The sequence below is a fragment of the Terriglobia bacterium genome (assembly GCA_020072565.1).
GTDB lineage: Bacteria > Acidobacteriota > UBA6911 > UBA6911 > UBA6911 > JAFNAG01.
In genome coordinates this window covers 1-230,686 of the sequence record JAIQGI010000001.1, presented here as the reverse complement: position 1 = coordinate 230,686, position 230,686 = coordinate 1, and the positions used below count along the sequence as shown (strand labels likewise).

Sequence of the window (230,686 nt, the reverse complement as noted above, 5' to 3'; positions counted from 1 at the left end):
TCTGTGCGGACTTTGTCGGGCATGGCAGTCACCTCGGCAGGATGGCTTCGATCAGTTCATCATCCCATGGGTGCCCCTGGGAGAGCATCTGTCGCAGCTTGATAAAGTCGACCTCGCGATTGTCCTTCGGTCCCTCGTTGAAGGCCCGGAAACCGGCATTGGCCTCGGTTGTCATGTTCAGCGCCAGCCAATCGCGGTTGGACTGCTGGTTGCGGTCCCAATGTTCGAGCTTTTTCTTGCGCAGGCTGTTCAGCGTCTTGCTGAGGCAGTCGGGCATGGTGTAGAGCAGTTTCGTCGTCAGGGAATTCACCGCCTCATCCAATGGGTTCAGATCGATCGTCCCCCTGGCAAGCGTCGCCTTGCCCGCCTTGAGTTCGTCTCCTGACTTCCTCCGCCCGTAGACGACCTCTCCGGATTTGTCGAGCCAGCGATCGGTGATCACCAGCGGATTGCGGACAAATGTGCCGTCGATCTTCAGCACGGGGACCGCTTCCGAGATCAGGCCGGTCTGCTTGGCTTCATAAGCGCTCCACAGCTCGCACAATGTGCAGCTTTGAGTGGCACGCTCGATGCCGACGTACAGGTGCAGGAAATCGGTGCTGCCGCCGTCGGGAGCGCTTCCATGCTTTGGTCCCGCCTGGCCGAAAACCGCCATGTCGCTGGCGATGGTCAGGTCGCATGCCATGCCGAGTTCCTGACCGCCGGCGATGCGCATGCCGTTGACCCTGCAAATGACGGGCTTATCGCACATCAGGATCGAGGTGATCATGTCGTTGAAAAGCCTCATGTATTGCTTGTATTCGAGCGGGCGTCCGGCATAGTACTCCGCGTACTCCTTGGTGTTGCCTCCGGTGCAGAACGCCTTGTCGCCGACTGCGGTGAACACCACGGCTACGACCGATCGCTCATTCGACGCCTTGCGCAGAGCGAGGATGATCTCCTTGACCGCCCCCGTGGTGTAAGAGTTGTACTGTGCCGGGTTGTTCAGGAGTATCCATGCGTTGTGCAGGCCTTCGAGCGGGGCCCCCTTTTTGTCCAGGCAGGGCCTGAGTTCGTAGAGGATCTCCTTGAAGTCGCTTTCGACGATGTTGTGACTGAAAAGTGGACGAGTCATAATCATATCCTTCCTGTTTCTGCCGATGTCCTCCTCCGCAACGGGGAGGCTGATTCCTGGGACCATGAGATCCAAAATTACAGCCCATCCTCATCCCGGCCTTACGGCCGGGCCTATTCACTGTCGGCCCTCCGGGCCTTCTCAGGCCTTGAACCAGGCCGGCGCCAGCTCCGCGCCGAACTCCCGAGTCTGAAACTGAGGCGCGAAGCGCCGGCAGTGAATAATCCCGCGCTTACGCGCGGGGTTAAGAAGAAGTTACCAACGAGGCCCGAAGGGCCGGCACATTTATTTGCCTTTATGTCCATACCTACAGAAATGTGTGTAAGGTACAGGTCATGCCGCCGCACTCCAAGGCGGCTTCGGCGCTTGAAAGCGGCATCAAAAATCGGGCGTCAGCACCGCGCGTTTCGTCAGCTGGTGCTGCAGCGCCATCTGAAAAACCTCGTTGATCTGCGACATGCGCCGCGTCTCGCTGAACGGCTTAAGTGCCAGTTTCTTCTGGGCAACCAGATCGATGACCGCGGGATACAGCTCGGGCTTGCAGCCCCAGGTTCCAATTATAGTGGCATCGAAGGCCATGAGATTGCTCAAGCGGAGTTCGAGTTTTTCCAGGGTGAATCCCACCACGGACAGCGTTCCGGCGATGCCGAGCAGGGCGAACGCCAGATCCTGGCCCGCTTTGGTGCCGGAAGTTTCATAGATCTTCCAGCCATGCGCAGGCGCCTGCAACTCCCGGCAGTATTCCTTGACGCGATTCTTGACAGCCTTGACATCCATCTCTCTGGTGTTGATCGTTGCCGTCACGCCGATCGTTTTCAAAGGATCGAGCTTCTCCTGGGCGATATCGACCGCGATCACTTTTCCCCCCATGATGCGCGCCAGCTGTGCGGCGTAGATCCCTATGCCGCCCACGCCGATGACGATCGCGAGATCACCCGGCGTCAGGCCGCTTTTGACCAGGACCTGGTACGGTGTCGAGACCGCGTCGGCGATTACGGCGAGTTCCGCCAGCGAATGATCGGCAAGCGCCGGTTCCGGAACCGGCACCAAAAAACGCGCCGGTACGACGGCATGGCTGGCGAATCCTCCGTGGAAGTCATTGCCGGGCATCTTCTGGCTCTGGCAAATGTTGCCGCGTCCGCGGCGGCACAGTTCGCACTCTCCGCACGGCAATACCGCCGGCACGATCACAGGTCTGCCCAGCAGATGCGCGGGTCCGCGGAGGACGGTCCCGGAGATCTCGTGTCCCAGCACAAGGGGAAGCGGATGACGGGTCGGCACGCCTTGGTGCCAGAAACTCAAGTCGGTATGGCAGACACCGCAGCCCGCCACTTCGACGACCGCCTCGTCATCGGCAGGATCGGGACTGGGCATCTCCACGCGCTCAAACGGAGCGTCCTTCGCAGTCATTTGATAGGCAATGATCCTTTTCATGCTTACCCTCCTCGTTCACCCTCATCACGGCGTTTGCCGTCGGTGCAATTATGAGCCGCCCTGCGTTGCCTCCTTGTGCGCCAGTACGGCTGCCCCCAATGCCACGGCAAGCTGCGGCCTGTCCACCACATGAACCTGCGACGGCACTCTTTCCGCCAGAAGCTCCGCCAGATGAGGATGGTACGCGATGACGCCGCCGCACAACAGCAGAGGGAGGCCTGGCTTGACCGGCAGTTTCCGCACACGATCGACCACCGACAGGTATATCCCTCTCGCGATATCCTCCGGCGGCACGCCGTCGAACTTCCAGCTCAGGATCTCGCTCTTGGCAAAGACCGTGCAGAAGCTGTTGATGGTGCGGTCCGATTTCGACTCTCTCGCCAGCCGGCTCATTTCGCACAGCAGCAGCTCGGCCCGCTCGGCGATTTCGGTGATAAAGGCGCCGGTTCCAGCCGCGCACTTGTCGTTCATATGAAAATCCATCACGCTGCCGTCGGGTCCGCTTTCGATGATCTTCATGTCCTCGCCGCCGATGTCCAGAATGCACTTGCGCATCGGGTGCAGCATCGAGACTCCGGCGGCGGCGCAGATGAGCTCCGTCTTCTGCAGATCCGACGGAACATTGCGGCGGCCGTAGCCGGTGGCGCAGGTCCGGCGGATGTCGAACCGCTCGTGAATCAGCGCCGTACAGCGTTCGCAGGCTTCATGGCGTCTGCTCAGGGTCGGGATCACCTCGGCGTGGACGATGGCCCGGGTGTGGTCGAGGACCACAAATTTGGTGTAGGCGGAGCCAAGGTCGATGCCGAGATAATGCGCGGTCATTTGCTCGCTGCCTTTACGCTTTCCATTGCACTCTGCTCGAGCAAGTGAACCAGCGCCGTCACCGACTGGTTGATAGGCGTCGGCAAGCAGTGTTTCCTGCCGTACTGAACGATCTTGCCGTTGAGCTGGTCGATTTCCGTCTTGTCGCCATTCTCGAGGTCCACCAGCATGGAAGGCCTGTGGTGGCCCGCGTTTTTCAGGTAGCGGATGCTGAACCGGCGGAATTTGTTGCCCAGTTCAATCCTCTCCATTTCGGCGACATGGACGGACTCATCGATGATTCCCTCGACCAGCTCGAATGTGGACGGAAAATCCATGACTTCTTTCATCGTGCGGCGGGTGATCGCGCACACCGCGCTGAGCGCCGCATTCAGAATCGCCTTGGCCCAGACGTGATCCTGGATGTCCAGAGGGATTTCGGTGTCCAGACCGACCGAATTGAGGATATCCGCGAACTTGCGCGCCATCTCATTCCCGCCGTCGGCAAGTGATGCCACATAATTCGGCGGATTGAAAAAGCTCACATGCACGGTACTGTCGTCCGCCATGTTGCCGGCGAAATTGACGACCATGCGGAGCGTGCGATGATCGCCGAATTCGCGGCCGATCTCCACCTCGTTGTCGATCCCATTCTGCGCGCACAGCACATAAAGCTTGCCGTTGTCGATGTCCTTGATCTGGCCGATCACCTTTTTGAGATCGGGCGTTTTCACCGCGATGATGATCATGTCCGGATCATACATGCCAAGCTCCTGAACAGAATAGCAGGCATCCTGAAGTTTGACGCTCTTTTCGATCGTGTGGGTGAGACGGATGCCCCGTTTCCGGATCGCGTCGATTTTGTGCGGAAACACATCGCATGGCACCACGTGCGCGCCCGCTTCCTTCAGATGCACGGTCAGGGTCGCTCCCACCGGCCCGGTGCCGATGATTCCCACCCGCATCTTGTGATTACTGTTGTTCTCATTCATCGTCTTGACTCTCTTTCAAGGTTGAACGCACTGCTGCCGAGTTTTCAGCTGCTCGATGAAGGTCTCAATCCTCGTCCGAGCCTGCCCATCCGAATAAAAGCGGAGATCGTTCAGGTCCCCGTCGATGATCAGGGAAGGCACGGAGGTGAATCCTGTCAGCCTTCCGGGAAGACCGAATCGGCTGTTGGTGTTGTTAAAACACGTCTTCGAATCATGGAAAATGATGCCGTCGATCCGATACTCTTCGAGCAGGCGCGCCAGAATGGCCAGCTTGGCCTCCTCGCCGCGGTTTATGAAAATGCGGGTATAGGCGTCCGCCATGGATCGCAGCGGGTCGCCCGGGTTGAAGGTGGGAAACACCCAGCTGTTGCAATAAGTGGATGCGACGACGGCGGCCTGGTTTTCCGCAAACAACTCCGAAAGAGCGCGCAGACGCCCCCAGATGGGCATGCCCTCCCAATAGATCCTCACGCGCTCGCCGGGCACGGCGGCCGCGCCGCGATCCGCCAGCGACTGCAATTCAAGGAGGGCTTCCTGATAGAAGTCGACGCACACCTGCGTGCCGCGAAGCAGAACAATGGGGGCCATGAGGATTGCGCCGTCCCAGAAAGTCGTTAAGGACGGCACAATCCGGCCGGTTTCCAGCACTTTTTTCCAGAGATGCGATCCAAGTCTGCTGAGTTCGACAGTTTCGGCGAGGCGTTCCGGAGCCAGGGGTGCGCCCGCGACCTGCTCACCGACGCGAATGAGCCTCTCGAACTGCCGCGCGACGTTGTCGATGTCGGCTTCCGTGACATCCTCCAGGTGACGCGGCGGGAAAATGCCGACGATGGGGCATCCGAACTCCCGTCCATAAAAGCCGAACCATTCGGCCACCTCGCGGCACTGGTTGGTGTTGAATGCGATCAGGTCGGGCCTTGGAATCGAGGCCAGTCCGTAGGCCTCGGCAAGTGGAGTTTCGTGCATGAGCCAGGCGCCGATGTCGGCCGTCAGGTAGGAGCAGATCTCGTCATCGTAGCCTGCCTGATGGGCGCACGGGATGAATCTGGCCGCGGCCCGGCTCGCGCCCAGCAGGGCGCCGTGATTTTCCGGAAAATAGACGTGAAATCCCAACGCCCGCAGGATTTCTGCGGGGCCGGCGCTCGTACACCAGGCCAGGGGCGACGACAGGCCGGCATAATAATCCTTGAGGACCGATTTGAGCTTGGACTGCGCGCGCAAACGAATCATGGCCGCTCCAGATTCAGGATATACACTTCCGTGGGATCCGCAGCTTTGTTCCCGTTGCCATACAACTGTTCGATGCGGGCTTTGAATATGCGGGCCACGACATTGGGGGCCAGTTTCATCGACGGCGTCAACTCCTCGTCCTCTATGGAAAGTTCGTGATCGATCAGCATGGCCGCCGACGGGCGCAGGTATGGGGCATCGATCCGTTCATTGAGCTTCCTCAGGCAATTCGCCAGGCAATGCGCCAGATCCTTCATGTCCCTGGGACAGTTGCAGCCGGTCGTGATTCTCGATTCGTCCACATTCCCGGAAAGCATGGCGTGATTGGGAAACAGAAGGGCCACGGGATAATCCCTGCCGCTGCCGGTCACGTAAGCGTGAGACAGGAAGCAGCAGTTCTGCACGATCAGGTTTTCGATTTCGGCGGGAACGACTTTTTCCGCGTTACTGAGCTTGAAAATGCGATCCTTGCGCGAGATCAACCGCAAGCCGGCCGTCGTGAACTCGCCCACATCGCCGGTCGCAAACCAACCGTCCTCCCTGAAAACCGCGTCGGTGGCTTCGGGATTGTGAAAATACCCCTTCATCACATTGGGCCCGCGGACCAGAATCTCGCCGTCCTCGGCCAGTCCGAGAGTGACGCCGGGGATCGGTTTGCCGACGACGCCCGGTTCTCGCGAAACGGCGGGATCCGTGACCGTGCAGCAAGGCGAGGTTTCGGTGAGGCCCCACCCCTCATAGATGGGGATTGCTCGATCCTCGAACAGATCCGAAATGCTCTTGGGCAATGGCGCCGCAGCGGTGAAAACGAATCGCAGCTCGTCGTGAAATATGAGGCGCTCCAGGGCAGGGTCCTTGAGTACCTGGGTAGCGATTTGATGATAGATGCGCGGCACGCTGAAAAAGACCGTCGGTTGTACACGTCTCCAGTTATCCAGCAGCGTGTCGATGTTCTTGCCGCAGCCGTGTTCGAGGGACAGGACCGCCCCATTGTACAAAGCGGCATACTTCTCGTAAATCCCACCGAAACTGTGATGCCAGGGCAGGTAGGAAAGAAATCGGTCCTCCGGGCCCAGCTGCCACAGAACACGCATCGCCGCCTGCTGAGAGAGAATATTGCCGTGGGTCAATTGAACGCACTTGGGCTTGCCCATCGTGCCGGAGGTGTACATCATGAGACATACGGAGTCCGGATCGACGTCTTCGCCCCGGATTTCTCCAGCCGGGGCGGAAGCCCCGATCAGCTCCGCCAGCGTCATGGCGCTCGCGCCGGTCTCGCAGGCAAGGTCGCTGAAGTGCACCACCAGCCGGTACTGCTGCGGGGAGTGGATCTTGCGGAGCTGCTCGGCGTCTGCGACGGCAACCATCCTCGGTTCGCAAAACTCCACCAGCACCTGGGCCTGAGCCGCCGGATAGCCTGCAAAAATGGGGACGGCCACGGCGCCCATCGACATTACGGCGAGTTCCAGCTCCAGCATTTCCTGCCGGTTCGCGGAGAGGATCGCGACACGGTCGCCCGTTCGTAATCCGTGCTCGCTTAGCGAATTCTGGAGGCGTGCGACATCCTGCTGAAAGGCGCGCCAGCCCAGCGGCATGTATTTACCGTTCCGGACTTCCTGATAGAGCGGCCGGTTGCCGAGGCGTTCCGCGTTGCGATTCAGCATGGCAGCGAGATTGCGCGGAAAGTCCGGCAGAGACAGCTCTGCGCGCCAGGCCCTTGGCTCGCTCATGGCTTCGACTCCTGAAGCTTGAAGTGGCGGTACCCTCCCCAGAGAGCGGCGCCGATGGCGCCTGCCGCCACGCAGTTCCGGGCCGGGTATATTTCCAGCCCCAGGTTGCGCTCACCACTCAGTTCCCGGAGCGCAGCCACCAGGCCGCTGTCCTGTGCCATACCCCCGGTCAGGACGACGGGGGACTCAGCCTTGAAACGGCCGAGGAGTTGAACGATCCTGCCTGCAATCGACAGATGAATTCCCTTGACGATGTCGGCGGTGGGGATCCCCTGTGAGACCATGTTGATCACATCGGTCTCGGCCAGCACCGCGCAGATGCCGCTGGTTTTGGCCGGATGCTCGGAACGCAGCGATAGCGGGCCGACTTCATCCATGGTCACGCCCAGATAGCGGGTGATGTTCTCGAGAAACTGGCCGGATCCCGAGGCGCACTGGCCGGTCATGGCGTAATTGCGCACGCGCGCCGAACCGTCCAATGAAATCACGCGGCAGAACAGCGCGCCCAGGTCGACTACGGTGCGCGCTTCGGGATGGTAGTGGTAGGCGCCCCGGGCGTGCGTGGTCATGCTGTAGAAGTGGCCGCGTTTCCTGGGCACAAGCTCGCCTTCTCCGGTCGACGCCACGTAGAGCAGGTCTTCATAGGCAAGGCCGTGGGGCTCCAGCATCCGCTGCAGTGCGGTCTCGATCACGTGGGCCGGATTGCGCCTGCGGATTCGTTCGTTGGCGACATCCAACACTTCCGGACGGCCGCCGTAGCGCACCAGCGCCATCTTGACGGCACTGCTGCCGACATCGATTCCCATGGTAAGATCACCTGGTTTCATATTCTCCTGGCCGCGAACAGGGCGGCTCCGAGAGCGCCCATGAAGATCGAATCAGGGTGGCAGTTGATGGTGATCCTGCCGTAATTTTCAAACACCATGCGGCTGACATATTTGATAATTGCGGGATTGCGCGCCACGCCTCCGGTGAACGTGAACTCGTTCCGGACGCCACCCGAGCGCGCGATCAGCGCAAAGGCCCGTTGCACGATCGCGCGATGCAGTCCCGCCAGGACGTTCTCCTTGCGCTCACCCAGATTCAGATACTCGCGCAGTTCCGCTCCGGCGAAGACAGTGCACGTGCTGCAGATGTTCACCTCGTGATCCGCCTTGATCGCCAGCGACCCCAATTCACCGACGCTCAGGCTCATCTCATCCGCGATGTACCCCAGATAACGGCCGCAGCCTGCGGCACAGCGGTCGTTCATCTGGAAGCTGGTCACCAGGCCGCTGGCGTCGACCTGTATCGCTTTTGTGTCCTGCCCGCCGATATCGAGGACCGTGCGTGTTCCCGGGAAAATCGCATGAGCTCCCAGCGCGTGGCAGAGAATTTCCGATTTGATGTGCTTTTCTTCGAAAGGAAGCAATTGCCGCCCGTAACCGGTGCCGACATAGTCGGCCGGATCGAGATCGAAGGATGAGGTTTCATCGAGAAAACGCTCCACCGCCCCCGCATGGCCCGCATACTCTCCCGGCAGGTCACGCAACGCGCGCAGCACAAGATCACTGAAATCGCAGTCGGCCTGATGATTCTCCACCGGCGTGATGCACCGGTCGTACAAGGCTACGAGCCGGTCGAACAATCCGGCCTCGGCGTTTTCAATGGCCTTCGTGTAGGCGGAACTGAACAGATCCCGGAAAAACTGCGAAGTGGTCGAAACCTCGCCGTTGTAGAACAGACGCCGGACGCGATCCTCCACCATCGGAGCGGCGCGCGGCAGGTATTGGACGATCCTGTTTCGCAGGATCGGATCCTCGATGCGTTCTCCCTCGCGGCACATCGCCTCGAGGAGCTGGCCGAAGCGCGCCAGAAACTGGAGGTAATAGAAACGGTTTTCGAGGTGGCACAACAAGGCGTCCCAATCGCATCCGCCGTCGCCGTCTCTTTTGAGCCTGCGGCCCAGCAAGGTGAAGCGCGAGTTGAAGTCGGCCTCGACCTGGGCGATCCGGGCTGCTGCCTCGTAATTGGAGCGGGTGTTGGTTATGCCCCGGCCGATGATCGCGCCGGTCGAGTCCACCAGCACCGCCTTGGAGGTCGTGGAGCCCAGGTCAATGCCAAGAAATACCTTCATACTGCTCCTCTGTTCGCTCAGGCCAGAACGTCGTCCGACAGGGCATCGCTGCCCGTACGGACGGTTTGCCGCTGCTCGAGCATCTGGAAGAACGAGTCCAGCCGGTTTTTGATGTTGGAAAACGAATAGTATCGGGGGTCGACCAGGTCGGTCTCGATGAATCCGACCGGGATGCCGAGCCGTTCTTCCAGGTCCCTCATCATCACCAGCTGTCCGGCCGAAAACGAATTACAGCTCTTGATGGAATTCACCAGCAGGCCGTCGGCTCCGTACTTTTTGATGAAATCCTCCAGGAGTTGAATGCGCTGGATCAGATTGCGGTTGGTGTAGCACCCGATGCAATATTCCGCCAGGCTTGCCAGGGGATCCTTCGGGGAATGGCGGAATCCGTCGTCGTAGACGCCGCCGACCCTGGTGTAGCTGGAGCCGACAAACACGGCGCCGCGATCGTAGAACATCTTCCAGAAATCACGAAAATGAGTCCAGTTGGGAGGGCCTTCCACCACCAGACGGAACCTCTCATGGGCCATATGCCCTTCCGGGGTGATCGGTCCGAGCTTTCGGGCCACCCGATAATCGACCTCCTGCTTCAATGCCCGGTAGTATTCGACGCAGTCCTCGTTGCCGCGAAATGCGGTGAAGATCGGGCCGATGTAGTAAACGCCGCCAAAGTATGCATCGATGGGCGAGGGCCTATGCCGTGCGGAATCGAAAATCTCGACGAGCAGATCCTCGGCCTGCGCAGCCAGCTTCAGCTTGGCTGCCAGCTTCTCCAGGTCGAATTTCCGGCCGCTGACCTTCTCGAATTTCGGGATCACACTCCTGACGAGCTGGTCTTTGACGTATTCGACTGCTTCCGGCTCCAGGCGTCCGGATTCCTGGTACGGGATGTGGAGCATGGCGACTTCTGCGTTCGGATAGAAGTGGCGCAGGTTCTCGAACCATTTCATGAAGACGAAGCAGCCGGTATAACTCAGCAGCAGGATGTCGGGCGGGGGGAGTTGCTGACCGGTCGGGCCGATGTTCCCTTGCAGCATCATGCCGATGTCGCACTTCACATAGGAGCAGACATCCTCGGAATAGCCGACGTCCTCCGCCTCCCGGATATAGTCTCCCGATTTCTTGCGCATGCCCGATTGCAGGGCGTTGATTTCCGGGTAGACCGACAGCATGTCGAAGGTGCCGACCAATTCCGCCAGATTGCCGGGAACAAAGGTATAGGCCACCTTGCGCCCCGTTTCACGAACTTGAGACAATTCGATGAAGTGCTCGGCAAGCATCTGCTTCTGCTTGATCATGCTGTCTTCTTTTTGGACTTCCATGCCTACTCCCAGAGCTTGATCATGTCGGCGAATGTTCCAGCTTGCTCTTTGATGACATGAAACTGGCCGAGGTTCTCGTGGTACTGAAAACTTATGTGCTTGATGTGGTGCTTGTTCATCGCGCGTTCGAGGATCGGCCGGTCGAGCAAGGCCGGGTCGCAGAAACTCGGAGCGCAGAAAATCACCCCGTCTGCCGCTCGTTCCTTCACTCGTTCCACAAGGATCTCGCCGCGGGTTTTGTCGGTTTCGAACACCACCGACGAGCAGGTCTCGAGGTTCAGATAGCTTTCGACAAGGGCGCCGATGGGATCCCCGGTGTTGTCAGGAATGTCCTTGGAAAACCAAGTCAATCCGAGCTGAAAATCGTCGTCGACGATATAGCAGCCGGCGTTCTCGATCGTCTGGATCAGGCCCAACGGGGGCTGCTCGCAAAACGCTCCGGTGACGACCACCCGGATCTTATCCTCGGATTTACGGGCGGACTGTTCGAGCAGGCCGGGCATGTCTCCAAGCAGCTTGTTGTAGTCTTCGACCGACAGCAGGTTGCCCGCGCGCCGCAGCAGGTAGAAATCGACAGCGCTCATCATGTGCGGCTTTGCCGCGCGCAGGCGATCGAGTCCCAGCAGCAGCTGCCTGCTCTTGTTGTACAAGGTTATAGATTCGTTCAGCCTGGCGGTCGACGGCTGGCCGCCGTTCATGGCGGCAAGGTCCCGGACCAGGCGCTCCAGCACGCGCCGGTAGAAGACGCCTCCCGCCTCCGGATCGAAATCCTGTGGAAAATCGAGATAGCGAACGAACTTGTCGCTGAATCTCAGCCGGAAGATGCCCGACAGGTTGCGAATGACGTCGCAGATGGAAGGGAAAAGGAAGCCGTCGAAATTGTCGAAACCGCCGCCGAGCGCCAATTCCACGACGGTCCGCGGCAAATGGCAGATATATGACTGGAAGAAGGCGTCGCCGCGCACGACCGGAATGCGATCCCCGGCCCCGAAAATGCCGACCGGCAGCATCCCGCAGGCATGGATGATTTCCCGGGGAATGTAGATGGGCAGGAAGCCGATCGCGCGCCGTGACGCCCCCTGTGATTTCCAATCCCTCACATACCCGAATTTTAAATCCTCAAACAGCTCCCTGAGCCAGGCCGTTGTTTGAGCATAGGTGCGGTCTTCCATGTCTGAATCAATCTCCGGATCCGGCTTGTTTTTTCGCCGCCTGCATCGCCGCCACCAGACGTTCCGGAGTGACCGGCAGCTCTTCGATACGCACGCCGGTCGCGTCATAGATGGCGTTGAGAACCGAGGGAATAACCGGCATGATTGCTCCCTCGCCGACTTCCTTGGCTCCATAGGGGCCATTCGGTTCATTCGATTCCACGATAATCGCGTCGAGATGCGGCATGTCGAGCGCGGTCGGGATCTTGTATTCCGCCAGGTTGGCGTTCACGATCCGGCCTTGCGTGTCGTACTGAATCTGCTCCATGAGCGCCTCGCCCATACCCATCATCATGGAACCGTGCATCTGCCCTTCGACCTGAGTCCGGTTGATGGCAAAGCCGCAATCGTGGGCACCCGTTATGTTCTCCACGGTGACTTCACCGGTCTCGAGGTCCACGGAAACTTCAGCCACCTGGGCCGAGCATCCAAATGCGGGCGAGGTGCCGACGGCGGCTCCTTTAAAGGATCCGCCCAGCGGAGGCGGGCGATATTTACCCAAGCCCACGATGCTCCCCCGTTCGAGGAATGCGATCCGGCTGGCTTCGCGAAACGTGAGCCAGGGCCCTGCCGGAGGATCTGTGAAGCCTTTATGCTCCTGAAGGTATTCTTCTCGCAGCCTGGAAAAATCCGGCTCGCCCTGCAGACTGGCCACCTTGCCGTCCTTCAGATCCAATGTTTCCGGGGGCACATGGAGGCAGGCGGCGATGGCATCGAGGATCTGCCGCTTCACGTCGCGCGCCGCATCGCGACAGGCCGCGCCGGTCATCAGCGTTGTGCGGCTCGAATAGGCGCCCAGATCGACAGTGAGGCTGGAATCTCCGGAAATGACCTTTACGTCGTCGATCGGCAATCCAAGCTCTTCGGCGGCAATCATGGCGAGCACCGTATCGGAACCCTGCCCGATGTCCGCTGATCCGGACAGAACGGTGACTCCGCCGCCGACGTCATCGACTTTCACAATCACCGTGCAGTGGTATGTCCGCGAGCGGTAGATCGGATAGCCGGCTCCGGAAACAAAGAAGCCGCAGGCGGCACCGATTCCCTTGCCTTTGCCGCTGGTTTGACCGTCGAGCGAGCGCTTCTTTTTCCAGGCAGCCGAGGCCCGCACGGCTTCCAGGGCCTCTTTCATGCCGAAGCTCGAAAGGAAGAGTTCGTTGCAGGTGGTCTCGCCGGCCTCCATCACATTCTTCAGCCGCAGTTCGATCGGATCCATCTTCAGTTCTTCTGCCAGACGGTCCAGTTGCACCTCAAAAAGAGCGCGGGCAATGACGGCGCCATGACCGCGCTGCGCGCCGCAAGCCGGCTTGTTCGTGACCACCCGGTAGCCGTCATATTTCATGTTCTTCAGCCGGTAGGGGCCGCCGAGCAGGGAGCCGGCGTAGTAAATCGTGGCGATTCCAAAGCTGGCGTAGGCGCCACCGTCGATGATGCAGTGATGCTCGAGGAAGGTCAGCGTCCCGTCCTTCTTCACACCGGCAGTCATTTTGTGAAAAAACTGATGGCGGGCGCGCGAATGAAGAAAGACTTCCTCCCGATCCAGGGTGATCTTGACAGGCTGGCCGGTCTTCATGGCCAGCAGGCAGGCAGCCAACTCGGCGGTGGAGCAGGAAGCCTTGGGCCCGAATCCGCCGCCCACTGCGGGCTTGATTACCCGCACTTTGTGGAGCGGGACATGAAGGGCCATAGCCAGCGTCCGTTGCACGTAGTGCGGTGCCTGGGTGGAACTCCACATCGTCAGGTTGCCGTGGGTGTCGTACTCGGCCAGCACGCTCTGGGGTTCCAGGAAGGCTGCGTCCTGCATCTTGCTGGTCAGCCGGTCCGTGCGCACGAGATGGGATTCCCGTCTTCCCTGTTCGATGTCCCCAAACTGCCAATGGACCCGAGCACAGATGTTGTTCTTGTACATCTCGTGCAACTGCGGCTGTCCCTCTTCCATGGCCGCGCGGCCGTCAAGCACCGGCGGCAATTCCTCAAAGTCGACTCTAATCAGGTCCACGGCCTCGAGCGCCGTGTCCAGGTCCACAGCGGCAACCGCGGCGATCTCGTCGCCGACGTAGCGCACCTTGTCGTGGCAGAAAATGGTCTCGTCATAGCGGGCGGGGCTCACCCCGTAGGGAGTGGTTCCTCCCTCGCGGTAGGTGATCACGGATCGCACGCCGGGCAGGCGCTCTGCGCGGGATGTGTCGATGTTCAAGATTCTGGCATGGGCCAGAGGGCTGTGCAGCAAGGCTCCGGTGAGCATACCCGACCGCCTGAGGTCATCGGTGTACAAAGCTCTGCCGGTGACTTTGTCCGCGGCGTCTACACGCGGCACGCGCGAGTTAAGCAGGCTGTAATCACTCATCATTGCTCCGGCCGGCTGACTGAATCGCCTCCACGATCTTCTGATAACCCGTGCACCGGCACAGGTTGCCTGAGATTGCCCGGCGAATTTCCGTCTCACTGGGATGCTCCTGGCGCCGCAGCAGTTCCGTAGCTGTCATCAGCATTCCCGGCGTGCAGTACCCGCATTGAATCGCTCCGTGATCGACGAATGCCTGTTGCAGGCGCGTGAGCCGGCCGTCCTTGGCCAACCCCTCGACGGTCTCCACCGAGCAGCCTTCCACCTGGATTGCCAGTGTGAGGCAACTGAAAGTGGCCACTCCGTCGACGAGGACGGCGCAGGCGCCACAATCGCCGATGCCGCAGCCTTTTTTTGTTCCCGTCAAGCCCAGGTCCTCGCGCAGAAGTTCGAGCAGCGTGCGGCGCGGTTCGACGGCCAGTTCGTGGGCGACACCGTTCACCGTCACCTGGATGATGGTTTTCATTCGGGGCCCCCCGCTCGCCGGAAGGCGCTCTTGAGAAGGCGCATGGTCAGCAATTCAACCATTTGCAGGCGATACCGGGCGGAGCCGCGATGGTTGTCGATCGGGCGCGCCTGTTCGCGGGCCGCGCGCGCTGCCGCCCGGAAGTCAGGTTCGGAGGGAACCTTCCCGAGCAGAATTTGTCTTGCCGATTCTGAAAGAATGGGCGTCGGTGCCACCGCCCCCAGGGCAACGCGCGCGTCCACAATCGGGCCGGCGGGAGCTTCCAAAGACATCCAGACGGATACCCCGACCGTGGCAATCTCGAGCGCTTTACGGTTTGCCAGCTTGTAGTAGACACTGCCCGAGCAAGCGCGCGGCGGCGGATAAGTGATGAAAGTCAGTATTTCATCCGGCTGAATGACAGTGAGACCGGGGCCGGTCGGGAAGGTTTGTGCCGGAAGAAATCGTTCGCCCTCCGTTCCCTGCAAAGTGAGGGTTCCGCCCAGTGCGATCGTCGCCGCTGCCATGTCGGCGGCCGGCCGGGCGTTGGCGATGTTGCCTCCCAGGGTGCCGCGATTGCGCACCAGAGGGCTGCCCAGGCTGTCGGCGCCGTCGGCCAACGCAGTCCAGTAGCGGCGCACTTCGGCGGAACGGGCGATCTCGCTGATCGTAGTCAACGCTCCGATGCGCAGGCTGCCGTCCGCAAGCAGGCGAATGCCGTGCAAGTCATGCAGCCGGTGCAGTGAGACCAGGTACTTTGGTGGCGCCTGTCCTTCATCCTGCGGCCAGGCGCGCAGCGATCCTCCGGCATTTGCCGGGGAGGCCACCGCTGACCACGACGAGCAGTCGATCGTGGTGCGGATCCGGCCGCCGGGATGCACGGCACAGCCGTCGCAACAAGGCACATGCGGAGGGATGATCGGCTTTCTCAGATCAACCAGGAGGTCGGTGCCGCCGGCAAGAATACGCACTCCCTTTGCGGCGTATTGCTCCAGCATCCTGCAGGCTTCTGCCGGCGTACCCGGGACCAACACGTCGAAGCGGGGCAGAATCATCGTTCTTTCCCACCGGGTAATCACGACCATGCAGAACCGGCAGTTGCGGCAGCCTGCGAAGAGCAGGCGCTCCAAACTACGCGGGTCCATGTCCCCGATAGGCATCTGGCGCAGCCGAAAGTCCCTTCATCCGGAAGATGTCGGTTTTCCCGCTTGCTGACAGAGAATCGATCCTATGCGGTTGCCGAAGGCTGCAAGCCCCATCGCTTTGTACGCATCAGCAAATGATCGTTGGTTTTGCTCTTCCACCCGATGCAGGTAAAAATACCATCCCTTGCGACGGAAGTCATCCCAAAATGTCGCAGGGGCTGCGTGCGTGCCTTGCGTCCTTGTCGCGGTAGAAGTCGGAAGGCGGCAGGTCCGGCGCCTGGAGCCGTTCCTCCAGTTCTGCAACACGCAGCTGACGCCGTGCACGCTGCCCCGCCTCTGCAAGCTCGACTCCGAGTGCGAAAAGCAGATGCTGGGCGCGGATTAACGCCGACGGACGGCCACGTTCTCATTATCGTGGCGGATTCGAGGACCGGGAGGGGAGCCGCAAGTCGTAACGTCAGTCCATAATTTCGTCGCCGCTCCGCGACCGGAGGCAGTGAGATTCGGATTAACGGGTGAGTTTCTCAGCCGCGAACTCCTGCAGCAACTTGTAAATGAAGCCTGTCACCTGGCCGCGGGTGTCACGCGTGAAGCAAACCTGTGCCCAGAACGTGCGATCCACGAAGTTGTCACAACCAGTGAAATTGTTGGTTTCGATGAAGGGCTGCAAATAGGCTTCAATCTTCGCAGCCAGATTGCCGGGAGTCGAAATACACGCCCTTGATGTCTCTTTACCAAGCTATCCAACATGCCGCAATCAGAACTAGGTCCCGTCCGCCGGACGGGACCGGGACCTCGCTGACCTTTTAGCGCGCGCCCCAGAATCGTTGTGCGCCGGCTCCGCCGGAAGAGGGCGATGCAGGCGGCAGCAGATTGAGCCAGCGCTCGAATTGCCAATCCGTGACGCCGAGCCGCAAGGAAGCGGCGTTCGGCTGGGCATTGACTACTGCTTGGGCAGCGGTGCCCCGCGCGACGATGCCCGCAAGCGATATCAGGCGCAAGCTCTGTCGATATCCTTCCTCGAAATCGTGAGCCCGGATCTGCACTACGGTCGCATCAGCCAACGGTTCGGCGCCGGGTAAAAGCGCAGCATTGCGCGCCTGGGCTTCATCCTGAAAGCTCAAGGCAAAGCGGTAGGGGCCAGGAATCTCGGGAAGACGCGCAGATTCCAGCGCCAAGAGACCATCCTTTGCCGCATTCTCAATCCTCCGAGATACCTCGTCCCGGGCAAAGGGCTCCGCTTTGGTCCGGCTCACGGCGTGCTTGACCGCCGCGTATTTGACCCAGGGGAGATTGCGGCGGATCTCTTTTTCAAGCTGGTCATCCCCGCACACCGTAATGAGGGGAATCCTGACTCGCGCCGCACCCATGGCCAGGATCATGGTTTCGTTGAAAGGGACGCCGTTTACTTTGTACTGGGTATCTTCGAATGTATAGGTGTGGGAGAGAAAGCCTGAGCCAACTCCGGCGCCGGCATGCATCCCTACGGCGACGATGGCATCGATGGAATGATCGTAGCTATCCATATAGATGTCGAAGGACCGGTCGCGGGAAATCATTTTTGCCGGCGCGAGCAGTTGATCCTCGAGAACGTCCGGAGAGGTGGTGTTTCCGGATCCGTGGCCGTCCACGACAACGATTTCGGTTGCTCCCCCTGCCTTCAAACCGGCGATGGCCGCGTTGACGTCGGCGGTCAGTGATATGCGCGCTTCCTCATATTCCGGCTTGTGCGCAAAGCTGGTGTGTTTGTAAGTCGTAACCCCCGTGATCCCTTCCATGTCATAAAGCAAGAGCACCTTCAGAGCACGCTGTTGAGGAAATCCCGAGACGCTCAGCAACGTCAGAGTCAGGATTGTGGGTACCCAATATCGAAGCTTCATGTTTGCCCCCCCTTTGCCGAACAAAATCCCGCCGATATCGAATGTGCTTCCACACTTTGATCTTTGCTGCGATCTATCGCGTTCTTATTCACTGCAGCGGCCTGCCCCTCAGGCCAATCCGTTTTTCCGGCGCACAGGTTCTTGTGATCTTGATCTGAGGCGCATGCTGAGTGTGACCGTGCCGATGGTTGCACCAAGAAAGAACAACCAGGCCACAAGTAGGGTGTATTCGTTCCAAAAGGCGGGTTTATTATACAACAGCCGACTCACAGCAAGGCCGATTCCCTCTCTCGAGTATTGCTCGATGTGAAAGGTGGCGAGAGCGCCGTTTGGCTTGTGAGCAATCAACCCGGTGTAATACGGGATCAACACAAGATGTGTGGCGTATAAATCGAGCATCGCAAAGCACACGGTCAGGAACGGAAGGATCCAGGAGTGCAAGCGGACGGGCAGAACAGCCATGGTTCCGGCAGTCACCAACAGGATCTCTGCAATCACCAGGCAATAGATATACCACCCGTTCGTGCTCGAGCCGCCGCTGCTGGCAAAGGTGATCATGACGTGGTACGCCAGGCCGAGAGCGAAGATAAGATAGAAACAGACGGCGATCAGGACCGGCTTTTCATCGATTGCGATTGACTTCTGCGCCCGATGTTTCCGCAAACATCGCCATAAAAAAATCAGGAATCCGGCCACGCCGATCAGAGCCAGGTAGCGGAAGAAATGATAAATCCAGGCTCGCAGTTGGAGGAAACTCCAGTTGCCGAAATATATATGCGAAACAAAGAACGCATCGAACGCAACACGCCACTTGACATGCGGAATCAGGTACAGGAGGGCTGGCAATGACATGCCTTTGAGATGGACATCCTCCTGCAGACCCGACCAGGATCCGGTCAGCAAGCGACTGCGGATGTACCACCACCCTGCCATCACAAACGCGGTACCGGCAATCAGACACCCGTGCAGGAGAACGCGGCGACGCTGCGGCGGCCTGGACCGGTAAAGCCATAAAAATGTGAGCGCCGTTGCCGGGATGGCGGTAAGGAAATATGCTTTTGTCAGGAGACCGAGACCGAGGGTAAGGCCGTAGGCTATGCTCCATTTTTTTCGATCGGGTTCATCATAGATTCTGATCGCCAGCAACAACAGCATGGAATATAGAGCAGTGGCCATGCTGTCATTGGCTACGCGGCTGAGTTCCATGACGCATTCCGGCATTGCGGTGATCACGGCTATGACTCCGAATGCAATTCCTCGATCGCGAAAGGCGCGGCGCGCCACGATATATCCGATTGGAATGACAATGGAGGCCATCAACAGACTGAGAAAGCGTAAGAGGCAGACGCGTTCCGGCAGTGGAGAGCCCTGCAAAAGGTAGAGCGGCCCTTGCAGCATCCAGTAGTAAAGCGGCGGTTGTTGGGCCTCGTAAAGAAGAATTTTGGCTTGGGCGGGCTCAAGCGTCCAGGCTTGGGGGATGGACTTCAGCTTGCGGCTGCGATCGGCTTGTTCTGCCGCCGGCAGTTGCCAGTAGCCGTCATGGGTGACGTGGGGTGCAGCAAGATCCCTCATTTCCCATGGCAGCGGCAGGAGCTGAAATGAGGCCTCGATTTCACGGGATACGCGCGTGGTATCCCCGATCGGCAGCGTTCCGTGAGCCAGCAGATGCTGCGCGTAGGCGAAGTGCACCCATTCATCACATCCCTCCCATATCGGAATAATGCCGGCATAGAAAATTCCGCGTGCGAGGAAGCATCCCCAGATGATCAGAATCAACGATATTTCGCGCCGCCGGTCCAGCGTATTGAAAATCATGGTCTACAGCGTCCAATGGATTCTGCTTGTGATTGCACGGCAATTCTATACTCTCAATCCCGGTGCCGGCACCGAAAACAGCAGCAATTTTCGACGCTGGCGGGGATCAGCAAGTATTTTCTTACCAGCTGCCCGAAAGCAGTGTCATACTAGCGCAAGCTGATGAGGGAGGCATAATAGATGAACATCACCATGCGCACTGTCGGCAAAGGTGTCATTCTGGATTGCAGCGGCAGGATCACCGTCGGTGCCGGTACCACGACTGTTCGCAATGCGGTTCGCGATGCGATCAGGGGCGGTTCCAAGAAAATCGTGCTGAACCTGGAAAACGTGGAGTACGCAGACAGCTCCGGGATCGGCGAGCTGGTCAGCAGCTTTACGCATGTCCAAAGCCAGGGAGGCAAGCTGGTTCTGCTGAACCTGCCCAAGAGGATTCGGGATCTGTTGATCATAACGAAGCTCATGCCGGTGTTTGAGGTGTTCAGCGAGGAGAAGACGGCTCTCGCGGGCTGCTGATGATTCCCGCACCAAGTCAGAGGCAAACCTGCAAGCAAGATCAATGAATTTGCGCAATCGTTTCCGGAAGGAGGGCTTGTAGCCCCGCCCCGAGCTATTCGTGGCGCAGGGCGATCACCGGTCCGCTGGGTCACCAGATAGGACATCACGTGCGCTGACTTGCGGCCCGATTTCAGTTCGTCCATCAGGCTGATCCGGGAAACCTGAATCGCCGGCGCCAGCCCGAAGAGAATCCCGATGGTAATGCTCATAGGGTCACTCCGTCCTTGATTCGCCCGAGGGCGCGAAGATGGTGAGTGCCTCGCGCGCCCAGCCGCTTCGGCGTCATATCAATCGGAATCCACAGCTCGGCTCCCGCGGGGATCCGGAACCTGGAGGGCATCACCCCAATGACTTTTGTAGGACTCACCGTTAAGCTCATCGGAAACATTCTTTGCTCCGATTTGCAGCTCGGAAGGCGGCGGCCGGGTCCCAGATCCGAAAACGCATTTTATTTCGTCAATTGGCCCGAGTAAGATTCACAGTTGTGGGCCCGGAACACTGGGGGGAACGTTAGCATGGCACCCCGACTCCAAAGCTGGCCGGCAATCACACCTGGCTACAATCCGAAGGGCTTTTGACTATCCTCTTGGCGAACGGAAGAAGGCATGAATACTCCCCCATCTGCATCCCATGTACCACCCCCGACCCTGCCTGCCGGACCAGACGCGGTCAGCCGGCCCCGCTGGTGGATTCATTTGATCCTTCTCAGTGCCTACCTGCTCGTTGCCGGCGCCGTGGGATGGAGCCGCGGCAGCTCTCATGGGCCGGTGCTGTCACGCAACGTGGCTGGCCTGCTGATTGTTTGCGCAGTGGAGTTGCTGGTCTTTGGGCTTGTGCTTGGTCTGGCATGCATCGCTTCACACGCGTCACGCGATGACTTGCTGTTGCGTTGGCGCGGCAAATTCCGGCCCGTGCCCCTGGGCATCGGGTACTCCATCGCACTTCGCCTGGCGGTGGGGATGATAGTGATCATATTGAGCATGGGATTGATCGCCACGGGCCTGATGACCCTGCAGTCCCTCCAGCAGTTTTCAATTAGTCATCGGCCCGACATAGAAGCGATCGTAGATGTGTCGGCGATGCGCCAGGACCCTGTCTATTTCTGGCTTGTTCTCACTTTGGTAAGTTTCGCAGTGGCGGGTTTACGAGAAGAACTCTGGCGTTCGGCATTTCTTGCCGGACTGCGGTCACTTTGGCCAAGGAGTTTCGGCTCACGCGCCGGTCAAATTGCGTCGGCGGGTGTTGCTGCCGTCGTCTTTGGCGTCGGACATCTGGCGATGGGTCCAGTCGCGGTTTTACTCGCTGGACTGCTCGGCTTCGGTCTCGGTGTGATTATGGTTCTGCATCGATCCATCTGGCCGGCCGTGATTGCGCACGGCATGTTCGATGCGACCAGCCTGGCATTGTTGCCATGGCTGATGGAACATTTGCCGCAGGTTCAGCAGGCACTCGGGCACTGAGCCGGCAATGATCTCAAGCCGCCCTATGCCGGGCAGCCCGCGAATTGTCACTCACGCCACAGTGATCCCCTTGCTCAGACAGACATCCTGCATGGCATGGAGAAGCGCGATCTCATCCTTGACTAAATCGGTGTCTGAATCGGTGCTAAGCCTGACAACGATTGAATCTCAGATAACCAAGCTCTCAACCCCGGGCTCACGCCCGGGGCTACGCTCTGGCGCCCCTTTGGGCCTTGAATCTCCCATTTCGGAGTCCCGGCGCTATTTCTTGTCGATTGCCTTGAGGATTTCCAGGGCCCTGGCATTTGATGGATCGCGCGCGAGCAGTCTCATGACGTAGGTACGGGCCTCCTTCAGGTGGCCGGCATTGTAATGCGCGATCGACAGCATGAGCTCGGCCTGGGTCTTATCTGGGCCGTTCGCAAGAGAAGGATAGAGCTGCTCGAGGAGGGTGATGGCTTCACCCCAATTGCCGTCGTTCATCGCGGTAACTGCGGGCTGCAGCGGTGGAACGGCAGCGGGTTGCCCGATGAGCGTTGGCGTCTTACGGCGCAGGGCAGACTGAACCATTTCCAGATTCTTCAGGTGGATGGCCTTCTGGTCGGGATTCTGCTCCAGATCGGCCGCCTTCTGAAAAAGGTCCGCCGCAGAGGCCAGGTTTCCCTGCTGGGCATCCAGCCGTGCCATCATCGCGATTGCCTGGCTTGCTTCAGGCTGAAGGGTGAGCCATTTCTCGACCATGGCTCGCGCACGCGCGAGGTCGCCGCCCTGTGCATAGAGGAGGCTGAGATTGGTGAGCGCGGGGATCATATTCGGCTCCTGCGCCAGCGCCTTCTGATACTGCTCCACAGCCTTGTCCCGGTCGCCGGCCCTCTGACTGGCCACCCCCGCGTTGTACGCTTCAATCGCCGACGAGTTGTAGGTCCCGCGGGACATCGCCTGCGGCGCCCCGCACAGGAAGCGCGTGACATAGGCGGCGGCCCTGTTCATGTTCTGCTGCTTCCACCTCTCGTAGGAAGTGCGGTATTCCTCCGTGAAAACTTCCAGATATACGAATGAATCGAGTTGTCCGTCAATTGACACCTGGCGCAGAAAGTCCAGCCCCTCGTTCTTCAGGGACCGCTCGGCTTCCTTCATGCTGTTCCATTTCTCAACCAGCTTGTTGAGGCAATCGAACTCTTCATTGAACGTAGCATGGTAGAAGGACTCACTGGGAAACGCCGCCTGGAATTTTTCCTGCCGCCAGAGAATCTTGTTGCGGACATATTCCTGCCACGCAGGAACCGTCTCTGCCGGAACGCCGTCGAACATCGATTCATCGAAGCTCTCGACATTGGCGCTCACAAGCAGAAACTGCAGGGGGATGAGCGAGGCATGACGCTCGAGGCGCACTCCTTTGATCGAACGTATGAGGGGATATTCCGGATCCGCCAGCACGCCGAGGATGAGGCTCCTGTCAGCGTCTTCGGATTTCCCCAGCTTGTCCAGGGCGCTGGCCGCGAATCGGTATGCCGAAGCGTCCAGGGGCGACTTCGCCACCGCCTGCTGGTACCACTTCAGCGCCTCCTCGAAGTTGTTCATCCGGAAAAAGCAGTCCCCCATGTAGAGGTAGGCCTTCCCGAAATCGGGATCAAGCTGGATCGTTTTCGCATAGGCCGCCATCGCCTCCTTCAAGCGGTCTTCGTTGAACCGCATTTCCCCTTCCATGTAACTTTTCTGAGCTTGAGGTGAGCTTGCCTGGTAGCGCAGGTATCTGGAAGCCAGATATCCTTTGGCGGCCAGATAGCTCGACATGTCCTCCGGATCCAGGCATCGGGCGAGCCGGAGCTCCTGAAGTCCCGTGGCGACATGGTCGCTTTTCTGGACCGGGTCGGTTTCCTGGGCCGAACTCTGAAAGTGGACGCCGGCGATCAGGAGATGGGCCTGCGGATCCTGAGGAGCGAGCGCCTCCGCCTTGCCGGCAAGTTCGAGCGCCTCGTCAAACTTCTTTTTTTTCAGGCTCTCCTGCGCCTTCTTGACGGTGTTTTCGTACTCCTTGTCGCCCTTGCGGTACTTGTCAGGCATCTCCGCCAGAAGTTCATTGACACTCTCCTTGGTGTTGCGCGGAGGAGAGGAGCGCAGCAAGCCGTTCATCAGCGCGAACGCCTCGTCGTTCCGTTTGAGCGCCACGAGGATCCTGGCACGAAGAAGCTTCAGCCCTGATGGCTGGTCGGCGGACTTCGGTTCGAGGCGCGCCATGGTGTCCAGGGCGTCGAGGGCTTCCTGGTACTTCGCGCTCTTATAGCAGGCGACGCACAGCAGGGCCAGGGAATCGGCCCGTTCCGTCACACTCCTCGATGTAGAAAGGTTGCCGGCGCGACCCAGGAACTGGCGTGCCTTTTCATAGTCATAGCGCTGGAGAGCGCGCTTCCCCGCTTGGAACTGGACCTTGAAGTCATCCGTCTGCGATCTGGCCTTGTTGTTCAGCTGGTCGTATGGCACAGGATCGACAAAAATCTCCCGCAGATCGCGAATGAGATCCGCCGAACTGCTGCTGCCGATCAGCCGGTCAATTTCGCGTCCCTGAGAATCGAGCACAAGAATGGTAGGAAATGTATGAACATCGAACCTGTTTGCCAGCCGGATGCCGTCGCTGTCTTTTTCGGCATCGAGCAGCATGAAGACTTGCATGCGTGTAAATTCGATGAAAAGTTTGTTGGTGTGCACCTCACGCGCCATCTGCTGGCAGGGGGGGCACCAACTGGCGGAAATATCCACCACGATGAGTTTCTGCTCCGCCTTGGCCTGCTTAAGCGCATCATCGAATCTTGCCACCCACGCGACCTGCGCCTGCAGCGGCATAAACGAGGCACTGAGCACAAGAGCGCCAATGAGGAGAAAGATGGTTCTGGAGTACATGGTCTGGCTCCCTAAGGGTCGGCGAAGCTCGTTATATCCGATCCCTGGACACGGAGTCCCCGGCGGACAAACCGGTGACGTCCGACCAGCGACCTGCGCATGGGTACACTCTAACCTTTGTTTATGAACTCAACCTTGTGCGGCTGGAGATCTATCACCAGATCTCCTGGGGGAGATACGCGCATTCTAACACGGAACCAGCTGAATATCTTTCCCATTTCGACAAGGGAGCGGCATCACCTGCGCTGGTTGTACCCACGAGCATGGCAACCACATCAAGGCTCAATCCCCGAACTCTCTGCGCCCTCCGCCGGCGCGGGGTGACGGGCAGAAACGCCTTTTCTGTTCTACGCGGTTGACGCCGTTTGGGATCCTTTCAGAGCGTAGTAACAAACGTACAGATAGCAGGCGGCGGGCAGTATGAACGAGTGGTGAATTCCGATGTGATCCGCCAGCCAACCGGTGGCGGGAGGAATGACGGCTCCGCCGACGATCGCCATCACCAGGAGACCGGAGGCGTCGCCCGTCAGCGGGCCGAGTTCTGCGATCCCCAAAGTGAAGATGCTGGGGAACATCACCGAGTTGAAGAATCCGACCAGGATGAGGCTCCACATGGCAACGTGGCCGAGGGTGAGCATCGAGGTGCAAACCAGCACGCAGGCCATCACGGCCGCAATTGCCAGCACCGTGCGAGTAGGGGCCTTCTGCAGGATCGCCGAGCCTATAAAACGGCCCACCATCGCTCCGCCCCAATAGCAGAACCCTACCAGCGTGGCCGCAAGTGTACGTGATATGTTGCCGATCTCCGGTTGAATGAGGTAGTTGATCAACAGACTGCCGATCGCAACCTCGGCCCCCACATAGAGAAAAATCGCAATCACACCCAGTACCAGGTGAGGGTGCTTTCTCAAGCTTCTGGTCGCTCCGGCTGCCCCGTGACGTTCCGCCGTGGGCATTGGGGGGAGCTTGAACCTGGCAATGGCAATGCCGAGCGCGAGAAGGGCAAGCCCTATAACCAGGTAGGGCAATTTGACGGACGATGCCTCATGGATGCGATAAGCCAGCTGCGCCTCCGCGGACATACGGCGCAACGCCTCCACACCCAGCGGAGCCGCACTCAGGATGAGCAGGCCGCCAATCCACGGCGCGGTCGTATGTCCCAGCGAGTTGACCGCCTGCGCCAGATTCAACCGGCTGGAGGCAGTTTTCTCCGGCCCAAGCACTGCGACGTAGGGATTGGCTGCCACCTGCAGCGCAGTGATACCGGCTGCCAGCACCGTCAGCGCCGCAAGAAAGAGCGGATATGAGGCTGCACTGGCAGCGGGGATAAACAGGCAAGCTCCTAAAGCCATCGTGAACAGGCCGGCGACCATCGTTCGCTTATAACCGATCCAGTCGATCACCCTGGCCCAGGGGACCGAGAAAAGAAGGTATGCGGAAAAGAATGCAAACTGGATCAGCATCGCCTGGAAATAGTTGAGATCGAAAATGGACTTGAGGTGCGGGACGAGAACGTCGTTCAGCTCGGTGAGGAACCCCCACATGAAGAACAGCGTCGTCATCACCGCCAATGCCGCTTTATACGAGGAGGGCGGCGGGGCTGCTGTGGAGGTGTCGGTGGATGGCATCAGATCAGCTCTCGTTGTGGTCCCGAATCGCCTGCTGCTTGCGCGACCGCACCAGAAAGCGCACGACATCGCGGAGGATCATGTCCGCTCGCGACCGTCGACCTGCCTGGCTGTAAAGAACCGCTATTCTAGCCTGCCGACGCCGTTTTCGGTACACGAAACTGCGCGGAACTGGACCGCCTCGAAATCCCTTTGACTGATGCGGAGTAAAAGCAAAGGGATCAGGCTGTCATTATCGCGCATTGCGCTACCTACTCGCGGCCCGACCCCGTACCTGGCATTCAATTCTCGATGTGAATGAGCTATCGCCTGATAGGAAGGAAGAGTTGGTCGCAGTAAACTGCGCAGCCTGCATTTTTGCTGTGCTGCCCTGAGAATTCCTCGTACAATACCGCCGCAGCAGTGCAGATTCAGCGAAACGTATTCAGGGAGGCTCCAAATGAAATCGTCCATGAGTGACGCGCGTGTCCGCTCGAGTGTGGCCGCCATCATCATTCTCATCAGTCTGGGTGTGCAGTCGTTTCCGGCGCCGCAATCCGGACCGCCGCAAGCCGTCGCTCCGCAGAAACAGCTCGTGCTTGACTGGCTGAGCCGGAGCGAAGCCGTCGAAAAATTCGGCAGGATCTCCGATGCCATATGGTCCTACGCGGAGCTGGGGATGCAGGAGTTCAAGTCGTCCAAGCTCCTGGCAGACACGCTGGAGCAGGCCGGCTTCAGGGTCGAGCGCGGCCTCGCGGGAATGCCCACCTGTTTCGTGGCGAGCTACGGTTCCGGCAAGCCGGTCATAGGCATCCTCGGGGAGTTCGATGCCCTGCCGATGATATCGCAGAAGGGGAGAGTCCCGACCCAGAATCCGCTGGTGGAAGGAGCCCCGGGGCACGGTTGCGGACACAACGCCCAGGGCACAGCCGCGGCTGCAGCCGCGATTGCCGTCAAGCAGGCGATCGACAAGTTCGGCATCAAAGGGACCATCAAAGTATTCGGGTCGCCCGCGGAGGAAACCGTCATCAGCCGCCCCTATATGGTACGGGCCGGGCTCTTCAAGGATGTAGATGCCGTGATTGATAACCACGGAGGCAGCAGTTTCGGCACTTCTTACGGCATGGACGGCGACGGATTGTACTCGGTGATCTTCACTTTCAGAGGAAAAACGGCTCATGCCGCGGCGGCGCCGTGGAGCGCGCGCAGCGCTCTCGACGCGGTCGATATTACCAACGTTGCGGTCAACTTCCTGCGCGAGCACCTCTTCTATACAGAGCGGATTCACTATGTGATCACCGAGGGAGGGGAGGCGCCGAACGTGGTGCCCGACCGGGCCAGCGTCTGGTACTACGTGCGAGACACCGACGAACGCTTGGAGGACACATATAATCGAGTGGTGAACTGTGCGAAGGCAGGAGCTCTGGCCAGTGGAACAGAACTGGCGAGCACCCGCGTCCTCACGGCGATTCATCAACGTCATGCCAACAAAGCTGCTGCAGAGCTGTTCCAGAAAAACATCGAGCTGGTCGGGATGCCGGCATGGACAGATGAAGAACAGGCGTTTGCCAGGTCGCTGCAGAAAACGCTCGGGGCACGCGAGTCCGGAATGCCCGCAAGGGTTGGAAGACTGCAGGAGCCCGATCGCACGTTTGTCGGTGGCGGCTCATCCGACGTGGGCGAGGTAACTCTCGTCGCGCCGACGGCGACCATCAGGTTCCCCGGCCAGGTCCCCGGCTCCATCGGCCATCACTGGTCCGTCACCGCCTGCAATTACGGCTCGACCGCCTGGAAAGGACTGAATGCCGGCGCCAAGGCCATGGCCGCCTCAGCAATCGACCTGATGATGTTGCCTGACGAATTGAAGAAGCTGCGTGATGAATTTGAAGCCTACGCCAAAGACCACCCGTACAAGTCTTTCCTCCCTGCGGATGCGATGCCGCCGCTCGATTTGAACAAGGAATTGATGGATAAGTATCGTCCGAAGATGGAGGCAGCGGGCTACCTGGATTGGAAGACCCCGTAGTCCGACTCCCGGATCGCCTCCGAAAGAGGGGATGAATACGATTTGAACGGCCGCCCAGCCTTCACTCCTGCCGGAGGGCGGTCACGGGATCAATCGCGATGGCGCGGCGCGCCGGCACATAGGTCGCTGCGATGGCTATGACGGCCATCAGCACGGCGGCGATCCCATAAGTGGCTGTATCCGTCGCCGCGATACCGAACAGCAGCGAAGACAGGTATCGGCTTCCAGCCCAGGCGCCCGCCAGTCCCAGAATGATGCCGAGAGCCGACAGCAGGGCTCCTTCGCGCAGAACGAGGGCGAGCAGACTCGAGCGCTGCGCCCCCAGCGCCATCCGGATTCCGATTTCGCGTGTGCACTGCGCCACCTGATAGGAGAACACGCCGTAGATACCCACGGCAGCCAGCAACAGCGCCAATCCTGCGAAAATCCCCAGGAGCACCGCATAGAAACGAGGCTGTGCCACAGAATTCGAGACGCGCTGTTTTAAAGTCGAAACATTGAAGATGGGAAGCTGGGAATCGAGCGCGGCTACGCGGGCACGCACCGACGGAACCAGCGCAAGCGGATCGCCCTTCGACCGCATTACAATCGACATGGCCGACAACGGCCCGCCCAGCATCAACATGCGGGAAAATTGGCGATGAGGCAGATACAGTTCCGGTTGCGGTTCGGAGTCAAGCCCCTGCGGCCTGACATCCGCCACCACTCCGACGATTTCGCGCGGTCCCGCAAGGTCGATCTGCCGGCCTATGGGATTTGCGCCGGGGAAAAAGCGCCGCACCATCGACTCGTTGACAATGGCTACCTGCACGCCGTTTTCGCGGTCTCCATCCGTGAAGTCACGGCCGTTAATCAGTCGAATTGCCATGGCCGGGATAAAACCGGGACTGACCATGCGGACGCCGGCAACAGGCTGTGAAGCCGGGTCTGTGCTCTGAGGCGCGCCGGGAATCTGAAAGCTCATGCGGATCATCGCCGACGACATGGGCATCATATTCGTCGTGCCCGCCGCCTGCACGCCGGGCAGACTGCGCATGCCGTCCAGCAGCTGATCGAAAAAGCCGAGTTGCATCTCCGGCTGTGGATAGCGCGCCCGCGGCAGACTGACCTGAAGCGTCAACACCCCATCCGGGTTGTAGCCGGGATTTTGCCGGACCAATCGGACGAAACTGTTCGCAAGCAGACCTGCGCCCACCAACAATATCAACGCCAGTGCGAACTCCACCACGACCAGCAGACTGCGCGTCTTGTTGCGTCGGAACAGGCGCAGACCCGCCGAAGCCTGGGCTTCGCCCTCCTTCAACATGCGCATCAAATCGCTGCGCGAGCTCTTGAGCGCGGGCGCGAGACCGAAAAGAACACCGGTCAGGAGCGAGAGGACCAGCGAAAATCCCATGGCACGCATATCGATGCGCACATCCTCCAGATGCTGAATGTTGCCCGGGCTAAGCTGCGGCAGCAGCATGATGCCCCAGAATCCGAGCAGCAAACCCACCATCCCGCCCAGCAACGCCAGGAGCACACTTTCCGTCAGCATCTGGCGTATGATCCGGCCGCGGCCGGCGCCCAGCGACGCCCGGATGGAAATCTCCTTTTGCCGGTCGACCGCGCGCGACAGGAGCAGATTGGCGACATTGGCGCAAGCGACCAATAAAACCAGCCCGACTGCCACCATCAGGACCAGCAGCGCCGGACGAACGGGTTTGACCGATTGTTCCTGGAGCGTGGCCAACTGGACGGCTCCACCGATAAGCGCGGGCCCAAGCACCTGGCGAGCTCCCTGTTGAACCGGCTGCGGTGCGGGGGCAGGCATCTTTTGAGGCTCCGCTTGCCCGGAGGAGGGGATGCTTGCGGGCGCTCGCTGCCCCGCACCGGGCAACGGCCTGATATCCGGCTGCGCAGGAGGTGGTGCTTGCTGCATCCCCGTTTGCGGCGGGAGTGCCGCCTGCTGTGCTCCTTGTCTCGAAGCGTCCGCGGCCGGCTGCCGGGTCTCCGGTTGAGCCGGGCCCATGATCTGCTTCATGCCTTGTTGCGCCGGGAGCACCGGCTGTTCCGCGCCTTGTCTCACCATGTCGGCTGCGGGCGGCGTCCCCGGCCTCCCGGCGCGGGTTCCGGCTTGATACCCCTGTTGAAATGGACCGCTGCCCGTCGGCTGCCGCCGCTGCAGCAGAGCAGTGCCTTCCGCTTGCGCCTGAGCGATGGTCACGCCCGGCTTCAGTCTGGCGATCGCGGGCATCATCATGACCCGATGAACGTTTGCGGCCTGTTGTGGCTGATCCAGCACGAGCGGCGCCCAGTATTCAGCCTGCTTGTTGGGGAAGTCGAATCCCACGGGCATGACACCCACCACGGCATAGTCGTTGCCATCGAGCTTGATAAACCTGTTGAGGATATCCCGGTCACTGCCAAATCGGTTCACCCACGCGGAATAGCTCAGCACTACCACGCGGTCGCTCCCTGCTTTCTCCTCTTCATTGCGAAGGACTCGACCGAGGAGCGGTTTCACCCGCAGCAACGGAAACAACCCGGGCGAAACCCGCTCGCCCGTCAGCCGCACCGGTTCCGACACGCCTGTAAGCGTGGCAGTGTCGGGAGCATACACAGCCATCTGTTCCAACATTCCGGTCGAAGTGCGCCAGACCTGAAAATCGTCAGTAGAGATGGACGAAATCTTCTGTGGCAAGCCTGCCACGTCGCGCGTTTGGAAAATGCTCACGATCGTATCCGGGTCCTGATAGGGAGGCGGCGTCAGAAGCAACGCATTGACCACGCTGAAGATAGCCGCATTCGGACCAATTCCCAGAGCAAGGGCCAAAATGGCAATCACCGCAAAACCCGGGTTTCGCATCAGCATCCGCACTGCATGGCGAATGTCCTGCCGGAATGCCTCCATGTCCCCTCCTCCGATCGCTTCATTAACCTATACTTGCCGTGAATGCGAATGCCTGTCTTAGCGTCATGATATTCCTATTACGGCGAACGGCCCCAGGGGTTGCGCAGAATCTCACATCGACGGCAGGTCAAGGAAGGAGGGTGGTGTCAGGCCTTGGTGAAACTCTTACTTTCGATTTTGCCCCATGGCAATGGCGACCTCGACTTCGGTGACCGGCAGAACGTTGCGCAGCACATGCGGGTCGATTTCAACGAGGAAGCCGCGCTTGCCGCCGTTAATAAAAATGCGCGGCAGATCGAAGATCGATTTCTCCACGTAGACGGGCAAGGATGTGCGCGCGCCGAAGGGACTTGTCCCGCCGAAGAGATACCCGGTGAGTCGCGTGGCTGTGCGCTCATCACAGGGCGAGACGGATTTCACGTCGAGCAGGCGCGCGAGTTGCCTGGTAGAGACCTCACAGTCACCATGCATGAGCACGAGCAGCGGTTTGTGCCGGTCCGTTTCCATGACCAGAGTCTTGACCAGGAAATGCTCCGGCAGTCCGAGCTCGAGGGCGCCCACCCTCGTGCCTCCGTGCTCCTGATACTTGTACAGGTGCGCTTTGAATTCTACTTCCCGCTCGCGCAGGAACCTCACCGCCGGCGTCGTCGGGTAGTCCGACCTAGTCATTCAAGCCTCCAGCGGTTCCTGTTTGAATGTTACTTTTTCTCCTTGAAACCTGCAGGGATCGCGGTATCTGACTCGCCGGCTGCGCTGGCAACCTTCAGCAGTTCGTGATTCATGGTGAGAATGGTGGCCCGATTCTTGGCTGCCGGCTGGTCCTCCTTCTTGCCGGCGATCTTGCGGCCGATGAGGCCGCCGAGTCCACGCACCGACGTGATGTTTCCCCCACCCTCATCCTGCTTCTTTTCATTCGCTGCGGCCTGCTCGGGTGAACTGACTGCCTCCATGGTCATGACGGTCAGGATGGGCGCTCCCGTCATGTCGACCTGCTGCGCCTGGAACTTGGAGAACATCTCCTTCATTTGAGGATACATGGCCAGGGCGGCGGCCATCTGTTCTGCCGAATCGGCGCCGAAGGAATAGGGGAGATCCAGCTTCTGGGCATAACGCAGGTCGAATTGACGGATCTCTTTCAGAGCAGGAATTTCCGGACCTAACCAGATGTTGGAGGTAAGCACAGTCCCCCCGCCCTGCTCAAGCGTCTTGCCCTTCTGCCGCATGGTGATGGTCATGATCACCTCACGGCAGTCGTAACCATTGATGGCCTTTTTCTGGCCGGACTCTTTCATGGAAAAGTCCATCTCCATTTCCGCTTCCTGGCCCTGCGGGCGGGCTTCGGGCTCCTGCTTCGCGGCCTTGGCGGCCTTATCCCGGGCTTCCAACAGCTTGCGCCGCAACTCGGCAAAAGTCGTGACTTCATAGGTTTTCTTTTTCAGGTCGAGACTGTAAAGCTTCTCCTCATCCAGATCGATGATTTCCCCCGAGGTGTCGCTCATCGTAGCCTTCCGATTACCTCGAATGGCCAGGGTATTGACGATGCCCTCCTTGGCCGCTTTGCCGCCGAACAGACCCATCATTCGGCCCAGGAAACCTTCGAACTTGACCAGACTCTTCTCCTCGGTCTTGACATCGGCCAGCAAGAGGCCAACCGGCAAAAGGAGCGACAGAAACAGCAAAGACGCTACGATTCGATCGCGCTTCATTCTTACCTCCTTACCTCCCACGAGCTTGAGGCGTCATCAGATGCACTGATTTCCAGGGAATCAACCTTGATCGGGACAAAGAACTTCTTCGCGGTCCCGACGCGCCGGGCCGCTGCTGTGCCAGGTCGAGGCAGGCTTCGGCCTATCCTTTGCCCCGAACCCGCTTCTTCTTCCTCGGTCTGGTTTTTCCGAAGGTACCGCGATAGATTTTTCCCCTCTTCGTACGGATATCCCCTTTGCCCATAGCATTGACCTCCATGAACCGCGGCGAACCTCCTCGAGTTGAGCCCCGATCCCAATTTTATGCCCAGAACCCTACATCTTGCCACCGCTTTCCACCGGACAAACGCAGCGATGAATCGCGGACACTTCTCAGTTGCGGTTGCGCCGAGCGGTCCAAGTTATGATAGAGTTGGAGCTGGTCACTGCATAGAGGCCGGACTGTTTTTTGTTTTATGATTACCGAGGAGGATTGAATCGTGGTTCTGCCCAAATTCGCATTTTTCAAAGGTCGCATTGTCCCTTATAGCGAGGCAAAGGTCGGCATCCTGACCCACACTTTCAACTATGGCACCGGCATCTTCGGCGGAATTCGCGGATACTGGAACGATGATGCCAGGCAGCTGTATGTTTTCCGCCCGCTCGACCATTTCAACCGCTTCCTGGAATCGGCGAAGCTTCTGTTCATGCAGCTCCCGTACTCGAAGGAAGAGCTTGTCCAGGCCGTGATGGACCTTCTCCGCGCCGAAGATTATCGCACCGACTGCTACATCCGGCCTCTGGCTTATTTCACCGACGAAGTCATCGGAGTGCGCCTTTTTGATCTCACCGCTGACGTCGGGATTGCTTCGATTCCGTTCGGCTCCTACCTGGCCAACGAAGAGGGACTGCACATCGGAACCTCTTCATGGGTGCGCATAGATGACAATATGATCCCCGCGCGCGGCAAGATCGCCGGCGCTTACGTCAATTCGTCCCTGTCCAAGACAGAAGCGCACCACAACGGCTTTGATGAGGCCCTGGTGCTGAACCAGAACGGCCATGTCGCGGAAGCCTCCGCCGCGAACTTCTTCATGATCCGCCGCGGGATCGCCTGCACACCGCCGGTGACCGACAACATCCTGGAAGGCATCATGCGCCGCACTGTGATGCAGCTGTTGCGTGACGAGTTCGGCATCGAGGTGGTGGAACGTACCATCGACCGGACCGAGGTCTATCTCGCCGAGGAGGCCTTCTTTTGCGGCACCGGCGTGCAGCTTGCGGCTATCGCCAAGGTGGATCATCACCCGATCGGCACGGGGAAGATGGGGCCGATCACCCAGACGCTGCGACGTCTCTATTTCGATGTGGTGCGCGGGCGCGTTGCCAAATATGCAGAGTGGTGCGCCCCCGTCTATCAGCAGAAAGCTGCCGCAAGATAAGAGTTGCGCTGCGCTTGCCGAAAACGCGGCGTTTCTGGGGACGCCGCGGTGCGGGCCCGGGGAAGCAAGGTTGTGCATTCTGCATTTTTTGAGACAGTTTCTTCCACGGGTGTTGCAGCCCCAGGCTGCACGGCGCGGCACAGGGGCGACCCAAAAATCTCATCGCAGAGGATTAAGAGGTTTTCTTCTGCACTACCAGCGGAGTTCACTGCGTGAGGCGTCCATAGGTTTGGCCGAGTTGCCGCAGCCTGGAGCTCAGTTCCGGCTTCAACTGATGCGGTAGAAACCGCCAGCGCCAGTTGTTCTCCGCGCGTGACGGCAGATTCATGCGTGCCTCCGAGCCCAGCCCGAGAACGTCCTGAAGCGGGAAAACAGCGGTATCCGCCACGGAGCCCACGGCGGCGCGGATGAAATCCCAATGGATTTCGACTCCATCGCTGTGGAGATAAAGCAGAGCGGACTCCCGCTCCGCGCGCAACTGTTCCTCCGTCTGTATGATCTCGCCTTCACTGGTTCCTCTGAACCAGCCCACCGTGGTGTCGTTGTCGTGGGTGCCCGTGTACACGATGCAGTTGCGGACATAGTTATAGGGTTTGAACGGGTTTGAAGGCGAATCATCGGCAAACGCGAACTGCAGCACCCGCATTCCCGGAAATCCCCAGCGGTCGCGCAGGGCGAGTACTTCGGACGTGATCATGCCCAGATCTTCCGCGATGAAAGGAAGCCGCCCGAAAACCCGCGAGAGCGCCTCAAAGAACCGGTCTCCCGGCCCTTCCACCCAGCGCCCGTGGATCGCGGTCATCGATCCGGCAGGGATCTCATAGTACTTTTCAAATCCACGGAAATGATCGATCCGAATCAGGTCAACCTGCTCCAGCATGCACCGGACACGGTCGATCCACCATTGATAGCCTGCCCGCTCCATCGCATCCCACCGATACAGCGGATTTCCCCAGAGCTGGCCGGTGGCACTGAAGTAATCGGGCGGTACTCCGGCGATCATCCGGGGGTTGCCGTGCTCGTCGAGGTCGAACAGACCGGGATTTCCCCAGACGTCCGCGCTGTCGTGCGCGACAAAGATGGGCAGGTCCCCGAGAATCCGGATGCCCCGCTCATGGCAGTATCCTTTGAGAGCATGCCACTGACGGAAGAACTCAAACTGGATATACTTGTGCAGGAGCACCCGCGCCGGATCCGGATTCCGATTGCGGTCCCATTCCGTCCAGAGGGAGCCTCCGTTTTCATCCCTCAGGGCTGCGAACCGCGCAAACTGATCCAGCCAGAACCCTTTCTCCATGCAGAACTGCTCGAACTCGCGCAGGTGTGGACCCGGACCGCCGGCGAAAAATGCGCGCGACGCTTGCTCGAGGAGCCGCCACTTAAAGGCGGCGACCGCAACAAAGTCGACCGATTCAGCCGGAAATAGCGGAGCTCCTTCGAGGTCTGCGCGTGAGAGCAAGCCTTCGCGGGCAAGCGAATCGAGGCTGATCAGCAGCGGATTGCCCGCCATGCTCGAGCAGGCCTTGTACGGGGAGTTGGCTTCGGCGGGCGGGCCAAGCGGCAGAACCTGCCAAAGGCCCTGCCCGCCGTCCGACAGAAAGTCGGCAAACCGGAAAGCCCATTCACCAAGGTCGCCTATGCCATGTGCGCCGGGAAGTGAGGTAGGATGTAGCAATATGCCGCTAACGCGCATCAGGCCTCGGAGTTCGGGTTTGAAGCAAAAGCGCACGACTCAAAGAAGACAAAGCGCCCGATCTTTTCGCATCTTTGAGTTCCGACATCCTGGAGCTAAAAGCTGTGAGTCCCCTGGATCTCGATATGCGACGATTTTTTCATGATCTTTCAAGATACAGAATTCCATTCCTTTGCGCTAGAGCCAACGAAGGTCAACAGCTAATATTTGATTCGGGTTCAGTTTTGCGTTGAATGATGCGTCAGTAGCTGAGGAGGGAACATGCGCAGGAGAATCGGTTGGATGAAGGTCGCGGCGGTGATTCTGTTGCTGGCGTCGAGCCTCGCAGGCGCCGACAAGATGTGGAAGGATGCTTCTGTGCAGGTCGGCGACATCAAAACCCACTACCTGGAGGGCGGGACTGGCGACCGCCACCTGATTTTCATCCCGGATCTGGCGATGGCCGCGGAGGTCTGGAAGGAACAAATTCCATATTTCGCCGCCCGCGGGTTTCATGTGTTTGCCATCGATCCGCGCAGCCAGGGCTCCACCACCAGGACCGAAACGGGCAACACCTACGAGCAGCAGGCGGCCGATCTGCACGCCTTTCTGGAAAAGATGAAGCTCGAACACTGCACTCTGATCGGCTGGGCGGCCGGCGCAGTGGCTCTGCTGGAGTACGTTTCCAGCCCGGAAACGCTCAAGCCCGATGCCCTGGTTTTTGTCGACGAGGTGCCGCTCACTTTCAACAATCCGGACTATCCCGTCGGCTTGACCGTGCAGCAGATCAGAGCACGGGCACTCGCGATGGAAGACGACCGGGCCAAGGCAACCGAGGCATTTGTGAACGGCCTGTTCAAATCGAAGCAGAACGGGCAGGTTTACAAGGATCTGAGCGACGGCAGCATGAAGACTCCGACCGGCACGGCGATCGCGCTGCTGTTTGACCTGATTACCGGTGATCGCAGGCCGGCTCTCACAAGTATTGTCGTGCCCACTCTCATCGTCGTTCCCGAAGACAGGCAGTTGTTCGGCGCCTACATGCAGTCGAAGATAGCGGGTTCGCACCTCAGCGTGATCCCGGATGTCGGCCGCGCGCTGTTTCTGGAGAAACCTCAAGCCTTCAACCAGGCCCTCGAGGACTTCCTCGGGAAGCAGTGAATTCGCGGGTCCTCAAAAGCAGCCGCGAATGGTGCGGCGCGGCTTAGCTGCGGCCAGGAAATCTCGACGCAGAGTGCGCTGAGAGCGCAGGACAATTGAGATACTTGCTCCCCGGGCAAGTATCTGATCGTCAGCAGCACAAAAGGACCTTCGTTTTAAATGGAGCGGCGCTTCACGGTCCCCTTGGCGGTCAGATAGAACGGCTCCTGGATTACCTCCTCTACCCTCTTGCGGTAGCCCTTTACCGCCCATTCGCGGTCGCAGAACAACTCAAAGATCCGCCCCCGCACTCTGGGGCGGGCCTCGGCGTTGAGGAGTGTCTCGATGAGCCGTTCGCGCACCTCATCATCGCCGCTGCGCGTCAGATAATACGCCGATGCAATGCAGACATCATCGTCCTCGTCGTCGAGAAACCGGAGGAGGGTTTCCCGCACCTGGGGGAGGGCTTCGTCAGGAAGATGCTCGATCAGCACGACCTTCGCTTCCGGCCAGCGTGTGTAGGTGTTCTCGAGACGCTCCAGTGTATCTTTCAATGCGTCGATAAATTCCTCAGGCGTCAGGATCTCGCGCAGCGCCCGCACCGGCCAGGTCGCTTCCGCTTCGATGCGCAGAAAGTCAAGAATGGGATCCACTGCGGCGCGACCCATCCCGGCCAGCAGCCGGACGGTATACTGTTTTTCCTCCAGGTCCATGGTTTCCTGCGGAACCTGCATGGTGAAACGCCGCAGGAGTGCGGCGGCCGCCTCCGGCGTTTTCCAGGCTGCAAGCCGCTCCATGGCCGCGACACGCGTCGCCGGATCCCCGTGAGTTTGCGTGGCGTGCTTCAGCGCCCGGCTGATCTGACGGTCCGAGGGTTCTGCGCTGTCTGAGAACAGCCTGCGGATGAAGTCCATAACCAACAGATTCTACAACAAGAATCACTTAGCAGGACGATGATTCCAACATATACTTCAAAACAGTGGGCAGTGAACAGTGCGCGGCGGGCGGATTCAGCGACAAACTGCCTGCGGCCCGCTGCCGCCTGCAATTAAGGTATCATTGACCTTGATCTGAAATGGGACGGGCTAATGGAAGAGCATGAATTTTTCAACGAAAAAGATGAGGCGGTACCGGCCGAGATCTATTGTCCGAAATGCCGCGAGTCTCTCGAGTATCCCATCCGATGGCGGCGCCGCACAAAAAAGGCGACGCTGCCGCCTCGCGCGGATGAACGGGATCGAGCGCGTTTCGCCAAAGCTCGAAACTATCGTGTCCGCCTCGATGATAAAGTGCGCTGCAAAAACCCGCGTTGCGGCAAGATGATCGAAATCACCACGCTGCAGACCGTGGTTTTCGACTGATCCGGCCGGCAGAGCGCGCGAGATCTGCCGCCTGACCTAAGGCCGAAAGGAGGCTCCAATGAAAACGAGGCGGGTCGGAATTCTGACCGGCGGTGGAGACTGCCCGGGATTGAACGCTGCCATCAAGTGGATCGTTTATGGAGCCATCTGCCACAGCGCGCATGACCGGAAAAATCCCATCGAGGTTCTCGCCCTCAAGGAAGGGTGGGCAGGAATCCTGGCGCTCGATCCCAAGAGGGGGATCAAGGACGCACGCTATGTCCAGATGCTGACCCCGCCGGTGGTGCGCAAGATCGACCGCGACGGCGGCACGGCGATCGGCACCTCGCGTACCAATCCCTTCAGCATGAGCGACAAGAAGGGCAAAAAACACGACAAGAGTGCGACCGTCGTGCGCAACATGGAGATTCTCGGACTCGACGCGCTCATCGTGATCGGAGGGGAAGATACCCTTGGGGTTGCCAACAAGCTCTACGAGCGCTACGGCGTGCCGGTTGTGGGGATTCCCAAAACCATCGATCTGGACCTTCCCGGAACCGAGTACTCGCTCGGATTCGACAGCGCGGTGAACAACATCAAGGTGCTCGTCGACCGTGCCCGCACAGTCGCGGGTTCACACCGCAAGACGGCGGTCATCGAGGTCATGGGGCGCCATTCTGGCTTGCTCGCCCTGGCTGGAGGAATCGTCAGCAGCGCCCATTTCATTCTTATTCCGGAATATTCGTTTGAACTCTCCAAGCTGATAGCCTTGATCAACGAACGCACCCGGTCCAGGTCGCGGTACACGCTGGTCGTGGTCGCCGAAGGAGCCAAGGAGAGAGGCGGCCGCATTGTGGCGCAGCGGCGGGAGACCGACGCCTTTGGCCATGTTCACCTGGGAGGGATCGGAGAGATTCTTGCCGACCAGATCACGGCGCGCACCGGGCTGGAAACCATCGCCGAGAAACTGGGGTATCTGCAACGCGGAGGCGACCCTTCCGCGTTCGATGCCAAAATGGGCTACTATTTCGGAATAACTGCGGTGGACATGTTCGTGCGCAAGGATTACGGCAAGATGGTTTCCGTCCAGCATGGCACCATCACGCCCGCGCCGTTATCCATCCTGAACCAGCCCGTGCGCGTAGTGAATGTCGATCTGATGTACGACAAAGGTCGGCTCAACGCGCGCCGGGACACCGCGCTGAATTGGGTCGTGAACTGAACCTCCAACCACGGAAACGGGGTGCGCGCGTTCCGTACCGCTGACCATCAGATCCCTGCTTCGAAAATAGAGGCAGAACGCCAAAAACCTCGGAATCGGGATCGCTATCGCAGTGGCAATCGGTCTTCACAGTCTGAAAAGGCCGATTGCGACCGCGACTGCGATAGCGATCCCGATCCCGACGTTCACCAACCGGATAACATGAGCTTTTCAAGCGTCGTAGAGTGCGCCCCGGCACATGAGAGACTGCTTTGAGATTCTTGGGGTGACGCTATGCCGCGTCGTGTGTTTCGTGGTTCAGTTCGGCAGCGCGTACTCGTGGACAAAATCGACGAGGGCTTGCACGGAATCCTCCGGCGTGGGAGGAAGGACGCCGTGGCCCAGATTGAAGATGTGTCCGGGACGGCCTCCGACGCGGCCGAGGATCTCCCCGGACCGCTCCAGCAGCACTCCCCGGGGAGCCATAAGTGTGACAGGGTCGAGATTTCCCTGGATTCCGACCCCTGGGCCGACGCGCGCCCAGGCATCGTCAATATGAGTACGCCAGTCTACGCCGATCACATCCCCCCCGGCCGCGCGCATGAGAGGCAGCAAGTCTGCGGTGCCGGTCCCGAAATGAATGCTGAGGACCCGGGCGTCTTTGAGCGCCTGGAAAACCCCCTTCATGTAAGGCAGCACGTAATCGCGGTAGTCGGCCGGGCTCAGGCAGCCAGCCCAGGAGTCGAAAAGCTGGACCGCCTGGGCGCCGGCACGCGCCTGCGCCAGCAGCAGGGAAGTGACGACCCGGGCCAGTTTCTCCATGAGCTGACGCCAGAGTTCAGGATTTTCGTACATCATCCCCTTGGTGCGCAGAAAGCTCCTTGCCGCGCCCTCGATGGCATAGCTGGCAAGCGTAAAGGGGGCCCCGGCAAATCCTATCAATGGGATCCTGCCGTCGATTTCAGCTCGAACCAGGCGAATGGCCCGCAAAAGGTATCCGAGATCTTCCTCGGGATCAGGAGTTTGAAGCGCGGACACATCAGAGGCGGTCTGTACCGGATTGTGAATTCTGGGTCCTTCCTTCTCCGCAAATTCGAGCCTGATACCCATCCCCTCCAGGGGGAGGAGGATGTCGGCGAAAATAATGGCGGCATCGAGCTCAAAAATCGTGATCGGCTGAAGCGTTACAGCGGCGGCGATTTCCGGCGTCTTAAACATCTCGAGCAGCGTGTACCGCTCCCGCAGCTTGCGATAGACGGCCATAAAGCGCCCCGCCTGGCGCATAAGCCACACCGGAGTGCAGTCGGCTGCTTCAAGACGGCAGGCTTTCAGAAATCTATCACTTCGACTCATCCTCGTCGCTTCCCGACATGATCCTGCGTGGCTAAGCCTTTTGCACAGAGCTTTCCAACTCGAGCTTTCTCCTCTTGAAATCGGCTTCCGCTTCTTCCAGGACAAAGAAGTATCTGCCGAGTATGAAATAGGCTTCGGCATCCGGCGGGAGGACCTTCAGGTGAGTGGCGTAGGTCCTCTCCTTGACCTGGCGCAGCACAATCTGGCTGGGATATCGGCCCTCTGCCGTGTGTATCTCACTCATGCTCAAAACCTCAGGCGCATCCATTCTTCTCCCCCGTCTCGATTCGAGGTCATCAAATTACCACCAATCCGGCCAACCGCCAAGCCGCCGGGAAAAATCGGCGACCGGATTCCGTCACGCAGGTTCTTTGGTGTTGAGGTCGTGGATGATCTTGAGCCCGTCGAGGGTCAGCCAGGGTGCCACCACCCCGATTGCCTTGGTTTCCCTGGCGATAAGTTCGACCAGCCAGCCCGTGCCGATGACCTTCATCTTCGAACCCAACTCAACAGCGAAGCGTGCCACCATCCCCTCTACCAACCCGACATACCCGAACAGCAGGCCCGATTGGATCGAATGAACCGTGTTGCGGCCTATGGCGGAGGGGGGACGACGCAGGTCCACTTTGGGAAGCTTCGCCGCACTCTGGAACAACGCCTCGGCGGCAATGCCGATGCCGGGCGCGATAGCCCCGCCGATATAATCTCCTCCGGCGGAAACGGCATCGAAGGTGGTAGCAGTGCCGAAATCGACGATGCAGGCGGGCCCGCCGTAAAGCTTGTGCACGGCCGCCGCGTCCACCACCCGATCCGCGCCCACTTGCCGGGGATCTTCAACCCGCACGGCCACGCCGGTCTTCATCCCTATGTCTACCACGAGCGGTGTGCGCCCAAGATAGGCTTCGCAGGCCTGCACGAGCGTGCCCGTGAGCGGCGGCACCACGGAAGCCATGGCGATTGCCCTGACATCCGCCGGTGCGATGCCCGCATGCTGGAATAGATGGATCAACATGATGCCGTACTCGTCCGGCATGCGCGCATGGTCCGTGGCAAGGCGCCAGCGCGGCCCCGGCCGATCGTTGTCATACAGGCCCAATGCGATGTTGGTGTTGCCGACATCAATGGCGAGCAGCATATGCACCTTCCGGAAATAGGAGCAAGTTGTCGATGAGCCTCGTTCTGCCGATGCGCACGGCGAGCGAGCACAGAATCCCGGCTTCGACCTGATCGAGTTCGGCCAGGGTCGCCGGATCCGCCGCAGAAACATAGTCCACCCGAGCCAGGGGCTCCGCATCGAGGACTGCCTTCATGGCCGCGCGCAAGGGACCGGCGTTGCGCTCACCGCTCTCGTATGCAGCGCGGGCGGCCGAGAGCGCGCGGTGAAGCACAGGCGCCGCCCGCCGTTCGTCCGGGCTGAGATAGACATTACGGCTGCTGAGCGCGAGCCCGTCCGGCTCGCGTACCGTCGGGCAGACCACGATCTCGATCGGGAAGCCCAAATCTTCAACCATGCGCTTGATAACCACGACCTGCTGCGCATCCTTCTGGCCGAAATAGGCCTTGTCGGGAGCAAAGATATTGAACAGCTTGGCCACCACCGTGGCGACGCCGCGAAAATGCCCGGGGCGCCGGCCGCCTTCAAGGCCTTTGGACACCTCCTCGACCGTGACCCAGGTTTGGAAGGCCGGCGGATAAACGGTCTCCGGGGCCGGCGTCCAGACCAGATCCACTCCCAGCGGCTCCAGAAGCTTGAGATCACGATCAAGATCACGAGGGTACAGGTTCAAGTCCTCGTTCGCGCCGAACTGCGCCGGGTTGACAAAGACACTCACACCCACGTGATCGCACTCGGACCTGGCCCTGCGCACCAGCGAAAGGTGGCCTTCATGAAGCGCGCCCATCGTGGGAATCAATCCGAAAGTGCCGGGTCGCGCGGCGCGCGCTCTTCTCAGATCGTGAATCTCGATGATGGTCTGCACTGTCCTGCACCTCCGATCACCAAACCGCGCCAAAGCCCAGCCGGGGAGAAGCCAGTGCTGCACAGCCGCATCCGAATAACCTCAACGCCGAAGTCGCAGAAGTCGCGGAGACCGCTGGGCATTGAGGAACGCCGGATATGAAATTCTTGTTCTTGGTGTCATTCGTGGCTGCTCTGATCTTTCCAATACCTGCCATGCATCACCGGGTGACTGAAGCGCGCACCAGTCGGAACAGGACTTCGTTAACCGGGGTCGGCACGCCGAGCCGCTTGCCCCAGCCGGCGACCGCACCGTGGATCGCCTCACATTCTGTGGGCGCGCCCCGAAGCACATCTTGCAGCATCGAGGAGCGGTTCGTCGCCGTCAGGCGCGCCACCTCGCGCACTTTTTCGGCCGGATCGGCAAAAGGCAAGTCTACGCCCTTGGCACCTGCCACATCCGCACATTCGAGGGCTGCGCGCTCCATCAGGTATGCCGCATCCGGCCGCTGCAGCAGCTCGCCGTTCGGGACGCGCAAGAGCGCCGTCAGCGCATTGATACCGCAGTTGACTACGAGCTTGCCCCAGAGCAGGCCATCGATCTGATCCGGCGCGCCCCGCTCCGCTTCCATTCCGGCCCGCCGGAAAAGCTGCACGATCCATTCCGGGCCGGCGATCCAGGTGGATCCCATTCCCCCCGGCTGCACCCGGCCCGGCCCGAGCAAGGTTGCCCCCGAGTAGGTCACTCCCAGACACGCGCGCGGACCGAGCGCCTCCAGATTTCCCAGGCCGTTCTGGAGCGTAAGTGCGACACCTTCCGGCTTCAACAGCCTCTCGAGGTGCAGAGCAACTTCTTCCGTTTGCCAGGCCTTGACGAGGATGAGAGCCAGGTCCGCGGGTTCAATGGCAGCACTCCATGGGATTGCGGTCAAAGACGCCGTCGTGCGCTTCCCGTCTTCCTCGACCACGATCCCCGAATCCCGGATCGCTGCGACCGCCTCGATCCACGAGCCTGTCAGCACAACCTGTGCAACCGGCGCCAGGCGGGCTCCGAACAGGCAGGCCATCGCGCCGGTGCCGACAATGGTCAGTTGGATCCTGGCTTCGGACGCGGACACGCCGGCCTCAGATCGCCAGCCGCCATTTGCGGGGCTTCATGCGCAGGTCGCGCAGCAGGGCTTCAAATTCCTCGTCGCTCATGTGGTAGGCATGCTCAGCAGCGGGAAAACGGTGCGCAGTCACGTCCTCGATGTAAGCGAGGAACGCCTGCTCCATGACGGCGCGCAGGTCCGCGTACTTCCTGGCGAACTTGGGCGTGAAACGGTCGAAGGACCCGAGCAGGTCGTTGCTGACCAGCACCTGGCCGTCGCACGAGGCGCCCGCGCCGATGCCGATGGCCGGAATGCGCAACCGTTGCGAGATTACCTCCGCCAGCCGGTCAGGGATCGCCTCCAGGATTATCGCATAGCAGCCGGCATTCTCGAGGACATGGGCCTCTTCCACGAGACGGCGGGCCGCCGCGGCGGACCTTCCCTGCACCTTCCATCCGCCGAGCTTGTGGATGCTTTGGGGTGTCAAGCCGAGGTGCCCCATCACCGGAATACCCGCAGCTACAATCGCTTCGATTGCGGCGGCCGTTTCGCGGCCGCCTTCCAGCTTGACGGCGTCCATCCCGGCTTCCTGCAGAAAACGCCCGGCATTCCGGACCGCATCCGCGGTCGATACCTGGTAGGACATGAAGGGCATGTCGCCGATCAGATGAGCGAAGCGAGCGCCGCGCGCGACCGCCTTGCAGTGATGGAGCATATCCTCCATGGTCACCGACAGGGTGTTCTCGTAGCCCAGCACCACCATGCCCAGCGAGTCGCCTACCAGGATCGAATCGACGCCCGCGCGGTCGAGAACCAGCGCAGTCGGATAATCATAGGCGGTAAGCATCGTGATCGGCTCGCCGCGTTTCTTCTTGGCGGCAAGGCTGAGCGTGGTGACCTTCTGCCGGTCAGGACTTGGGAATGTCGGCATGGCTATCTTCTCCGTCGAGTAAGATGCCTCTTCTCTGCCTGTTGAGAGGAAGTGGCGTTGAAAATCACCGTCTCGGTAACAAAGGCATCCGAGCGGTATCCTGATTATACGGAGGAATCCCCCCGCGCTGCAACTCGATCCTGTCACCCCCCTCAGTCGCCTCTATCAGAATGCCCGAGTCTCAGGGCTTACGCGTCCTGGCAGGGAAAAACCGCGGCAGGTACCGCAATGGTGCGCCACTTGCCTGTTCCAGGGCGCGCTCCTCTTCGGGAATCCGCTGCGCAAGAACAAGGGCATTGGCCAGTGAAAACACGGCCGCAGTGAAGTAAGCGCCGCACAATACCGGAATCGTGAGCATTTCGGTGATCACGGCCACGTAGTTCGGGTGCCGGATGAAGCGGTACGGACCTTCCGCCACAGGCTGCATCCCCGGGACTGCGATGACCCTGGTGTTCCAATACCGGCCCAGAGTCCGGATCGCCCACAAGCGCAAGAGCTGTGCCGAGAGCAGCAGACCCAGCCACAACGGCCAGGCGGAATTCCAGCCGCGCGACCGATAGTGCCATTCGAGCGCCAGGGAAATGTAGAAAAGAGTGTGAACCGCCACGATCACAGGATAGCCGCGCCTTCCCCATTCTTTGCCGCCGCGGGCCACGATCCAACGCAGGTTCCGCTCTGCAAGCACCAGCTCCAGGATGCGCTGCAGGATAAGAAGGGAGAGCAATGCGGTGAACACAGACGGCATCACCCCTGGATCAGAATCATCTCCGAGCTGAAGCCCGGCCCCAAGGCAGTCACGAGCCCGTACTCGCCCGGGTGAATCGCACCGGCCTGAAGGAAGTCTTCGAGCACGAACAGGACCGTCGGAGAGGACATGTTCCCATAGCGGCTGAGAACGTCACGCGCGCGCTTCATCCGTCCGTTCTCCAGGCCCAGGATCTGCTCGTAGGCCTCGATCACCTTGGCGCCGCCGGGATGCGCGACGATGTGGCGCAACTCATGGACTGCAATCCCGCGCGTTGCAAGGAAAGCCGTGATGGCCGGAAGAACGAGGCTGCGCACGATCGCGGGGATGTCGCGCGAGAAAAGCACCTTCAGTCCCTGATCGTTCACATCCCAACCCATCACGTCGAGCGAGTCGTACCAGAGCGTGCTCCTGCTGGAGAGGATGCGCGGTCCCACGCCCGCGGTCTCGGACCCGGACACCAGCACGGCAGCAGCGCCGTCGGCGAACAATGAAGTAGCCACGAGGTTGCTTTTGCTCAGGTCGTTGCGTTGGAAGGTGAGGCCGCACAGTTCCAGGGCGAGCACCAGCGCTCGCTCGCGGGGGAATGCCTGCGTATATTCGTAGGCTCGCGACAGACCGGCCACGCCGCCGGCACAGCCAAGCCCCCAGATGGGTGTGCGCCGGATGTCGGGGCGCAACCGCAGAATGTTGATCAGGCGGGCATCCATGCTGGGCGTCGCCAGACCGGTCGTGGAAACAAAAAACAGGTGGTCAATGTCCTCCGGTCCCAGCCCCGCGCGCTCGAGGCACGTCGAGATCGCGGCATTTCCGACCTCCAGCGCAGTCTCGATGTAGAGCCGGTTTTTCTCGGCGAGGGAATGCTCCGATTCGAACCACTCCAGCGGAGCCGAAAAATAGCGATTCCCGATCAGGGCATTGTCGAAAACGGGCAGGAGCCGGTCGATGTCGGCGAATGCGTCCCGGAAGAGCGCGCGACACAGGCGCTGCGCCACATCCTGCCCCACCCGGTGTCCGGGAACCGCAGTCCCCACTGAGGTGATTACGCTCATGCCGGCCGTCCGCCCATCCAATCCAAGGTTGAGCTGAAAGGATACTCCGGAAGCCAGAGATTCTGCACCCAAAAACTGAACGCAGCCAAGCGCGGCGCACCGCAAGCATTTGCGGGATTCAGATGCATCCGTCTGGGGCGCAGGCCAATGCGTGAAAACGACCGGATTGAATCTATCATCCGCAACTGGCGCAGGATTTCGGCGCCGCGCCGGGCCTAACGGACTCTCTTAGCGTCGCTTTCGAAATCGGACACGGCCTGCTGAAGCGCCTTCAGCGAATCGATCAGGCCGGGTTCACGCAGATCGATCAGGGTCACCGTGTGTGCCTGGGGATAGATGAAGTGCATTATGCGCTGCGCCAGATCTTGCGCCTGCCCGGAAAGCAGGAGGGCATCTTCGTAAGGGGTGGCTGCGTTCGCGCGCTCCGTCCGCGGAGGTTTGGCGTCAGGGGGCCTGCCTGTTCCGCGGGGAAGCGCATGGCTGAGATTCTCCGCGAGCCTGCCGGCGCACTTCCCAGCCTCCCGGGCATGATCGAGGCAGACCGCACGCGCGCGATTTCGGATGTCCGGCATCAGATCCGCACCATAGCCGGCAGCGGCCAGCGAGGGAAGATCGCCGGTCAGCCGCTCCATTTTACTCACCCATTCCAGGATTTGATCGCCGAAGATCTTCAGGCGGCGTTTCAGCTCCGGATCCTGGGCCTCCTGGAGGAGATCGCCCGAGGCGTCGTCGATGCTGCCCAAACGGCTGAAAAAAGGATCCCGCATATAGGCCCGCAATTCGGCATTGGTCCAGAAACTTGGCGGAGGGTCATCGTCCTCAGGGGCATAGGGCTTCTTCTCCCGATCGGAGCGTGTCGTGTAGAGATCGATCCGGTAGGATTTCCGCAGCGGTTCTACGAGAGCCGTGAGTTGCTGGTAGTCTCTCTCGTCTTTGACCCGGCACCACATTTCCAGGCCTTTGGCCTGGAAGACGAATACGGTGTCGACGCCCAGGCACAAATCGGCTTCGTGGAAGCGCATCCAGACACTGCGCAACGCCGCCGGCACATCACGCAGAGGGACTCCTTTGAGGCCGTCCATTCCGACATCGGCAGATCCTGACTGGGCCACAGATCCACCCGCAAATGCGACTATCAGAAGTGCGAGAGCTGCTGCGAGGCGCCGATCCATCGCCTGTTCCCTTGACAGTCATAGAGTAAGCGTCCCGCGTGCCGTTTGTACAGGCCAATCCTCGACCGTGAGCGAAAGGGGGCGGCATTGCAGCACGCGGTCGCGCTGGTTCAGGCCAGACGAATTCGCGCAAGCCCGTACGCGCAGGATGGGATAAAATCCGGGCCCACTGGTCCTGACTCTCAGGAGAGGCAATAAAGGGGCAAAAAAGAGGGCGCCCCCGCCGGGGCGCCCTGATGCGGGGAGGTCCGTTCCTCCCAGATAAACGTGACCTTCCCGTTTCAAATTCTCGAGACCCGGCTTTCCAGCACGGGTCTCATAAGGCCTCTCGGTATAAAAGTATGAAGATGAGGCCCAAAGTCTTTCCGCCGGAGCGAAGCGCAACTACCTGCGTAAAACCTTGAATTATGATCAGCAAAAACTATAGGATCCTTGCGGGAATAAGTGAAATGAATAAGAATTATATTTGGAATTAGTGAATCTAATGGGAGGTTCGAGCCCCGGACCGGATCAGGGCCATGGAAACCTCCCGCATGGGCCACCGCCGGGGCCGCAAGATCAATCTGCTGCAACTCTGCGGCACCGGCTCCACGGTGAGATCTGGCGTCGGCGCGCATATGCAAGTGGAGACCCTCAAGGTTTATTGTGATCTGGTCGAGAGCGGCAGCTTCTCGCAGTCTGCGGCACGGAACTTCATAACGCAGTCGGCAGTTAGCCAGCAGATCCGGATGCTCGAATCCCGGTTCAACACGCCTCTGCTGGTGCGGCAGGGAAGAACTGCGTACCCGACCGAAGCCGGACGCATTCTCTATGAAGGCGCGCGCGAAATTCTGGACCAATTCGATCGCGTGGACCTGCAGCTGAGGTCGTTGGGGGAAGAGATGACCGGGACGGTGCGGATCGCCACGATTTACAGCGTCGGTCTCTACGAGATGTCCCTGGTGATCAAGACATTTCTCAAGACCTACCCCAAAGTGAACCTTCATGTGGAATACAGCCGTGCCAATCGCGTCTACGAGGAGTGCCAGAAGGGTGGAGCCGATATCGGCATCGTCACGTATCCCAAGCCGCGGCAGGGCATTGAGGTGATACCGCTGCCGGCCGACAAGCTGATCCTGATCTGCTCACCCCAGCATCCCTTCGCCCGCCGGCGGCAGATCGACCTGCGCAAGCTCAACGGCCAGAAGTTCGTTGCGTTCGAACGCGACATTCCGAGCCGGCGCGCCCTGGATCAGATCTTTCGCGCTCATGACGTCGAGGTCAGGGTGGTCATGGAACTGGACAACATCGAGACCATCAAACGCAGTGTGGAAATCGGCATCGGCGTTTCGATCGTACCCTTGTTCAGCGTCCAGCGGGAGGTCCAGGCCGGGACGCTGGCGCAGGTTTCTTTCGCGCGCCAGACCTTCCTGCGCCCGCTCGGCGTCATCGTCAAACGCAACCGGACATTGTCACCGGCCGCCCGGAAACTGATCGAACTCTTGCGGCGCCCGCAGTCGGAGTCGCGATCATGAGCAGGCAAAAATGGATCTCCCACCTTGCCGGCGTTCATTCAGCCTTTTGGACATGAGGACAGAAAAAGCGGATTCTTCCCGATGAAACATTTGTGCGTCTGGAGCATCTAACAGTCAGAATCGCCTGGGAGGCTAACTATGAAAAAACTACTACTGGTTGCCTGTCTATCCCTGGTCGCGCTCGCTTGGGCCCCTCCACCGGCTCAGGCAGGCGGGAGGTTTTTCGTGAGCTTCGGCTTTGGCTTCGGGGGAGGCTATCATCGCTTTTACCGCCCCTGGTACCCCTACGCATATCCGGCATATGCGTACCCTTACTATCCGTATGCCTACTATCCGTACTACGGACCGTACTACGGGGCTTTGCGCACCTATGTTTACGCGCCTCCAGTGAGATATTACGTCGCGCCGTTTTACACCCCTTATCGGGCATACACAATCAGGGTGCCGCGCCGGGTGCAAGCCCCGGTGCAACGTGATCTCCGGCGGCCGGGCAGCGGTGGGCCGCAGAGAGCATACGGTCAGTACGTGCCCCGGCGCTATGGCAGGTAATCCTGAAACACCAGCTCGAGCCTCAGCAGCTCAGCGCAGAGGTCAGCCTCGTATCTCATGAATGGCGCCTTCGTGGCATTGGTGGCTGCTTTCCGTTTTGTGGGAATAATCTTAGCAGCAGCGCGCAGAAAAATCGTGAGGATTCCCGGGGTGAGCTGCACGGATTCCGCGCTCCCTGTTTCGTCTTGACAACCGCGGAGCAACTATTCTATAAACGCCGCGGTGCCGGATCTGGTCCAGTTCATGATGCGCTCGATCGCTACACTCCCACGTTCAAATTCAGGGCCGGCACCTGCCCATTAGATTCATGATTTATTCACTCTCCATGAACGCGATGGAGGGCCCCGGACGAAAAAGCCCGTAGCGATGCTGCGGGCTTTTTTTAATGCCCGCCCCGCGCTCCTCCAACCGGAAACCGTTGAATCTTGGAGCGCAATAGCACTATCTTGATGGCGAAGGTTTTGGCGTGCGGGAGCGTGGCCAAAGCACTGCAGGCATCTCGTCAAGGAGGATAAAGTGCTCGAACCTCAGATTCGCCTTCGCCGGTCGCCTGCCGCTTGCGCGTTCCTGAATCTCCTGCTGACAATGGCTGCGGCTGCGCAGAGTTCACCTTTGACGGGTGGGCAGATCGGCGCGAAGGTTGCCGACTTTCGTCTGACGGATAACAATGGCAAGAGCCATACCCTGGAAGACTACACCGGTAAGATTTTGGTTCTCGAGTTCTGGTCCTTCAAATGCCCGGTCTCCCTGGCCTATGACGAACGCGTGGCGGCGTTGCAGTCCAAGTACGGCGGCCGCGGAGTATCTGTGCTCGCTGTGGCGTCGAACAAGAACGAATCATCCGCCGAGGTCAAGCGCAACGCAGAAAACCTGAAGCTGGCGTTCCCGGTTCTGCTGGATCAGGATGGCATGCTCGCCGAGAAGCTGGGTGCTACTCACACGCCGAGTGTGTTCATACTGGATGGCACGGGAACACTCCGTTATCGTGGCGCGATCGACAACAACAAGCGCGCCACCGAGCGCGGGCGGATCGCCTATGTCGAAGCTGCGCTCGATGCGTTACTGGCGGGCCAGCCCGTTCCTCAGGCCGATACACAAGTTTTCGGATGCAGCATCAAGCGTTAGACCGGCGCGGGGAACGCCGGGTTCGTCATGGCCGGCATGTCTCGCATCCCGCGTAAAGGATGACCTGATATGACTCTTGTGAAACGTCTGCTCGAGACCTGCTTTTCTCCGGTCGGAATCATGATCATCTGCTTTGCGATTGGTTTGCTGGCAGGGTCTCGGCGTCACTGGCGCGTGTGGCGCCGCCTGATTCCGGCAGGAGCGGGACTCTGCATGATCTGGCTGCTCACCCCGCTCGCCGAGGTGCTGGTGGCCCACCTGGAGCGTCCTTTTCCGGCAATGTTGCATCCCTATGCTTCGGCAGGCGTCCGGACAGTCGTGGTGCTGTCGGGATATGGAGAGGATTATCCCTTTGTCCCTGTAACCAGCAGGCTCTCAGGTGAGACGATCTCCCGGATGGTCGAGGGTATCCGGCTTTATCGCGAACTGCCCGGTGCAAAGCTGGTCTTCTCGGGGGGAGTCGTGCACAAGCAGGACAAACCTGTGGCAAGCCTCATGGGGGATTTCAGCAAAACTCTGGGTGTTCCGGACACGGATATCGTCCTCGAAAGCCGCTCGCAAACCACCTATGAAAACTTCGTGGAATTGAAGAAAATAATTGGAACGACGCCGTTCATTCTCGTCACCTCCGCCTGCGATCTGCGGCGGGCAACGGCCGTGGCGCGCAGATTGGGGATGAGACCGCTCGCCGCGCCTGCCGCCATCTGGGCCGCGCAGCATTACCCGGCCGGAATGTCATGGCCGGCATGGGCAGGCAGACTCGCGGAGGGTCTGGTCCAGCCATCGACCGATCGGCTGGTTTACCTCCAGCGGGCATATCACGAATACCTCGGCTACATCTGGTATTGGATGCTCGGGCGGGTGTGAGAGCAACGGGCGGCGAAGCAATTAGCAGGGGGACGCCTCACAGAGCCAACTGCCTACTGCCCGGTGCCTTTGTCAGGTCGAGACTCGACCTTGCATGAGTTCTTGGACATTCAGGTGGCGACGCCAAAGCGGGGAAGCACCCAACGCGTCAGGACGATCCACGCCCCCAGAACGATGAGCAGCCAGACTAAATCAGACATTACGGTTCTCTCCTCGAACAAAATGGGGACGCGGCAATTTTCCCCTCCTCATGGGGTCATTTGAGCAGAGGCACCGGAAAATCGGACTGTTCCTTTTCCGCACTCAGACCCGCTGATAGATCTCACTCCCCCGCTTTCGGAACTCCCGCTTCATCTCGTCCATACCCGCCTCGAGAGCCTGCTCTTCGGTCAGCCCCATGCGCTGCGCGTAATCGCGCACATCCTGGGTGATTTTCATCGCGCAGAAGTGCGGGCCGCACATGCTGCAAAAGTGGGCCACCTTGGCTCCCGCTTCCGGCAAGGTCTCGTCGTGAAATTCCAGCGCGGTCTCGGGATCGAGAGCGAGGTTGAACTGGTCCTGCCAGCGGAATTCGAAGCGCGCCTTGGACATGGCATCGTCCTGCATTCGCGACCCCGGATGCCCCTTCGCAAGATCCGCCGCGTGCGCCGCGATCTTGTATGCAATGACTCCATCCCGGACATCCTTCTTATTCGGCAGGCCCAGATGCTCCTTGGGAGTGACATAGCAAAGCATCGCGGTGCCAAACCAGCCGATCATCGCAGCGCCGATGGCGCTGGTGATGTGGTCGTATCCCGGGGCAATATCCGTGACCAGGGGACCCAGAGTGTAGAAGGGCGCCTCATGGCACACCTCCATCTGCCGGTCGACGTTTTCCTTGATCAAATGCATCGGGATGTGCCCGGGCCCTTCGATCATGACCTGGCAGTCTTGAGCCCATGCCTTCAAGGTCAGCTCGCCGAGGGCGTCGAGTTCGGCGAACTGAGCTTCATCGTTGGCGTCAGCGATCGATCCCGGCCGCAACCCGTCGCCGAGCGAGAAGGCGACATCGTATGCCTTCATGATCTCGCAGATTTCATCGAATCTCGTGTAGAGGAAACTCTCGCGGTGATGCGCCAGGCACCACTTCGCCATGATGGAGCCGCCGCGGCTCACGATGCCGGTCAGACGCTTAGCCGTGAGCGGAATATAGCGCAAGAGTACGCCCGCATGGATCGTGAAGTAATCAACCCCCTGCTCGGCCTGTTCTACGAGCGTGTCGCGGAAAACCTCCCAGGTCAGCTCCTCCGCTTTGCCCCCCACCTTTTCCAGCGCCTGGTAGATAGGCACGGTGCCGATGGGAACGGGGGAATTGCGGATGATCCATTCGCGGGTCTCGTGAATGTTCTTCCCGGTCGAGAGGTCCATGACGGTGTCCGCCCCCCAGCGGATCGACCAGGTCATTTTCTCGACCTCTTCTTCAATGGAGGAAGTTACAGCGGAGTTGCCGATGTTGGCGTTGATCTTTACCAGGAAATTGCGCCCAATCGCCATCGGCTCGCTCTCGGGGTGATTGATATTGGCGGGAATGATCGCGCGCCCGCGCGCCACCTCGCTGCGAACGAACTCCGGATCCAGCGTTTCGCGCAAAGCAACGAACTCCATTTCCGGCGTGATGACCCCCTTGCGCGCAAAATGCATCTGCGTCACATTAGCGCGGCCGCGCAATACTTCCCGGCGGCGTGGCAGCGGCGTGTCGGGATCGCTGTGACCGGGCACAGGGCGATAGCTCGGCGCCTGTACGCTGTATTCCCCGCGCGCCAGAATCCAGGGCTTGCGCAGCTCGGGCAGCCCCTGCCTTAGATCGATGACCACATCCGGGTCAGTGTAAGGCCCGGAGGTGTCATAGACGCGCACAGGCGGATTGTTTTCTTCCCGGCCTCCGATGCTGCTCGTCACTCCCAGAGAGATCTGTCGCATCGGCACGCGGATTCCGCCCTGTCCTTCGAGGTAGACTTTCCTCGAACCCGGCAAGGGATTGGTGTTGGCGACACGAGCTCCCGGCTCGGCGTTGCGGATAACCTGACGCATAACACAACCTCCGATTGCGCTTACTAAGCCTAACCCGACATTGTCCCAAAATCATCGTAGGGCCACAAGAATTAAAGCCGACCTCCGACTTCCGACGGCCAAAATGGGAAGTTGGACTGCCATGCGCCGGCCTCCGCGCGCAGACCTCCAGAACTTGGAGATTGCCGGGTCGGAGGCCCCATGTCGGGCTATTTCCTGGAGAGGTCGTCGAAGAGTTGGCCGGCGAAAGCTTCGAGGTTGCCGTATCCGCCAAAAACGTCGAGGGGCAGAGATTTCACGAAATCTTCGCGACTGCGGCCGGCCGATATCGCCCTGGTGGCGTCCGCGCGCAGCCTCTGGGCAGTTGCCAGCAGGCTTTTCATCTGCTGCAGATTGGCCGGTGCGCCGTGGCCTGGAATGACGGCAACCGCTTCTCCCAGCGTCTTTTCCGGCTCCGGTACGGCAGTGGGTTCCTGCTTGGGCTGCGGCATGGCTGATTTCAGAAGCGGCACGGATTCTATCACCTGCTTCAGACCATCGATCCAGCCTGGAGCGCTTCCTTCCCCCGAACCGTTGTCGATCACGGGAAAGCCGGAGGGAGTGAAAAAGTTCCCCACCGCGAGAACCTTCTCGGAAGGGAGGAAGACGATGACATCACCACTGGTGCGCGCTTTGGGCTTGACCGCCAGAATCCGGATCTCGATCGCTGCCGGGAAAAGATGCAGTTGCCGGCCGAACAGGAATCTTGGACTGGGGCGTGCTGGGGATGGCGAGGGGGGCTGGAGCGGATCCGATGCGGGAGCCGTCTCCGCAAGCCGGTCGAGCTCTTTGCTCCCGATGATCATCGCGCCCTGCTTCGCCAACATGGCCAGGCCTCCGGCGCCGGTCTGCTGGTAGTCCGTGTTCACAACCCAACGCACGGCTCTGCCGGTCACGGCCTTCAATGCACTGAGCATCACCTGTATCTCCGCCTCCGGCGGCGGATCGATGAGCAGCACGCCTTCCGCAGTGACCACGGCCCCCGTGTTGGCGGCTCCCGTCTTGGATTCCAGGTAATAAAAATGCGCGCTCACCTTTTGGAAACCGGCGGCTGCGCCCGAAGCCGGGTTGGCGGCCAGCCATAAGATCGAACATGCAAACGTCCCGAGTGCCGCTCTCTTCATGGGTGACTTCCTTCGAACTGTGCGCGCAGAAACTCCCTGGTCAGGGACTGCGCTTCAGCCACCTGGTGAGTGAAGAAGTGGTCCGCGCCCTCAACCCAGCTTACCGTGGAGGCTGGCGGCAGCCGGCGCGCGAAAGACTCCATTTTGTCGCGTGGACAGAATTCGTCGCGCGTCCCGATGATATAGCGCGAGGGCTTGGCATTGTCGATCAGGAACTCGAAATCATAAGTACTCAAAGGTAGTCCCAGCCCCACCAGCGCACGTATGCGCGGATCATGACAGCCGACCTGCAGGCCTACCCAGGCGCCGAAGGAAAATCCGGCCACCGCCAGGGGTATGCCGGGATAGCGCTGATGCATCCAGTCCAGGAGCGCGGCGACATCCTTCCTTTCGCCGGTCCCTCTATCGTAATCTCCGGTGCTGGCGCCGACTCCGCGGAAATTGAAGCGGAGGGCTGCCAGGCCGACTTCCACAGCTGCTTTGGCCGCACGATAAATGACCCGGTTGTTCATCGTGCCTCCGTAAAGCGGATGCGGATGGCACAGAAGCACCGCCGCCTTGGGAGGCATCTCCTCAGGAGCCCACAGCACAGCCTCCAGCTCGACCCCCCCAGCCGGAATTATCATCCGCCCCCTTATCTCGGAACATCATCGCAGAGATTGCAGGAAAAGATCTTCCCCCTGAATTATGCGTACCGCCGTCGTTCTCTGCTCCCTCTGCACCCTCTGCCTTGCCATTTTGAGATTCCGGGAATCGGCTATTGGCGCCCTCTCAAGGAGAGCGGAACCTCCAGCCCATGCTTTTCCATCAGCTCCTGGTCGGCGAGCAACCGGCGTGTTTCCCCATCGGCCCGGATCTTGCCGTGGTCCATCACGACCGTGCGCGAACAGAGCGCCAAAACCATTTCGAGATCATGCGTGCCGAGAACCAGGGTTGCCGGCAATGAGGCGATCAGTTGGATAAGGTGTCGCCGATTGCCCGGATCCAGATTGCTTGTGGGCTCGTCCAGCGCCAGTATTGCCGGCTCCATGGCGAGCACCGTAGCCAGAGCGACGCGTTTGCGCTCGCCGTGGCTGAGGTGGTGCGCCGAGCGGTTCGCGTACGAGTAATCCAGCATCACATCCCTGAGAGCTTCCTCGACTCTCTGCGTGATCTCCTGCGCGGGCACTGCCAGGTTGAGCGGGCCGAAGGCGACGTCCTCGAACACGGTCGGACAAAAGAGCTGGTCGTTGGGATCCTGAAACACCAGACCCACCTGTTTCCGGATGAACTTGAGATCCCCATCGGCGACGGATTGCCCCAGGATGCGAACCGTGCCGGTGCCGCGCAGAATCCCGTTCAGGTGGAGCAGGAGCGTGGATTTGCCCGCGCCGCTCTGACCGACGAGCGCCACTCTCTCACCCGTGCGGATATCGAGGTCAATGGCCTCCAGCGCCCGGGTCCCATCGGGATATGCATAATTGAGCCGTGTCAATCGAATCGCATAGTCGGTCATATCAGATCCGGGGCGCTGCCCCCTCACAGGTAAATCGTCGCGGCAACAAAGAGCGCCACGACGGAGATAAACGCCAGATCCCGCCAGGAAAATCTCCTCGGCGCCGAAACCGGGAACTCGCCGGAAAAGCCGCGCGAGAGCATGGCCTGGTACATGTGGTCGGCGCGCTCAAACGACCGCACCATCAGGGTTCCGAGCATCGATCCGAGCGTGCGCAGCTCCATGAGCGCGCCGACCTTTCCTATGCGCCTGCAATCGCGCGCCTGCTGCATTCGCATCACCTCGTCGGAAAGCACGAAAAGGTAGCGGTAGAGGAAACTGAGATTCGCTACCAGGATCTTCGGGCAGCCCAGCTTGCGCAAGCCGCGCAGCATTTCAATGAAACGCGTCGTGTTGGTCAACAGAATGAGAATCAGCAGGCACAAGATCGAGCGGAGCAAAAGCGCCAGAAACCAGGCCCATCCCGCGCTTCCCCGCCAGGGAGCGGCGAGGCCCGCAAGCAGGACGAAGGGAAGAATCGCGACCGTACGTGCCACGACGTACTGCATCGGAATCTGCGAGATACCCGCGAGAATCGCCATCAGAAAGAAGAAGAGGAAGAACTCTCCCGTGCTTGCGGCGGGGATCAACAGCGCCGCTACCACGAGCGCAGAAAATCCGATAACTTTCGTGCGCGCATCGAGAAGGTGCAGCGGCGAATCGAGATTGGCATAGCGATCGACGAAACTGTGTTTCACGATTGGCCTCTTCGCAGCCGGATCCTGCGGGCTACCAGATAGACCGCTCCACAAACTGCCAGAAGCGCGAGGTACAGCAATACCCCGAAAACGTTGTAACGATTGGATGACAGCAGGCTTTCCTGCTGTTCGGCGAGCTTCGAGGATCCGGAGAGCAGTGCCTGCAAGGGGTCAGGAAGGCTCGAACTGCCTGCCAGCACCAGCATCGCCAGTGGAATCGCCACCAGCACCAGTCCCCCGAGCCAATCCGTGAACCCGAACCGGGGGCGGAAGTCCCGCTGGAGCAGATCAGGCCGCACGCGGGCCAGAAACGAGAGTACTCCGGCGGTCAGGGCTGCTTCCACCACGCCGATGACCGCATGATATCCGGCCATCGTCGGCAAGCCTATCCTCAGGGGCACGGCGCCCGAAAGCCCGAGTTCGAGCGCGCAGGCGGCCGATGAGAGCACCAGGGAGAACCATGCCGCGACAAAGCCCGCGAGGAACAGGCGCTTTCCCGCACCCTCCGGTGCGCCGAACAGACGGAAGACCGCATACCCGCTGAACACCGTAACGGCACCGATGTTGAAAATGTTGGCTCCCAGCGCCACCAGCCCGCCATCCTGAAGAAAAAGAGCCTGGGCCGTGATCACCGTGGCCATCGTCAAGAGCCCGGCCGCGGGTCCCAGCAGAATGCCGAGGAGCGCCCCCCCGACCAGGTGGCCCGAGGTGCCGCCAAAGACCGGAAAATTGAGCATTTGCCCAGCAAAAATGAAGGCAGAGAGCACGCCCATGATCGGGATCACGCGCGCGGAGGACTCCAGCTTCAGGCGCCGCGCCGCATAAAGAATGCTCGCGCCTGACAAGGCATCCAGAGACAATGCGATCCGGTTTGTAAGAAAGCCATCCGGTACGTGCATGGGAATGAATTGTAAACTATCGAACAGGTGTCAGGCCTTGAAAATTTCATCTTTCGGAATGTCTGCGATCCCGCCTCAGGCGGGATGGGAAAGGGGAGTTGGCCCAGCACTCACCAATGTCATAGCAGTTCGGCCATTGTGCGCACCGCCTGAATGTCGGAGGTGGCGCAGATCAGAGTGGTGACTCCGCAGGCACGATAAGCCTGGAGCCGCTCGGCAATCCTCTTGCGGGGCCCGCAAAGAGCCACTTCATCGACCAGAGCATCCGGGACCGCGGCCGTGGCGGCTTCGCGCCTCCCGTCAAGAAACGCGTCCTGGATCCTGTGAGCAGCCTCCTCGTAGCCGTAGCGGCAGGCGAGGTTGAAATAAAAGTTCCGGCCCTTCGCACCCATGCCTCCGATATATAGGGCGAGCGTCGGCTTTACGGCATCACGGCACGCGGCGACATCATCGCCTAAGCGAATTTCCACCATAGGCGCGATGTCGAATCCCTTCCGCCCCTTGAGTGCGCGCGCAAATCCTTCCTCGAGAGACGGGCGAAAAACAGAGATCCGCTCGGGCGCAAAGAAGATCGGCAGCCAGCCGTCTCCGATCTCCGCTGCCAGCGCCACGTTCTTAGGGCCGATGGCGGCAAGGTAAATCGGGATGTCCGGGCGAATCGGGCGGAACATCAGCCGCAGCGGCTTGCCCAGGGCGGTGCCTGCTTGAAAGGGAATGTCGTAATGCTCGCCGTGATGCTCCAGAGGTTGCTTGCGGGCGAGAATCGCGCGAATGATTTCGACATACTCCCGGGTCCGGCCCAGAGGCTTGCCGTACGGCACCCCGTGCCATCCCTCCACCACTTGCGGCCCGGAAACCCCAAGCCCCAAAAGCATCCTGCCGCCCGTGAGGAAATCGAGCGTTGCTGCTGTCATGGCAGCGCCGGCGGGAGTGCGCGCGGGTATCTGCATGACCGCAGTGCCGACTCGGATCCGTTCGGTCTTTGCCGCCAGCCAGGTCAGCGGTGTGATGCAGTCCGATCCCCAGGCTTCCGCGGTCCAGAGAGAGTGATAGCCGAGGCGGTCGGCTTCCTGAGCCAGCTGGAGATGAAGGACCGGCGGCAGGGCAAGAAATCCGAGGTGCAAACCGAGCCGCAGACTGGGACTCATTCCTGGGGTGTGCAAGCCGGCTTGCGCCTCGAGGCTTAACGTCATATGAGCACTGGGCCTATTGTAAAAGCGGCAGCAAGCTGCCGCCCTCCGAAGTTCGGCTTCTAAGGTGGACGGTGCGAGAAAACAGGACCTGCAATGCCAGCAAAAGCAGGCCGGCATCCCGCGCCAGGTCGAGTTTCATGCCGGCAAACAGCTCTTCCGGCGTCTTCGCCTGAGCCGACACGGAAAAGCAGCCGCAGTCGACGGCGATCCCGCGGGCCAGATCCGTCGACAGGGCGGTCATAAATATGATCAGCATGGCCCCAATCAGGAGCGCGGCGCCCCTGCGCAGCCATCCCGAGATCAGGGCAAGCCCGGCAAGCAACTCCAGCCAGGGGAGCACAATGGCAAGGGGATTCACCAGAACGCCCGGCAGGATCCGGTAGTTCCAGATCATCTGCGCGAAGCCTGGAGGATCAGCGATCTTCGACACTGCGGAATACACGAAGACCGACCCGAGGAGAATTCGCACCAGGAACGACAGCCAGCGCGTCTCGAGCAGGCGCATCACGGTTGTTTCCCTCGTTTGATTGGCCAGCCTTTGCCTTGCCATACGGGGAAACCGTCCCGGTAAAGATAAATATTGTAGAAATTGGCCAAGGCGAGCTTTCCTGAAAGCCTGACCGCATCTTCACATTTGCCACCCGAGCAGTAGACCACAATCACGGCATCGGGCTTCAGTCCCCTGGCCTGGAGGGCGGAGACCCTCTGGTCCGCATCATGTTCCCAGACCGGGATGTTGATTGCCTTTTCAATGTGCCCCTGTTCGTAAATGCTGCTCCGGCGGGCGTCTATGAATAGTGCGCCGGCATGATGCAGGCGCAGCGCCACATCGCCGGAAATCTCGAGATACAGGAGGCCCGGGTCCTTCGGCGGCGCCTCCAGGCGCAGAATCCACGCAAGCTTTCGCGATTCAGGGCGCAAGGAGTTCGTGCCTGCTCCCAGGAAACCCGCGGCGATCATCAGGAGCGCTGCTTCGGCCAATATCCGCTTCCATTTCATTGACGATAAAATACCACCGCAGAAGCCGCAGTGAAACTCGAGAAAACAAATGCAAAAACGAAACGCAGAAACCGCGGCAAATAACCCGAATGACACAAAAGAAAAATTCGCGCCGTTGGTGTCCTTCGTGGCCGCTTTGTTTTTGCCACTGTATTTATTTGGCGTAGCCGATGGCGTTGACGGGCTGCAGCTTTGAAGCGCGGTGCGCAGGGTATAAACCGAAGAAGACGCCGATCGCGATCGAGAACATGACCGCCAGCATGATGTAGACGGGCGACAGGCTGAACGGCAGGCCGGTCATGAGAGAGACTGCGAAAGCCGACGCGAGGCCCAATATTACGCCGAACACACCGCCGAAACCGGTCAGCACGCCGGCTTCGATCAAGAACTGCCACAGGATGTCCTGGCGTTTGGCCCCGACCGCTTTGCGGATGCCGATTTCACCGGTGCGTTCGGTTACGGAAACCAGCATCATGTTCATAACGCCGATGCCTCCGACCAGCAGCGCTATGGAGGAGATTGCCGAGAGAACCATGGCGATCGGCGCCGTGATTTTGGCGATGAATTCGAGCGCGGCATCGGAGGAGGTCACAGCAAAGTCGTTATCCTGATTGGCCTTCAGTTTCCGCTGCAGGCGCATGACCCGGATGACGTCCTCCCGGGCCGTTTCGAGTGAGACGCCTTCCCGGACTGCGGCTGCCACGACCTGCGTGTCCTGCTCTTTCCACATGGTGGTTTTATAGGTTGTGTAGGGAATCATGGCGAAGTTCTCACCCATGCTGCCGAACAGGGTCTTCCGCTCCACGAAGGTTCCGACGATAGTGAAATCGTCGTCCGCAATCCTGACCTTCTTTCCTATCGGATCGATGTTGGGGAACAGATCGCGCCGCGGGCTGTGGCCCAGGACAACAACCTTGGCGCGATGGAGGAGTTCCTCGTCCGTGAACATCCTCCCCTCTTCCATATCGAGGCTCTGGATGTAGAGGAGCGAAGGCTGCGTGCCGATCACCTGAACCATGCGGCTCTTTTGATCCTTATATCGCAATGTGGGGGGAGGGCCTTGTGGCTCTACTATAAACGAAACATGGCGCAAGGTCCCGCACTTCTCGCGTATCGCCTGCGCATCCTCTTCGCTGATTTCCTTGCGATGAAGCATCGACTCGTCGAATCCGGCGACAAAGAAGTCGAACTTCTGCACCTGCAGCACGGTCTGCTCGGAACTGCTGATGTCTTTGGTAATACTGTCTTTCAGGCCGAGCAGAATCGAGACCATCCCCATCAGCGACGCCACGCCGATCGCGACTCCAAGGATGATCAGCCCGCTCCGGAGCTTGTGCGTGCGGAGCACGTCGACTGCGATCACCAGGTTTTCACCAATCAGTCCCGCACGTTTGCCGTCACTCATAGCGCAATGCCTCGATCGGATCGAGCTTAGCAGCCTGCACCGCCGGATAAGCACCGAAAAAGACTCCCACCGCGAACGTGACACCCATGCCGATCGCAATGGACCATATTTTGATCGCGTACGGGAGAGGAGAGAAGAGAGCAATGACGGCGGCGATGACAAAGCCCGCCGCGATCCCCAGAATGCCGCCGACGCTCGAGAGCGTGACGGCCTCCACTAGAAACTGCCACAGAATGTTCATGCGCGTCGCGCCCACAGCCTTGCGTATACCGATCTCCCGCGTGCGTTCGGTGACCGACACGAGCATGATGTTCATGATAACGATCCCACCCACCACCAGGCTGATGGAGACGATTCCGATCAGCACGTTAAAGATCTTCGAGCTGATCGTGGCCCAGAGCTTCAGCAGATTTTCGGAGGTCGTGATGGCGAAATTATCTTCCCGTTTCGGCCCCAGGCGGCGCAAGGAGCGCATGGCCAGGCGGGTTTGGTCGATACAAGCGTTCACCTGATCGAGGCTTATTGCTTTGATGGATATCGTCAGGGACTGGTGCGTGCCGAACATTTTCTGGAATGCGGTGATGGGCATGACGACCATCAGGTTGGCGTTGCTGCCCAAACCGCTGGGCTTTTGGGCGAGCACGCCGATGATGCGGAATGGCATCCCCGAAATCCTGATTTCCTTGCCGATCGGGTCGACTCCGGAGTAGAGCCGATCGGCCACGTCGAAGCCGATTACCGCCACGTCATTGCTGTGCTGAACTTCCAGGCTGGAGAAATGCCGCCCGTCTTTCAAGTCCCAGCGCCCCAACAGGGGATAGTTCTCGGATCTTCCCACAGTCAAGACCGATTTTATGCTGAGGGCTCGATTTCGCACTTCCGCGCCCACGCTCAAATTCGCGTCCATGTACTCGGCCAGCGTGACGTGGGTGCGCAAGAAGGCCAGGTCGGAGAGTGTGATTTTCGGATTGTGCAGGGATTTCAGGAATTTATCGAAATCCGAAAGGATGTCGAGGCCGTTCACCTGCTGCACCGCGAACACGCCGGAGCCTTCGCCGGCCACTTCATTTTCGATGTAGGAATTCGCGCCGTCGATAATGCTGACCACAGCTATAACCGACATGACGCCGACGATGTTGCCGAGCAGGGTCAATATGGTTCGCAGTTTATTGGCCCAGAGAGCCTCAAGCGCTACCATCACCCCTTCCAGGAGCTGCATTAGGACACTTCCTCCAGGATATGCATACTGATACGAGACCGCCCCAAAAAGGTTAACGAGATCTCTCAAATCAGGCCGAGGCGGTTGTTTTTCGTTAGAGTCTTCGCGTCCCGGCGTTTATGAGCTGCCGACGTGACTCTATCTCTGAGACTCGAAGACTCAAAGAAAGAAGATCAACGGTCAGGTCCCATGGCATGCAGGAAATCAGCCACTGCGGCGAACTGCATGTAGGGATTGCTGCGCTTCTGCTCGCCCAGGGTTGACGTCGCCTGATCCCCATAGGAATGTCCCGGATAGAGGATGATCTCGTCCTCAAGGGAGCGCAGCCGCCGATTCAGGCTCCACCACATCTTTTCGGGGTCTCCGCCCGGAAAGTCCACCCGTCCGCAGGCATCAATAAACAACGTGTCCCCGGAGAAGAGATTCTTTTCGACGAGAAAGCACTGGGATCCCGGAGTATGCCCCGGTGTGTGCAGCACCCGGACCGGGACTTTTCCGATGCGGATCTCGTCGTTATCAGACACGGATTGGATGTTTCCGGCGCGCCGGTCGATGAATTCGATGGGTACCTGGTAGCGCGCGGCCATCTCACGCATATATGAGATTTCCTCTGCGTTCAGGTAGATCCTCGCATCGGTGGTCTCGAGCAGTTCCTCGAGTCCATTGACATGATCGGGATGCGCGTGGGTGACCAGGATATGGCCCAGCTGGAGGTCAAGGTCCCGTGCGGTTCGCAGGATGCCGGGCACATCCCAGGCAGGGTCAACGACCGCCGCTATGCGCGTTTCCGCGCATCCGATGATGTAGACAAAGTTCATCATCGGACCCAGCGCCATTTGCCTGATGATTATTTCTGCTGAAGTCATGATCGTCCCCGGTAAAATCAGTTGGCGAGGTGATTGTCCTTGAGGATCGCGAGCACATCTTCCGAGGTATCAGCCAGCTTCATGATCTGTCGGTCTTCATCCGAGATCAGGCCTCGCGCCAGGAGGTTTTGTTCCACCCAGCTCAGCAGGGGCGCCCAGAATGAGCGGCCCACCAGAATCACAGGGAAAGGTTGGATCTTGTGGGTCTGGATCAGCGTCACGGATTCGAACAACTCGTCCAGGGTGCCAAACCCTCCAGGCAGGATGATAAACGCCTTCGAGTATTTGACAAACATCACCTTGCGCACGAAAAAATATCGGAAATTCAGCAGTGTTTTGATATAGGGATTGGGGCGCTGCTCCAACGGGAGTGCGATGTTGAGCCCGACGGATTGCGCGCCCGCCTCAAAGGCGCCCTTGTTGGCGGCCTCCATCACCCCGGGGCCTCCACCCGTTATGATCGTATATCCGGCATTCGCAATGGACTTTGCCATCTCATAGGTCATCTCGTATTGCTCGCTTCCAGGCAGGATCCGTGCGGACCCGAAAAAGGTCACGCCGGGCTTAATGTGCGAGAGTGTCTCAACGCCTTCCACAAACTCGGCCATGATGCGAAATAGACGCCACGACTCGCTGGCGCTGATCTCATCCACAACGTAGTGTCTTTCCATCCATGCCTCCGTCAGGTTCCCCGTGTATACCGGATTTGTGCCGCTGCGCATCCGCGGAAGTGGAATTATAGTCTCCCGGACCGAATGATCCAATTTATCATCCTCGGCATCTGAAACCCTGAGAGTTCTCTACCGGGCTGCCTTGGAGCACGGCATCCTGCAGCCGCCTTCGAGTGGGGCAAAGCAGTGCGGGGAAAACACAAGGCGCAGACAAGCCTGCGCACTCCAAGGACTTCGTCGCAAATTCTCAACTCCCGGCGTATTATGGAGGAAGCGACGCGAGGCTCTATGCGCGTAAACCCACGGCTGCTGAGTCTTCCAGGAGTTTTTTCGCTCGGCTTGTTGCTCTGCTTTCCGCTCGTCCAGAAGGATTCAAAGCAGAAGAGCATCCGCGTCGAAGTCGAAATGGTCTCCCTCCCGGTAGTTGTCATGAAACGAGACGGGAAGCATGTAGCCGATCTGCAGAAGGAGGATTTCCGGGTCTTCGAGGACAAAGTCGAACAGAAGATTGAAGGGTTTGCGGCTGCCGATGAACCGTTTTCCGTCGCTCTGATGCTGGATACCAGCGGCAGCACCATGCTGAAACTCGAGCGGATTCAGAATGAAGCGATCCGCTTCGTCAATCTCCTGCACTCAGGGGACTCGGTTGCGGTCCTGTCCGTGGCCGAAGATACCAGGCTGCTGGAAGATTTTACGGTGGCCCGCGGGCGCATCGCGAGCGCGATTCGCAGAACCGAATCCGGCGGGGCGACCGCGCTCTACGAGGCTGTCTGGCTGGCGCTTCAGGAGGTGCTCAAGCCCGTTCGTCAGCGGAGCGCGCTCATACTCTTCACCGACGGCGTCGATACCGCCAGCGAAAAAGCCTCGAAGGTGGAGACGATCGAGCTCGCAAAAGAGAGCCGGGCTCCCATTTATTGCATTTATTTCAATACCCAGGATGAGATGCAGGGGACCAACCGGATCCCGACACCCGGCGAACGGCTTCCCAGGATGCCGGGTCTGGGATCGAGCACGGAGGACTACATGGGAGGGCGCCAGTATCTTTCGAATCTGGCCGATTACAGCGGTGGCATGGTGTTCGACGCTCTCAGAATGGAAGACCTGGGCCTCGCCTTTGAGGCCATAGCCCAACAACTCACAAGCCAGTACAGCATCGGTTACTATCCCACCAATTCAAAGCATGACGGCAAATATCGCAGGGTGGAAGTAAAGGTCTCCCGGCCTGGGCTCTACGTGCAGACCCGGCAGGGCTACTTCGCTCCCTACGACAAAAAGCAGAAGTAAAACCGCCACCAAGCGTGCGGCTCGGCCGCATCCCAAAAATCTCAACGCTGAGTTCCCCTGAGAGCGCACAAACTGAAACGCGAGTGAAAACTCGTGTCATTTGCAGCCGTTTTTGCCTTTCGATTTTGCTGCGGTATCATTGTGGACTGGGGGTGTGGGGGATTATGTCTTTCAGCAAAGGAAGTGTTTTGCTCTCGGCTTTTTTGAGTTTGGGCGCGCTTGTCTGGCTCGGGTTTGGGCAAGACTCGAAGCCGAAACAGGCCAACGGCCAAGCCATCCAGGTGCAGGTCGAGATGGTCTCGCTCCCCGTAGTGGTCACGACCCGCGACGGAAGACGGGTTACTGACCTCCAGAGAGGGGACTTCGAGGTCTTCGAGGACAAGGTGCCTCAGCAGATCGCGGGATTCGCGGCAACGGAGGAGCCCATATCAGTTGCTCTGACGCTTGATACGAGCGGCAGCATGCAGAGAAAGCTGAGACTGGTTCAGGATGAGGCCATTCGATTCATAAACAGGCTCCATCCTGATGATTCGGTGGCTGTCCTCTCTTTTGCCGACGAGGTCACCCTTCTGGAGGATTTCAGCATCGACAGGGAGCGCGCGGGTTACGGGATCAAAGAAACCCGGGCCGGCGGGGGCACGGCACTGTATGAAGCGGTCTGGCTCTCGCTGGAGCAGGTGCTCAAGCCGGTCAAAGAGCGGAAAGCCCTTGTTCTCTTTACCGACGGGGTCGACACGGTCAGCCGCAAGGCGTCGATGAAAGAAACGCGGCAACTGGCCAAGGAATCGGACGCAACCATCTACTCGATCTATTTCAACACCGAGGGCGACATCGACAGGATACAAACCCCGACGCGGGGGGTAGGGCGCTTCCCGTATCCCTATCCCCCGATCGTTATAGGCCCGGGCTCCCCCGGCCCCGGGTCCGGCCCGATCGATTACCTCGAAGGGCGGCGCTATCTCTCCGATCTGGCCGAGGACAGCGGCGGGATGTTTTTCGACGCCCTCAAAACAGAGGACTTGGGGCCTGCCTTTGAACAAATTGCACAGGAACTGGCCAGCCAGTACAGCATCGGATATTATTCGACCAACACCAGGCACGACGGAAGATTCCGCAACGTTCAGGTAAGAGTGAGTCGCTCGGGACTTGTGACCAGGACTAAGAAGGGCTACTTCGCACCCAGGCAGACCGGCGGTTAGATCCCATCTTCCAGGTCAGGAGAATCCGTCACCACCGCATCCCTCTTGCCGAATGTAGGATGGGTTTCCGGCTGGGAGTTTTGCTGATTGACGTAGCGTGCCAGGACGAAGCACAGATCAGACAACCGGTTGAGATAGCGGATGATCTGGGGATCGACACGCTCGGAGCGGGCCAGGTTGACACAGCGCCGTTCGGCGCGGCGGGCCACCGTGCGAGCCAGGTGCAACAGGGCTCCCGGGGCGATGCCTCCGGGCAAAATGAAGCGCCGCAGCGGTTTCAGGATTACTTCACAGTAATCGATCTCCTGCTCGAGAGCCTGGATGTCCCCATCCGCGATGCCGGGAATATCCCACTCGCTTCGTTGCATTCCCGGCGGCAACGCAAGGTCGGCACCGATGCTGAACAGGTCGTCCTGTACGCGGCGCAGGATGCGGAGCACTCGTTCCGGCAGAGGAGACGCGCACACCACTCCCAAAACGGCGTTCAGTTCGTCAACGGAGCCGTAGGCTTCAATACGCACCTCATCTTTGCGGACACGTTTCCCCCCGATCAGGCCGGTGGTGCCATCATCGCCACTCTTGGTGTAAATCCTCGTCATTTTGGACCTCAGACGGCCGACTTCCCATCCCGAAAGGGGGTTAGAAGTCAGACGCCGCACGAAGCCGGTAGGGCAACCGTTTTCATCGAGCGGGCCTCCGGACATGGGCATCATCACCCATTCCCAATATCCTGCAAGTATAATGCACATTGTACCGTGAGCCAGCGCAAAACGGCCGGCAACCGCGGTCGGACGAAATCAGAGGAACCATCAGGGGGGAGCATTGAGGGAGGCCGCCAACAGGAGCGCCTTCCTCGAGGGCTGGTCAGGGGGATCAGGCGGTCTTTTTCTCCTTGCAAACGATGCAGACGGACGTCCAAGGCACCGCCTTGAGGCGCACCACGCTGATGTCCTCGCCGCACATCGTGCACACGCCGTAGCTGCCGTCATCGATGCGCCCGAGCGCCGCTTCAATGGCACGCAATAACTTGGCATCCGTTTGAAGCAAACGGATATTCACGTGCACCTCGTTATCGTCGCTGGCCTGGTCCACAAAGTCGCCATGACGCGTGTTCTCCATATTTTCCCAGTGGGTCTTCTTCCCGGTGGAGTTGGTGATCGCGGCGCGCTTGCGTTCCAGAATGCTTCTAAACTTCTTGAGCTCAGTTTTCTTCATACTGCAACCTCGGCTGTTGAGAAACCAGCCCGACTAAAAAAACATTAATTCTACAATATCGATCGGTGATAGTAAAGAAACTAAAAGGTAAATCAACTATGGCGCCCGGGCGCGACTTGGTGATAGAAGGTACCCAACTGAAACTATTCTAATGGGGGCCGTTATGGATCACAGTCATCTCGGTGCAGAAATATTCGCCATCCTGCTGGTCGCACTTGCGCTTTCCTGCAGCATATTGCCGGCACAGACATTTAAGGTGGGATCCCTCCAAGTGCCGCCGGGCCAGATGCAGTCCGGCTTCCTGACCGTCCCGCGCGGGATGGACGGCGAGACCCAAATCCCGGTAACGGTGATCAACGGTGCCGCCCGGGGTCCGGCCCTCGCCGTCATAGCCGGAAATCACGGCTACGAGTACCCGCCCATCCTGGCCACGCAGCGACTTCTCTCACGTATTGAGCCCCAGAAGCTGAAGGGACGAGTGGTCATCGTGCATGTAGCGAACTTGCCCTCCTTTATGAAGCGCACGATCTACTACAGCCCGATTGACGGAAAGAACCTGAACCGGGTCTATCCGGGAAACATCGACGGAACCATCTCTGAGCGCATCGCCTATGTGATCACGAAGGAGGTGATCGAGCGCACGGATTATCTGGTGGACTTGCACTGCGGCGACGGCAACGAGTCGCTCCGTCCTTACAGCTACTGGAATCCCATCGGCAACCCGAAAGTGGACGAGCCTGCAAGGCAGATGGCCATTGTCTTCGGTCTCAATAACATCGTGATCGACCGCAGCCGGCCCACCAATCCCAAAGACGCCAAGTATTGTTCCAACACAGCCATGACACTTGGGAAACCGGGCCTCACGATCGAATCCGGGGGCATGGGTGTGTCGAGCGACGAAAGCGAAATCACCGCCATCGAGAGCGGGGTGCTGAACTTGATGCGCTACCTGAAAATGGTCGACGGAAAGGTTGAGTCGCCGGCCAAGATCACCTGGTATGACCCGGCTGAAGTGCTCTATTTCCCTGCGAATTCCCAGGATAAGGCGGGGCTCTTCTTCCCGAAAGTGCAGAAAACCCAGATGGTCGAGAAGGGAGCGCTCCTGGGGGTTGTAACCGACTTTTTCGGCAAACAGATCTACGAGCTCCGGGCACCGTTCGCCGGCGAGGTGCTCTACATTATCAGCACCCCTCCGATCAGCGCGGGCGAGCCGCTGGCGTTTGTCGGGGCCATTCAAAAATAACAGGCCCGACATCATCAGCCGCCGCATTTCATGCTTATTCGAAGATCGTGGGGTCCAGTTGCTGGAAAAATGCTTCGTGGAGCCGGGCGACAATATCTGCCACCTGGCTGTCGCCGACGACGAGATTCATCATGATTGGCGACGCTCCGTGCATGACTATCCCGGGCTGGAGATCCTCAACGGCTTTCAAAACGCGTCCCGCGACGCCCGCATCGCGGGAAAAATCATTGCCGACGAGAGATATGACTGCCCTTCCTCCCTCGACACGGGAGTGGCCGAGGCGTGAGAGTTCCTGGAGCAGATCACGTTCACGCTCCTCTCCCAAGGAGTCTGCGTCGAACACAAGAGCCACACAGGAAGCCGATGCCGTGGTCATCAGCGGTTGGATCCCCTGACGCGCACAGGCCTGGAGCACGGTCTGCAGAAAGTCAGGTATCCCGGGGGCTCCCGGACCATCCACTCCTTGGCCTGCATTGGCATGGAGGACTTTGACCGGCCGTTTGTAGGCGATCGACTTGATCAGGTTGGTGCACGCCGGCACCGTGGCCGATATAGAGGTTCCGGTGGCTTCCGGGCGTTTCGAGTTGTATATGTGCACCGGAATGCCCTTCTGCGCTGCCGGATAGATCGCCTTCGGGTGAAGTACCTTGGCGCCGAAGTAGGTGAGCTCGGCTGCCTCCGCGTAGGAGCACAACTTTACCGTGCGCGCACCCGCGAATAGAGCCGGATCAGCGGTCATCAAACCCGAAACGTCCTTCCAGATCTGGATGTCGGAGGCCTCCAGCGCAGCCCCCACGATCGCTGCGGTGTAGTCAGATCCCTCGAAACCGAGCGTGGTGGTGGCGCCGTTGCGCGCTGAGCCGATAAAGCCCTGGATAACGGGAACCTCGCCCCTCTCGAGCAAGGGAGTCACCCGGGAACAGATGTTGTGGTTCGTGAGGTCAAAAAACGGGACAGCAGCGCCGTAACAGTCGTTGGTCTTTATCAACTCCCGCGCGTCAAGCAGATGGGCCGGTATGCTCCGCGCAGACAGCGCGTCGGCGACGATAGCCGACGAGATGAGTTCCCCGTAGGATAGAATCTTGTCCAGCCCGCGCGGGGGCACCTCCCCAAGGATCGCCAGGCCTTCCAGCAGCTTGCCGAGCTCGCCAAAGTATTCATCGATACGGGTGAAGACGGCGCTCCCGTTTCCGGCCAGGCGGCGCGCCTCGCTCTTATGCCGCGCCTTGAGATCCACAACCAGGGAGGCACAGATCCGGCTGTCTCCCGCGGCCGAGGCTGTCGCCGCCCGGAGCAGCTTGCGCGTGGTTTTGCCCATGGCGGAAACCACGATCACGGGCTTCCAAGGCAGACGATCCCGAATGATTTCAGCGACCCGCTCGATTGAGTTCGCGTCTTCGACGGAAGTTCCGCCGAACTTCATGACAATCATGGATAATTCCGCCGGCCGGAAAAGGGCATCCCGATTTTGGATTGCGGGTTCTGGCTCTGGCGCCGGCTGAAACTCGTCAAGAACTGAATCTCAGACTCCAAAATCAAAAATCTGAGATCCAAAATCGGGATGTATCCTTATGCCCGCTTTTCGCCTAGAGTGGGAGGGGCTCGCCGATGCCGGCCTTCACGGCAGCCTGATAGATTCGGCCCGCGAGTGCCACATCCTCGAGAGCTATGCCGTTGGACTTGAAGAGTGTGATTTCGTTATCGTCCTCCCGCCCTGGAAAGTCCCCGATTACAACCAGGCCAAGTTCCCGCGCATCTTCCCAGTAGAATGCGCCCGCTTCCGCCGCGCTGATCAGGTCTCCCGACTCGATGAGCGCCTGTTCGATCGAATCAACTACCACGCAAGCGCTGCGGCGCACGGCCTCTACATCGAGCTCACGCCGGCTCAGATGGTTGGAGCCAACCGCGTTCAGATGCGTTCCCGGGGCCAGCCATTCTCCGCCGAACACGGGCTCCTTCGAGTTAGTGGCCGTAACGACGATGTCCATATCCTTGACTGCCTGCGCAGGTTCGGAGGCGGCCTCCACATGAATTCCCAGCATCTCGCTCATTTCATTGCAGAATCTCCGGCGGCGCTCTTCGTCGCGCCCATAGGCCAAGATGTTCTTGATAGGACGGACTGCACAGACAGCGGCGAGCTGTGAGCGAGCCTGAAGCCCGGTGCCGATGATTCCAAGCCTGGAAGCTCCAGCCCGGGACATGTACTTGGTGGCTACTCCGGTTGCCGCCCCGGTGCGCAGCTGGCCCAGCAAACCGGCCTCGATCACCGCCAGTGGCTGGCCGTCTTCGCCGCTGTAAAGAATAACGTGGAATCTGACCTGGCCTTCAACCGACGTGTAGCTCTTGAGCCCGGCCCAACCCAGGGTCGGCAGGGATGCGCTCATCACGTGCAGAATACCCCGCACGATGCGGCAGCGCCGCCTGGGCACGTTATCTGTCTTCTTATCCCCTTGCAGCCGGAACGCTTCCTCCACGGCTTCGAGCGCCATCTCCATGCTGGCGAGCTTTTGTACATCCGATTCGCGTAGCAGAATTGCCATGAACGTTCCTCATCCGATAGTAAACCGCAAGCCCCAACCTGACCGCAAATCAGTTACAGCTTCACTATACTGAACCCGAACTGCTTGTCCAAGCAAAGATTCATTTGTCGAACTGCCTCAGGAAACCACGAAATGCTTGAAAAATCCCGACCTCCGGCCCCTGGCTTCCGGCTTCCGACCATCGGCGCCTGGCTGCATCGCGGAAATGTCATGGGACAGAAGAAGACTCCCGCAATCCACACCCTACTTCGCATCAGTTACCGTGATGACATGTGACTGTGGTCGGAAGCCGGAGGTCGGGAAATCATATGAGTTGAAAGCAGGGTTGCCTTGGGGATATAATTAGATTCGGCCCGAGAGGGTGATGCCCGATCCAAGTACCCGCGGTTGGACCCTTAGAGCGGGGGCGTCAGGATTGCTGGCTACGGCCATAGAGCAAAGTCCAGCCAAGCTGGAGCGCCTGGTCCCTTGGTACCCCACTCGGGCCCTTCGTGTCTGCGCCCTTCTAATTCTGGATTATCACGCAACCTTGAAAAATGATTCGAACCGTCCACACCGCTAAGTACGTCCTGGCTGAGGCGGGCATGCTGCTGCGCAATGCTGCGGTTCATGTATCCGACCCGGGCCGCATTTCGAGGCTGGAGCCGTGGCAGAGCCCGCCCCCGAATCTGGAGACCAGAGTGGTCAACTGGGGCTCAGCCATTATCCTTCCTGGTCTGGTCAACGCTCACTCCCACCTGGAACTGACGCGGATGCGCAAGCTGGCCGACCGGAGCACCTCCTTTACCGGCTGGCTTTCGGCAGTGATGACGGGAAGGCAGGAGTGGACGAAGGAGGACTACCTCGAATCGACACGAAAGGGGGCGCAACTCTCCCTGGCTTCCGGCACTACCCTGGCGGGCGACATCTCGGCCAGCGGCTTCAGCTGGGAGGCGCTCAAGCCTGAAAAGTTGCGAAAAGTGGTTTTCGAAGAAGTGACTGCGCTCCAGCCCGAAAGAGCGCACGAGGCCATTTCCCGCCTGCAGGCGCGGCTCGAACGCGTGGAAACTGACGGCTATTTGTCTTCGAGCGCGTCGGCACACGCACTCTATTCCGTTTCTCCGGACCTGTTTCGCGCAGTGGCGGAACTTGTGCGTGACCGGGGCTCCCGATTTGCAGCCCACGTCGCAGAGACAATGCAGGAGGTGGAGTTCTTGAGATCCGGGATGGGGGAGTTCGTGGAGTTCCTGTCCGGTCTTGGAGTGTTGCCCGAACGATGGTCTCCGCCCGGATTGGCTCCTGTTCCTTACCTTGAAGAACTGGGTGTCCTGGAGCGTCCTGCCATCCTGATCCACTGCAATTATCTGGATGAGGATTCGATGGCGCGTATCCTGAGCCGGTCCTGCAGCGTCGTCTACTGCCCGCGCAGCCACGCCTTTTTCGGCCACGAGCCGCATCCGGTGCGGCGGTTGCTCGACATGGGCATCAACGTGGCTCTCGGCACCGATTCGCTGGCGAGTACCGACTCGCTCAGCATTCTGGACGAGATGCGCTTTCTGTTCCGGAACCGGAAGGATTTGAAGTGCGACGAGATCATCCGCATGGCAACGTTGAACGGCGCGGTTGCGCTTGATTTCGGCGGAGTGCTGGGCCGCCTGCGGCGGGGTTATTGGGCTGATATGACGGTGCTCCGGCTGCCCGATGGCCTGAGCGACAGAAACGTAACGGCACAGATCCTGGAAGGGGCCGGCGAGTGTCTGGCCACCATCGTCCAGGGTGAAATCGTCTGGACAAAAGTGCCCATCCTGAAAAAAATGACGAGTGACGAGTGGCGAACGAAAATTGAGTAATTAGTCATTTCCCCTCTTGGTTCGTCATCGGATCATGAGGAACACGTATGTTTAGAAAGTCGATTTTTTGGGGTTTGACCTTGATGCTGGGCACTGTGCTCGTGTGGCTCATCATCCAGGGGCGCAAGGAAGAAACCCGACTGGCCGCAGCCCCCTCTGAAATCGTGAAGACGGCCAAGTCAAGTTTCACGCGCGTGATCGCCCCGAGCGACCTTGATGCGGCGGAATCACGCCTGGAGATTACTACCAAGACTCCCGCGCCGGGCGCCGTTGGTCAGGTCGTGATCCACAACCGCGGCAAGGTTGCCTACCACGGTGTGATGCTGAAGGTCTCTTGCCTCGGCAGCGGCGGGAAGCTTCTGGACACCCGCACGCAGCTGGTGCCGGAAACGATTGCGGCCGGACAGACTCTTACCGTTGGCGGCATCGTTCTGGACACCGTTCCGCGCGGCACCGTTCGCTGCAGCGTCAGCATCCTCTATTCCGATCTCGGTCCTGCCCCGCGCGCGGAATGACAGGGGATTCCCGCGTCCATGGTCATGCAATGCCAGCCGGCGCACTTCCTGGTTCGGCGCATATCGAGACTGCGGAAAAGCCGGTCCGCTGCCGCCGCTTACCCGAAATGGCCAAATGACTTGCGCTTGTTGACATCGCACTATCCTCATGATACTCTCCTGCCAGATCTGGTCTGATGCGGATCTTATGGCACCAGACAGGCAGGACAGAGATTCATGAGACGCTCTCCCCTCGTTCTCCCTTTGATAGTCGTCTTCATGTCCATGGCAGCGGTCCCGTCTGCGATGGCGGGCAAAGGGAACGGATCTCTCGCGGGGACAGTCATGGCACAGGACGGCCGCGGACTGATCGGCGCTGTCGTTGCGCTGTTCAGGCAGGATGACCGCGGCGCCGTTATTTCCCTCACCAAATCCGATCTGCACGGGATTTATAGCCTGAACGATATCGCTCCCGGTTCGTACTCACTGCGGGTGAGTCGGAACGGCTACCAGGCGCTCAACACACCTCGCGTGACCATAGATGCCGGCAGGACCACAACGATCAATTTTGTCATGCTGGAGTTCCTCGACTTCATTTCCGCGCGCAACGATCCCCGCAACTGGGACCTCAAGACGGTAATGCGGAGCACGTCGGATCGCCGCTTGATTTTCCGAGGCCTGCCCGGAACGGCGACACGGGGAGAGAGCGCTGAAATATTTCATCGAAACGGCGCGCTGAATGTCGCTTCCAGCGCGCTCCTGGGCGGAGACAACTATGCGGCTTTCCCGAGCCAGGGTGATGCGGGCATCGTCTCCAACTTCGCCTTTTCGGAACCCGTCAGCCTGCACAGCCGTATGATCTTTTCCGGCCAGCTCACATCCGGTTATGACTCGCTGTGGAGAGTGCGCAATACATTCCACTACAATCCGGATCCGAGCAGGGACATAAAGTTTTCGGTGGGTTACGGGCGCATGAATCTCAATCGCTTGAGCGCAGGAACGATGGCGCGTCCGGACGAGTTCTTCAGCCAGGATCCGGCGCGGCGTGATTCGGGAGTTGAGACGCTGGCGATGGGCATCGCAGCCAGCAACGAATTTTTGAATACCCTGGCAGTGGAATATGGATTGGACCTGTCCCGCATCAACTACGGATCCACAAGAAACCTCTGGAGCCCGTATTTCCAGCTCGTCGTAACGCCACAACGAGGATGGCTGCTCCGGGCTTTGATGACGTCCCGACGCACAAGTTACAACAACAGCATCGAACTGCCGGACGGGGACAGCGTGAATCTGATGGAGCCCGCTTCCATATCCAAGATCGACAACAAAATCAGCATCAGCCAGGTCAGGCACGCCGAGCTGTCCGTGGCCAAGAAACTGGCGGAAGACACATCCGTGGAACTGTCGGTGTACCGCGACCGCGCCGACGGACCAGGCACACCGTTCCTGATGACTGTCAACACCAAGAGCGGCAAGAAGTCGTGTGCGGCGCAACTCCGTGGCGACCAGGATTCTCAGCAGGGACTCAGAGTCGAGATCGCGCGCATGCTCATGGATTCGGTGCGCGGCTCGATCACCTATGACTACGGCACGGCATCCGGTCTTTCCAGCCCCGATACACCGTTATCCAGCGACCTGATGGTGAACCGGCTGCTGGATTTTGTCCACCGCTCCTACTATCACTCCGTTACCAGCCAGCTGGAGGCCAAGATCCCGCAGACACGGACGCATGTGCAGGCAACCCTGCGGTGGTACCCTGGAAACCCGATCAGCCCGATCGACCTTTTTGCCGACAAATTGGATATCTTCACCAAGGGCATGAGCTTCTCCCTGCGGCAGGCGATCCCACTCCCCGAGTTCATGGGCTACGCCGGGCACTGGGAGGCTCTGATTGACCTGCGCAATCCGTTCGATCAGGGTAGAAGCATGATTCCTACCTCGGACGGACAGCTCACCCTGACTCGCAACCCCCGCACGCTTCGCTTTGGCTTGAACCTCAATTTCAACTAGAAACGTAGTAGCGACACCCCGACACTCAGGGAAAAACTCGAAAGACACGGGAGTTGTGTGCCAGCGTTTCGGCCTCACGAGTCTCTTGCTGCCAACTATACGAAGCGTTTATACTTGTCCAGACGGGGATGCCGGCATCCAAGATGTTGGACTTGAATCCAAACCCTTGAAGGTTCAGCACCACAGATCTCGATCTCCGCAGCACACGCGCAGGTAAGTTATGCGGGCTCAATATTTACGGATACTGTGGGCACGGATCCCCGGTTGCATTTTGGTATGAATATTGCTTGTCGCTATCTTGGACTGTCTACCCAGTTACCAGAGTTCAAGATGAACATGTTCCCCGTGCCTTTCAAGACCGTCGCGATGACTCTTCTGACGCTTGTCGTCGTGACGGTCGGTATTCTAAACCTGCGCGATCGGGCATCATGGATTGATGCTACGGACGGGGCATTTTGGGTGGAGTCGGAATCGGGATTAAGGGCAGCCGAAGTGGCTCCGGATGGCCCGGCGGCGGCGGCCGGCATCAAGCAGGGGGATCTGCTGATTTCCTTGAACGGCAAAGCTGTTGCCAACCTGGGTGAATATTCTGACGAGTTATACCGCGTCGGGCCGCACGGGTCCCTCCTCTACGGGTTGCTGTCCGGTTCCGACACTCGTGAAGTAGGGCTGCAACTGGCTGGCAGGTCTTTCCTGCAACCCAAGGATGGGCTTCGGACGACCCTGGCTTTCCTGTATCTGGGCATCGGGATATTTGTGATGATCCGCGGCAGCAACCTCTCGCGTGCCTTCCATTTTTACCTGCTTTGCCTGACTGCTTTTGTTCTTTGCCTGTACAGCTTTACGCCCAGATGGGGCGCGTTCGACCAGTCCATCTACGCTCTCTCGGTATCTGCGTGGCTGCTGCTTCCGGCGCTTTTCATCCACTTCTGCCTGCGTTTTCCGATCGATCCCAAACCGGCTCACACGAGGGCGCCGCTTCTTTACGCGCCGATGATCGCACTGGGAGTGCTTCAGGCGCTTTGGATGACGGGCCATCTGGCAGACGCGGGCCTGCCGCTCGATGCCCGTTCGCTTGGGATTCTCGACCGCGTTCATCTCGTCTACCTGTGCGCCGGTCTCCTTATCGGGGGGATTATTCTGCTGCGGCGCAAGATGGCAGCCCGGGATCTAACTACGGGCCAGCAGATGAAGTGGGTCAGCTATGGTACGCTTGCCGGCACAGTGCCTTTCGTCCTGATTTACGGGCTGCCTTCGCTGTTCGCCGTGCGCGCCAGTTTCCCGATGCTCGCCTCTCAGTTGTTTCTGGGCCTGATTCCTTTGTCGTTCGCCTATGCGATTCTTCACTACCGGTTGCTGGACGTCGAAGCCATCGTGCGGCGCAGCGCCGCCTATCTGGTGGCGAGTTCGCTCCTGCTTGCCCTATATCTGGTTTTTGTTCTGGTGCTGGGCAGGTGGCTGCAGTCGATCGTGCCTGACGCAGATTTCGTGATCATCTGCATTGCCGTTCTGGCGATCGCCATGATGTTTGCCCCGCTTCGCAACTCGATCCAGGCGCGTCTGGATCGCATTTTTTACAAAGAGCAGTTTGATGATCGGGCCAGCCTCCTCGATTTCGCGCGGACGTTGAGCACGGAAATGAGTTTGCCGCGTCTGTCCCGGAGGATCCTCGAGCGGATAGCCAAGACTTTTCAAATCGACAAGGTGGTTTTGTTTCTTGCGGATCCGGTCAATCCCGGCCGCTATCGCGTCGCGGACGCCTTGGGACTGTACGTGCCCATGGCCGAAACCTGGCTTCTGGAGGAGGCGGACCTGGGCGGTGCGGATCGGCCGCCGAGCGTTTCGGATCAAGCGCAAGGTGTCAACCACCTCCACCGTGCGCATCCCGCTCTGACTTCGAAAGGACTCCATTTCCTGCAGGATCTCAGACTGCGCGGCCGGCGCATCGGTGTGATCGGCCTGGGGCAACTCGCGCGCAACCAGCATTTCTCCACGGAGGACCTCGATCTGCTGGATGCTCTCTCCGGCTATGCAAGCATAGCTCTTGAAAACGCCAATCTCTACCGCTCGATCGAAACCAAAGCGCTGGAACTCGAACGACTCAAGATCTACACGGAAAACATCATCGAAAGCATCAACATCGCCGTCCTGGCGCTCGACTTGAAAGGCACGATCACTTCCTGCAACCGGGCATTTGAAGAGCTTTACAAGATCGGCCGCAACCGGATTGCCGGCAGCAGTGTGGAAAACCTGCTGGGCAAAGACGTGGTCGCCTCGATCCAGCGGGTAACCGGAACTTCCGGCTGGAATGTCAAGTCGGCCGGCAACATCTTCAAGCTGTACCTGCAAACCCACAAGGGCCAGAAGCTGATCGTCAATATGAGCATTATCCCGCTGCTCGATGCGATGGACCTGAACTCCGGCTGCCTGATCGTGATGGACGATATCACCGACAAGATGCGGCTCGAGGATCAGTTGCTGCAGGCAGAGAAATTGAGCTCCATCGGCCTGCTGGCCGCCGGCATCGCCCACGAGGTCAACACGCCGATTACGGGCATTTCGAGCTACGCGCAAATGCTGCTCAAGGAGACTCCCGCCGACGATGTGCGCAAGCCGATCCTGGAAAAGATCGAGAAGCAGACCTTCCGGGCGGCGGAGATCGTCAACGGGCTCCTGAACTTTGCCCGTATGAACGGGAGCGAGTACACGGACCTGGATCTGAACCAGTTGATTGGGGAGAGCCTCTCTCTGCTGGAACACCAGTTCAGGCAGAATCACGTCGAGATCACATATTCCCCCGACCAGTCCATTCCGAGAGTTTATGGAAACGCAGGCAAGCTGCAGCAGGTTTTCGTCAACCTGTTCCTCAATGCCAGAGACGCCATGCCCTCCGGCGGATCGCTGAAGGTCGAAACTTCAAAAAATGATACAATGGTAGTGGTGGACATCCGTGATTCGGGCGCGGGCATCTCCGCTGAAAACATCAGGAAAATCTACGACCCGTTCTTCACTACCAAGAGCACCGGCAAAGGCACGGGGCTCGGCCTCGCCGTTACCTATGGGATCATTCAGGAGCATGGCGGGAGGATTTTCGTCGACAGCGCCCCGGCCAAAGGCACTCATTTCAGGCTGAAGCTGCCCACCCGGCAATCGTTGCAGGAATGATCAAAAAGGGACGTATACTGGTCGTCGATGACGAGGAGGTCGTGCGCGACGTCCTTTCCACGCTGCTGAGCGCGGAGAACTACGACGTCGATCTGGCGCAAAACGGTGCGCAGGCCCTGGACATGGTGCGGGGCGGAGATTATGGCGTCGTCCTGCTGGATCTGATGATGCCTGACATCGACGGCCTGCAGGTGCTGGAATCGTTCCGCAAGATCGAGGGCACACCGGAGACCGTAGTCCTCACCGCATTCGCATCGATCGAAAAAGCCGTCCAAGCCACCAAGCTCGGAGCCTTCGACTTCATCACCAAACCGTTCAAGAACGACGAAATCCTGCTGGTGATCAAGAATGCGATCGAGCAGCGCCGCCTGCGCGATGAGAACGAGAGGCTGAAAGACTCGCTGCGACAGCGCTTCAGCTATCGGAACATCATCGGCAAGAGTGCTGCGATGCAGCAGATCTTCGACCTGATCGCGCAGGTCGCGCCCCGGCGCAGCACCGTCCTGATTCAGGGTGAGAGCGGAACCGGCAAGGAGCTGGTCGCCAAAGCCATCCATGCCGCAAGCACCCGCGCCGATGCTCCTTTCGTGGCCATCAACTGCGGCAACATCCCCTCCGAACTGCTCGAGAGCGAGATCTTCGGCCACGTGCGCGGCGCCTACACGGGCGCTACCAGCTCCAAAAAAGGCCTGTTCGAAGTGGCGGACGGGGGGACTTTCTTTCTCGACGAGGTCACGAGCATCTCCCTCGAGATGCAGGCCAAGCTCTTGCGCGTGATTCAGGAGCGGGAGTTCCGCCGGCTGGGTGGGCTGGAGAACATCAAGGTTGACGTGCGCATTATTGCCGCCACCAACAGTGATCTGCAGGCGGCGGTGGCCGGCGGAACATTTCGCGACGACCTCTACTACCGCCTCAACGTGATCGTGATCAAGCTGCCACCGCTGCGGGAACGCAGCGAGGATATTCCTTTGCTCGCCGACCACTTCGTCAAGAAATATTGCGATGAAAATGGCCGCGGGCCATGTGTTCTTGACCCCACAGCGATCAGGATTCTCCTCGATTACGGCTGGCCCGGCAATGTCCGGGAACTCGAAAACGCCATGGAGCGCGCCGTCGTTCTTTGTCCAGGGGATACCCTAACGGCAGATCTGTTCCCCAGGAATATCAGTACAGTCCAGCCCCAGGGTCCGGATGGCCATCTCGAAGACAGCATTCCGCTCAAGGAGCGGGTGGGAAATTTCGAAAGGACATTGATCCTGGCCGCGCTGGAAAAGACGGACTGGAATCAGAAGAAAGCCGCCGAACTGCTCTCGGTAAATCCGACTACGCTGAGCGAGAAGCTGAAACGCCTTGGGATTCGCCCCCACTGAGCACCATTTCCTCCGGGATGCGGCGGTCCAGGATTGTCGAAGACGGTTTCCCTCTTCGCGCTTCGTCCGTCGCCAATCGTCAATTTGTTGTGGTACCTTGACTTGCCGAATTGTTGCGGATACATTCTAGCATCGGCTGTTCGAACCATCGCGTGCTGCTGAAACTTGCGGGCGCCGTTTGAACTCAATAAAGAGAGGGCAGTGCCGTAATGATGGTTACCTGATAGGCTCTTGCAGAAGGAAATGGCGTATGAGACACGTGCATTTCGTCGGCCGGTTCGCAGTCACGGTGTGCGCCTTGCTCATGGCGCTGCCGGCAGTCGCGGATTGGAAGCAAGCCGTCGCTTATTACAATCAAGGAAAATTCGATTTGGCGATTCAGGAGTTGAAGCCGGACCTGGACAAGAATCCCGACTGGGAGCCCGGGCACCGCCTGGCCGGACTCTGCTATTTGAACCTGAAAAACAACGCTCTCGCCATCTCCGAACTCGGCCGCGCCGTCCAGCTCCAGTCCAAAGCCTTCGCCACCTATCGAGGTCTCGCACAAGCATACTTCAACAGCGATAGACTCGATAACTGCGTCCAGACCCTCAACCAGGGGGAGCAGTTTGCGAAAGAGCCTGCCGACCTCTATGACCTGCATCATCTGAGGGGGGCGGTTTACTACCGGCAGCAGAAGTACGACCAGGCAGTCGACGACCTCACGGGCGCCATCCGCATCAGGCAAAACGATTGGGTCGATTTTTCTCAACTCGGAGTCGCCTATTACAACCTGAATCGCCAGGATGAGGCCGTTCAGATGCTGCAGAAGGCACTGGCACTGAAGCCCGGGGAAACCATCACCTCGGGATTTCTCGGCAAGACCTACTTCAGGCAGGGCGTCGCAGCCCTCACCAACAAACAGTACAGCCAGGCGATCGACTTGTTGCACAAGGCCGGGACATACACTCCGAACGACGCCTACGTGTATTACAACACCGGCGAAGCCTATCTGTTTCTGAACAACTATCCTGAAGCGGAAAAAGCCTACAATCAAGCGCTCAGCCTTCTGCCCCGCAATGCGGACATTTACCAGCGGCTGGGTTTTTTGTACGAAAAGCAGAAGAAGTGGGATCAGGCGTTGGGCGCCTACCAGAAAGCCAGCGGCATCAATCCGTCGCCCGGCCTGAAAGAAGCGATTGCCCGCGTGACCGAAATGAAAAAGAAATAGATGCTTTGCAGTGTGGCAGCTTGCCGCCACATTCCGGAGTGTCTAGCGCGCAACAGAGTAGAATACCTCCCAGTTGCGGACGTTCCCCCCTTCGTCCACCGCCACTACGCGGATCCGATATCGTCCTTCCGGGCGCGCCGGATCAATCGGGAATTCGAACTGAGTGCAGCGGCCGCCGGCGGCATCGGCCTGGCGGCCTTGCAGCACCTGGCCAACCGATTCGTCTACAACGAAGATTCCTGACGGGGAGAGATCGTTGGCTCCGTCGCGCGTGAAGAGCCGCATGCCCAATGTCGCACCTGCCCTGACGGGATCAGGGACAAAAGTGGCTCGATCCAGCGCGGGCGCCTCTTCCTCCATGGTGATGGTGACGTCGGCCGGATCGTAGCCGCGCACGCGCGCGAGCCACTGTTTTTCCAGGCTGGAGGCTGGAGTCTTGAAACAATCGGCCAGGCTTTCTTCCAGGTCTTTCTTGGAGAGCGACTCGAAAAGCTTCATCATGCGCTCCCGCCCATAGAGCTCACGGCAGGTGGTGAGAAAAGTGATGCCGGGAGCCGCAGTGCGCAAATCATGGACGGGTCCCGAAAGCTCGGCCCTTGTGGACAGCAGCGCCAATCCGAGGGGACTCATGCGGTCCAGGTAGTAGCAGATCGTCCATGCCGCTCCCAGCCTTTTGACCGTGTTGGAGAAGTCATGGGCAATCATCTCCGACATTCCTTCCAGCAGGAACCGGTTTCCCTCCTTGGAAGCGCCGCTGCCGGACAGATTGATCAAGGCCATGCGGGCCAGTTCGCGCGCCGCGCCGTGGAGCAGGAAGCCGTTGGAGTCCCTGGCCGAGGCAGGATCGCCCATGCCGAGGGTAACGGTGGCATGCTGGGCGTCCACCGTCGCCAGCGCGCCCTGCCAGTTGATCACGATCAAAACCCGGCTCGGCAGCTTGCCGCCGGTGGCGCTATCGACATACTCCCAGCAGCGCTCCAGGTCGCTGATGGTCTCCCGGCCGAGCCACTGGCGCTCGACGGGGATGCGGATGCGCACATGCTTCGCCACGATGCTGTCGTCCCACACCTGGGCTGACACCACGGGAGCGAGAAAGAGCGGGCAGAGGCAGGCGGCCATCCAGGTGAAAACAGCTGCCATCCAGGCCCTACCGAAGAGACGTGTTCTATTACCGAACATCTGGTGGATCAAACTAAACACGACGGATACCGAAGTGCTTCATGAAGCCGATTTGGACACGAAGCTGCTCAAGGCGCCGGCCTCGTCATTGTACCAGTCAAAGACGTTGACCAGTTTGGTGACGGTAAGGAGATCGACTACCTTTGTGTTCGGCGACAGCAGTTTGAATGAGCCACCCGCCTTCCGGATGGCCGTGAAACATCGGATGATCTGCCCTAAACCGGCGCTGTCGATGTAGGGAACCTTGGCCAGGTTCAGAAGGAAATTCCTCCGCCCCTGTGCCAGCATTTCGTCAACGGCTTGCCTGATCTGAAGGTCGCCCTCGCCGAGAAGGATCTTCCCCTCCACGTCAAGAATCGTAACCTCATCCGCTAACCGGGATGATAGCTTCATGAAAACCTCCGGCAGATGAGACCAGAAACTAGCATAGCCCCTGGCTACTGTCAATTTCAGTGCCGCGAAATCGCGATAATCCTCCAAAACTCGAAGAATCTTTTCCGTGAATTTCGTGCTGTGCGCGGCTGCTGAGGTCACCCGCCGCATTCCTTGATCGGTTGCGGTTCCTATGCTATACATCAGCGTCGCGGTACAAACCACCACGGGGGCAGATGCCGCCTTTGTCCGGAGTGCAAAATGATCAGTCCTATCCGTTCGATTGTTGCCAGAGAGATTCTGGATTCCAGAGGAAACCCGACGCTCGAAGCGGATGTGGTGGTGGAGGGGAACGCCCGCGGCCGCGCGGCTGTACCGTCCGGAGCATCGACGGGCGTCCACGAGGCTATAGAACTCCGTGATGGAGACGGGATGCGCTATGGCGGCAAAGGCGTGCTTCGTGCCGTAGAGAATGTCAACAACATCATCGCCCCTGCCCTCAGCGGCGAGAATGTCTTCCGGCAGAGGGCCGTCGACCAGATCCTGATCAATCTCGACAGCTCACCCAACAAAGGCAAACTGGGCGCGAACGCCATCCTCGCCGTTTCCATGGCCGTGGCGCGTGCCGCGGCCGCGACGCTCGGGATGCCCCTCTATCGTTATCTCGGCGGCTCCAATGCCTGCATCCTCCCCGTGCCGATGATGAACATCCTCAACGGAGGGGCGCACGCCGATAATAATGTCGATCCCCAGGAGTTCATGATCGTGCCCGCAGGAGCCAAGTCCTTCTCCGAGAGCCTGCGCATGGGTGCCGAGACCTTCCATGCCCTGAAGGCGGTCCTCAGGAAGAAGGGTTACGCCACCTGCGTAGGTGACGAAGGCGGCTTTGCGCCCAACCTGAAATCAAGCGAGGAAGCTCTGGACGTGATCATGGAGGCCATCAACAAGACCGGCTACGAAGCGGGCAAACAGATCTACCTGGCGCTGGACGTCGCTGCCAGCGAGATGTATGTCGACGAAAGATATTTCTTCAAAAAGTCCAGCGGCGCCCGCCTGACCGCCGACCAGATGATTCAGCTGTACGAACGCTGGACCCGGCAGTACCCGATCGTATCCATCGAGGATGGGATGGCGGAAGACGACTGGCAGGGATGGGTTGCCCTGACCGAGGCACTCGGCGAGAAGATCCAGCTGGTGGGCGACGATGTCTTCGTGACCAATTCCCAGCGCCTCGCGAACGGCATCGCCGATGGTGTGGCCAACAGCATCCTGATCAAGTTGAACCAGGTCGGCACCGTGAGCGAAACCCTGGATACCATCGAGCTCGCGAAGAGTGACAGCTATACCACCGTGATCTCGCACCGCTCCGGGGAGACCGAAGACTCATTTATCGCCGATCTCGCCGTGGCCTGCAACGCGGGACAGATCAAGACCGGCTCGGCCAGCCGGACCGACCGCGTGGTGAAGTACAACCAGTTGCTGCGTATTGAAGAGGAACTTCGAGGTCAAGCCCGCTTCCTGGGGAGCCAGCTCTTCTGATTTTGGATTTCGGATATTGGATTGACGCACCAAATCCAAAATCCGCAATCCAAGACTCAAAATCGATATGCCCCTACTCGAAGTCGAAAGACTCTCTGTATCCTACCTCACCGCATCAGGGCCGATCCGCGCTGTGCGCGATTTTTCCTGCGAGCTGGCGCCGGGAGAAGCGCTCGCCCTGGTCGGTGAAACCGGGAGCGGCAAATCCACCGTCGCGCTGGCACTACTCGGCCTGCTGGACAGCGATGCGCGCATGGATACGGGAGAAATCCGTTTTCAGGGTGCGCCGCTTTCCTTCAAGGACCGGAGCTCCCGGAGGCAAGTGCGCGGCGGAAGGATCGGCATGGTCTTCCAGGACGCCCGCGGCGCGCTGAACCCGGTCTTGACCGTCGGGTCCCAACTGATGGAGGCGTTGCGCGCTCATCAATCGCTGAGCACAAGGGGAGCGAGGGAAAGAGCGGCCGCGCTGCTCACTGAAGCCGGAATCCCTGACCCGCGGTTTTATCTGCGCCGATATCCGTTCGAGCTGTCCGGCGGCATGTGCCAGCGAGTCGCCATCGCAATCGCGGTCTGCAACCGGCCGAGCCTGCTGATCGCCGACGAGCCCACCAGCGCGTTGGATCCGAGCATTCAGGCCCAGATCCTGGAACTCCTGGGCGGCATGAAGCATCGCTACGGCCTGGCGCTGCTGCTGATCAGTCACGACCTGGCTCTGGTTTCCGAACTATCGGAACGCGTGGCGGTCATGTACCATGGTCGCCTGGTGGAGTCCGGCAGAGCGCAGGATGTCTTTCGGACACCGGCGCACCCGTACACGAAAGCTCTGATCGAGTGCCAGGCGGACCTGCATCACCGTTGGGATCGGCGACCGCTGGCCGCCATTGCCGGTTCACCACCCGCGGGCGGACAGGAGTTACCCGGATGCTCTTTTGCCCCGCGCTGTCCGAGGGCGGATGCAGCCTGTTCCCGGAGCGTGCCATCGCCCGTAGTTCTTTCCGGCGAGCACTGGGCGGCATGCATCAAGTTGACCCAGGGTTGAGACCTCAACGAGGAACGCGCAGAGAACGCAGGTAAACCGATTTTCAGTTCTCCCAGTGGCAGCCTTTGCTTTGGTGCTGCTGTTTTTCTCTGCGATTTCTGCGCCCTCTGCGTGGAGATTCTTAAAAATCGCTTATGGCACCCATTCTTGAGATTCGAGGGCTCCAGGTGAGCTTTGGGACCGGCTTGTTCCACGGCGGCAGCGCCGTTCACGCCCTTGCCGGCGTCGATCTACTGGTGGAGCAGGGCGATACGCTCGGCTTGGTAGGAGAATCCGGATGCGGAAAGACCACCCTCGCCCGCTGCGCTCTGCTTCTGCAGGAACATGCCGCGGGCACCATCTGCTTCGACGGCTGTGATCTGAGCCGCCTTGCGCCAGTCGAACTGCGCACCCGTCGCCGGGAGTTTCAGATGATCTTCCAGGACCCCCTTGCCTCTTTCGATCCCCGCATGAAGGTAGGTGAGATCCTGGCGGAGCCTTTCGAGGTTCATGGCCTGAAAGGGGAGATCAGCCGCAAAGAGAGGGTGCGGGAGCTGCTCATCGATGTCGCGCTTGACGACAGCGTTATCGACCGGTATCCCAGGGAGCTGAGCGGTGGACAGCAGCAGCGGGTCGCCATCGCCAGGGCACTCACCCTCAAGCCCCGGCTTCTAGTCGCCGATGAGCCGGTCTCGGCTTTGGATGCCTCCGTGCAGGCCCAGATTCTGAACCTGCTTGCGGACCTGCGGCAACGTTTCGGCCTCACCCTGATTCTGATCTCGCACGCGCTCTCCGTTGTTCAATACCTGTGCTCGCGCGTGGCCGTCATGTACCTGGGCCGGATCGTCGAAGAGGCCCCGGCAGAGGCATTTTTCCGCGAACCCCGACATCCTTACAGCCGAGCCCTGCTCGAGAGCATGCCGAAGCTGGATCCCGAGCGCGGGAGTTCGAGACCGGTCTTGTCCGGTGACCTCCCTTCTCCAGCCGCGCCACCGCCCGGATGCGCTTTTCATCCGCGCTGCCCGAAAGCGTTCGCAAGGTGCAGACAGGAATGCCCGGCGCTTCAGTCGACTGCGACCGGCAAAGTCGCCTGTTTTCTGTATTCCTGAACCAATGGGTTTGAGGCGGCAAAGGAAAGCGGGCGGCTTTCATGGGGATGCATCTGAAGGCCGCCCGCTTATGGGTATCCTGGGCTTGTCTACTACATCAGTCGTGCGGGACTGGTTCATCGCTGGCGATCTTGCCGTCAAGCAACCGCACCACGCGATAGGCATGCAGTGCGATGTCCGGCTCGTGCGTGACCAGAATGATGGTGTGACCCTTCTTGTGCAGCTCGTCGAGGAGTCTCATGATGTCCATGCTGGTGGCTGAATCCAGGTTCCCGGTCGGCTCGTCGGCCAGGATGATGGACGGATTGTTCACGAGGGCTCGGGCGACGGCGACCCGCTGTCGCTGGCCTCCGGACAACTCGTTCGGCCTGTGGTACATGCGTTCCCCAAGTTCGACCGACTGTAAGGCCTTGATTGCTCGCTCTTTACGCTCGTGAGCGGGCGTGCCGTTATAAATCAGCGGAAGTTCGACGTTGTGAAGTGCCGTAGCACGCGCCAGCAGGTTAAAGGTCTGGAAGACGAATCCGATCTCTTTGTTGCGGATATGGGCCAGTTCGTCATCGTTCATGTCTGACACGAGGCGTGAGTTGAGGAAGTACTTGCCTTGCGTCGGCGTGTCGAGGCATCCGATCAGGTTCATCATCGTGGATTTCCCGGAACCGGACGGCCCCATGATGGCCACATATTCCCCGCGATGGATCTCAAAAGACACGCCGCGCAGAGCGTGGACCTGCTCCGAACCCATCTGGTAGGTTTTCTGGAGGTCTTCGGTCTTGATCAGAATGTCAGGTTGCTGTTTGTCTTTTCCGTTGCTTCCGCTCATGTTGTTCCTCGAAGCGCTGTAGCCGATGCTCAGCTTGGTGATTTGGTTGTCTCCGCCTTCGTGGGGGTGGTTTCAACTTTTACGATCGCCCCGTCCTTGAGAGTGCGCAGGGTCTGAAAGCTCCCCGATACGATCACTTCCCCTTCCTGGAGGTTTGATTTTACCTCAATTTCGGACTCACCGGTTATTCCTGTCTTCACGGGACGGAACTTCGCATGGTTGTCCTTAGTAATTACGAAGACACCCTCAAGTTCTTTCTTGTTAATTTTAGTCTTGGTGGAATCCGCCCGGGCAACCGAGTCGGTCTTCTTCTTCTGCTTGGGATCGGGCTCGATGTAGTTGCCGTCCTTGTCGACCTCGACTTCTCGGATCGTCAGCGCCTGAATCGGGATCGCCAGAATGTTGTTTCGGGTCTCGGTAATAATGTCCGCGGTGCACGACATTCCCGGCCGGATCTTGTCCGGCGGGTTTTTGACCGTTACGATTACCTTAAAATCCTTCGCTTCCTGCGTCGTGGATCCGGAGGTCGTGATGGGGCTGTTCCCGATCTCTGTGACCTCGCCGTCGAGCACGATATCAGGAAGAGCATCCACCTTGATTTTGGCAGGATTCCCGATAGCCAGGCTGACGATGTCGGTCTCATCCACCTTGAGCTCGGTCTGAATCACGCTCAAATCGGAAATCGTCATAAGGGTTGCCTGGGGTGAGTTCAAGGTGCCGGGGACTGCCCGCTCACCGGCGTGAACGACCAGTTGAGTGATCACGCCGTTCAGCGAGGAAGTAATGGTGGTCTTTTTCAACTGATCCGTTGCCTGGGTAAGATTGGCATCCTGCGATTTCAACCGGGTCTCGGCGGCAGCATAGCTGATTTGCATCTGCTCGAGGCTGTTCTCCGAGATCTTGATTTGATTCGCCATCTGCTCGACCTGCTTCTTGGCCACCTCAGCCTGGGATTTGGCGGCGTTCAGGTTGTTTTGCGCCTGTTCATACTCGTCCCTGGAGATGAGTCCTTCTTCGTTGAGCTGTTGGCTGCGGTTGAAGCTGCTCTGGCTGCGCGCCACGTTGGCGGTGGCCTGTTCCGCCTGCGCGCGGCTCGAATCCAGCTGGGACTTCGCATTGGCGATGTTGTGTTCGGCGATGGAGATCTGAAATTGCTGCGCCCGCAGGTCCTGATGCGCTGCGTCCGACTGGGCGCGGGTGGAGTCCTCCTGCGCTGCGGTCTGGATCGGATCGATTTTCAGCAGAATATCGCCTTTTTTCACCTTGTCGCCTTCGCGCACGCGGAGATCGGTCACCACGCCGACAATCTCCGCCTGAAGGTTGACATAGTCTTTGGCCCGAATCTGGCCGCTCGCCGACACCTGTGCCTTCAGGACATCTTTGCGGATGACCTTGGACGTCTGCACGGGAACTTCATCCTTGCGGGTGGCACGGATGCTGAAGAAAATTATGAGGCCCAGCACAACGGCCACACCGCAGGCGATCCATATCTTCTTTTTCTTGCTCATTCAACGCCTCCAGCACTATGGCCATTAGTACGAATCGCAGCCGAAAAAGGTTTCAATTAACTCCCCCCAAGACCCGGTATGCGATCGCACAAACCCGAAATCTTACACAATCAGGGCAAAAATAGGAACAGAAACCGCGTTACTCATTTAAAATGTGCAGACAGGGAAGCCGGAATGTTCTTTTTTCGCATGGGGAGAAACCTCGATGCTGATCCAGGAAAAGGTGGAGCAGGCGGTAGGGATCCTGAGAGAGCACAACATCGACTGCTGGATTACATTCGCCCGGGAAAGCGCCATCAACGGCGACCCCGCCCTCGACTATCTCATCGGCGCCGACATCACCTGGCACACGGCGGTGATCATCACCTCCACCGGCGAATCGTGTGTCATCTGCGGCGAGTACGACCGGAAAACCATCGAGGATACGGGCGCCTACCGGCAGGTCATCGGCTTCGTCAAAGGGATCCGGGACCCGTTCCTCGAGGTGGTGCGCAGGATGAATCCTTCTTCCATTGCTGTCAATTACTCCCGGGACAGCGAGATCTGCGACGGCATAACCCACGGCATGTATCTCACGCTCATGAGCCTGCTCGGCGAGTTGGGATTCGAGAATCGTGTGGTCTCGGCCGAAGGGATCGTCTCGGCGCTGCGGCAACGGAAGACCGGCACGGAGTTGGCGCTTGTCAGGCAGGCCATCAAGAACACTGAGGATATCTTTGCCAAAGTCACGAAATTCATCTCCCCCGGGAGAACGGAGCAGGAAATCGCCGCCTTCATGAAATCCGAGGTGGATCGGATGGGGCTCGAGTTCGCCTGGGAGCCCGGGCATTGCCCGGCGGTGTTCACCGGGCCCGATACCGCAGGCGCTCATTACGGACCCACGGACCGGCGCGTGGAGCCGGGGCACATTCTGAACATGGACTTCGGGGTGAAATATCAAGGTTACTGTTCGGACCTGCAGAGGACCTTTTACATACTGGACAAGGGGGAGTCGGGACCGCCGCCGGAAGTGCTCAAGGGATTCGGGACCATCGTGGACGCAATCGAGCAGAGCCGCGCCGCCATGAAGCCCGGCGTGCTCGGGATAGAGATCGATGCCATTGCCAGGGGCAGGGTCACGGCGGCGGGGTATGCCGAGTTCCCCCATGCGCTGGGCCATCAGGTGGGGCGTTTTGCCCATGATGGCACTGCGCTTCTTGGCCCGGCCTGGGAAAAATATGCCCGGAAGCCCTTTGCCCGCCTTGAGCCCGGCATGGTGTTCACGATCGAGCCCCGGTTGACGGTTCCCGGCCGCGGCGTCGCCACGATCGAGGAGATGGTTCTCGTGACCTCGTCAGGCGCGGAATACCTCTCCACCCCGCAGGATGAACTTATTCTTATCCGAAGCTGAGCCGCGCGGGTAAGTCTGTCCCGGCACTTTGCATCAGCCGGCCTGCGGGCGATCTCCGCTGCTCAGAGAGTCACGGATTCCCGGTACTGGCCGAAAACGCTTCGGAGGCAATCGGAAATCTCACCCACCGTGGCCAGTGCTTCAACCGCCGCCAGGATATGGGGCATGAGGTTTTCTTTCCCCTGGGCGGCCGAGCACAACCGGTCGAGCGCCCGGCGGGCGGCAACGGCATCACGCGCCGCCCGAAGGTCCGCCAGCCTGCGACATTGCTCCGCGCCCACCCGTTCGTCCACCACGAGGAGTTCGACCGGTGCCGATTCGGCCGTGGTATAGCGGTTGACTCCGGCGATGACCTGCTCGCCCAGCTCGATCTGTTTCTGATAGCGATAGGATGACTCCTGGATCTCGCGCTGCACGTAGCCGCGCTCGATTGCGGGCAACATCCCCCCCATCGCATCAATCCTGAGAATGTAGCGCTCCGCTTCTGCTTCGATCTCGTCCGTCATCGATTCGATGGCATAGGCACCCCCGGTCGGGTCGGCGGTGTTGGCAACACCGCTCTCGTATGCCAGGATCTGCTGGGTGCGGAGGGCGGTGCGGGCCGCCGTGGCAGTGGGGAGCGCCAGGGCTTCGTCCATCGAATTTGTGTGCAGGGACTGGGTCCCGCCGAGCACGGCCGCGAGGGCTTGAATCGTGACGCGCACGATGTTGTTCTCGGGCTGCCGGGCCGTCAGAGTGCTGCCCGCGGTCTGCGTGTGAAATCGTAGCGCGCACGAGCGCTCGTTGCGCGAGCCGAAGCGCTCGCGCATGATCCAGGCCCAGAGGCGGCGCGCCGCGCGGAACTTCGCGATTTCCTCCAGAAAATTGTTGTGGGCGTTGAAAAAGAATGAGACCTGGCCGGCAAAGTCATCGACCTTCAGGCCGGCATCCAGGGCGCTCTGTACGTAGGCAATGCCGTCGGCGAGGGTGAAGGCAACTTCCTGAGCGGCCGTGGAGCCGGCTTCGCGAATGTGATACCCGCTGATCGAGATCGGATTCCAGTTCGGCACTTCGCGGCAGCAGAAGCTCAAGACGTCCGTAGTGAGGCGCAGCGATGGGGCAGGCGGATAAATGTAAGTGCCGCGCGCGATGTATTCCTTCAGGATGTCGTTCTGGACCGTACCCCGCAGGGCATTCCAGGGCACGCCCTGGTGGCGCGCGAGGCAAAGCACCATGGCCAAAAGAATGGATGCAGTGCTGTTGATGGTCATGGAGATCGAGACGCAGTCGAGAGGTATGCCCTGGAGGAGCGTTTCCAGGTCGCGCAGCGAGGCGACCGACACACCCACCTTGCCCACTTCGCCGGCGGCCAGCGGATGATCCGGATCGAGTCCGATCTGAGTCGGCAGATCGAAAGCGATGCTGAGACCGGTCTGGCCCTGGGCGAGCAGGTAGCGGTACCGCTCGTTCGATTCCCGTGCGGAGCCGAAGCCGGCATATTGCCGCATGGTCCACGGTCTCCCGCGATACATGTTGGCATGGATGCCGCGGGTGAAAGGGTACTCGCCGGCCTTTTCCGTCCTCTCACCCCAGCGAGGATACGGGCCATAGATGACCTTCGGTTCCATTCTCATCCCCTCGGATTCAGGCTTGCGGGTTTTGGATCTCGGCAGGGTACGGGCCAGGGAGGTTGCTCTCGATAATCGCCGGATCCAAAATCAAACTTCGAATTTCTCTTGCCGACTTGTGCCAGATCAATCTTGACAGCCAAAGCGCACTTTTCTAAGATGGACATACCCTGCGTGGTTATAATGCCACTGCGCCCAGCGAATGATCAAATTTCGCCGCCAGGTGATAGGAGTGCCACATGCCGGACGCTGAAATCAAACGCCTCATGAGGAATCTCGAAGAAGCCATCAACGAAACTCTGAGCGAATCTTCGAGAATCAACGAATCCATCCGAAGCATAGACGAGGCAGGCTACGAGGCCTTTCTGATCATCGATGCGACCATCGGTTTCAACCGCAAGGGGAAGGGTGAGAACGAAGTCATTTCCTCAGCTCCCAGGGACGAGGATCCGGTTCGTCTGCGCATTACCTCTGAAGATGCTAAGTTCCTGAAATCATTGAAGATAGCCGTTGAGATCGAGGGTTAGCCCCCACCTGCCGTTTCCAAGCCTGCGAGCACGTCCGGAGGCGTCGATTTCGGGATCCGAGCCCGAACCCGGATGGGATTGCCTGCTCCGGCATGCGGGCTCAGACGGGACCCGACGTCATTTCCAAGGGCCGCCTGTTTTCAGTCCGGTTATTCGTTCTGAGCCTGGGCGGCAGCCTGCGCCTGGGGAGGGGCCGGCTGCTGGTCGTTCATGTTGCATTTGCCCTCGAAAAGGGCACCCGCTTCAATGATGAGGCACGGGGTATAAATATCGCCGTAAACCTTTCCTTCCTTATGAATTTCGACGCGATCGGAGGCGTGAATTGCGCCCCGGAACTCGCCGCTGATGGACACTCGGCGGATCGCTACCTCGGCTTCCACTTTTCCCCGGGGCCCGATGACGAGGCAGGAATCCGAGCGCACCTTCCCCCTGACCACGCCATCCACCCTGATCCCGTGGGCGAAAGAAAGCTCTCCCTGGAACTCCACCCCCTCCCCCACGAGGCTCAGGATTTCATCGTCACTTTCCCTTTTAAGCTTCATCGCATACCCCCATCATGGCGACGTTTCTCTATGATAATACTGTAGATACGGGTGAGATCTTCCTGGCTGAAGAAGTGGATGCGGATTTGCCCGGCCTGCCGTACCCCCTGCCCGCCGGTGATCTCGACTTTCGTGCCCAGCAGCAGGCGCAGGCGATCGGCCGCGGCGGTGATGTTGGGGTCCTGCGGAATGGAGGCGCGGGCGCGGGCCGACTGGCTCTTCTTGGCCCAGCGCTCCGCGTCGCGCACGGACCAACCCTTCGCCACCATGACATTGGCGGCCCGGGTCGTCTCGGCAGGGGCCAGGTTTGCCGCAAGCAAGGCGCGCGCGTGCCCCGGCGACAGCTTGCCCTCGGCGACCAGGAGTTTGACCGCGGGCGGGAGCTTCAGCAGGCGGAGGGCGTTGGCGATGGTGCTGCGCTCCTTCCCGAGCTGTCCGGCCAGCTCCTCCTGGGTGGTGGGGAGGCTCTCGATAAGATTATGATAGGCTTGGGCTTCCTCGATCGGGTTGAGCTGTTCGCGCTGAATGTTCTCAATCAGAGCCAGCTCCAGCAGGTGATCGTCGGGCACATCCCGGACGAAGGCCGGCACTTTCAACAGCCCGGCCCGCTGCGCCGCCATCAATCGTCTCTCGCCCGCCACCAGCTGATACGCACTGCCCAGGGGGCGGACGAGCACCGGCTGCAGCACGCCGTGAATGCGGATCGAGTCGGAAAGCTCGTTCAGGCTCTTTTCGTCGAACTTCAGCCGCGGTTGATCGGGATTGGTCGTGATCTGGTCGATGTCGATCTCGCTGGGAGCCGGTTCCGGATGGCCTGCTTCCGGGATCAGCGCCCCGAGTCCCTTACCCAGCACCTTTTTTCTCATGGTTTAGGATTTCCTTGGCGAGCTTGATGTAACTCTCGGCCCCTTTGGATCTTATGTCATAGAGAACAATCGGCTTACCGAAACTCGGCGCTTCGGCCAGACGCACGTTGCGCGGGATCACCGTGGCGAGGATCTCTTTGGGGAAAAAGTTGTTGAGGTCCTCCCGCACCTGCGTGCTCAGGTTGGTTCTTTCATCAAACATTGTCAGTAGAATCCCCTGGATCGCCAGGCCGGGATTGTAGCTGCGCCGCACGCGGGCCACCGTGTCGAGGAGTTCCGAGATCCCTTCCAGGGCGAAATATTCGCACTGGATCGGGACCAGCACCGACTGCGCGGCCACCAGCCCGTTGAGCGTGAGCAGGTTCAACGACGGCGGGCTGTCGATCAGGATGAAGTCGTAGTCCCCGGCCACCGGCGCCAGCAGGCGTTTCAGGATGAACTCGCGTTCGGGGAGCTCGATCATTTCGATCGCCGCCCCGGTCAGATTGCGATCGGCCGGCACCAGCTTGAGATTGTCGAGTTCCGTGCCGAGGATGACATGGGCCAACGGTTCGCCCAGGATTATGGAGTGGTAGATGCTTCTGTGGATCGACCCCCGGGCCACACCCAGGCCGCTGGTGCAGTTGGCCTGGGCGTCGGTATCGACGACGAGCACGCGCATGTCGGCCATGGCCAGGGCCGCGGCCAGGTTGATGGCCGTGGTCGTCTTGCCGACTCCCCCCTTCTGATTGGTGATCGCGATGATCCTGCCCATGGTGCGCACGATGCCCGCGAGCATACCACAGGAGATCGCGGCGCCTCAAACAAAAGCGGCCACGAAGGGCACGAATTTCACAACTCCGGCCCGGCATGAACATCGTGCCGGCGCGCGGCTGAGCGCGCGGGCATTCATTTGGGGACACGGGTGTGCCCCGGGCCCGGGAGGGCTCCCTGCGGTTTCACGTGGAACCTGTTTCACGTGAAACACCATAGATCGACAGACTGCGGGCGGTGTGCCCGGGAAGATGCTCCTGCCGCAGCCGGCGCAGCGCGGCTCGCGCCCGCGCCGCGTGCTCGAGAGGGAGGGTGCGGCCGTGAAAAAGCCAGAGTTGCGTGGTCGGACGGCTCGCGGCCAGCAGCAGATCGACAGCCTCGGCGCTCAGCTTCAGCCCTTTGCAGGAGACGATGTCGAATGCCGGCACCGCCGGGCCGCGCAAAAACTCCTCGACACGTGCGCAGACCACCTCCGTCCCTTCCAGGCGCAGGTCGGCGGCCACGGTTGCCAGAAAGGCGGCCCGCTTGCCACGGCTTTCGACGAGATGCAGCCGCATGGCGGGGCGCAGGATCCGCAGGGGGACAGCCGGAAATCCGGCTCCACTGCCGACGTCCAGGTGGGTGACCGGCGCGGAAGGATAGAACCGTGCCGCCCAGAGAGCCTCCTCGAAGAGCCATCCGAGCGCAGACCAGTCGGTCGATGCCGTCAGGTTGATGCGGGTATTCCATTTCTCCAGCAGCGCCAGGTAGCCGAGGAGCCGGTGCGCCTCTTCGCATCCCTCCCGGTAGCCGCCGCGCAGGATCAATTGCCGCAAAGCCTCGGCCGAATTCATGGTCTCCCTGAGCGTGCCCGCATCGCGCTAGCGGTCGGCCCGCCCTTTGGCCCGAAGCAACTCGAGCCGGACGTTGAGGATAGAGACTGCGGCGGGTGTGACGCCCGGAATTCTCGCCGCGGTCCCGAGGTCCCCGGGACGCACGCGGCAGAGCTTCTCCCTGACTTCCCGGCTCAAACCGCTGACCGTCGAGTAATCGAAATCGTCCGGAATGCGGCGCCGGCTCAGGCGCCGTATCTTCTCGGCGTCCTTCTGCTGCTGCTCGATGTAGCCCTGGTACCGCACTTCGATTTCCACCGACTTGCGCGCCGCGGCAGAAAACCAGACGCCGCGCGCGCGCATGAGCGGTTCGAAATCTGCCAGCGCCAAGCCCGGCCGCCGCAACAGCTGCTCCAGGGTGGAGCCCTTGGCCGCAGCCGGCTCGAGGCCGGGCAGCGCCAACTCGGCCGGGTCCCACCTGTGCTCCTGCAGGAAACGGCGCATGCGCGCCGCTTCCCGGTATTTTTCCCCGCAGGCGGCATGATCGGCCTCCGGGACCAGCCCGAGACGGTGCCCGAGCGGGGTCAGGCGCAGATCGGCGTTGTCGATGCGCAGGAGCAGGCGCAGCTCCGAGCGCGACGTGAACATGCGGTAGGGCTCATCCACGCCGCGCGTGACCAGATCGTCGATCAGAATGCCGATGTAGCTTTCCGTGCGCGGCAACACCACTCCCTCCTTGCCTTGGGCGCGCAGCGCCGCGTTGATCCCGGCGACCATCCCCTGGGCGGCGGCCTCCTCGTACCCCGTGGTACCGTTGATCTGGCCGGCGTGGAAAAGACGCGGGACGCGCCGGGTCTCGAGCGTCGCGCGGAGTTCCGTGGGATCGACGAAGTCGTATTCGATCGCATACCCAGGGCGCACCATCCGGGCGTGCTCCAGACCGGGGATGGCCCGCACCATCGCCTCCTGAACATCGACCGGCATGCTCGTCGACATCCCGTTTAGGTAAACCTCATCCGTGTCAAGCCCTTCCGGTTCCAGAAAAACCTGATGGCGCTCCTTGTCGGCAAACTTGACCACCTTGTCCTCGATGCTCGGGCAATAGCGCGGCCCGATGCCGACAATCGCACCGCCATATAGCGCCGAGCGCCGCAGATTCTCGCGCACCACCCTGTGTACGCCCTCGTTGGTGTAGCCGACATGGCAGGAAACCTGCCGGAGCGTCGCCTTCCTGGTCCGGAAGGAGAAGAAAGTCGGCTCGGCGTCCCCCTTCTGCTCCTCGAACTCCCCGTAGTCGATGGTGCGCCCGTCCAACCGCGGCGGCGTACCCGTCTTCAACCGGCCCATGCGGAACCCCACCCCCTTCAGCCACTCGGCCAGCCGAATCGATGGCGCCTCCCCCATCCTGCCGGCAGCGCTCCGCTCCTCCCCGATATGGGTCAAGCCTCTGAGGAAGGTGCCCGTGGTGATCACAACGGCCGATGCGCCGACCATGGTCCCGTCGGCCAACTCGACACCCCGTGCCTCCCCCTGCTCGAGAACCACTCCGGTTACCTCCGATTGACATAGTAATAGACCGGGAAGCGACTCGATAGTCTCTCGCATCTTACTGCGGTATTTCGCTTTATCAGATTGGCAACGCGGCGCCTGCACCGCCGGGCCGCGGCTGCCGTTGAGCAGCCGAAATTGTATCCCGGTCTTATCCGCGATCTCCCCCATGATCCCGCCCAGGGCGTCGATCTCGCGCACCAGGTGGCCTTTTGCGATCCCGCCGATCGCCGGATTGCAGGACATCTGTGCAATCAAGGCGAGGTCGAACGTGAAAAGCGCGGTCCTGGCCCCCATCCGGGCGGCGGCCCAGGCGGCTTCGCACCCGGCATGCCCCCCACCCACGACGATGACATCGAACGACTCACGGAACTTCATTATTGATCTTGGACCAGGAGCGAGAATCCCAACACCAGAATCTGTCCGGCTCACTTGCCGATGCAAAAACGGCTGAAGATTTCGCCGAGCACCTCTTCCACGCTGGTTGCGCCGGTGATCTCACCGAGCTTCTGCAGGCCCCGATGCAGATCCGCCAGCACGAATTCCTCCGACAAACCGCCGCGCAGGGCTCCGGCCGCCGCAGCCAGCTGCTGCCGAGCTCCTTCCAGGCACTGACAGTGCCGCAGATTGGTCACCAGCAGGCCGTCGTGCCCGCGCCCCGCATCCCCGAAAAAATGCCGTTGAATCGCAGTGCGCAGCGCATCGAGGCCCGCGCCGGTGAGTGCAGAAACCTCCACGCACGGCCCGAGCGCTGCATACTCTTCCCTCTGCGGCCCCGCCCACATCGACGGCAGATCCGACTTGTTCAGCGCCACCAGGCACGACCGCGGTCGCAGACGCTCCTGCAGGCGCTCATCTTCCCGGCACCAGGGACGGCTGGTGTCCACAACGACCAGAAGCGCGTCGGCATCCGACATCACGCGCAGGCTGCGGTCGACGCCGATCTGCTCGATCACGTCAAGACCGTCCCGTAGCCCTGCAGTATCGACGAGCCGCACCGCGATCCCCCCGATGTCGACAAACTCCGATACCAGGTCGCGGGTGGTGCCCGGCATCTCGGTGACGATCGAACGATCCTCGGCCAGCAGGGCGTTGAAGAGGCTGCTCTTGCCCACATTCGGCCGGCCGATAATCGCCAGGCCGAAACCGTCGCGTACAATCCTGCCGCGCTGGTACGATCCGACCCACCGCGACAGTTCCTGCAGAATTCGCTCGAGCTTGGCCGCCAGCAGAGCGCGCGACTCGACCTCCAGGTCCTGTTCCACAAACTCCACGGCAGTTTCCAGATTGACGATGACATCCGTCAGTTGCCGCCGGACCGGCTCGAGTTGCTGCGAAAGTCCGCCCGAGCGCTGCCGCGAAGCCACCTGCAGCTGATATCGGGTGTTGGCTTCGATCACATCGCGCACCGCTTCCGCCTGGGCGAGATCCATGCGTCCATGCGCGAATGCCCGGAGCGTGAACTCGCCCGGCTCCGCCAGCCGGGCGCCTTCGGAGCACAGAAGCTCGAGCAGCTGCGCGACCACCACGGGACTTCCATGGGTGGACATCTCGGCGACATCTTCGCCGGTGTAGGAGTGGGGTGAGCGAAAGCAGGTAACCAGTGCCTCATCCAGCTCGCCGCCGGTGCCCGGATCGAGAATGCGCCCGAGAACCGCTCGCCGCGCAGGCATTTCCGGATGCGCGTGGGCCGGCGTGAACACTTGTCCGAGGATCCGGAAGCATCGGGGGCCGCTCAGCCGCACCACCGCAATCCCTGAGCGCCCCGGTGCCGAGGAGAGAGCGCATATGGTGTCACTCAGATCGACCATTGCTTCCGCGGCGCTCCGTCGCGCCGCGGCCTCTTTAGTCCGCAGGATAGATGGTAATGTTGCGATTGTCCCCCTCACCATCGCTCTGTGAGCGCACCCCTTCGATCGGGGCCAACGCCAGATGCACGATTCTGCGTTCCCGCGGGATCATGGGTTGAAGACTGAGGGGACGGCGCTCTGCGATCACTTTCTGCGACGCTATCTGGGCCAGCAGCTTCAGTTCCGCTTCCCTGTGCCTCCGGTAGTCGTCGGAGTCGAGGATGATGGTGGCGATCTTCTCGTCCTTTCCCGTACGGAACGCCTTGTTCAGGACATATTCGATGTTGTTGAGCACAGCGGCCGTGTTCGAGAGCAGAATCGGGCGATCCGGACCTGAAAGGTTCACGATCACGACCGGCCCATCCTCCCGCGCATCGATGTCGAGCGTCAAATGGAGTCGATCGATCAGCTCGCGGCAGAAGCGCGCGACGGTTTCCCCTGCGTTTTCCGCGGCGGCGCCATCAGCTTTTTGACTTGCGTACTGATCCTTTGTCACCTACCCACCTTTCCGCAACCTTCTGGAATGCGATTTGAAAAACGTTACTACACAGAAAGTAGAGGTTCAAGCCGCTGGAGACATTCAGGAAGAAGAAGGTGAAGACCACAGGCATGAGCAACATCATCTTCGCCTGCGTCGGATCCGTCCCGGGCGCCATCGGCGTCATCTTCTGCGAGATCAGCATCGTGATCCCCATGACAATCGGAAGGATGTAGTAGGGGTCTTTGGCCGAAAGATCGTGCAGCCAGCCGACAAAGGGAGCCTGGCGCAGTTCAATCGAGATCGACAGCAGGCGATAAAAGGCAAACAGCAGCGGCATCTGCAAGATAAGAGGCAGACAACCCCCCAACGGGTTGACCTTGTGCTCTTTGTAGAGCGCCATGACTTCCTGGTTCATCTCGGCGCGTTTCGGGTCGGTTTTCTTGTAGCGCTTGTACCTCTCCTGGATATCCTTGATCTTCGGCTGCAGCACCTGCATCTTCTTCATCGAAACCATCTGCTTCAGGCGGAGAGGGAACAGAACCAGCGTCAAGGCGAAAGTCAGCAGGATAATGGCCATCCCGTAATTCTTCGTGTACTGGTTGATGAACCGCAGCGCCAGAAACAGAGGCTTGACGATGATGCCGAGATAGGTACCGTAATCAATGACCCCCGAAAGGTCCGCGCCCGGCACCGCGGCAAGGTGGGACTGAATCTTCGGCCCGAGATAGATCCGGTACACCGCGCTGCCGTCTGCCGGAACGGTCATGCGGAGCAGGTTGCGCGTCAGCGCCTCGCCGCCCAGCCCGACCGCTTGCACGGGCCTGCGCTGGATCTCGAAAGCCGCCACGGGCTGCGCGGGAACGGCAATCTCAGCAAAGTACTGCATGTCCAGTCCGAACCAGCGCACGTCCCCCGCGATTTGCTTTACCTCGTTCTCGTCCTTCGGCGCCGCGTCGCGCTGGATCCCGCCGCCGAGATCCGAAACCGCCATCAGGTTCAGCGAGGGGTTAAGCAGATGCTCCGGCTCGGGTCCGATGTCCTGACCGAGGAGGATCCGCCCCCGCAGCGGCTGGGTCCCGCGCTGGAACGTGGTTGACAAACTGACCAGATAGTTTGCGGCATCAAACCGGAAGCGCTTTTCGACGGCCAGGTCGCCGCGCCGCAGCCGCATCACAACCGTGGCGGGCGCCGTCAGCACCGCCCCGGCCTTCTTCCCGTCGACGATCTCCACGGAATAGTTTTGCTGGTTTGCCGACGCCGTCAACGACGGGTCGTCAAAAGTCAGCGATCCCGGATAGGGCCGCTCCTCCATATGAGCGGCCGGGATCATGTCGAACAATTCCCCCTTGGCCGTCTTGTATTGCTTCAGCTGCCAGCCTGTCAGAACGCCTCCCCGATTGTCCAGCACCGCACGGTAGAGGCTGCATTCGACGACAATCTGCCGTCCGGGAACCTCTTCCTCGGCAGGAAAAGCTGCCGCGGGTTCAGCCGCCGGCACCGCTTGCGGCGGAGGCTGCGGAGGCTGCGGTGGAGGTACCGGGGCCGGTCGGGTGATGGGCGCTGTTTCCTTGACCGGCGGCGGCTCCAGAAAATACTTGAACGCGAGCAGGACCGCGATGGATAAGGCGATAGCAGCTACAACTCGTTTTTCCATGTCTCAGCTCAGGGAGGTCACGGCACCGGATCAAAGCCGCCGGCAGAAAAGGGATGGCACCTCAGCAACCGCCGCAGGCCCAGAGTCAGTCCCCGGATAACTCCTTTCTTTTCAATCGCTTGATACATATACAATGAGCACGTAGGCTCGAACCTGCATGACGGAGGAAGCAGGATTGAGATGTAGCGCTTATAAGCGCGCAGGAGCCAGAGTATGACGTTCTTCATACATGCCTCTCCGCCCGTCCGGCTGGCTGCTCGTGAGCGCCCTGCTCTACCTCTTCACCGGCAGATTCTTCGTGCAGCGGAAAGGAACTCCTCGCGCAACGCAGCGTAGGCAACCGATGCGCACTCGCGCTTCGCATTCACGACGAGATCAAGATGGCAAGGAATATCGGCAGAAAACCTGCGGAAGATCTCCCGGAATAGACGTTTGACGCGATTTCGTACGACCGCGCCGCCGACCTTGCGCGAGACCGTGAGCCCCAGCCGATGAAAGCCCAGGCCATTGGGCCGTCCGAAAAGCACGAACTTCCCCGCATCGAGCCTCCGGCCGGTGTGGTAAAGAGACCGGAAATCCGAGCTTCTGACAATTCTCTGCCGCCAGGGGAACCTCTCGTCTGCTTTGCTAACCACTCACGCTCAGCCTCTTCCGACCTTTGGCTCGCCTTCTGCTCAAAACCAGCCTGCCGCCCTTGGTCGCCATCCTGGCCCGAAACCCATGGGTTTTTTTGCGCTTGCTGTTGTTGGGCTGGAACGTCCTCTTCATGATCTATGTGTCTCCGGCGGATAGTTTTCAAAAGCACAGATTTTACAGGCGATAGCGTCCAAAAGCAAGATGCTTGTGGATTCGCTGGATCCGCAGCGGAAAAGCCGGCTGCGGCGTTCACGAGCTCGAACCGAAGACTCTGGCGAAGACCGTGTCGACGTGCCTGAGTTGAAGCTCCGGACTTACGACCGCGCCGATCTCCCTGGCGGAGAGTACGCGCGAGATGTCGGGATCCCCCTGCAAAACCGTGAGAAAATCCTTGTCCTCGTTCCAGACCCGCATCGAGCAACGCTGCACCCAGACATAAGCTTCCTCGCGGGAAATCCCCTTCCTGGTCAGATCCAGGAGCAGCCGGCCGGAATAGGCCAAACCCCGTGTCTGCTCCATGTTCCTCAGCATCCGCTCGGGATAGACGAGCAGCCCCATCACCAGCCGGGTCAGCGAGCGGAGCATGTAGCAGACCAGGCCGGTGGCATCCGGCAGGATCACGCGCTCGGCCGAAGAGTGTGAGATGTCGCGTTCATGCCACAGGGGCACGTCTTCCAAAGCCGTCACCACGTAGCCCCGCAGCAGCCGCGACAGGCCGCAAATCTGCTCGCATTTCACCGGGTTCCGCTTGTGCGGCATCGCGGAAGACCCCTTTTGCCCGGCGGCAAATGGCTCCTCGACTTCGCGGACCTCCGTGCGCTGCAGATGCCGGATCTCCGTGGCAAACTTGTCCAGCGAGGCTCCGATGATGGCGAGCGTGGCAATGTATTCGGCATGCCGGTCGCGCTGCAGCGTCTGCGTCGACGCCGGTGCGGCCTGAAGTCCCAGGCGCCGGCAGACCGTCTCTTCGACGTCGGGATCCAGGTGGGCGAACGTTCCGACGGCCCCGGAGATCTTTCCCACCCGCAGGATTTCTGCGGCCCGGCACATGCGCTCGCGATTGCGGCGCATCTCGTCGTACCAGACCGCAAGCTTCAGGCCGAAGGTGGTCACTTCGGCATGAATCCCGTGCGTGCGCCCCATCATCGGGGTGTGCCGGTGCTCTTCTGCGCGTGCCTTGACGGCGGCCATGAACTCATCGATGGCGGCGAGAATCAGCTCGTTGACCGACAGCAACTGCAGGCCCTGGGCCGTGTCGACGACATCGGTGGACGTCAATCCCCAGTGGATGTAGCGCGAGTCCGTACCGACATGCTCGGCCACGCTCGTCGTGAATGCAATCAGATCGTGATGGGTCACCTGCTCGAGTTCCACGATGCGCGCGAGCGAGAAATCGGCCTTTTCGAGGATCCGGGCGAGGGACTCGTGAGGAATCCAGCCTTTTTCCGCCAGAACCTTGCACACCTCCAACTCGACGCGCAGCCAGGTGCGGAACTTGTTTTCATCGGACCATATCTCCGCCACGTCTTTCGGGAAATATCGATCGATCATCTGCGCTCTTCCTTCAGAGAGGTTCAGCAATCACACAAGTGAGGAGTCATGAGAGACAAGTCCTGCACACTCATGACTCCTCACTCATGACACATCACTAGAATCGGTAGGTCGCGCTCACACGGTCGGGGCGGCCCAATTCCAGTTTCGTTTGCGAGGAAAGGAAGCTTGACCGTTCCTCCAGTGCTCTGCGTGCGGACAGCAACGCCAGTTCCGGCAGGTTATTCTTCTCGCTCAGGTGGGCCAGGACCACATGCCTCGCCCTGCCGTCGAATCCCTTCAGCAGGTATTCCGCTACCAGGTCATTGGACAGGTGGCCGCGCCGGCTCATGACGCGCTGCTTCAACGCCCAGGGGTAGGGTCCTACCTTGAGCATGTGGATGTCATGGTTCGACTCCAGCACGATCGCGTCGCATCCTCTCAGGCGTTCCACCACCAGGTTTGAGACGTAACCCAGGTCAAGAACGATGGCTATCTTCACTCCGTCTTTCTCGATGCAGAAAGCGATTGGGTCCGCGGCATCATGGGGCACGGCAAACGGCGTGAACAGCACGCCGCAGACTTCAAACACGCAACCGGACTCGATGCGCCGGCGCTTGCTGTCGGCGAGTGCCATACCGGCCGCTGTGTAAGCCCCGTCGGTGATGAAGACGGGGACTTCGAGGTGTTTGGCAAGCGGCGCGATGCCCCGGCAGTGGTCCCCGTGCTCGTGCGACACCACGATGGCAGAGATGTGCTGCGGGCTCAGTCTGCACTCCGCAAGACGGCGCACCGTTTCCCGGCCGCTGAGGCCGACGTCTACCAGGATGTGCGTGTTTCCGTCACTTACCAGCGTGGCGTTGCCTGAACTCCCGCTGCCGAGCAGAGTAAAGCTTAAGGCCATGGCGTCATATTCTCAGGTTTACCGACTCGAGTGATCTGCCGTTGCTGTTTCCCAAGGCTGCCACCGTCAAAGATGAACCAAATATCTCCCGCGCCAGGCGGCGCATGTCCGTGCGCCGCACACGGTCGATTCGATCCAGAATCTCGCCCAGCGTGTAAAAGCGTCCGAAGTCGATCTGCTGCTGGGCCAGGTATGTCATGCGACTGCTCGAACTTTCCAGGCTCAGCGTCAGCGATCCCTTGAGGCACTCTTTGGCCCGTTCCAGCTCTTCGAGTGAAACGAGCTCATCCCGCAGCTTCCTGAACTCCTTCAAAACCAGCTTTCCTACCGTCAGCGCAGTCTTGGGGGCGGTAGCGGCGCAGACGACCAGAGTCCCGGCATCCCGGTACAGGTTCAAGATCGAATCAATGGCATAGACCAGTCCCCGTTTCTCGCGGATGTTCTGGAAAAGGCGCGAACTCATGCCGCCACCCAGGATGTTGCTCAACAGGTGAGCGCAGAACCGGTCCTCCGATATGCGGGGGGGACAGGGCACGCCGATGCAGAGGTGCGTCTGTTCCAGGTTCGGCTTGTAGCGGATGGAGCGCGCCGACTGCGGAACGGGCGGAGGCCCGGGATGGCTTTCGATTCCGGCCGGCAAGTCGGAAAAGCAGCGCTCGGCGAGCTCCTGGACTTCCCGGTGCCGGATGTTGCCGGCCACGGAAATCACCGTGTTGCGCGCGGCGTGGTAGGTGCGCCGGAAGTATTCCATCACCTGCTTGCGCCCGATGCCCGCGACCGACCCTCTGGTGCCGACGATAGGCCGGCCCAGCGGATGCCCCTGCCAGAAACTCTCAAGGAAAATGTCATGGATCAGCTCCTGCGGAGAGTCCTCCACGGTGCTGATCTCTTCGAAGATGACGTTGCGCTCGTGCTCAATTTCGGCGGCTGGGAAAGTCGGATTCAGTACGATATCCGACAGCAGCTCGAAGGCCAGCGGCAGGTGGGAATCGAGAATTCTGGCATAGAAGCCGACATATTCCTTGTCGGTAAAGGCGTCGAGTTGGCCGCCGACGGAATCGATCGCCTTGGCGATATCAGCCGCCGTGCGTGATTTCGTCCCTTTGAAAAGAAGGTGCTCGATGAAATGTGAGATCCCGCAGACCCGGGGATCTTCAAAGCGGGAGCCGCATCTTACCCAGACACCGATCGTCACGGAGCGGAGATGAGGCATCACCTCGCTGGCAACCACGAGGCCGTTCTTCATCTCCTTCTTCTGGACATCCATTCGAGCCCCGGGATCATTTGTCATCTGCGCCAAAGTATTACTACCACAGCACTGCCCGCGTCGCAACCGACTCCGAAGTTCGGGCAGGGGCGTTACAGGATTTCGATCTGGCTTTCCAGGGTGCAGGTGCGCCGGCTGATGAGGTCAGTGATTCGGACTGCCACGCGATACTTGCCCGGACGGAGGTCGGCAAGCGCGATGCCCTTGCTTATGGCCATCGTGTGTCCATCCGGAAAGTGAGACTCGGATTCCGGACCGATCGGAATCCTGGTCCCATCCGGGGATTCCAGCAGGTAAGAGACCTCAACGCTGGGCTTGCCCGTGACCGCGTCCAGATCGAGGTCATACACTTCCAGATACAGACCGAGGTTGTACCTGCGTGGGTAGGTTGCTTTCAGATTGGGGATCACCTTCAGAGGCCCAAGAACGAACTCTTGGCCGCGGCTGCTTTGGGGAGCCGGCTGGATGACGTCCGCGCAGATCAAGGAGCTGGTGTTGAGTCCACCTTCGCTTGACTGCGGTATCCAAAAGCTCGACACCTGGCTTCCCATTTTTCCCGAATTCACGTCCTTCAAAAGCAGACTCAGCTTGTACCGCCCGGCCGTCAACGGGATGATGACCTGGTGGTAGGTGCGCTGCTTCAGGAGTTCCGGCAGGGGAGTGTTCCCGGTTTGGGATTTGAAGCTGTCATCGAGCTGATAGATGGTCTCTCCGTTAATGTTCGTCACCGCCGCATATAACTGGATCTCCGCCTCGAAGTAGCCTCCTATCCCGACGTACGTCAGACGATCGTTCGAAACCACGACGGTAACGGGTACGGCACAAAGGTCGGGAGACATACGAACAAAAGCCGTGCTCGAGTCGAAAGGCAGCGCATTGTAGGTGACCTTGGCCCGGATTTCTTCTCTCAACTTCGGAAATTTGAGCGCGGGCGGCGACTGCAGTTTGGCGTACACGTTCAGGCGCTCGAACGGCATCTCTTGGGCACGAGGCGCCACGCGCTGCAGCGGCTGCTCACCGCGACGCCAGTAGAAAACATCCTTCTTGTTCGGATCAGTCTCGAGAACGTAGAGACCGGTGCCCGTGCGATCCACGAACTCAATCGTCACTTCCTGCCCGATTCCATCGATGTAGTCGTATTCCCAGATTTCGAAGGGATAGGTGGTGATGGTATCGCCCCCCATGCTGGGAGGCTTTTCATAGCGCCCCCCCATGGGATGAGCGTCGCGGCGGTTGGGGGGTCCGTAGAGGATGTAGATGCGGCCCCGGTCTGTTCTCCAGCCCGGAATCCCTGCCTGGAAATTTTCGTTGGCGTAAGCCGCACGACGGTAAAACTCAGCTTGGAACTCTCCGCGCCTTTCCGTGCTGGCGTCGCGCCGTTTCCAGAACTCTTCGATAAAATGTTCCCGCTCTTCCTCAGTCGTCAGGTGCTGATAAACCTGGCGTTCTTCCTCGGTAATGAGGTATTGAACCTCGGTCTGCAGCCAGTCCTTTATCTTTTCGGGCTTTGGCGCCTTCTGCTGGATGGCTGCAGGAAAGAGGAGCAGGACAAAGACAGGAACGGAAATCACAAACTGAAAAGGCATTCGAGATGTCACCCCGATCGATCCCTTGGGGTGTATCCCGCTTTCCGGGGCGCCTTTTCCGAATCCTATTTTCGGAACCAAGGCGGTAGCAAGCTACCGCACTCCAAGGATTGGCAGTGGCGCGGGGGCTGTATCCCGCGCCACTGCTGCGAGCATGTTAACCCAACTTCGCTAGAAGGTGAAGCGCACACCCAGCTGCGCCTGGAACGGCGCTGCGCCTTCAATACCATAGGTACCCGTCGCCGGGCCCTGGGTTACCATGGCATTGGTTGCGCGCATGTTGCCGTTGAAATTCCTTCCGAAGTTGGTGCGGTTCGTCATATTGAACGCTTCGAAATGGAAAGCGAGGTTCATCCCCTCGCGGAGCTTCCCCAGGCTGAAGATCCTTGACACACGCAAATCGGTCGTGAAGAATCTTCCGGAGACAAAGTTGCCGTCCAGATCATACCCTCCGCGCTGGCCGTTGCGCGAGACGTTCTGCGGGCAGGTACGGCCGTTGGGCGACACGAAACCCGGAACACAATTATCATTGGTTGTCCCGTCCTTATTGGTGTCCTGTCCCGAAGTCAGGGCGTAGGGCCGGGCAGACGCGATGCGAACGATGGGTGAAAGCTCAAAACCCGCAGGGAGCTGGATGACGCCGGACCAAACGAAGCTGTGCCGTTCGTCCCGGACCGTGGGAATGTAGTCGTTCGCGGCCAGGTAATTCGTCTGGTCGAGAGCAGTGCCGCCGAATTCTCCGGCCAGCCCTCCGTAACCTCGCGCCTTTGACAGGGTGTAAGAGGTCTGGAAGGTCAGCCGGTGAGAGAAGCGCTTGCGAATGACGATGTTGAGACCGTCATAACGCGACCGGTTTACGGATGCTGTGTTATTGACAGCAGCCAACCGGTTTGACGCCAGGCCCGCTGCGACGAAAGCAGCGGCAAGGATACGCGGGTTGGAGCCAGTGGGATCTATCCTGTAATTGAGCTGGATCGTCCGGTTTTCATGGATGTTCAAGAGGTGGGTGAAATCGCCCTCCAACACGAAGTCCTTGGCGAACTGCTGCGAGAAACCGATATTAAACTGCTGCGAAAACGGGCTCACATAGTTGGGATCGACCAGGCGCCCGGTTGAGCCGTTGGGAATATCGGTCAACCCTTTTGTCGGAATCGGGGGAAGCGGGGTTGTATTCACTATCCAGGTGGGCATGTCCCCCTTGCCGATGGCCGTGTTTTGCAGATTGGTCACTGTTCCGAACACGGTCGGGTTGCTCTGCTGCATCGCGAACAAGTTGATGTTGTTGAACAGCTGGTCGTAATACATGCCGTAACCGCCGCGGATCACGGTCTTGCCATTGCCTATTGGATCCAAGGCAAAGCCGATGCGCGGGGCGAAGTTGTTGAGGTCGTCCGTAGGCAGCCTGCCCTTGAATCCATTGGTCAGCGGATTGTCGATTTTTGAGACGGCGAGAAGCGAGCGGTCGTTGGCCAGGATGCCGCCGGCTGAGACGATGCCCAGATCGACATCGTAGCGAATGCCCAGGTTGAGGGTCAGCTTGCGGTTGACCTTCCAGTCATCCTGCACATACCCGCCGACGAAGTTGTTCCAGTTCTGATACGTGTACCGGGAATCCACGAACGGACTGGTTTCAGCGAGGGCTTGAACAATCCCTGGTGTGCTGAAGCCTTGTTCGTACTTCACCTTGTCCGTCAGGATGGTGGTAGGGTTGTCGAAGAAGGTAAGGGACGGGACGGGCGTGTACCCGAAAAACCCGCCCAGCCATGGCTCCGTCACCCAATCGACGCCAAACCTCAATCCATGGCTCCCCCTGTTCCACATCAGGGAATCCTTGAACTGCCATTTCTTCTGGAAGGTCTGCTGGGGCACGTTGCCGTTGGTTCCAAATCCTAAGAGTCCTGTAAATATCACGGTTACAGGCGAGTAGTTGTCCGTGTCGATCAGATTGTTCCAGTACGAATGGCCCCAAACAAACTGATTGAGCAGTCTGGGGCTTATCAGCGAGTTCCAGACCATCGACATGAGATAGTTTCTGTTGGTATTGAAGTTTGTGCTCGTCAGATCCGTAGGCGCCTGGTCATTCTCGTTCCGATCCTTGCTGTTGTTCCATGAGAGATAGACGTTATTTTTCGAGTTGATGATCCAGTCCGCACGCGCCGTAAACATGGTGCGTTTGTAAGGCGTAGGCAGCTGTGCGGCCGGACCTGGAGACGCCCCATAAATGTTGATCTTGGCATCGACCAGCGCCTGCAGTTCTGCCAGCGTGTTCTTGTCGATGATGGTGAACTGGCTTTCCTGAAAGCGATCAATTGTGAAGAAAAAGAATGCTTTCTCCCGCTTGATCGGGCCGCCAAAGGAGCCGCCGTACTGCCAGCGTCGGAAGCCCGGTTTGTCGACATTATTCTTTTTGGACCAGTAGTCGTTGGCATTGAAGATCTTGTCACGTGCGAACGTGAACCAGGTTCCGTGGAAGTCGTTCGATCCCGACTTGGTCACGATCGAGAGCAAGCCACCCTGCGAACGGCCATCGGCGGCGGAGAACCTCTGCGTCTTAAGGGCAAACTCCTGTACCCCGTCCAGCGCGATGTTCTGCACGTAGCCTCCGACCGAGTTGTCCTTGTTCTCGATGCCGTCGACCGTGGTTTCCATGTTGCGGCCGCCGGCGCCTGCCACCGAAATCGCGCCGATGCGGGTCTTGGTCGGATCCCACGAGGTCGCGGGGCGCGCGCCCGGCAGCAACGTTGCCAGTGCCGAGAAATTCCGGGCATTGAGGGGCAAGCTCTGCACCTGACGGGTCTCGATCACGCCCCCAATGTCGGTCCTGGTGGTTTCAACGAGCGGAGCCACCTCCGAAACCGTGATCGTAGTCTGCGCGCCGGCCGGCTGGAGCGTTACATTGACATCTGTCGTGCGGCCGACATTGACGACCACGCTCTTCACTTCAAAGGCGGTGAAACCGGTCATCTCCGCCTTAAACGAATAGTTCCCCGGGACCAGGCCCGGGAAGCGGTAAACGCCCGCACTTTCAGAAACCACGACCATCTCAAACCCGGTCGCCAGATTCTTGATCGTCATGGTCACGCCGGGAACAACGGCACCAGACTTGTCGGTAACCGTTCCCTGAATTTGACCCTTCTCGCCGCCCTGTCCAAACATCATCGGGACGGCTATCAGCGAGGCAAGCAAGATTAAACAAACCACACGGGCTTTAATCATCCAAAACCTCCCCATTCAAAGGTGCGCAACTAGTTAAACTCCGGAGACCAGGATCAAGGATCCCTGCCTCCAAAATTGCTTCAAGAGACACCAAAACCTGAGTCCCTCTTTGTCTTTTAAGAATGAATAAAACTCGTGACAGGCAATATGGCCGAGCCCGGACTCAGGGGTACATCAGGGGCGTTGGATGATCATCTCGAAAAGGATCCGGCGGGAACCCCTGGACAACCTCATACTCGGCGCGCCGCGCGCGAAAACACGCGACCTGTTTCCGTTAGTCCTGTCCCCTTCTAACGAGATTTCATTTGAATTGAGATATAGTTGAACATCCCCTGTGAACGCAAGCAAAATATTATAAGTTTTTAAGAATGGCGACAGCCGATCCTCACAACTAACCGGGGCCACTGCGAATGGTGGTGGCCTCCGGGCGTGACGCCCGTGGCCGAAGGTGGTATGGTTTTCGGGTGGATGTCGAAAATGGGAGGAAGGAGAACCTGATCGGCACCTCGCTCGCGGAGATCGAGATGCTTGCCTCAGAGCTAGGGGAGCCGGGCTTTCGCGGCCGGCAGATCTATGCCGGCCTCTACCGGCGCCGGTTGCATGATTGGGGCCTCTTTACTGATCTCGGCAAGCAGCTCCGCGACAAGCTCGCTGGACGTTGCATCATCGCTTATCCCGATGCGGTCAAGGTGTTTCAATCCTCCGACGGCACACGCCGCTATCTGTTTGAAGTTTCCGCCGGGCACAGAGTCGAGTCCGCCTTCATTCCCGAAGAAAAGCGCGACACCTTCTGCATCTCCACGCAAGTCGGGTGCGCCGTGGAGTGCCTCTTCTGCGTTACAGGGAGGCTGCCCATGCGCCGCAACCTCTCCGCCGGTGAAATCATCGGGCAGGTTCTGGCCTTGGAGGCAGACCGGCAGACCGACTTGAAGCGGCTGAACATAGTGATTATGGGGATGGGGGAGCCGTTGCTCAACTACGACAACGTCATGAAGGCGCTCCGACTCATGACCGATCCGCTGGGAATGTCCATTTCCACGCGCCGCATCACTCTCTCGACATCGGGCATCGTGCCCGGGCTGGAGCGCCTGGCTCAGGAAGATCTCATCCCCAACCTGGCCATCTCGCTCAATGCAACCACCGACGCCGTGCGGAACGTGCTCATCCCGATCAATCGCAAGTGGAACATCGCGGCTCTCCTCGAAGCCTGTCGCAGGTTTCCCCTCGAACCCCGCCGCCGCATTACCTTCGAATATGTCCTGATCGAAGGGGTCAACGACACGCCGGAAGATGCGCTCCGGCTGGTGCAGCTGCTCAAAGGTCTGAAGAAAAAGATCAACTTGATCCCTCTGAATGCGGATCCCTGGGTGCCGCTGAAGGCTCCCGGGGAAGAGCGCGTGCTGGCTTTTCAGGACCTACTTCACCAACACCACCTCACCGCCTACATCCGCCGGCCGAGGGGCGGCGATGTCTCGGCGGCGTGCGGCATGCTTGCCGGCAGGGACTATCCAAAAGGGGACGACACCCACCTGCCGCCTAAGCCTGCGCAGCTGGCGTAGCCGGTTCCGGGAATAATAGTGAGAAGCAAAAGCTAGGCAGAGGACCCAAAAGGAAGCAGAGAGCGCAGAGAGTGCGGAACCGAGGCTCTCAAGGCTCTGCGCTGAGCTTTAGAGTGCGGAGTTAGCGCGGAAGGGCGCTACGATCAGGGTCTCTTACTGTTCGAGGATGACGAGCGCGACGGCGCTATCTTCGGAATGAGAGAGGCTGAGGTGGATTGCGCCGGCGCCCAGTGCCTTGCTGACTTCTTCCGCGCGGCCGCTCAGCCCAAGCCGGGGAGCCCCGCCGTCCTCTCTGAGAACCTCAACATTGAGCCAGGTCACACCCTGGGCCCAGCCGGTTCCCAGCGCCTTGAAGAGCGCCTCCTTGGCGGCGAAGCGAGCCGCGTAGTAAGGAGCGGGATCACGGTGGGCACGGCAGTACGCCTGCTCAGCGGCGGTGAAGACGCGCCGGACGAAGCGATCGCCTTGCCTCTCCAGGGCGCGGCGCAGGCGCCGGATGTCGACAATATCGATGCCGATGCCGACAATCATCATACCCTCCCAGGACCGGATTGACACAGCCCCTCCGGCCGATCCACTATTCCCGTCATGCAGATGAATGGCTTCGTCCTACGCCAGACAGCAGGAGTCCCCTATTACACCTGCGCGGCCCTCGAACGAGACCCCGGTCTGCGTCACGGGTTCTCCACGCGCTGCGGCGGCGTGAGCCCTGCCCCGGAAGGGGCGTTGAATCTCGGACACGTCGCCTGGGACGCATCCGCCAACGTAACGGAAAACCGGCGCCGGTTCCTTTCAGCGCTTAATCTCGCACCCGAGTGCCTGGCGACTGTGGCCCAGATTCACTCCGCCGAGTTTCATATCATAAAAACCCGGGCTCACCAATGGAATCCACGAAACCGGGGAGATGCGCTCATTACCAGTGAGAAGGGCGTTGCGCTGGCCGTTCAGGTGGCCGATTGTTTTCCGGTGCTGATCTCCGATCCGATCGCAGGGATCATCGCGGCAGTACATGCCGGATGGCGCGGAACTCTCGCCCGCATTTTGCGCCGTACTCTGGAAGGCATGCGGGACCACCTCGGCGCCGAACCGGCCCGCGCAGTGGCAGCAATCGGTCCGGGCATCCGCGCCTGTTGCCTCGAGGTCGGTTCTGATGTGGCTTCTTCTTTCGAGTCCGCCTTTCCCGGCGTGCACCTCTGCAGCCCGCGTACGAAAAAGCCGGGAAAGTATCTCCTCGATTTGCTTCAGGCTCTCAAGATCCAACTGTCGGAAGCGGGCGTCCCCGGGGAAAATGTTTTCGATCTGGGCCAGTGCACGCGCTGCCATCCGCAAGAGTTCTTCTCATACCGGGCAGACGGAGCCCGCGCCGGCAGAATGATGGGAGTCATCTGCAGGGTCGCACAGGCGGGCTAAATCCCAATTCAACCTCGGCTACCTTCTCCCCATCTGAGTCTTCGCATCACCGCGGTTACACGAAGGCAGCCTTGGTTCCTTCCGGCAAAACCTCACCGATACGGATATGAATCAGGCGGTTTGCCGGTATTGCGGGCCCCGTAATCCTGGCGTGGATGTAGTTGTCGGTCAACGCGACCGACTCCCCCAATTGTTCCGCTTTCGCGAGGCTGATGGCGGGCAAGACCTTTCCGACAAACCGCTGCCGGAAGGCGAGATTCCTGGCCATGGAGAGCTCGCGCAGGATCTCGCAGCGTTCGTGCAGCACGCCCGGGGGCACCTCCCCCGGCAGGAAGGAAGCTTCCGTTCCTGGGCGCGCGGAAAACGGGAAGACATGCAGATAAGTGAGTGGCGATTGGCGGACGAGTTCGCAGGTCGCTTCGAAATCGTCCACCGTCTCTCCTGGAAACCCGACGAGCACGTCCGTACCCAGCCCCACCGTCGGCAGGCTCGAATGGATGTATTGGAGCAGATCGAGGAAATCTGCGGCCCTGTAAGGCCGGCGCATGAGCCGCAGGATGCGATCGCTGCCGCTTTGCAGCGGAATGTGAAAGTGGGGTGCGAACGCAGGGTATTGAGCGGCCAGGGCCACGATGCCACGATCAAAGCGCATGGGTTCGATGCTGCTGAGCCGCAGCCGACCCAGGCCGGGGACCTCGAGGATGCGCTGCAGCAAGTCGGTCAGCCGTATCGGTTGCGACAGCTTGCGCCCGTACGATCCCAAGTGGACTCCGGTCAGCACAATTTCCTGGTAGCCGTGATCCACCAGACGCCGGATCGCCGCAAGTATGTCCTCTGGGAGGGCGCTGCGCCCCGGACCGCGCACAGAAGGCACGATGCAATAGGTGCAGCGCGCGTCGCAACCGTCCTGAAGCTTGAGGAACGGGCGCGTCTTACCGCCAATGTGCGACGCGCCGTCGATCAGGCAGTCGCGCGCCGCGTCGATCGGCGTCCTGATGATTCTGCCGCCGGGCCCGGCCTCCGAGCGCCAGACTTCAGCCAACCGGATCCTGTCGGCGTTGCCGAGGACCAGGTTGACCCCGGGAATAGCCGCCAGCGTCTCCGGGTCACGCTCGGCATAGCAGCCGGCAATAACGATCCTGGCACCGGGATTCTCCCGGTGAAGCCGCCGAACGGTCTGGCGTACCTGTTGGTCCGCGCGCCGCGTGACGGTGCACGAATTGACCACGATCAGGTCGGCATCCCTGTGGTCGTCCGACTCACGAAGCGAGCCCTCACAGAGGCGCGCGCGCATCTCAGCACTGTCGGCCTGGTTGCAGCGGCATCCGAAGGTACAGAGGAAGAATTTTGCACTGCTTTCCATATAGACAATGGCGCATTCGCAATGAAGTTCCTGGCGTATGGGAGCTTGCTATCGCCTTCGTGTGGAGTGACGCAGGAAGGGAGAAATCAAGGCGCAAGCGAGTTCGCGCGCTCCAGGGATTTCCTCAAGCGAAATGGGGACCTCCCGCACTCATGCATTATGAGATTTCTTCAGTTCCCGGTCGCGCTCCTCGACTCGGTCGGCGAGCTGTTTTTTGTAATCCTTGAGCCGCCGAGCCAGCTCGGGATCCATGCGCGCCAATATCTGGGCGGCCAAAACGGCGGCATTGCTGGCACCGGTCTTGCCAATCCCCATGGTCGCCACCGGCACTCCTGCAGGCATCATCGCGGTGGAAAGCAGAGAATCCATTCCCCTCAGCGGCGACGAATCGATGGGAACACCGATGACCGGCAGGATGGTGTGGGATGCAAGCACGCCAGCCAAATGCGCCGCGGCTCCGGCGCACGCAATGACGATCTGAATTCCACGATCCTCCAGGGTCACGGCATAGCGGTGCGTCCGATCCGGTGAACGGTGCGCGCTCGTAACCGTGATCTCGTGTGGGATTTCGAAATCATGCAGGATGCGGATCATATCCTGGATCACGGGATAGTCGTTGTCGCTGCCCAGCACAATTGCTACCTTTGGTTTGCTCACTCCCTCCTCCGAACGGCGAATGACGCATGACGAGCGACGAATAAGAGGGCGCCCCGGCGTTGGGATCTCAGGCGCTTTTCTGTCGTTATTATTCGTAACTCGTCATTTGATTAGGCCTTTAGCTCCGATGTCGCGGCGGTAATGCATGCCTTCGAAGTATATCCTGTTGACCGCCTCGTAAGCCGCCATCACCGCAGAAGACAGATCATCGGCCAGGGCAGTCACTCCCAACACGCGTCCCCCATCGGTCACCAGTGCTCTCCCCTCGTGCCGCGTGCCGGAGTGAAATATCACGACGCGGTCGTCCTCCTCGGCCATTTTCAGGCCCGAGATCGGCTTCCCCTTCGGGTAGGCGCCCGGATAGCCTTCCGAGGCAAGAACCACACACACAGTCGGCCGGTCTGTCCAAACGGCCCGATAGGTGTTCAACCGCTCCAGGCACAGCGCTTCGCACAGCTCGGCGAAATCGCTGGTAAGCCGCGGCAGGATCACCTGTCCTTCCGGATCGCCCATGCGGACGTTGAACTCGAGCACGCGTGGTCCTGCGCTCGTGAGCATCAAGCCGGTATAGAGGATGCCCTGGAACGGAGCTCCCTCAGCCTGCATCGCGTCAATCACCGGCCGGACGATCCCCGCCAGAATCCGATTCTGCAGCTCGGGTCCGAGGATGGTATCGGTGGAATAGGCCCCCATGCCGCCGGTATTCGGCCCCATGTCGTGATCATAAACAGCCTTGTGATCCTGGGCAGCGGCAGCTGGGAGAATGGTGTCCCCATCGGTAAAGACGATAAACGAGGCTTCCTTCCCTTCGAGAAATTCCTCCAGCACGATCCTGTCGCCGGCGGCGCCGAACTGCCGCTCGATCATGATCGACTCGATCGCCCGGCGCGCCTCTTCCCGGCTCCGTGCCACCACAACCCCTTTGCCCGCTGCGAGGCCGTCGGCCTTGACGACGAGCGGGTAACGGATTTCGGCGGAAGCCAGCCGTGAGAGAGCTTCCTGAGGCTGAGAATGAATGGTGAAGCCGGCTGTAGGGATGCCGTGGCGAGCCATGAATTCTTTGGCGAACACCTTGCTCGATTCCAGACGCGCCGCCGCCTGGCTCGGCCCCAACACCGCTATGCCATGTGTGCGCAAGCCGTCGGCCAAGCCGGCCGCAAGCGGAGCTTCCGGGCCGACCAGGACCAGATCGACGCGCTCGCGACCGGCCAACTCGAGCAACCCGGCCTGATCCAGAGGTGATACCTGGAGGCAGCGCGCCACCTCCTCGATGCCGCCATTGCCGGGGGCACAGAGAATCTCATGCACGCGCGCGCTCCGGCGCAGTTTCCAGACGAGCGCGTGCTCCCTGCCCCCGGAGCCGACTACCAGGATCCGCATAGGTTGGACTCAATCAAAGTTCGTTCAGGTTCAGAGATTTCAGATAGGAACGGAAGGCCGGGCCGAGTTCCGCATTCTTGAGCGCAAACTCCACCGTTGTCTTGAGAAAGCCGAGCTTTTCGCCCGCATCGTAACGCTTGCCGCGGAACTTGTAGGCGAAGATGGGCTCCTTGCCCAGCAAGTCCCTCAGGCCGTCGGTCAGCTGGATCTCGCCGCCCGCGCCACGTTCGGTCTTCTCGAGCAAATCGAATATCGCCGGTGTCAGAATGTAGCGGCCGATGATCGCCAGATTCGAAGGGCTGTCTTCGACGCGCGGTTTCTCTACCATGTTTTTCACTTCATGAACCCGGCCGTCGCCGCTCGCGAGCGGGACACCGTCTATAATCCCATATCGGAAGACCTCTTCTCTTGGCACCTCCATGATGGCCACCACGCTCGCATGATGCCGCTCGTAGATCTTGATCATTTGTCCTATGCACGGCTCGTCGGCATCGATAATGTCGTCGCCCAGCAGAACGGCGAAGGGTTCCCCCTGCACCAGGTCGCGCGCCATCAGGATCGCGTGGCCCAGCCCGAGAGCTTCTTTCTGACGCACGTAGGCGATGTGCACCATGTCCGAAACGGCGCGGACCAGGCGCAACAAATCCGATTTGCCGCGATCTTCCAGGGTGCGCTCGAGCTCGAAGGAGACATCGAAATGATCCTCGATGGCATTTTTCCCGCGCCCGGTGATGATAATCAGGTTGTCCAGGCCGGAAGCAACGGCTTCTTCGACCGCATACTGGATTATGGGCTTGTCTACAAGAACGAGCATCTCCTTCGGCTGCGCTTTCGTCGCCGGAAGAAACCTGGTGCCCAATCCCGCGGCCGGGAACACTGCTCTGCGAAGCTTGCTCATGTCAGTCCTCGATCGCTGCAATTTGATCGGATTCATTGAAACAATGCCTACAGGCAATGTCAATGGAAACCATGGTCCCACGCACTGCAATGGGAAATTCCCAGAAGAGACAATCGCCCGGACACAAAAACGCCAGGGCGCGCAAAAGGCCTTTTCATACGTTCCTTTCCCGGCATCCTGGCGTCTTGGCGGTTGCTTTTGTTTTCAATGGTTTGTTAACCTTCGCTCCGGGGGAAAGAATCATGCTGGACAAGAATTTCGTGCGCGAAAACCTGCAATCGGTCCGGGAGCGCCTGTCGGCCCGCGGCGGCGACTTCCCGCTGGAAGAGTTGGTCGCGGTGGACGCGGAGTGGCGCGGGATTCTCTTGCGCATCGAGGATCTGCGGCGCCAGCGTAATGAGGCCTCCGAGCAGATCGGCAAGTTGAAGCGGGAGGGGCGGGATACCGCCGCCGAGCAGGCGCGCGTCAAGGAAAGCGGTGCTGAGATCAAGTCGCTGGAAGATCAGGCACGATCGTTGGAAGAGCGTTTGAATTCCGTGTTGCACACCATCCCCAACCTGCCGCATGCCTCAGTCCCCACCGGCCACGATGAGAATGACAACCTGGAGGTGCGGCGTTGGGGCACCCCACCCGAGTTCGATTTCACGCCCCTCGATCACGTCGATCTCGGCTCGAAGCTGGGCATCCTGGATCTGGATCGCGCCGCAAAGATCGCAGGAGCTCGCTTCTCGCTGCTGCTGGGAACGGGAGCGCAATTGGAGCGTGCGCTCATCAACTTCATGCTCGAAGTGCACACTCGCGCGCACGGTTACCGGGAAGTCTGTCCGCCGTTCATGGTTAACTCGGCCAGCCTTTTCGGCACGGGAAATCTGCCCAAGTTTGCTCAGGATCTGTTCAAGATCGAAGGCACGGACTACTATCTCATCCCCACCGCGGAGGTGCCCGTCACCAACATCTACCAGGGCGAGGTTCTCGATGGCTCCACGCTGCCGCACAAGTTCGTATCCTATACGCCGTGTTTCCGAAGTGAGGCCGGCTCCTACGGCAAGGACACGCGCGGGCTGATACGACAGCATCAGTTCGACAAAGTCGAGCTGGTGAAATTTGCTCACCCGTCACGCTCCTACGACGAGCTGGAGTCGCTCACGCGCGATGCCGAGGAGATCCTGCAGCGCCTGGGCCTTCACTACCGGGTGGTCGTTTTGTGCACCGCCGACATGGGCTTTTCGAGCGCGAAAACCTACGATATCGAAGTCTGGCTCCCCAGCCAGAACCGGTTCCGCGAAATTTCATCCTGCAGCAATTTCGAGGCCTTTCAGGCTCGCCGCGCCAACATCCGCTTCCGGGACGAGACCGGCAAGCGCCAGTTCGTGCACACGCTGAATGGGTCAGGCCTGGCAATCGGCAGGACCTGGCTGGCGATCCTGGAAAACTGCCAGCAGCAGGATGGTTCGGTCGTGATCCCCGAAGCTCTGCGCCCCTATATGAACGGAATGGCAAGAATCGGAAGGGATTGACGAAGGACGAGCATTAAAGCAATCCCGCAGTCCCGGGTGCTTTCCCATCGCCAATCATCATTATCATTCTCGCGCTTGACAGCCTCGGCGGGAATCGTGAGGGGGCGATCAAGCACGATTTCCATCGCCGTACCCCTCTTTACCTCCAGGTCCGTGCCCCGACCCGCAAGGAGTCCCACAGCGGCGCCGATGCCCGCGCCTATGGCGGCGCCCCGCCCGCCATCTACCATGGCCCCAATGCCCGCAGCGGTCAGGGTCGGAGCCGCGATCTTGGCAGCATCCTTCCCCTTGGAGCTCCCAGCCGCGATGGTTCCTTCGGCGCGCGTTCCCGCGTTCCCTTCCTGGCCCACACTTGCTAAGGACGCAACAATCGGCAGGTCAATAGTGCCCGGGAGACGAAGGGAGCTGAAGAGGAGATTCATCATGGCCTTGCCTTTGAATCGGCCAGGGCGAACCACGCGCGAAATACACCCAGAAACAATGCTTCCCTTGGGAATCACAATGCGATCATTCAGGGAAACAGGCGCGACAACAGTGGCGGTAAATGTGTCCCCTTCGCTGTTAAGCTTGGTGCTCAGATAATCATTGAGCGCCAGGCTGATCCGGGTTCCTTCGGGAAGGATCAGTTCCGTTCCTGTCTGGGCGAGAGCCGTGCTCGTAAGCAATAGAGCCACCAGGATTAACCATCGCCTTCCCAACTTTCCCACAGCCAACCTCCCGGAGGCGTAAGTCACGCGACCTCTAAACCTCACAGATGCGGTTTCCTCTCAGAGGGTTCAGACTGATCCCCCGAAACTTTGTTCGGGAAACCGGTCAAAGTCGACCCTGATATTATAACGGTAATCCACCAATACTTACAACTGTTTGAATATAAAAGAGATTCAACTTGTCTTAGGCTTGACTGTCTGTAGCCCAACTGTTAGGGTCTTGACGATGAATACGAACGAGGATCTCCAGGTTGCGCCTCACTCTGCGCCTTCAAAGAGCTGGGTGGATCGGATTCAGGCCCTGTTCGAAGTGCTGCTGCTGGCCGGCCTGGTTTCGGGGTTGCTCGCTGAGCTGCCGTTCGCCGTCAGCGCCCTCGGGCTGGAGCGCCTGCTGGGCAATATCCGCCTGATGTCGGCATACTTGTTGCTGGAAGCGGCTATCTCGTTCCTCTTTCTGTTCCTGGTAATGAGAGCACACGGTGAGACGCTCCAGGGATTCGGCCTGTCTTGGGTGCGCTGGCGATCCAACGTGCTCATCGGCTTGGCGATTGTTCCCGTGCTGTTTGTCCTGAACATTGTTGTTTCGACAATCTTCCAGGCCTTCTTCCCCCAGTATTTTCAGGAACGCAACCCGCTCATGGAGCTGATACGCTCTCCCCAGGACCTGATTATTCTCATCGGGACTGCCCTGATTGCCGGGGGCGTCAAGGAGGAACTCCAACGCGCCTTTATCCTGAGGCGTTTCCAGGTTTATCTGGGTGGGGCCAATCTCGGGCTGATACTTTGGAGTGTCGCTTTCGGCCTCGGACACTCCCTACAGGGAACGCAGGGAATGTTCGTTGCCGGGCTGTTCGGAATGATCTTTGGCATTGTCTATCTGGCGCGCAACAGTCTGGTCGCGCCGATAGTGGCACACGGCGCCTACGACACCATCGCCCTGCTCGGCTACTGGATGTTCACTGCGCACAAGTAGACTTTCCTGCCATGCCAGCCGATATGTAGGTTGGCGTGTTTCGAAAATCGAACCTCAAGGACCTCCGGGACCAAAAAAGTCGGGGAAAGTCTCTCAGCGGTCTTTGCGTTCTCCGAGAATTGCCGTGTTCCATCTGAAGCTCGTAGAAACCTTGCTGGAACTGCACAGAACGCAGCGCAGCTGCGTGGTGCGGCTCGAACGCGGCACCACAAAAAAGCAGCTGGTGTTCTCCCGCGGAGCCCTCATCTTTGCCGAAAGCAACCTTGCGCAGGAGCATCTGGCCCAGGTATTGATGAAGTTGAACCTGCTCCCCCGGAAGGATCTGCACAAGGTCTCCTCATTGATGAGGAGCGGAAAGAGCTGCGACGAGGCGGTCGTTCTCACCACCGGTCTCGATGACAAACGGCTGGCAGAAGGAGTGCACGAGCAGGCAGTGATGATCCTGGCCTCATTGTTTGCCTGGTCGGCATGCGACCTCCGGCTTTTTGACGGGGACGGATTGATTCGCCGGCGCTGTCGGTTGGCACTGCCGGTGCCGCAAGCGCTGGTCGAGGCTGCCCGACGGTCGGTCAAAGATCGCAGCGTCCCGCCCTCCTGCCAATTGGGATCAGGGCTGATCAACACTGATCCTGCCGCCGGCGCGCGCGCGAGCTTCCCGCTGAATGGGGCGGAAGCATACGCCTATGCACAGGTAGAGGGGGCGACTCCCATTTCGCATCTTCTCCCGATGCTTCCGCCGGGCGAAGCCAAGCCGGAGGAATTGCTTCAACGTCTGCTCCTCCTGGGTCTGCTGCGGCTGGAAGCCGCGATGCCGGAACGGTCTTCTTCGGCAGGCGGCGCGCAGCAGGAACAGCTCTCCGAACAGGTGGACGAGTTGTTGCGCCGCTTCGAGGTAGCGAACCTCTATGAGATCCTCTCGCTTCCCAGCGATGCACGTGAGGCCGACATTAAGACGGCTTATCATGAAATGGCCCGGCTCTATCATCCCGATCGCTTCGAATCCAAGGAATACAGCTCCGATTTCCGCACCCGCGTGGAGAAGCTCTTCACTTACATCACGGGGGCCTACACGACGCTCAGCGATACGGTCGCGCGGGCAAATTACGATGAGACGCGCATGAAAAAGGAAAGCCAGGTGGAAGCGACCCTTCAGGGTCGCGCCGCGGTGGATTCTGACAAGGAAAAGATGGCTGAAACCCTCTTCCGCGCCGGGCGCACTTCCCTGAAGAACAGGGAGTTCGAGAAAGCCGTGAGCCAGCTCCGGGAGTGTGTGTGGCTGCGCCCAGACACGGCCCGTTACCATCATCTCCTGGGCGTGGCTCAGGTCGAAATCGCCGCCCTCCGGAAGGAGGCCGAACAGCATTTGCTCAAAGCCATTGAACTGGAGCACATGAATCCGGACACCTATCTGCAACTCGGGAAGCTCTATCTGAAGGTGAACCTGCCCAAGCGGGCGGAAGCGCAGTTCCTGGAAGTACTGCACTGGGATCCTGAAAACTCAGAAGCCCTGAATATGCTGCAGGCGCTCGACAAGAACAAATAAGACGAACTCATGAGTGATGAGTGTGATTCTCTTGAACTCAATACTCATGACTCATCACCCATGACCACTTTCAGATTTTCGAGCGCCATCCGCGCCGCCTCTTGCTGCGCTTCCTTTTTGGTGCGCCCGGAAGAGCGCGCGACGACATCGTGGCCGACGACCACCTCGATGACGAAAACCTTCCTGTGATCCGGCCCGATTTCATCGACGACCTGATAAACCGGCTCAGGCCTGCCCATGTTGTGAAGTTGTTCCTGGAGGGCGGATTTGAAGTCGCCATAGGTCAACTGGTGCAAGTCCAGTGCAAGAAGAATATTCCCTATTTGCCGCTCCAGAAAGCCTGCGGCAGCCTCGACGCCGCCATCCAGGTAAATGGCGCCAAGAAGCGCTTCATAGGCGTCCACGAGGATCGCCCGCTTATTGCGCCCCCCGGTTTTCTCCTCGCCCCGGCTGAGGAGGAGGAACTCGCCCAGGCGGATTTTTTCAGCAAGGTGCACCAGATTTGCGGCGCTCACCAGGTAAGCCTTGATCTTGCTGAGTTCGCCTTCGCTGGAATCGGGAAAACGGTCGAAGATCCGCGCGCTGATCACGAATCCGAGCACCGCATCGCCCAGAAACTCCAAGGATTCGTTGTGACGGAGCCCCTGGCCTTCCTGCTCATTGACGAAGGATCGGTGCGTCAGGGCGCGCTGGAGAAGTGACTTGTCCTGGAATGGACGACCCAGGAGGTCTTCGAGCTCAGTGAGGGACTCTGCTGCGGATGCCGCGTCTTCAGTCATTTCGCTCATCCAGACCTCGCCTGCTCAGGAAAGGCCGAGTTCGGCCTTGGCTTTGGCAATGACCTGCTCCAGACCAATCAGCGACTGATTGTGCTGGCTCTTGTAGATTCCCTCGAGAAGACTGCGAGCGCTCGCCATGACGATACCATTGACAGCCACGGCCCTGGCGAGGTTCGACTCCGCATTCGGATAGTCATTGAGGATTGCGTAGGTGAAGCCGAGGCCGTAGAACGCGAAATCGTCGGCCGGGTGATAGCCGAGCGCCCGGTCAAACCATGGGATTGCCTCCGCGGATTCGCTCTTCCTGAAGGCAGCCTCCAGACTAGCCTGCGCTCGCCGCAGGTGAACGAATCCCAGCGTTGTGCAGTTGCTCGACATCAGCATTTTCTTGCCTTCTGCCCACTGCTGGTCCGTCATGTGAGTGGGCTTCTCCGCAGCGTCAACCAACTCCAGAGCGCGCTTCGCCATATCCTCTGCTTGCCCTACCCGGTCGCGTTGCACATAAACGCTGCCCAGCTCGGTCAGGAGCGTATAGTTCTGGGGCCAGAGCGCCAAGGACTTATCGCCGTATTCGGCCATCATCTCTATATTGTTTGATTGCCGCCCGAGGTAAACACCATCCTGAAAAACATAGGCAAGCAGCCCGGAGTCGGGGTAGTCGACGACAAACTTGTCAATCAGAGCCTTTTTCTGGGCGGGATCGACTTCATTATGCATCTGGTTGTAGGCGTCAAGCTCCGGCTGCGACCCAGCCTGGCCCAGCCTCAGCTTTTCTGGCGCAGTTTCCGTCGCTTTCTGCGGTTCCTTTATCTGCGCTCCCACGGGAAAGGAACTGCAGCAGAGGAGAACAGCCCCGAACCAGACCATCATTGTTTGTCGCATTGTGCCTATTTTACCCGGCGCACAGGGCTTTTAAAAGCTCCGAGCTTGTCGGGCACGATCAGGGCATCAACAAGAAGAGGGGAACTCGGCGGGATTCTCACGGGCGGGTTGCCAACCCAGCGCAGCCCTGGCCCGCTTGATCGCATAGAGAGCCAGCGGATAGGAGAGCCCGGCGCCCAGTACCGCGAGGATTGTGGAGCCGAGCGCCAACGGCATGAGCAGCCGCCAGTGGTGTCCCAGCTGCACCCAGAAGTTGCCGTGCCAGAGCTGTGACCAGTGAAAGAATCGCAGCGACTCCCCCTTGGGAAATCCGATCAAATGGCCCCCGAAATAGGTGGCGATCGTATAGTAAGGCACGATGGTCCATGGATTGTTGACAAACAATCCAACCAAAACGGCGACGCGGTTCAACCCAAACAGAAATGCGATCGCAAATGCCAACACGGTGTGCAGGCCCACAAAGGGGGTGAGTGCCAGGAAAACCCCGAGAGCAAATGCCAAAGCCAGGCGCTCGGATGTTTCTTTGAGCGCCAGCATCTTCCGTACATGCCTCTCTATCCGCTTTAAACCCATAAACCTTCACCCTGGCTCAGATTTGATCTACCCTTGGGGAGGACGATTTATTGAAGAAGACTGGCAGGCACTTACCTTGCTTCAAGTCGATCTTCAAAGCTCACTGCTAACGATACCATATTCCCCGTCGGAATAATGGATCAAGTCGATGTCTTTCCCCGCCCACTCCTCGAGTCTGGCCTTGACGAATTCCACCTCCAGGATCCCCTCGTTCAAGGCATTCAGCAGTTCCTGCACCCTGTAATCGGATCCGAAATCGTTTTTTGTCATACCCCCCACCAGCCCGAATCACGTTGTTACTTCAGATGCAGGCAGGCATGAAAAGTTGCTAATCCTCCTTCCGCGACCGAACGCACCTTTTTCGTTCAGCGGCGAAAGTGGTCGAATCCTTCGGGTATGAGTGGGCGCGGAGTAGCGCCCGAGCACGGCGTCCAAACTATACCGGATTTCCGGCGCAAGCGCCCGATGCGGCTGAGTGCTGGGAACCCGGATGGATACGCCTTCTCGAGGTCTTCCGCTTTGCCGGCGGAGACGGCGAAGAGAAGCTCGAAGTCCTCGCCGCCATGGAGCGCAAGTTCCAGAGGATCGCACCGCCACCTGGACGCATCCGGGTAGATTGGGATTTGCTCTCCGAAGATCTCAGCGCCGACGCCGGAGGCCTCGCACAGGCGAGGCAGATCCATCGACAATCCGTCGCTGAGATCCATCATGCAGTGAACAAAGCCGCTGCGTGCCAGCCAGCTACCCACCTCACAGCGGGGATCGGGTGTCCGCTGCGCTTTCAGCGCACTGCGCTCGGAAATGCTCTTGCCTCGAGTATGGCCCCGGAGCAAAAGGGCCAGGCCGGCTGCCGCTTTACCCAGGATCCCCGTTACGAAGAGGACGTCGCCGGGGCGGCCACCGGATCGGTAGATGGGTCTTCGGCGGGACGTCTCACCGATTGCGGTGATCGTGACCTGAATGCCGAGAGGGGAGCGCGAGAGATCCCCGCCGATCAACACCGCGCTGTGCTGGCGGGCAAGCTTGGACATGCCTCGATAATAGGCCCCGATCCATCGTTCCGTCACATCCGTGGGCAGGGCCAGCGCCACCGTAAAGAAGCGCGGCCTGGCGCCCATGGCCGCGAGATCGCTCAAGTTGACGGCCAGGGATTTGTGCCCAAGCTGAGCAGGGGTAAGCCAGCTGCCGCGAAAGTCCACCCCCTCCAGCAGCATGTCCGTGGTGACGATCCAGTACTCTCGTGAGCCCCGCGGGTGCCAAACAGCGGCGTCATCGCCGATCCCTTTGATGAGCGGAGCGCGGTCGGCCCCGAAGCGCCTCCGGAGCAGGCGCACAATGCGGTTCTCGTCCAGCTTTGGGACTGGCTGTTTTGCCACCGGACACCAGTAGACAGCAGGCCGCCGGCTGCTCTCAGACAAAAGCACGTTGCAGCACTTCGGTCAATCGATCCACAAGAATCACCTGGAGGTCCCGCCGCACCTCTTTGGGAATCTCCTCCAGATCCTTTTTATTGGGGCGTGGCAGAATCACGGTGCTGACTTGTTCTCGATGAGCAGCAAGAACTTTCTCCTTGATCCCCCCGACCGGAAGAACGTTTCCACTCAAGGTGATCTCCCCCGTCATGGCAATGGATTTGTTCAGCGGGCGACCGGTGCAAGCGGAAATCAGAGCAGAAGTCAGGGTGACACCGGCCGAGGGTCCATCCTTCGGGATCGAACCCTCCGGAATGTGAATGTGGAAATCATGCGCCGAGAAGAAATCCTGCGGAATACCGTATTTGGCTGCGTGGGCTCGCGTGTAACTCATGGCGGCCTGTGCCGATTCTTTCATCACGTCCCCCATCTGGCCGGTCAGAATCAGCGATCCCTTGCCCGCCATCGCCTGAGCCTCGACGTACAGAATCTCGCCCCCGAACGGAGTCCAGGCGAGGCCGGTCGCAACTCCCACCTGATTGTGCGCCAGGTGCTCACCCGGCAGGATCCGCTGCGAGCCTAAATATCGATGGAGGTTGGCGGTGTTCAGAAGCACGCACTTGCGGTTGCCCATGGCAAACTTCATGGCCACTTTCCTGCAGATCGCCGCGACCTCGCGCTCGAGGTTGCGCAAGCCGGCCTCCCGCGTATAGCCGCGGATCATCCTGACGAGGACGTTGTCCGGGAAAATGACGCCGTCCGGCCCCAGGCCGTGCGCCTCCAGTTGCTTCGGGATCAGGTGCCGCTTCGCGATCTGGAGTTTCTCCGATTCCGTATAGCCCGAAAGCGCGATGATCTCCATGCGGTCACGGAAGGCGGGCTGGATAGTGTCGAGAACATTGGCCGTGGTGACGAACAGCACATCCGAGAGATCGAAGGGAACGCCAAGATAGTTGTCCCGGAACGAATCGTTCTGCTCCGGATCCAGGACCTCCAGCAGGGCGGAGGATGGATCGCCGCGAAAGTCGGCACCGATCTTGTCCACCTCGTCCATCATGAAGACCGGGTTTCTGGTTCCGGCCTGGTGCAGACTCTGGATGATCCGGCCGGGCAATGCCCCCACATAAGTGCGCCGGTGGCCCCGGATTTCGGCTTCGTCGTGCATGCCGCCGAGACTCAGGCGCACAAATTTCCTCCCCAATGCGCGCGCAATCGATTTGCCCAATGAGGTCTTCCCGGTTCCGGGGGGCCCGACAAAACACAGGATCGGCCCCTTGGTGGTTTTTTTGATCTTGCGCACGGCCAGATGTTCGAGGATCCGCTCCTTGATCTTCTCGAGGCCGTAATGGTCCTCGTTCAGGATCTTGCGCGCCTTGCGCAGATTGAGGTTGTCCTCTGTCTGGAAACTCCAGGGCAGGCCGACCATCCAGTCCAGGTAGGTGCGCAGCGTCGCGGTTTCGGCAGACTCGGGATTCATGCGCTCGAGCCTGTGCACCTGGACGTCGAATTCATCGCGCGCTTCCTTGGACATCTTGATCTCATCGGCCTTCTTCAGGTAGCGAGCGACTTCCTCGGCCACCTCGTTTCCTTCACCCAGCTCGCTCTGGATCGCTTTGAGCTGTTGGCGCAGGAAATACTCCCGCTGGCCCTTTTCGATTTCGTCCTTTGCCTGGATGTTGATCTGCTGCTGGACCGTAAGGAGCTCGACCTCGCGGGTGAGCAGCTCATTGATGCGGCGCAGACGCCGCGCCGGATCAAGGATGGAAAGAACAGCCTGGGCATCGTCGATCTTGAGCGTCAGGTTGGATGCGACTAGGTCGGCCAGTCGGCCGGGATCACTCATATTTGAGGAGATGGCAATGATCTCGGGCGCTATGTTTTTCCCAAGCGAGGCCGCCTTTTCCAGGGCTTCTCTGACATTGCGGGTGAGCGCTTCGATCTCGAGACCGGCGGTCTCGGGAGTTACCTCCTCCAGTACCTTCACCTTCGCCTGCAGAAAGGATAAGCCCTCGGCCCAACCCTCCACCCGTGCGCGGGCGACACCCTGGACCAGGACCCGCACACCCTGATCCGGCATCTTGAGCATACGGATCACCATGCCCACGGTCCCGATGTCGTACATCTCCTCCGGCGTCGGGCTCTCTGCCTCCTGATCGCGCTGGGTTAAAAGTAGAATCATGCGATTCTGGGTCAGCGCTTGATCCACGGCGTGAATGGCTTTGTCCAAGGATACCAGCAGCGGCAGGATCATGTACGGAAACGTAACGACATCCCGCAAAGGGAGCACCGGCAGTTGCTCCGGAATCTGGAGCTGCTCGTCCTGCGCGGCACCCGCCTCCTTCATTGGTGAATCTTGCTTTAACCCTGCTGTCGGCATAACCGATTTAAAGTCCTTTCGCCTATTGTCGATCCGGATTCAGTTGGCGAGTTTCACTCCAAAGGGAAAAAGGAGAGAGTTTTCGGTTCCTCCCTTCCTTTAAAGTCGATCTTGCATGCCAGGTCCGGAAACTCAGGTTGTCCCCTTTCTGTTTCCCTGTTGCTTACTCGTAATCGGAATCTCGAAAATCCTGCCCCGCCGATTCTCGATCCTCGGAATCGCGATGGTAAGGATGCCGTCGACCAGGGTGGCACTCGAACGGGCGCCATCCACAACCCAGTCAATGGTGATATGGCGGTCGAACTTTCCATACCTTCTTTCGAGACAATAGTAGGAAATGCGCTCGCGCACGGCCGCGGGTTCGCGTTTCGTGCCCTGGACCCGCAGTAAGTTGCCCTCTATCGTAATCCGGATATCCGCAGGTTCAATGCCCGGCAGCTCCACGCGGACCACGACGGCATCTGCCGTCTCGCAGATGTCGACGTTGGGAATCCAATTGCCTACCTCGAGGCGGCCCAGGATTTCCTCCGCTTCGAGAATCAGGGTGGATCGGACTTGATCGTAGGGGTTTCGCTTGTGCGATTTCGACATGGTTGACCCAGACAGCCGATCGGACAAACGCCCGTATCACGCTCGGATTCGGCGCGCGGGCTCACGACGGCTTTTTTTCAAACAACTCGTTGATTTCGGTCATGAATTCCGCCACATCCTCGAATTCCAGATATACCGAGGCGAAGCGCAGGTAAGCAACCTTATCCAAACGCCTGAGTTCGGAAAGCAGAATTTTGCCGATAGCCACAGTCTCGAGTTCGCGATCGGGACTCTCCTGCACCCGGAGTTCGACCAGATCAACGATTTTTTCGAGCTGCGTAAGGCTGACCGGCCTCTTCTCACAGGCTTTCAGGAGCCCATTCAGAATCTTGCCGCGATCAAACTTCTCCCTTCCGCCGTCCTTCTTTACCACCATGTAAGGAATTTCATCGATCCGTTCATAGCTGGTAAAACGCCGTGAGCACTGCAGACACTGGCGCCGCCGCCGGATCGAATCACCGTCGCGGCTTTCCCGCGAGTCCACCACACGATCCTTCGTATGTCCGCAATAAGGGCATTTCATCGATTCGAACGATCCCCGCTCTCTTTGCAAATCCTTCAAGTTAGCTATTTCAAAGACGTTACAGAAATAAATATGAAAATGCCCAAAAGGTCAAGAAGAAACGGCTGGACGCCTGCCGCAGCAAGCGAACATTTCCGTTTTCTACCCTGGAATCACAGCCCTGTATGTCAGAGCTGGAAGAGAGAAAGAATCCCTTTTTGCGGATGATGTTGCAGAAGCCATTCAGAAATAAGAAAATGTATCTTCTTTTTCCGGAGCCTGATACAGTTCAATCTCTGACCTGATCATTCCATTCTCGCCGTCCGGGCCGCGACTGAAGGCCCTGATCCGATTTATTGAACTTTGCCTCGTCCCCTTTCGTTGATTGGGACAGGAGATAAGGAGTTACGATTGCTCCCGGGCGATGAAAAAACGGTAGAGCGCTGTCTCCAGGGAGATGACGCCGCCTGGGAGACGGTTGTGAATTCGTACGCCAAGCGAATTTACAACCTGACTTATCGTTACACTTGTCGCCGGGACGAGGCGGAGGACTTAACTCAGGAGATATTCATCCGGGTTTATCAAAATCTCAAGAGTTTCCGCTCCGAATCCGGCAGCTTTCAGAGCTGGATCATGAAAGTCGGACGCAACCTGATTATTGATCACTACCGGCGGACAAGGCGCTATCAGCAGACCGCAGGGACCGAGGAAATGGAAAACATGAATCTTTCGGACGACAAGATTCCCAATCCCCAGCGGGGCGTCGAGCAATCGGAAGCTGCCATTTTTCTCAGAGAGGGCCTGCAGGCGCTTTCTCCGGAACTCAAGGAAGCGATCATCCTGCGCGATTTGGAAGGCATGGCCTACCAGGAGATCGCCGAACTGGTGGGGGTCCCGGAAGGCACGATCAAGAGCCGGATCAACCGGGGGCGTTTGGAGCTGGGGAAGCTGCTGACCAAGCGACGGGCGAAAGCAGGAATGCAGGTCTAGGGGGCAGGTATGAAGTGCGGATTAATAGAAGAACGCTTGAGCGAGTACGTCGAGCGCACCTTGCCGCACGAGGAGATGGTGCAGGTGGCAGAGCACCTCCAGGAATGTCACAGTTGCCTGGTCCTGATGGAGGAGATGCGATCCATGCTCGTCACCTGCAGGGCATTTCCATCCTATGAGGTGGATGCGGCGCTGCTCGACCGAATCCTGCTTCGGACCTCAGGGCGGCCACGGACACGCTCCTTTCGCGAACGCCTCAGGACCCACTTCTTGCGGCCCGCCCTGACCCCGCGCTTTGCGATGAGCGCCGGTCTGGGCTTGCTCTTCGTGGCCCTGGCGGTGGATCTGATGGTCCCGCGCGCGAATGTACTTGCCTCCGTTCTCTCGCCCAAAGGGCTGTTGCTCAAAATGGACCGCGGTGTGCAGCAACTCTATAGCGAAGGGCTGAGACTGTACAACGCGAAAAACGAGTGGCAAACCCAATTTTCCTCAATCAAGAACAATGTGTTCGGCACGCTGGGTGACATGATCCAGAAGCTGGATGTGCCGGTCGAAGGCAAGAAGAAACCGGCAGAGCAGAAGCAGCAGGAAAAAAACCCCGGCCAGAAGAGCAGCGTCTGGCTGTTTCCCGCTTAGCCAGGGCAGGCCATCAGCCTGGAAGGAGATGACTCATGAAATGCGCATATCATCCCGCAGTGGAGTCCCAGGAATTCTGCAGTACGTGCAGCAGGGCCCTGTGCGCCGAATGTTCGCATCAGATCAAAGGCAAGGTTTATTGCCAGGATTGTCTCGTGCGCGGCGCGGAGTGGGCGGCTGCCGTCAAGGATCTCCGCATTCCCTCAGATGCGCCCAAACGTGCAGCTGCACTCTCTTTGATCCCCGGCATGGGAGCCGTCTATAACGGCGACTACCAGAAGGCCATCACCCAGTTTGCAGTGTTCGCGGCGCTCACCATCATGGGTGACAATTTCAGCGGGGTGTTCGGATTCGGGGCCTTTGTCTTCCTTATTTACACCATGTTCGATTCCTATCGCATCGCGGAAGCCAGACTTCGGGCACGGATGGAGCAGAAGCCCGTGCCCGAAAGCCCGGGCAAGGACAAGACGGTTGCCGCCTGGGGCATCCTCCTCATCGGCATGGGCATGTTGTTTCTGCTGAAGAACTTTATCCATTACCCTTTCCTCAACCGGCTGTGGCCGCTTGTCTTTATCGGGCTGGGAGCATATTTCGTCTACCGATCTCTGCGCGAACGGGAAGAAGAGTCGTCAGCCAGGAAGACGGCCGCGGTGAGCGAGCATAAGGATTAGTAGGAGGAGGATCTCATGTCTGCTGGTTCCCGCAAGGGCGCATTAATCTTCGGGGTGATCCTGATCTGCATCGGTCTGGCCTTTTTTCTTTCCAACTGGTATTCGACCCTCAGAGCGTGGCAGTTGGTCGCACGCTATTGGCCGGTCCTGCTGATTCTGGTCGGGGCGAAAAAGCTCTATTTCTATTTCACCTGGCAGGAGGAGCCGGCAGCCGCAGATCCCGCCGCGAGGCGCTTGCGAAGACGGCGGCCCTCGTTGTTGGGGGGCCTGCTCTGGGCTGCCCTGGGGATCGTGTTCCTGCTCAAGAACTTCGGCATCGGGCCGGATTTGTGGGCGATTGCGCGGCGTTACTGGCCGATTCTTCTCATCCTGCTCGGCTTGGGAAAGGTTATTGACTACTTCCGGCAAAAAGAAGGAGTTTCCCTCAAGATCGGAGAGGTTTTCGGCATACTGTTTGTGCTCATCATCGGCTTGGCGATCTCCCAGATCCCAGACAGCGCCATGAAGGACATCCTGTCAACATCCATAAACATCGGCGGCACCGACGTGTTCATCGGGACATCGCACGAGTACACTCAGGAATTCACGTACCCCCTTCCCGCAGGAATACCCTTGCGCATTGAGAATTCCCACGGCCTCGTCACCGTTTCCCCCGGCAGTGACGGCGAGGTTCGCATCCGCCTGCGCAAGAGAGTTTACGAAGACGATGAGGCGCGCGCCAGGCAGATCGCCGACGAGATCAAAATCGAGGGAGGGGAAGAGGGCAAGGCGGAGGCTTCGTCTTTCACAGTGAAATCGAACCGAGACGATCTGTCTTCCAAGAACTACCGCTTCAATACCGATATGGAGATCCTGGTCCCGAGGAAAGTGCAGCTGGATATCCAAAATCCTTTCGGCGGAGTGAACGTCTCGGGTCTCGACTGCAAGCTCAACGTCCAATCGAGCCATCAACCTCTGGAAGTGCGCGAGTGCAGCGGCAGCTTCTCGGTGGCAAACAGCTACGGCGAATCGAGGCTGGCAAACCTGACCGGCAACCTCTCGGTCGATTCCCACGGGCGGGTCACCGTGGAAACTGTCAAAGGCGATGTCGACATCCGCGACCAGTACTCTCCGGTGCAGATCAACGACATTGAGGGAAAAGTGACAGTCGCGAACGAAGAGGGCGGCATTGTCATCGATCATGTGTCAAAGCCCGTGATCATCGATGCCCGCGGGAGCCAGATCAGCGTGAGTAACCTGGGGGACAGCCTGAAGATCACCAGCAGCCACAGCAGGCGCATCCGGGTGACCGATGTGGCCGCCAATGTGACACTCTCAAGCCAGTACGCCACAGCCACAATGAAAGGTGTCAAAGGAAACGTGGACGTCGACGCCAATTCGGGCTCAGTCACTCTTAACGATGTCGGCGGTTATGTCAAAGCTACGGCACAGGGGGCGCTCGTCCAGGTGACCCGGGTGGGCGGTCCGGTGGAAATCAGCACGACCTTGAAGGAAGTGATCGTGAACGACTTCAGCAAGGGCTGCAAGGTGACGAACGAGCGCGGTGATGTCACACTGTCGACTGCGACGTTGGGAAAAGATGAGATCAACGTCAAAAACAGCAACGGCGAAATCACCCTGTCTTTGCCGCCGAACTCTGTTTTCCAGATCGATGCCACTGCCCGCAACGGTCGTATCTCAACGGACTTTGCCGGACTGGAACCCACTTCCGGACCCGGCGACATCACCACGATCAAAAAGCTGAAACCCGGAGCCCCCAAGATCTTCCTCGAGACGGAAAACAACGACATTTTTGTGCGAGCCCTGGAGGTCGAGCGGGCGAGCAGGCGCGACAAATAATCATCGTCCAGGAGAAATCCGATGAGAGACATCCTCTGGAAGGCAAGCATTGCAGCGGCTGTTCTATGCTCCGGCTGCAACTTGGAGCAGCGGGTTCCCGTGGAGATGGCCACGATGAATCAGAGCCGCCCCATCGGCAGTGAGTCCTCCCTGCAAGCGGATGTACGCCTCGATATCGGCTCGCTCGAGATTTCGGGGCAAAGCGCGTCGCGACTGTACTCGGCAACCCTGGAGTATGACAAGTCCAGCTACCTACCCGAGATCAACTATGAGCCCGGCACCGAAGGACGCCTCACTTTCAAGCTCGAAAGCAATCATCTGGGGGGTATCCGGACCGAGCGGCAGAACAACAGGCTAATCCTCTCCCTCACGGATGCGCTGCCGGTCAGCCTTCAGGTCAATACCGGCGTGGGTGACGCCCGGCTCGCCCTGTCGCGCCTGCGCCTGAGCCGCCTCGATCTCGAAGCCGGCGTCGGCGGCGCCAGACTCTCCGCTTACGATCCGAATCCGACAGTCTGCGACCAGATCCGCCTCCGCAACGGCGTGGGCAGCCTGGATGCCGTCGGCCTGGGCAACCTCAATTTCCGCCGGTTTGAATTCGAAGGCGGAGTAGGCGGGGCCAACCTTGATTTCTCCGGCTTGTGGAAGCAGGACGCCGAAGTGCGAGTCCAGGTGGGCGTGGGAGGTGTAGACGTGAAGATGCCGCGCGATGTGGGCGTCAGGGTTTCCGCTGAAAAGCATTTCCTAAGCGGCCTGCGGCTCGACGGTTTTCACAGAGAATCCGGCGCCGACTACTACAGCGAGAATTACAACGAAAAGAAGATCCATGTTTCGGTGGTCGTCACGACCGGCATCGGCGGCTTCCGGATCACCTGGATCTGACGCAGCCACCCGATTGGCGGGTTCACGTCTTTTCCGCGATTAACCCAGGAGTGAACCGCTGGCGGCTGAGGCGAGGCCGGCTTCCTGGCTTTGCCCGCGGCGCAGGTCCTCGAGCGCGACCACCACGATACCGCTTTCGGTTACGTGGAACCGCCTTCGATCCTCTTCCGGATCGAACCCGATGATCGTTTTTTCTGGCAAGCGGACACCCCGGTCGATAATGGCCTTGGAGATCCGCGAATGACGCCCCACCTCGACGTGCGGAAAGAGAATACTGTGGTCAACCTCGCAGTAGCTGTTGATGCGCACCCCCGGCGAGAGCACTGAGTTCACCACCCTGCCGCCACTTATGATGCAGCCTCCCGACACGATCGAGTCGAGGGCAACGCCCATGCGTTGATCCTTTTGGGCAAAGACAAACTTGGCCGGCGGGTACTGGGGCTGGTAGGTACGAATGGGCCATTCCTTGTCATAGAGATTGAAACGGGGGCTAACCGCGATCAGGTCCATGTTGGCCTCGTAGTACGCCTCCAGCGTTCCCACATCCAGCCAGTACTGGAACTCTTTCTTGTTTTCGTCGACGAAATGATGGGCGTAGACGCTGCAGCGCTTGATCAGCCCGGGGATGATGTCCCGGCCGAAGTCGTGTGTGGAGTCGAGATTCTGGGCATCTTCCTCAAGTATCTCGGCCAGCAGCGATTTGTTGAAAACATAGATCCCCATCGAGGCGTAGATCTTGCCTGATACCGTGCTGCCCTGTTCCATTACGCACGGTTTTTCCCTGAAGTCGCGGATTCGGCCGGACTCATCCACCTGCATGATCCCAAAAAGGTGGGCTTTTTCCGGCGGCACCTGGATGGCGCCGATGGTTACGTCCGCCTGCTTGTCGACGTGCTGCTTCAGCATGCGGTAATAGTTCATCTTGTAAATGTGATCGCCCGAAAGGATCATGACAAAGTTGATCTGGTCGACACCCTTGATCGAATAGAGGTTCTGCCAGACGGCATCCGCCGTACCCATGTACCAGTTGTCGCCAACCCTCATCTGGGGCGGGATGACTTCTATGAACTCGTCGAGGTCCTTGGCAACCACGTTGTACCAGCCGTTCCGGATGTGCCTGTGCAGCGACAGAGATTTGTATTGAGTCAGGATGAAGACCTTGCGCAGGCCGGAGTTGATGCAATTGCTGAGCGTGACATCCACGATCCGATAGCATCCCCCGAAGGGAACTGCCGGCTTGGCTCTGTGCCGCGTGAGAGGGAACAGACGCTCGCCCGCCCCCCCGGCAAGAAGAATGCCCAGAGTCTTGTGCATCAGGATACCCATTTCTTTTCACCCTCCGCTAGAAAAGCCCGCGTCCCGTCCCGGGCCCAGAGAGCTCGTTCCTTACTGCCGGGCAGCAGTAAGTCCTGTTGCCAGCGGACAAAACTTCACACTCGTCTGTCACAGGCAGACGGCCAGGATCGGCAAACCAGGAGCCGATCGGGATGCAAAACTGCAACTCAACGAAGAGACTCTTGGCATCTGAGTCAGCACATAGATAAGCTCCTCGGTGAGCTCATCCGCAATATATCCCTGGCCACTCGTCGCACTCAAATCCGCAAACGGCAAAACGGCGATGCGCTTCCATGGGTGCGCCGCGGGAGCTTCGCGACGACTTCCTTCTTCGGGGAGTGTCGCGAACTCCCGAAGGGTGAATACCGGCACATAGCTTCCCTTGTGGTATTCTATCAGCACTCGATCCCATCTGCCCTCAGTTTCGTAATAAGCTTTGAGCCGGGAACGTAACCGGAACCTCGTTCTTAAAGTAAAGCGGATCGAGTATGCGTTTTCAAGCGCGACGGTACGAGCGCCCCTCAACGAGCGCTGAAATTCTGAAACAAGATACCCATTTCCTGATGTTGGTTCGATCCGATGGCCGAAGAGCGACCGAGAGAAATTGGGAAATGCGTATCCTGTCACCGAATTCCGCGCAAAAGCTGTACAATGGCATACGCTGAAGGCGGCCGGCCGCTTTCGCCTTTTATGCGTCAAGGCTTCCGACGGGGGTGAAAATGATGTGGGGATCCTGTTCCTTGTCTTTCTGCACCGGACTGGGACTCGCGCTCTCTTTGTTCGTACTCTGCCCTCAGGCTGCGGGCCAGAAGAGGGCGCGTGAGCTCGGCATCACACCTGGGGTGATGCCGCCCGGACCACTGAATGCGATCACGGACGTCGCCGGGGTAGCGGTGGGCCATGTCACTTTGTGGCAAGGGGAGAACGTACGCACCGGCGTTACCGCCATCCTGCCCCACTCGGGCAATCTCTTTCAGCAGAAGGTCCCCGCTGCGGTCTTCGTGGGCAATGCCTTCGGTAAGCTGGCGGGCAGCACGCAGGTCGAGGAACTCGGAAATCTCGAAACGCCTGTCGTCCTGACCAATACCCTCAACGTGGCAGAGGGCATCGCCGGGGTGGTCGAATACACGCTGGCGCAGCCGGGCAACGAACAGGTTCGCTCCGTCAACGCAGTTGTGGGCGAAACCAACGACGGGACGCTCAACGACATTCGAGGACGCCACGTCAGCAGGGAGCAGGTGCTCGAAGCTATCCGGTCCGCAAAGGGCGGTCCGGTTCCCGAGGGCGCGGTGGGCGCCGGCACCGGAACTGTCTGCTTCGGCTTCAAGGGCGGCATCGGCACTTCCTCGCGTCTGGTCGGCGCCCCTCAGGGCGGTTACACGGTGGGCGTGCTGGTTCAAACCAACTTCGGCGGCGTGCTCGAAATCAACGGCGCGCCCGTGGGGCAGGAACTCGCGAAGACCCGCCGCAGAAACCCGAATAGCACGCCGGACGGCTCCTGCATGGTGGTTGTGGCGACCGACGCACCTCTCGATGCCCGCAATCTGAAACGCCTGGCAGCTCGTGCCATGTTGGGTCTGGGAAAAACGGGATCTTACAGCAGCAACGGCAGCGGCGATTATGTGATCGCGTTTTCCACCGCGCCCGACGCACGCGTCCCCGCGGATTCCAAGGTCCGGACACTCTCGCCGCCGCTACTGACCAACGATGCTGTGTCGCCGCTCTTCCAGGCGGTAAAAGAGGCGACGGAGGAGGCCGTCTACAATTCGCTCTTCATGGCAAGGACGACGACTGGATTCGGCGGGCGCACCGTGGAAGCGCTGCCTGTCGACCGAGTCCTGGAAATCTGCCGCAAATACAACGCCATTCGGGAAGGTAAATGAAGGTCTACGGCTGGCTGGGACTTCTGCTCCTCCTCATCGCGGAGTTCTGCCTGTTCCGGAAGATCGAACCCTTCTACTCCTGGTTCTATTGCTTCGCGTGGTGGTCTTACATCCTGCTCGCCGACAACCTTCTGCTCCGGCTGCGCGGCCGGTCGCTGCTTTGCGGGCGGCGCGCCGAACTGTGGCGCATGCTTCCACTTTCGGTCTTTATCTGGCTCAGCTTCGAAGGCTACAACCTGGCACTGCGGAACTGGGCATACAGCAGTGTTCCGGCCGGGATGTGGATCCGCTGGATCGGGTACTCTGTGGCTTTTGCTACCGTACTCCCCGGAGTGTTCATTACTACAGACCTCTTCGAGCACCTGCTTTTCGGACGTCCGGGCCCCTCTTTCGCATCCGAGCACGAGGATTTGCCCGCGCGCCCGCAATCGGCTCCTTCTCCCGCGTTCGCAGTGCTCGGCCTCTGCCTCTGCGTCGCACCGCTGCTCTGGCCCCGCTATTTTTTCGCCGCCATCTGGGTAGGGCCGATCTTTCTGCTCGATCCCTTGCTGGAACGACTCGGGCTTCGGAGCCTTTCGCTGCAGATCGCCACCGGGCAGCGGCGCAGGATCTTCAGCCTGCTGGTCGGGGGGCTGGTATGCGGCATATTGTGGGAATTCTGGAATTTCTGGGCGGCATCGCACTGGATCTATTCGGTTCCGTTCTTCGGGAGTTGGAAAATATTTGAGATGCCCCTTCCGGGTTTCCTGGGTTTCCCGCCCTTTGCGCTCGAATGCTGGATCCTCTATCACCTGCTCAATCAACTGCAGCACCGATGGAGGTCAGGATCTGCGCGCGCGGCCTTCTGGCTCGGCATCGGTCTTTTCTGCATCCTCGTTTTCCGTGCGATCGACAACCACACGGTGCTTCGATTCGTCTCAGGAAGCCCGGGCGTGGCTGGGCCTCAGGCGGTCGAGAGGATGCTTGCGGCAGCGGGCAGGGAGATGCATCGGCATACATCCAAGTGCGGTGGCATGACACCGTCGTGAGGTAGAAGTCAAATGTGGCGTCATGCCGCCGCACGCCAAGGCGCCTTGAGCGCACAGGAGCGTACCCGCATGTCAGTTCATTGGATACTGGCCTTTCTCCTCCTCGCTGCCGGGTGGCAGCAGGGCGAACCCGCGCCGCAGAAGGGTTCCGACGCGAAAACGCCTTACGTGGAGAAAAGCGAGAAGCAGTTTGCTTTCTATCCCGGTGGCAAGATCGAGATCAGCGCCGCCGCTCCCGGCAGCTTCAAAGTCGTAGGCTGGCAGAATGCTTCCGTCAGGGTGGAGATCGAAAAGGTGTTCTTCTACCTCGCCCCCGAGGAGGCGCAGGCCGTCTCCAGGCACTACCCGGCGCGCGTCACCAACACACCGACTTCGGCCCGAATCAGCACCTCCGGTACGCCCAAGCCCGGCGCCATGATGGAGGTGAATGTTCAGGTCTATGTGCCCAGGGAGAGGACCGACCTGAGCATCAAAATGATCAAGGGCGACCTTTCCGTGGCCTCATTGAGCGGATCGATCGAGGCGACGCTCGAGGATGGGAACATCGATGCGAAAGATCTGGCCGGGTATTTTTCGGGGATCACCAAACGAGGCGACCTGATCGTCGAACTGAGCGGCTCGTCCTGGAGGGGCTACGGGTTCATCGCCGCGACGCGGCGCGGCTCTATTGAATTCAAGCTGCCTGTCGACTATTCCGCCGCCCTCCGGCTTGAGACCGGTGACGGCAAAATCTCGGTCGATTTCCCCGAGCAGATGGTCGAAGGGGAGTTGGTGCCGCTGCCGGTAGTAGCGAAAAAGAAAGCACGCTCCGTAAGTGCTCCGGTTGGCGCGGGTGGCCCTTCAATCAAGCTGAAGACCCTCTCCGGCGACATCATCCTCACGGGAACCGGCCGCAAAAACTGAAAATAGAGCATCACTCGGTGATTTCAAGGTGAAGCTCTTTCAGGTGCCTGGGGTCGAGTTCGGACGGGGCATCGAACATCAAGTCGCTGGCGCTGGCGGTTTTCGGAAAAGCGATGACTTCGCGGATGTTGGGTTCATCGGCCAGGAGCATTACCAGGCGGTCGATCCCCGGCGCCATCCCGCCGTGCGGCGGCGCACCATACTCGAAGGCCTCGAGCATGTGTCCGAAGCGGCGGTATGCCTCCTCCTCGCTGTAGCCAAGTCGTTTGAAGATGCGCGCCTGGACGTCGCGGCGGTGGATGCGGATGCTGCCGCTCGAGAGCTCGTATCCATTGCAGACGAGATCGTAGGCTTTGCTCATGACCGAGCCTGGGTCAGTTTCGAGCATGTCCAGATGCTCCTCCTTGGGCATGGTGAAAGGGTGATGGGTGGAGCTCCACGTCTTTGTTTCCTCATCCCATTCGAACATCGGAAAATCGACCACCCAGGCAAATGCCAGCAGATCCGGCGGCGCCAGCTTCAGGCGGTCGCGGAATTCGAGGCGCAGGTTGCCGAGCACCTTGTGGACCAGCGCCGGTGCTTCCGCAACCAGGCAGACCAGATCACCCGTTGCAGCATCCATTCTGCCTGCCAGCTGTGCTGCCTTCTCTGCGCCCAGCGTTTTGGCGAGGCTTCCCTTCAGGCCCGCAGAAGTCCAGCCTATCGTGGCCAAGCCCTTCGCACCCCAGGCCTTGACGAGATCGGTCAGCCCGTCCAGGTCCCTGCGTGAATAGGATGCGCACCCGGGTGCCTTGATCGCTTTTACCGCCTGCCCGCTGCGGGTGGCGTCGGCAAACATCTTGAGCTCCGAATCGCGGAACAAGGCCGTGACGTCGGCGAGCTCCATGCCAAAGCGTAAATCCGGCTTGTCAGTGCCAAACCGGGCCATGGCCTCCTCATAGGTGAGTTTCGGAAAGGGATCGAAGAGGCGCTTGTGGGGAGCGACTGCGGGTACCAACCCCTTGACCAGCCCCTCGACGACAGCGAGCACATCCTCACGATCCACGAACGACATTTCGAGATCGAGCTGCGTGAATTCAGGTTGGCGGTCGCCCCGGAGGTCCTCGTCGCGCATGCAGCGCGCGATCTGGAAGTAGCGCTCGTATCCAGCCACCATGAGGAGCTGTTTGAGTTGCTGCGGGCTTTGCGGGAGCGCATAAAACTTGCCCGGCTGCACACGGCTGGGTACAACATAGTCGCGCGCCCCCTCCGGGGTCGCCTTGATCATAATGGGCGTCTCGATTTCGTAGAAGCCCTGCTGGTCAAGATAATCGCGGATGAACTTTATCGTCTTGTGCCGCAGGGCCATATTCTTCTGCAGCCGCGCCCGCCTGAGATCAAGATAGCGATATTTCAAGCGGAGGCTTTCGTCGGTCTTGTACCCATCGTCGTCCAGCTGGATGGGAAGCGCCTTGGAAGGGTTCAGAATTTCGAGGGCCTGCGCCAGCACCTCCACTTCGCCGGTAGGCATGGCCGGGTTGACCATGCCTGCGGGTCGAGCCTGAACCAGGCCCGTGCACTTCACGACGAATTCATTGCGCAACCGCACCGCGACCCCGGAGCAATCGCCGGATTCCTGATCGACCGTAACCTGTACCAGACCCGACCGGTCGCGCAGATCAATGAAGATCAAGCCGCCGAGGTCCCGGCGCCGGTGCACCCAACCGGACAGCACGATCGTCTTCCCGATGTCAGAAGCGCGCAGATCACCGCAATTGTGTGTCTTGAGCATAAGGTCTCGGTTTCCAGAATGGCGGTTTCATTTGGTCAAAGCCTTAACCACAGCAGATTCTTCAGACAAAGCTTGCCACGGATTCCGCGAAATCCGCGAAAATAATTGCGGCTGCCGGTCATTTTCCGTCAAATCAGTCTGATCCGCGGCCGGGATTCAATTCTGCGCAGGAGAATAGTGTGAAGCGACGTACTGGTTCAGGATTTTTATGAACTCGGCGACGATGTCATCGCCGCGCAAGGTTGTTGTCAGGCAGCCGTCCACGTAGACCGGCGCTTTGGGTTCCTCCCCGGACCCGGGGAGGGAAATCCCGATGTTGGCATGCTTGGATTCCCCGGGACCATTCACCACACATCCCATCACCGCCACTTTGAGCTCCTCCACCCCCCGGTATCGCTTCAGCCACGCGGGCATCTGGGTCCGTAGATAGACCTCGATCTGATCGGCCATTTCCTGGAAAAATGTGGAAGTGGTGCGGCCGCAGCCCGGGCAGGCTGAAACCTGGGGCATAAAGCTCCTGATCTCCAACGACTGCAGGATCTGTTGAGCCACCCGCACTTCTTCGGCCCGATCTCCCCCGGGAGCGGGCGTGAGCGATACGCGGATCGTGTCGCCGATCCCTTCTTGCAGAAGAACAGCAAGAGCCGCCGTGGAAGCCACGATGCCCTTGGCTCCCATACCGGCCTCGGTCAGCCCGAGGTGCAGAGCGTAATCGCATTGTGCCGCCAGGGAGCGGTACACCAGGATAAGATCTTGAACTCCGGAAACTTTTGCGCTCAGGACGATGTGATTGTGCGCCAGTCCATAGTCCTCGGCCCTATGCGCCGATTCGAGCGCACTCAAGATGATGGCGTCAATCATGATGTCGCGGGCGGTGCGAGGCGCGGGGCTCAGACGATTCTGGTCCATGAGCCGGGCCAGCAACGCCTGATCGAGCGAGCCCCAGTTCACACCAATGCGCACCGGCTTGTCGTTTTCGATGGCCACTCTGATCATCCGGCCGAAGTTCTCGTCATGATGCTTGCCAGCCCCCACATTGCCGGGATTGATGCGATATTTGGCCAGCGCACGCGCGCATGTCGGATACTGCGAGAGCAGAAGATGCCCGTTGTAATGGAAGTCGCCGATCACCGGCACTTCGACGCCCAGATCCGACAGCCGCGCCATGATCTCAGGGACCGCACGGGCCGCCGCATGAGTGTTGACCGTGATTCGGACCAGTTCGGATCCCGCGGCAGCCAGGGCAGACACCTGGCGCGCTGTCGCCGGCGCATCCTCCGTATCGGTGTTGGTCATCGATTGCACGACGATCGGCGCATCACCGCCCACTCGAACCCGGCCCACCATGACCGGTGCGGACTTCCTTCTCATTCCCATCGCGACATCACCCGCAGCTTCTCGCATCTCTTTCCTTCCGTGGAGGAAAAATTTAGTCCATCGCGACCGCCTCATCAAGCGCTATTGCTTGGCATCCAAAAGCTGATTGCGAAAACACGAGGATTCTAAGACGCAGGGAAAATCCAGGCTGCTGCTTTTTTTAATCTTAGAGTCTTTGAGTCTTCGCGGTTCAGTACAACTTGTGATAAAGATTACCCCACCACTTGCTTGCCGATGCATACGGTTCTGAGCATCGTGCCGAAGGCAAGCATCGAGAAGGGAGGCTGTGTGGCTGTCGATTGGTATCGTCATCTGAATGAAGCGCTCGGCCCGATTCTGTTCGAGGCGGAGACGATTCAAAACCGGGTCGCGGAACTCGGCCGCCAGATCACGGCGGACTACGACGGCAGAACGCCGCACCTGATCGGAGTTCTCAAAGGGGCTACCGTTTTCCACGCCGATCTCATTCGCGCCATCGGAGTGGGCCTCTCGTTCGATTTCATGGCAGTCGCCAGCTACGGAACCGGCATCAAGAGCAGCGGCGAAGTGCGCATCCTGAAGGACCTGGACGAGAGCGTGGACGGAAAGGACGTCCTGCTCGTGGAGGACATCCTCGACACGGGTCTTACACTTCATTACCTGCTGGAAAACCTGCAATCCCGCAATCCGCGCTCCCTGCGCGTCGTCACCCTGCTCAGCAAGCCGTCCCGCCGGCAGATCGCCGTACATGCGGACTATGTGGGATTTGAAGTGCCCAACAAGTTTGTCGTGGGGTACGGTCTGGATTTCAACCAGCGCTATCGCAATCTACCTTACATCTGCGAGTTGATTCTTCCGCCCGGCACTATCGCAGATCTTTGAGAAAAGACCTGCCGGCAGGCAGCGCGAGCCCGAAGTTCTCGGCGACGGTCTGGCCGATATCGGCCAGGGAATCGCGTGTGCCCAGACTCACGCCCCCAGCGAGCTTGCGGCTGAAGACGAGGATCGGCGTGTACTCGCGCGAGTGGTCGGTGCCCGGTGTGGTCGGATCACAGCCGTGGTCCGCCGTGATGACCAGGCAATCATCCTCCCCCAGAGCTCCGCAGAGCTCAGGCAACCGGCGATCGAATACCTCGAGACCGCGGGCGAAACCGGCGCAATCATTGCGGTGACCCCAAAGCGTGTCGAAGTCGCCGAAATTGCTGAAGATCATCCCCTCAGACGCCAACGCCAGCGCCGTGATCGTCGCGTCCATCGACTCGTCGTTGCCATGGACCGGCAGATCCCTCGTGATACCGCGGCCATCGAATATCGAAGCAACTTTTCCGACTCCGATGACGGACAGGCCCAAGCGCTTCAGCCGATCCAGCAGCGTCTCTCCCGGCGGCGGCACGGCGAAATCCCTGCGGTTGGCAGTACGCCGGTACCTGCCGGACAAGCCGGTGAACGGCCGCGCGATCACGCGCGCCACCCGGTCGGCCCCGACGAGCAGTTTGCGGGCGATGCCGCAGATGCGGTAGAGCTCCTCGAGGGGGATAACCTCCTCATGCGCGGCGATCTGGAAAACGGAGTCCGCAGAAGTGTAAACGATCGGCTTGCCCGTGGCCACGTGCTCATCGCCGAGGTCTTTGATGATTTCCGTTCCCGAAGCCGCCACGTTGCCGAGCACCTGCCGCCCGATTGCATTTTCAAACGGCTCAAGGATCCGGGCAGGAAAACCGGCCGGATAGGTCGGGAATGGCTCCAGGCTCAAGATGCCGGCCATTTCCCAGTGCCCGACCGTCGTGTCCTTGCCATTGGAAAGAATCGCCGCCTTGCCGAAGCAACCGCGGACCGGTTGGGGCGGCTGGAGAGTGGTGAATGGTCTTATCGCTGCCAGCCCCAATTCAACGAGATGAGGCAGCCGCGGCTCTTCCGCACTGATGACGTGCCCGAGGGTGTCACTGCCGGCATCGCCCCAACGCTCGGCATCGGGCATGGCCCCGATCCCCACGCCGTCGAGCACAGCCAGAATGATTCGCTGAAATTTGCGCTCCACCGAGTGACCTCTGGGCGTTCGGATGAGATCAAAAATGAAACCGCAGATGCACGGGGATGCGCGCAGATATTGATCTGCGTGCGTCTGCGTTCATCTGCGGTTCCGTATCTCTTTGCTGCGTCAGCCGCGCATTCCGCGCATTTTCTTGCGCAGCCGCTTGCGGGCGAGTGCCTGCTTGATGCGTTTCTTTTCGCCGGGCTTAAGATAGAACGAGTGCTTCTTGACATCCTTGATGATGTCTTCCTGCTGAACTTTGCGCTTGAAGCGCCGCAGTGCGCTTTCGAGTGATTCGCCTTCGTTGACGATGACTTCCGCCAAGCCTAAACACCTCCTTCCCATAACGACGGCATACCTTACTCTCCCTGCCGGTGGCTGTCAAGCCACAACTGCCTCAACCGATTAATTATACGGCTGTGCCCAGGCTATGAAAAGGTCTGCAGCGCGACTATTTTGGGATTTTGGATTTGGATGGCGGATTTGGGATTTTTCGATTCATGAGAACAGGACTGACATCAGTATCCAAAATCTAAAGTCCAAAATTCTCCTTCTTGTTCGGAGGCGTTTCGGGTTGACGCACGGGCGCCCTGGGTGTGCCGGTTGCACCCGGGTTCACTCGGGGGCGGTCCCAGTCCGCCGCACGGCCTTTCTCGACTTCCTTGCGTTTCCTGCTCAGGCGCTCAACCTCGCTGCGGAGGTACCGCTCGTTCTCGGGGGTCTCATCCAGCTTGCGGATCGTTTCGATGGCGTTGTCGAAATCGAAGAGATTTTCGTAGGTCTCCGCCAGATTGAGGATCGCGCGCCGCCGGCTCTCCGAGCACTCCGCGCAGCTCGCCGAGAGCACTTTGCGGAACGGTTCGATGGCATCATGAAACCTCTTTTGAACCTGGTAGATATTGCCGATCTTGAGCGACACCTGGGCGGCGAGCTGGTCTTTGATGCCGGATTCTTCGAGGCCGTGCAGCTCGCGCAGGGCGCGATCATAGTCTCCTTTCTTAAAGTAAGCGTTGGCACGCTGAAACAGAATCTCCGGGCGATCATCAAGACTCTCCGCGGCGAGGAGCTTGTCGTACTGAGCTATAGCCTGGTCCAGATCGATGAACTCGTTGGCGTAGATGGAGGCCAGTTGGCGGCGCGCCCGGAGTGCCTCCGGACGATCGGGGAATTCCTGGGTAAGCCTGTCGTAGAATTCGATCGCCTGTGGGATCTTGCGCAGATTGAGATAGTAGATATTGCCTATGTTGAGAAGGGCACGCGGGGCATACCTGCCGCGCCGCTCGAGCCTGTAGAGGTCCTCGTCGGCCTGGATGGCCTCGTAGTAGCGCCCCTTGCGCCAGCTCGCCTCCGCCTGGTCCAGAAGCTGGCGCGAGCTGGAGATGCAGCCGGCAAGAAGACCGGGGGCCAGGAGCAGGCACCAGGCAATTATCCGGCTCCGATCACAAGGGCGCGCTCTCATTCCCAGGCTCCTCCGACTCCTCTCCCGCAACCACGGTCACGCTGGCTACGACGTCTCCTTCCTCCAGGTCGATGCACTTGACGCCGAGGGCGGCCCGGCTCTGCGTGTTGCGGATCTGGTCGACATAGAGCTTGATCAGTTTCCCTTGGGCCGTGATCAACATGACGCAGGCGTCTTCGTGGACATGACAGGTATTGACCACCTCGCCGTTCTTTTCACCGACCCGGATATTGATCACACCCGATCCGCCCCGCCCCTGCCGCGGGTACTCGTCCACCCCGGTCCTTTTGCCGAATCCCTTTTCTGTGACGGTCAGGAACTGGCCGTCGCCGGCGAGAGCCGACATCGCCACAACCCTGTCGCCCTGCGCCAGCCGAATTCCGATCACGCCGCGCGCGGTTCTGCCCATCTCGCGGACGTCCTTCTCCGAAAAGCGGATCGACTTGCCCTTGCGCGTCGCGAGCAAGATGTCATAGGACCCGTCAGTCAACTGACACCCGATCAGTTCATCATCTTCCGGCACGGTGATGGCAATGATTCCGGAACTGCGCGGGTTGGAGTATTCGCTCAGCGCCGTTTTCTTGACGATGCCGTCGCGGGTCGCCATCACGACGTACCGGTCCACGTCGAATTCTTTGACCGAGACGATGTCCGCGATCTTTTCCTCCTTGGACATGTTGACCAGGTTGACGATCGCCTTGCCTTTTCCCGCCGTCCCCACATCGGGGATTTCATATACCTTCAGCCAGTAGACGCGTCCCTGGTTGGTGAAAATGAGGAGGTAGCTGTGCGTCGAGGCGACGAAGACATGATCGATGAAGTCCTCCTCGCGCGTGGTCATGCCGATGCGGCCTTTGCCGCCCCTTCCCTGGGAGTGATACAGCGAGGCGTTGGTGCGCTTGATGTAGCCGGAATGGGTGACAGTAATCACCACATCCTCCACGGCAATCAGGTCTTCCAGCGTAATCTCGGCTTCCTCGTCCACGATCTCGGTGCGCCGTTCATCACCATAGGCCTTCTGCAATTCCTTGAGTTCGTCGACGATCACTCCCTTGAGGACATGCTCGCTGGCCAGGATCTCCTTGAGACGGGCGATAAGTTTCAGGATCTCCTCGTACTCGGCATAGATTTTCTCCCGCTCCAGTCCGGTCAGCCGCTGGAGGCGCATGTCGAGAATGGCCTGCGCCTGGAGCTCGCTGAACTGGAACTGCGTCATCAGGCCTTCTTTGGCGACAGCCGGTTCCTTGGATGCTCGGATCAGAGTGATGATCGCGTCTATGATGTCGAGGGCGCGCCGGAGGCCGTCCAGGATGTGCAGGCGTGCTTCCGCCTTGCCCAGTTCGAAAATTGTCCTGCGCCGGACCACGTCCTTGCGATGGTCGATGAAGCAGGTCAGGGCTTCTGCCAGCGACAGGATGCGGGGCTGGTTATTGACGATCGCCAGCAGGATGATGCCGAAGCTGGATTGCATCGGGGTCATCTTGTAGAGGTTATTCAGCACGACCTGGGCCGGCTGGTCTTTCTTGATCTCGATGACGATCCGCATTCCTTCCCGGTCGGATTCGTCCCTGAGATCCGCGACGCCTTCCAGCTTCTTGTCCCGGACCAGCTCGGCGATGCGCTCGATCAGCCTGGCCTTGTTGGTCTGGAAGGGAATCTCCGTCACGATGATCGCCTCGCGGTCGCGTCCCAGGTGTTCAATGGCGGCCCGAGCCCGCATGATGATGATGCCGCGACCGCTGTGGTAGGCGGACCGTATCCCGGATCGGCCGTAGATAAAGCCGGCCGTCGGAAAATCGGGGCCCGGCACCAGGGCCATCAACTGACCCAATGTGGCCTGCGGATTCTCGATCAACAGGATGGTCGCGTTGATGATCTCCGCCAGGTTGTGGGGTGGAATGTTGGTCGCCATGCCGACGGCAATCCCGGAGGATCCGTTCACGAGCAGATTCGGAAACTTGGCCGGCAAGACCAGAGGTTCCGACAGCGACCCGTCGTAGTTGGGACCGAAGTCGACGGTTTCCTTTTCGATGTCCGCCAGCAGTTCGTCCGTTATGCGCGCCATCCGGATCTCGGTGTAGCGCATGGCGGCGGCGTTGTCTCCGTCGACCGAGCCGAAGTTGCCCTGCCCGTCGATCAGGGGATAGCGTATGGAAAATTCCTGAACCAGCCGCACGATCGTGTCATAGACCGCCGTGTCGCCGTGCGGATGATATTTGCCGATGACGTCGCCGACGATGCGCGCCGACTTCTTGTAGGCCTTGTTGTAAGTGTTTCCGAGATCATGCATCGCATACAGCACGCGGCGATGCACGGGTTTGAGTCCGTCGCGGGCGTCGGGCAGGGCCCTGCCGATGATGACGCTCATCGCATAGTCCAGGTAGGACTTGCGCATCTCGTCAATCAGATTTACCGGGGTCTGCTCCAATGCCGGATTCATAGAGGAAATCAGATGTCCAGATTGCGAACGTTGAGGGCGTTATCTTCGATGAAACGGCGCCTGGGTTCGACGGCATCCCCCATCAGGATGGTAAAAATGGCATCGGTTTGCACCGCGTCGTCGATCGAAACTTTCATCAGTGTTCGGGACTCCGGGTTCATGGTCGTGATCCAGAGCTGTTCAGGATTCATTTCTCCCAGACCCTTGTAACGCTGAATGGTAAGGTCCTTTTTGCCGAGGGCGAGAATGTGTTCGAGCAACGCTTCACGGGACACCACCGTGATCTGGCCGCCGTTCTGCTTGACCGAAAAAGGCGGCTTTTCAAAGGGCGTCATTTCAGAGTAGAGATGAAACAGCCGCTGCCATTCAGCCGATGAAAGGAAATCCCAGTTGATCGTCAACTTGCTCCCGTTGCCGTTTTTCTGAATGACCAGGGAATGGAGCCCGTGCTCCTCATCGAGCAGCGTGGTGCATTGATAGCCGATCTCCTGCAGAATCCGGCCGAGCGTCTCCAGCAAGTCCTTCTGCTGGAAGAGCTCCTTCAGACTAAAACCCTGCTGCAGCAAAGCGCCTTCCCCTGCGACGAACAACAGCAGCCGGTCCAGCAGTTCGGAGTTTTCCAGGCGCCGGTTGAGCTTGGCGTAAATCGATGCCCGGTCGTTGATCCCCTTCAGCAACTTCACCAGCGGCGCTCCGCTGAACTGCAGTCCGGTTTTCTCGACCGTCACCACCACATCCTGGGTGGCGCGCTGCATCAGGTATTCCTCCATCTCGCGCTCGGTCCGGAGGTACTTGATGGTTTTGCCGTGCTTGACGGAGTACAGGGGCGGTTGGGCAATGTAGATGTGCCCCCCTTCGACGAGCTCGGGCATCTGGCGGTAGAAGAACGTGAGCAGGAGCGTGCGGATGTGCGAACCGTCGACGTCCGCGTCGGTCATGATGATGATCCGGTCGTAGCGGAGTTTGTCGAGGGCGAAATCTTCCTTGCCGATGCCGGTTCCGATGGCCGAGATCATCGTGGTGATTTCCTGGTTGCTCAGCATCTTGTCAAACCGTGCCTTCTCGACATTGAGGATCTTCCCCTTGATGGGAAGTATGGCCTGGAATTTGCGGTCACGGCCCTGCTTGGCGGAGCCGCCGGCGCTGTCCCCCTCAACGATGTAAATCTCACAGAATTTGGGATCGCGCTCCTGACAATCGGCGAGCTTGCCCGGAAGCAGAGCCGTATCCAGGGCACCTTTCCGGCGCGTCAGATCGCGGGCTTTGCGCGCGGCTTCCCGTGCCCGCGCGGCTTCCACGGCTTTCATCAGGATCTTGCGGGACCACTGCGGGTTTTCTTCAAAAAATGCCCCCAGGTTGTCGTTGACCGCGGTTTCCACGATCCCCTTGATCTCACTGTTGCCGAGCTTGGTTTTGGTCTGCCCCTCGAACTGAGGATTCCGCAGCTTCACGCTGATGACGGCTGCCAACCCTTCGCGCGCATCCTCCCCGGTCGGATTTTCCTTGAGATCCTTGAGCAGATCATGGGCCTGCGCGTAGGAGTTAAGGGTGCGCGTCAGCGCCGACTTGAATCCGATCAAGTGCGTGCCGCCTTCGTGGGTGTTGATGTTGTTGGCAAACGAGAAGATGGTTTCGCTGTAGCCGTCGTTGTACTGCATGGCTACCTCCACGACCACATCCTCTTTTTCGGCCTGGAAGTAAATGGGATTCGGATGAAGGGCGTTCTTGTTCGCATTCAGGTGCTCCACGAACGAGACGATCCCGCCCTCATACCTGAATTCCACGCGCCGATCCGAGCGCAGGTCTTCGAGCACGATCTCCAGGCCTCGGTTGAGAAACGACAATTCCCGGAGGCGGCCGGCAATCGTGTCGTAATTGAACTCCAGGGTCTCGAAGATGGCGGCGTCCGGCATAAAGGTGATTTTCGTGCCGCGACGCTTCGTGGTACCCGTTTCCTTAAACTCCGTGACCGGCTTTCCGCGCTCATAACTCTGCTCGTACACCTTGCCGCCGCGCCAAATTTCCAGGTCCAGGCGCCGGCTCAGAGCGTTGACGACCGAAACCCCGACCCCGTGCAAACCACCCGAAACCTTATAGGAGTCGTTGTCGAACTTGCCGCCGGCATGAAGCACGGTCATGACGACTTCTGCCGCCGACTTCTGCGCCTGCTGATGGAAATCGGTCGGAATGCCGCGCCCGTTATCCACGACCGTGATGCTGTTGTCGATGTGAATGGTGACTTCGATCCGCGAGCAGTAGCCATTGAGAGCCTCGTCGACCGAGTTGTCCACCACTTCATAAACCAGGTGGTGCAATCCTTCGACCGATGTCGACCCGACGTACATCGCGGGTCGCAAGCGCACGGCTTCCAGTCCCTCCAGCACCTTGATTTGCTCGGCGCCGTAAGCTTCTTCCGCCATGCGTTCGGTGACCGGAGAAGCACTCTCCGGGGTGCCGGCTGCGGGCACGTTTGGATCCATATCCTGCATGCTCAAATTCTCTAACTTCGCGCCGTCAGAAGTTGATTTAACCCTTTTTGTTTATAACAACTTATTGCCGAATACTCGAACCCCAAATTATACCACGAAGCGGCACAAAAAAACTATGGAAATCGGCTGGTAGCAAACTTTATATCTTATTGATAACAAACGGTTTTCTGTTGAGCTCGAAGCCCGCCCCAGATCAAACCACGGTTCCTTTAAAAACCATCGAGAAGGTGGAGAGCCCACGGACGTTTTTGTCGTCCCGGCGGTTCATTTTCAGGAATTGTCGGGGTCGACTTTGCCTGCGTGCACACGCAAGCGGCAGGCGTAAGCGTCGAGGCGCGGAAGGACCTGCTCCTTTGCCGTCGTCAGGAAAGTCTGGGTGCGCCGGGATAAGTGATCCAGAAACGCCTGCAGTCGTTCGTTGTCCAATTCGGCTTCCACGTCGTCCATGAGGAAGACAGGATAGAATCCGCAAATCCTGCGGTGAATCTCCATTTGAACGAAATAGAGCGCCAGCAGGCAACTGCGCTGTTGTCCCGCGGAGCCGAAGTCGGCCAGAGGTTTTCCATCCAGCATGAGCATCAGGTCGTCCCGGTGAGGGCCGACGGTGGTAAAACCTTTGCTCTCGTCGATGCTCCTAGCCTTCCTGAGGCTCTGCCGGAAGTAGCCCTCGATCTCCTCTGCGCCGGCGTCGGTCGCTGCGGCGATCGATGAATATCTGATTTCGAGCGATTCCGTGCGGCAAAGCGGATTTACGAGTTCCCTGCTCATTTCCTCGATGTAGCGGCGCCGGTTCCAGAGAATCCGGCTCCCCTCCCGGGCCAGCTTTTCGTCCCAGCTCTCGAGCAACTCACGCTCCGTTTTTCCGGCGCTCTTCCGCATGGTCCCAAGGAGATGATTCCTCTGCCGCAGCGCTCTGTTGTAAGCTGCCAGGCGCTGCATGTGCCCGGGGTACGCAGTGATCATGGCGCGATCAAGAAACGCCCGTCGCTCGACGGGCCCGCCGCGAACCACCTTCATGTGTTCCTGGGTAAAGGCCAGGGTGTGGAGGTTGCCGATGAATTCAGTCCATCCCACCGGCTTGCGGTAGAGCAGCAGCTGCTTTTCTTCCGCCAGGGAGATCGAGATCCCCAGATCCCGCGTCGTGGTACCGTGTTGGATTTTTCCTTCCAGACGGCATTCCTGCCGGCCGTGCTGGATGCAGTCTCTCGGGGTCGCGGTTCGGAAACTCCTGCCGTAACCAAGCAGGTAGATCGCCTCGAGGAGGTTTGTCTTGCCCTGCCCGTTCTGTCCGTACAGGAGGTTCGTGCCAGGGCAAAACTCAATCTCCTGCAGGTCGAAGTTGCGGTACTGATAGAGGCGGAGATTGAGTACCTGCACATTTAAAACTTCATGGGCATGACGACATAACGGTAATCCAATTCCGTCGGGCCCACCGGTGCGAGCATTCCCTGCGTCTCGGAATCCTTGACCAGGATGTTTATGGTATCCGATTCGCAGGCGCCCAGGAAGTCCAGCAGGTACTGGGGATTGAATCCGATGCTGATTTCGGCGCCTTCGTACTCGACCTCGACCTGTTCGTGAGCCTCTCCGGCATCGGCGCTGCTGGCGGTGATCTCGGCCACACCCCGGCTGAAGGCGAGCCGCACGGCGCGCAGCTTTTCGTCGGACATCACCGCCGCTCTGCGGATCCCTTCCGCGAGCGTGCGGCTGGGCGCGACAATACGCTTGTCGTTGTCGCGCGGAACCACCATTTCGTAGTTTGGAAACTGGCCGGCGAGAACCCTGGAGATCAGCTTTTTGCCCCCGACGGAGAAAAAGATGTGATTCTCATCCCTCCCGAACTCGACCGGCAACTCCGCGTCCCCGATGAGCCTGAGGATTTCCACCAGGGTCTTGCGTGGGATCAGAGCACGAATTTCAGCTTCGCCGGTCTCGATCTCCACCGTCTTGGTTACCAATGCCAGTCGGTGGCCGTCCGTGGCTACCATGCGCATCTCGTGCGGGCCGAGAACAAGAAGCGCGCCGTTCAGCGAATAGCGGGACTCTTCCTGGGTGATCGCAAACATGGTGCGCAGGATCATGGCCCTCAGGTCGTTTCCCGGGAGAGGGATCCCTGCCGCCGGCGTCTGCGGTATGGATGGAAAGTTTTCACGAGGCAGGCCCACCACTTTGTACTCCGACCTCCCCGCCTTCAATTTCACCCAGTCGTTTTCGAGCAGAGTGCAGTGGATCTCGGATTCTTCAGGGAGCAGACGCACAATGTCGAAAAGCCGCCGCGCCGAGACCGTCAGGGTGCCGGGCGCATGCACTTCCGCCGCACAGCCGCAGCAGATGCTGACATCCAGATCCGTCGCGGCAATTCCGAGCCCGTTTCCCGATGCTTCCAGCAAAATATTCGAGAGAATCGGAATCGTGCTTTTTTTCTCGATCACTCCCTGAACGAGGTTCAACTCATTCAACAGCAAATTTCTTTCAACCGTGAATTCCATGAAACCCTGCTCCTTGGAGAAGAAACTGCAAAGGAAGCGATTATAAACAAAACCAGCCGGCAGCGCGACCTTGAAGTTGAGTCCAAGCGCCGATTTTTTCCTTTTCTGAAGATTAATAGATTACATCTTTACTAGAAGAAATAGTAGGGCCGGTGAATCTGTTGAAAAGAGGGCTAAGACGAAATTTCCGAACGAGCTGAAGATTGGATTAAAAAAAGGCACGCTGAGGAAATGGGTCCTGATTTGTGGAAAACATCGAACCATGCGGCAATCCACAGGATTTGCGGCGGTACCCGTGTGAATAAGAACGCTAATCTTACGTGTCAAACCAATTAGCCTGTTGATCTTCCTGTGCCAAACGATGAGGTTTTGAATCAGCGGAACGAGGGCAGGATCTTGGTGAGGGCGGCGGCGATTTCGGAGTCTTTCTTTTTTTGCTCCTCGATCTTGCGAATCGAATGCAGTACCGTGGTGTGATGCTTGCCGCCGAAATCCTTGCCGATCTGGGGCAGGGACAGCCCCGTGACTTCCTTGCAGATGTACATGGCGATCTGCCGCGGCTGCGAAATGCGACGGGCGTTGTTTTTTGATTTGAGTTGCGTGGGTTTCAGGCCGAAATAGCCGGCGACGGCGCGGATGACCATCTCCGAGGTGATCGAACGCCGGTCGTCCTTTACGAGGTCCTTGAGGACCTCCCTGGCGTAGCTGATGTCGATCTCCGAGGCGTCCATGCCGTCGAGAGAAGCGCGGGCGGTGAGACGGATCAGAGCCCCCTCGAGTTCCCGGATGTTGGAGCGGATGCTGCTGGCCACATAGACCGCGACCGAGTCTGGCAGCGCCACGAGGTCCGACTCCGCCTTCTTTCTGAGGATCGCGATCTTGGTCTCGAGATCGGGCGGCTGAATGTCCGCTATCAGGCCCCACTCGAAGCGGGAGTGCAACCGCTCTTCGATCGTGGGGATTTCTCGCGGCGGACAGTCACTGCTGATCACGATCTGCTTCTGTGCGTCGTAGAGCGCGTTGAACGTGTGAAAGAACTCTTCCTGCGTGCGTTCCTTGCCCGCCATGAATTGGATGTCATCCATAAGCAGGATATCGATGTTGCGATACTTCTCCCGGAACTGGCTGGTGCGGTCAAATCGAATTGAGTTGACGAGCTCGTTCATGAACCGCTCCGAGGACATGTAACTGAGGTGCAGCCTGGGAGCCTTGCTCTGGATGAAGTGCCCGATGGCATGCATGAGGTGGGTTTTGCCCAACCCCACACCACCGTAAATGTATAACGGGTTATACGCCTTCGAAGGCTGTTCTGCCACAGCCAGGGCCGCAGCGCGCGCGAATTGATTGCTGGAGCCCACTACAAACGAATCAAAGGTGTATTTGGGGTTGAGAGGGAAGGATCCGGCGGGGCCGTCTGCCGCCTGGCTCGCTGCAACCGGAGTTTCACTCGCCGGCGGGGTTCCCACGGAAACCTTCAGCTGGAGCGGACTGCGGGCAGCTTCCTTTACCGCTTCACGCAGCACGTCCGAGTAGTTCTCCAGCAGCCACTTCTTGAAGCTTTCGTTGGGGACGGTAAGGTGAAGTGCGTGGCCGTCGCAGTAATCGAAGACGATCGGGCGAAACCAGGTTTCAAAACACTGTGAGTTGACCCGCTTGCAGACACTGGACAACACCTGGGTCCAAACTTCCATACGACACTCTTAGGAGAAACGAATAGATGATTATGATGAATTAGGTGATCTCCGCTGGATGTGTCAAAATTTCCACAGGTGTTTCCACAACTGTGGAAAAGCGCACCACCCCCTCGTGCAGCAGGTACTTCTTGTTCTCCTACTGCCCCCGAGACTTCAAATTCAGGGGATTTCAATTTGCCAACCCTCTTGGGGTGGCGCGAAGCGTTTCGACCCAACAACGGGCGTGAAAGTAACACACAGGTTAGATGCTTGCAACCAAAAAAAACAAAAATAAATTTCCGGCACGATGACGCTGAAACCAGCGACTGGCGCGGGTTTTGAGACACTCTGGCCTTCGGAGGTAATCCCGATGCGGGTGCGGAAACCGTGCCTGTTTTGCAAATTGGAAGGGCCCGTTTTTGGGGAGATGTTTCCTCGGAGTTGCTCCTGAATTCGGTCGCATCGGCTCTTGCAGCGGGGGGCGCGGCTCCGGTGCAACTCACGAGTTCCGGATGGCGTGTGGCACTCATGTGCACCGCAGCCGCATACGAGGAGGCGGGATCGGATGGGTCCGCGGATCAACGGTCCTGCTTGCGGTCCTTGAGGTCTTTCTTCAAATCCAGCCTGTCGCGGCGGATGTCACGCACATCCTGACGCTTGTCACGGACATCGTTCCTGATGTCTCTCTTGTCGCTCCTGATATCGCGACGATCCGCCTTGATGTCAGCGGGATTCTCCTTGTTTTTCATATCCTGCCTGAGATCCTTGCGATCGGCGCGGAGGTCCTTCGTGTCATTGCGAATGTCCCGCTTGTCCGCTCGCAGATCTTTGCGGTCCCGCTTCAGATCTCTGATGTCCCGCTTGATATTCCTGGCGTCCTGCTTCTTGTCCCGTGCTGCGGGTTGGAGCTGCGCAGCCGTTCCACTGTAAGCTGTCCCGAGGCTCAGCCCACCGGCAGCAGGGCCTGATTTGCCGCATTTTTTCAATCTCTGCGACTCAAGGCCCGCCTCGCGAGGTTGCGGTCAGATTCCCCCGCGATTGCCGCCCGCCACTCGGTTTCATGGGGTATCATTGGGTGGATATGTTGCGCGACCCGGAATTTTTCGGAGATCAGGAACTTGTACTTATTTACATGGCAAAGCGATTGAAGGAGGCGCGCGCTGTTGAGGACGCACTGAATGCGGGTGCGGTGGATTATGCTGTCGTCCCGGAACAATATACCGGCGGGATTTTCTTCAGCTCTCGAAGAGTGGGTGCTTTCTTTTATATCAGTCCGCAGTCTCGGGCGCGAGCTCGTGCAGCGCTCTGGGCGCGTGGCTTCATACCCAGGGACGAACCCTAAGTCATATTCCTCGGCGTTCCAGGCTGGAGCCCGCCGCCGCTCCGCCGCTCCCCGCTATTCGAGATCGTGAAAATGGGGGAGCAGGCGCTGGTAAGTCTTGGGGAGTTGCTCGGGCAAAACTCGCGTCTCCGACACGATCGAAACAAAGCTGGTGTCGCCGGTCCAACGCGGCAGGACATGCATGTGCAGGTGGTGATCGACCCCCGCGCCGGCCATTCTGCCCAGGTTGAAACCGAGATTGAATCCATCAGGATGGTATTCGTTCTGCAACGCAGCCTCACACCGTTGGGCCACGATGAGAAAATCGTGAAGCTCCTCTTTGGCAGCATCGCCGAGGAGGGAGATGTGCCGGTTGGCGACGATCAGCATGTGCCCGGACGTGTAGGGAAAGAGGTTCAGGATGACGAACAGCGTTCTGCCGCGGAAGAGGAGGAAGTTCTCCCGGTCCTTTTCGCGCGCGGCGACTATGCGGCAGAAAACGCAACCGGCGTCAGTGTGATCGATCCTGGTTATATAGTCATAACGCCAGGGCGTCCACAATCGGTCCATTAGACGTTGATCAGATCCTTGATTTCCTTGCCGGGCTTGAAGTATGGGACCTTTTTGGCCGGGACAGTCACGCCGCTGCCCGTTTTGGGATTTCGACCCTGGCGTGAAGCCCGGTGGCGGATGCGGAAGGAACCGAAGCCGCGGAGTTCGATCTTCTCACCCCGCTGCAGGGAATCGGTGATGCTGTCCAGGACGGTCTGGACGATGACTTCTGCATCCTTCTTGGTCAGTTCTGACTGGCCGGCGACTTCTTCAACCAATTCTGCTTTAGTCATTACGATTTGTCTCCAAGATTATTTCCAAAGGTATTGAAATCGTATGTGAGACTCCGAACGATCCGGATTCAAGGTGAGGACAGATCGGGCGTCTCCCAGCAGTATATCCAAGATTGAAATCTTCTTCTTCGGTGGAGTGACAATTCTCGGTTCGCCGACGATGCCGGCCATCTTGGCGGCTGCAGCGACGGCGTCCTGCAGCGCGCCCAGCTCATCCACCAAGCCATTGTTCTTGGCCTCCAGGCCGGTATAGACGCGACCATCGGCCAGCTTTTCCACGTCGGCCTGGTTCATCCTGCGGCTGGCGGCCACATCCTTGATGAACTGGCCGTACATGTTTTGAATGAGGCTTTGGAAATAGGCCTTCTCGGCATCCGTGAGCGGGCGGGAGGGAGATCCGGTATCCTTGAACTCGCCGCTCTTGAAAACGATGTCCTGCAGCTTCGCCCACTTCAGCAACTCCGAGTAGTTATACCACTCGACAATAACGCCGATGCTGCCGGTGATGCTGCCGGGATTGGCGTAAATCCTGTCGGCTGCGCAGGCGACGTAATAGCCGCCGGAAGCGGCCACAGACGCCATGCTGACGACCACCTTCTTGCGAGTTTCGGCGCGAAACTTCCGCACCGCCTCGAACATTTCCTGGGAGGCCGCAACGCCGCCGCCGGGGCTGTTGACTCGCAGCACCACAGCCCGTACTCCCGGCGAGCTGCCGATGTCTTTGAGTTGATCTGTGAATTCCTTGGAATCGAAGATGATTCCTTCCAGGTCGAGCACCGCAACCGCGTTGCTCGAAAAGGAAAAGGAAGAGCCCGCGCCGCCGGAAAAATACAGAGCCAGCGCCAGGAGGGAGATGGCAAAAAAGAGCACAGCCCCACCCCCCACTACCAGCCACAGCAAGAGATTGGATCGCCGTTCAGGCATGGATTCAGATCCTGCCGACTGCAGATCAGTCGGTGCTGGGTTTCTTCAAGCGCTGCAATTGATCGCCGAGACGCTCCCCCATCGACGCGTTGCCGGAGTCGGCTGACGCCATGTAGGAAGTGAACTCGAGCCGCGGCTCTTCCTCCTTCATCGCCTTCAAACTCAGCCCGATCTTCTTTTCGGCCAGGTTGAGCTTGATGATTCTCATTTCGACTTCCTGGCCGACGTTGAGGAATTCCGTGGGCTTCTCGACATGCTTATCGTCCAACTCGGACACATGGCATAGTCCTTCGATTCCCTCCTCGAGCTCGACGAAAGCGCCGAAATTGGTCATGCGGGCAATCTTGCCCCGCACGATCTGACCGAGCTGGTGGCGGCTAAACCAATCTTCCCAACGATCGGGCTCCAGCTGCTTGATGCCGAGGCTGAGCTTCTGGTTCGCGGCGTCGATGCTGAGAATGACGGCCTGGACCTCGTCACCTTTTTTAAGCATTTCCGAGGGATGCTTGATGCGCTTGGTCCAGGACATATCGGAGACGTGGACCAGTCCGTCGATGCCTTCCTCGACTTCCACAAAGGCCCCAAAATCCGTGACGTTGCGCACTTTCCCGGTGATGACCGTGCCGGGCGCATAACGCGTTTCAATGACATCCCAGGGATTCGGCTCCGTCTGCTTCAGGCCGAGGGAGATCCTCCGCGCCTCGATGTCGATGTCCAGGACCACGACCTCAACCATGTCGCCGACGGTCACGATCTTGGAAGGGTGCTTCACACGCTTGTTCCAGGTCATCTCCGAGATGTGGATCAGGCCCTCAATGCCGGGTTCGAGCTCGACGAATGCTCCGTAATCGGTCAGGCTCACGACCTTTCCCTGGATGCGGATATTCTTGGGGTAACGCATGTCCGCATGCAGCCAGGGATCCTCAGTCAGCTGTTTGTAGCCCAACGAGACGCGGCCATCTTCGCGGTTGAACTTGATGACCTTTACTTTCAGCTTGTCGCCGACGGAAAACAGCTCGGAAGGATGATTGACGCGTCCCCAGGACATGTCGGTGATGTGGAGGAGCCCATCGACGCCGCCAAGGTCAATGAAGGCGCCATAGTCGGTGATGTTCTTGACCACGCCTTCCATGACTTTGCCGTCCTCGAGCACTTCGAGGGTTTTCGCCTTTTCCTCTTTCATGGATTCTTCCAGAACGGCCTTGCGGGAGAGGACGATGTTGCCGCGCTTCTTGTTGACCTTGATGACGCGCATCTCGAACTCTTCACCGCGCAGGCTGTCGAGGTTCCGGACGGGTCTCAGATCGATCTGCGAGCCGGGAAGAAACGCGCGCACGCCGATGTCGACTGCCAGGCCACCCTTGATGCGCTCAATGACCCTGCCCTTGACCGTGGACCCCTCGCGATAGGCGCGTTCGATCTCATCCCAGATCTTCATGCGCTCCGCTTTCTCACGCGAAAGCACGACGTAGCCCTCGGAATCCTCCGTCTGCTCCAGAAACACGTCCACAGCGTCGCCGACTTTGATACTGACCCGGCCCTGTTCGTCCGTAAATTGGGCAATTGGTATGATGCCTTCGGACTTGAATCCCACGTCCACAATGACGCCGCCGCCGGAGATGGCGATGACCTTGCCTCGGATTACTTCTCCTTCAGAAAAGCTCTGGGTTCTTCCCTCGTGTGCCGCGAGAAGTGCTTCAAAGCTGCTGTCTTCACTCTGATCGGCACCCTTCTGAGACTGGGGCCGGGATGGGGCGCTTTCCTCCGCAGAACCTCCTGCGTCCGTCTGCGCGTCGTTGATGTCAAATGGCATTCTCTCCTCCTGAATTTGACCCAAACCGGCTTGGATCGCACCGGCTCAGGATCTTTGCAAATACTATAATGGCTTTGTGATCTGGCGGGAATAAAAGAGGATTACCCGAAAGGTTTAAGTTCCAAGCCTGCAGCAAATCCAAGGGTCATCATTCCTTCGATCACAAGAAGTATAAAAACGCTTTTATACCCCAGCCCCCCGGTATTGTCAAGTACAAGCTTTTATGTAAGTTACGGCTCCCTGGGGTGCGCAGGTCTGCCCGCACCTGATTTTTCCCCGCTGCGGGTCGCTCCGCTCCACGGCGGCGGCGAGTCGCCATACGCGCGGACGCCCCGCAGTTTTTGAGCTTGCCCCGGAATCGACGGTAATGAAAGAATAGGCGCACCTGTGGGCCCGTATCAACCACCGAACTGTAAACAGTGAGGATAATCACCGTGAAGCTCAAAACTCATTTCCTCGTATGTCTGCTGGCCGTGACGCTGACCGTGCTGTCGGCCGCAGCCCAGAGCAAGATCACGACTCCCAAAGAGCACTTCGGGTTCAACATCGGTGACGACTACCAGCTTGCGAACTACGCGCAAATGGTCGACTACTGGAAAAAGCTGGCCCAGCAGTCGGATCGCATCAAGCTCGTCGAGATCGGCAAGACTGCCGACAATCGCACGATGTTTATGGCCGTCATCACTTCGCCTGAGAATCAGAAGAAACTCCCGCACCTGAAGGAGATCGCAGGCCGCCTGGCGCTGGCGGAAGGATTGACCGACGAGCAGGCTAGAGCCCTGGCGCGTGAAGGCAAGGCCGTCGTATGGATCGACGGAGGTCTGCACGCCACCGAATGCCTGGGCGCGCAGCAGCTCATCGAACTGGTCTGGCAGATGGTGAGCATGAATGATGCCGAGACGCTTAGGCTGCTCAACGACGATATTCTCCTGGCCGCGATCGTCAATCCCGACGGGATGGATCTGGTATCCAACTGGTACATGCAGACTCCGGATCCGGCCAAGCGCACGATGAGCGGGCTGCCGGTCCTATATCACAAGTACGTCGGCCATGACGACAATCGGGACTTCTACATGTCGAACATGCCGGAAACCACGGCCATCAACAACGTTTTCTATCACGAGTGGTTCCCCCTGATCGTCTATAACCACCACCAGACCGGACCAGCCGGGACCGTGCTGTTTGCGCCGCCTTTCCGCGATCCGTTCAATTATAATTTCGATCCGCTCGTGCCCATCGGCATCGACCTGGTCGCGGCGGCCATGCACGACCGTTTTATCGCCGAGGGTAAACCGGGGGCCACGATGCGCACCGGCTCGAGCTATTCTACCTGGTGGAACGGAGGATTGCGGACGGATGTCTACTTTCACAACATGATCGGACTCCTGACCGAAGCGATCGGCAATCCGACTCCCCAGAGCATCTCGTTTGTCCCTCAGCAGCAGCTCCCGAGGGCGGACCTTCCCTACCCGATCCAGCCCCAGCAGGAGTGGCATTTCCGGCAGTCCATCGACTATTCGATCACGGCTGACCGCGCGGTTCTGGACGTGGCATCCAAGTATCGGGAGGAGTTCCTCATGAACATTTACCGCATGGGGAAAAACTCCATCGACAAAGGAAACCGTGACAACTGGACCGTGCATCCGAAAGAAATCACGGCAATTGAAGAGGCTCAGGCGAGAGACCGTGCGGCTGCAAGTACAGCAGCTGGCGCCGGAGCCCCGGGTCAGGCCGGCGGGCGCGGCGGGGCTCCGGGTGGGAGCGGCGGCAGGGGTGGCGGCGTCGCGTTGAAGTATTACGATATGATGCGGGATCCCTCGCGGCGTGATCCTCGCGGCTTTATCATCCCCTCGGACCAGCCCGACTTTCTCACCGCAACCAAGTTCGTCAACGCTCTGATCAAGAACGGAATCACCATTCATCGAGCTACCGCTCCGTTCCAGGTCGGCGGCAAGAGCTATCCCGCCGGTTCCTACGTCGTCAAAGCCGCCCAGGCATTCCGGCCGCACATCATGGACATGTTCGAACCCCAGGATCACCCGAACGACCTCCAGTATCCGGGTGGTCCTCCGCGGCCTCCGTACGACATCGCCGGTTGGACCCTGGCCTACCAGATGGGCGTCAAATTCGACCGCATCCTCGATGGCTTTGACGGACCATTCGAAAAAATCACCGGCTTTGCGAAGCCGCCTGCCGGCAAGGTCTTGTCTGTCCAGGGGACGGCTGGCTTCCTGTTGAGCCATCAGATCAACGACGCATTTATCGCGACCAACCGGTTGTTGAAGGCCAATGAAGAAGTGTATTGGCTCAAAAAGCCGATCAGCGCCAATGGAAAGAACTATCCGGCGGGTACGCTGTTTATTCCCGCCAAGCCGACCACTGCAGCGGTCTTGGGGACGCTGGCCAGGGACTTCGGCCTGAACTTCGATGCGGTCACCACGAGACCGACCGGCGACGCTCTGAAGCTCCGGCCGGTGCGCATCGGCCTCTGGGACCAGTATGGCGGCAATATGAATTCGGGTTGGACCCGATGGTTGCTCGAGCAATTCGAGGCTCCGTTCGAGCTGGTTTTTCCACCCAGGCTGGACGCGGGCAACCTCGCTTCTAATTTTGACGTGCTGATCTTTGTCAGCGGCGCCATGCCGGCGCTCCCTGCGGAAGGCGGCGGTCGCGGCGGCCGTGGTGGTGGCGGTTTTGGCGGGGGGGCCCAGGCGACCATCCCCCCTGAATATAAGGATCGGGTAGGCACAATAAGCGTGGCGACGACCGTTCCGCAGCTGCGCAGGTTCCTGGAAGAGGGCGGCACCATTCTCACGATCGGCAGTTCGACGAACCTCGCCTACCACCTTGGCCTCCCGATCGCGGACGGGCTGGCCGAGAAGCAGGCCGACGGCACAGAAAGGCATCTGGCGCGCGACAAGTTTTATGTCCCCGGCTCCGTGCTCCAGGGCCGCGTGAATTCAAGCGATCCACTGGCCTACGGCATGGAGGAATTGGTGGACTTCTTCTTCGACAACAGCCCCGTGTTCCACCTCGAACCCGCTGCTTCTCTTGCGGACCTGCGGCCGGTGGCCTGGTTTGACAGCAAGACGCCACTGCGCAGCGGCTGGGCCCTGGGCCAGGGATATCTGGAACAAACAGTAGCGGTTGTGGCGGTGCCGGTCGGGAAAGGCAAGCTGTTTCTGTTTGGGCCCGAGATTCTCTTCCGCGGCCAGCCGCACGGCACGTTCAAGTTCCTGTTCAACGGGATCTACTATGGCCCGGCTGAGCCGGTGACATTTAGATAGTCGGAAAGAAACCTCAGCTGTGGATTCCACGAACCAGGCGTTTCCTGGAATCCGTGGCCGGTTTCTTGCAGCATCTGGTATAATAAAGGTTTTTGTGAGGCGTACATGAAAAAGGATATACATCCCCAATACCATAAGGTGCAGGTAAGTTGCGCCTGCGGGAACCAGTTTGAGACTCGATCCACGAAGAAGGAGATCCGCCTGGAGATCTGCTCGGCCTGCCATCCTTTCTTCACCGGGAAGCAGAAGCTGATCGATACTGCCGGCCGCATCGAACGTTTCCAGAAAAAGTACAGTCTGAAATAGCGGCTGCCCACGGATAGAGGATATATCCATGCCGGGTAGCGACAAAAAGGGGTCACCCGAAGACATTCTTGTCGGCGGGCAGGCAGTGATCGAAGGCGTCATGATGCGCACGCCGTACGCCTATGCGGTGGCGGTCCGGCGCGCGGATGGTTCGATGACTGTCAAGAAGGAGCCCGTGCGCCGTCTGGCCGACGTCTGGAAGCCCCTCACGTGGCCTGTCGTCCGCGGTTTCGCTGTCCTGCTGCAATCCCTGGTGCTGGGAATCCGCACGCTCAACTTCTCCTTTAATGCGGCGGTTGCGCATGCTGAAGCGAAACCCGATGCTGCGGCGACCACCCCATCAGGCCAGACATCCCGGGACAGCAGCTGGCTGCCGATCGCGTTGTCAATGGGTGCGGCCGCGATCGTTGCTATCGGAATTTTCATCCTGGTGCCGCTCTACATCACGACGTGGCTGAAGGGGTATTTTGCGGCCGTTCACAACTGGGTTGTCTTCAACCTCGTCGACGGCGTGATCCGGGTCGTGTTCTTTCTTTCCTACATCCTGCTGATAAGCAGGATGAAAGACATCAAGCGCGTTTTTCAATATCACGGCGCCGAGCACAAGGTGGTCTATACCTGGGAAGCCCGTGAAGAACTGACGGTCGAAAACGCCCGTAAGAAGTCCACGTTGCACCCCCGCTGCGGCACCAGCTTCCTGCTGTTCGTGATGGTGGTCAGCATCGTGGTCTTCTCCATTTTTAAGTTCCAGGCCTTCTGGGCCATTTTCCTTTCGCGTGTGGTACTGATCCCGCTTATCTCGGGCCTGTCCTACGAGCTGATCCGTTTCTCGGCTCCCCGCAGCCGGCAGGGCTTCTTCCGGCTGGTGGTTCTTCCTGGTCTGACGCTCCAGCGCATTACGACCAAAGAGCCCGGCGACGAGCAGCTGGAAGTCGCGATCCGCGCGCTCCAGGAAGCGCTTGCACTCGACAGCATCAAAGCGCGCGAGGCTCAGGCTGCCGCTTAGCGGACCTTTTGTGCCTCCCTCATTCCTGGCCGCGCCCAGGGAAATATCCTATAATTTCGACGGGCAATCCCATGATCGACAAGCTGAATGAACTCGAGCAGAAATTCGAAGAGCTCAACCGGCAGTTGGCTGACCCGGCGGTTCATGCCAATCCGGCTGCCTACCAGAAGTATGCCAAGGCGCACCGGGACCTGAGCGGAATCGTCGAAAAATTCAAGGAGTATAAGGATCTTCTGCACGGCATGGAAGAGACCAAGATGCTGCTCGAAGCGGAAGCCGACCCCGAAATGCGGAAGCTGGCGGAAGAGGAGCTGGCGGCGCTTGAAGCCCGGACCGGCGCCTGCCAGAAGGACCTTCAGCTGCTGTTGATGCCCAAAGATCCCAACGATGAAAAGAATGTGCTGCTTGAGATCCGCGCCGGCACCGGAGGCGACGAAGCGACGTTGTTTGCCGCCGAGCTCTTCCGCATGTACGTACGCTACGCGGAGCAGTGCGGATGGCGCGTGGAGGTTACCGAGGAGCATCTTTCGGAGGTGGGCGGGTACAAGGAGATCATCGCGATCGTGGAAGGGGAGCGCGTCTACAGCAAGCTCAAGTACGAGAGCGGCGTGCATCGGGTCCAGCGGGTTCCGGCCACCGAAGCCAGCGGCCGGATCCACACTTCCGCCGTGACGGTTGCAGTCCTGCCCGAGGCCGATGACGTCGAGATCAAGATCGATCCCAAGGACATCCGCACCGATACCTTCTGCTCTTCCGGGCCGGGGGGCCAATCCGTCAACACGACCTACTCTGCAGTGCGCATCACCCACCTCCCGACGGGGCTGGTGGTTTCGTGCCAGGACGAAAAGTCCCAGATCAAGAACCGAGCCAAGGCGCTGCGTGTGTTGCGCTCGCGGTTGTACGACCTCGCCCTGCAGGAGCAGCTGAAGTCCATCGCCGAGAACCGGCGCAGCCAGGTGGGCAGCGGCGATCGTAGCGAGAAGATCCGGACCTATAACTTCCCTCAGAACCGCGTGACCGATCACCGGATCGGATTGACGGTGCATAACCTTGCCGGTGTCCTCGACGGCAACATAGGTTCGGTCATCGAAGCCCTGATCACCCATTTCCAGGCTGAGAAACTGAAGCAATCTGTTGTGATGCCCGTATCCCAGGCAGACTAACGAGAAGTGCGGTGGCAGGATGCCCGTTTCCTGATTTCCATCAAAACAGCGCAGGCCGGGCATTTCAGGCCGGAATCGGGGAGTGCGCATCCTCTCGCCGGACTTGGGTCGAAGTATGAATTCGGAGCACATGGTGCAAGAGGTCGCCACCGTCGGGGCCGCGCTCAGTTGGGCGACCGAGGAATTTCGGCGGGCGAAAGTCGACTCTCCCCGGCTGACTGCTGAGGTGCTTCTGGCGCACATTCTGAGTTGGGAACGGGCACGCCTTATCGGCCACATCTACGATCCGCTGGCTGCCGGTGCCTGGGAGAAATTCCGGACGCTGGCGAGGCATTGCGCGGCGGGGGAACCCCTGCACTATCTGACAGGCGAACGGGAATTCTATGGGCTTCCTTTTCGAGTGACGCCCGCGGTGCTGATTCCCAGGCCGGAGACTGAGATCCTGGTGGAGCATGCGGTGGAATGGGTGCGCAGGCGCGGAGGAGGCGTGCGGTTTGTGGATGTCGGGACCGGCTCGGGATGCATCGCGATCTCCGTGGCGCGCGAGCTTCCCGGCGCGCGCGGCTGGGCGACCGACATTTCGAGAGAAGCGCTGGTGCTGGCGCGGGAAAATGCGGACCGGCTCGGCGCCGCGGCGCGCATCGGGTTTGTCTGCTGCGATCTCCTGGATTGCTTTCCGGCGCGGCCGTTGTTCGACCTTATTCTCAGCAACCCGCCCTACATTTCCGGGGCGGATGTGCCCGAACTGCCCCGCGTGGTCCGCGAGCACGAACCTCACCAGGCTCTGTTCGGGGGGGAATCGGGGCTCGAGGCTTCGCGCCGCCTGATACCGCAGGCAGCTGCGCGTCTCGCAGCGGGAGGCTGCCTGTTGCTGGAAGTCGGCGCCGGGCAGGCGAGCGAGGCTGCGGAACTCATCAAGCGGGCGGATTTGACCGTGACCTTGACTATCAAGGATCTGCAGAGCATCCCCCGTTGCCTCGTCGCGCAGCGGAGGATCCAGTGACGGCCACCACAAGGCGTCACGGATCGGACCGATTAGAATGCGCCCAGTGCGTGCAGTCGGTGGCATGTTTCGTCTTTGACTGACGGGGGTTAAGATGGACAAGATTCGCATCACGGGAGGAACGCGGCTGGCCGGCCGTGTGGAGATCAGCGGTGCCAAGAACGCAGCCCTGCCTGCCATGGCCGCTTCACTGCTCACGCCGGAAACCATTGAACTCGAGAATATACCGCGCGTGCAGGATATCTTCACAGCGCGGCGGCTTCTGGCCGAGATGGGCGTTGCGGCGGAAATCACCCCGTCCGGCCTGGCGAGGCTGAAGGCCGATCACCAGCTCACCTCCCGCGACGCGCCCTATGAGCTGGTGAAGACCATGCGTGCCTCCATCCTCGTTCTTGGCCCACTGGTGGGGCGGTTCGGGTTCGCACGCGTCTCACTCCCCGGAGGCTGTGCCATCGGCGCGCGGCCGGTGAATCTCCATCTTATGGGCTTGGAGAAAATGGGGGCGCACTGCGACATCGTCCACGGCTATGTGGAAGCCAGCTGCAGCCACCTGACGGGCGCCCAAATCATGATGGACACCGTCACGGTCACAGGCACCGAGAACCTGATGATGGCCGCTTGCCTGGCGCGGGGCGAGACCATACTCGACAATGCCGCCTGTGAGCCTGAGGTTGTCGACCTTGCCGATCTGCTCCGGAAGATGGGGGCGCGCATCGATGGGGACGGCACGCGTACCATCCGGATCCAGGGCGTCGACGGGCTGCGCGGCTGCCGCCACCGCATCATACCCGACCGCATTGAGGCGGGCACATTCGCTGCCGCGGCTGCCATCACACGCGGCGACGTCGAGATCTCCGGATGCCGGCCGGATCACATGGGTGCACTGCTTTCCCAGCTCGAACGCACCGGCGCCGAGATTGAGGTCCCAGGCCCGGGCACCGTCCGCGTGCGCGGCCGGGATCCTATTCAGTCTCAGGACGTGACCACGCTTCCGTATCCGGGTTTCGCCACCGACATGCAGGCCCAGTATATGGCCCTGATGACGCAAGGGAACGGCGCCGCTGTCATAACCGAGACGATTTTCGAAAACCGCTTCATGCACGCGCAGGAACTGGTCCGCATGGGCGCAGACATAACGATCGAAGGGCGGCGTGCTCTCGTGAAGGGCTGCAAACCTCTGACGGGCGCCAAAGTGCTTGCGTCGGACCTGCGGGCGAGCGCCTCGCTGGTCCTTGCGGGACTGGTTGCCACGGGCGAAACCGTCGTCGACCGCGTTTATCATCTCGACCGGGGTTATGATCACATCGAGGTCAAGCTCGCCGGGCTTGGAGCGGTCATCGAGCGCCTGAAATGATTCCGGCAGCGGTCAGGAGGCTGCTGATTCATGTCCGCGGGAAGTTCATCATGAAATTGTCCGGCTGCATCTTTTGCCAGATCGTCGCGCGTGAAAGGCCGGCGGCTGTGCTCCATGAGGACGACCGTTGCATCGCCATTGAAGATGTCAATCCCAAGTCCCCCGTCCATGTGCTGGTCATTCCACGCAAACACATACCGTCATTAACGGACAGTGCAGCGGATGACGAGGGGCTCCTGGGTCATCTTCTTCTCGTGGCCGCGCGCGTGGCGAAAGACAAAGGCATCATCGGCAGCGGCTTCCGTACCGTCATCAACACCAATGCCGGCGCCGGCCAGACGATCTTTCACCTGCATCTGCACGTGATGGGCGGCAGACTCATGCGCTGGCCTCCGGGCTAGTTCAATGGACGACTGACGACGGACGCATGACGGATAGATCCGCAACGGCGGATCAAACGGATGTCGAGCGCGAATTGCGCATGTGATTTTATTCGTCGTTCTGCACATTTCCAGATGGGAGCAATCCATGACTACGGAACAAAGACCTTTGCAGATCATTGCCGATTATTCGAAGAGCTCTCCGAGGGTCTATGCCAACTACGTGCAGGTGAGCATTTCGCCGATCGACTGCACCCTCACCTTCTGTGATGTGATCGGCCCCTTGAACGAGGAAGAAGGGCTGCGCATGCAGAAGACCGGATCTTTGCCCGCCCCGGTTCGGGCCGTGCTCGTGATCCCGAATCAGATCGTCGAGGGCCTGATCCAGGCGCTGCAGGCGCAGCGCGACAAGCAGGTGGGGATGGACAAACCCACTGGCACCACCGTTCAATGATCCGTTCCGTAACCACGAATGACACGGGACACCGGGAGAATCGTGTTCGCGGCCTGAGAATGGTTCACATCATTGGAATTTTGATGTTTTTGTGGCGGGCGAACTGCCTGGCATCGTCATAACCGGCGTCGACGTGGCGGGCGACGCCGATCCCCGGATCATTGGTAAGCACGCGTTCGATTCGGCGGGCCATCCCGGCGGTGCCGTCCGCAACCGTCACCTGGCCGGCGTGCATCGAGTAACCGACGCCCACGCCGCCGCCGTCGTGGAACGATACCCAGGAGGCGCCGCTGGCGGTGTTGAGCAGCGCGTTCAGGATGGGCCAGTCGGCCACGGCGTCCGAGGTGTCCTTCATCGACTCGGTCTCGCGGTAGGGCGACGCGACCGAGCCGCAATCGAGGTGGTCTCTCCCGATGACGATAGGCGCCAGGATTTTCCCGCGCGCGACCAGGTCATTGATGCGCAGACCGAATGCGGCCCGCTCGCCGTATCCAAGCCAGCAAATTCGGGCGGGCAATCCCTGAAAGCGGATCCTCTCCCGGGCAAGCCGGATCCAGTTGCAGAGAGACTCATTCTCTGGGAACATTTCCAGCACCAGGCCGTCGGTGGCCGCAATATCCGCCGGGTCGCCCGAGAGCGCTGCCCAGCGGAAGGGGCCGCGCCCTTCGCAGAAGAGCGGGCGGATATAGGCCGGGACGAATCCGGGAAAATCGAGCGCGTTGGTGACCCCGGCCTTGAGCGCATGGCCGCGGATGTTATTGCCGTAATCGAAGGTGACGGCGCCGCGCCGCTGCATTTCGAGCATGGCGCGCACGTGCACGGCGATCGAGTCCATGCTCCGGCGCACGTATTCGTCGGGATCCTCTCGGCGCAGGCGCGCGGCCTCTTCCAGTTTGACCCCGGCGGGAACGTAGCCGTTCAGCGGATCGTGCGCGCTGGTCTGGTCGGTGAGCGCATCGGGCGTGAAACCGCGGCGCACCAGTTCCGGGAGCACTTCGGCGCAGTTGCCGACCAATCCTATCGAAATTGCCTCCCCCCTGCGTGCCGCACTCTCGACGAGGCGGAGTGCTTCGTCCAGATCGTAGGAAATGCGCTGGCAATACTCAGTGCGAAGCCGCTTGTGGATCCTCTCCGGGTCCACGTCTATGCCCAGGAAAGCGGCTCCAAGCATCGTGGCTGCCAGCGGCTGGGCTCCGCCCATGCCGCCGAGCCCTCCGGAGACGAGGATCTTGCCACGCAGGCTGCCGCCGAAGTGGCTCCGTGCCATGGAAGCGAAAGTCTCGTAAGTGCCCTGGACGATTCCCTGGCTGCCGATGTAGATCCAACTCCCTGCAGTCATCTGGCCGTACATCATCAGGCCGATGGCCTCGAGCCGGCGGAACTCCGTCCAGTTATCCCAATTCCCCACCAGGTTGGCGTTGGCGATCAGGACGCGGGGTGCATACTCATGGGTGCGGAAGACGCCGACGGGTTTGCCCGACTGCACAAGCAGCGTTTCGTCGTTTTCCAGATTCTGCAGGGAGGCGATGATGGCGTGGTAGCACTCCCAGTTGCGCGCCGCCTTGCCGCTGCCGCCATAGATGATCAACTCTTCGGGACGTTCCCCGACCTCTTCGTCAAGGTTGTTCATCAGCATGCGCATGGCGGCTTCCTGATGCCAGCTTTTGCAGCTCAGGCCGGCCCCCCTGGGCGCCCGAATTTTCGGTTTCGATCCGGTCTTCAGCATGACGGCCTCCGGTGACTAAAAGGATCCTCTCTTGGGAGCAACCCCGCATGCTAGTACATTTGCCCCGCGCCATCAAGCTGCGCCCATTCCGGGGCAAGCCACCCCCAAAATGCACGAGATCAGCGCAGAAAGGGCGCGGAGGGGAGCGGAGAGTTCGGAATCGAGGCCGTCAAAGCGCTGCGTTCTCTGCCACTACCCGCGGCTTCTGCGCCAAGCTGTTGAGGGTCGAGGTAGTATTCATGCGTCGGAGAGTGCGCCCCGGCGCCTGGGCACACAGTCAGGGACTGTCCCGAAATTCCAATCCGGTGATATAATGCCTCGACGTTGAGAGAAGGCATTGACCTGCAGGCCACCTGAGTCAGAAGGCAGGCGTCTCGACCCGCTGGTCAACGGGGATCCATAAGGAAGAAGCGACAAAGAAAGATACTATTTGTGGAATTGTCGGTGGGCAAGACGCTGACGAAGCAGGAAATCCTCGAGAAGAAGGAGCGTTTCCTTTTCCCCGCGATCCTCACATACTATTCCGAGCCGCTGGCGCTTGCACGCGGCAAGGGCCTCCACCTTTATGACACGGAGGGACGGGAGTACCTGGACTTTTTCGGCGGGATACTCACCGTCATCGCGGGACACTGCAATGACACGATCACGGACGCCCTGGTGGAGCAGGCGCGCACGCTCCAGCACGCGTCGACCCTGTACCTGACCGCGCCCCAGGTAGAGCTGGCTGAGAAACTTGCCGCCATCACACCGGGTCGCCTGCAGAAGAGCTTTTTTACCAACAGCGGCACAGAAGCCAATGAGACAGCCATCCAGATCGCGCGTGCGTACACGGGGCGCCACGAAGTCGTAGCCCTGCGTCACGCCTACAGCGGCCGATCGGCTCTGGCCATGAGCATCACGGGCCAATACGCGTGGCGCACAGGCGGCCCGGGACTTCCCGGGATTGTGCATGCCCACAGCGCCTACTGCTATCGCTGCCCATTTGAAAAGACATATCCCGACTGCGAGCTGGTTTGTGCCCGGGATATGGAGGAGATGATTCGTACGGCTACCAGCGGGCAGCTGGCGGCCTTTATTGCTGAACCGATACAGGGCGTGGGTGGTTTCATCACTCCGCCCAGGGAGTATTTTTCGATCGTAGCGGAGATCGTCCGCAAATATGGCGGGGTATTCATCAGCGACGAAGTTCAAACAGGATTGGGCCGGACTGGAGGGAAATGGTTCGGCATCGAGCACTGGAGCGTTCAGCCCGACATCATCACCATGGCGAAAGGGCTGGCCAACGGGTCCCCAGCCGGGGCCACTATTGCCGCTCCTGAAATCGCTGATTCATTCAAGGGTTTGACCATATCCACGTTCGGCGGCAACCCGGTAGCCGCCCGCGCGGCAAAGGCCACAATCGATTTCATCGAGTCGGAGGGCCTGCTGGAGAACGCGCGGGTGACGGGCCAGTATTTAAGAGAGCGCCTCGAGGAACTGCAGGACAAGCACCTCATCATCGGGGAGGTCCGGGGCATGGGCCTCATGCAGGGCGTGGAGCTGGTACGGGATCGCAAGACCAAGCAGCCGGCAGTTGAGGAAATGCGCCGGTTGATGGACCTGGCAAAGAACAACGGCTTGATCCTCGGCAAAGGGGGGCTCTACGGTAACGTGATCCGCATCTCCCCGGCTCTCACCTGCACCAGGAGGGACGTGGACGACGCAGTGCTTCTGTTGGACCGATCTTTGGATCAGCTCCGGCAGGCATAGTCCCAGCGTTCACCTGCCTGATGTAGGGGAGAAACGCCCGCCCGCGCAGCGCTGCAAACCCTCCGCCGTACCGTGCGCACCCGCTTTCGATCGAAGCGGACCAGCCTTCAAGAGACAAGACGATATATTGGGATCGTTAAGACGACACCGTATGTGCGAAACGAAGCGGCTGCGAAAAACGAGGATGACACGAGATATCGATCCGCGTCCTCCACGTTCTTCGCTGCAGCTCTTTCGTTTTCGCGCCCTGGAGAGCTTATGACAACCTTGATCAAGAACGGAACTATCATCACGGCGACGGACATGTACAAGGCGGACATCCTGGTGAAGAACGGCATCATTTCCGAGATCGGAAGAGAGATTTCTAAAATCGCCAGCGAGATCGTGGATGCAACGGAAAAATGGGTTTTGCCCGGCGGAGTCGACGTCCACACTCACCTCGACGCTCAGGTCGACGGCATGACCACCGTGGATGACTTTGAGACCGGCACAGCTGCCGCCGCAGCCGGCGGAACCACGACTGTAGTTGATTTCGCCCAGCAAGCGCCGGGAGCTACCCTGGCGCAAACCCTGGAAGCATGGAAGGCCAAAGCCGAGGCGCGCGCCGTCGTCGATTATGGATTCCACATCGCGCTCTCGGAAGTGAACGACGCCGTAGCTAATGAGATTCCCGCGATGGTGGAGTCAGGCATTACGAGCTTCAAGGTCTCGCTCGAGGGAATCGGCGAACGCCGCATCAGCGATGCCGCCGCTTTGGATTTCCTGCAGCGGGTGACGGCGGCGGGCGCGCTCCCCTGCGTCCACGCCGAGAACGGTGAGGTGATCGATCTCCTGTGGCGGCGCCTGTCGGCGGCCGGCAAGAGCTCGGCGAAGTACCTCCCGGCGGTCAGGCCGCCGGAAGTGGAGGCCGAGGCCGTGGCGCGCATCATCTCCCTGGCCGATCTGGCACACACCCCCGTGTACATTACCAACCTGTCCTCGGCGCACGCGCTCGAAAAGGTCAAGGCTGCGCGCGATCGCGGCCAGCAGGTTTTTGCCGAGACTTGCTCGCATTATCTCCTTCTCAACAGCGAGCGCTATGAGGAAAATGAGGCCGTCAAGTACTATGTGACCCCGCCTCTGCGACCTGCCTGGCATCAGGAGATTCTCTGGAAGGCTCTGAACTCTGGAGACATTCAGGTCGTCGGGAGCGACCACACCGCCTTCAACTATGCCGGCCAGAAGGACCTGGGCACGGACAGCTTCGTTCAGGCGCCGCGCGGCCTCTCCGGCGTGCAGGAGCGCCTGTCCGCGATCAGTTCGACCGGTGTTCAAAACGGCAGGATCTCCATGAACCGCTTGGTGGATCTGCTTTGCAGCATGCCGGCCAGGCTGTTCGGCCTGTTCCCCCGCAAGGGAACCATTGCCGTGGGGAGCGATGCCGATCTGGTGATTTTCGATCCCAGAACCGATCAAACTCTTTCGAAGGCGATTGCGCTTTCTCGTGTCGATTACTGCGCCTACGAAGGGATGAGAACCCATGGTTCTCCGTGGCTGGTGATCCAGCGTGGCAGAATCATCGCCCGCGAGGGGAAGGTGATGAGCCGGCCGGGCAGCGGTGAATTCCTGCCGCGCGCCAAGTTCGGTACCGTCTGAGCCATCGCGCCCGTGTTGATTTCTGAGCAGCTATGCAAAAGAGTCAGGAGTCAGCATAAAAATAGAACGGACGGAGACATCTCTCCCACCACGCAAATCTCAGACGTGAACCGCAGGAGACGGTTCGTTCATTCTGACTCCTGGCTGCTGATTCCTATTTTATGGTTTCCAGGACGAAGGTGAGCTGTTTGCCGCGCACCACGTAACAGAGGTGCTGTTCCCAGAGTTTCCTGATGAAACGAAAAGCGGGGAACCTGTTGTCGAGATTGATCAGGTACTGAACTCCCAGCGACTTCCAGATGGATGCCAACTCCACCTCTTTGCTCCTTATCCGGAACCGGGCTGTGGTGTAATAGTTGGTATGATAGGAGGGCTCAAAGTAGCTGAACGAAAAGGAATTCAAATGCCATTTATGGGTAGGATCCTGCCAGGAAATGGCGTCGCTGTGATGGGGCGTGATGATGACAATGCGGGCCTTCGGCCTGGTGATCCGGTGTAATTCCTCCATCACGGCCAGGATGGAGTCCAGGTGCTCGATCACGTGGACAGCGTAGACCTCATCAAAGGTGTTGTCGCCGAAAGGGTACGGGCTGCGGTTCAGATCGTGGACAACATCCACTCCCGGCAAGGCAACCCGATCGATCCCCACGGCGTTCGGGTGCTTCGTTCGACCACAGCCGAGTTCCAAAATCTTCGGCGGTGCCAGAGCCGTTGCGATAGCCAAGCTGCAGTCCTCCGTCGTTCGTGAAGCGCCAGGGAGGCGATCCCCTGCCCAGCCGAATTTTTTACCTGCGCGAGCCGGGTATGTTATTTTAGCTCCGATGAAAAAGTGCTCCAAGTGCCGCAATCTTTATCCGGACGAGTTTGTGTTTTGTCCCGTAGACGGCGCCGATCTCCCGCCGGAGCCGAGCGATGAACCGGAGGTGGCAGGGTACCCTGCCGAGCCCGCGCAAATCAAGGTCCGAACGCTGATGATCAGCTTGGGGATTCTCATCCTCACAAGCCTGGTCTGCTTTGTCTCCGTGTTCTCTTACCTCTATCTGAAGCCGAAGTACGGGGGCCTGGTCGTCAAAACGACGCCCCCCGGGGCCACGATTCTCCTGGATGGGAAGCAGCGAGGCGCCTCCCCGCTCACTCTCGGCGATCTGAAGTCCGGCGGGCATCAGGTGAGGGCGGTCAAGGACGGCTACGAAGAGTATGTGCAGGAAGTGGAAGTGATTCCCTATTCCACCGAAAATATCCACCTGGCGCTCAAACCGCTCGTTGCCAAGCTGACCAATGAACAGCTGGCTGAGCTCGAAGCCTGGAAAAAGAAGCTGGACAGCGCCCAGGAGGAGAACATCCTGTTGCCGCCGCCGGACGACTACAACGTGCTCTATTTCGCGGACAAAATCCTGGCGATCGATCCCGCCAATGCCTTCGCGGCCGATGTCAAGGCCAAACTTGCCGAGACGGTGCACCAGAAGGCCGACCTCGCCTACGCGCGTGAAGACTGGCTGGCAGCGGAGAATGAGTACAAGAGCCTTTCCCTTATCTACCCCAACGACATTGCCATCAATGAACGACTGGCCGACATTTCCTCCAAGATCGACGCCAGCGTGAAGGACCGGGAAAAGCAGATCGAGGAATGGAAGATCAAGGCGGAGGCCGCTTTCAAAGCAGGTGTGCTGCTGCCCCCGGAAAAAGACGACGCATGGGACGCGCTGCGCAGCATCCTGCGTTTCGACCGGAAGAATGTGTACGCGCTGGGCGCGCTGTCCCACCTCATGGAGTTGCTGCAGACTCGAGGAGACACGAAGCTCAGCAGCGGAGACCTGCAGGGGGCCCGCACCGAGTTCAAGCTGGCTCTGCAATACTTTCCGGACGACAAATACAGCAGTTCCCGCCTTGCGATGGTGGAAGCCAAACTGGCGGAGAATTCCCGGTCCGAGCAGGCCCGGCTCCAGCGGCTGCAGGAAGAACAGCAGCAGTCACGGGAAAAGCTGGCCAACCTCCGCCTCTCGGCCATCAATGCCTACCGGTCCGGTGCTCATGAAAAAGCTCTGGCCGAATGGCAGGAGTACCTGAAGCTGGAACCCAACAGCGATGAGGCCTATTTCTACCTGGGCGCCACCTACCTCGAAGAAAAGCAGCTCGACACTGCCATCCTGAATTTCGAGAAATGCATCTCCCTCAATCCCAACAACGCCTACGCTCATCTCAATCTCGGGATTCTATACGATAGGCACCGCAGCGACCTCGGTCAGGCAGCGGAACATCTGGAAAAGGCCAAAGCTCTGGGTGGCGTGGACAAGTACGCCCCCGAACGGATCCAGGGCATGATTCAGGATCTGCAGCAGCGCATGCAGCTGAACGCGATGAAGGCGACCCCTTTCCCCGTCGAGCACAAACATGTGTTCTCCAGCTGCAGGGGATATTTGCGCATTACGGATGATGGGGTCGAATTCAAAACTACGGAAGCAGACCACAGCTTTTTTGAAGCCTACTCCGGCCTGCGCAGCTTCACGGTGGAGGGGGATGAGGTTTCGATCCGCACCCGAAACAACAAAAAGTACAACTTCCGGCTGCTCAGACCGAACGACGCGAACACGGTGCGCCGCCTGGCCGCGCTCCACTTGAAGGCCAACGAATAATCAAGCGCGGAAACGGATGTGGATATTCTGCCGCAGCGTCTACTTCGGTGCGGAACACACCTGGGGTCCCGCATACCGGCCGTCAGATCCTTGCCCAGTCGAAGAAATCCGTTCCCACTGCAGAGACCGCGCCACACTCCGGCGGCCGCAGGGAGATCGGCAACCACGAAACACACGAAATCCTTTTCGTGCCTTGGGTGATTCCCCGGCACCTGCGATTTAGAGCTGTTTCCGCCCCGCGTAAGGCGGCTCTGTTGTGGGGGGCTGTTTCAGCGGGCTTCCCTGCCTCACGCGGCGGAAAAGGCCGGTGATGCACGCGAGCAGCACACCGACTACAGCTCCGAGAGCCAGTGAGATCGGTTGCAGGTAATTGCGCACCTGGCGCACCAGGTTGGAGGACGAGACCACCTGTTCCTGCTGAATCAGAGGAATTTCGTCGCCGTTGTTGTTGACCAGCTGTGCCGCCAGCAGCAGACGGCCGTCCCGCGCGCCGCGGTTGGTGATGCGCCAGCGCCAGACGGCGCGGTCTCTCTCGCCGATCTCCTGCAGCGGGCCTTCCTTCTCGGGTTTCACTTCCAGGGAGTCGGAGCGGGAGATGAGATTCACGCGCAATTTCAAGCGTTCACCGAGGGATTGCAGAATGTGCCGTTCGGCCGAGGTGAGCCTCACATTGTCGATCGATTCCGTTGCGAAGTACGCTTCACCGCCCTTTTCCTCGTTTGCGTTCAGGCGCTCCGGTACGCGCCATTCGAATGAACCGAGCAGGATGTTCCCCAGATAGGCATTGATCTTGCTGGACTGGATGCCGCCCTCTGTCTTTTCCTCGACGACGCGAGAGCTGAGGTTTGCGATCGATAAAGCGACGTTCTCGAGGTTGTCTTTCGTCTGCTTGAGCAGGAAGTACTGGTGGGCGAGAGAATTCTCGTTCGACGTGAGCGTTTTGATGGTGTCGTCTTTCTGCCGGCCTGAGTTCTTCAGATCCTGGTTCTCGCCGACCAACCGGGCATTGTCCGCCTGCTCCTTCTCGAGACTGGTGCGCAGCGAACCGTTCTCACCCTGCAGGTCGTCGTTTTCCTTTTGGGTCTTCTGCATCGCCTGCCCAAGCTCGGCAATCTGGGTGGCCAGGTCCCGGCCAGGATCGGTTTTGATCTTGAGCGAACGTTGCAGGTTGGTCAGTTCCCGCTGATAACTCTGCGAGACGCCTTTGGCGCTGCGCAGATCGTCGCCGAGTTTCAACAACTGGGACGTGGAGTTGTCGATCTTCTCCTGCAAGCTCGCCGCCTGACCGCGCAGCCGGGTAATCTCGCCCTGCTGGTTTCGGGAGTCCGACTCCAGTTTCCGGTTCTCGGCCTGGGACTTTTCGATCTGTTTGCTGAGTTCCTGGTTCCGATTCTGAAGGGTCTCGATTTCACGAGTCGCATCCTGATAGGCGGGCAGAAGCGGCGCCACGTACTTCAGGACTGTATCCCGATTGGTGCCGGACGTGGTCGCGATATCACGGGCGGCGCGGTCGAACTCCTGCTCGACATAGACGCGCTTCGCCTCATCGAGATCGGTGTATTTCAGCCCTTCGGTGAAGGTCGCCCCCAATGCTTTGTCGAAGACGCCGCTATTGGGAAAATTCTCCTGCAGGGGGGTGTCGAACTTGAAAATAAGCTCCACCATGCCTGCGCCGGTGATGGCCCCCAGCTTAAACTTGATCTCATCTCCTCCGAAGTCGAGACCGAGCACGCGCAGCTGATCGCCCACCTTGTAGCGCGGGGTTCCCGCGAGGGTAAGGTCATGCCGGAAGCTCTGTCCGCTGATGTATACATATTGCTTTTCAGCGAAGACAGGGACCTTCAAGAACAGCGCCTTGTTTTCGTAACTGGCACGGTAGCGTTCCTGGATCACGCGGCTGACGCCGGCGAAGGGGTAGGAACTTCCGCCCCACGCGAGCAGGCAGGTCGCGAGCAAGACGTTTCTTAGCGGAGAGCGCCTGGGCTTCATAGAACGACCTTTGATGACTGCTGATCCGTAATCTGCAAACAACTTGGAATAATAGCATAGAAGCCGACCTCGGGCATCTGAGCGCCGGCCTCCGACTTCCAAGGAATGGTGTTTTTTGGAATGGCCAGAATGTTGATCGTTCCTGCGTCTCTACGGCTCTCGATGCACTGCCCGGAGGTCGGCGTTCCAGCAAGCTTGAAGCGGTTGTCTGACACGTGTTATAAGTTCACTCTTATGTAGAGGGCAACTAGACCCGACAGGTGAGAATTGCGGATTCTATACGGTAGCCAGACCAACCAGGGAAGAGTAAGAACCTCCAATGAAGATTCTTATGTGGCAAACTCCGCAATCGGCTTGTCCTTGGTGGCGGACGGCATGGGTGGGCATGCAGCCGGCGAAATCGCCAGCCAACTGGCGGCGTCGACGATCAATGCCTGGGTTATGGCGCACAACGCCGATAGTGAGCAACCTGCGGAAATGCTCCGGCGCGGTGCGCTGGAAGCGAATAACCGGGTATTTGAAGCCCAGCGCCAGGACCGATCCCTCGCAGGCATGGGGAGCACGCTGACGGCTTTGCTATTTCAGGGCGAGCATTACTATATTGCGCACGTAGGTGACTCACGCGCCTATCGGTTGCGCGACGGCATGCTCACACAGCTGACCCGCGACCACTCGCTTGTCTGGCACCTGTACGAGAACGGTGTGCTCGCCAAATCGGATCTGGCCAGGCACCCGCAGAAGAACCTGATCACACGCTCGATCGGATCACATTCCCAGGTCGAGATCGACATCGAGGAAGGACAAGGACGTGCGGGTGATGTCTATCTCCTTTCCTCCGACGGCCTTACGGATGGAGTCCCGGAGGAGGACATTTGTGCGGTGCTTTCCGATCCGAGAAAAACTCCGCAGGAAATGGCAGACCATCTCGTGGAGGCAGCCAACCAGGCGGGCGGGCCGGACAATATCACGGTCGTCGTCATCAGGCTGGAGGCGGATGGCGTCCCGCCTGAGATCCGGGAAAAATCACGGCAGAATTGAGAGCGCCGCTATCCCTCCCCATTTCGCCGCAGGGATTGCCGAAACAGACTGACGAAAAATCGATGCAGAGATCATAATGCGGAAATCTCATACTCCGCGGTTGCAGCGCTTTGGCGGTGAGGTTCTTCACCACGTTCCACGCACGAGGATCCGTCTACACCGCCGGATTACCACCTGATAAGATTAGCGATCAACATGAAGGTAAATGAAGTCTTTTACAGCATACAAGGTGAGTCGAGCTTCATGGGGTGGCCCTGCGCGTTTATCCGCCTCACCGCGTGCAACCTGCGCTGCTCTTATTGCGACACCACCTATGCGTTCACCGAAGGCAAGGTGATGTCGCCTGCAGAAATACTCGCCGCCATCGCCAGGTACCCGACGAAGCTGGTTCTGGTGACGGGAGGCGAGCCCATGCTTCAGCATGAGGTGCACGATCTCTTCCAGGCGCTGCTTGACCGCGGCTACACGGTATGCGTCGAAACCGGGGGCTACGTCCCGCTGCACGGACTGGATCCGCGCGTGCATAAGATCATGGATCTGAAATGCCCCTCCAGCGGCATGCATCAGCACAACAACTATGAAAATATTCAGATCCTGACGCTGAACGATGAGGTGAAATTCGTGGTCGGCAACCGGGCGGATTTCGACTGGGCATGCGAGGTCATTGCCCGATACGACCTGCCGTCGAGGGTCGGCGTTGTGCTGTTCTCTCCGGTATATAAGGTGCTGCCCTACGGCGACCTGGCTCGCTGGGTCATGGATTGCGGGCTTCCGGTTCGCATGCAGCTGCAGCTGCACAGGATCATCTGGCCCGGCATCGAGCGCGGAGTCTGACGCTCATGAATTCCTGGGATCTGATTTCTCAGGTGCGGCGCCGCACGAGCGAGGAGGCGGGCGCGTTGCGCGGCCAGGCGCCGTTCCGCATTGCCCTCTGTTACCCGAGCCACTATTCGATAGGGATGAGCTCGCTCGGGTTTCAGACCATCTATCGCGAGATCCATCTGCATGCCGACGCGGCCGCCGAACGCGCCTTCCTGCCCGACAGCCCCGGCGATTACCGGCGCCTGCACCTGCCCGTGTTCACCTACGAAAGTGAAACACCGCTTGCTGAGTTTCCTGTCGTTGCTTTCTCGATTTCCTACGAGCTCGAGATCACCGGCCTGCTGGAAGTACTGGATCTCAGCGGCATCCCTGTTCTGCGCCGGGATCGTACCGAGAGGCACCCGCTGGTCGTGGCCGGCGGACCGCTGACCTACTCTAATCCCCTGCCGCTGGCGCCCTTCGTGGATCTTATGCTCCTGGGCGAGGCCGAGGAATTGATCCACATGTTCCTGGATGCGGCAGCATCCGTGAAACGCGAGACGCTGCTCGACCGGCTTGCATCACTCCCCGGGTGTTATGTGCCTGGCCGGACGCGCGATCTCCCGGTGATCGGGAAGGCAGGTGACGACCGTCTGCCGGCGCGGTCGCAGATCATCACCAAAAACACGGTGCTGAGCTCGATGTTCCTGATCGAACCGGAGCGCGGCTGCTCCCGCGGCTGTACCTATTGCGTGATGAGGCGCACCACCAACGGCGGCATGCGTCTCTTTGCCCCCGACAAGGTCCTGTCGCTCGTTCCCGGGCAGGCCCGGCGCGTTGGACTGGTCGGTGCGGCGGTCACCGACCATCCCGGAATCAAGGATGTGGTGCGCGAAATCGTGGCGAGCGGGCGCGAGGTCGGTATCTCGAGCTTGCGGGCGGATCGGCTGAGTGAGGAGCTGGTGGAGCTTCTTTGCCGGGGCGGATACCGGACGCTGACGACCGCTTCGGATGGAGCTTCGCAGCGGCTGCGCACCGCCATCCAGCGGCGTACCAGCGAGCAGCACCTGACCCGGGCCGCAGAACTCGCACGGAAGTTTCACCTCGAGCGTTTGAAGCTCTATGAGATGATCGGGTTGCCCGGGGAGACACTCGAGGACATTGACGAACTCATTCGCTTCTCCCTGCAACTGGCCCGCATCGCTCCCTTGTCACTGGCGATCTCTCCTTTCGTTGCCAAGCGCAACACCCCGCTGGACGGAGCTCCATTCGAGCCCATCTCCTCCATCGACAACAAGCTGGCAAGGCTGCGGGCCGGGGTGGGGCAGAAGGTCTCGATCCGCTCCGTATCCGCGCGCTGGACCTGGGTGGAGTATATGCTCTCGCAAGGCGGAGAGTCCGCAGGCCTGGCGGCGCTGGAAGCGTGGCGCGCCGGCGGCAGCTTCGCCGCCTGGAAGCGTGCCTTCGCCAACATGAGTGAGGTTGCTCTCCGATCTCGGCGATCTCTGCGGTGATATTCTTTCACTTGTGTTTATGGCATATATTACTCTGGCTGGCAATGAGGATCCCATGGTACTGCGAGCAGGACTCAGGTTCATTTTCGCTTTGACGGCGTTGTCCTTGTCGGGGCTCGCGACCGGCAGTGCGACGGACAAGGAACAGAAGGTCTCCCGCCTGGAAGGCGAATACCGGATCTTTTTTTCGGGACAGCAGATTGGAGTCGAAAAATATGTGCTGGTGACCAGCGAAAGCGCCGTGACGAGCAGCTCAACCCTGGATTTTCGCAATCCGGGCGAGGGTCATCAGAAGGTATCACTGGTAACCAAACTTGAGATGAATGGGCAGTACATGCCGCGCAGCTATGAACTCAAGAGCGAGGTTGAGGGCCAGAAAGGCGGCATCCGGGGCGAGTTCGCACCCAATCAGGTGATTTTCGAATACAGCGGCAATGGCGTCTCCTACCGCAACGGCCTGCTTGTGGGCGACCGCTACACGATCCTCGATACCAACATGTTTCACCACTTCATCTTTCTTACCCGCTTGTTCAAATACGACAGCGGGGACAAAGTGCAGACCTTTGAAGTGGTGATCCCTCAGGAAAAGGAAACGGGGACGCTGAAGATCAGGGAACTCAACAAAGAGAACATCCTTGTCAAAGGGAAAAAGGTCAACGCGACTCACCTGCTCGTCGATTCGGGCGCTCTGCAGATTCAACTGTGGGTCGACGGCAATCGCGTCCCCCGCAAAATTGCAGTTCCAGACAAAGGCATTGAAGTGCTGCACGGCGACTGACGCAGCTCTGCAAAATCGGGCTGTGCGCCGTTCCGGTCGTGAACAACGTCAATGGCCGGATTCCCGGCCGTTTCTATTTCTGCTTGGGATTTACGAAATCTCTCGGATAGATACTGGCGTAGGGGGCATACCTGCGCAGGGTCAGCCAGTATCCCTCCTCGGTCCACACGAGGCCAAGATCGGCAGTGTTTAATTCTATGACCCGCGTCCTGTATGGCGGGAGCATCGCCTTCGGGCCGGCGTGGTAGGAGGCGATGAATCTCTCGTCAAACAACTGCTTTGCTGCCGTGAAGGTGGCTTCATCGGCGGCTTTTGTAAGCGTCTGCTTGCCGAACACTTCCTCGTACTCTTTGGGATGAAGCCGCATGTAAAGAGTTTTGAATGTGGTCTTCAATGGATATGCGCCGAAAACAGTCTTAAACTTATCCTGAACGGTTTCCGGAGCCTCAATGTTCGCCGTACCCTCGCCCAGCACCATCACGATGGTGACTCCAGCCTCTGTCCTGCCGAGCGCCAGGAATCCCCTGGCAGATTCGAACCGGGTAAAATCACCGGCAAACTTCAGATTGGTGTAACTGTAGATTTCATCCTTGCTGATTTGCACATCGTAGAACTGTGTCGATTGCGGTGCCTGCGCGAACAGGAACCCCATGGAAAACAAAGCCAGCAGAACAGCCGCCTTGGGAATCAGGCTGACAGATCCAGCATCAGGCATCATCTTTGCATCCTCCTCCTCCGACCGGATATCCGGCGGGAGGCCCTAACCGGAAGCCCAGGGAATCTGGCAAGAAAACGAAGAACGTCAGAAATGCCTAATCTCAGTGTTAGTCCCAACTTACTTAAAACGCCCGGCACTGTAAAGCACAAACTGGATGGCGGCACATTCCCGGACTCCCGTGCCTCCGCGAGTTTTAGGAATCAAGAATCAGCGCGATAATAGACTTTGTGTGCGAGCCTGTCCGGATCCCTCAGGTACGACTCGAGCCGCCGCAGTACTGCATCGCAGCTGCCGTCCTGATCCACATCGAGGAAGTTGAGACGCCTTCTGTGTGCAGCGAGCCAGCGCGCCACGATCTCGGTCTCCCATTCTTCTCCCGCAGCGGATTTGCGGCGCCGGGTTGCGAAATAAGTGGTTCGGATCTTATTCCTGAGTTTCTTCGAAGGTGCAGACCCGAGTGGAACCGACTGCCGGGCTACGAAACAGCCGTCCCTTAGAAAATAGACTTCGGCCCTGTCGTCCACGGGAACCAGTATCAGGAGGTTACCGCGCTGCCGGTAGCGGCCCGGTTGCTCGTGGATTTCAGCCTGGAGGTTGATTGATGGGCGGAAATCCCTGATCATGCGCATCTCCAGCAAGAGTGCTTCTACCTCGGTGGCGCAGGTGAGAAACTCCAACGAATAGAGCTGGCTGTGCATCCTGGCCACCTTGGGATCCTTCAGGGCACGCCGCGTGAAATAGGAGCGCACGCGCCGCCGCAGGTTGCCGGATTTGCCGACGTAGACGACTTCGCCGCCGCGGTTTCGCATCAAATAGACGCCCGGCGACTCGGGGATGCGCGCGAGCAGGTCGCGACCGAAGGCGAATCGACTGAAGTCAACTTTGGCGCTCCCTTCGATGATCCAGCGCTCGAGCTCCTTCGGGCTGCCGCGCCGCCCCTCGGGAACAATATCGATCAGCCCCCGGAATGATTCGGCCAGGAATCGGGCCATGGCAGCCGGCTTCTCGGTGTCCGGTGGCGCCAAATCCAGTAAGGGAGCGAGATCCTCCGCGTGCCGGCAGGGCGACTCCCGGGACAGAGCGCGCGCGGCCAGTCTGCTCAGGTCCAGCGACTCACCCTCCCACTCCGGCAGCCCGGCGGAGCGCAGGAGCTGGTTCCACAGCCTCAGCTCTTTCCGGCTCCAGACCAGCAGGAGATGGTCTTCCGCTCGCTGCCGCGCCTCCTCCAGCGATCGAAGATCCGCGGCAGCCGTGGCTTCCGTGCGCAGGAACTCCCACGTTGCGCCGCTTGCGGGCAGATGTACCGCTCCCTGGAAGCAACGTGGATGGCCTGGATCCCATTGGAGGTTAAGAGCGGCGGTTTCTGTCGGGCATGGAGCCGCGTCTGCTGCCAGATGCCAGAGGCTGTGGCTCCTGTGGAATCGTGGATCGGCCCCGAGGAAGCCCTTCAGGACCTTGTCGGCTGCAAAGGAATTGGGGGAGAGGATGTTGAGGACCTCGCGCAGAATCTGCTCGGCCGGTAGGGGCCGGCCGGCTTTTGCCAGATAGTCCGCTATCTTTTCACGCACGGGCGCCTCCACAGGAATATAGCACGGCGCAATGCCTCGAATGGGGCGGCCGGCGGTCTCGATGGAGGCGCCACTCTCCCTGAATTCAGGGGGGGAAACGGGCTAAGGCCCGCCTCGGCGGATTTCCGCAACCGTTTTCGGCCCTGCCTGGGTGCTGTCGGGAATATCAATTATGTTTGGAACTATACATGATCCTTCACGTAGAATGTTAAGCGAGATCGTTTTGCATCCGGAGGTGCTGACATGACTTACGAACCGCGTGCGGGCAGCTTTTCGAGGCATCTGATTTCCTTCTTTGTGGTCCTGTTCGTTCTCGGTCTGGGGATCGGCATTGGAACCCTTATATCACGCCAGGTCGTGGCCACGGGCCCTCGGGACAGCCAGATAAAGATCCAGAGCAGTGGGACATCCCTGGCCAGCAGTGGGGTCCTGGCCCTGTCCCAGGCTTTTGAAGAGGTGGCCAAACGGGTGGGTCCGGCCGTGGTCAACATCAATACCGAGGAGGTGATCCGCCTATCGGGGCGCCCCGGACAGGGGCGGAACAACCCGCAGATGCCGGATTTGTTCGGGCAACTTTTTCGAGACCAGCCGCAGGAGTTTACCCAAAACAGCCTGGGTTCCGGCATCATCGTCGATCCGAAGGGCTATATCATCACCAACAATCACGTAGTGGAGGGTGCGACCAAGATCAAGGTGAACGTCAAAGACGGCAAGGAGTACAAAGCCCGCGTGATCGCCGGCGATTCCACTTCGGATATTGCCGTGATCAAGATCGACGGCGACGTGAGTTTCCCGGCTGTAACAATCGGTGACGCCAAGGCGATGAAGGTTGGGGACTGGGTTATGGCAATCGGCAGCCCATTCGGACTCGAACAGACCGTGACGGCCGGCATCATTTCCGCGACCGGCCGCGTTTTCGATCAGTCCCAGGGACCTAACTCGTCGATGCTTTTCAATGACTATCTGCAGACTGACGCCGCAATCAATCCCGGCAACAGCGGCGGTCCCCTGGTCAATATGAACGGCGAGGTGATCGGCATCAACAGTTTCATCAGCACCTCCACGCGCTCAAATACCGGTGTCGGGTTCGCGGTGCCCTCGCATATTTTTGTCGACGTCTACAACCAGATTCTGGACAAAGGGAAGGTGAGCCGGGGATATCTGGGCGTACTCATGAATGTTCTGTTCCCTTTCACACCTCAGATGGCGGAATACTACGGTGTAAAGCAAGGCGGCGGCGTACTGATCACGGGCCTGTCCCCCGAAGACGGGCCTGCGGCCAAAGCAGGAATCAAGGCGGAGGATGTGATCGTTGAATTTAACGGCAAGAAGATCACCGATGTCCCTGCGCTTCGACTTGCGGCAGTCAATACCCCGCCCGGACGCACCGTCAACGTCAAAGCCGTTCGATACGGCACCATGATGAATTTTTCCGTGACCCTCACGGAAAAGCCCCCGGATGATACTCAGGCGCGCCCGGGCGTCAGCTTTGACGAGAAAACGGAATCCAAACCCGAAATCGGCATGCGCGTAGACAACGTCCCCTCTCGAATGGCGGGAGCGCTCGAAATAACCGGCGGCGCCCTCGTTGTCTCGGTCAGCCCCGGCAGCCTGGCCGAAGAAGCTGGCCTTATCGGGCAACAGGATCAGGCGGGCTTCTTTGACATCATCCTGGCGGCCAACGGCAAGAAGATCGAGGTGGTCCAGGACATGCTCGACATTCTCAAAGATCTGAAGAGCGGGCAGAGTGTGGTCATCAAGCTGCAACGCGTTCTGAACCAGTCGGGAAGACTCACCAAATACGGCGTCGGCTACACCAGCCTTGTCAAGCCTTAGTCCTGCGACTGTCCGTGCAGAGCCCTCGGAGAGAGCCGGAATCACGGCCTTCCCCCGGGGGGCTCTGCATCGGGAGTTTTCTTCCTTTCCCTTCTCCTATTGCCGTGGTTACTCCCGATTTGAATTTGGTATACGAAAAGGCTATGCTGGACGCCTCAAAAACCGGGCAGGCCAGAGTGCATGCGTCCCGAGACATGGGGGGATGTGATGATTTTACCGGCAGAACGCACACATAAAGTCGAGTATGCAATTCGTGATATTTTGAAAATAGCGGAGGAGGCCAGGGCTGCCGGCAAGAAACTTCTCTACCTCAACATCGGCGATCCGTTGGCTTACGATTTCAAGACTCCCAGGCACATGATCGAAGCATGCTATCAGGCGATGCTCGATAACCACACGGGCTATGCGAATTCTTCGGGCGTGCAGGAAGGCCGCGATGCAATCGGGAACGCCGTCCGGCGCAAGGGCATCAAGTCGTGGCTCGACCTTTTTGTCACATCCGGGGCATCCGAAGCGATCGAGTTGTGTCTCACCGCGCTTGTGAACCCGGGAGAGGAAGTTCTGACGCCGTCGCCCGGTTACCCGCTCTACTCGGCGGTGCTGGGGAAAATTCAAGCACAGAATGTCCCCTATTATCTCGAAGAGGAAAACAACTGGGAGCCGGACATCTCCGACATCAAGAAAAAGATCACGCCGAGGACGCGCGCGCTGGTTCTGATCAATCCGAACAACCCGACCGGTTCGAGATATTCACGTGCGGTCCTCCAGGAAATCGTCAAGCTCAGCCTCGAGCACAACATAGTGGTTTTCTCGGACGAGATCTACGACAAGCTCGTGCTGGACGGGGAGGACAGCATCTCGATCGCGTCGCTTTCCGACGAGGCTCCCATTATCACCATGAACGGGCTTTCCAAGAGTTACCTGGTGCCAGGGTTCCGCATCGGCTGGGCCGTCGTGACGGGAAAAAAGGAAATGATGTCGGACTACATCGATGCGGTCAACAAGTGCCTCAGGGCCCGGCTCTGCGCCGTGACTCCGCTGCAGTATGCGATCAAGCCTGCCCTCGAGGGGCCGCAGGATCACATAACCGAAGTGAAGGCCAGGCTGCGACGCAGGCGCGATATCACTTACGACCGGCTCAATGCCATACCCGGCATTTCTTGCGTCAAGCCCACGGCCGCTTTCTACGCCTTCCCTCGTCTCCACGTCGATCCGCCGGACACGAAGTTCGTGGCCGACCTCATCCGCGAAACCGGCGTGGTGGTCGTGCATGGCGATGGTTTCGGGCAGCGTCCGGGGACATGCCACATGCGCATCGTTTTCCTCCCGCCGGAAGAGATTCTGGAAGAGGCCTTCGACCGGCTGGAAAAGTTCATGGCCCGACGAGCGTTCAAGTGTGCAAAGGCCGAAGCCATTGAAACCGCAGACAAACGCTGATGGACCAAACTGCCGCAGCACGCCGGTGTGCATCCATGTTGTCCCGCGTGCATCCGCGTTGTCTTTGATCAGCGTGCATATGCGCCTTCAATTCTGGAGGAGTCATGAAGACCTTACTTCTATCACGCAAAGAAATTGAGAGCTTCTTCACGATGCGGATGTGCATGGAGGCAGTGGAGAAGGCGTTCGCCGGCCTTTCCCAGGGGAATGTAACTATGCCGCAGCGCACACCCATCCCGCTGCCCGACAAGTCGGGGCTGGCACTCTTCATGCCGGCACACATCAAGAATCTGCGCGCGCTCGGGACGAAAGTGGTCACCGTTTATCACGAAAACGTCCGGAAGCACAATCTCCCGGCTGTTCTGGGAACCATCCTCCTCCTCGATGAAGATACCGGGTTCCCGGTCGCGATCATGGATGGCGGCTTTCTCACGGCCATGCGTACCGGAGCATCCAGTGGAGTCGCTACAAAACACATGGCAAGGCCGGATGCGAGCGTCGGTATGATATTCGGCACCGGGGTGCAAGCATTTACCCAGGCGCTCGCGATTCATGAAGCGAGGCCGCTCCGTAAGCTGCTGGCGTGGTCCGTCGATCCCGAAGAAGCGCGCCGCGCATTTGCACGCAGAATTACAGAAAAGACCGGCGTGCCTGTAAAGCTGGCCGCCGAACCCGCTGCCGCCGTTCGGGAGGCGGACATCGTCGTGCTTGCCACAAGCGCCGCGGAACCGATAGTGGAGGGCTCGTGGTTCCGGCCGGGGACGCACATCAATGGCATTGGATCCCATACCCCGAAGATGCGGGAACTCGACACGGCCACCGTTCAGCGGAGCCGGGTCGTGTGCGATCTCACGGAGGCCTGCAAAGCCGAAGCCGGCGACTTCATCATCCCGGCGGCTAGCGGTGCCTGGTCCTGGGACAGGGTTGCCGGGAACCTCGGGGATGTTATCGTCGGCCGCGTCCAGGGAAGAACATCACCCGAGGACATTACCCTCTTCAAGTCGGTTGGGCTGGCAATACAGGATATGTCGGCAGCGAAGGCCGTTTTCGACGAAGCCGTCCATCGAGGTATTGGCACGGAGTTTCAGTTTTAGAGCTTCGAGGTTCGGGCTGCAAATGAAGGAATGCGATAAAGGCTTGGTTGATTTTGACTTGCGGCATATTATAATGTTCACCAGGGATGAGAGTCCCCGCCCCCTCTCAAGGTGGGGAAATCCTTGGAAATAGAAATCGGTCATGAACTTATGGATGGTAAACCAGGCCTTACTCTCGACGATCGAGCCCGCGAAATCCTGCAGTGGGCAATCTCCACGTTTATCACTACCGGGAAACCGGTGGGCTCCCGAACCATTGCCCGGCGGAGCCACGAGCATCTGAGTGCCGCAACCGTACGCAACATCATGGCGGACCTTGAAGAGATGGGCTACCTGCGCCAGCCCCACCCATCCGCCGGTCGTATTCCAACGGACAAGGCTTACCGCCTCTACGTCGACTCCATGCTGGAAAAACGTGAAATCTCACCCCAGGAGCGGCAGCTGATCGATCGCAGCCTGAGATCGGAAGACAGTCCGGATCAACTGATGGCGCGCACGAGCCATGTTTTGTCCCATGTTTCTCAGAATCTCGGGATCGTGATTTCTCCCCCGATCAGCCAGGTGGCCCTGCAGCACATTCAGTTCATCAAGTTGTCGGAAAACCGCCTTTTGGTAGTACTGGTCTCCCGATCGGGGATCGTCCAGAACCGGGTGATCCATCCGGCCGAAGAATACAGTCAGACGGATCTCGATCAGGCGGCGCGCTATATCATCGAGCATTTTAAGGACAGAACTCTGACCGAGATCAGATCCCTGCTCTTCAAGATGATCGGCGATGAGAGAGCACGGTACGATCAGTTTGTGCGTAGAGTAATCATGTTGAGCAATCAGACTTTCTCGGGGGCCACCGAGGAAAGCGAGTCGGAAATCTACCTGGATGGAGCATCGAACCTAATTAAGAACCCGGAGTTCTCCGATATTACAAGGATGAGAGTGCTCTTCGAGACCATCGAGCACAGAAGCAGGCTGGCATCTCTCGTTTCGGAATGCATCCGGGGGGATACCCAGGAAGTTCGTATTGCCATCGGAACGGAAAACGTACTGCCAGGCATCGAGGACTGTACACTGATTGCCTCGCGCTATGTTGTAGACGAAAAAACCATTGGTTCCTTGGGGATCCTTGGCCCCACGCGAATGGAATATGCCAAGGCCATCTCCCTGGTTGAATATGTGGCCAGGATTTTTGGGCAGGTACTTGGCAGTGAGGGAACTCGAGCATGACTTCGAATATGATTGAAGACTCCTCGAACTCTCCGGATTCGACTCCCGAAGAAAGAACAGTCGCGGAAGGTGAGCAGGAATCTGATCCTCTGGCTCAACTCAAGGCAGAACTTGAGGCTGCCAAAGCCGAGTCGGAACAGTGGCGCGATCGGTTTTTGCGCAAGGCTGCCGAGTTCGAGAATTATCGCAAGCGTTCCGACCGCGAGCGCGTCGAGGCCGGGAACCTGATAAAGAGTTTCGTGCTGGCCGAATTCCTCCCGATCATGGATGCTTGTGAACGAGCTCTGATGAGTTTCAAGGAGGAAAACGACCGAAAGGGACGGCTCCAGAAGTACCGCGAAGGAGTGGAGCTTCTCTATAAGCAGCTGAGTGACACCCTGACTCGCCTGGGTGTGAGCGCCCTCGAAACCAAAGGGCAGAAGTTCGATCCTCATCTGCATGAAGCCCTCAGTCATCAGGAAACCCTGGAATTTGAAGACAATACGGTCATAGAAGAGCTCAGGCGGGGATACATTTTCAAGGGCCGCCTGCTCAGGCCGGCTCAGGTGGTCGTCGCCAGCTGCCCGAGACCGAAGAAGGAGGAAGACGCTCCTGAATCATGATACCGTCGAGGTAAAGCTGGTGCCAATAGCTCTGGGACACGATAAAACAAGGATTGAAAGGATGATTCTCAAGAGGGATAGGCAGGATTCTTGGGGTCCTGCATATCCTGTCTTTCCCTGTTAGGAACCTTCCGCGCGAATTATGGGCAAAATCATAGGAATAGATCTCGGCACCACGAACTCATGCGTAGCCGTTCTGGAAGGCTCCTCAGTTCAAATTGTGCCGAACAGCTTGGGCGGCCGAACCACACCATCCATTGTGGCCTTTACCGACAAGGGAGATCGGCTTCTCGGGCAAATCGCCAAGCGCCAGATGGTCACCAATGCGGGCAATACCGTCTATGCCGTCAAACGCCTGATGGGCCGACGCCATGACTCGCCGGAAGTCCAGCGCCTTAAGTCGTATCTCACCTATAAGTTGACCGCCTCGAACAAGGGCGACGTGCGCATCGGGGTCCACGGTACCGAGTTCAGCCCTCCGGAGATTTCGGCCATGCTTCTGCAGTACCTCAAAAGCATGGCGGAAGAGTTTACGAATGAAGAGGTCACGGAAGCCATCATCACCGTGCCCGCCTACTTTGACGATTCGCAGCGCCAGGCGACCAAAGATGCCGGCAGAATCGCAGGACTTGAGGTCCGGCGCATAATCAATGAGCCGACGGCTGCAGCGCTGGCCTACGGCTTGGGTAAGAAGGAACGAGAGAGGGTGGCTATTTTCGACTTGGGAGGGGGAACGTTCGACATATCCATCCTTGAGTTAAACAATGGGGTGTTTGAGGTGCTTTCGACCTGCGGCGACAGTTTCCTGGGCGGAGAGGATTTCGACCAGCGCATTATGGACTGGATGATCGCAGAATTTCAGGCCGAGGCGGGAATTCACCTCGGGAGTGATGTACTTGCCCGACAACGGCTCAAGGAGACCGCCGAGAAGGCCAAATGCGAGCTCTCGACTGTTCAGGAGACTCATATCAATCTGCCCTTCATCGCCGGCGATGCCAAGGGACCCAAGCACTTCGACAGGGTCCTGACGCGGGCGCAGTTCGAGAGCCTGGTGCAGGGACTGATCGAGCGAACCACTGCCTACTGCGAAAAAGCCCTGAGTGATGCGAAGCTTAGCCCTGCCGACATCGGCAAGGTGATCCTGGTCGGCGGCCAGACGCGCACACCGGCCGTGCAGCGCCATGTCGAAAAGATCTTTGGAAAGCAGCCCTCATCCGAGGTCAATCCCGACGAGGTTGTCGCAGTGGGGGCGGCGCTGCAAGGCGGAGTACTGGAAGGAGAGCTGAAGGACATCGTTCTGCTCGACGTGTTGCCTCTCACACTGGGCGTGGAAACGCATGGAGGACTCTTTACCCGGATTATCGAGCACAATTCCACGATCCCTCTGAAAAAAACCACTATTTTCACGACCGTGGCCGACAACCAGTGCACCGTCGAAGTGCATGTGCTGCAAGGAGAACGCGAGCTCGCACAGTATAACCGGTCGCTGGCCCGCTTCGAGCTGGTCGGCATCTCACCCGCTCCTCGCGGAGTGCCTCAGATCGAGGTCACATTCGACATCGATGCCAACGGCATTGTCAGTGTCTCCGCGCGCGACAAGGTGTCCGGGAAAGAGCAGGCAATCAAGATCACGCCTTCCACGGGGTTGAGTAAAGAGGAGATCGACCGGATGATTTTCGAGGCGAAGCAGTTCGCCCAGAGCGATCTTATGATGAAGGAAGCGGCCGAGCTGCGCAACCGGATCCAGGGCCATGTGTCCACGATCGCGAGGAGCTACTCGGAGTTTGGCTGGCTTTTGGACAGCTCGGAACAGACAGTGATAAAAGATTCGATCCAAAGGGCGCGGGCTTTATCCGACAAGGAAGACAGCCTCTCCACTCTGAAGGAGCTGCTGACCACCTTGGAAGCCGCTGCGGCGAAATTGACTGCCGCCATGTTCAATATGCCGGCTGGTGCGGACGTCCAACTCAAGTCGGGATCGGACCAGCCTGCCGACGAGAGCGATGTGAAACGCCTGATCCAGTCTGCTCTGAACGATGCAAGCGACAAAAAGTCCTGACGGCCGGCCCTTTCGAACGGAGTTTGGTTTTTGAATCAGAAAAAAGACTACTACGATGTCCTAGGAATTTCGCGCGACGCCTCTGATCAGGAAATCAAGAGCGCGTATCGGAAGCTGGCCATTAAGTACCATCCCGACAAGAATCCCGGGAGCAAAGACGCCGAGGAGAATTTCAAGGAAGCGGCCGAGGCGTACAGCGTTCTGAGCGATCCTGAGAAGCGCGCCCGATACGACCGCTTTGGCCACAGCGGCATGCAAGGCGGTTTTAGCGGGTTCGACCCCGCAATCTTCAGCGATTTCGGCGACATCCTCGGCGATTTTTTCGGGTTCGGCGATCTCTTCGGCGGGGGCAGGCGCCGTCACGGACCGGAGCGTGGCGCGGACCTGCGCTACGATCTCAAGATTTCCTTCCGTGATGCCGCCTTCGGCCTCAAGACGAAAATCAAGATTCCCCGCCACGAGAACTGCGGCACCTGCGGCGGGAGCGGCGCCGCCAAAGGAAAGGGTCCTGTGACCTGTCCTGCCTGCCACGGACAGGGTCAGGTGCGCTACCAACAGGGTTTCTTCTCCATCAGCCGTACCTGCGGCCAGTGCAACGGCGAAGGGCGCTTCATCCGCGACCCGTGCGAGACCTGCCACGGCCGCGGCCGTGTGCGCAAGGAAAAGGTCCTCGAACTCAAGATCCCTGCCGGCGTGGACAACGGCTCGCGGCTGCGTATCCAGGGTGAAGGCGAGGCTGGTGGGCGCGGCGGACCGCAAGGCGACCTGTACGTCGTCATTTACGTGGAAGAACATCCGTTCTTCCAACGCCAGGGGAACAATATCTATTGTCAGATTCCCATCGGGATTACCCAGGCCGTGCTTGGGGCCGACATCTCGGTTCCCACGCTGGAGGGGGAGGAAAAATTCAAGATTCCGGAGGGGACGCAAAGCGGGACAGTATTCCGTCTGCGCAACAAAGGCATTGTCAGCCTGAATGAGCGGGGGCGAGGCGACCAGTTCGTGACCGTGAATGTGGTCATTCCCACCAAGCTGACCAAAGAGCAGCGGCAGCTGTTTGAGGCTTTGGCAAACTTGAACAAAGACGACGAGATCTCACACGAACGCAACATCTTCGAGAAGGTAAAAGATATCTTCGGGTAGCGGGTGCCCATGCCCCGAAGGCGCTTTTTCATCCCACAGAATAGCATTCAGGACGCGACGGCCGTCCTCTCCCCCGATCAGGCCCATCACCTGCGTGATGTCCTGAGGCTCCGCCCCGGGGAGCAGGTCGAGCTGTTCGACGGGAAGGGGCTCGGTTATTCCGGCACGGTCGAGTACCATGGCACTGAGATCCGCATCGGCTCGCTCAAGTGCATCGGCCCTCCGGAGGAGTGCGGAATCCCGTTGGTGCTGGCCGCGGCGCTCATAAAGCCGGATCGATTTGAGTGGGTGCTCCAGAAAGGAACGGAGCTCGGGGTGGACCGGTTCCTTCCGCTGGAAACGCGCTTTGCAGCAGTTCACATCCCGCCGGCGAAGCTTGAAGCCCGGCTGGAGCGCTGGAGGCGCATCATCCGGGAAGCTTCCAAGCAAAGCAGGCGCCTCACTGTGCCCGATATCCAGGTGCCTCTTCCCTTGGATGCGCTCCTGGCTTTACGGGTGTATGCGACGTGTGCCAGATTCATGCTTCATGAGAAGGCGTCCGAGCGACTGAAGCCGTGCGCACCTGAAGGTAGCGCCGTCCTGCTATGCGTCGGACCCGAAGGGGGATGGGATGACGCCGAAGCCCAGGCAGCTGAGCGCGCGGGATTCCGGCTGGTCAGCCTGGGGTCGAGGATTCTGAGGGCCGAGACTGCCGCCCTCGCCGCGGTCTCGGTTTTCCAGTTCCTTCTGCAGGATACAAGATCAAAGGGGGGCGCGTGGGAAGATATGTCGCGTTTCTAGCCTGTGTCTGGATTGTGACGGCGCAAGCATGGGGGCAGGACCCGGAACGTGCGCTCAAGCCTGAGATTCCTGAACTGATCGCTGTCGGACGGGTCCGCACAACCTTCGCCGTGGAGTTCCTCCACCGTGCACGTTATTCCCTGTCGGGGCTGGAAGGAGACCTTCTGCGCCTGGGCGAACTCGACTTTCGCGTTGGCGCAGGTGATTATGCCGAGTTCCAGATTTCGGGCGTCTGCCGGGATTTCCTCACCATCACCCGTCGCACGCAGCAAGTCCTTCCCATCACTTTTGCGGGAGATGCGACCAGCGATTTCGGCGACCTGATTCTGGGCACAAAGCTCAAACTCGCAACCGAGCAGCGCTCTCGGCCGGCAGTCGCCTTCAGGTTTGCGGTTCAACTTCCGAACGCAAGCAACGAGACCGGATTGGGAACAGATGAGACCGATTTTTTTTCGAGCGTACTGCTGTCAAAACATCTGGGCAGCGTAGAGATCCTGGGCAACCTCGGCCTGGCGATTCTCGGGTCCCCCGTGCAGGCGAACTCCCAAGCGGATATGCTGACCTACGGATTCGGCATCACCATCCCTTTGCATAACAGACTGGAACTGACAGGGGAAGTTTACGGGCGGCAGGGGCCTGTGCGCCTGGGCAATGAAAGTCTCTCCCAGGTTCAGGCAGGTGCGCGCTTCCGTGCGGCAGGATTAAGCTGGAATGTTGCAGGCATCGCGGGACTCAGGCATTTCAACCCTAGCTCCGGGCTGATCGTGGGTGTAACTTATGAATTCCAGGCTTTCGCCAAAAAGCGGAGCCCGGTGACTGTCCGACCGGGAAAACCGCCGGGGAAAAGATAGCCCATGAGTGCTGCTGATTCCGCTTTTTGCTGCTTTCGCTGCGGAGCACCCTATGCGTTTAAGGAACGCATCGGCCGCAGCGATTCCTGTCCCAAATGCGACGCTGACCTGCGCTGCTGTCGAAATTGCAGACATTACAATCCCAATGCCCACAACCAGTGCAACGAAACCCAAGCGGACTGGGTCAGGGAAAAGGATCGCGCCAATTACTGTGACTATTTCGAGCCGCGGCGTGGAGCCGGGGGAGGAGGCGTCACGAATCGCGCTCAGGATGCGCGAGCCCGCTTCGATGACCTTTTCAAGAAGTAGGGTTGAGCATTAGGCTGCCTGGCATGAATGAGGAAGCACCCGTCGTCGTTGCCACTACCTGGATGACGACCGAAGCATCGGTGATCAAAAGCCTGCTGGAAGGCTACAACATACCCTGTCACTATTCTTCCCAACTTCCACAGGAAGTCAATCCCCTCTTCGTGGGGAGGCTGGCTGAGATACGCATCTTTGTCCCCGCGGCACTCGCCCAGGAAGCGCGGCGCGTCCTGGAAGAGCACCGGCGCAGAAGACACCTGCACCTGGTCGATCCCTGAGCAGGGGAAAATCAGCCGCAGCTCCATTCGTTTTCACTACACACCCCCAGACCAGCCCGTTTTTTTGCACAGGGGCCGGGAGCCTGATGATATCGATTCAAGTCTTGTGTTTTCTTACTTTATGGCGGACACATGAAAATCATTTTCACAAGTTATGCACAACCGCAGCACATATTATCCACCCCATTTGCACTTCTCCGGCAGAGCGGTCTGCGATTCAGGGATAGCAGCAGGTAAGAACTCCCGGTGCATGATGGATGAGATTCAACAGGCATTCATCCTTCGCCGCCTGTCATTTGTGAGATGCTTTCCCGGAAGCCCTGTTCGGATATGCCCTGGATCCAAAGGATTTTGTCCCTCGATTTTTGCCCGGCGATGATCCGGAGGCACGACTTTGGCAGGCCAAGGAGTGCGGAAAAGAACTCTACGACAGCGCGATTGGCGGCGTCATCGACTGGAGGAGCGCAAATCTTGACTTTCAAGGCGCTGCCGTGGATTCCGGCAATCTGTGGGCGGCGCGCACGAGGCTGAACGTGCAGCGGCACCTCAATGCCTGAATCCCTCTGCCGGATCCTGAGGCGGGCGCTATCCATAGCTGCGCTCCCCGAAGATTGCGGTTCCGACACGCACAATGGTGGCGCCTTCCTGGATGGCAACTTCATAGTCATGACTCATTCCCATGGATAGCTGTCCTCGTCCAAGACAGCCCGGTTGCTCCTGTTCAAGCGATTGACGGAGCTCGCGCAGTGCCACAAAGTAGGGGCGCGTGCGTTCGGGATCTTCGAAGAATGGGGGGATGGTCATGAGACCGTCCAGGCGCAATCCTCCAAGCGGCCTGATCGCGGCAGCGATCTCGACAACCTGGCTGCGCTCGGCGCCGAATTTTGTTTCCTCATGCCCCAGATCCACCTGGATAAGAACCGAAAGCGTTTTACCGATGGCCAAGGCTGCCTGGCTGAGCTTCCGAGCCAGCTTGATACTGTCGACCGAGTGGACCACATCGAAGAGCTCGGCGGCACGTTGGGCCTTATTTGACTGCAGGTGGCCGATCATGTGCCAGGTGAGGTCCGGCACGGATCGGAATTGCGGAATCTTGGATTCCGCTTCCTGCACGCGGTTCTCGCCGAAGTGGCTTTGACCGGCGGCGATGGCAGAGGAAATAGTGTCCTGGTTGAAATTCTTGCTGACGGCCACCAGCGTGATGTTCTCAGGCTTCCGCCCGCATGCCGCGGCCGCCGCCGCTATTCTGTCTCGGACCTTAGAAATGTTTTCTGCGATCTCGTTCACCGTTCGGTACCAGAGAATCACCTTGCTGGTGGCGGCAGGCAATAGGGCAGCGCCATGCGCCCTTCGCCGGCTACCAGCTGCCCACTGTTTTCTTGTCTCGCAACCTGCTGTTTGCTACTCTCCCTGCTGCGCCGCGACGCCGAGGGAATTCTAGATGCATTTCCTGTCTCAAGCAAGAACGGGCCATGTTCATCACATTTGAAGGGATCGAGGGTTCCGGAAAGAGCATTCAAATAGCCCGCACCGAAGTCTACCTCACAGCCAGGGGCGTGCCCTGCCTGCGCACACGCGAGCCGGGAGGGACGGCATTTGGCGCCGCTGTGCGCCAGGTCCTGCTGAACGCCGAAGGCCCGCAGCGCGAGCCGGTGGCCGAGCTGCTGCTCTATCTTGCAGACCGTTATCAGCACTTGCACGAGTTGATTGAACCGGAGCTCAGGCGAGGAGTCACCGTGCTTTCGGATCGATACCATGATGCGACGCGCGCCTATCAGGGTGCTGCCCGCCGCGTGGCCCCAGCGACTATCCAGGAATTGGCGCAGCTGCTGGCCATACGTGAGCCCGACAAGACGATCCTGCTCGACCTTGCTCCGGAGATAGGGCTCCAGCGCGCCCGTCTCCGCAATCAGGCCAGCGATGCCGCCGATGCAGAGGGGCGGTTCGAGGCGGAGGGTCTGCTATTTCACAGGGACGTGCGCGAAGCCTATCTGGCGCTGGCTGAATCTGCTTCAGACCGGATCTGCATCGTGGATGCATCGGGAACGCCGGATCAGGTTTTCGGGCGCATCGAGCCGCTCCTCGCGGCATGGTTCCGCTTTGCCGCCGAGGGGTCAACGCGAGGAAAGGCTGACCTGTGACCTCCCCTCTGAATTTCAACTCATTTGTCGGCAACGGCCGCGTGGTCGAGATTCTGCGGCGTGCTGTCAACCAGGACCGGCTGCCTCATGCGCTGATCTTCGCCGGCCCGGCGGGGGTGGGGAAGCGAACCCTGGCCCTGCTCCTGGCGCAACATCTGAACTGTCTTCAACCGGCAAACGGGAAGGCCTGCAACAGCTGCAGCAGTTGCCGCAAAATCAACAATGCAACCCACCCGGACGTCCAGGTCATTCAACCGGACGGAGCCTTCATCAAGATCGACCAACTGCGCGCTTTGATCGATGAGATTGCCTATCAGCCCTTTGAGGGGCGTTTTCGTGTAGCCATACTGGACGGTGCCGATCAGATGCGCCTGGAAGCCGCGAACTGTCTGTTGAAAACCCTCGAAGAGCCCCCCAGCCGATCGATCCTCATCCTTGTCACCGCAAGACCCTACCTTCTTCTGAGGACGATCCGCTCGCGCGCGCGTATGCTCCAGTTCGGCCCGATTGGCGAGGATGCCATAGAGCAATATTTGACCAGCAAGGAGGGGTGCGCGCCCGAGGACGCACGACTGGCTGCGGCTTTGAGCAACGGCAGCCTCGGCGCGGCGCTGGCCTTCGATGTTGCACGCAACCGGGAAATACGCCGGCAGGCACTTCGATTCGTTTCCCTGCTCCTGCGACGGGAACGGTTTACCCAAGCCAGCGCACTGGCTGCGGGCATTGCCAAAGACAAGGAGTCCTTTCAAGCGTGGGTTGAAATGACCGCCACGCTGTTGCAGGATGTCTACTACGCACAAGTAGCGCCGGGGCGGATGGGCCAGCGCGACCTCGTTGGGGAATTGACCGGACTGGCGCAATCGGTGCCGCACGCGATTGTGGTTGCTGCCATCGAAGCGGTCAAAAATCTCAAGGCTGGAATACAGCAGAACGTTAATCGCCAGCTGGCACTGGAAGCGCTGTTCCTGGCGGAAATCACCCGCATATGAGTGATGGCTGATTAGTCATGGGTGATGAGTGATCAGCCAGGCGTGCGCCCTCAGTCCTTATTACTCATCATTTCTTTTTTTCCAGGCGCGCGCACCTCGATTTGAAATCGGCTGCGCTTGGAGATTCGGGATACTTCTTGAGGAAGTCTTTGTAGATTGCCAAGGCTCGGCTTTTATCCCCTTTCTTTTCATAGGCGCGTCCGAGGGCATCGTAGGCTGCTACCAGGTTCGGCTGATATTCCAGGGCATCCAGATATCGCTGGATGGCTGCATCGTAGTTGCCCCTTTTGAAATAGAACTTCCCCTTCTCGAGATTCTCCGCGGCGAGGAGCGGATTGTATTCCTTCTTGACAGCCGTCTCGGCATCGGTTTTCCCTTCCGCTACGCCTGTGTCGCGGATGATTGCCGGAGGCTTCTTGGGCGGTGCCTGCTGGGCCCATCCTGAGCCCATGGGTGCAAGCAGGGCCAGCATCAGGCAGTTCGTGAATCTGTTAAGACGTGGCATGGTGCCTCCTGATAGCGCACGACTCCTACGGACCTAAGTCGTGGTAACTCAAAGCATACAAAATCTAGCGGATTACTTTTCTCTTGTCAAAAAACCATCCTTCAGCTACTATTTTATCAATTCGGCATTTCCGAAAAAGCCCAATCGCATCTAATCCATAAGGTGATGCAGCGCTTTGGTTTGAAGGTCCTCGATAGTGAGCCGGGTTTTATTTTAGTCTCCATGGGAGCGTGCATTCATGGTAAATCGTAAGCTGATCCGCCCGAGCCTTTCCGAGATCAAGGATCAGATGCCCCGTTACAATGCCGCGCCGCGCAAGCGCGTGCCTCCAGAAACGACAAACGCGGAGAGCTATTACTACATCAAACAGATGGCGGCCAAGACGCCCATGGTCGTCAAGCTCGTGGATGATGAGGAGATCCGCGGGGTCATCGAGTGGTACGATCGAAGCTGCATCAAAGTGCATCGACAAGACGGGCCCAATCTCCTGATTCTCAAGCATGTAATCAAGTACATGTATAAGCAGAATGAAGATCAGGAATCCGACCTGGAACCTGACGACGTGGATCTGGAATAGGTTGCTGAGAGGCAAACCGGCGAAATGGGGGAATTCCGCCTTTTCGCACTGAAGGATGTCCCCGCCTGTGCCCAATTCTTCCGAATCTGCACCCCTCCAGCTCGGCATCACGACCGGTGATCCTGCCGGCATAGGGCCCGAGGTGTCTTTGCGTGCTGCGCAAAATCCGGGATTGCGCGGCCGCTGCCGGCTGCTGTTATTCGGTGATGCCGATCTCATGCGCAGGCAGGCCGCAACTCTTGGGCTGTCCTGCGACTTTGAGGTGATTTCCGCAGATGCCTTGGGCGGGAGCGTGCCGCTGCCGGAACGCGGCATTGTTCATATCCCCGCAAGCCGTGAGCACATCACCCCCGGCCGGGGTTCGAGAGCCGGTGGAGAAGCGGCGGCACGCAACATCGTGGAATGCGTCCGAGCCTGCCGGGCCGGGCGGCTGCATGCCATGGTCACGGCGCCGCTGAACAAGACGTTCTTTAACGAAGCCGGCTATCCCTTTCCGGGACACACGGAGTTTCTGGCCCACCTGACCGGAGTCTCGCGGTTCGCGATGGCATTTCTGACCGAACGTCTTAAGGTCGTGCTGGTGACGATTCATCTGCCGTTGCGCGCAGCCATCGACAGCATCACTTCGACATCCATCATGGAGAAACTCGAGATTCTGCTCGAAGAATTCCCCCGCCTCGGGCTGCCATGCCGCAGGATCGCAGTGGCCGGTCTGAATCCGCATGCCGGCGAGGCAGGCCTGCTCGGCCGGGAGGAGATCGAGCAGATTATGCCGGCCCTGGCGCAGGCACGAGCGCGCTACGCGGACGTGGCAATCGAAGGACCCATTCCCGCCGACACCCTTTTCCACCGCGCGGCTCAAGGGGAGTTCGACGCGGTCCTGTCGCTTTACCATGACCAGGGGCTGACGCCGATCAAGCTGCTGGGATTCGGCGAGGCCGCGAATGTGACGCTGGGCCTCCCTTTTATCCGCACTTCTGTGGATCACGGGACTGCGTATGAGATAGCTGGAAGGGGTTGCGCACGCCCCGACAGCATGATCGCCGCCATCCGCTGGGCCCTCCGACTGAAAAGCAAGTCATGAGTGATAAGCCTTTTACCCGGCACTCATGACTCATCACCTTCTAGGTAAACAGCTGGATGAGCGAGCGGACACCAAAGCCGGTTGCCCCCTTGGCTGCGAAGGGCTGGCCGTCGTGGTCGAGGTCCACTCCCGCAATATCGAGATGTACCCACGGCGTGCCTTCTACAAACTCCTGGAGGAACTTGGCCGCGGTGATGGCGCCGCCCCAGCGATTGCCGACATTCTTAATGTCCGCAATTTCGCTGCGGATGGCCTTGCGGTAGTCGTCGTCGAGCGGCAGCTGCCAGAACCTTTCGCCGGTGAGTCTGGCTCCACACCTCAGTCGCTCGAGGATTTCCTGATCGGTTCCCATCATGCCGGCGTTGATGTGGCCGAGCGCGATCACGCAAGCACCAGTGAGCGTGGCGATGTCGATGAGTCGCGTGGCTCCTAGCGTGCGGGCATAGGCGAGGGCGTCGGCGAGGATCAACCGTCCTTCCGCATCGGTGTTGATGATCTCGATTGTCTTCCCCAGGTACGACTTCACGATGTCTCCGGGCTTCGTCGCGTTGCCGCTCGGCAGATTCTCTACTGCGGGAATAAGCCCGATGACCGCATGCAGGGACCCAAGTTCGGCGAGTGCGGCCATGGCGGCGAGCACGGCGGCTCCCCCGGCCATGTCAGCCTTCATGTCCTCCATTTTTTCCGCCGGCTTGATTGATATCCCGCCGCTGTCAAAGGTGACGCCCTTGCCGACCAAGGCAAAAACGGGAGCACCTTTCTGCGGTTTCTGTCCCGGGATGCGGAGGATGATGAGCTTGGGAGGCTGATTGCTGCCGCGACTGACGGCCAGCAGGGCATTCATGCCCAGTTTCTCTATCTCCTCGGGCTCGAGAATACTGACCTCGAGTCCTGTCCGTGCGCCTACTGCCAATGCCCGTTCTGCGAGTTGGCTCGGGGTCAGGATGTTGGCGGGCTCGTTCCCCAGCGAGCGCGCGAAATTGACGGCATTGCCGACAATCGTGCCGCGGCGAATTCCCTCTTCCGCCTGGTGCCGCCTGGTTTTGCCCTCGCTGAGGAGCACCAGGGCTTCCGCTTCACGCGTTTCGATCTCGCGGGTCTTGTAGATCTCGGACTCGTAGTTACCGTGCAACGCCCCTTCCACCGACACCCGGGCGGACTCCGCCGATGGAAATCCCCCGCGCATCAGGAATGCGATGCTCTTGCAGCGTGCCTGGCGTGCCACGCGCGCAGCCGTGCCGGCAACTTCCCTGAGCCGGGCCAGATTGAACTCGCGCTCTTTTCCGGCGCCGATCAGGAGCAACCGCCGGGCTTTCAGCCGGGCGGGACGGTGGATGAGGCAGGTACGGTGCAACTCCGGCTTGAACTCGCCTGTGGCAAGCACCGTCGCGGCCACGCCCTGAGTGGCTTTGACCAGCCCCTTAAGGGAAGATGCTTTCTTGAGCTGATCTTCAAAGACTGGGTAGGCAAGCAGGTCACAAGCGACATCCGCATAGCTTCGGGCTTCGAACTCGATTCGCATCCGTGCCTCCGGGCATTTGGTTTGGCAGCAAAAATCAGGTGTCAGGCTTTAAGAGTTTTGTTTTTCAACGTTTATGAATTGCAAGGAGCAAACGATCTGGAAAACGAGATTCTCAAGGCCTGACACCTGGTTTTTGGTGCGTCTTCATGGCTGCCCTGGTTTCCCGGTCTACTTCCTTCCGGCGCTCCGTCTCGCGCTTGTCGTACTCCTTCTTGCCGCGCGCCACGCCGAGCTCCACTTTGACGCGGCCGCGGGTCAGATATACCCGCAGCGGAACCAGCGTCAGTCCTTTTTCCTGGGTTTTGCCGATGAGCTTGCGGATTTCCTTGTGGTGCAGCAGCAGCTTCCGGGTGCGGGTCGGATCGTGGTTCTGACGGTTCCCGTGTGAATAAGGGCTTATGTGACAGTTTAATAGAACCGGTTCCCCGTCCTTGACGATCGCATAGCTGTCCTTCAAGTTGATCCGGCCTTCGCGGATCGACTTCACCTCCGTACCGAGGAGCGCGATTCCAGCCTCGAGCCTCTCCAATACGAAGTAATCGTGAAATGCCTTCTTGTTGGAAGCGACGAGCTTCTCGCCCGAGGTTTTCTTTTCCATGAATCGTTTCCGCCAAATATGCGATCCGATACGGCACCGAGTTTTGGATGAAGTCCTTGGAGTGCGCAAGTTTGCTTGCGCCTTATTTCACTCCACCCTGCCCTGCCCGCTCCGGGGCGTCCTGAAGGTCCTCCCCCTGAAAGGTATCACAGGTCAGGGCACGGATAAACAGGTGGCGATGTAGTCGCGCACCGCCTCTTGCCACGGGCGCATCGGGGGGAAGCCCTCCCGCCGGAGACGCGTGTCCGCCAGAATCGAGCAGGCCGGCCGGGGCGCCGGCCGTGGGAACTGGGGCGTCTTCACCGGCTCGACACTGGCGCCTGCCACGGCAGCCCATTCCACGGACCGGCAGGCAAGCTCGTACCACGTGCATGATCCGCCATTGGTCACGTGATACGTTCCCTGGCAACCCCGCTCCAGCATCGCCTTCGTACGTGCCGCCAGATCCTGCGTATAGGTGGGGTTCCCACGCTGGTCATCCACGACACGCAGGGGCTGGCCCTGCCTGGCAGCGCCTACGATCGTGCGGATGAAGTTCTTGCCGTGGCAGCCGAAAAGCCAGGATGTCCGCAGAATCAGGTGGTTCGGACAAAGAGAACGCAACAACTGTTCCCCGCGCAATTTTGATTTGCCATATACACTCAGCGGATTGGGGGCGTCCTCCTCATGATAGCCGTCCTCCCTGGTGCCGTCGAAGATGTAGTCGGTGCCGTAGTAGACGAGGAGCGCGCCCACGGCGTGCGCGGCCGCCGCCAGGTTTCCCGCTGCCTCTCCGTTAATCAGGAAGGCCTCTTCCTCATGCGATTCACAGTAGTCGACGTTGGTCAGGGCGGCGGCGTTGATGATCACTTCGGGGCTGAACTCCTGGACGCGTGCGCGGCATTGCCCGGCGTCCGTGATGTCCAGCTCCGGCAGGTCGAGTCCGAGGAGGTCGCAGGTGGCGAGCGTCCCCATCAGATCCGTACCCAACATGCCGCGGGATCCGAGCACCATGACTTTCATGGGATTCTCATCTCACAGCTCGGCCAGCGTGCGCTTCCGATCCTGGTACATGCGCTCATAGTAGGTCCGATAGGCGCCGCTCCTGACATGCTCCACCCAGATGGGATTCTGGAGGTACCAGTCGATCGTCCTGCCCATCCCGCTCTCAAAGGGGATCTCCGGTTTCCACCCCAGCTCGCGTTCGATCTTTGAAGAGTCGATGGCGTAACGGCGGTCGTGACCCGGCCGGTCGGCCACGAAGGTAATCAGGCTCTCATCCTTTCCAAGGGTCTGCAGGATCAAACGCGTGATTTCGAGATTGGTCTTTTCCTGCCGGGCGCCGATGTTGTAGACCTCGCCGGGGCGGCCATGGTGGAGGACGCGATCCAGGGCCATGCAGTGGTCATGGACGTGAATCCAATCCCGCGTGTAGAGCCCGTCTCCATATATCGGCAGCGCGATTCCGGCCACGGCGTTGGTGACGAGCAGAGGAATGAGCTTTTCGGGAAACTGATAGGGACCGTAGTTGTTCGAGCAGCGCGTGATCAGGCACGGAAAGCCGTAGGTACAATGATAGCTGCGCGCCAGCAGGTCGGCGGAGGCTTTGCTGGCGGCATAAGGGCTGTTGGGCGCGAGCGGGGTTGTTTCGGTAAACGCGCCGGCTGGGCCCAGGCTGCCGTAAACCTCGTCGGTCGAGATCTGCAGGAAGCGCTTCACGCCGGCTTTTCGGGAGGCCTGCAGCAAGTTCAGGGTACCAACGATGTTGGTGCGGGCGAATTCCGAAGCGTCCAGGATGCTGCGGTCGACGTGCGACTCTGCGGCGAAGTTTACGACAGCATCCACCCCCGATCCCAGGATCGATCCGAGCGGCTCCTGGTCGCAAACGTCGCCTTGATGGAATTGATACCGGGGATCTGCTTCCAGACCTGCGAGATTTTCCAGATTGCCGGCATAGGTAAGCTTATCGAGCACAAGGATCCGATAGCCGGGATAGCGCGCCAAAATCGAGCGCACGAAATTTGAGCCGATAAACCCGGCCCCGCCCGTCACCAGCAATCGCATGGTCATGCATCCTCTCAATTGACGATGGCGAATTGTTCAATCGTCATTCGTCAATCGGTCAAGCCTTTCCGGCGGCGGCTTCTCCCCGCTGGATCTGTTGAGCGACCAGATTCGAAGCGCGGAGCAGGGATTCAAACGTGCCGGCATCCGTCCACCAGCCCTCCAGAATGTCGTACTCAAGTTTGCCTTTCTCGATGTAGTAGTTGTTCACGTCGGTGATCTCGAGCTCGCCTCGTGCCGAAGGCTTCAGTCCCTTCACAATATCGAAGACTTCGCCGTCGTACATGTAGATCCCGGTGACCGCGTATTTTGATGCCGGGACCTGGGGCTTCTCATCGATGCGCACGATCCGCTTGCCCTGGATCTTGGCGACACCGAAGCGCTGCGGGTCATCGACTTCTTTGAGAAGGATGCGGCTTCCCGATCCCTGCCTCTTGAAATTTTCCACATAGGTGGCGATGGAGCCTTCGATGATGTTGTCGCCCAGAATGACGCAGACGGGCTCGCGGTCGGCAAAGAACTCGGCCAAAGCCAGGGCCGCGGCAATACCTCCTTCCCCTTCCTGGTAGGTATAGTTGATGTGCTTCAGCCCGAACTCCTTCCCATTACCGAGCAGCCGAAGGAAATCGCCGGCGTTTTTTCCACCGGTCACGATCAGGATTTCGCGGATCCCGGCGCCGACCAGGGTTTCGATCGGGTAGTAGATCATCGGCTTGTGATAGATGGGCAGCAGGTGCTTGTTGGTCACCTTGGTGAGTGGGTACATACGGGAGCCGAGCCCCCCGGCCAACACTATTCCTTTCATGAGTTCAGACCTTTCTCGAGCCTTTCTCTGCACGCTCCGCGTTAAGAGCATCGGGCAGGGCCGTCACTATATCACATAGCCCCCATTCTTGAGCCCGCCCACTTCAAAAACAGCTGCGATTCAGACACTGCGGGCAAATGCGGCCAGGAAGGGCATGATGCGGTATAGCCGCATCCCAAGAATCTCAACGCAGAGTTCGCCGAGGTCGCGGAACCCGAAGTACATTGGTGCTCTTCGTGGCCGGCTCTTCCCACACTGTTTTACGCACCTCCGCGTCGGAGGTCGGAGGTCGCGCTTTTCCTCTGGAGCTCGTAGAGCTTGGCGTATTTGAAGTAGACCGAAACGGCACCCATGATGGCTACCATCGTGCCTGGCGCGCCGTCCAGAAAACCGCGCTTCAGCAGGTATCCTTTCATGAATGCGGCGAGCGGGTTTCCCAGTACCCTGGTCATCGATGCGGTTCTGCCTTTCTGCCGGTAGTCCTGGGCTGCAAGGGTGGAGTAAGTCTCCAGGCGCCGCAGGTAGTCGGAAAAACTGCGATAGGTGTAATGCAGGATTTCGCCCCGGAGGACGCCTGGCATTCCCTCGACCTGCACGGATTCATGGACGCGCCCGCCCCGCCAGCGGCCGCGCCTGCGATCGAAGAGCCGCAGCTGGTAATCGGGATACCAGTCGCCGTGCCGGATCCACCGGCCCATGAAAAAAGCGACGCGCGGCATACGGTATCCCATCCGCCCGAAGCCCGCCCGCCGCAACTGCTCGATTTCGCGGCTCAGTTCCGGTCCGATCCGTTCGTCGGCGTCCAGCGAGAGAATCCAGTCGTGGCTTGCCTGGTCGACGGCATGGTTTTTCTGATCCACGAAACCCGTCCAGCCCCGCGTGAAAATCCTGTCCGTGTATCGGCGGCAGATCTCGACTGTTGCATCCGTGCTGCCGCTGTCGACGACCACGATTTCTTCGGCCCAGGCCAACGACTGGAGCGCCTCCTCAACGTTCACTTCCTCGTTGTGCGTGATCAGGGTTGCGGATATAGGTTCCATAAGAGCCTAGTAGAGGGCGATCGGAGCCGTGCTGTAGAAGCGCTGCAGCAATTCGAGCAGCTCCCGATCCGTCCTGGCCATTGTCCGGCGGGTTGCGCGTCTCTTCCGGAGAATCGTCGGCAGATGGGCAAACCCGGTGCCGACGGCCCAATAAAAGCGCCAATCCAGCACCAGCCAGCTCGCCAGCAGGCGTAACGCGATCGACAGTTGATGAAGCCGGAACATGTGCGGATCATGCAGCAACATCCAGTGCATCAGAATGCGGCTGCGGCGTGAGATCTTGTTGAGTGCACAGCGCTTATAGCGCCGGTCCATGGTCTGGCTGGCGTCGTGGCAAGCGATGCTGCGCGGCTCGTATTTTATCATCCACCCTCGCTTCCAGGCGCGGTAGGATAGCTCGATGTCCTCAACCATAGCGGTCAGGGGATCAAACCCGCCTAGATCCAGGAACCTGGCGCGGTCATAGGCCGAAAAAGCTCCAATGGCCGTAAAGGACAGCAGAGGCTGGGCTGGATCGGCTCCGGGCAGGAGGTCGTAGTTCTGGTAGGTGCTCCACATGCCTCGGCGAAAGCGAGCTACCTTGCCCCCGTTGCAGAAAACGTCTTCCGCCTGATTCAGCAGCTTTCCTGTGACGGCGAAAACTCCGGGATCCGCGAAGTGCTCTGCCAGAGGGAGGATACAATCCGGTCTCAAGCGCACATCGTTGTTGAGGAGAAGGACGACAGGATACCGTGCCGCTTCAAAGCCGGTCTGGCATGCGGCAGAAAATCCGAGATTGTGCTCGTGCTCGATGAGCGCGATCCGGCCCGAGTACTGTTCTTTCAGCCATTGAGGTGTGCCATCTCCCCCGGCGTCTTCCACGACCAGGATCTCGGTTTCATGCCCACCTTGTTCGCGATAGCAGTCAGTCGCGGTGACCACGGAGGGGAGGTAGGCCTCGAGCAGATGCTTCCCTTTCCACGTAGGTATGACAACCGAAATGTCCATGCGGGCGCCAGTATATGGGAATCGCGCGCGCTGAAAAAGGGGAGAGATTGGCGTTACCCGAGGAAATCACAACGAAGTCTCTAGAGCGCGGTGGCTTGCCGCCGTCGTGGGCGCGTCACATTGGGCGTTCGCTCCCCAAGCGCGGGCAAGCCGCCGCACTCCAAAGATGACTACTTGACCACCTGGAAATCGGCGTTGGTGGTAAGAGATTTGTTCGAGATCCGGTCCAGAATCTTCATCTCCAGCTTGTATCTGCCGGGTGCCATGTCCTTGACCGGGATCTGGGCCACGATGACAACTCTCTGACCCGAGGTAAATTGGACCGTTCTTCCTTTCGTGTCCTCGATGTCCTGCACGACCTTGTCACCGGATTTTACGGTGTAGGAAATCTGCAGGGACGGTTCAAGCGTGGCCTGATCGTACGCCGCATTGTAGATCTGAAAATAGGGAATAAGGTTCTGTCCGTTGACATATTCGGACTTCACGTTCGGCTGCACCTTCATGTCGCCGATGACAAACTGCTCCAGGTGATCGTAGGTCGGGGGAACGCCGTTGACTGAGTTTGCCAGTATGACGCTGCTCGTTTGCAGATCTTCGCCGTCGAACTTCGGGACCATGATGCCGTAACTCATCGAGCCGACATAGCCGCTGTTCAAGTCCTTGAGGATCAGGTCAAGCCGGTATCGCTGTCCGGCATCCAGGAACACCATCGCCTGATAAATCGACCGCTTGTTCTTGCCGGCCTCAAAGAACTCGTCAGTGTACTCCGCGGAGATCGTGTTTTCGAACTCGCCGGCGATGCGTGCCTGCAGGGTTGTGATTTCCCCGTAGACGTTGACCGAAGCCCGATTGAATCCCATCTCCTTCTTGAACTCGAGGTTCTTGTTATCCAGCTCGATAGTGATCGGGACCATCACTTTGGTTGCCGAAAGCCGGATGAAATCGGTCCGCATCGTGTAGGGAAGCTGATTATAGGTTATGCGCGTCGTGACGATTCCCTTGAGATCCGCAAACTTGATCTGGGGGGGCCGCTGAACGTTGAAGTAGCGGGCCAGGCGCTCGAAAGGCGCGTCCTTGGATCTCTGGAAGTCGGTCTGGCTCATGTAGCCGTAGTTGACACGATCCTCTTTTTTGGTGAGCCCCATCTCCTCGCTTTCGGTCAAGCCCGCGTTGGGGACCGTCAGAAGCGCGTCCTTCTCCTCCGCATCCATCGCGAGCCGGTATTCGCCGGTGAAGGTCTTGTCCACGAATTCGAGCTCGACGTCGTCGCCCACATTGTCAATGTGACGATAGCGCCAGCGTTCGAAGGGATACACGCTTGTCTGCCCGCCGCCTTCCCAGAATTCGCGCTGGTACGAGCCTCCCGAGGGATGCGATTCTTTGCCGTCGGGTTCACCGTACAAAATGTAGATGCGTCCGCGATCGGTTTTCCAGCCCGGGATTCCGGAAGCGAAGTGCTCGTTGGCGTAAGCGATCCGGCGATAATGCTCGACCTTGAACTGGTTGCCGCCCTCGCGGGGGTCCTCGTTTCGGCGCGCCCAAAACTGCTCGATAAAATTCTCACGCTCTTCGTCGGTGGTGAGGGCCTTGAACAAGTCCCTCTCCTCAGGCGTGATGATGTAAATCACGTCTTCGTTAAGCCATCTCTTGTAGTAGTCGGTGAGGGTGTTTTCCCTTGCCTTCGCTTTCTGCAGGTCGGCGGGCTTGATCTTCTGCCGCTCAGGGGGCGGCACCGTCTTCTGCTGGCCGGCAGCCTGGGCATTTTGCTGATCAGCGACCTTGGCTTTCTGCGGGTCAACGCTCTGGGTCTTATCCTGTTCACTCGTATTGGCCTGCTGCTGCGCAGCATAGGACGAGATAAGAAGCCCGAGGGAGATGGTTACCGAGAAAAGACTTATTGCGATAGTCAGGTTTTTTTTGGTGCGCACGGGACTTGCTCCAGAGGGTGGAGTTAACTTTTACCGATGAATTATATGTACTAAAGGGGTGGAGTGTCAATTAACACCTGCGCCGGTATGATTTTCTGCAAATCCTAACGCAGAAGGAGCAGGAACCGAAGGAAAAAAATGGGAATCAGAACAACCGTCAACACTATGAAATATAAGAGGTTTCCTCTGCGTGCTCCGCGTCCTCCGCGTTGAGGGTTTCTCCTTGCCGTCACTCGTATCGAAGCGCATCGATAGGATCCAAGCGGGAGGCCTTGAGCGCGGGATACCAGCCCGCGGCAATGCCGATCGCCCCGGCGAAAGTAAACGCCAGGCCGATCGCGGCGGATGAAACCAGGGTGGGCCAACCCAGCGAGTCGGATATCGCTTTGGAAGCTCCGACGCCGCAGCATATGCCCAGGATTCCACCGAAGATGGCCAGCACCACCGCTTCAGTGAGGAATTGGAATTGAACATCCCCGCCCGTTGCGCCAACGGCCATGCGAATGCCGATCTCACGCGTGCGCTCGGTGACGGACACCAGCATGATGTTCATGACGCCGATGCCACCCACAATCAGGCTGACGAAAGCGATGCTTGCCAGAAGCAGAGTCATCACTTTGTTAGAGTTGTTTGCGAGTTCGGCAATGTCCGAGAGGTTGCGCACCTGGAAGTCGGCATCTTCGGCCGAAGCGATGTGGTGGCGCTGCATCAGGAGTTCGTTGATTTGGTTTTCCGCTGTCGACGTTGCCGTTTGAGATACGGCAGAAACCATGACGGCGTTGATGTAGGTGATTCCCAGCAGTTTCTTCTGCACGGTCGTGTAAGGAGCGATGATGGTGTCGTCCTGATCCTGTCCCATGCCGCTCTGGCCCTTCGACTTCAGCACGCCGATGACACGCCACGGCGCATTCCGAATGCGGATTTCCTGGCCTACCGGATCCTGCCCGGGGAAGAGATTGTCCACGACGGTCTTGCCGAGGATGCAAACGCGCTCTGCCGCGTTCTCGTCCTGGTCGGTAAAAAAGGTTCCTGTCTCCATTTCCCAGAGCTTGATACGAAGAAAGTTGGTATTGACTCCCTGGATGTTGGTGAACCAGTTTTCATCTCCGAACACCACAGGTGCGCTGGCGCGAACCAGGGGGGATGCCTCGCGCACCGCGGTGCATTCGCGCACGATTCCCTGGTAATCTTCGACGGTCAGGGAGCTCGAGGTTCCTGCGCCGGACCTGACGCCGCCGCGGTTATAGGAGCCTGCGGTGACGTAGAGCATGTTGCTTCCTGCGCTTGCGATCTGCTCCGCGATGGTTGCCTGGGCGCCCTGCCCGATACTGACCATGGCAATGACGGCGCCGACCCCGATGATGATGCCGAGCATCGTCAGGATCGACCGCATCTTGTTGAGACCGAGTGCCTTCAAGGCTACCCGGATAATGGTGAAAAGAAATACCATGACTCAGTCCTCCGCAGGCGGCATGCTGGCGAGAACCTCTGCAGCGATGCGCCGTCTCAGCACCGGCTGATCCCGGGTGATCTGCCCGTCGCGGAAGGTGATGATGCGTTTGCTGTATTCGGCAATGTCGGGCTCATGGGTGACCAGGATAATTGTCAGATTTTCACTTTCGTTCAGTTCCTGGAACACCTGCATGATTTCGACGCTCGTACGGCTGTCGAGGTTGCCCGTCGGCTCATCGGCAAGCAGAATGGCCGGCCGATTCACGAGCGACCGGGCGATTGCCACCCGCTGCTGCTGCCCGCCGGAGAGCTGCGACGGGATGTGATGAGTTCTGTCTGCCAGCCCTACCTTCACGAGCGCTTCCTGGGCAAGCCGGCGCCGGTCCCGTGCGCGCATGCGCGCGTAAATCAGCGGCAGCTCCACGTTCTCGAGCGCGGTGGTCCGGCTCAGCAGGTTGAAGCCCTGGAAGACAAAACCGATGCGCTCGTTGCGGATGTGGGCAAGTTCGACGCGCGACAGTTCCGCCACATTCGTATCCTCGAGCAGGTAGGTTCCTTCGGTGGGCTTGTCCAGGCAGCCGAGCAGGTTCATGAAGGTCGATTTTCCCGAGCCCGACGCGCCCATGATGGCGACGAACTCGCCGCGGCGGATTTCGAGACGGATGCCGCGCAGGGCGTGCACCCTCGTATCCCCCATTTCGTAAAACTTGTGGAGATCCACCACCTTGATGAGCGCCTCGCTGCTGGTCGCATGCGCCGCCTTCCAGTCTTGTCCCGCCTGTATTTGCACCTGTGCCGCACTCATGAACGCCGACCCCATCAGCGCATCCCTCTGCCCATGCCGCCCATCGGTCCGCCGAATCCCGGCGGCCGCGTTGCTGCATTCGCAGCCGGCCTGCCTTGCGCGTTTTCCAGACCGATTACGATCTTGTCACCCTCTGTCAACTTTCCCGGGTCGATTTCGGTTTGGACTCCATCGGTAAGGCCCAGCTTGACAACGATCGGCCGGAGCGATTTGTCCTCCCTGAGCACCCAGAGGGCGACGCGCCTGCCGCGCGCGCTTTGGTTCGGCCTGGCGTTGGCCGCGGGTTGCTGACTGTTACCTGCTCCGCCCGATGAGGCGCTCCTGTTGCCGGCACCTGCACCCTTCGGCGCCAATCCCATTTGCATGCCGCCGGCGGGTGTCGCTAGGGTCCCGCCTGCTTTGGCGCTGAGGGCTTTCAGCTGAGCGTAGTATTTTTCCTCGCCCGCAAGCCGGAAGGCTGCTTCCATATCCTGGTCCGAGAAGCCCGGCTTGAAGCGGAGCGCCGAATTGGGAATCTTGAGCACGTTGTCTGCCTTGTCGATCAGGATCTTGACGTTGGCGGTCATCCCCGGCTTGAGCTTGAGCTGCGGATTGGGAACATCGATCATGGCGTTGTACGTGACAACGTTCTGCACCGTCGTCGCAGCCAGGCGAATCTGGCTGATTGTGCCCCGAAACGTTTCTCCCGGATAGGCGTCCACGGCGAATGTTGCCTCCATCCCGGTCCTGATTTTGCCGACATCCGCTTCATCGATATTGGTGCTGACCTGCATCTTGGTAAGATCCTCGCCGATGGTAAACAGGGTGGGTGAGGAGAAACTGGCCGCCACCGTCTGGCCCCGGTCGATGCTGCGGGAAATGATGGTTCCGGATATTGGGCTGGTGATGATCGTGTGCTCGAGATTGACCTTGGCTTGGTCCAGGCTTGCCTGCGCCTGGCCCAGGCGCTGTTCATCGGCTTTGAAACGGGCCTGGCACGAGTCGATTTGCGACTGGGCTGCCTCCTCCGTTGCGACAGATGCATCCAGATTTGCCTGCGCGGTATCGAGATCGTCTCGAGCGATCAAGCCTTGATCCCATAGCCGCTTTTGCATGTTAAGCTTCCGTTGCAGGTTGAGCACGTCCACTTTGGCTTTCTCGAAGTTGGCTTTGGCGTTGGCAATTGTTGCCTTGTCGTCGTTCAGGCTCGCCTCCGCCGTGCGCACGTTGGCTTCCGCCTGCTGTACCTGCGTGTCGAACAGCTCGGGGTCCAGCTTGGCCAGGAGCTGTCCCTTCTTGACCTCGGAGTTGAAATCGGCATAGAGCTCGGCAACGGTGCCGGACACTTGTGTTCCGACCTGCACAGTTGTCACGGCTGCAAGGGTTCCCGTGCAGGCGACCTGGAGCACGACATCGCCGCGTTCGATGGTCCCCAGCAGGTAGGCGGGCTTGTCTGCTTTTACGGTGAAGAACTCGTAAGTTCCGAATCCTCCCATGGCGCCTATGATGACAAAGGTTATCCAGAGGTATTTGCTTGTGTACCAACGCTTTTTAGCTGTCATAAATCCACCTCATTACCCGGGCTCTCACCCAGAGCCCCGGTTTGCGAAGCTGCTGAGTAAGATGCCGCACTCAACATAAGGTTACGCCGCGCCCGGGCTTTTGTTTTGTCCCACGCCTGCAAGTTCTCCTGGATGTGTCCCGAGCCTGGTGGTATAAACCTTGCTGAAAACGTACCATGGAAGTATTCCCCAGGCAAAAAACCTTTATGGCGCGGCGACATTGACCTGAGGGTGCCCTTGGAGTGTGGCGGCTTGCTGCCGCTTTCGGCCGAGACGCAGCTGAGCCGGAAGAGATCCAGCACGAGCAGGCTTGCGTACCCGAAGGAGACCGTCGCCGATTCGATAACAGAATTTATCAAGAGCCGAGGTGATATCGATGTCTGCCAATTTACCTGAGCCGGAAGGCGGCGCGCTGCCGTTGACGATTCTGTCGGAAGAAGAGCGGATGTTTCGAACCAGCGTCCGTGAGTTTGCGGAGGAACAGGTCCGTCCGCATGTCAGCAGGATGGATCGGGAGGCCAGGATGGATCCCGAACTGATCCGAAAGTTCTTCGAACTGGGTCTGATGGGAGTGGGTGTGCCGGAAGCCTATGGCGGGGGCGGGAACTTCTTTATGGCCGTCCAGGCAGTGGAGGAACTCTCCCGGGTGGACGGGGCGGCCGGCGTCGTCGTGGATGTGCAGAACACCCTGGTCTGTAACGCCATCGTGCGCTGGGGTACGGAGGATCAGAAACGGAAGTATCTCCCGCGCCTGTGCACCGACATCGTCGGTTCTTACGCCCTTTCCGAAGCCGGGTCGGGCAGCGATGCCTTTGCGCTTGCGACGAAGGCGGAGGAGCGCGATGGCGGATTCGTCCTCAACGGGCGCAAGCTCTGGATCACGAATGCCGGCGAGGCCGGCCTCTTCATCATCTTTGCCAACGTCAATCCGCAACTCGGCTATCGGGGCATTACGGCGTTCCTGGTCGAGCGCGATACGCCCGGCTTCACGGTGGGCAAAAAAGAAGACAAGCTGGGCATCCGCGCCAGCTCGACTTGCGAGCTGATTCTGGAAGAGTGTTTTGTACCGCGCGCGCAGGTACTGGGCGAGGTGGGCAAGGGCTACAAGGTGTCGATCGAGACTCTCAATGAGGGCCGGATCGGCATCGGCGCGCAGATGGTCGGCGTTGCCCAGGGCGCTCTCGAGGGCGCCATCAATTACGCGCGCGAGAGGAAGCAGTTCGGCCAGCCGATCGCGAACTTCCAGAGCGTGCAGTTTCAAATCGCGCGCATCGCGACCGAACTGGAAGCCGCTCGCCTCATGGTTTATAACGCGGCCCGCCTGAGGATGTCCGGCAGCCCATTTACCAAGGAAGCCGCCATGGCAAAACTTTTCGCATCCGAAATGGCGGAGAAGGTGTGCGGCGAGAGCCTGGAGATCTACGGCGGCTACGGCTACACCAAGGAATTCCCGGCCGAGAAATACTATCGCGATGCCAAGATCGGAAAGATCTACGAGGGCACATCCAATATGCAGCTGCAGACCATCGCAAAGCTTATCCTCTCCCAATAACGGCGGTCAGTCGAACAGCCAGACGGGTGACCTTGCGTCTCGAAATTCGGTGTGGTAGTGTGTACCATTCTTTCCTGCTCCTACTGCTGATCAATTAAGTCTCTAACTATGGCCGGGAAACGCACATGGTGTGTCGTGGGAACGCAACATATCCATAGAGACCTATGAAGATGAAAGTTTATTATCACGACAACTGTTTTGATGGCCTGGCCTCCGCCGCGGTATTCAGCGATTTCTATCGCCGCAGGATCCGTGGGGGCGCCGAATTCGAGTACGAGGGGCTGGCGCACCGTGCCGGGCAGCTCTTCCTGGATGTGCGGTTCGACGGGGACGAGAATGCCATTGTCGATTTTAAATACTCCAGCGACCCACGGCTGACTTGGTGGTTCGACCACCATCAAAGCGCGTTTCTGAGCGCGGAGGACGAGAGGCACTTCCGCGCCGACCGCAGCGGAAAGAAATTTCACGATCCGACCTACAAGTCGTGTACAAAGTTCATTGCGCACATGGTGAGCAATAACTTCGATTTCGATCCGAGCCGCCTGAATGAGCTGATTCACTGGGCCGACATCATCGACGGCGCCCAGTTTCCCGACGCGCATTCCGCGGTCGAGCTGGGAGCGCCGGCCATGAAGCTCATGATGGTCATCGAAGGAAGCCGCGACCCGAAGAGCAGCAGGAAACTGATCGAGGATTTTCAGGTGAAATCGCTGGACGAGATCATGGCACTCGGCTGGGTGCAGTCGGCTTTCCGCCCGCTGTATGAGCGTCATCTCAAATCGATCGACATCATACGCGAGCATGCGCAGTACGCACAGGGGACCGTCTATTTCGACATCAGCGACTATAAAGACATGGAGGGATACAACAAGTTCATTCCTTATTACCTTTTTCCCGATGCCATCTACTGTGTCGGCGTAAGCCGCTCGAGCTTCCGCTCCAAGATTTCGGTCGGATCCAATCCCTGGAGTGGGCGGCCGCGCATTCACAATCTGGCTGCGCTTTGTGAACGGCACGGCGGAGGAGGGCATCCGGTTGTGGGTGCCATTTCTTTTGCACCGGAAGACCTGCCCCGAGCCCGGCGCATTGCCCATGAGATTGCGCGGGAACTGCGCAACGAATAGCCGGGACACGAATGGGTTTCAGCTGCGTCCTGTTGTGAAGATAGCTCTCCTGACGAACGTCGTGATCATGATCGGTAGTTTATGGAAACTAGAAAAACCGGTCACGATCACGAGCCATGACAGAAGAGGCACCGCGATAATCTGCCATTTTCATGCACTCGGGTGCGCCCGGTGCAAAGTCGACTGCGTTGGGATCATCGGGTAATAGCCATGCCGCTTCAGCACGGATCTAATCCCAAACTCCGCCCCGTGGAAGCCTTCTCGATGCAGATCAAGGGCGAGAACATGACTTGTCTGCGAGACCCGCAGGGATTTGCCGAGCAACCGCTCTTCCTCAACGGGCCGCAGGCGTTCCTGGTCTCCCTCATGGACGGCACCAACTCCCTGCGGGATATCCAGGCCGGCTTTTTCCGCCAGACTGCCGAGCTGCTGCCCATCGAGGTATTGGAAAACCTGGCAAAGCAGCTCGATGACCACCACTATCTGGACAGCCCGTCATTCCGCATCTATTACGACTCGCTCGTCCAGGAATTCCTGCGCGCTCCCACCCGTCCGGCCCTGCATGCCGGATCGGCTTACGAAGGTGACGTGAATGCATTGCGGAGCCAGATCGAAGGTTTCTTTACCAGCCCTGGCGGCCCGGGCCTGATTTCGACGCCGGATCTCACCCGGCCGTTGCGCGGATTGATTTCCCCGCACATCGATTTTCATCGCGGGGGGCCTGCCTATGCTCACGCTTACAAAGCGCTGGCGGAACATCCTGGCGCGGATCGCTTCATCATTTTCGGCACCTGCCACAGTCCCATGGAGATGCGCTTCGCGCTCACGGAAAAGGATTATGAAACACCCCTCGGCACTGCGACTGCCGATGGTGAATTTATCAGGCGGCTGGCGGCGAAGCTTGGCGGCGATCACGATTACTTTCAGGATGAATTTGCGCATCGCGCAGAGCATTCCATTGAATTTCAGATGGTGTGCCTTCGCTACGTATTGGGAGAGCAACGAGAGTTCAAAGTCGTCCCCATCCTGGTCGGTTCCTTCGAAGACATCTATGTCGCAGGCAAGACCGCCGCGCAGGATCCGGGAATTGCGGGCATGATCACGGCGGTGAAGGAGACGATTGCGGAGCTGCCCGCCAGGTACTGCGTGGTTGCCGGGGCCGACCTGGCCCATGTCGGCCGGCATTTTGGCGATCTCACCGGCCCCTCGCAGACCTCGTTGGAGGAGGTGGCGCAAGAGGACCGCAAGTTTCTGGAGCTTGTTGAAGGCGGCGATGCGGAGGGGATCTTTCGTTTTATCGCCGCGGAGCGCGACCGGCGGCGCGTATGCGGCTACCCCGCGATTTACATGGCCCTGCGCTGCCTGGAGAACCCGCGCGGCAGGCTTCTCGACTACCGGCAGTGGGCCGATCTGCAATCAGGCGCTGCCGTCACCTTTGCCAGCGTCGCCCTGTTCTAAAAGCAAAAACAGCCGCGAATGACTCGAAGGGCACGACTTTTCTGTTTCGTTGATCGGATCGACATAAGGAGGAAACCGGGATACAGTTTTAGGTGATGATCGACTTCGAAGCCGAGCCAGGAAGCTACCGCCACTGGAAACTGAGGATTGAAGGAGACCTTGCGTTTCTGGACATGGATGTCCGTGAGGACGCCCCGCTGCGGCCCGACTACCGCCTGAAGCTGAACTCCTACGACCTGGGTGTGGATATCGAGCTGGCGGATGCAGTGCAGCGTCTGCGGTTCGAGCACCCGCAAGTAAAGGCAGTGGTTCTGCGCAGCGCCAAGGAGGGCGTTTTTTGCGCCGGCGCCAACATTTTCATGCTGGGGACCAGCAGCCATCACTTCAAGGTGAACTTCTGCAAGTTCACCAATGAAACGCGCCTGGCGATCGAAGACGCGGGCACGTTCAGCCGCCAGCATTACATTGCCGCCTGCAATGGGACCACCGCCGGCGGCGGCTATGAGCTGGCGCTGGCATGCGACGAGATCATCCTGGTCGACGACGGCAAGAGCGCCGTGAGCTTGCCCGAGGCTCCGCTGCTGGGTGTGCTCCCCGGCACCGGCGGACTGACAAGGCTGGTGGATAAGCGCAAGGTGAGGCGCGACCGTGCCGACGTTTTTTGCACACTTGCCGAGGGCATCAAAGGAGAGCGCGCCCTCGCATGGGGTTTCGTCGATGCCCTGATCCCGCGCAGCCAGTTTGACGAGTTCGTCATCCGCCGCGCCCGTCAGTGGGCCGCGAAGGAGACCCCGCTCCCGGGACCCGGGATCCGACTGGAGGCGCTGAATCCGCGGCCGGCATCTGACGCCGTACAGTATCGTCATATCCGGCTCGGCCTGGATCGCGCGCGGCGCGTAGCCACGCTGATGGTCCAAGGGCCGGGCACAGAGCAGCCGGATAGCCTGCTCGGCATCCACGCTGCCGGCTCGGACTTTTGGCCGCTGCGCGCCTTCCGCGAGATCGACCACGCCCTGCTGCATCTGCGTTTCAACGAGCCTGAGATCGGTGTGCTGATCCTCAAGACGGAAGGCGCCCTCGCCCAATTGCGCCGGTTGGATGCGACGCTCGCCCGCTTTGCGGAGGACTGGTTTGTGCGTGAAGTCCTGTTGCTGATGAAACGCACACTGAAGCGGCTCGACCTGACATCACGCACTGTGCTCGCCCTGATCGAACCGGGGAGCTGTTTCGCAGGAAGCCTGCTGGAACTGGCGCTTGCCGCCGACCGCACTTACATGCTGGACGATGCGGGCGTCGCGGTCGCCGTCACGCCGCTGAACGACAGTTTTTTCCCCATGAGCAACGGCCTGTCGCGGCTGCAGAGCCGGCTTCTGGCACAACCCGATCGCGTCCCCGGGATACTGGCCCGGGACGGCATCCTCAGCGCCCGCGATGCGGAGCAGTCCGGCCTCGTGACCTTTGCCATCGATGCGCTCGACTACAACGATGATGTGCGCATCGCAGTCGAAGAACGTGCCAGCCTTTCCCCCGACGCCCTCACCGGCATGGAGGCGAGCCTTCGTTTCGCGGGTCCCGAGACGATGGAGACGAAAATCTTCGGACGTCTCTCGGCCTGGCAGAACTGGATTTTCGTCCGGCCCAATGCGGTGGGTGAACACGGCGCCCTGACGCTCTATGGAAAGCCCGCCCGCCCCGGGTTCGACTGGAAAAGAACATGACCGTTTCAGACCTCCGCCTTCCGACCTCAAACATTTCCGCTGACGGCCTGAGGTTTTGGTCAGAGGCCGGAAGACGGGGGTTGGAGGTCTGAAATGATCGATTACACGGAGAAGATCCCCAACAATGTCAACCTGAGCGAGGATCGCCGCCTGTTGCGCGCGCTCGAAACCTGGCAGCCCAACTTCCAGGAATGGTGGCGCGAGATGGGACCGAGCGGCTTCCAGCAGGATCAGGTGTATCTGCGCACGGCGGTGTCGGTGGAGCCGGGCGGTTGGGCACACTTCGACTACGTGCGGATGCCCGAGTATCGCTGGGGCCTTTTCCTGGTGCCCGCGACGAAGGATGCGCGCATCGGGTTCGGTGACTACGAAGGACTGCCGGTTTGGAATGAAGTGCCCGGCGAACTGCGCAACTGGCTGCGAAGGATCATCGTGACCCAGGGGGATACCGAGCCGGCGAGTGTCGAGCAGCAGCGGTTGCTCGGCCATAAAGCGCCCAGCCTGTACGATCTGCGGAATCTGTTCCAGGTCAACGTGGAGGAGGGGCGACACCTCTGGGCCATGGTGTATCTGCTCCACAGGTATTTCGGCCGGGATGGCCGTGACGAGGCCGAGGAACTTCTGCACCGCCGCAGCGGACACCGGGACAAGCCCAGGATTCTGGGAGCTTTCAACCAGCCCATTGAAAACTGGCTGGATTTTCTGATGTTCACCATGTTCACGGATCGCGACGGCAAGTACCAGCTTCTGTCGCTGAGCGAAAGCGGTTTCGACCCGCTCGCGCGCACCACAAAATTCATGCTGACCGAGGAAGCCCACCACATGTTCGTCGGCGAGACCGGAGTCCAGCGCGTTGTGCAGCGCACCTGCGAACTGATGAGGCAGGATCCCAATGAAGACGCCCGGAACCTCGGCGGCATCGACCTGCCCGCGATCCAGAAGTATGTCAACCTGTGGTACAGCCTGAGCGCGGACCTGTTTGGAGGTGAGATCTCCACCAACGCGGCGAATTATTTCGGAACCAGCCTCAAGGGGCGGAATCGCGAGGCATCCTACACCGACCACAAGGCGCTCGACGGTGCCTACCGCATGGTCGTGGTGGAAGGCGGCGCCCTCGCGGCGCGCGACGTCCCGTTGCGCAACGCCATGAACGAGGTGCTGCGCGATTCCTACATCGAAGATTGCCAGCGGGCTTGCGAACGGTGGAACCGGGTGATCGAGCGCCACTCGCTCGGCTGGCGGCTCAAGCTGCCCGACCGGAAGTTCCACCGCCAGGTCGGCATCTATGCCGGCCGGCACTTTACCCCGGAAGGGATTCCGATTGCGGACGAAGATTGGGAACGCCGCCGCGGCGAGTGGCTCCCCAGTGAATCAGACCGGGCGTACGTGGAGAGCCTTATGACGCCCGTCTACCAGCGCGGGCGGATCGCGAATTGGACCAGTCCCCCGGAGCGCGGTATCAACGGCCTGCCCTTCGATTTCGAATACGTCCGCTTCGATCAGGAGCGGTGACCACAGGCGCCTGAGGCCTCGACGCAGAGGCCGCAGGGAACGCAGAAAAAACACCAGAAAAGAAGCCGCCGGCAGCGATCCGGAGATTTTCTCTGCGTCCTCTGCGTTGAGATTCTTCTTTCTTTCCTTCGTCATTCGTCACTTGAGATGGCCATTGGAAGATGCCGGAAATTGGGGTACAGTGACCGATCGGATTGTGCCAAACGGCGAGGCCTGTAGCGATGGATGAGATGAAAATCCTGGTTGTCGACGACGAGACCGCTAACTTGCAGAAGCTGCGGCGCACCTTCATCGACAGGTTCCCCGTACTGGCCGCCGCCAGCGGCAACGAGGCGCTCGAGCTGATCCGGAAGAATGACGGAATCGCGGTCATCATCGCCGATCAGAGAATGCCCGACATGACGGGGGTCGAGCTGCTGCGCCACACGCTCCGGCTGCTGCCGGACGCCGTGCGCATTATCCTGACGGGCTACACAGATGTGGAGGTGCTGATGGAAGCGATCAACAGCTGCAAGGTGTATCGCTACGTCGTGAAGCCCTGGGATCCGCCCGACCTGTTGATGACTGTCGAGCGAGGGATCGAAGCGTATCGGCTGGCCCGGGAAAATGAGAGATTTCGCAAAGAACTCGTCCGCCGCGAGCGGCTTGCCCGCGAGCTCGAAATTGCCAGCGAAATCCAACGTTACATCCTGCCGCCGCGCTATCCTGAGCTGGCAGGCTACGAGATCGCAGTGGAATACCATCCGGCCCGCGAAGTCGGCGGGGACCTTTACGATTTCGACTGGAACCGCGAAGCCGGAACCCTGCAGATCGTGATCGGTGACGTTTCCGGGAAGTCCATACCTGCCGCCCTGTACGGCGCGGTGTTCAGCGGACAGTTGCGCACACTCTTCGCCCAGTCGCTGTCGCCGGGGGAAACTCTCGCCCGGGCGAATTCGAGTCTGATTGCACGCTACCAGGTCAGCAATTACATCGCGGCGGCCTGCATGCGCATCGAGCCGCAGAGCGGGTTGTGCGTGTTGGCCAACGGCGGCATGCCCTTGCCCTACCTGGTGCGGGCGGGTGATCTGAAGCGGCTTCACGCCTCGGGCATCCCGCTTGGCCTGCTCGAGGGCTCATCATACGACGAACTCCCTTTCCGGATGGAGAAGGGGGATCTCCTGATTTTTGCGAGCGATGGCGCCACCGACGCCGTCGATCCAGAGGGACAGATGTTCGATGAGGAGCGCTTTATCGAGTCCATACGGCGCTACTCGTCCGAAGGTGCGGTTTTCTTTGCACAACGCCTCTACCAGGCCATTTGCGAGTTCACTCATAACGCCGATGTCCACGACGACATCACGATTCTCGCGCTCCGCCGGAGCGCTTGAGCCCGGGCAGACATGCTGCTGATCAAGAATATCGGACAAATCGTCACCCTTCGGGGAGGTGCCGTCCCGCGCCGTGGCAGCTCGATGTCGGAGCTCGGCATCATCGAGAACGGAGCGATCCTGGTGCGGGCCGAGCACATTATCTGGGTGGGGCCGACCCGGGAAGTGCCCATGCGCGAGCTGGATCCCCGTCACGAGACCTTCGACGGCGCAGGTCTCGATCTGGTGGCTTTGCCCGGTTTCGTCGACAGTCACACACATCCCATCTTCGGCGGCACCCGAGCCCATGAATACGATCTGCGCTGCCAGGGGAAAAGTTATCAGGAGATCGCCGCGGCGGGCGGAGGAATCCGTGCCAGCGTGCGCCAGCTGCGGGCCGCGAGCCCTGACCAGCTTGTGGACTGCGCGGAACGCTACTTCCTCGAGTTTCTGAGGCACGGCACGACCACCATCGAAGCCAAGAGCGGCTACGGATTGAGCCTGGAGGATGAACTCAAAAGTCTGCAGGTGCTGGCGGCACTGCGCGGCCGGAGCCGGCTGGAGACTGTATCCACTTTCCTGGGGGCACACGACGTGCCGGATGAGTTGCGCGACTCGCGTTCGGAGTACGTCCGCCGCATCATCGAGGAGATGATTCCCCGGGTGGCGCGGGACGGGCTGGCGCAGTTCTGCGATGTCTTCTGCGACGTCGGCTATTTCACGGTCGAAGAGTCGCGCGCCATCCTGCAGGCTGCCAAGCGGGCCGGGCTCGCTCTCCGCATCCACGCCGAGCAGTTGGCTCACAGCGGCGGCGCCAGGCTGGCTGCGGAGTTGGGGGCGCTCAGCGCCGATCACCTGGAGTGGGTCGACGATGCCGATGTCGAGGTTCTCCAACGAGCGGGAACCGTGGCCACACTGGTTCCGGGTGTGACATTCAACCTCGGGCTCACCCGCTATCCGCCGGCACGGAAACTTATTGAGGCGGGAGTTCCGGTGGTGCTGGCCACCGACTTCAATCCCGGCTCCTGCTTCACTCTGAATATGCAGCTCATCCTGTCGATCGCATGCAGCCAGATGAAGATGACTCCGGCTGAGGTCATCTCGGCTGCGACCTTGAACGCCGCGTATGCGCTCGGTTTGTCCGAACGGCTCGGCAGTCTCGAGGAAGGCAAGCAGGCCGACATCGTGCTGATGAATGTGCCGGATTACCGCGAGATACCATATTTCTTCGGCGTGAATCACTGCGCCCTCACCCTCAAGAGAGGGAACATCGTCATCAACAGATTGGAGCGAACGTGAAGAAGATCGTCGAATGCGTGCCCAATTTCAGCGAAGGACGGCGCAAAGAGGTGGTGGATGCTCTTGCAGCCGCGCTGACAAAGTACCCCGGCGTTGCGCTTCTTGACTGTGAGATGGATGGCGCGCACAACCGTTGCGTCATTTCGACCGCAGGCGAGCCGAAAGCCCTGGCTCGCGGCGTGATCGAAGCCGTGGGGAAGGCGGCCGAACTTATCGATCTCCGGCAGCACCACGGAGAGCATCCCCGCATGGGCGCCACAGACGTTGTTCCCTTCATTCCCATCTCCGGAATGACCATTGAGGATTGCGTCCAGTTGTCGCTGGAGGTAGGGGAAGAGATCGCCACGCGCTATCGGATCCCGATCTATCTTTACGAACAGTCGGCGCGCATCCCGGCCCGGCAGGACCTTGCCTACGTGCGCCGGGGCGAATTCGAGGGCATCCGCGAAGAGATTCGCACCAATCCGGAGCGCAAGCCCGATTTCGGGCCGCTGGAAGTTCATCCGTCCGCGGGCACAACCGCCGTCGGCGCCCGTTTCCCACTGGTTGCGTATAACATTTACCTCAACACCCCGGATGTGAAGATCGCCCAGGCGGTCGCTCGCGCCATACGCTTCTCGAGCGGCGGCCTGCGCTACGTCAAGGCCCTGGGCTTCGAGATCAAGGAGAGACACCAGGTGCAGGTTTCCATGAACCTCACAAATTTTGAGGCGACGCCGATCTTCCGTGTTTTCGATATGGTGGTGCGCGAAGCCGAGCGTTATGGGGTTTCCGTCGTTTCAAGCGAGATTGTGGGGCTGGTGCCGCAAAAGGCCTTGAACGGGTGCGCCGATTTCTATCTGCGCCTGGAGAATTTCAGCCCGAATCAGATCCTGGAGAATCGACTGACCGATGCGCTTCCTCAGGAGCCCGCCCTGACGGAGTTTGTTTCCAGCGTGGCCGCGCCCGATGCCGTGCCGGGCGGCGGCAGCGTTGCCGCCCACGCGGCTTCTCTTGCGGCCGCGCTGGGCGAGATGGTGGCGGGCCTCACGCAAGGAAAGAAAAAGTATCAGGCAGTGGAAGCGCGAGTGCGCGATATTCATCAGCAGCTCACCGAGGCGCGCGATGCCTTGCATCGGCTGGTGCAAGAGGACGCCGAGGCCTACCGGCGTGTAATGACCGCTCTCAAACTTCCCAAGGAGACCGCTGAGGAGAAAGCGGCCCGGGCGGAGGCGCTCGAACAGGCCACGCGCACAGCCACGGAGGTTCCACTGCGCACCGCGCGCCGCGCGGGTGAGGTCCTGGGCCTGCTCGTGATTCTGGCGGAGATCGGCAATGAGAACGCACGCAGCGATGCGGCTGCAGGCGCGCAACTTGCGTGTGCTGCCCTGAAGGGGGCTCAGTACAATGTGCTCATCAACCTTCCCGGACTCGAGGATCGCGCCTTTGCAGATACCTGCCGGCGCGAGGCGGATGATCTCGCTCTCCGCGGCCAGGAGGTACTGCAGAAGGTCGATGCTCTGCTCACGCGGCTGCACTGAGTGATGAGTACTGCAGCGGAAGCGCACTCATGACTCATCCCTTTGCGTTCGAGCTCGCATCGGTGCCGGGGCATTCGGGGGAGTGGAGGTTACATTTTGTTCAATGCCAAGATCACCGCAGTGGCGCATCATGTGCCGGAGAAGGTTGTCACAAACCTCGATCTCGAAAAGGCCTTGGATACGAGCGATGAATGGATCCGAACACGCACCGGCATCAGTGAACGTCGAGTGGCGGCAAGAGGAGAGGCCACTTCCGACCTCGCCGTCGCGGCAGCGCTGAAAGTTCTCCACCAACGCGGCGTCTCAGCCCCCGAGATCGACTGCATCATTGTCGCAACGGTAACCCCGGACATGTTCTTCCCCTCGACAGCCTGCATTGTGCAGGACAAGATCGGAGCCAGCCGGGCCTGGGGATTCGATCTCTCCGGGGCTTGCGCAGGATTTCTCTTCGCCGTTTCCACGGCTGCACAGTTCATTCATTCCGGCGCCCATAAAAAAGTTCTGGTCGTCGGAGCGGACGTCATGACCTCGATTCTCGATCCATTCGACCGCGATACCTTTGTCCTCTTCGGCGATGGAGCGGGAGCTGTCCTGATGGAGCCGACCGGTTCTGATGAGGAGGGCGTGATCGACTTCATCCTGCAGTGCGACGGGTCGGGAGGGAAATTCCTCTGTATGCCCGGAGGCGGAAGCCTGCATCCGGCCACCCACAAAACCGTGGACCGACGGATGCATTTCGTCCATCAGAACGGCCGGGCGGTCTTCAAAACCGCAGTTCAACGCATGGCGGACGTATCTGCGGAAATCCTGGCGCGCAACCATCTGACCGCCGCGGACATCAGCCTCTATGTTCCGCATCAGGCCAATCTGCGCATCATCGATGCCGTAGTGGAACGACTCGGGATCAGCGCCGACCGGGTGGTGCGGAACATCGACCTCTACGCCAACACCACGGCAGCTACGATTCCCATCGGGATCTCGGAATCCTATCAGCAGGGGAAGATAGCGCCCGGGGAGCTCCTGCTCATGGCATCTTTCGGGGCGGGATTCACGTGGGGAAGCGTGCTGATGCGCTGGAGCATCTGACCGGCACTTGTGCTTCGTACCGGTCTTGGTTGCCTGGGAAATGGACCGCCCGGCTTCTAAATGAACAACTCCTCGTCCTGGTGCAAACGGCTCGAAGAGGACCTGCGCCGGCCGAATAAAACATCCAAAGCGCTGCGTATCCCCCGGACGACTGCTTGAGCTTCAGAGATCGGCGTGATGATCGCGGTTTGCAGCGTGTCAATGGTCTCGTTGATCCGGCTCGAAGTGGTGTCGATGACATCCTGGAGCCTGGCAATCTGAAGCCGGGCGGCATTGGTGGCTTCGTTGATGAAGGCATCCACATCAAGCACGCGCTGGTGAACAATTCTGCTGATGGCGGTTACGTTGTCCTGCACGGCACTCACTTTCTCGGCCGTGCCCTTGAGCACGGTCAGAAAACTGTCCGCCTGCTCAGTCAGAGAATCGACCTGCTTCGTCAGCTTGGTGCTCACTGCGTCCAGCCGGGCTGCGAGGTCCCGAATCTTGCGAAGTATGGCTAGGAGCGCGAAGCCCTGCAAGAGAAGCGCCAGTGCAACGAGCCCCGTGAATACGGCGAGTAGGACTTCTGTCGTCGGAGACATTTAGACCTTCGTTTTATCTTTCTCTTCCCGGTATGCCTGTTTTCCGGCTTCGAGCGCAGCTGCCAGCTGGTCGCGCTGTTGCTGCAGCAGTTCCTTGCCCCGATCAATCAGACCGCCGGTTTTTTCGGTGACGTCTTTCGTGCGATTCGCGATGAAATCCGCCCCCTCACGGGTCCTCAGCGCAATGAGTCTGCGAGTTTCCTCCCCGCTGCGAGGAGCCAGCAAGAGTGCGACGGCTGCACCAATGAACCCGCCGAGGATAAAAAACAAAGCTTTCTCGCCTGCTTTCGTCTCTTCCGCCATAAAGCCTCCTTGCTTCGAATAAGTCGTTGCAAATTCTATGTTTAGCATTTGGCCTGGCAAATGTCAAACGCGAAATCCGCGCATGGCGGCGGCGTGACGCTGCCTTGTTTTTTATTAGTTGTTGGGGCGCGGCGGCGTGTCTGTGTCGCATGAACAGCCAAGCAGTGGCCAGGCACCTCGCTTCATGGTGCCGTTTCCGGGCACGGAGTAAGCTATAATGTCGGGCTTGCGGGCGGGCCGGTGGGATTCACTCTGGCAAAAAAAGCACAGGAGTCAACATGAAGAACAGGCGTAAAGCATTCCCTACTCGTGCCGTTCATGCGGGGGAGCATCTCCCGCCCGGTGATTTTATGCCGGTTGTCGGCCCAATTCATCCTGCGGTGGGTTTTGTTTATGAGCACATGGATGACCTGGACGGAGTGCTGGGAACAACCAGGGACGGCTATGTGTATCCACGCTACGGCAGCCCGACTGTTGCCGCGTTTGAAACTGCCACCGCAGATCTCGAGGGGGGTGAAGCGGCTTTCGCCTTTGCTTCCGGCATGGCAGCGATTCACGTCGCACTGCTGACGGCGGGGGTGCGGCAGGGTTCGAACGTCCTGGCCGCAATGGATGTCTACGGTGCTACATTCACGTTGCTCCGCCGATTGTTTACCGAGCTGGGGGTCACTGTCCGCCTGGTAGATGTGACCGACCTGAAGGCAGCTGAGACGGCTCTGGACGAGACCCGCCCGGTCATCCTGGTAGCGGAGACGATTTCCAACCCGCTCCTGAAGGTGGCCGACCAGCCTGCTCTGATCGACATGGCTCATCGCCGTGGTGCGCAGGTCTTGATCGATAACACTTTTGCCTCCCCCTACCTCTGCAACCCCTGTGCCTACGGCGCCGACTATGTAATGCACAGCGCCACCAAATTCATCGCGGGGCACGGGGACGTGCTGGCGGGCGTGATCATCACTTCAACCGAAAACCGGAAAAAGATGTATGAACTCAACAAGATGATTGGCAGCACCCTTGGGCCCTTTGAAGCGTGGCTCGCGCTGCGCGGGCTCAAGACTCTGCCGTTGCGGCTGCGCCAGCAATGCGAAAATGCCGTCCGTATTGCCGGATGGCTGGCCGCCCATCCGAGGATCGCACAAATCAACTATCCCGGTCTGCCCACACATCCCCAACACGCGCTGGCGCGCCGTCTTTTCCAGGGGAAAGGCTTCGGTGCCGTTCTCTCCTTCGAGATTGCCGGCGCCGACAAGAAAGCTGCGTTCCGTTTTATGGATGCACTCGATTTGTGCATGCCGGCGACCACCCTGGGCGACATCTATACCATTGTCCTGCATCCGGCCTCGTCCTCGCATCGGGCCCTTTCGCCGACGGAGCGGGCCGAGGTAGGAATCAGCGACGGTCTTGTGCGTCTGTCCGTCGGGATTGAGGATGCCGACGACATCATCGCCGACCTGGAACAGGCGCTGCTGGCGACCGGGTGAAAATGCCTTCGCGGAGGCCCTCCGGAAGGTTTCTTCTCCAGTGGGGTGACGGCTCTTCGAAACTCAACGCAGAGGGCGCGGAGAAAGTCGCAGCAAACCCTCCGCGTCCTCTGTTCCGAAAATTCTTAGGCTCAGGCAGCCTCTTCCGTTAGTTTTACTTTGTAGCCCAGATGCTCAAGTCTTTTTACATGGTATCGACGAATTCGGTCTCGGTGAAGGCGTTCAAAGTAATCGGCGCCAAGATCA

The 230,686-nt window shown here is 59.4% G+C and carries 204 protein-coding genes and 1 pseudogene (1 of these 205 cut by a window edge); 81 read left to right on the top strand and 124 right to left on the bottom strand.

What is annotated here, in order from left to right; translation table 11 throughout:
• The 17 genes from LAP85_01025 to LAP85_00945 form a co-directional block, all read right to left on the bottom strand.
• Window positions 1-23 carry the beginning of an enoyl-CoA hydratase/isomerase family protein gene (locus LAP85_01025; protein ID MBZ5494958.1) on the bottom strand. 754 nt of this gene lie to the left of the window's left edge, so only the first 23 of its 777 coding nucleotides appear in the window; its start codon is at window positions 21-23; the stop codon falls past the left edge of the window.
• A 5-nt stretch (window positions 24-28) separates the two neighbouring features.
• Window positions 29-1,120, bottom strand: coding sequence for a 6-oxocyclohex-1-ene-1-carbonyl-CoA hydratase (oah, locus tag LAP85_01020; protein ID MBZ5494957.1), 1,092 nt, complete (start codon window positions 1,118-1,120; stop codon window positions 29-31).
• A 372-nt stretch (window positions 1,121-1,492) separates the two neighbouring features.
• Window positions 1,493-2,548: a 6-hydroxycyclohex-1-ene-1-carbonyl-CoA dehydrogenase gene (had, locus tag LAP85_01015; GenBank protein MBZ5494956.1), complete on the bottom strand. Its 1,056-nt coding sequence runs from the start codon at window positions 2,546-2,548 to the stop codon at window positions 1,493-1,495.
• Between the two features lie 48 nt (window positions 2,549-2,596).
• Window positions 2,597-3,370: an acyl-CoA dehydratase activase gene (locus LAP85_01010; GenBank protein ID MBZ5494955.1), complete on the bottom strand. Its 774-nt coding sequence runs from the start codon at window positions 3,368-3,370 to the stop codon at window positions 2,597-2,599.
• The gene (locus tag LAP85_01005) at window positions 3,367-4,341 is read right to left on the bottom strand and encodes a 2-dehydropantoate 2-reductase (protein ID MBZ5494954.1); all 975 of its coding nucleotides are present in this window, start codon (window positions 4,339-4,341) and stop codon (window positions 3,367-3,369) included. The genes LAP85_01010 and LAP85_01005 overlap by 4 nt, the downstream gene beginning before the upstream one ends.
• Before the next feature lie 15 nt (window positions 4,342-4,356).
• A complete protein-coding gene (locus tag LAP85_01000; GenBank protein MBZ5494953.1) occupies window positions 4,357-5,571 on the bottom strand; it encodes a 2-hydroxyacyl-CoA dehydratase family protein in 1,215 nt (404 codons plus the stop codon).
• Window positions 5,568-7,301, bottom strand: coding sequence for an AMP-binding protein (locus LAP85_00995; protein MBZ5494952.1), 1,734 nt, complete (start codon window positions 7,299-7,301; stop codon window positions 5,568-5,570). The genes LAP85_01000 and LAP85_00995 overlap by 4 nt, the downstream gene beginning before the upstream one ends.
• Window positions 7,298-8,128 carry an acyl-CoA dehydratase activase gene (locus LAP85_00990; GenBank protein MBZ5494951.1) on the bottom strand — a complete coding sequence of 277 codons (831 nt, stop codon included), beginning with the start codon at window positions 8,126-8,128 and terminating at the stop codon, window positions 7,298-7,300. The genes LAP85_00995 and LAP85_00990 overlap by 4 nt, the downstream gene beginning before the upstream one ends.
• The gene (locus tag LAP85_00985; protein MBZ5494950.1) at window positions 8,125-9,417 is read right to left on the bottom strand and encodes an acyl-CoA dehydratase activase; all 1,293 of its coding nucleotides are present in this window, start codon (window positions 9,415-9,417) and stop codon (window positions 8,125-8,127) included. Before LAP85_00985 ends, LAP85_00990 begins: the two co-directional genes overlap by 4 nt.
• A 17-nt stretch (window positions 9,418-9,434) precedes the next feature.
• Window positions 9,435-10,739, bottom strand: coding sequence for a benzoyl-CoA reductase subunit B (bcrB, locus tag LAP85_00980; protein ID MBZ5494949.1), 1,305 nt, complete (start codon window positions 10,737-10,739; stop codon window positions 9,435-9,437).
• Between the two features lie 2 nt (window positions 10,740-10,741).
• Window positions 10,742-11,911, bottom strand: a complete 1,170-nt coding sequence (locus LAP85_00975; GenBank protein ID MBZ5494948.1) for a 2-hydroxyacyl-CoA dehydratase — start codon at window positions 11,909-11,911, stop codon at window positions 10,742-10,744.
• A gap of 7 nt (window positions 11,912-11,918) precedes the next feature.
• Window positions 11,919-14,297: a molybdopterin-dependent oxidoreductase gene (locus tag LAP85_00970; GenBank protein ID MBZ5494947.1), complete on the bottom strand. Its 2,379-nt coding sequence runs from the start codon at window positions 14,295-14,297 to the stop codon at window positions 11,919-11,921.
• On the bottom strand, window positions 14,290-14,760 hold the full coding sequence (locus tag LAP85_00965; protein ID MBZ5494946.1) for a (2Fe-2S)-binding protein: 471 nt from the start codon (window positions 14,758-14,760) through the stop codon (window positions 14,290-14,292). Before LAP85_00965 ends, LAP85_00970 begins: the two co-directional genes overlap by 8 nt.
• A complete protein-coding gene (locus LAP85_00960) occupies window positions 14,757-15,899 on the bottom strand; it encodes an FAD binding domain-containing protein (protein ID MBZ5494945.1) in 1,143 nt (380 codons plus the stop codon). The genes LAP85_00965 and LAP85_00960 overlap by 4 nt, the downstream gene beginning before the upstream one ends.
• Window positions 15,900-16,392: 493 nt before the next feature.
• On the bottom strand, window positions 16,393-16,554 hold the full coding sequence (locus LAP85_00955) for a hypothetical protein (GenBank protein MBZ5494944.1): 162 nt from the start codon (window positions 16,552-16,554) through the stop codon (window positions 16,393-16,395).
• Window positions 16,555-16,690: 136 nt separating this feature from the next.
• A complete protein-coding gene (locus LAP85_00950; protein MBZ5494943.1) occupies window positions 16,691-17,764 on the bottom strand; it encodes a M55 family metallopeptidase in 1,074 nt (357 codons plus the stop codon).
• A 108-nt stretch (window positions 17,765-17,872) separates the two neighbouring features.
• Complete coding sequence (locus LAP85_00945; GenBank protein MBZ5494942.1) at window positions 17,873-19,579, bottom strand: hypothetical protein; 1,707 nt, start codon at window positions 19,577-19,579, stop codon at window positions 17,873-17,875.
• Between the two features lie 180 nt (window positions 19,580-19,759).
• On the opposite strand from LAP85_00945, the gene LAP85_00940 reads away from it, so the two are divergent.
• Window positions 19,760-20,095 carry an STAS domain-containing protein gene (locus LAP85_00940; GenBank protein MBZ5494941.1) on the top strand — a complete coding sequence of 112 codons (336 nt, stop codon included), beginning with the start codon at window positions 19,760-19,762 and terminating at the stop codon, window positions 20,093-20,095.
• 647 nt (window positions 20,096-20,742) lie between these two features.
• On the top strand, window positions 20,743-21,597 hold the full coding sequence (locus LAP85_00935) for a CPBP family intramembrane metalloprotease (GenBank protein ID MBZ5494940.1): 855 nt from the start codon (window positions 20,743-20,745) through the stop codon (window positions 21,595-21,597).
• 261 nt (window positions 21,598-21,858) lie between these two features.
• Here LAP85_00935 and LAP85_00930 read toward each other — a convergent pair whose 3' ends face one another.
• Together LAP85_00930 and LAP85_00925 are read right to left on the bottom strand one after the other, a co-directional pair.
• Window positions 21,859-24,495: a tetratricopeptide repeat protein gene (locus tag LAP85_00930; protein ID MBZ5494939.1), complete on the bottom strand. Its 2,637-nt coding sequence runs from the start codon at window positions 24,493-24,495 to the stop codon at window positions 21,859-21,861.
• A 347-nt stretch (window positions 24,496-24,842) separates the two neighbouring features.
• Window positions 24,843-26,123, bottom strand: coding sequence for a sugar MFS transporter (locus tag LAP85_00925; protein ID MBZ5494938.1), 1,281 nt, complete (start codon window positions 26,121-26,123; stop codon window positions 24,843-24,845).
• Here LAP85_00925 and LAP85_00920 point away from each other — a divergent pair.
• Together LAP85_00920 and LAP85_00915 are read left to right on the top strand one after the other, a co-directional pair.
• The gene (locus LAP85_00920) at window positions 26,038-26,319 is read left to right on the top strand and encodes a hypothetical protein (protein MBZ5494937.1); all 282 of its coding nucleotides are present in this window, start codon (window positions 26,038-26,040) and stop codon (window positions 26,317-26,319) included. The genes LAP85_00925 and LAP85_00920 overlap by 86 nt on opposite strands.
• A gap of 243 nt (window positions 26,320-26,562) precedes the next feature.
• Window positions 26,563-28,128 carry an amidohydrolase gene (locus tag LAP85_00915; GenBank protein MBZ5494936.1) on the top strand — a complete coding sequence of 522 codons (1,566 nt, stop codon included), beginning with the start codon at window positions 26,563-26,565 and terminating at the stop codon, window positions 28,126-28,128.
• A 61-nt stretch (window positions 28,129-28,189) separates the two neighbouring features.
• Here LAP85_00915 and LAP85_00910 read toward each other — a convergent pair whose 3' ends face one another.
• From LAP85_00910 to LAP85_00895, 4 genes are all read right to left on the bottom strand, one after another.
• Complete coding sequence (locus tag LAP85_00910; GenBank protein ID MBZ5494935.1) at window positions 28,190-31,021, bottom strand: ADOP family duplicated permease; 2,832 nt, start codon at window positions 31,019-31,021, stop codon at window positions 28,190-28,192.
• A 165-nt stretch (window positions 31,022-31,186) separates the two neighbouring features.
• On the bottom strand, window positions 31,187-31,690 hold the full coding sequence (locus LAP85_00905; GenBank protein MBZ5494934.1) for an aminoacyl-tRNA deacylase: 504 nt from the start codon (window positions 31,688-31,690) through the stop codon (window positions 31,187-31,189).
• 29 nt (window positions 31,691-31,719) lie between these two features.
• Entirely contained in the window at window positions 31,720-32,727 is a 1,008-nt protein-coding gene (locus tag LAP85_00900; protein ID MBZ5494933.1) for a hypothetical protein, read from the bottom strand.
• 142 nt (window positions 32,728-32,869) lie between these two features.
• The gene (locus LAP85_00895) at window positions 32,870-32,971 is read right to left on the bottom strand and encodes a 30S ribosomal protein THX (GenBank protein MBZ5494932.1); all 102 of its coding nucleotides are present in this window, start codon (window positions 32,969-32,971) and stop codon (window positions 32,870-32,872) included.
• Between the two features lie 241 nt (window positions 32,972-33,212).
• Between LAP85_00895 and LAP85_00890 the strand changes: the two genes are divergently transcribed.
• A complete protein-coding gene (locus LAP85_00890) occupies window positions 33,213-34,148 on the top strand; it encodes a branched-chain amino acid transaminase (GenBank protein ID MBZ5494931.1) in 936 nt (311 codons plus the stop codon).
• A gap of 205 nt (window positions 34,149-34,353) precedes the next feature.
• Here LAP85_00890 and malQ read toward each other — a convergent pair whose 3' ends face one another.
• Window positions 34,354-35,841 (bottom strand): 4-alpha-glucanotransferase, encoded by a 1,488-nt coding sequence (malQ, locus tag LAP85_00885; protein ID MBZ5494930.1) that lies wholly within the window; start codon window positions 35,839-35,841, stop codon window positions 34,354-34,356.
• Between the two features lie 261 nt (window positions 35,842-36,102).
• Here malQ and LAP85_00880 point away from each other — a divergent pair, with 261 nt between their 5' ends.
• Window positions 36,103-36,981 carry an alpha/beta hydrolase gene (locus LAP85_00880; protein ID MBZ5494929.1) on the top strand — a complete coding sequence of 293 codons (879 nt, stop codon included), beginning with the start codon at window positions 36,103-36,105 and terminating at the stop codon, window positions 36,979-36,981.
• 155 nt (window positions 36,982-37,136) lie between these two features.
• Here LAP85_00880 and LAP85_00875 read toward each other — a convergent pair whose 3' ends face one another.
• A complete protein-coding gene (locus LAP85_00875; protein ID MBZ5494928.1) occupies window positions 37,137-37,874 on the bottom strand; it encodes a HEAT repeat domain-containing protein in 738 nt (245 codons plus the stop codon).
• A gap of 174 nt (window positions 37,875-38,048) precedes the next feature.
• On the opposite strand from LAP85_00875, the gene LAP85_00870 reads away from it, so the two are divergent.
• Window positions 38,049-38,321, top strand: coding sequence for a hypothetical protein (locus LAP85_00870; protein ID MBZ5494927.1), 273 nt, complete (start codon window positions 38,049-38,051; stop codon window positions 38,319-38,321).
• Window positions 38,322-38,379: 58 nt separating this feature from the next.
• Window positions 38,380-39,522, top strand: coding sequence for an ATP-dependent 6-phosphofructokinase (locus tag LAP85_00865; protein ID MBZ5494926.1), 1,143 nt, complete (start codon window positions 38,380-38,382; stop codon window positions 39,520-39,522).
• Window positions 39,523-39,819: 297 nt separating this feature from the next.
• Here LAP85_00865 and hemE read toward each other — a convergent pair whose 3' ends face one another.
• The 9 genes from hemE to LAP85_00820 all read right to left on the bottom strand — a co-directional run bounded on the left by hemE (window position 39,820) and on the right by LAP85_00820 (window position 47,802).
• Window positions 39,820-40,854, bottom strand: coding sequence for a uroporphyrinogen decarboxylase (hemE, locus tag LAP85_00860; GenBank protein ID MBZ5494925.1), 1,035 nt, complete (start codon window positions 40,852-40,854; stop codon window positions 39,820-39,822).
• Between the two features lie 31 nt (window positions 40,855-40,885).
• Window positions 40,886-41,098 (bottom strand): hypothetical protein, encoded by a 213-nt coding sequence (locus tag LAP85_00855; GenBank protein MBZ5494924.1) that lies wholly within the window; start codon window positions 41,096-41,098, stop codon window positions 40,886-40,888.
• Between the two features lie 114 nt (window positions 41,099-41,212).
• Window positions 41,213-41,989: a type III pantothenate kinase gene (locus LAP85_00850; GenBank protein ID MBZ5494923.1), complete on the bottom strand. Its 777-nt coding sequence runs from the start codon at window positions 41,987-41,989 to the stop codon at window positions 41,213-41,215.
• Window positions 41,973-42,833 carry a pantoate--beta-alanine ligase gene (panC, locus tag LAP85_00845; protein ID MBZ5494922.1) on the bottom strand — a complete coding sequence of 287 codons (861 nt, stop codon included), beginning with the start codon at window positions 42,831-42,833 and terminating at the stop codon, window positions 41,973-41,975. The genes LAP85_00850 and panC overlap by 17 nt, the downstream gene beginning before the upstream one ends.
• A gap of 199 nt (window positions 42,834-43,032) precedes the next feature.
• Complete coding sequence (locus LAP85_00840; GenBank protein ID MBZ5494921.1) at window positions 43,033-43,908, bottom strand: ketopantoate reductase family protein; 876 nt, start codon at window positions 43,906-43,908, stop codon at window positions 43,033-43,035.
• Window positions 43,909-43,936: 28 nt separating this feature from the next.
• Window positions 43,937-44,833, bottom strand: coding sequence for a 3-methyl-2-oxobutanoate hydroxymethyltransferase (gene panB, locus LAP85_00835; protein ID MBZ5494920.1), 897 nt, complete (start codon window positions 44,831-44,833; stop codon window positions 43,937-43,939).
• Between the two features lie 181 nt (window positions 44,834-45,014).
• Window positions 45,015-45,569 (bottom strand): hypothetical protein, encoded by a 555-nt coding sequence (locus LAP85_00830; GenBank protein ID MBZ5494919.1) that lies wholly within the window; start codon window positions 45,567-45,569, stop codon window positions 45,015-45,017.
• Between the two features lie 8 nt (window positions 45,570-45,577).
• A complete protein-coding gene (locus LAP85_00825; GenBank protein MBZ5494918.1) occupies window positions 45,578-46,630 on the bottom strand; it encodes a type III polyketide synthase in 1,053 nt (350 codons plus the stop codon).
• Window positions 46,631-46,845: 215 nt separating this feature from the next.
• Window positions 46,846-47,802 (bottom strand): hypothetical protein, encoded by a 957-nt coding sequence (locus tag LAP85_00820; protein MBZ5494917.1) that lies wholly within the window; start codon window positions 47,800-47,802, stop codon window positions 46,846-46,848.
• A gap of 518 nt (window positions 47,803-48,320) precedes the next feature.
• On the opposite strand from LAP85_00820, the gene LAP85_00815 reads away from it, so the two are divergent.
• The 4 genes from LAP85_00815 (at window position 48,321) to LAP85_00800 (ending at window position 51,857) form a co-directional block, all read left to right on the top strand.
• Window positions 48,321-49,316 (top strand): LysR family transcriptional regulator, encoded by a 996-nt coding sequence (locus tag LAP85_00815; protein MBZ5494916.1) that lies wholly within the window; start codon window positions 48,321-48,323, stop codon window positions 49,314-49,316.
• A 138-nt stretch (window positions 49,317-49,454) separates the two neighbouring features.
• Entirely contained in the window at window positions 49,455-49,865 is a 411-nt protein-coding gene (locus LAP85_00810; GenBank protein MBZ5494915.1) for a hypothetical protein, read from the top strand.
• 516 nt (window positions 49,866-50,381) lie between these two features.
• The gene (locus tag LAP85_00805) at window positions 50,382-50,990 is read left to right on the top strand and encodes a redoxin domain-containing protein (GenBank protein ID MBZ5494914.1); all 609 of its coding nucleotides are present in this window, start codon (window positions 50,382-50,384) and stop codon (window positions 50,988-50,990) included.
• A 69-nt stretch (window positions 50,991-51,059) separates the two neighbouring features.
• Window positions 51,060-51,857 (top strand): YdcF family protein, encoded by a 798-nt coding sequence (locus LAP85_00800; protein ID MBZ5494913.1) that lies wholly within the window; start codon window positions 51,060-51,062, stop codon window positions 51,855-51,857.
• Window positions 51,858-52,160: 303 nt separating this feature from the next.
• Here LAP85_00800 and thiC read toward each other — a convergent pair whose 3' ends face one another.
• The 13 genes from thiC to LAP85_00735 all read right to left on the bottom strand — a co-directional run bounded on the left by thiC (window position 52,161) and on the right by LAP85_00735 (window position 64,553).
• Window positions 52,161-53,927 carry a phosphomethylpyrimidine synthase ThiC gene (gene thiC / locus LAP85_00795; GenBank protein MBZ5494912.1) on the bottom strand — a complete coding sequence of 589 codons (1,767 nt, stop codon included), beginning with the start codon at window positions 53,925-53,927 and terminating at the stop codon, window positions 52,161-52,163.
• Between the two features lie 188 nt (window positions 53,928-54,115).
• Window positions 54,116-55,069 (bottom strand): hypothetical protein, encoded by a 954-nt coding sequence (locus tag LAP85_00790; GenBank protein ID MBZ5494911.1) that lies wholly within the window; start codon window positions 55,067-55,069, stop codon window positions 54,116-54,118.
• Window positions 55,066-55,695, bottom strand: a complete 630-nt coding sequence (locus tag LAP85_00785; GenBank protein ID MBZ5494910.1) for an alpha/beta hydrolase — start codon at window positions 55,693-55,695, stop codon at window positions 55,066-55,068. The genes LAP85_00790 and LAP85_00785 overlap by 4 nt, the downstream gene beginning before the upstream one ends.
• Before the next feature lie 131 nt (window positions 55,696-55,826).
• Window positions 55,827-56,564 carry an ATP-binding cassette domain-containing protein gene (locus tag LAP85_00780; GenBank protein MBZ5494909.1) on the bottom strand — a complete coding sequence of 246 codons (738 nt, stop codon included), beginning with the start codon at window positions 56,562-56,564 and terminating at the stop codon, window positions 55,827-55,829.
• Between the two features lie 23 nt (window positions 56,565-56,587).
• Window positions 56,588-57,301 (bottom strand): cobalt ECF transporter T component CbiQ, encoded by a 714-nt coding sequence (cbiQ, locus tag LAP85_00775; GenBank protein MBZ5494908.1) that lies wholly within the window; start codon window positions 57,299-57,301, stop codon window positions 56,588-56,590.
• Window positions 57,298-58,200, bottom strand: a complete 903-nt coding sequence (locus LAP85_00770; GenBank protein MBZ5494907.1) for an energy-coupling factor ABC transporter permease — start codon at window positions 58,198-58,200, stop codon at window positions 57,298-57,300. The genes cbiQ and LAP85_00770 overlap by 4 nt, the downstream gene beginning before the upstream one ends.
• 119 nt (window positions 58,201-58,319) lie before the next feature.
• Entirely contained in the window at window positions 58,320-59,348 is a 1,029-nt protein-coding gene (locus tag LAP85_00765) for an LLM class F420-dependent oxidoreductase (GenBank protein MBZ5494906.1), read from the bottom strand.
• Window positions 59,349-59,406: 58 nt separating this feature from the next.
• Complete coding sequence (locus LAP85_00760) at window positions 59,407-59,901, bottom strand: DoxX family membrane protein (protein MBZ5494905.1); 495 nt, start codon at window positions 59,899-59,901, stop codon at window positions 59,407-59,409.
• On the bottom strand, window positions 59,898-60,392 hold the full coding sequence (locus LAP85_00755) for a rhodanese-like domain-containing protein (GenBank protein ID MBZ5494904.1): 495 nt from the start codon (window positions 60,390-60,392) through the stop codon (window positions 59,898-59,900). Before LAP85_00755 ends, LAP85_00760 begins: the two co-directional genes overlap by 4 nt.
• A gap of 154 nt (window positions 60,393-60,546) precedes the next feature.
• Window positions 60,547-61,797, bottom strand: coding sequence for an ABC transporter permease (locus LAP85_00750; protein MBZ5494903.1), 1,251 nt, complete (start codon window positions 61,795-61,797; stop codon window positions 60,547-60,549).
• A complete protein-coding gene (locus tag LAP85_00745; GenBank protein ID MBZ5494902.1) occupies window positions 61,790-63,016 on the bottom strand; it encodes an ABC transporter permease in 1,227 nt (408 codons plus the stop codon). Before LAP85_00745 ends, LAP85_00750 begins: the two co-directional genes overlap by 8 nt.
• Window positions 63,017-63,189: 173 nt before the next feature.
• The gene (locus LAP85_00740) at window positions 63,190-63,882 is read right to left on the bottom strand and encodes an MBL fold metallo-hydrolase (GenBank protein MBZ5494901.1); all 693 of its coding nucleotides are present in this window, start codon (window positions 63,880-63,882) and stop codon (window positions 63,190-63,192) included.
• A gap of 17 nt (window positions 63,883-63,899) precedes the next feature.
• Window positions 63,900-64,553, bottom strand: a complete 654-nt coding sequence (locus LAP85_00735) for a TIGR00730 family Rossman fold protein (protein ID MBZ5494900.1) — start codon at window positions 64,551-64,553, stop codon at window positions 63,900-63,902.
• A 288-nt stretch (window positions 64,554-64,841) separates the two neighbouring features.
• Between LAP85_00735 and LAP85_00730 the strand changes: the two genes are divergently transcribed.
• Window positions 64,842-65,837: a VWA domain-containing protein gene (locus LAP85_00730; protein MBZ5494899.1), complete on the top strand. Its 996-nt coding sequence runs from the start codon at window positions 64,842-64,844 to the stop codon at window positions 65,835-65,837.
• A 164-nt stretch (window positions 65,838-66,001) separates the two neighbouring features.
• The gene (locus LAP85_00725; GenBank protein ID MBZ5494898.1) at window positions 66,002-67,036 is read left to right on the top strand and encodes a VWA domain-containing protein; all 1,035 of its coding nucleotides are present in this window, start codon (window positions 66,002-66,004) and stop codon (window positions 67,034-67,036) included.
• Here the strand turns inward: LAP85_00725 and LAP85_00720 are convergent.
• Entirely contained in the window at window positions 67,033-67,635 is a 603-nt protein-coding gene (locus LAP85_00720) for a cob(I)yrinic acid a,c-diamide adenosyltransferase (protein ID MBZ5494897.1), read from the bottom strand. The genes LAP85_00725 and LAP85_00720 overlap by 4 nt on opposite strands.
• A 274-nt stretch (window positions 67,636-67,909) precedes the next feature.
• Entirely contained in the window at window positions 67,910-68,251 is a 342-nt protein-coding gene (locus LAP85_00715) for a TraR/DksA C4-type zinc finger protein (protein ID MBZ5494896.1), read from the bottom strand.
• Between the two features lie 163 nt (window positions 68,252-68,414).
• Between LAP85_00715 and LAP85_00710 the strand changes: the two genes are divergently transcribed.
• Entirely contained in the window at window positions 68,415-69,494 is a 1,080-nt protein-coding gene (locus tag LAP85_00710) for a succinylglutamate desuccinylase/aspartoacylase family protein (GenBank protein ID MBZ5494895.1), read from the top strand.
• 34 nt (window positions 69,495-69,528) lie between these two features.
• Here LAP85_00710 and LAP85_00705 read toward each other — a convergent pair whose 3' ends face one another.
• Both LAP85_00705 and LAP85_00700 read right to left on the bottom strand, forming a co-directional pair.
• On the bottom strand, window positions 69,529-70,926 hold the full coding sequence (locus tag LAP85_00705) for an aspartate kinase (GenBank protein ID MBZ5494894.1): 1,398 nt from the start codon (window positions 70,924-70,926) through the stop codon (window positions 69,529-69,531).
• Between the two features lie 154 nt (window positions 70,927-71,080).
• A complete protein-coding gene (locus LAP85_00700; protein ID MBZ5494893.1) occupies window positions 71,081-72,034 on the bottom strand; it encodes an ornithine cyclodeaminase family protein in 954 nt (317 codons plus the stop codon).
• A gap of 132 nt (window positions 72,035-72,166) precedes the next feature.
• Here LAP85_00700 and LAP85_00695 point away from each other — a divergent pair, with 132 nt between their 5' ends.
• The 7 genes from LAP85_00695 to LAP85_00665 all read left to right on the top strand — a co-directional run bounded on the left by LAP85_00695 (window position 72,167) and on the right by LAP85_00665 (window position 82,112).
• Window positions 72,167-72,310: a hypothetical protein gene (locus tag LAP85_00695; GenBank protein ID MBZ5494892.1), complete on the top strand. Its 144-nt coding sequence runs from the start codon at window positions 72,167-72,169 to the stop codon at window positions 72,308-72,310.
• Window positions 72,311-72,570: 260 nt separating this feature from the next.
• Window positions 72,571-73,863: an amidohydrolase family protein gene (locus tag LAP85_00690; GenBank protein MBZ5494891.1), complete on the top strand. Its 1,293-nt coding sequence runs from the start codon at window positions 72,571-72,573 to the stop codon at window positions 73,861-73,863.
• A gap of 47 nt (window positions 73,864-73,910) precedes the next feature.
• Complete coding sequence (locus LAP85_00685) at window positions 73,911-74,378, top strand: hypothetical protein (protein ID MBZ5494890.1); 468 nt, start codon at window positions 73,911-73,913, stop codon at window positions 74,376-74,378.
• Window positions 74,379-74,594: 216 nt separating this feature from the next.
• Window positions 74,595-76,367, top strand: a complete 1,773-nt coding sequence (locus tag LAP85_00680) for a carboxypeptidase-like regulatory domain-containing protein (GenBank protein MBZ5494889.1) — start codon at window positions 74,595-74,597, stop codon at window positions 76,365-76,367.
• Window positions 76,368-76,697: 330 nt separating this feature from the next.
• Window positions 76,698-79,532, top strand: coding sequence for a PAS domain S-box protein (locus LAP85_00675; GenBank protein MBZ5494888.1), 2,835 nt, complete (start codon window positions 76,698-76,700; stop codon window positions 79,530-79,532).
• On the top strand, window positions 79,529-80,902 hold the full coding sequence (locus LAP85_00670) for a sigma-54 dependent transcriptional regulator (protein ID MBZ5494887.1): 1,374 nt from the start codon (window positions 79,529-79,531) through the stop codon (window positions 80,900-80,902). Before LAP85_00675 ends, LAP85_00670 begins: the two co-directional genes overlap by 4 nt.
• 250 nt (window positions 80,903-81,152) lie before the next feature.
• The gene (locus LAP85_00665; protein ID MBZ5494886.1) at window positions 81,153-82,112 is read left to right on the top strand and encodes a tetratricopeptide repeat protein; all 960 of its coding nucleotides are present in this window, start codon (window positions 81,153-81,155) and stop codon (window positions 82,110-82,112) included.
• Window positions 82,113-82,154: 42 nt separating this feature from the next.
• Here the strand turns inward: LAP85_00665 and LAP85_00660 are convergent, their stop codons facing one another.
• Entirely contained in the window at window positions 82,155-83,252 is a 1,098-nt protein-coding gene (locus LAP85_00660) for a hypothetical protein (protein MBZ5494885.1), read from the bottom strand.
• 78 nt (window positions 83,253-83,330) lie between these two features.
• Window positions 83,331-83,684 carry an STAS domain-containing protein gene (locus LAP85_00655; protein MBZ5494884.1) on the bottom strand — a complete coding sequence of 118 codons (354 nt, stop codon included), beginning with the start codon at window positions 83,682-83,684 and terminating at the stop codon, window positions 83,331-83,333.
• Window positions 83,685-83,927: 243 nt separating this feature from the next.
• Between LAP85_00655 and eno the strand changes: the two genes are divergently transcribed.
• From eno to LAP85_00640, 3 genes and pseudogenes are all read left to right on the top strand, one after another.
• Complete coding sequence (gene eno / locus LAP85_00650; GenBank protein ID MBZ5494883.1) at window positions 83,928-85,202, top strand: phosphopyruvate hydratase; 1,275 nt, start codon at window positions 83,928-83,930, stop codon at window positions 85,200-85,202.
• Between the two features lie 67 nt (window positions 85,203-85,269).
• Window positions 85,270-86,241 carry an ABC transporter ATP-binding protein gene (locus LAP85_00645; GenBank protein ID MBZ5494882.1) on the top strand — a complete coding sequence of 324 codons (972 nt, stop codon included), beginning with the start codon at window positions 85,270-85,272 and terminating at the stop codon, window positions 86,239-86,241.
• A gap of 134 nt (window positions 86,242-86,375) precedes the next feature.
• Window positions 86,376-87,386 (top strand): annotated as a pseudogene (locus tag LAP85_00640) (ATP-binding cassette domain-containing protein).
• Between the two features lie 40 nt (window positions 87,387-87,426).
• Here the strand turns inward: LAP85_00640 and LAP85_00635 are convergent.
• Window positions 87,427-88,110 (bottom strand): ABC transporter ATP-binding protein, encoded by a 684-nt coding sequence (locus LAP85_00635; protein ID MBZ5494881.1) that lies wholly within the window; start codon window positions 88,108-88,110, stop codon window positions 87,427-87,429.
• 71 nt (window positions 88,111-88,181) lie between these two features.
• Window positions 88,182-89,660 carry an efflux RND transporter periplasmic adaptor subunit gene (locus LAP85_00630; protein MBZ5494880.1) on the bottom strand — a complete coding sequence of 493 codons (1,479 nt, stop codon included), beginning with the start codon at window positions 89,658-89,660 and terminating at the stop codon, window positions 88,182-88,184.
• 205 nt (window positions 89,661-89,865) lie between these two features.
• Between LAP85_00630 and LAP85_00625 the strand changes: the two genes are divergently transcribed.
• Window positions 89,866-91,050 (top strand): Xaa-Pro peptidase family protein, encoded by a 1,185-nt coding sequence (locus tag LAP85_00625; GenBank protein ID MBZ5494879.1) that lies wholly within the window; start codon window positions 89,866-89,868, stop codon window positions 91,048-91,050.
• A gap of 62 nt (window positions 91,051-91,112) precedes the next feature.
• On the opposite strand, the gene LAP85_00620 is transcribed toward LAP85_00625, so the two are convergent.
• Window positions 91,113-92,663 (bottom strand): methylmalonyl-CoA mutase, encoded by a 1,551-nt coding sequence (locus LAP85_00620; GenBank protein MBZ5494878.1) that lies wholly within the window; start codon window positions 92,661-92,663, stop codon window positions 91,113-91,115.
• Between the two features lie 233 nt (window positions 92,664-92,896).
• Between LAP85_00620 and LAP85_00615 the strand changes: the two genes are divergently transcribed.
• The gene (locus LAP85_00615) at window positions 92,897-93,184 is read left to right on the top strand and encodes a hypothetical protein (GenBank protein ID MBZ5494877.1); all 288 of its coding nucleotides are present in this window, start codon (window positions 92,897-92,899) and stop codon (window positions 93,182-93,184) included.
• Between the two features lie 149 nt (window positions 93,185-93,333).
• On the opposite strand, the gene LAP85_00610 is transcribed toward LAP85_00615, so the two are convergent.
• From LAP85_00610 to LAP85_00535, 16 genes are all read right to left on the bottom strand, one after another.
• Window positions 93,334-93,726, bottom strand: a complete 393-nt coding sequence (locus LAP85_00610; GenBank protein MBZ5494876.1) for a polymer-forming cytoskeletal protein — start codon at window positions 93,724-93,726, stop codon at window positions 93,334-93,336.
• Window positions 93,723-94,592: a ParB/RepB/Spo0J family partition protein gene (locus tag LAP85_00605; protein MBZ5494875.1), complete on the bottom strand. Its 870-nt coding sequence runs from the start codon at window positions 94,590-94,592 to the stop codon at window positions 93,723-93,725. Before LAP85_00605 ends, LAP85_00610 begins: the two co-directional genes overlap by 4 nt.
• Window positions 94,570-95,346, bottom strand: coding sequence for an AAA family ATPase (locus tag LAP85_00600; GenBank protein MBZ5494874.1), 777 nt, complete (start codon window positions 95,344-95,346; stop codon window positions 94,570-94,572). Before LAP85_00600 ends, LAP85_00605 begins: the two co-directional genes overlap by 23 nt.
• Window positions 95,347-95,530: 184 nt before the next feature.
• The gene (locus tag LAP85_00595; GenBank protein MBZ5494873.1) at window positions 95,531-96,178 is read right to left on the bottom strand and encodes a 16S rRNA (guanine(527)-N(7))-methyltransferase RsmG; all 648 of its coding nucleotides are present in this window, start codon (window positions 96,176-96,178) and stop codon (window positions 95,531-95,533) included.
• A gap of 27 nt (window positions 96,179-96,205) precedes the next feature.
• Entirely contained in the window at window positions 96,206-98,083 is a 1,878-nt protein-coding gene (gene mnmG, locus LAP85_00590) for a tRNA uridine-5-carboxymethylaminomethyl(34) synthesis enzyme MnmG (protein ID MBZ5494872.1), read from the bottom strand.
• A gap of 50 nt (window positions 98,084-98,133) precedes the next feature.
• Window positions 98,134-99,516, bottom strand: coding sequence for a tRNA uridine-5-carboxymethylaminomethyl(34) synthesis GTPase MnmE (gene mnmE, locus LAP85_00585; GenBank protein MBZ5494871.1), 1,383 nt, complete (start codon window positions 99,514-99,516; stop codon window positions 98,134-98,136).
• A gap of 34 nt (window positions 99,517-99,550) precedes the next feature.
• The gene (locus tag LAP85_00580) at window positions 99,551-100,051 is read right to left on the bottom strand and encodes a hypothetical protein (GenBank protein ID MBZ5494870.1); all 501 of its coding nucleotides are present in this window, start codon (window positions 100,049-100,051) and stop codon (window positions 99,551-99,553) included.
• A complete protein-coding gene (gene yidC / locus LAP85_00575) occupies window positions 100,017-101,690 on the bottom strand; it encodes a membrane protein insertase YidC (GenBank protein MBZ5494869.1) in 1,674 nt (557 codons plus the stop codon). The genes LAP85_00580 and yidC overlap by 35 nt, the downstream gene beginning before the upstream one ends.
• 17 nt (window positions 101,691-101,707) lie before the next feature.
• Window positions 101,708-101,917, bottom strand: coding sequence for a membrane protein insertion efficiency factor YidD (gene yidD, locus LAP85_00570; GenBank protein MBZ5494868.1), 210 nt, complete (start codon window positions 101,915-101,917; stop codon window positions 101,708-101,710).
• 54 nt (window positions 101,918-101,971) lie between these two features.
• Window positions 101,972-102,325: a ribonuclease P protein component gene (gene rnpA, locus LAP85_00565; protein MBZ5494867.1), complete on the bottom strand. Its 354-nt coding sequence runs from the start codon at window positions 102,323-102,325 to the stop codon at window positions 101,972-101,974.
• Window positions 102,318-102,458, bottom strand: a complete 141-nt coding sequence (rpmH, locus tag LAP85_00560; protein MBZ5494866.1) for a 50S ribosomal protein L34 — start codon at window positions 102,456-102,458, stop codon at window positions 102,318-102,320. Before rpmH ends, rnpA begins: the two co-directional genes overlap by 8 nt.
• Window positions 102,459-102,575: 117 nt before the next feature.
• Window positions 102,576-103,877 carry an adenylosuccinate lyase gene (gene purB / locus LAP85_00555; GenBank protein MBZ5494865.1) on the bottom strand — a complete coding sequence of 434 codons (1,302 nt, stop codon included), beginning with the start codon at window positions 103,875-103,877 and terminating at the stop codon, window positions 102,576-102,578.
• Between the two features lie 97 nt (window positions 103,878-103,974).
• A complete protein-coding gene (locus LAP85_00550; protein ID MBZ5494864.1) occupies window positions 103,975-104,760 on the bottom strand; it encodes an MBL fold metallo-hydrolase in 786 nt (261 codons plus the stop codon).
• Window positions 104,761-104,764: 4 nt separating this feature from the next.
• The gene (locus LAP85_00545; protein ID MBZ5494863.1) at window positions 104,765-106,006 is read right to left on the bottom strand and encodes an insulinase family protein; all 1,242 of its coding nucleotides are present in this window, start codon (window positions 106,004-106,006) and stop codon (window positions 104,765-104,767) included.
• Window positions 106,007-106,119: 113 nt separating this feature from the next.
• The gene (locus LAP85_00540) at window positions 106,120-107,613 is read right to left on the bottom strand and encodes a GWxTD domain-containing protein (GenBank protein ID MBZ5494862.1); all 1,494 of its coding nucleotides are present in this window, start codon (window positions 107,611-107,613) and stop codon (window positions 106,120-106,122) included.
• Between the two features lie 171 nt (window positions 107,614-107,784).
• Window positions 107,785-110,829 (bottom strand): carboxypeptidase regulatory-like domain-containing protein, encoded by a 3,045-nt coding sequence (locus LAP85_00535; GenBank protein ID MBZ5494861.1) that lies wholly within the window; start codon window positions 110,827-110,829, stop codon window positions 107,785-107,787.
• Window positions 110,830-111,293: 464 nt separating this feature from the next.
• On the opposite strand from LAP85_00535, the gene rlmN reads away from it, so the two are divergent.
• A complete protein-coding gene (rlmN, locus tag LAP85_00530; GenBank protein MBZ5494860.1) occupies window positions 111,294-112,388 on the top strand; it encodes a 23S rRNA (adenine(2503)-C(2))-methyltransferase RlmN in 1,095 nt (364 codons plus the stop codon).
• A gap of 153 nt (window positions 112,389-112,541) precedes the next feature.
• Here rlmN and LAP85_00525 read toward each other — a convergent pair whose 3' ends face one another.
• A complete protein-coding gene (locus tag LAP85_00525; protein MBZ5494859.1) occupies window positions 112,542-112,919 on the bottom strand; it encodes a holo-ACP synthase in 378 nt (125 codons plus the stop codon).
• Between the two features lie 63 nt (window positions 112,920-112,982).
• Here LAP85_00525 and pgeF point away from each other — a divergent pair, with 63 nt between their 5' ends.
• Window positions 112,983-113,798, top strand: coding sequence for a peptidoglycan editing factor PgeF (gene pgeF / locus LAP85_00520; protein ID MBZ5494858.1), 816 nt, complete (start codon window positions 112,983-112,985; stop codon window positions 113,796-113,798).
• 55 nt (window positions 113,799-113,853) lie between these two features.
• Here pgeF and mtaB read toward each other — a convergent pair whose 3' ends face one another.
• From mtaB to galU, 4 genes are all read right to left on the bottom strand, one after another.
• Window positions 113,854-115,161, bottom strand: a complete 1,308-nt coding sequence (gene mtaB, locus LAP85_00515; protein MBZ5494857.1) for a tRNA (N(6)-L-threonylcarbamoyladenosine(37)-C(2))-methylthiotransferase MtaB — start codon at window positions 115,159-115,161, stop codon at window positions 113,854-113,856.
• 150 nt (window positions 115,162-115,311) lie between these two features.
• Window positions 115,312-115,818, bottom strand: coding sequence for a 5-(carboxyamino)imidazole ribonucleotide mutase (gene purE / locus LAP85_00510; protein MBZ5494856.1), 507 nt, complete (start codon window positions 115,816-115,818; stop codon window positions 115,312-115,314).
• A gap of 102 nt (window positions 115,819-115,920) precedes the next feature.
• Complete coding sequence (gene purD / locus LAP85_00505; protein ID MBZ5494855.1) at window positions 115,921-117,198, bottom strand: phosphoribosylamine--glycine ligase; 1,278 nt, start codon at window positions 117,196-117,198, stop codon at window positions 115,921-115,923.
• A 13-nt stretch (window positions 117,199-117,211) separates the two neighbouring features.
• Window positions 117,212-118,096: a UTP--glucose-1-phosphate uridylyltransferase GalU gene (gene galU / locus LAP85_00500; GenBank protein ID MBZ5494854.1), complete on the bottom strand. Its 885-nt coding sequence runs from the start codon at window positions 118,094-118,096 to the stop codon at window positions 117,212-117,214.
• Between the two features lie 242 nt (window positions 118,097-118,338).
• Between galU and serS the strand changes: the two genes are divergently transcribed.
• The gene (gene serS / locus LAP85_00495; protein ID MBZ5494853.1) at window positions 118,339-119,613 is read left to right on the top strand and encodes a serine--tRNA ligase; all 1,275 of its coding nucleotides are present in this window, start codon (window positions 118,339-118,341) and stop codon (window positions 119,611-119,613) included.
• Here the strand turns inward: serS and LAP85_00490 are convergent.
• Window positions 119,577-120,365, bottom strand: coding sequence for a hypothetical protein (locus LAP85_00490; protein ID MBZ5494852.1), 789 nt, complete (start codon window positions 120,363-120,365; stop codon window positions 119,577-119,579). The genes serS and LAP85_00490 overlap by 37 nt on opposite strands.
• 181 nt (window positions 120,366-120,546) lie before the next feature.
• On the opposite strand from LAP85_00490, the gene LAP85_00485 reads away from it, so the two are divergent.
• Window positions 120,547-121,293: a CPBP family intramembrane metalloprotease gene (locus tag LAP85_00485; protein ID MBZ5494851.1), complete on the top strand. Its 747-nt coding sequence runs from the start codon at window positions 120,547-120,549 to the stop codon at window positions 121,291-121,293.
• A 124-nt stretch (window positions 121,294-121,417) separates the two neighbouring features.
• Entirely contained in the window at window positions 121,418-122,836 is a 1,419-nt protein-coding gene (locus LAP85_00480) for a DnaJ domain-containing protein (GenBank protein MBZ5494850.1), read from the top strand.
• Between the two features lie 44 nt (window positions 122,837-122,880).
• Here the strand turns inward: LAP85_00480 and rnc are convergent, their stop codons facing one another.
• From rnc to nrdR, 8 genes are all read right to left on the bottom strand, one after another.
• A complete protein-coding gene (rnc, locus tag LAP85_00475) occupies window positions 122,881-123,615 on the bottom strand; it encodes a ribonuclease III (protein ID MBZ5494849.1) in 735 nt (244 codons plus the stop codon).
• A 24-nt stretch (window positions 123,616-123,639) separates the two neighbouring features.
• A complete protein-coding gene (locus LAP85_00470; protein ID MBZ5494848.1) occupies window positions 123,640-124,485 on the bottom strand; it encodes a hypothetical protein in 846 nt (281 codons plus the stop codon).
• Between the two features lie 78 nt (window positions 124,486-124,563).
• Complete coding sequence (locus LAP85_00465) at window positions 124,564-125,070, bottom strand: DUF2062 domain-containing protein (GenBank protein ID MBZ5494847.1); 507 nt, start codon at window positions 125,068-125,070, stop codon at window positions 124,564-124,566.
• A 93-nt stretch (window positions 125,071-125,163) separates the two neighbouring features.
• Window positions 125,164-125,340: a hypothetical protein gene (locus LAP85_00460; protein ID MBZ5494846.1), complete on the bottom strand. Its 177-nt coding sequence runs from the start codon at window positions 125,338-125,340 to the stop codon at window positions 125,164-125,166.
• 95 nt (window positions 125,341-125,435) lie between these two features.
• Entirely contained in the window at window positions 125,436-126,446 is a 1,011-nt protein-coding gene (gene thiL / locus LAP85_00455) for a thiamine-phosphate kinase (GenBank protein MBZ5494845.1), read from the bottom strand.
• 34 nt (window positions 126,447-126,480) lie between these two features.
• A complete protein-coding gene (lon, locus tag LAP85_00450; GenBank protein ID MBZ5494844.1) occupies window positions 126,481-128,826 on the bottom strand; it encodes an endopeptidase La in 2,346 nt (781 codons plus the stop codon).
• 165 nt (window positions 128,827-128,991) lie between these two features.
• A complete protein-coding gene (locus tag LAP85_00445) occupies window positions 128,992-129,450 on the bottom strand; it encodes an Hsp20/alpha crystallin family protein (GenBank protein ID MBZ5494843.1) in 459 nt (152 codons plus the stop codon).
• Between the two features lie 61 nt (window positions 129,451-129,511).
• Window positions 129,512-129,973 carry a transcriptional regulator NrdR gene (gene nrdR / locus LAP85_00440; GenBank protein MBZ5494842.1) on the bottom strand — a complete coding sequence of 154 codons (462 nt, stop codon included), beginning with the start codon at window positions 129,971-129,973 and terminating at the stop codon, window positions 129,512-129,514.
• Window positions 129,974-130,363: 390 nt separating this feature from the next.
• On the opposite strand from nrdR, the gene LAP85_00435 reads away from it, so the two are divergent.
• The 5 genes from LAP85_00435 to LAP85_00415 are packed head-to-tail and all read left to right on the top strand — an operon-like array spanning window position 130,364 to window position 134,970.
• Window positions 130,364-130,942 (top strand): sigma-70 family RNA polymerase sigma factor, encoded by a 579-nt coding sequence (locus LAP85_00435; GenBank protein ID MBZ5494841.1) that lies wholly within the window; start codon window positions 130,364-130,366, stop codon window positions 130,940-130,942.
• Window positions 130,943-130,951: 9 nt separating this feature from the next.
• The gene (locus LAP85_00430; protein MBZ5494840.1) at window positions 130,952-131,578 is read left to right on the top strand and encodes a zf-HC2 domain-containing protein; all 627 of its coding nucleotides are present in this window, start codon (window positions 130,952-130,954) and stop codon (window positions 131,576-131,578) included.
• A 35-nt stretch (window positions 131,579-131,613) separates the two neighbouring features.
• A complete protein-coding gene (locus tag LAP85_00425; GenBank protein MBZ5494839.1) occupies window positions 131,614-132,249 on the top strand; it encodes a DUF5668 domain-containing protein in 636 nt (211 codons plus the stop codon).
• 15 nt (window positions 132,250-132,264) lie between these two features.
• Entirely contained in the window at window positions 132,265-134,088 is a 1,824-nt protein-coding gene (locus LAP85_00420; GenBank protein MBZ5494838.1) for a DUF5668 domain-containing protein, read from the top strand.
• A 21-nt stretch (window positions 134,089-134,109) separates the two neighbouring features.
• On the top strand, window positions 134,110-134,970 hold the full coding sequence (locus tag LAP85_00415; protein MBZ5494837.1) for a toast rack family protein: 861 nt from the start codon (window positions 134,110-134,112) through the stop codon (window positions 134,968-134,970).
• Window positions 134,971-135,009: 39 nt separating this feature from the next.
• Here the strand turns inward: LAP85_00415 and glgC are convergent, their stop codons facing one another.
• Together glgC and LAP85_00405 are read right to left on the bottom strand one after the other, a co-directional pair.
• Window positions 135,010-136,284 carry a glucose-1-phosphate adenylyltransferase gene (gene glgC, locus LAP85_00410; protein MBZ5494836.1) on the bottom strand — a complete coding sequence of 425 codons (1,275 nt, stop codon included), beginning with the start codon at window positions 136,282-136,284 and terminating at the stop codon, window positions 135,010-135,012.
• Window positions 136,285-136,413: 129 nt separating this feature from the next.
• Window positions 136,414-136,707: a hypothetical protein gene (locus LAP85_00405; protein MBZ5494835.1), complete on the bottom strand. Its 294-nt coding sequence runs from the start codon at window positions 136,705-136,707 to the stop codon at window positions 136,414-136,416.
• A gap of 320 nt (window positions 136,708-137,027) precedes the next feature.
• Between LAP85_00405 and LAP85_00400 the strand changes: the two genes are divergently transcribed.
• The 3 genes from LAP85_00400 to LAP85_00390 all read left to right on the top strand — a co-directional run bounded on the left by LAP85_00400 (window position 137,028) and on the right by LAP85_00390 (window position 140,119).
• A complete protein-coding gene (locus tag LAP85_00400) occupies window positions 137,028-138,188 on the top strand; it encodes a P1 family peptidase (protein ID MBZ5494834.1) in 1,161 nt (386 codons plus the stop codon).
• A complete protein-coding gene (locus LAP85_00395; protein MBZ5494833.1) occupies window positions 138,185-139,216 on the top strand; it encodes a hypothetical protein in 1,032 nt (343 codons plus the stop codon). Before LAP85_00400 ends, LAP85_00395 begins: the two co-directional genes overlap by 4 nt.
• Before the next feature lie 69 nt (window positions 139,217-139,285).
• A complete protein-coding gene (locus LAP85_00390) occupies window positions 139,286-140,119 on the top strand; it encodes a hypothetical protein (GenBank protein MBZ5494832.1) in 834 nt (277 codons plus the stop codon).
• 10 nt (window positions 140,120-140,129) lie between these two features.
• Here the strand turns inward: LAP85_00390 and aspS are convergent, their stop codons facing one another.
• Window positions 140,130-141,890: an aspartate--tRNA ligase gene (gene aspS / locus LAP85_00385; protein ID MBZ5494831.1), complete on the bottom strand. Its 1,761-nt coding sequence runs from the start codon at window positions 141,888-141,890 to the stop codon at window positions 140,130-140,132.
• 156 nt (window positions 141,891-142,046) lie between these two features.
• Window positions 142,047-143,267, bottom strand: coding sequence for a flavodoxin-dependent (E)-4-hydroxy-3-methylbut-2-enyl-diphosphate synthase (ispG, locus tag LAP85_00380; protein ID MBZ5494830.1), 1,221 nt, complete (start codon window positions 143,265-143,267; stop codon window positions 142,047-142,049).
• Between the two features lie 234 nt (window positions 143,268-143,501).
• Between ispG and hpt the strand changes: the two genes are divergently transcribed.
• Entirely contained in the window at window positions 143,502-144,128 is a 627-nt protein-coding gene (gene hpt, locus LAP85_00375; GenBank protein MBZ5494829.1) for a hypoxanthine phosphoribosyltransferase, read from the top strand.
• On the opposite strand, the gene LAP85_00370 is transcribed toward hpt, so the two are convergent.
• From LAP85_00370 to LAP85_00310, 13 genes are all read right to left on the bottom strand, one after another.
• Complete coding sequence (locus LAP85_00370; protein MBZ5494828.1) at window positions 144,112-145,284, bottom strand: phosphopentomutase; 1,173 nt, start codon at window positions 145,282-145,284, stop codon at window positions 144,112-144,114. The two genes, hpt and LAP85_00370, sit on opposite strands and share 17 nt — an antisense overlap.
• 120 nt (window positions 145,285-145,404) lie before the next feature.
• Window positions 145,405-145,602: a 30S ribosomal protein S21 gene (rpsU, locus tag LAP85_00365; GenBank protein ID MBZ5494827.1), complete on the bottom strand. Its 198-nt coding sequence runs from the start codon at window positions 145,600-145,602 to the stop codon at window positions 145,405-145,407.
• A gap of 208 nt (window positions 145,603-145,810) precedes the next feature.
• Entirely contained in the window at window positions 145,811-146,737 is a 927-nt protein-coding gene (locus LAP85_00360) for a tetratricopeptide repeat protein (protein MBZ5494826.1), read from the bottom strand.
• Complete coding sequence (gene gyrA / locus LAP85_00355; protein MBZ5494825.1) at window positions 146,718-149,177, bottom strand: DNA gyrase subunit A; 2,460 nt, start codon at window positions 149,175-149,177, stop codon at window positions 146,718-146,720. The genes LAP85_00360 and gyrA overlap by 20 nt, the downstream gene beginning before the upstream one ends.
• Window positions 149,178-149,185: 8 nt before the next feature.
• Window positions 149,186-151,597: a DNA topoisomerase (ATP-hydrolyzing) subunit B gene (gene gyrB, locus LAP85_00350; protein ID MBZ5494824.1), complete on the bottom strand. Its 2,412-nt coding sequence runs from the start codon at window positions 151,595-151,597 to the stop codon at window positions 149,186-149,188.
• Between the two features lie 339 nt (window positions 151,598-151,936).
• The gene (locus LAP85_00345) at window positions 151,937-153,043 is read right to left on the bottom strand and encodes a DNA replication/repair protein RecF (protein MBZ5494823.1); all 1,107 of its coding nucleotides are present in this window, start codon (window positions 153,041-153,043) and stop codon (window positions 151,937-151,939) included.
• Window positions 153,044-153,045: 2 nt separating this feature from the next.
• Window positions 153,046-154,155 carry a DNA polymerase III subunit beta gene (gene dnaN / locus LAP85_00340; GenBank protein ID MBZ5494822.1) on the bottom strand — a complete coding sequence of 370 codons (1,110 nt, stop codon included), beginning with the start codon at window positions 154,153-154,155 and terminating at the stop codon, window positions 153,046-153,048.
• Between the two features lie 374 nt (window positions 154,156-154,529).
• Window positions 154,530-155,846 carry a chromosomal replication initiator protein DnaA gene (dnaA, locus tag LAP85_00335; protein MBZ5494821.1) on the bottom strand — a complete coding sequence of 439 codons (1,317 nt, stop codon included), beginning with the start codon at window positions 155,844-155,846 and terminating at the stop codon, window positions 154,530-154,532.
• A 560-nt stretch (window positions 155,847-156,406) separates the two neighbouring features.
• Window positions 156,407-156,814, bottom strand: coding sequence for a hypothetical protein (locus LAP85_00330; protein ID MBZ5494820.1), 408 nt, complete (start codon window positions 156,812-156,814; stop codon window positions 156,407-156,409).
• 410 nt (window positions 156,815-157,224) lie between these two features.
• On the bottom strand, window positions 157,225-157,719 hold the full coding sequence (locus tag LAP85_00325) for an HIT domain-containing protein (protein ID MBZ5494819.1): 495 nt from the start codon (window positions 157,717-157,719) through the stop codon (window positions 157,225-157,227).
• Entirely contained in the window at window positions 157,719-157,994 is a 276-nt protein-coding gene (locus LAP85_00320) for an integration host factor subunit beta (protein ID MBZ5494818.1), read from the bottom strand. The genes LAP85_00325 and LAP85_00320 overlap by 1 nt, the downstream gene beginning before the upstream one ends.
• Window positions 157,995-158,012: 18 nt before the next feature.
• Complete coding sequence (sppA, locus tag LAP85_00315) at window positions 158,013-158,918, bottom strand: signal peptide peptidase SppA (protein MBZ5494817.1); 906 nt, start codon at window positions 158,916-158,918, stop codon at window positions 158,013-158,015.
• A gap of 25 nt (window positions 158,919-158,943) precedes the next feature.
• The gene (locus tag LAP85_00310) at window positions 158,944-160,731 is read right to left on the bottom strand and encodes a 30S ribosomal protein S1 (protein ID MBZ5494816.1); all 1,788 of its coding nucleotides are present in this window, start codon (window positions 160,729-160,731) and stop codon (window positions 158,944-158,946) included.
• Between the two features lie 434 nt (window positions 160,732-161,165).
• Between LAP85_00310 and LAP85_00305 the strand changes: the two genes are divergently transcribed.
• From LAP85_00305 to LAP85_00270, 8 genes are all read left to right on the top strand, one after another.
• On the top strand, window positions 161,166-164,018 hold the full coding sequence (locus LAP85_00305; GenBank protein ID MBZ5494815.1) for a peptidase: 2,853 nt from the start codon (window positions 161,166-161,168) through the stop codon (window positions 164,016-164,018).
• Between the two features lie 105 nt (window positions 164,019-164,123).
• Complete coding sequence (gene rpmE / locus LAP85_00300; protein ID MBZ5494814.1) at window positions 164,124-164,324, top strand: 50S ribosomal protein L31; 201 nt, start codon at window positions 164,124-164,126, stop codon at window positions 164,322-164,324.
• Between the two features lie 28 nt (window positions 164,325-164,352).
• Entirely contained in the window at window positions 164,353-165,330 is a 978-nt protein-coding gene (locus LAP85_00295) for a DUF1385 domain-containing protein (GenBank protein MBZ5494813.1), read from the top strand.
• A 71-nt stretch (window positions 165,331-165,401) separates the two neighbouring features.
• Window positions 165,402-166,493 carry a peptide chain release factor 1 gene (prfA, locus tag LAP85_00290; GenBank protein ID MBZ5494812.1) on the top strand — a complete coding sequence of 364 codons (1,092 nt, stop codon included), beginning with the start codon at window positions 165,402-165,404 and terminating at the stop codon, window positions 166,491-166,493.
• 130 nt (window positions 166,494-166,623) lie between these two features.
• Window positions 166,624-167,496, top strand: coding sequence for a peptide chain release factor N(5)-glutamine methyltransferase (gene prmC / locus LAP85_00285; GenBank protein ID MBZ5494811.1), 873 nt, complete (start codon window positions 166,624-166,626; stop codon window positions 167,494-167,496).
• A 94-nt stretch (window positions 167,497-167,590) separates the two neighbouring features.
• Window positions 167,591-168,850, top strand: a complete 1,260-nt coding sequence (murA, locus tag LAP85_00280) for a UDP-N-acetylglucosamine 1-carboxyvinyltransferase (GenBank protein ID MBZ5494810.1) — start codon at window positions 167,591-167,593, stop codon at window positions 168,848-168,850.
• 56 nt (window positions 168,851-168,906) lie between these two features.
• Entirely contained in the window at window positions 168,907-169,251 is a 345-nt protein-coding gene (locus LAP85_00275) for a histidine triad nucleotide-binding protein (GenBank protein ID MBZ5494809.1), read from the top strand.
• Between the two features lie 127 nt (window positions 169,252-169,378).
• Window positions 169,379-169,684, top strand: coding sequence for a hypothetical protein (locus tag LAP85_00270; protein ID MBZ5494808.1), 306 nt, complete (start codon window positions 169,379-169,381; stop codon window positions 169,682-169,684).
• Between the two features lie 64 nt (window positions 169,685-169,748).
• Here LAP85_00270 and hutU read toward each other — a convergent pair whose 3' ends face one another.
• A complete protein-coding gene (gene hutU, locus LAP85_00265) occupies window positions 169,749-171,410 on the bottom strand; it encodes a urocanate hydratase (GenBank protein ID MBZ5494807.1) in 1,662 nt (553 codons plus the stop codon).
• Window positions 171,411-171,866: 456 nt separating this feature from the next.
• Between hutU and LAP85_00260 the strand changes: the two genes are divergently transcribed.
• Both LAP85_00260 and hydA read left to right on the top strand, forming a co-directional pair.
• Window positions 171,867-173,159 (top strand): aspartate aminotransferase family protein, encoded by a 1,293-nt coding sequence (locus LAP85_00260; GenBank protein ID MBZ5494806.1) that lies wholly within the window; start codon window positions 171,867-171,869, stop codon window positions 173,157-173,159.
• 258 nt (window positions 173,160-173,417) lie between these two features.
• Window positions 173,418-174,794 (top strand): dihydropyrimidinase, encoded by a 1,377-nt coding sequence (hydA, locus tag LAP85_00255; GenBank protein ID MBZ5494805.1) that lies wholly within the window; start codon window positions 173,418-173,420, stop codon window positions 174,792-174,794.
• A 154-nt stretch (window positions 174,795-174,948) separates the two neighbouring features.
• On the opposite strand, the gene LAP85_00250 is transcribed toward hydA, so the two are convergent.
• Window positions 174,949-175,518, bottom strand: coding sequence for a class I SAM-dependent methyltransferase (locus LAP85_00250; GenBank protein MBZ5494804.1), 570 nt, complete (start codon window positions 175,516-175,518; stop codon window positions 174,949-174,951).
• Window positions 175,519-175,615: 97 nt separating this feature from the next.
• Between LAP85_00250 and LAP85_00245 the strand changes: the two genes are divergently transcribed.
• Window positions 175,616-177,427: a PEGA domain-containing protein gene (locus tag LAP85_00245; protein ID MBZ5494803.1), complete on the top strand. Its 1,812-nt coding sequence runs from the start codon at window positions 175,616-175,618 to the stop codon at window positions 177,425-177,427.
• 219 nt (window positions 177,428-177,646) lie between these two features.
• Here LAP85_00245 and LAP85_00240 read toward each other — a convergent pair whose 3' ends face one another.
• The gene (locus LAP85_00240; protein MBZ5494802.1) at window positions 177,647-179,416 is read right to left on the bottom strand and encodes a hypothetical protein; all 1,770 of its coding nucleotides are present in this window, start codon (window positions 179,414-179,416) and stop codon (window positions 177,647-177,649) included.
• Between the two features lie 267 nt (window positions 179,417-179,683).
• On the opposite strand from LAP85_00240, the gene LAP85_00235 reads away from it, so the two are divergent.
• The 4 genes from LAP85_00235 (at window position 179,684) to LAP85_00220 (ending at window position 183,547) form a co-directional block, all read left to right on the top strand.
• Complete coding sequence (locus LAP85_00235) at window positions 179,684-180,454, top strand: Stp1/IreP family PP2C-type Ser/Thr phosphatase (GenBank protein MBZ5494801.1); 771 nt, start codon at window positions 179,684-179,686, stop codon at window positions 180,452-180,454.
• Between the two features lie 195 nt (window positions 180,455-180,649).
• A complete protein-coding gene (locus LAP85_00230; protein ID MBZ5494800.1) occupies window positions 180,650-181,288 on the top strand; it encodes a radical SAM protein in 639 nt (212 codons plus the stop codon).
• Window positions 181,289-181,413: 125 nt separating this feature from the next.
• Window positions 181,414-182,769, top strand: coding sequence for a B12-binding domain-containing radical SAM protein (locus LAP85_00225; GenBank protein ID MBZ5494799.1), 1,356 nt, complete (start codon window positions 181,414-181,416; stop codon window positions 182,767-182,769).
• Window positions 182,770-182,824: 55 nt separating this feature from the next.
• Window positions 182,825-183,547, top strand: coding sequence for a hypothetical protein (locus LAP85_00220; GenBank protein MBZ5494798.1), 723 nt, complete (start codon window positions 182,825-182,827; stop codon window positions 183,545-183,547).
• 73 nt (window positions 183,548-183,620) lie between these two features.
• Here LAP85_00220 and LAP85_00215 read toward each other — a convergent pair whose 3' ends face one another.
• Together LAP85_00215 and LAP85_00210 are read right to left on the bottom strand one after the other, a co-directional pair.
• On the bottom strand, window positions 183,621-184,265 hold the full coding sequence (locus LAP85_00215; GenBank protein ID MBZ5494797.1) for a hypothetical protein: 645 nt from the start codon (window positions 184,263-184,265) through the stop codon (window positions 183,621-183,623).
• 200 nt (window positions 184,266-184,465) lie between these two features.
• Entirely contained in the window at window positions 184,466-185,833 is a 1,368-nt protein-coding gene (locus tag LAP85_00210; protein MBZ5494796.1) for a nucleotide excision repair endonuclease, read from the bottom strand.
• A gap of 243 nt (window positions 185,834-186,076) precedes the next feature.
• Between LAP85_00210 and LAP85_00205 the strand changes: the two genes are divergently transcribed.
• The 11 genes from LAP85_00205 to LAP85_00155 all read left to right on the top strand — a co-directional run bounded on the left by LAP85_00205 (window position 186,077) and on the right by LAP85_00155 (window position 197,440).
• On the top strand, window positions 186,077-187,669 hold the full coding sequence (locus tag LAP85_00205) for a trypsin-like peptidase domain-containing protein (GenBank protein ID MBZ5494795.1): 1,593 nt from the start codon (window positions 186,077-186,079) through the stop codon (window positions 187,667-187,669).
• A gap of 180 nt (window positions 187,670-187,849) precedes the next feature.
• Entirely contained in the window at window positions 187,850-189,106 is a 1,257-nt protein-coding gene (locus tag LAP85_00200; GenBank protein MBZ5494794.1) for an aminotransferase class I/II-fold pyridoxal phosphate-dependent enzyme, read from the top strand.
• 104 nt (window positions 189,107-189,210) lie between these two features.
• A complete protein-coding gene (locus LAP85_00195; protein ID MBZ5494793.1) occupies window positions 189,211-190,200 on the top strand; it encodes an ornithine cyclodeaminase family protein in 990 nt (329 codons plus the stop codon).
• A 123-nt stretch (window positions 190,201-190,323) separates the two neighbouring features.
• Window positions 190,324-191,421: a heat-inducible transcriptional repressor HrcA gene (gene hrcA / locus LAP85_00190; protein MBZ5494792.1), complete on the top strand. Its 1,098-nt coding sequence runs from the start codon at window positions 190,324-190,326 to the stop codon at window positions 191,419-191,421.
• Window positions 191,418-192,023, top strand: coding sequence for a nucleotide exchange factor GrpE (locus LAP85_00185; protein MBZ5494791.1), 606 nt, complete (start codon window positions 191,418-191,420; stop codon window positions 192,021-192,023). Before hrcA ends, LAP85_00185 begins: the two co-directional genes overlap by 4 nt.
• Before the next feature lie 142 nt (window positions 192,024-192,165).
• Window positions 192,166-194,082: a molecular chaperone DnaK gene (gene dnaK / locus LAP85_00180; GenBank protein MBZ5494790.1), complete on the top strand. Its 1,917-nt coding sequence runs from the start codon at window positions 192,166-192,168 to the stop codon at window positions 194,080-194,082.
• A 30-nt stretch (window positions 194,083-194,112) separates the two neighbouring features.
• Window positions 194,113-195,225 (top strand): molecular chaperone DnaJ, encoded by a 1,113-nt coding sequence (gene dnaJ, locus LAP85_00175; GenBank protein ID MBZ5494789.1) that lies wholly within the window; start codon window positions 194,113-194,115, stop codon window positions 195,223-195,225.
• A 9-nt stretch (window positions 195,226-195,234) separates the two neighbouring features.
• Window positions 195,235-196,005 carry a 16S rRNA (uracil(1498)-N(3))-methyltransferase gene (locus LAP85_00170; protein MBZ5494788.1) on the top strand — a complete coding sequence of 257 codons (771 nt, stop codon included), beginning with the start codon at window positions 195,235-195,237 and terminating at the stop codon, window positions 196,003-196,005.
• Window positions 195,981-196,856 (top strand): transporter, encoded by an 876-nt coding sequence (locus LAP85_00165; protein ID MBZ5494787.1) that lies wholly within the window; start codon window positions 195,981-195,983, stop codon window positions 196,854-196,856. The genes LAP85_00170 and LAP85_00165 overlap by 25 nt, the downstream gene beginning before the upstream one ends.
• A gap of 3 nt (window positions 196,857-196,859) precedes the next feature.
• Window positions 196,860-197,165: a hypothetical protein gene (locus LAP85_00160; protein MBZ5494786.1), complete on the top strand. Its 306-nt coding sequence runs from the start codon at window positions 196,860-196,862 to the stop codon at window positions 197,163-197,165.
• Between the two features lie 23 nt (window positions 197,166-197,188).
• Window positions 197,189-197,440, top strand: coding sequence for a DUF2007 domain-containing protein (locus LAP85_00155; GenBank protein MBZ5494785.1), 252 nt, complete (start codon window positions 197,189-197,191; stop codon window positions 197,438-197,440).
• 275 nt (window positions 197,441-197,715) lie between these two features.
• Here the strand turns inward: LAP85_00155 and LAP85_00150 are convergent, their stop codons facing one another.
• Complete coding sequence (locus LAP85_00150; GenBank protein ID MBZ5494784.1) at window positions 197,716-198,033, bottom strand: DUF167 domain-containing protein; 318 nt, start codon at window positions 198,031-198,033, stop codon at window positions 197,716-197,718.
• Window positions 198,026-198,745, bottom strand: coding sequence for a YggS family pyridoxal phosphate-dependent enzyme (locus LAP85_00145; protein ID MBZ5494783.1), 720 nt, complete (start codon window positions 198,743-198,745; stop codon window positions 198,026-198,028). Before LAP85_00145 ends, LAP85_00150 begins: the two co-directional genes overlap by 8 nt.
• A 167-nt stretch (window positions 198,746-198,912) precedes the next feature.
• On the opposite strand from LAP85_00145, the gene tmk reads away from it, so the two are divergent.
• Both tmk and holB read left to right on the top strand, forming a co-directional pair.
• On the top strand, window positions 198,913-199,581 hold the full coding sequence (gene tmk, locus LAP85_00140) for a dTMP kinase (GenBank protein ID MBZ5494782.1): 669 nt from the start codon (window positions 198,913-198,915) through the stop codon (window positions 199,579-199,581).
• The gene (holB, locus tag LAP85_00135) at window positions 199,578-200,570 is read left to right on the top strand and encodes a DNA polymerase III subunit delta' (protein ID MBZ5494781.1); all 993 of its coding nucleotides are present in this window, start codon (window positions 199,578-199,580) and stop codon (window positions 200,568-200,570) included. The genes tmk and holB overlap by 4 nt, the downstream gene beginning before the upstream one ends.
• A 67-nt stretch (window positions 200,571-200,637) precedes the next feature.
• Here holB and LAP85_00130 read toward each other — a convergent pair whose 3' ends face one another.
• Window positions 200,638-201,075, bottom strand: a complete 438-nt coding sequence (locus LAP85_00130; GenBank protein MBZ5494780.1) for a tetratricopeptide repeat protein — start codon at window positions 201,073-201,075, stop codon at window positions 200,638-200,640.
• A 238-nt stretch (window positions 201,076-201,313) separates the two neighbouring features.
• Here LAP85_00130 and LAP85_00125 point away from each other — a divergent pair, with 238 nt between their 5' ends.
• Window positions 201,314-201,652 carry a hypothetical protein gene (locus LAP85_00125; GenBank protein MBZ5494779.1) on the top strand — a complete coding sequence of 113 codons (339 nt, stop codon included), beginning with the start codon at window positions 201,314-201,316 and terminating at the stop codon, window positions 201,650-201,652.
• A gap of 67 nt (window positions 201,653-201,719) precedes the next feature.
• Window positions 201,720-202,736, top strand: a complete 1,017-nt coding sequence (pdxA, locus tag LAP85_00120) for a 4-hydroxythreonine-4-phosphate dehydrogenase PdxA (protein ID MBZ5494778.1) — start codon at window positions 201,720-201,722, stop codon at window positions 202,734-202,736.
• 40 nt (window positions 202,737-202,776) lie between these two features.
• Here the strand turns inward: pdxA and LAP85_00115 are convergent, their stop codons facing one another.
• The 11 genes from LAP85_00115 to LAP85_00065 all read right to left on the bottom strand — a co-directional run bounded on the left by LAP85_00115 (window position 202,777) and on the right by LAP85_00065 (window position 215,457).
• Entirely contained in the window at window positions 202,777-204,258 is a 1,482-nt protein-coding gene (locus LAP85_00115; GenBank protein ID MBZ5494777.1) for a leucyl aminopeptidase, read from the bottom strand.
• A gap of 112 nt (window positions 204,259-204,370) precedes the next feature.
• Window positions 204,371-204,856: an SsrA-binding protein SmpB gene (gene smpB / locus LAP85_00110; protein ID MBZ5494776.1), complete on the bottom strand. Its 486-nt coding sequence runs from the start codon at window positions 204,854-204,856 to the stop codon at window positions 204,371-204,373.
• 153 nt (window positions 204,857-205,009) lie between these two features.
• Window positions 205,010-205,858, bottom strand: a complete 849-nt coding sequence (gene rfbD / locus LAP85_00105; GenBank protein MBZ5494775.1) for a dTDP-4-dehydrorhamnose reductase — start codon at window positions 205,856-205,858, stop codon at window positions 205,010-205,012.
• 12 nt (window positions 205,859-205,870) lie between these two features.
• Window positions 205,871-206,899 (bottom strand): dTDP-glucose 4,6-dehydratase, encoded by a 1,029-nt coding sequence (gene rfbB, locus LAP85_00100; protein MBZ5494774.1) that lies wholly within the window; start codon window positions 206,897-206,899, stop codon window positions 205,871-205,873.
• A gap of 58 nt (window positions 206,900-206,957) precedes the next feature.
• A complete protein-coding gene (locus LAP85_00095) occupies window positions 206,958-207,704 on the bottom strand; it encodes an NTP transferase domain-containing protein (GenBank protein ID MBZ5494773.1) in 747 nt (248 codons plus the stop codon).
• Window positions 207,705-207,964: 260 nt separating this feature from the next.
• Window positions 207,965-208,744, bottom strand: coding sequence for a glycosyltransferase family 2 protein (locus LAP85_00090; GenBank protein MBZ5494772.1), 780 nt, complete (start codon window positions 208,742-208,744; stop codon window positions 207,965-207,967).
• A 6-nt stretch (window positions 208,745-208,750) separates the two neighbouring features.
• Window positions 208,751-209,731, bottom strand: a complete 981-nt coding sequence (locus LAP85_00085; protein ID MBZ5494771.1) for a glycosyltransferase — start codon at window positions 209,729-209,731, stop codon at window positions 208,751-208,753.
• Window positions 209,732-209,901: 170 nt separating this feature from the next.
• Window positions 209,902-211,659 (bottom strand): GWxTD domain-containing protein, encoded by a 1,758-nt coding sequence (locus LAP85_00080; GenBank protein ID MBZ5494770.1) that lies wholly within the window; start codon window positions 211,657-211,659, stop codon window positions 209,902-209,904.
• Window positions 211,660-211,888: 229 nt separating this feature from the next.
• The gene (locus tag LAP85_00075; GenBank protein MBZ5494769.1) at window positions 211,889-213,109 is read right to left on the bottom strand and encodes an ABC transporter permease; all 1,221 of its coding nucleotides are present in this window, start codon (window positions 213,107-213,109) and stop codon (window positions 211,889-211,891) included.
• A 3-nt stretch (window positions 213,110-213,112) separates the two neighbouring features.
• A complete protein-coding gene (locus LAP85_00070; protein ID MBZ5494768.1) occupies window positions 213,113-213,916 on the bottom strand; it encodes an ABC transporter ATP-binding protein in 804 nt (267 codons plus the stop codon).
• Window positions 213,917-213,930: 14 nt separating this feature from the next.
• Entirely contained in the window at window positions 213,931-215,457 is a 1,527-nt protein-coding gene (locus LAP85_00065) for an efflux RND transporter periplasmic adaptor subunit (GenBank protein ID MBZ5494767.1), read from the bottom strand.
• A gap of 376 nt (window positions 215,458-215,833) precedes the next feature.
• Here LAP85_00065 and LAP85_00060 point away from each other — a divergent pair, with 376 nt between their 5' ends.
• The 9 genes from LAP85_00060 (at window position 215,834) to LAP85_00020 (ending at window position 228,075) form a co-directional block, all read left to right on the top strand.
• Window positions 215,834-217,009 (top strand): acyl-CoA dehydrogenase, encoded by a 1,176-nt coding sequence (locus tag LAP85_00060; GenBank protein MBZ5494766.1) that lies wholly within the window; start codon window positions 215,834-215,836, stop codon window positions 217,007-217,009.
• A gap of 164 nt (window positions 217,010-217,173) precedes the next feature.
• Window positions 217,174-218,133 carry a phosphoesterase gene (locus LAP85_00055; GenBank protein MBZ5494765.1) on the top strand — a complete coding sequence of 320 codons (960 nt, stop codon included), beginning with the start codon at window positions 217,174-217,176 and terminating at the stop codon, window positions 218,131-218,133.
• Window positions 218,134-218,304: 171 nt separating this feature from the next.
• Window positions 218,305-219,591, top strand: a complete 1,287-nt coding sequence (gene amrB, locus LAP85_00050; GenBank protein ID MBZ5494764.1) for an AmmeMemoRadiSam system protein B — start codon at window positions 218,305-218,307, stop codon at window positions 219,589-219,591.
• Between the two features lie 95 nt (window positions 219,592-219,686).
• Window positions 219,687-221,309, top strand: coding sequence for a 2,3-epoxybenzoyl-CoA dihydrolase (gene boxC, locus LAP85_00045; protein MBZ5494763.1), 1,623 nt, complete (start codon window positions 219,687-219,689; stop codon window positions 221,307-221,309).
• 93 nt (window positions 221,310-221,402) lie between these two features.
• A complete protein-coding gene (gene boxB / locus LAP85_00040; GenBank protein ID MBZ5494762.1) occupies window positions 221,403-222,821 on the top strand; it encodes a benzoyl-CoA 2,3-epoxidase subunit BoxB in 1,419 nt (472 codons plus the stop codon).
• Window positions 222,822-223,042: 221 nt separating this feature from the next.
• A complete protein-coding gene (locus tag LAP85_00035) occupies window positions 223,043-224,191 on the top strand; it encodes a SpoIIE family protein phosphatase (GenBank protein ID MBZ5494761.1) in 1,149 nt (382 codons plus the stop codon).
• 12 nt (window positions 224,192-224,203) lie between these two features.
• Entirely contained in the window at window positions 224,204-225,469 is a 1,266-nt protein-coding gene (hutI, locus tag LAP85_00030; GenBank protein ID MBZ5494760.1) for an imidazolonepropionase, read from the top strand.
• Window positions 225,466-226,989 carry a glutamate formimidoyltransferase gene (gene ftcD / locus LAP85_00025; GenBank protein MBZ5494759.1) on the top strand — a complete coding sequence of 508 codons (1,524 nt, stop codon included), beginning with the start codon at window positions 225,466-225,468 and terminating at the stop codon, window positions 226,987-226,989. The genes hutI and ftcD overlap by 4 nt, the downstream gene beginning before the upstream one ends.
• 96 nt (window positions 226,990-227,085) lie before the next feature.
• Entirely contained in the window at window positions 227,086-228,075 is a 990-nt protein-coding gene (locus LAP85_00020; protein ID MBZ5494758.1) for a ketoacyl-ACP synthase III, read from the top strand.
• 56 nt (window positions 228,076-228,131) lie between these two features.
• Here the strand turns inward: LAP85_00020 and LAP85_00015 are convergent, their stop codons facing one another.
• Both LAP85_00015 and LAP85_00010 read right to left on the bottom strand, forming a co-directional pair.
• Entirely contained in the window at window positions 228,132-228,656 is a 525-nt protein-coding gene (locus LAP85_00015) for a hypothetical protein (GenBank protein MBZ5494757.1), read from the bottom strand.
• Complete coding sequence (locus tag LAP85_00010; GenBank protein MBZ5494756.1) at window positions 228,657-228,959, bottom strand: YtxH domain-containing protein; 303 nt, start codon at window positions 228,957-228,959, stop codon at window positions 228,657-228,659.
• 278 nt (window positions 228,960-229,237) lie between these two features.
• Here LAP85_00010 and LAP85_00005 point away from each other — a divergent pair, with 278 nt between their 5' ends.
• Window positions 229,238-230,440, top strand: a complete 1,203-nt coding sequence (locus LAP85_00005) for a PLP-dependent aspartate aminotransferase family protein (protein ID MBZ5494755.1) — start codon at window positions 229,238-229,240, stop codon at window positions 230,438-230,440.
• Window positions 230,441-230,686: the final 246 nt, after the last annotated feature.

Bases quoted from the DNA above. Each gene is read 5' to 3' on its own strand.
- oah (MBZ5494957.1), bottom strand. From the start codon at position 1,120: ATGATTATGACTCGTCCACTTTTCAGTCACAACATCGTCGAAAGCGAC.
- had (MBZ5494956.1), bottom strand. From the start codon at position 2,548: ATGAAAAGGATCATTGCCTATCAAATGACTGCGAAGGACGCTCCGTTT.
- LAP85_01010 (MBZ5494955.1), bottom strand. From the start codon at position 3,370: ATGACCGCGCATTATCTCGGCATCGACCTTGGCTCCGCCTACACCAAA.
- LAP85_01005 (MBZ5494954.1), bottom strand. From the start codon at position 4,341: ATGAATGAGAACAACAGTAATCACAAGATGCGGGTGGGAATCATCGGC.
- LAP85_01000 (MBZ5494953.1), bottom strand. From the start codon at position 5,571: ATGATTCGTTTGCGCGCGCAGTCCAAGCTCAAATCGGTCCTCAAGGAT.
- LAP85_00995 (MBZ5494952.1), bottom strand. From the start codon at position 7,301: ATGAGCGAGCCAAGGGCCTGGCGCGCAGAGCTGTCTCTGCCGGACTTT.
- LAP85_00990 (MBZ5494951.1), bottom strand. From the start codon at position 8,128: ATGAAACCAGGTGATCTTACCATGGGAATCGATGTCGGCAGCAGTGCC.
- LAP85_00985 (MBZ5494950.1), bottom strand. From the start codon at position 9,417: ATGAAGGTATTTCTTGGCATTGACCTGGGCTCCACGACCTCCAAGGCG.
- bcrB (MBZ5494949.1), bottom strand. From the start codon at position 10,739: ATGGAAGTCCAAAAAGAAGACAGCATGATCAAGCAGAAGCAGATGCTT.
- LAP85_00975 (MBZ5494948.1), bottom strand. From the start codon at position 11,911: ATGGAAGACCGCACCTATGCTCAAACAACGGCCTGGCTCAGGGAGCTG.
- LAP85_00970 (MBZ5494947.1), bottom strand. From the start codon at position 14,297: ATGAGTGATTACAGCCTGCTTAACTCGCGCGTGCCGCGTGTAGACGCC.
- LAP85_00965 (MBZ5494946.1), bottom strand. From the start codon at position 14,760: ATGAAAACCATCATCCAGGTGACGGTGAACGGTGTCGCCCACGAACTG.
- LAP85_00960 (MBZ5494945.1), bottom strand. From the start codon at position 15,899: ATGCCTATCGGGGACATGGACCCGCGTAGTTTGGAGCGCCTGCTCTTC.
- LAP85_00950 (MBZ5494943.1), bottom strand. From the start codon at position 17,764: ATGAAGCTTCGATATTGGGTACCCACAATCCTGACTCTGACGTTGCTG.
- LAP85_00945 (MBZ5494942.1), bottom strand. From the start codon at position 19,579: ATGATTTTCAATACGCTGGACCGGCGGCGCGAAATATCGTTGATTCTG.
- LAP85_00940 (MBZ5494941.1), top strand. From the start codon at position 19,760: ATGAACATCACCATGCGCACTGTCGGCAAAGGTGTCATTCTGGATTGC.
- LAP85_00935 (MBZ5494940.1), top strand. From the start codon at position 20,743: ATGAATACTCCCCCATCTGCATCCCATGTACCACCCCCGACCCTGCCT.
- LAP85_00930 (MBZ5494939.1), bottom strand. From the start codon at position 24,495: ATGTACTCCAGAACCATCTTTCTCCTCATTGGCGCTCTTGTGCTCAGT.
- LAP85_00920 (MBZ5494937.1), top strand. From the start codon at position 26,038: ATGAAGAACAGCGTCGTCATCACCGCCAATGCCGCTTTATACGAGGAG.
- LAP85_00925 (MBZ5494938.1), bottom strand. From the start codon at position 26,123: ATGCCATCCACCGACACCTCCACAGCAGCCCCGCCGCCCTCCTCGTAT.
- LAP85_00915 (MBZ5494936.1), top strand. From the start codon at position 26,563: ATGAAATCGTCCATGAGTGACGCGCGTGTCCGCTCGAGTGTGGCCGCC.
- LAP85_00910 (MBZ5494935.1), bottom strand. From the start codon at position 31,021: ATGGAGGCATTCCGGCAGGACATTCGCCATGCAGTGCGGATGCTGATG.
- LAP85_00905 (MBZ5494934.1), bottom strand. From the start codon at position 31,690: ATGACTAGGTCGGACTACCCGACGACGCCGGCGGTGAGGTTCCTGCGC.
- LAP85_00900 (MBZ5494933.1), bottom strand. From the start codon at position 32,727: ATGAAGCGCGATCGAATCGTAGCGTCTTTGCTGTTTCTGTCGCTCCTT.
- LAP85_00895 (MBZ5494932.1), bottom strand. From the start codon at position 32,971: ATGGGCAAAGGGGATATCCGTACGAAGAGGGGAAAAATCTATCGCGGT.
- malQ (MBZ5494930.1), bottom strand. From the start codon at position 35,841: ATGCGCGTTAGCGGCATATTGCTACATCCTACCTCACTTCCCGGCGCA.
- LAP85_00880 (MBZ5494929.1), top strand. From the start codon at position 36,103: ATGCGCAGGAGAATCGGTTGGATGAAGGTCGCGGCGGTGATTCTGTTG.
- LAP85_00875 (MBZ5494928.1), bottom strand. From the start codon at position 37,874: ATGGACTTCATCCGCAGGCTGTTCTCAGACAGCGCAGAACCCTCGGAC.
- LAP85_00870 (MBZ5494927.1), top strand. From the start codon at position 38,049: ATGGAAGAGCATGAATTTTTCAACGAAAAAGATGAGGCGGTACCGGCC.
- LAP85_00865 (MBZ5494926.1), top strand. From the start codon at position 38,380: ATGAAAACGAGGCGGGTCGGAATTCTGACCGGCGGTGGAGACTGCCCG.
- hemE (MBZ5494925.1), bottom strand. From the start codon at position 40,854: ATGAGTCGAAGTGATAGATTTCTGAAAGCCTGCCGTCTTGAAGCAGCC.
- LAP85_00855 (MBZ5494924.1), bottom strand. From the start codon at position 41,098: ATGAGTGAGATACACACGGCAGAGGGCCGATATCCCAGCCAGATTGTG.
- LAP85_00850 (MBZ5494923.1), bottom strand. From the start codon at position 41,989: ATGCTGCTCGCCATTGATGTCGGCAACACCAACATCGCATTGGGCCTG.
- panB (MBZ5494920.1), bottom strand. From the start codon at position 44,833: ATGCCGACATTCCCAAGTCCTGACCGGCAGAAGGTCACCACGCTCAGC.
- LAP85_00825 (MBZ5494918.1), bottom strand. From the start codon at position 46,630: ATGAGCGTAATCACCTCAGTGGGGACTGCGGTTCCCGGACACCGGGTG.
- LAP85_00820 (MBZ5494917.1), bottom strand. From the start codon at position 47,802: ATGGATCGGCGCCTCGCAGCAGCTCTCGCACTTCTGATAGTCGCATTT.
- LAP85_00815 (MBZ5494916.1), top strand. From the start codon at position 48,321: ATGGAAACCTCCCGCATGGGCCACCGCCGGGGCCGCAAGATCAATCTG.
- LAP85_00810 (MBZ5494915.1), top strand. From the start codon at position 49,455: ATGAAAAAACTACTACTGGTTGCCTGTCTATCCCTGGTCGCGCTCGCT.
- LAP85_00800 (MBZ5494913.1), top strand. From the start codon at position 51,060: ATGACTCTTGTGAAACGTCTGCTCGAGACCTGCTTTTCTCCGGTCGGA.
- thiC (MBZ5494912.1), bottom strand. From the start codon at position 53,927: ATGCGTCAGGTTATCCGCAACGCCGAGCCGGGAGCTCGTGTCGCCAAC.
- LAP85_00790 (MBZ5494911.1), bottom strand. From the start codon at position 55,069: ATGAAGAGAGCGGCACTCGGGACGTTTGCATGTTCGATCTTATGGCTG.
- LAP85_00785 (MBZ5494910.1), bottom strand. From the start codon at position 55,695: ATGATAATTCCGGCTGGGGGGGTCGAGCTGGAGGCTGTGCTGTGGGCT.
- LAP85_00780 (MBZ5494909.1), bottom strand. From the start codon at position 56,564: ATGACCGACTATGCGATTCGATTGACACGGCTCAATTATGCATATCCC.
- LAP85_00770 (MBZ5494907.1), bottom strand. From the start codon at position 58,200: ATGCACGTACCGGATGGCTTTCTTACAAACCGGATCGCATTGTCTCTG.
- LAP85_00765 (MBZ5494906.1), bottom strand. From the start codon at position 59,348: ATGAGTCCCAGTCTGCGGCTCGGTTTGCACCTCGGATTTCTTGCCCTG.
- LAP85_00755 (MBZ5494904.1), bottom strand. From the start codon at position 60,392: ATGAAATGGAAGCGGATATTGGCCGAAGCAGCGCTCCTGATGATCGCC.
- LAP85_00750 (MBZ5494903.1), bottom strand. From the start codon at position 61,797: ATGAGTGACGGCAAACGTGCGGGACTGATTGGTGAAAACCTGGTGATC.
- LAP85_00745 (MBZ5494902.1), bottom strand. From the start codon at position 63,016: ATGCAGCTCCTGGAAGGGGTGATGGTAGCGCTTGAGGCTCTCTGGGCC.
- LAP85_00740 (MBZ5494901.1), bottom strand. From the start codon at position 63,882: ATGACTTCAGCAGAAATAATCATCAGGCAAATGGCGCTGGGTCCGATG.
- LAP85_00735 (MBZ5494900.1), bottom strand. From the start codon at position 64,553: ATGGAAAGACACTACGTTGTGGATGAGATCAGCGCCAGCGAGTCGTGG.
- LAP85_00730 (MBZ5494899.1), top strand. From the start codon at position 64,842: ATGCGCGTAAACCCACGGCTGCTGAGTCTTCCAGGAGTTTTTTCGCTC.
- LAP85_00725 (MBZ5494898.1), top strand. From the start codon at position 66,002: ATGTCTTTCAGCAAAGGAAGTGTTTTGCTCTCGGCTTTTTTGAGTTTG.
- LAP85_00720 (MBZ5494897.1), bottom strand. From the start codon at position 67,635: ATGACGAGGATTTACACCAAGAGTGGCGATGATGGCACCACCGGCCTG.
- LAP85_00715 (MBZ5494896.1), bottom strand. From the start codon at position 68,251: ATGAAGAAAACTGAGCTCAAGAAGTTTAGAAGCATTCTGGAACGCAAG.
- LAP85_00710 (MBZ5494895.1), top strand. From the start codon at position 68,415: ATGGATCACAGTCATCTCGGTGCAGAAATATTCGCCATCCTGCTGGTC.
- LAP85_00705 (MBZ5494894.1), bottom strand. From the start codon at position 70,926: ATGATTGTCATGAAGTTCGGCGGAACTTCCGTCGAAGACGCGAACTCA.
- LAP85_00700 (MBZ5494893.1), bottom strand. From the start codon at position 72,034: ATGGCAATTCTGCTACGCGAATCGGATGTACAAAAGCTCGCCAGCATG.
- LAP85_00695 (MBZ5494892.1), top strand. From the start codon at position 72,167: ATGCTTGAAAAATCCCGACCTCCGGCCCCTGGCTTCCGGCTTCCGACC.
- LAP85_00690 (MBZ5494891.1), top strand. From the start codon at position 72,571: ATGATTCGAACCGTCCACACCGCTAAGTACGTCCTGGCTGAGGCGGGC.
- LAP85_00685 (MBZ5494890.1), top strand. From the start codon at position 73,911: ATGTTTAGAAAGTCGATTTTTTGGGGTTTGACCTTGATGCTGGGCACT.
- LAP85_00680 (MBZ5494889.1), top strand. From the start codon at position 74,595: ATGAGACGCTCTCCCCTCGTTCTCCCTTTGATAGTCGTCTTCATGTCC.
- LAP85_00675 (MBZ5494888.1), top strand. From the start codon at position 76,698: ATGAACATGTTCCCCGTGCCTTTCAAGACCGTCGCGATGACTCTTCTG.
- LAP85_00670 (MBZ5494887.1), top strand. From the start codon at position 79,529: ATGATCAAAAAGGGACGTATACTGGTCGTCGATGACGAGGAGGTCGTG.
- LAP85_00665 (MBZ5494886.1), top strand. From the start codon at position 81,153: ATGAGACACGTGCATTTCGTCGGCCGGTTCGCAGTCACGGTGTGCGCC.
- LAP85_00660 (MBZ5494885.1), bottom strand. From the start codon at position 83,252: ATGGCAGCTGTTTTCACCTGGATGGCCGCCTGCCTCTGCCCGCTCTTT.
- LAP85_00655 (MBZ5494884.1), bottom strand. From the start codon at position 83,684: ATGAAGCTATCATCCCGGTTAGCGGATGAGGTTACGATTCTTGACGTG.
- LAP85_00645 (MBZ5494882.1), top strand. From the start codon at position 85,270: ATGCCCCTACTCGAAGTCGAAAGACTCTCTGTATCCTACCTCACCGCA.
- LAP85_00630 (MBZ5494880.1), bottom strand. From the start codon at position 89,660: ATGAGCAAGAAAAAGAAGATATGGATCGCCTGCGGTGTGGCCGTTGTG.
- LAP85_00625 (MBZ5494879.1), top strand. From the start codon at position 89,866: ATGCTGATCCAGGAAAAGGTGGAGCAGGCGGTAGGGATCCTGAGAGAG.
- LAP85_00620 (MBZ5494878.1), bottom strand. From the start codon at position 92,663: ATGAGAATGGAACCGAAGGTCATCTATGGCCCGTATCCTCGCTGGGGT.
- LAP85_00615 (MBZ5494877.1), top strand. From the start codon at position 92,897: ATGCCGGACGCTGAAATCAAACGCCTCATGAGGAATCTCGAAGAAGCC.
- LAP85_00610 (MBZ5494876.1), bottom strand. From the start codon at position 93,726: ATGAAGCTTAAAAGGGAAAGTGACGATGAAATCCTGAGCCTCGTGGGG.
- LAP85_00605 (MBZ5494875.1), bottom strand. From the start codon at position 94,592: ATGAGAAAAAAGGTGCTGGGTAAGGGACTCGGGGCGCTGATCCCGGAA.
- LAP85_00600 (MBZ5494874.1), bottom strand. From the start codon at position 95,346: ATGGGCAGGATCATCGCGATCACCAATCAGAAGGGGGGAGTCGGCAAG.
- LAP85_00595 (MBZ5494873.1), bottom strand. From the start codon at position 96,178: ATGAATTCGGCCGAGGCTTTGCGGCAATTGATCCTGCGCGGCGGCTAC.
- mnmG (MBZ5494872.1), bottom strand. From the start codon at position 98,083: ATGAAGTTCCGTGAGTCGTTCGATGTCATCGTCGTGGGTGGGGGGCAT.
- mnmE (MBZ5494871.1), bottom strand. From the start codon at position 99,516: ATGGTCGATCTGAGTGACACCATATGCGCTCTCTCCTCGGCACCGGGG.
- yidC (MBZ5494869.1), bottom strand. From the start codon at position 101,690: ATGGAAAAACGAGTTGTAGCTGCTATCGCCTTATCCATCGCGGTCCTG.
- yidD (MBZ5494868.1), bottom strand. From the start codon at position 101,917: ATGAAGAACGTCATACTCTGGCTCCTGCGCGCTTATAAGCGCTACATC.
- rpmH (MBZ5494866.1), bottom strand. From the start codon at position 102,458: ATGAAGAGGACGTTCCAGCCCAACAACAGCAAGCGCAAAAAAACCCAT.
- purB (MBZ5494865.1), bottom strand. From the start codon at position 103,877: ATGATCGATCGATATTTCCCGAAAGACGTGGCGGAGATATGGTCCGAT.
- LAP85_00550 (MBZ5494864.1), bottom strand. From the start codon at position 104,760: ATGGCCTTAAGCTTTACTCTGCTCGGCAGCGGGAGTTCAGGCAACGCC.
- LAP85_00545 (MBZ5494863.1), bottom strand. From the start codon at position 106,006: ATGAAGAACGGCCTCGTGGTTGCCAGCGAGGTGATGCCTCATCTCCGC.
- LAP85_00540 (MBZ5494862.1), bottom strand. From the start codon at position 107,613: ATGCCTTTTCAGTTTGTGATTTCCGTTCCTGTCTTTGTCCTGCTCCTC.
- LAP85_00535 (MBZ5494861.1), bottom strand. From the start codon at position 110,829: ATGATTAAAGCCCGTGTGGTTTGTTTAATCTTGCTTGCCTCGCTGATA.
- LAP85_00525 (MBZ5494859.1), bottom strand. From the start codon at position 112,919: ATGATTGTCGGCATCGGCATCGATATTGTCGACATCCGGCGCCTGCGC.
- pgeF (MBZ5494858.1), top strand. From the start codon at position 112,983: ATGAATGGCTTCGTCCTACGCCAGACAGCAGGAGTCCCCTATTACACC.
- mtaB (MBZ5494857.1), bottom strand. From the start codon at position 115,161: ATGGAAAGCAGTGCAAAATTCTTCCTCTGTACCTTCGGATGCCGCTGC.
- purD (MBZ5494855.1), bottom strand. From the start codon at position 117,198: ATGCGGATCCTGGTAGTCGGCTCCGGGGGCAGGGAGCACGCGCTCGTC.
- galU (MBZ5494854.1), bottom strand. From the start codon at position 118,096: ATGAGCAAGCTTCGCAGAGCAGTGTTCCCGGCCGCGGGATTGGGCACC.
- serS (MBZ5494853.1), top strand. From the start codon at position 118,339: ATGCTGGACAAGAATTTCGTGCGCGAAAACCTGCAATCGGTCCGGGAG.
- LAP85_00485 (MBZ5494851.1), top strand. From the start codon at position 120,547: ATGAATACGAACGAGGATCTCCAGGTTGCGCCTCACTCTGCGCCTTCA.
- rnc (MBZ5494849.1), bottom strand. From the start codon at position 123,615: ATGACTGAAGACGCGGCATCCGCAGCAGAGTCCCTCACTGAGCTCGAA.
- LAP85_00470 (MBZ5494848.1), bottom strand. From the start codon at position 124,485: ATGATGGTCTGGTTCGGGGCTGTTCTCCTCTGCTGCAGTTCCTTTCCC.
- LAP85_00465 (MBZ5494847.1), bottom strand. From the start codon at position 125,070: ATGGGTTTAAAGCGGATAGAGAGGCATGTACGGAAGATGCTGGCGCTC.
- LAP85_00460 (MBZ5494846.1), bottom strand. From the start codon at position 125,340: ATGACAAAAAACGATTTCGGATCCGATTACAGGGTGCAGGAACTGCTG.
- lon (MBZ5494844.1), bottom strand. From the start codon at position 128,826: ATGAAGGAGGCGGGTGCCGCGCAGGACGAGCAGCTCCAGATTCCGGAG.
- LAP85_00445 (MBZ5494843.1), bottom strand. From the start codon at position 129,450: ATGTCGAAATCGCACAAGCGAAACCCCTACGATCAAGTCCGATCCACC.
- nrdR (MBZ5494842.1), bottom strand. From the start codon at position 129,973: ATGAAATGCCCTTATTGCGGACATACGAAGGATCGTGTGGTGGACTCG.
- LAP85_00430 (MBZ5494840.1), top strand. From the start codon at position 130,952: ATGAAGTGCGGATTAATAGAAGAACGCTTGAGCGAGTACGTCGAGCGC.
- LAP85_00425 (MBZ5494839.1), top strand. From the start codon at position 131,614: ATGAAATGCGCATATCATCCCGCAGTGGAGTCCCAGGAATTCTGCAGT.
- LAP85_00420 (MBZ5494838.1), top strand. From the start codon at position 132,265: ATGTCTGCTGGTTCCCGCAAGGGCGCATTAATCTTCGGGGTGATCCTG.
- LAP85_00415 (MBZ5494837.1), top strand. From the start codon at position 134,110: ATGAGAGACATCCTCTGGAAGGCAAGCATTGCAGCGGCTGTTCTATGC.
- glgC (MBZ5494836.1), bottom strand. From the start codon at position 136,284: ATGCACAAGACTCTGGGCATTCTTCTTGCCGGGGGGGCGGGCGAGCGT.
- LAP85_00400 (MBZ5494834.1), top strand. From the start codon at position 137,028: ATGTGGGGATCCTGTTCCTTGTCTTTCTGCACCGGACTGGGACTCGCG.
- LAP85_00395 (MBZ5494833.1), top strand. From the start codon at position 138,185: ATGAAGGTCTACGGCTGGCTGGGACTTCTGCTCCTCCTCATCGCGGAG.
- LAP85_00390 (MBZ5494832.1), top strand. From the start codon at position 139,286: ATGTCAGTTCATTGGATACTGGCCTTTCTCCTCCTCGCTGCCGGGTGG.
- aspS (MBZ5494831.1), bottom strand. From the start codon at position 141,890: ATGCTCAAGACACACAATTGCGGTGATCTGCGCGCTTCTGACATCGGG.
- ispG (MBZ5494830.1), bottom strand. From the start codon at position 143,267: ATGGGAATGAGAAGGAAGTCCGCACCGGTCATGGTGGGCCGGGTTCGA.
- hpt (MBZ5494829.1), top strand. From the start codon at position 143,502: ATGCATACGGTTCTGAGCATCGTGCCGAAGGCAAGCATCGAGAAGGGA.
- LAP85_00360 (MBZ5494826.1), bottom strand. From the start codon at position 146,737: ATGAGAGCGCGCCCTTGTGATCGGAGCCGGATAATTGCCTGGTGCCTG.
- gyrA (MBZ5494825.1), bottom strand. From the start codon at position 149,177: ATGAATCCGGCATTGGAGCAGACCCCGGTAAATCTGATTGACGAGATG.
- gyrB (MBZ5494824.1), bottom strand. From the start codon at position 151,597: ATGGCGGAAGAAGCTTACGGCGCCGAGCAAATCAAGGTGCTGGAGGGA.
- dnaN (MBZ5494822.1), bottom strand. From the start codon at position 154,155: ATGGAATTCACGGTTGAAAGAAATTTGCTGTTGAATGAGTTGAACCTC.
- dnaA (MBZ5494821.1), bottom strand. From the start codon at position 155,846: ATGGAAGTTTGGACCCAGGTGTTGTCCAGTGTCTGCAAGCGGGTCAAC.
- LAP85_00325 (MBZ5494819.1), bottom strand. From the start codon at position 157,719: ATGGACCGATTGTGGACGCCCTGGCGTTATGACTATATAACCAGGATC.
- LAP85_00320 (MBZ5494818.1), bottom strand. From the start codon at position 157,994: ATGACTAAAGCAGAATTGGTTGAAGAAGTCGCCGGCCAGTCAGAACTG.
- sppA (MBZ5494817.1), bottom strand. From the start codon at position 158,918: ATGCCTGAACGGCGATCCAATCTCTTGCTGTGGCTGGTAGTGGGGGGT.
- LAP85_00310 (MBZ5494816.1), bottom strand. From the start codon at position 160,731: ATGCCATTTGACATCAACGACGCGCAGACGGACGCAGGAGGTTCTGCG.
- rpmE (MBZ5494814.1), top strand. From the start codon at position 164,124: ATGAAAAAGGATATACATCCCCAATACCATAAGGTGCAGGTAAGTTGC.
- LAP85_00295 (MBZ5494813.1), top strand. From the start codon at position 164,353: ATGCCGGGTAGCGACAAAAAGGGGTCACCCGAAGACATTCTTGTCGGC.
- prfA (MBZ5494812.1), top strand. From the start codon at position 165,402: ATGATCGACAAGCTGAATGAACTCGAGCAGAAATTCGAAGAGCTCAAC.
- prmC (MBZ5494811.1), top strand. From the start codon at position 166,624: ATGGTGCAAGAGGTCGCCACCGTCGGGGCCGCGCTCAGTTGGGCGACC.
- murA (MBZ5494810.1), top strand. From the start codon at position 167,591: ATGGACAAGATTCGCATCACGGGAGGAACGCGGCTGGCCGGCCGTGTG.
- LAP85_00270 (MBZ5494808.1), top strand. From the start codon at position 169,379: ATGACTACGGAACAAAGACCTTTGCAGATCATTGCCGATTATTCGAAG.
- hutU (MBZ5494807.1), bottom strand. From the start codon at position 171,410: ATGCTGAAGACCGGATCGAAACCGAAAATTCGGGCGCCCAGGGGGGCC.
- hydA (MBZ5494805.1), top strand. From the start codon at position 173,418: ATGACAACCTTGATCAAGAACGGAACTATCATCACGGCGACGGACATG.
- LAP85_00245 (MBZ5494803.1), top strand. From the start codon at position 175,616: ATGAAAAAGTGCTCCAAGTGCCGCAATCTTTATCCGGACGAGTTTGTG.
- LAP85_00240 (MBZ5494802.1), bottom strand. From the start codon at position 179,416: ATGAAGCCCAGGCGCTCTCCGCTAAGAAACGTCTTGCTCGCGACCTGC.
- LAP85_00230 (MBZ5494800.1), top strand. From the start codon at position 180,650: ATGAAGGTAAATGAAGTCTTTTACAGCATACAAGGTGAGTCGAGCTTC.
- LAP85_00225 (MBZ5494799.1), top strand. From the start codon at position 181,414: ATGAGCTCGCTCGGGTTTCAGACCATCTATCGCGAGATCCATCTGCAT.
- LAP85_00220 (MBZ5494798.1), top strand. From the start codon at position 182,825: ATGGTACTGCGAGCAGGACTCAGGTTCATTTTCGCTTTGACGGCGTTG.
- LAP85_00215 (MBZ5494797.1), bottom strand. From the start codon at position 184,265: ATGATGCCTGATGCTGGATCTGTCAGCCTGATTCCCAAGGCGGCTGTT.
- LAP85_00205 (MBZ5494795.1), top strand. From the start codon at position 186,077: ATGACTTACGAACCGCGTGCGGGCAGCTTTTCGAGGCATCTGATTTCC.
- LAP85_00200 (MBZ5494794.1), top strand. From the start codon at position 187,850: ATGCGTCCCGAGACATGGGGGGATGTGATGATTTTACCGGCAGAACGC.
- LAP85_00195 (MBZ5494793.1), top strand. From the start codon at position 189,211: ATGAAGACCTTACTTCTATCACGCAAAGAAATTGAGAGCTTCTTCACG.
- LAP85_00185 (MBZ5494791.1), top strand. From the start codon at position 191,418: ATGACTTCGAATATGATTGAAGACTCCTCGAACTCTCCGGATTCGACT.
- dnaK (MBZ5494790.1), top strand. From the start codon at position 192,166: ATGGGCAAAATCATAGGAATAGATCTCGGCACCACGAACTCATGCGTA.
- LAP85_00170 (MBZ5494788.1), top strand. From the start codon at position 195,235: ATGCCCCGAAGGCGCTTTTTCATCCCACAGAATAGCATTCAGGACGCG.
- LAP85_00160 (MBZ5494786.1), top strand. From the start codon at position 196,860: ATGAGTGCTGCTGATTCCGCTTTTTGCTGCTTTCGCTGCGGAGCACCC.
- LAP85_00155 (MBZ5494785.1), top strand. From the start codon at position 197,189: ATGAATGAGGAAGCACCCGTCGTCGTTGCCACTACCTGGATGACGACC.
- LAP85_00150 (MBZ5494784.1), bottom strand. From the start codon at position 198,033: ATGGATAGCGCCCGCCTCAGGATCCGGCAGAGGGATTCAGGCATTGAG.
- tmk (MBZ5494782.1), top strand. From the start codon at position 198,913: ATGTTCATCACATTTGAAGGGATCGAGGGTTCCGGAAAGAGCATTCAA.
- LAP85_00130 (MBZ5494780.1), bottom strand. From the start codon at position 201,075: ATGCCACGTCTTAACAGATTCACGAACTGCCTGATGCTGGCCCTGCTT.
- LAP85_00125 (MBZ5494779.1), top strand. From the start codon at position 201,314: ATGGTAAATCGTAAGCTGATCCGCCCGAGCCTTTCCGAGATCAAGGAT.
- LAP85_00115 (MBZ5494777.1), bottom strand. From the start codon at position 204,258: ATGCGAATCGAGTTCGAAGCCCGAAGCTATGCGGATGTCGCTTGTGAC.
- smpB (MBZ5494776.1), bottom strand. From the start codon at position 204,856: ATGGAAAAGAAAACCTCGGGCGAGAAGCTCGTCGCTTCCAACAAGAAG.
- rfbD (MBZ5494775.1), bottom strand. From the start codon at position 205,858: ATGAAAGTCATGGTGCTCGGATCCCGCGGCATGTTGGGTACGGATCTG.
- rfbB (MBZ5494774.1), bottom strand. From the start codon at position 206,899: ATGCGATTGCTGGTGACGGGCGGGGCCGGGTTTATCGGCTCAAATTTC.
- LAP85_00095 (MBZ5494773.1), bottom strand. From the start codon at position 207,704: ATGAAAGGAATAGTGTTGGCCGGGGGGCTCGGCTCCCGTATGTACCCA.
- LAP85_00090 (MBZ5494772.1), bottom strand. From the start codon at position 208,744: ATGGAACCTATATCCGCAACCCTGATCACGCACAACGAGGAAGTGAAC.
- LAP85_00085 (MBZ5494771.1), bottom strand. From the start codon at position 209,731: ATGGACATTTCGGTTGTCATACCTACGTGGAAAGGGAAGCATCTGCTC.
- LAP85_00075 (MBZ5494769.1), bottom strand. From the start codon at position 213,109: ATGGTATTTCTTTTCACCATTATCCGGGTAGCCTTGAAGGCACTCGGT.
- LAP85_00070 (MBZ5494768.1), bottom strand. From the start codon at position 213,916: ATGAGTGCGGCACAGGTGCAAATACAGGCGGGACAAGACTGGAAGGCG.
- LAP85_00065 (MBZ5494767.1), bottom strand. From the start codon at position 215,457: ATGACAGCTAAAAAGCGTTGGTACACAAGCAAATACCTCTGGATAACC.
- LAP85_00060 (MBZ5494766.1), top strand. From the start codon at position 215,834: ATGTCTGCCAATTTACCTGAGCCGGAAGGCGGCGCGCTGCCGTTGACG.
- LAP85_00055 (MBZ5494765.1), top strand. From the start codon at position 217,174: ATGAAGATGAAAGTTTATTATCACGACAACTGTTTTGATGGCCTGGCC.
- boxC (MBZ5494763.1), top strand. From the start codon at position 219,687: ATGATCGACTTCGAAGCCGAGCCAGGAAGCTACCGCCACTGGAAACTG.
- boxB (MBZ5494762.1), top strand. From the start codon at position 221,403: ATGATCGATTACACGGAGAAGATCCCCAACAATGTCAACCTGAGCGAG.
- LAP85_00035 (MBZ5494761.1), top strand. From the start codon at position 223,043: ATGGATGAGATGAAAATCCTGGTTGTCGACGACGAGACCGCTAACTTG.
- hutI (MBZ5494760.1), top strand. From the start codon at position 224,204: ATGCTGCTGATCAAGAATATCGGACAAATCGTCACCCTTCGGGGAGGT.
- LAP85_00015 (MBZ5494757.1), bottom strand. From the start codon at position 228,656: ATGTCTCCGACGACAGAAGTCCTACTCGCCGTATTCACGGGGCTCGTT.
- LAP85_00010 (MBZ5494756.1), bottom strand. From the start codon at position 228,959: ATGGCGGAAGAGACGAAAGCAGGCGAGAAAGCTTTGTTTTTTATCCTC.
- LAP85_00005 (MBZ5494755.1), top strand. From the start codon at position 229,238: ATGAAGAACAGGCGTAAAGCATTCCCTACTCGTGCCGTTCATGCGGGG.